Here is a 223,728-nt window from a genome sequence, read left to right as displayed (position 1 = left end):
CATAGCGGCTGGCGTCGGCCCGCAGCGGCTCCAGGAGTGGCTGCGCGCGCCAGGGCTCGGCCTTGAGCGCGTCGATCTGCGCGCACCAGACGCCGCGCGGACGCGTGAGTTCGCTGGCAAAGCGGCGGATGTTCGGATCGGCATCGGCCGTCCACGGCTGCAGCAGCGCGAGCGATTCGTCGAGCGAGGCGATGACCGCGTCGCGCACCGCCATCCAGGCGATTTCCCGCACGCCGAAATGCGGATCGGCGGCAAAACGCCGCACCGCCTCCAGCTGCGCCGCGAGCGACAGGCCCGAGAGCGTGACCCACTGCGCAGCCCAGCAGCGCGCCACGTCGCTTGCGTGCGTGGCCAGCCGGTGGGCAACGGCGTCGCGCTCGGCATGCAGCGCCGCCAGGTCGTAGAGCGCGCGCGCAATGTGGCCGTGCCGCTGCATCGGCTTGAACGCGCCGAGCATGGCAATGGTGTCGGCCAGCCGCTCGCTGGCCGGATCCAGCCCGATGTGCCCCGCCACGCTGCGCGCGAGCCGCGGCAGCTCGAGTGCCATGAATTCGTTGAGGTTGACGGTCTCGAGCAGCCCGTCGTTGAGCGCCTGCAGCACCTCGGGCGGAATGAGCGCGATGCGGAAGGCGCCCCTGCGCGCCTTCAGGTGCTCGACGGAGGCCAGGGCAACGGCGGCGTCCATGGGCGCGCGGTCAGGACTTGAGCAACGCCTTCACGTCCGACACCATGGGCGCCACGCCGGCGCCATAGCGCGCGTAGAGCCGCAGCCGGCCGTCGGTGTCGTAGACGAAGCTGGCGGCCGAATGGTCCATCGAATAGCTCGTGGGGGTCTTGCCCTCGACCTTCTTGTAATAGACCTTGAAGTCCTTGGCGACCTGGGCAAGCTGGTCTGCCGTGGGAATCAGCGCGACGAAGCCCGGGTCGAACGCGCCCATGTAGGCCTTGAGCACCTCGGGCGTGTCGCGCGAGGGGTCGACCGTGACGAACAGCACCTGGAGCTTGTCGCCGTCGCCGCCGAGCTGCTGCTTGACCTGTGCCATCTCGGTCATGGTGGTGGGGCAGACGTCCGGGCACTGCGCATAGCCGAAGAACAGCACGACCACCTTGCCCTTGAAGTCGGCCAGTGTGCGCAGCTTGCCGTCGGCATCCTTCAGCGAGAAGTCGCGGGCATAGTCGGCGCCCGTGATGTCGACCGCATTGAAGCTGGGCTTGGCTTCGCTGCAGGCCGAAAGACCGAGGCCCAGGGTGGCGGCCATGCCGGCCCATCCCGCACCGCCGGCAATCAGTTGGAGGGCATTTCGCTTGTTCATGGGCACGGGCATTCGGTCAATCAGCGGAGATAGTGGTCGATGAGCAGTGCCGCGAACAGCACGCTCAGGTGGATCAGCGAGAACCGGAAGGTCTTTCGCGCCAGCGCATCGGAGTAGTTGCGCCAGAGCGCGAAGGCGTAGCCCGTGAAGCCGATGCTCACGCCTACCGCCACCGCCAGGTAGAGCCAGCCGCTCATGCCGTAGATGAAAGGCATCAGGCAGGCCGCGAACAGGATGAAGGTGTAGAGCAGCACCTGCAGCCGCGTGAACTCGTTGCCGTGCGTGACGGGCAGCATCGGCAGCCCGGCCTTGCGGTAGTCCTCGACGCGGTAGAGCGCGAGCGCCCAGAAGTGCGGCGGGGTCCACAGGAAGATGATCAGGAACAGGATCAGCGCCTCGGGGCCCACGTCGCCGGTCATCGCGGCCCAGCCCAGCACCGGCGGCATCGCGCCCGAGGCGCCGCCGATCACGATGTTCTGCGGCGTCAGCGGCTTGAGGATCACGGTGTAGATCACCGCATAGCCGACGAAGGTGGCAAAGGTCAGCCACATGGTGAGCGGATTGACCTGGAACCACAGCAGCGCCGAACCGGCCGCGCACAGCAGCGCCGAGAACACCAGCGCCTGCAGGTCGCTGAGCTGCCCGCGCGCCGTGGGGCGCCAGGCGGTGCGCTTCATCTTGGCGTCGATCCCCTTCTCGACCAGGCAATTGAACGCCGCCGCCGCTCCCGCCACCAGCCAGATGCCGATGCAGGCCAGCACGGCGCGCTGCACGTCGGCCCACGAGGGCAGCCCGGGCACGGCCAGCACCATGCCGATGAGGGCGCAGAAGACGATCAGCTGCACCACGCGCGGCTTGGTCAGCGCATAGAACTGGCGCAGCACGTTGGCGGTGCTTGTCTGCTGCACGGAAATCGGCGTGCTCACGCGGCGGCCTCCCTCTGGTTGTTGTGTGGGGCGCCGGGCGCCTTGTCCGTGTCGTGTGCGATCTCAGCCACGGCCCCGCGGCGGCTCTCGCACAGCGCCCATGTCAGCACCACGGCCAGCGCCGCGGCGCCCCCGGTGTGCAGGACCGCGGCGATCAGCGGCCAGCCGAGCAGCACGTTGCCCAGGCCGGTGGCAAGCTGGAGCAGCGCGAGCCCCGCGAGCCAGTGCGCCTGCGGCCGAAGCGGCGGAGTACGGCGCAGCTGCCACGCGAGCAGGCCCAGCGCGGCGAAGACGGCGTACGCCATCAGCCGATGCACGTAGTGGATGGCGGTGAGCGCTGAAAAATCGAGCGGCACGCCATTGCCGGTCACGCCCAGGTGGCGCCAGATCTCGAAGCCCTGGGCAAAATTCATCGGCGGCCACCAGCTGCCTTGGCAGGTCGGAAACTGGGTGCAGGCCAGCACCGCATAGTTGGTGCTGACCCAGCCGCCGAGTGCGATCTGCAGCAGCAGCAGGGCCGAAGTGGCGATCAGCCCGTTGCGCAGCGCAGGCGACACGGGCGTTGGCAGGCGGTCGGCAGCGGCCTGCCGGTAGCGCACGGCCTGGATGCACAGCAGCACCAGCAGCACCACGGCGCCCAGCAGGTGCAGCGTGACGATGGCAGGAAAGAGCTTCCAGGTGACCGTGAGCGCGCCGAACGCGCCCTGCAGGCAGACCCAGACCAACGTGAGCGCGGGCCACCATGCGCTGAGCGTGGCGTGCTCGCCGCCCGCCGGCGCGGGCAAGCGGCGCTGGCGCCGCCGCACGATCCAGGTGGCGCCCGCGAGCGCGAGGATCAGCACGCCGACACCGGTGGCCAGGTAGCGATGCACCATCTCGACCCAGGCCTTGCTGTGCGTGACCGGACCGGTCGGCTGGGCCGACTGCGCCATGGCGATCTCGTGGCGCGCGCCCACCGGGCTCGCGTTGCCGTAGCAGCCCGGCCAGTCGGGGCAGCCCAGGCCCGAATCGGTGAGCCGGGTGAAGGCGCCGAACAGCGTGAGGTCGAAGGTGAGGAACAGCGTCAGCACGGTGAGCGCATGCAGCCGGCGCGCGGGTCCGGCACCCGCGTTGCGGCGCCACACCCACACCAGCGGACCGAGCGCGATCAGCACGCCGGCGGCCATCAGCCAGGCGATGGGGGTGAGGTCGTAGAGCGAGCCGGTGTTCATCATGCGGTGCTAGCGTCCGGGCTCGTCCCAGGAGGCGGAGGCGCGCAGCAGGCGGTCGAGGTCGCGCTTGGCACGGCTGGCGCCCGCGGCGTCCATGCGGGCCGGAAAACGCATCATCCAGTTGCCCATCGGATCGACCACGTACAAGTGCTCGGCCAGCCCGTGGCCCGGAACGGGCGCGAGCCACTTGGCCAACTGCTCGGCCGGCACGCGCAGCACGGTGGCGCCGCGCAGGCCGTTGTCCAGCCGCGCCGGAACGGGCGCCGCATCGCTCACGAGCCAGACGCGGTCGAGGCGGTCCTTCTCGCGGCCCAGGCTTTCGCGCAGCTGGCGCTGCAGATAGAGCTGCTGTTCGCAGAGCGCGTCGCAGGCCGCATCGGCCACCGCCACCAGCAGCCACTGGCCCTTGAGCGTGGCAACGTCGACCGGCGCACCGTTGCGGTCCGTCGCGGTGAATGCCGGCAGCGTGCGCTGCGGATCGATGAGCTCGCCGTAGACGCTGCGCCCCTCGGGCCGAATCACGTAGTAGGTGAAGTACGACGCGATGACGGGCGCGGCGCACATCAGCATCACGGCAATCATCTTCCAGCGTCCGACCACCGTGCGGCGGCCCTCGGCGCCGTCGAGCGCCTGGTTGGGCGACGGCATCGAGTGCACCGTCAGGCCCAGCGGTTCGTCAGAGGCTGCGTTCATCGCGTGCGCGGCGCCGCGAGCGGCGGTAGGGGGAAATGATTTGGAACCAGACATAGAGGATGACCACGAGGGCGGAAAGCCCGAACCACTGGAATGCATAGCCGTAGTGCTTCTCCAGACCCAGAGCCGGGGCCGGCCAGTCGCGCTGCAACCCCTCGGAAGCGGGGCCGACCTGCTGCAGCGACACATCGGTTCGCAGCGGCAGCTTGGTTTCGGCGCGGAACGCTTCCAGGTCGAGATTCTGCCGGATGGGCGAAGACCCCGCGGATTCCGGTGCCGAGGCGGCTGCGGCCGGCTTGCCGAGCTCGAACAAATGGCCCGGCGGCGGCTCGATCAGGCCCGCGACTTCGACGATGCCCGTCGGCGTCTCGACCGCGCCCAGCTGCGTGCGGTCGTTGAAATTGCGCTGCACCCAGCCGCGTTGGATCATCACGGCCTGGTCGCTGCCTTCCAGGGCGAACGGCGTCAGCACGTAGAAGCCCGGCACGCCATGCATCTGCCGGTTGTCCAGGTAGACCGTCTGGGGCGTCAGCCAGAGGCCGCGCAGCCGCACGGGCCGGTGCAACTCGCCGGCCGGCGCCTCGAGCGCCAGGAACTCGGCCTGGGACAGTGGCGGCTTCTGCTTTTGGGCCTCGATCTCGGCCTGCAGCGCCTCCTTCTGCGCGGCGCGCGACAGCTGCCAGCGTCCCAGCGACACCGTGGCGGAAAGGGCCAGCACGGCGGCCAGCGTGACCAGCAGGAAGCGGCCCCGCCTCGGCCTCGACCGGGCGGGGTGAAGGGGTTGCGGCGTCACTGGAGTGGATGAGGCGTGCGGCCGATAATCGGGGTCATGAAATATTTCATCGCCCTGGTTTTCGTGGGCATCTTCGCGAGCCTTGCCTTCGCGCTCTTCTACATGCTGAAAGACGGGCGCAACGGACGCGCCAAGAGCGGCGGCATGGCGCGCGCGCTCACCTTTCGGATCGGTCTCTCGGTGTTTTTGTTCCTCTGCATGCTGCTGGCCTGGAAATTCGGCTACATCCAGCCCACCGGGCTCCCGCTCGGCAAGTAGATGGTGCTCGTTCCACGAGAACCATGAAAAAGGCGCCTTCCGGCGCCTTTTTTTCTGCATGCCGCGGAGTTCGCTCAAAGCCAGTACACCAGCATGTAGAGGCCGAGCCACACCACGTCGACGAAGTGCCAGTACCAGGCCGCGCCCTCGAAGCCGAAATGGCGCTCCGGCGTGAAGTGGCCCTTCTGCAGGCGCAGCGTGATGAACAGCAGCATCAGCATGCCGATGAACACGTGCAGGCCGTGGAAGCCGGTCAGCATGAAGAAGGTCGAGCCGTAGGCGCCGGAGCTGAGCTTGAGGTTCAGGTCGGTGTACAGGTGGTGGTACTCGTAGCCTTGCACGCCCAGGAAGAGCACGCCGAGCAGCACGGTGAGCCACATGAAGCGGATGGTCTGGGCGCGATGGCCGGCACGCAGCGCGTGGTGGGCGATGGTGAGCGTCACGCCCGAGCTCAGCAGGAGCGCGGTGTTGATCGTGGGCAGCCAGAACGGGCCGACGGTCTGGAAGGGCTCGACGATGTCGGCCGGCGAACCGGTGACGCCGGCTGCAACGCTGGGCCAGACGGCCTTGAAGTCGGGCCAGAGCAGCGCGTTGTCCAGGCTGCCGAGCGCCGGCAGCGAATGGGTGCGGGTCCACCACAGCGCGGTGAAGAAGGCACCGAAGAACATCACTTCGGAGAAGATGAACCAGCTCATGCTCCAGCGGAACGAGAGGTCGATCTTGTGGCCGTACTGACCGCTTTCGCTCTCGCCGATGGCGGTGCGGAACCACACGAACAGCGTGGCGAGCCACGCGACCATGCCCGCCAGCAGGGACCAGGCGCCCCACTGGTGGCCGTTGATCCACTGGCCCGCGCCGAGAATCACGAAGAACAGGCCGGTCGCGGCCATGACCGGGTAGGCGGACGGCCCGGGCACAAAGTAGTAGGGCGTGGTGCCGTGGGTGGTTGAACTCATATCAGCTCCTGGCTTTCTTTCTTCTCTCGATTCGATGGGTTCTGGATGTCGTGGGCCACGCGGACCGGGTTCAGGGCGCCACCACGTAGCGCACCAGCAGCACCAGGCCCACGATGAAAACGATGACCGCGACAAAAGCCACCGCGATGATGTGCAGCGGGTTCAGCTTGGCCAGGTCGTCCTGGTAGGCGCTTTTCTTGCGCACCCCGAAGAACGACCAGCAGACGGCCTTCACCGTGTCCCACAGCGTGGCCTTGGGCGGGGTGTTCGGCGCGGTCACGAACGGGGCTCATGGGCAGCATTCGAAACAGCGGCCACCGGGGCCGCGGGCGTCTTGCCGCCGACTTCGAAGAAGGTGTAGGACAGCGTGATGGTCTTCACGTCCTTGGAGATCTTCGGGTCGATCACGAAGGCGACGGGCCACTGCTTCTTCTCGCCCGGGTCGAGCGTGTATTGGTTGAAGCAGAAGCACTCGAGCTTGTTGAAGTACGGCGCGGCCTGCTGCGGCGCATAGCTCGGGATGGCCTGCGCCGCCATGCGGCGGTTCTGCACGTTCTGGAATTCGTAGACCACGGTGTTGAGCTGGCCGGGGTGCACCTGCATCGTCCGCTCGGCGGGCTTGAAGTCCCAGAGGCCGCCGCGCACGTTGGAATCGAATTCGACCGTGATGGTGCGCGTGGTGTCGACCTGCGTGTTGTCGGGCACGCGCACGTTCTTGCCGCCGCTCGCGCCGCCCGGCACCTCGAGCTCGTTGAGCGCGAGGATGTTGATGCCGGTCATTTCGCAGATGGCGCGGTAGAGCGGCACCAGGGCATAGCCGAACGCGAACATGCCGCAGGTCACCACGGCCAGCTTGCCGACCATGCGGACATTGGCGCGCTTGATGCGTTGACCGAGGCTCATGATGCGGACGGCTCCGTTGGCTGCTGCTTCAGCGTCCGCCGAACCAGATCATGCGGACCAGGAATCCGAGAAAGAACAGCACCGCGATGGAGGCCAGCGTGAGCCCCATGCGGCGGTTGTTCCTTTTCTGTTCGGGCGTGGTCATCGTGGTCATGCAAGCCGGCGGCCTGGTGCCGTTCAGCCGATCACCTTGGTGGCGGTCGGATCGAGCTTGGGCGGATTCTCGAAGGTGTGGAAGGGTGCCGGCGACGGCACTTCCCACTCGAGGCCTTCAGCGGCTTCCCAGGGCTTTTGCGATGCCTTCTCGCCCTTGCCGAGCATGGTCGGCAGCACGATGAAGAAGAAGAAATAGACCTGCGCAAGACCGAAGGCGAACGCACCGACCGATGCCACCGCGTTGAAGTCTGCAAACTGCATCGGATAGTCGGCATAGCGGCGCGGCATCCCCGCCAGGCCCAGGAAGTGCATCGGGAAGAAGGTGACGTTGAACGAGATCAGCGACCACCAGAAGTGGATCTTGCCGCGCGTTTCGTTGTACATCACGCCGGTCCACTTGGGCGCCCAGTAGTAGTAGCCCGCGAACATGGCATAGAGCGAGCCGGCCACGAGCACGTAGTGGAAGTGGGCCACCACGTAGTAGGTGTCCTGCAGCTGGATGTCGATCGGGGCGATGGCCAGGATGAGGCCCGTGAAGCCGCCCATCGTGAACACGAAGATGAATCCCACCGCGAACAGCATCGGGGTCTCGAAGGTCATCGAGCCCTGCCACATGGTGGCGATCCAGTTGAAGATCTTCACAGCCGTGGGCACCGCGATCAGCATGGTCGCGTACATGAAGAACAGCTGGCCCGTGACCGGCATGCCGGTCGTGAACATGTGGTGCGCCCAGACAATGAACGACAGGATCGCGATCGACGAGGTGGCGTACACCATCGAGGCGTAGCCGAACAGCCGCTTGCGCGAGAACGCCGGCACGATCTGGCTGACGATGCCGAAGGCCGGCAAGATCATGATGTAGACCTCGGGGTGGCCGAAGAACCAGAAGATGTGCTGGTACATCACCGGGTCGCCGCCGCCGGCGGGGTTGAAGAAGCTGGTGCCGAAGTGGCGGTCGGTCAGCGTCATGGTGATGGCGCCTGCGAGCACGGGCATCACGGCGATCAGCAGGTAGGCGGTGATGAGCCAGGTCCAGCAGAACATCGGCATCTTCATGAGCGTCATGCCGGGGGCGCGCATGTTCAGGATGGTGACGATGATGTTGATCGAGCCCATGATCGACGAGGCGCCCATGATGTGCATCGCGAAGATGCCGGCGTCCATCGAGGGGCCCATCTGCAGCGTGAGCGGCGCGTAGAGCGTCCAGCCCGCGGCGGGAGCGCCGCCAGGCATGAAGAACGAGCCCACGAGCATCAGCGCGGCAGGGATCAGCAGCCAGAAGCTGAAGTTGTTCATGCGCGCGAACGCCATGTCGGATGCGCCGATCTGCAGCGGGATCATCCAGTTCGCAAAGCCGACGAAGGCCGGCATGATGGCGCCGAACACCATGATCAGGCCGTGCATGGTGGTGAACTGGTTGAACAGCTCGGGGTTCACCAGCTGCAGGCCGGGCTGGAACAGCTCGGCGCGGATCAAGAGCGCAAGCACGCCGCCCACCATCAGCATGGTGAAGCTGAACAGCAGGTAGAGCGTGCCGATGTCCTTGTGGTTGGTGGCGAACACCCAGCGGCGCCAGCCGGTGGGCGCTGCGTGGTGCTCGTCGTGTGCGTGGCCGTCGTGGGCGTGACCGTGGGGGTCGAGGACTGCACTCATTTCGTTGTTCCTTGCAATTTCTTCGTCGCGGGGCGCTTGGGCACGGTCACTTGGCGCGCAGGGCCAGAACTTCGGCCGGCTGCACCAGCTGGCCCGTCTTGTTCGACCAGCTGTTCTTGGTATAGGTGGCGACCGCCGCGAGGTCGGTGTCGCTCAGCTGCTTCCAGGAGGGCATCGCGCCATTGTTCTGGCCGTTGAGCAGCACCAGCAGCTGCACCTTGTGGTCCGCGTCGATCACCTTGGCGCTGGCGTCCAGCGCCTTGATCGGGCCGGCGCCCTTGCCGTTGGCCTGGTGGCAGGCCGCGCAGTTGGCGGCATAGACCTTCTCGCCGCGCGTCATCATGTCGGGCAGGGTCCAGACCTTGCTCGGATCGTCGAGCTTGGCCGCGGCTTCCTTGCGCTTGCCATCGACCCAGGCCGTGTAGTCGGCGGCCGAGACCACCTTCACGTGGATCGGCATGTAGGCGTGCTCCTTGCCGCAGAGCTCCTGGCACTGGCCGTAGTAGTCGCCCACGGTTTCGGCGCGGAACCAGGTGTCGCGCACGAAGCCGGGAATCGCGTCCTGCTTGATGCCGAGCTGGGGCACGGCAAACGCGTGGATCACGTCGTTGGCGGTGGTGATGATGCGGACCTTCTTCTGGACCGGCACCACCAGCGGGTTGTCGACCTTGAAGAGGTAGTCGTCGGGCATGGCGCCCTTGGCGCCGGCGTCGGACATGGCGCGCTGCGAGCTGTCGAGCGTGGAGATGAAGGCCAGGCCCTCGCCTTCGCCGTTCAGGTAGTCGTAGCCCCACTTCCACTGGTAGCCGGTGGTCTTGATGGTGAGGTCGGCGTTGGTGGTGTCCTTCTGGGCCACCAGCACCTTGGTGGCGGGCAGCGCCATCACGATCACGATGATGAAGGGCACGATGGTCCAGATGACCTCGACCACCACCGATTCATGGAAGTTGGCCGCCTTGTGGCCGACCGACTTGCGGTGCTTCCATATCGAATAGAACATGACCGCGAACACGGCAACGAAGATGACCGTGCACAGGATCATCATCACCGTGTGCAGGAAATGCTGTTCCTGCGCAATCTTGGTGACGCCCAGCGGAAGATTCAGCTGGCGCACCGAGGGGCCGCCGGGCAGATCGTTGACTGCGTGCGCCGCGCCGCTGAAAGCCGCGCCGGCCGCCAGCAACAGATTCGCCGGCCTGTACTTATTGCGCCAAATGCTCTTCATCGTGTTCACGTTTCTTCAATTTTTTTCAACAAACCCAACCGTGCAGCGCCGCGCGAGCCCTCAGGCGCCACGCAACGCCATGCGAATCTCGCGCGCCAATGCGGCTCGCAATTCCGGGCGTACATAGCGCCCCACCCTGACCGATCGACCCTGACCCGAGACCTCGATCAGCGAACGATCGCCGGCCTGCGGTTCGATCCGCACCTGGTGCGGCAGAAATTCCGTGCGCTCGTAGTCTCCACCGTTCTCGAGCTCCACCACCAGCCGGCCGCCCTGCAACGCAATCCGTTCTCCATCGGTTGCGTGCCGTGCGTACAGCATGAACGCGAAACCCACCGCGGCCAGTTCGAGCCAGGCAAAAGGCAGAACCAGCGGCGCACCGAGCATCCAGAAGACCGCGCCGATACCGAGCGATACCACGCACAGCGAGGCGTAGAGCCAGCCCAGCTGGCTCGGCGTCACCGAGCAATTACGCTTCAGGAACCAGTGGATGTTCTGGCCTGAAACGGTGGCAAAACGAAACACGGAATTCGGCACGGGCGAGTTCAGCAAATCGGTGCGTCGACGGCTGCCCAGCCCCTTGTCTCCAGAGGATCGGACAGACCTCGTTCGCGGAACACTACCCGCGAGTTTCACGCAACGGCGGATTGTAGCGGGTAGACACAGGCGCCCGGTCGCGGATGCGCAGCTGGCCGGGCGCGCCGGTCAGGCGCCGGGCCGACCGCGCTGCAGCATCGAGCGCATCTCGCGCAGCGACACCGCGCTCTCGGCCGAAAGCGCCACGCGCGGCGCGGGCTTGAAGGCATGGCCGTAGATGACCTCGAAGGTCAGCGCGATGCGCCCGCCGCCCTCCTGCGCCGGTGCCAGTTCGGGCAGCGCATGCTTCAGCGCCTGATGCCATGCCTTGCCGCGAAGCGCTTGGAAGCGCGCCGGATGCAGGTTGCGCCCGAGCGTGCGCAGCTCGGCCAGCGCCGCTTCGGGCGTGGCCCAGGTGAGCACGATGCGCTCCATGTCCATCACCGGCTCGGCGAAGCCGGCATGCACCAGCATGTCGCCCCAGTCGTGCATGTCGGTGTATTCGTGGCCCGCGGCCGGCCAGCCCAGGCGCGCATGCAGCGCCCGCAGCTCGCGCACCGTGTCGGGGCCGAGGCACGAGAACATCAGGAAGCCGTCGGTCGCCACCAGCCGGTGCCAGCGCGCGATGAGTGCCTCGGGGTCGGCCGCCATGTGCAGCGACATGTTGGCCCAGAGCAGGTCCACGCCGTCTTCGGGCGGCGCATCGAAGCGCAGCTTGCTGCCCTGCCAGCGGCGCGCGCTCCACCAGGGCGCGGCCAGCGCCTCGCCGGCCGCGGCGGCCAGCTTCGCTTCGGGTTCGATCACGAAGCAGGCGGCTTCGCGGTAGCGCCGGGCCACCAGCTCGTGCGCCTCGAGGCCGCCGCGCAGCGGCGCCCAGTCGGCCCAGGTGCGCGGCTGCGCCTTGATCCATTGCAGCCGGTCTTCCATTCGGCGGCCGATTTCCTCGTGCAGCCAGGGCGAGCCGTCGGCGGGCGCGAGCCGGCTCCAGCGTGCGGCCGCCGTTGGATCGATGGTCGGCGGTCTTCTTGCGGGGTCGGTGGCCATGGGGCCGTGAGTATATTGAGCCCATGTTCAGCCGTTGGGCCGATCGGCCTTTGACCTCTCTGCTCGCACGGCTGCCCAGCCAGTGCGAGGTGTGCCGCGCATGGCCTTCACGGCGCATCTGCGATGCCTGCGTGACGCGCTTCGCGCCGCCGGCCGCGCGCTGCGGCAGCTGCGCCCTGCCGGTGCCCGAGGGCGTCGCCCGGTGCAGCGAATGCATGCGTGATCCGCCGCCGCTCGATGCCTGCTTTGCAGCCTGCACCTATGCGTGGCCGTGGCCCGATTGCATCGCTCAATTCAAGTTTCACGGCGAGGCCGGCTGGGCCGGGCCGCTTGCCACGCTGATGCGCAGCGTGCCGTGGGTGGAGCCGGCGCTGGAGCAATGCGACCGGGTGCTGCCCATGCCGATGGCACCGGCCCGGCTGCGCGAGCGCGGCTTCAACCAGGCGCTCGAACTGGCGCGCCGGCTCGCGCCCGCCAAGACCGACGCGGCGCTGCTCCTGCGCACCCGCGAGACGCCCGCGCAGAGCGGCCTCGCGCGCGCCGAGCGCCTGCGCAACCTGCGCGGCGCCTTCGCGGTGGAGCCCCTGCGCGCCCACGAGCTGCAAGGCCGGCGCGTGGTGCTGGTCGACGACGTGATGACCAGCGGCGCCTCGCTGTTCTCGGCCGCCGCGGCGCTGCGGCTGGCCGGCGCGGCGCACGTCACGGCCCTGGTGTTCGCGCGCACCGATCCGCCGCATTGAGCAGCGCGACAATCGGCGCATGTTCCATATCGTCCTGGTCCAGCCCGAAATCCCGCCGAACACGGGCAACGTGATCCGCCTTGCCGCCAACACCGGCTGCACGCTCCACCTGGTCGAGCCGCTGGGTTTCTCGATGGACGACCGCCTGCTGCGCCGCGCCGGGCTCGACTATCACGAATATGCCGAAGTGAAGCGCCACGCCGGCTGGCAGGCGCTGCTCGAGGCCGAGCGGCCGGCCGCCGAGCGCATGTTCGCGCTCACCACGCGCGGCACGCGGGCCGTGCACGACGTGCGCTTCCAGCCGGGCGACTGGCTGGTGTTCGGTTCGGAGACCAGCGGCCTGCCGCCCGCGGTGCGCGAGGGCTTTGCCGAACCACAGCGCCTGCGGCTGCCGATGCGCGAAGGACAGCGCAGCCTGAATCTGTCGAATGCCGTGGCGGTGACCGTCTTCGAGGCCTGGCGGCAGAACGGCTTCGGCTGAGCGGAGGACTCAGCGGTAGCGGCGCACCACCGACTCGGCCACGCAGGCCGGCTTGGCCACGCCTTCGAGCTCGATCGTGGCTTCCCAGGTCATCTGGATGCCGTCGTCGGCGATCGGCTCCGCCGTGAGCAGCTTCATGCGTGCGCGCAGCCGCTTGCCCACCGGCACCGGCGACATGAAGCGCACCCGGTTCAGCCCGTAGTTCACGCCCATGCGCGACTCGACCACATCGAGGGCCGTCTCGAAGAAACGCGGCAGCAGCGACAACGTCAGGAAGCCATGGGCGATCGGCCCGCCGAAGGGCCCGGCCTTGGCGCGCTCGATGTCGACATGGATCCACTGGTGATCGCCCGTGGCCTCGGCGAACTGGTTCACCTGCTCTTGCGTGATGGTGATCCAGTCGCTCACGGCAACTTCCTGGCCGACGCAGGCCGCAAGATCCTGAAGCGTCTGGAATGTCTTTTTGGTCATGCGGCGCATTCTGGCGCGAAGGCCGCCGGCCTGGCTGTCGGCCTTGCGACAGCCGCGATCCTCAGCCTTCCAGCCAGTCGCAGATCGGCTGCCACTGCGCCAGGTCGCGCTGCACCCGGCCCGGCGCGATGTCGAACAGCGTGAGCCCGCGCGCCGCGAGCTGCACGTAGTTCTGCGTGTCACGCAGCTCGCCCAGCACCGGCACGCCGAGGCTGGCGATGAACTCGTGCAGCCGGTCGGCCGCCAGGGTGCGGGCGTTCACGCGCATGCCCACGAGGCTGATCCGGGTCTTATCGGCGCGGCGCTGTTCCTTCAGCCGGTCGAGGAAGTCGCGCGTGGCGTAGATGTCGAAGATGCTCGGCTGCAGCGGCACGATCACCCGGTCGGCCAGCGCCAGCACCTCCTTGAAGCGCCAGCCGTGCAGGCCGGCGGGGGTGTCGAGCACGGCATGCGTGGTGCCGCGCGGCGGCCGCACCACGGCACTGTCACCGGTGGCTTCCCAGGTGGCGATGGTCCGCGCCTGCGGCGGGCGCAGGCCGAGCCAGAGGCGCGAGGACTGCTGGCGGTCCACGTCGCCCAGCATCACCGCATGCCCGCGGCTCGCAAAGTAGCCCGCAATGTTCGTTGCGAGCGTCGATTTGCCCACGCCACCCTTGGGATTGGCGACCAGAACCACCGGCATAGCATCTCCTCCAGAGCTGGAAAAACCTCCGCATCGTAGCGACACGCGGTGCGCTCGGCCCCGGCAAGCGCCAAACCTGCGCTATGTTCGCGGCATGACGACAACAACATCGGCCGCCGGCGACACCGGCGGCATCTACGTGCTCGCTGCCCATCCGCACTGGCGCGACTCGCGCGTGAACCGGCGCATGCTGGCCGCCGCGCGCGGCGTGCCGGGCGTCGATGTCAACGACCTCTACGGCAGCTATCCCGACTTCGCGATCGACGTCGAGGCCGAACACGCCCGGCTCGCCAGGGCCAGCCTGGTGGTGCTGCTGCACCCGATCCAGTGGTATTCGATGCCGGCGCTGCAAAAACTCTGGCTCGACGACGTGCTCAGCTACGGATGGGCCTACGGTCCCGGCGGCACGGCCTTGCAGGGCAAGGATTTCTGGCTGGTCGCCACCACGGGAAGCCCCGAGGCGAGCTACCACCCCCAGGGCTATCACCGCTATTTCTTCGACGCCTTCCTGCCGCCCTACGAGCAGACCGCGGCGCTGTGCGGCATGCGCTTCCTGCCGCCGCTGGTCTTGCACGGCGCGCGCAGCGCCGCCGAGGACGAAGTGGCGGCGCACGTCGGCGTGTTCGCCCAGCGGCTCGGCGGCTACCCGCAATGGCCCGAGCTCGAGGAGCTCGACGCCTGCGTGGCCTGCCCGGTGCCCGAAACCGACCGCCCGGCCGAAGCCGATGGACTGGACGAGGCGGCGTCCGCCGCCAACGAAGAACCGAACAACGAAAAGGGCATGGCCTGAGCATGGAACACGCACCCGCCTGGCTGACCAACAGCCTGATCTACCTGGGCGCCGCCGTGCTGGTGGTGCCGCTGTCCAGGGCCCTGGGCCTGGGCTCGATCATCGGCTACCTCGTGGCCGGCATCGCGATCGGTCCCTGGGGGCTCGGGCTCGTCTCCAGCGTGGAAGACGTGCTGCATTTCGCCGAGTTCGGCGTGGTGCTGATGCTGTTCCTCGTGGGCCTGGAACTCGAACCCAAGCGCCTGTGGAACCTGCGCCGGCCGATTTTCGGCTGGGGCGCGGCGCAGGTGCTGAGCTGCGCCGCGGTGCTGTTTGCCGTCGGCTGGGCCGCGGGTGCCGAATGGCGCGTGGCGCTGGTGGCGGCGCTCGGCCTGGCGCTGTCTTCCACGGCCATTGCGCTGCAGGTGTTCGGCGAACGCAACCTGCTGAAAACGCCCAGCGGCCAGGCGGGCTTCTCGATCCTGCTGTTCCAGGATGTGGCGGCCATTCCGATCCTCGCGCTGCTGCCGCTGCTGGCCGGCGCCACGGCGGCCGAGCAGTCGCTCAGCGGGCTGGACCGCACGCTCGAGGGCTTGAAGATCGTGGGCGTGATCGCCGGCATCATCCTCGGCGGCCGGCTGGCCTTGCGTCCGCTGCTGCGCTGGATCGCGCGCAGCGACACGCCCGAGATCTTCACCGCGGCGTCGCTGCTGCTGGTGGTGGCCATCGCCGCGCTGATGCAGTTCGTGGGCCTGTCGATGGCGCTGGGCGCCTTCCTTGCCGGCGTGCTGCTGGCCGAAAGCGAATACCGGCGCGAGCTCGAGACCGACATCGAGCCCTTCAAGGGCCTGCTGCTGGGCCTGTTCTTCATTGCCGTCGGCATGTCGATCAACTTCGGCGTGCTGATTGCGAGCCCGGGGCTGATGGCGCTGCTGGTGGTCGGCTTCATGGCCATCAAGCTGGCCGTGATCTACGCGCTGGCCAAGGCCATGGGCCTGGCCTACCAGGAGCGGCCGGTGTTCACGCTGCTGCTGGCGCAGGGCGGCGAGTTCGCGTTCGTGGTGTTCCAGGCCGCGGGGCCCGACGTGCTGCCGCCCGAGACCACCTCGCTTTTGATCGGCGCGGTGGCGCTGTCGATGCTGCTGTCGCCGCTCTTGCTGGTGCTGCTCGACAAGTTCGTGCTGCCGCGCTACAGCCGCAACAACAGCACGCAGCTGGAAGAAATTTCAGAGCAGCAGGACGCCAAGGTGCTGATCTGCGGCTTCGGGCGCTACGGCCAGATCGTGGGCCGCATGCTGATGTCGCAGGGCCTGCGCGTGACGGTGCTCGACCACGACGCCGACACCGTCGAAGGCCTGCGCCAGTTCGGCTTTCGCGTTTTCTACGGCGACGCGACGCGGCTCGACCTGCTGCGCACCGCGGGCGCCGGCACGGCCAAGGCCATCGTGGTGGCGGTGGACGACATCGAGCAGTCGCTCAATATCGTCGACTTGGTGAAGGAGCACTTTCCGCAGGCCCGCATCATCGCGCGGGCCCGAAACGTGACCCACCTCTTCCAGCTGCGCGACCGCGGCGTGACGGATGTGGAGCGCGAGGTGTTCGAGTCGTCGCTGCGCAGCGCGCGCAGCACGCTCGAGGCACTGGGCTGGCCCGCCCACGAGGCGCGCGAGACGGCCATGCGGTTCCGGCGCCGCAATCTCAAGCTCAGCGACGAGATCTACCCGCACTACAAGGACCGCGCGAAGCTGATCGCGGCCAACAAGGCGGGCCGCCAGCAGTTCGAGGAACAGATGGCACGCGAACGCGAAGAACGGCAGCGCCGCTCGGGTCGCGACTGGAACCTGATCGACGAAAAAGAAGAGGCGGACGCGTAGCCCGCCCTGAGCCCAGCCTGCTGACGCTCAGCCTTCCAGCTTCAGCAGCCGGACCGCATTGCCCTTCAGGATGCCCGGCATCACCTCGGGCTTGAAGCCGGCGGTCTCGAAGTCCTTCATCCAGCGGTCGGGCGTGATCAGCGGGTAGTCGCTTCCGAACAGGATGCGGTCCTTCAGCAGCGTGTTGGCGTACTGCACCAGCTGCTTCGGAAAATACTTGGGGCTCCAGCCCGACAGGTCGATCCAGACGTTCGGCTTGTGCGTGGCCACGCTCAGCGCCTCGTCCTGCCAGGGGAAGCTGGGGTGCGCCATCACGATCTGCATGTCGGGAAAATCGATGGCCACGTCGTCCAGGTGCATCGGGTTGCTGTACTCCAGCCTGAGGCCCCCGCCGCAGCGCATGCCCGAGCCGATGCCGCTGTGGCCGGTATGGAAGATGGCCGGCAGCTTGTGCTCGGCAATCACCTCGTACAGCGGCCAGGCCATCTTGTCGTAGGGGTGGAAGGCCTGCACCGTCGGGTGGAACTTGAAGCCCTTCACGCCGTGCTCCTCGATGAGCCGGCGCGCCTCGCGCGCACCCATCTTTCCCTTGTGCGGATCGATGCTCGCGAAGGCGATCATCATGTCGCTGTTCTTCTGCGCGGCTTCGGCGATTTCCTCGTTCGGGATGCGGCGGCGGCCCATGTTCGATTCGGCGTCGACCATGAACATCACGAGGCCGATCCTGCGTTCGCGGTAGTAGGCCACGCTCTCGGCAATGGTGGGCCGGCCGCTGGAGCCGAAGTACTTGTCGGCGGCGCGGTCGTATTCCTCGCCGTAGTTGTCGAACGGATTCCAGCAGCTCACTTCGGCGTGGGTGTGGATGTCGATGGCGATCAGGTTCTGGTGGTCCATGTCGTTGTCTCCAGTACGGGTAAGTCCCTAGGGATCGGGGTGCTCAAGTGCCTTGAATTGATTATTTATCATAACCATAATCCAACTCACACACGAATGCAATCATGACCAATCCCGACCTCCAACTCGACATCCGCGACGACGTGGCCATCGTCCGCCTGACGCGCGGCGCCAAGCGCAATGCGCTCTCGGACGGCCTGATCCTCGCGCTGCGCAACACCTTCGAGACGCTGCCTCCCTCGGTGCGCGCCGCGGTGCTCGACGGCGAGGGCCCGCACTTCTGCGCCGGCCTCGACCTGAGCGAGCTGAAGGAGCGCGACGCCGGCCAGGGCATGCAGCACTCGCGGCTGTGGCACGGCGCGCTCGACCTGATCCAGCACGGTCCGGTGCCGGTGATCGCCGCGCTGCACGGCGCGGTGGTGGGCGGCGGCCTGGAGCTGGCCAGCGCCTGCCACATCCGCGTGGCCGACCGCAGCACCTTCTATGCGCTGCCCGAAGGCTCGCGCGGCATCTTCGTGGGCGGCGGCGGCTCGGTGCGCATTCCCAAGCTGATCGGCGTTGCCCGCATGACCGACATGATGATGACCGGCCGCGTCTACAACGCCGAAGACGGCGAGCGCGCCAACTTCGCGCAGTACCTGGTCGACGAAGGCACGGCCTTCGACAAGGCTTTCGAACTCGCGAAGCGCGTGGCCACCAATGCGCCGCTGACCAACTACGCGCTGATGCATGCGCTGCCGCGCATCGCCGAGCAGTCGGCCGACCACGGCTTCTTCACCGAGGCGCTCATGTCCGGCATCGTGCAGAACGCGCCCGAGGCCAAGGCGCGCGTGCGCGACTTCCTCGAAGGCCGCGGCGCGAAAGTGAGCAAGGAATGACCACCATCCGATACCGTCCGCTGGCCTTCGGCGTCACCCGCGCCGTGCTGCGCCAAGGTGCGCCGGGCACGCAGTACCTGCGGGCCGAGACACCGCTCGCGCCCTACCGCGACCGCATGACCGACCGCCTTGCGCACTGGGCCGAACAGGCGCCCGAGCGCACCTTCATCGCCCGCCGCGAACGCTTGGCCGACGGCAGCACCGGCGACTGGCAGCGGGTGAGCTACGCCGAGGCGCTGCAGAAGGCGCGCAACATCGGCCAGGCCCTGCTCGACCGCGGGCTGGATGCGGAGCGCCCGGTCGCGATCCTGAGCGAGAACGGTATCGAACACGCGCTGATGGCGCTCGGCTGCCTCTATGCGGGCGTGCCGTACTGCCCGGTGTCACCGCCCTACTCGGTGGTGAGCCAGGACTTCGAGAAGCTGCGCCATGTGCTGGACACGCTCACGCCGGGCCTGGTGTTTGCTGCCGACGCCGCGCGCTTCGGCCGTGCCATTGCCGCCACCGTGCCCACCGGGACCGAAGTGGTGATCGCCGAGGGCGCGCTCGAGGGCCGCGACTTCACCTCGTTCGATGCGCTGGCCGCCACGCCGGCCACGCCCGCCATCGATGCCGCGATGCGCGCCACCGGCCCCGACACCATCACCAAGTTCCTCTTCACCTCGGGCTCCACCAAGATGCCCAAGGCGGTGATCAACACGCACCGCATGTGGTGCGCCAACCAGCAGCAGCTGCGCCAGTCGATTCCCGCCCTGGGCGAGGAGCCGCCGGTGCTGGTCGACTGGCTGCCCTGGAACCACACCTTCGGCGGCAACCACAACGTGGGCATCGTGCTGGACAACGGCGGCACGCTCTACATCGACGACGGCAAGCCCACGCCCGGCGGCATGGCCGAGACGCTGCGCAACCTGCGCGAGATCGCGCCCACCATCTACTTCAACGTGCCGACCGGCTTCGAGGCCATCGCGCACGCCATGGAAACCGATGCGGTGCTGCGCCGCAACCTGCTGTCGCGCGTGAAGATGTTCTTCTACTCGGGCGCCGCGCTCTCGCAGCCCGTGTGGGACAGCCTGCACCGCACGCAGGAGTCCGAAGTCGGCGAACGCATCGTGATGGGCACGGGCCTGGGCATGACCGAGTCCGGCCCGTTCGCGCTCTACGTCACGGGGCCCGAGGTCAAGTCGGGCGACGTGGGCCTGCCCGCGGCCGGCATCGAGCTCAAGCTGATCGAGGTCGACGGCAAGACCGAGGTGCGCTACCGCGGCCCCAACATCACGCCCGGCTACTGGCGCGCCCCCGAGGCCACGGCCGAAGCCTTCGACGAAGAGGGCTTCTTCTCGACCGGCGATGCGGTGAAGTGGATCGACGAGTCGAATATCCACCGCGGGCTGCGCTTCGACGGCCGCATCGCCGAAGACTTCAAGCTCGCCACCGGCACCTTCGTGAGCGTGGGGCCGCTGCGCGCCAAGATCATCGCGGCCGGCGCGCCCTATGTGCAGGACGCGGTGCTGACCGGCATCAACCTGAAGGAAGTCGGCGCGCTGGTCTTCCCGACGCAGAAGGTGCGGGAACTGGCCGGCCTGCCCGCCGAGGCAAGCATGCAACAGGTGCTCGAAAGCGCACTGGTACAGGCGCACTTCCAGCAGGTGGCCAACGCGCTGGCGGCCATGGGCACCGGCAGCGCCAACCGCATCGCGCGGCTGCACCTGATGGCCGAGCCGCCTTCCATCGACAAGGGCGAAGTGACCGACAAAGGCTCCATCAACCAGCGCGCCGTGCTCAAGCACCGCGCAGCGATCGTCGAGGCGCTGCATGCCGACACCCTGCCCTTCATCCTGAAGCCCCGCTGAACCACCACTCGAGGAGACACACACATCATGAAGATCGAAGGACAAGCCGCACTCGTGACCGGCGGCGCATCGGGCCTGGGCGAAGCCACCGCACGCGAACTGGCGCGCCTGGGCGCCAAGGTGGCGGTGCTCGACCGCAATGCGGAGCTCGCTGCCAAGGTGGCTGCGGAAATCGGCGGCGTCGCGTGCGTATGCGACATCACCGACACCGACAGCGTCAATGCCGCGCTCGACAAGGCCGAGGCCGCGCACGGCACAGCGCGCATCCTGATGAACGTGGCCGGCATCGGCAGCGCCAAGCGCATCGTCGGCAAGGACGGCAACCCCGCGCCGCTCGAAGACTTCGTGCGCGTGGTCAACATCAACCTTGTCGGCGGCTACAACATGGCGCGCCTCTTCGCCGCCCGCTGCGCCAAGCTCGAGGCATTGGACAACGGCGAGAAGGGCGTGATGCTCTTCACCGCCTCGGTCGCGGCCTTCGACGGCCAGGTGGGCCAGCAGGCCTACAGCGCGTCGAAGGGCGGCCTGGTCGGCATGACGCTGCCGATGGCGCGCGACCTCGCGCAGCACGCGATCCGCGTCTGCACCGTGGCGCCGGGCCTCTTTGCCACGCCGCTTTTGATGGAACTGCCCGAAGCGGTGCAGCAATCGCTCGCCGCATCGATCCCGTTCCCGCCGCGCCTGGGCAAGCCTTCGGAATTCGCCGAGCTGGCCTGCCACATCGTGACCAACGGGCACCTGAACGGCGAAGTCATTCGCCTCGACGGCGCCCTGCGCATGGCGCCGCGCTGATTTTCAGCCCCAGCAAACAGAGCCCGGAAGACAAGGAGACAACACCATGACCAACAGACGCCAATTCGTGCAGGCACTCGGCGGCGCAGCCGCGCTCGGCGCCCTGCATCCGCTTGCCGCACTCGCCCAGGCCGTGCAGCAGGCCAAGATTTACTATGGCTTTCCGGCCGGCAGCGCGGGCGACAGCGTGGCGCGCCGGGTGGCCGAGAAGCTGGGCGACACGCCCTATTCGAAGATCAACGCGGTGGTCGAGAACAAGCCCGGCGCGGGCGGGCGCATTGCGCTCGACACGCTCAAGGGCTCGCCGGCCGACGGCTCGGTGCTGTGCCTCGCGCAGGCTTCCGCGCTGTCGACCTATCCGCACATCTATACCAAGCTGAGCTACGGCCTCGCCGATTTCGCGCCGGTTTCCATCGGCGCCGTGATGACGCACGGCCTGGCCGTCGGCCCGATGGTGCCGGCCAGCGTGAAGACGCTGAAGGACTACATCGCCTGGGCCAAGGCCAACCCCGGCCAGGCCAGCTACGGCTCGCCGGGCGCGGGCTCCACGCCGCACTTCCTGGGCGCGCTGCTGGCCCTGAACACCGGCACCGACCTGCGCCATGTTCCCTACCGCGGCTCGCTGCCGGCCATCAACGATGTGGTGGGCGGGCAGATCGCATCGAGCATGACGCCGGTCGGCGACTACCTGCCCTTCGCCAAGGCCGGCAAGCTGCGCGTGCTCGCCACCTCGGGCGCGCAGCGTGCGGCCTACCTGCCCGACGTGCCCACCTTCACCGAACAGGGCTTCCCGGAAATCGTGGCCGACGAATGGTTCGGCTTCTTCGCGCCGGCCAAGACGCCCGCCGCCGTCATCGCCGCCGCGAGCACGGCGATCCAGGCCGCGCTCAAGGACAAGGCCGTGGCCGAGGGCCTGCTGTCGGTCGGCCTGGTGGCCCACGGCTCCTCGCCCGAGGAGATGAAGAAATCGCTCCAGTCCGAGTACGAGCGCTGGGGCCCGCTGGTCAAGAAGATCGGCTTCACCGCCGAGTCCTGATACGCCCATGGATTACCGGCCCCGCCCCGAAGACAGCCGCTTCATCCTGAACGCGGTGCTCGACGCACCATCGAGGCTGCGCGCGCTGCCCCCCTTCGCCGAGGTCGACGAAGCGCTGCAGCAGCAGGTGCTCGAGGAAGCGGCGCGCTTCGTGGCCGAGGCGGTGGCGCCAATCAACCGCGGCGGCGACGAGATCGGCTGCCGCTTCGCCAACGGCGAGGTCAGCGTGCCACCCGGGTTCCGCGAGGCCTACCAAGCCTTCGTCGATGGCGGCTGGCCCGGCCTGTCGGCCGCGGCCGAAGACGGCGGCCAGGGGCTGCCGGCCGTGCTCGAAGCCATCCTCTACGAATGGCTGAGCGCGGCGAACCACGGCCTCACGATGGCACCGGGCCTGCTGCACGGCGCCTATGCCTGCCTCAAGCACCACGGCAGCGACGAGCTGAAGGCGCATTACCTGCACAAGATCGCCACCGGCGAATGGCTCGCCACCATGTGCCTGACCGAAGCCCACGCGGGCAGCGACCTGGGCCAGGTGCGTACGCGCGCCGTGCCGCAGGCCGACGGCAGCCTGCGCGTGAACGGCGGCAAGATCTTCATCTCGGGCGGCGAACACGACCTCACGCCCAACATCGTGCACCTGGTGCTGTGCCGCATGCCCGATGCGCCCGCCGGTCCCAAGGGCCTGTCCCTGGTGCTCGTGCCCAAGGTGCTGCCCGACGGCACACGCAATGCGGTGCACTGCGAGCGCATCGAGGAGAAGATGGGCCTGCACGGCAGCCCCACCTGCACGATGCGTTTCGACGACGCCACCGGCTGGCTGGTCGGCGAGCCGGGCCGCGGCCTGGCCGCGATGTTCGTGATGATGAATGCGGCGCGCCTGCACGTGGCGCTGCAGGGCATCGGCCTGCTCGATGCCGCCTGGCAGAAGGCCGACGCCTATGCGGCCGAGCGCCGCCAGATGCGCGCCCCCGGCGCCGTGCCCGCCAGCCGAGGCGCCGAAGCCGCGGACCTGATCGCCGAGCATCCCGCGGTCCGCCGCATCCTCGATACCCAGCGCGCCTGGATCGATGGCGCGCGCACGCTCGCCTACCGCAGCGCGCTGATGCTCGACGTGGCCGCGCACGACGCCGACCCCAAGTCGCGCGAACGCGCGCAGCGCTGGTGCTCGCTGGTCACCCCCGTGCTCAAGGCCGCCTGCACGCACCAGGCCTTCCATGGCGCGAGCGAATGCCTGCAGGTGTTCGGCGGCCACGGCTACGTGCGCGAATGGGGCATCGAGCAGATCGTGCGCGATGCGCGCGTGACCATGATCTACGAGGGCACCAACGAGATCCAGGCCATCGACCTGCTGGTGCGCAAGGTGCTGCCCGACGGCGGCGCCGGCATGTCGGCCGTGCTGCTCGAACTGCGCGACGCGCTCGACGCCTCGCGCGACGCCGACGCCGACGTGCAGCGCCGGCTCGCGCAGCTGCGCTACCTGGGCACCACCATCGCGATGGCCGCGCATGCCAACCCCGTGCTGCCCTACGAAGTGGCTGACGACTACCTGCGCGCGGTGATGCTCGCGATGCTGGCCTGGGCCTGGGCGCGCATCGATGCGGCGGAGGCATCGGATGCCGAGCGCGCCGCCAGGGCCCGTCCTGCTGCGGCATTCCGGCGCTGGGTGCTGCCCGAATTCGACATGCGGCTGGCCATCGTCAAGCGCGCCTGCGAAGGTGTCGCCATGACGCACGACGCCGCAAAAACTCCGGCCGCCGCGGGCTGACGGAGCCCGGCCGGGCCGGCCTCGGGTTACGCTCGGGCCATGCCCCGTCCATCCAAGAACAGTCCCGCCAAGGCTGAGCCGGCAACGGCCGGCAACGGCAAGTCCGACCGGCTCGATGCCCGCATGCTGGAAGCCCTGGTCGGCTACAACGCGCGCCGCGCCTGGCTCATCGTGAGCAGCGTGTTCGCCGAGCGCATGGCGCCGTACGGCCTCAAGCAGATCGACTTCTCGGTGCTGTCGCTGCTGGCGCACAACCCGGGCGCCACCTCGCGCCAGCTGTGCAACACGCTCGACATCCTGCCGCCCAACCTGGTGAGCCTGGTCGCCACGCTCGACAGCCGTGGGCTCATCGAGCGCCGCCCGCATCCGCACGATGGCCGCGCGGTGGGGCTGCACCTCACCGAAGCGGGCGAAAAGCTGATTCGCGAGGCCGAGCAGACGGTGACGCAGCTCGAGGCCGACGCCAGCGCCCGGCTCACGGCACGCGAGCGCGAAACGCTGATCCGGCTGCTGCAGAAGATCTATCTGTAGCCTCGGCCGCCCAGGCTAGAGCCCCCGCTCCACCATGTCGATCAGCCGCTGCCCCAGCGCATGGCTGGACTGCGCATCCATGCCCTTGAGCGGTCCTTCGATGATCAGCAGCGCCAGGCCGTGCACGGCCGACCAGGCCAGGTATTCGGCATTCGGACGGTGCGAAGGGGCGAGCGCGCCCGCTTCCACGAGCCGGTCGATCGCGGCGCCCAGCAGCTGGAACGGGTCCTTGCCGCTTGCGCCGGCCCTCGCCGGCCCCACCTCGCCCTCGGCGTCTTCCGACGACACCACGAAGGCGGTGCGGAACAGGCCCGGCTCGGCCTGCGCAAAGCGCAGATAGGCAGTACCGATGGCCCGCACCTGGGCCCGCGCGAAGTCGACGGGCGGCTGATCGCGGGGCAGCACCGCCAGCTCCTTTTCCATGGCCCCGGCCGCCGCCGACAGCGCAGCCGCACGCACCGCCAGCAGCAGCTCCCGCCGGCTCGCGAAATGGCGGTAGGCCGCGTTCGGCACCACGCCCGCGCGCCGCGTCACCTCGCGCAGCGCCACCGCGTCGGGGCCGCCGTCGCGCGCCAGCTCGATGCCGGCGTCGAGCAGCGCGCGGCGCAGGTCGCCGTGGCGGTAGGTGCTGCGAGCCGCGGGCGGGCTGGGGGCTGGCGGGGCGATGCGGGGGCTCATCGGAAATCTCCATGTGGACAGTGTCCATTATGTCTGCTATTCTTTGTGGACGGTGTACACAAACTTAGTTATTCCGTATGCGCGCAGCTCTCTGCGCATCCTTTCATCCTCAGCCAAAGGAATTGCCATGAAAGTCCAGTCCTATCTGTCCTTCGAAGGCCGCTGCGACGAAGCGCTCGCGTTCTACAAGAAGGCGCTCGGCGCCGAAGTCGTGCAGCTCATGCGCTACAGCGAGGCGCCGGAAATGCCGCCATCGGCGGATGCCGACGCCAGCTGCGGCGGCGGCGCGCCGGCGGCCGACAAGGTGATGCACGCGGTGGTGCGCATCGGCGAAACCGAACTGATGGCTTCCGACGGCCGGTGCTCGGGCCAGCCGGAATTCAAGGGCATCATGCTGGCCCTCACCGCTTCCACCGACGCCCAGGCGCGCCAGTGGTTCGATGCACTGGCCGACGGCGGCCAGGTGATGCAGCCGCTGACGCCGACCTTCTTCAGCTCCAGCTTCGGCATGCTCGCGGACCGCTTCGGCGTAGGCTGGCTGCTGGTGGTGCACGCCGGCCAGTAGTCAATCGCGACGGTCCGCCCGCCCCCCGCTCCAGGAACACCTTCATGCTCAAGAAAATCACCCTCGCCATCCTCGCGCTGATCGCGATCGTGCTCATCTACGCCGCCGTCCGGCCCGACACCTTTCGCGTCGAGCGCACGGCGCGCATCGCGGCGCCGGCCGTGAAGATCTTTCCGCTGATCAATGACTTCCACCGCTGGGGCGAGTGGTCGCCCTACGAGAAGCTGGACCCGGGCATGAAGCGCAGCTTCGGCGGCGCACCCGCCGGTCAGGGCGCAACCTACGCGTGGGAAGGCAACGACAAGGCGGGCGCAGGCCGCATGGAAATCGCCGAGTCCACGCCCTCTTCGAAGATCGCGATCAGGCTCGATTTCATCAGGCCCTTCGAAGCCCGCAACATGGCCGAGTTCACGCTGCAGCCGCAGGGCGGCGAGACACAGGTGACCTGGGCCATGCACGGCCCGAGCCCCTACGCCGCAAAGCTCATGGGCATCTTCTTCAACATGGACCAGATGATCGGCAAGGACTTCGAAACCGGCCTTGCCAACCTCAAGACAGCTTCCGAAAAGTAACCACCGAAAGGAAACACCATGTCTCCCATCCACGCTTACCTCACGTTCGACGGCAACGCAGCCGAGGCCATGCGCTTCTACGAGAAGACGCTCGGCGGCACCATGCAGATGATGATGACCATCGGCGAAGCACCCGATACCGAGCAGATGCCGGCCGATGTCAAGAAGCGCATCATGCACGCGTCCCTGGCCTACGGCGACGGCATGCTCATGGCTTCCGACACCATGCCCGGCCAGACCTACGAAGGCATGAAAGGCTTCGGCGTTGCGCTGACCCTGGACACCGTCGCCGAAGCGCGCCGCGTGTTCGATGCCTTCGCCGAGGGTGGCACCGTCTCCATGCCTTTCGAGAAGACCTTCTGGGTCGAGGGCTTCGGCATGGTGACCGACCGCTTCGGCACGCCCTGGCTCATCAACGGGGGCAAGCCGCTGGTCTGACCCGGCCCGGCCCATCCGCAATTTGGAGGAATCGTTCTTCATGACCGACACACTCGACAACAACCGCAAGCGCTGGCTCGCACTGATGGTGCTGTGCCTGGGCGTGCTGATGATCGTGCTCGACACCACGATCGTGAACGTGGCGCTGCCCTCGATCCGCACCGACCTCGGCTTCACCGAGACTTCGCTGGTGTGGGTGGTGAACGCCTATATGTTGACCTTCGGCGGCTTCCTGCTGCTGGGCGGGCGGCTGGGCGACCTGTACGGCCACCGCAGGCTTTTTTTGATCGGCCTCGTGCTGTTCACGCTGGCCTCGCTGGCCTGCGGCGTCGCCAACTCGCAGGCGCTGCTGGTCGCGGCGCGCGCGGTGCAGGGGCTGGGCGGCGCGGTGGTCTCGGCGGTGGCGCTCTCGCTGATCATGAACATCTTCACCGAGCCGGCCGACCGTGCCAAGGCGATGGGCGTCTACGGCTTTGTCTGCGCGGGCGGCGGCAGCATCGGCGTGCTGCTGGGCGGGCTGCTCACGAGCACGCTGAGCTGGCACTGGATCTTCCTGGTGAACCTGCCGATCGGCGTGGCCGTGTATGCGCTGTGCATTGCGCTGCTGCCCTCGGCGCGCGGCCACGCCCATGGCGAAAAGCTCGACGTGGCCGGCGCCGTGGCGGTGACGCTGTCGCTGATGCTCGCGGTGTACGCCATCGTCAACGGCAACGAGGCCGGCTGGCAGTCGGCGCAGACGCTCGGCCTGCTGGGTGCGGCAGTGGTGCTGATGGTGCTGTTCATCGCCATCGAGGCCCGGGTGCAGCATCCATTGATGCCGCTCGGCCTGTTCCGGCTGCGCAGCGTTTCGGTCTCCAACGTGGTGGGCGTGCTGTGGGCGGCGGCCATGTTCGCGTGGTTCTTCATTTCCGCGCTCTACATGCAGCTGGTGCTGGGCTATACGCCGATGCAGATCGGCCTGGCGTTCCTGCCGGCCAACCTGATCATGGCGCTGTTCTCGCTGGGCATCTCGGCCAGGCTGGTGATGCGCTTCGGCATCCGCAGGCCGCTGTCCGTGGGGCTGTGGCTCGCGGCCATCGGGCTTGCGCTGTTCGCGCGGGCGCCGGTGAACGGCAGCTTCGTGGTCGACGTGCTGCCGGGCATGCTGCTGCTGGGCCTGGGTGCGGGCATGGCGCTGAACCCGCTGCTGCTCGCGGCCATGAGCGAGGTGAGCACTACCGAGTCGGGCCTGGCCTCGGGCGTGGTCAACACGGCCTTCATGATGGGCGGCGCGCTCGGGCTCGCGGTGCTGGCCAGCGCCGCCGTTGCGCGCACCACGTCGATGGAGGCGGCCGGCGCAAAGTTGGCGCTCGCGCTCACCGCCGGCTACAACCTCGCGTTCCTCATCGGCGCCGTGTTCGCGGCCGTGGCGGGACTGCTGGGGGCCGTGCTGCTTCGCACCGCATCGCCAGGGTCCACCCAGAACAACGAAGACAACAACAGCAAGGGGTCCGCGGCATCCGCAGGCACGGCCAATCGTGCGGCGGCATCCTGAGGGTCCGCCTGGCGGGCGGCCCCTTTTTCTTTCCTTTCTTCCGTTTATCTCAAGGAGACTTCCAATGGCTCGCTATGTCGATGGTTTCATCGTTCCCATTCCCTCGAACAACGTCGAGGCCTACCGCAAGCTGGCGCGCAAGGCCGGCAAGATCTGGATGGAGTACGGTGCGCTCGAATACGTGGAATGCGTGGCCGACGACGTGAAGCCCGGCAAGTTCACGTCTTTTCCGCAGAGCGTGAAGCAGAAGGCCGACGAAACCGTGGCGTTCTCGTGGATCGTCTACAAGTCGCGCAAGCACCGCGACGCGGTCAACGCCAAGGTGATGGCCGACCCGCGCCTTGCCTCGATGGACCCCAAGACCCTGCCCTTCGATGGGAAGCGGATGATCTTCGGCGGGTTCAAGTCGATCGTCGAGTTCTGACCTGGGGCCCCGGCCTCAGGCGAAGAATCCGTCGTAGACGAGCTTGAGGCCTGTGAGCAACATGCCCAGGTACACGAAGCGATAGAACCACGTCGCATCGATGCGCCTGGCAATGCGAATGCCCACCCACACGCCGAGCGGCGCCAGCGGCATCAGCGCCGCCGAAGTGGCCAGCGTGCGCAGGTCGATCAGGCCGAGCCATGCATAGGGAATCCACTTGCTCAGGTTCACCACGAAGAAGAAGTACGCCATGGTGGCGGTGAACACCACCGGCTTGAGCCGCAGCGGAATCACGTAGGCATTGATCGGCGGCCCGCCGGCATGCGCAATGAAGCTGGTGAACCCCGAGACCGCGGTGAGCGCCGCGCCCACCGCGCGCGAGGGCAGCGGATCGTCGGGCTTGGGCGGAAACGCCAGCCGCTGCGCAAGGAACAAGAGCGTGAACACGCCGACGATGCCGGCCACGGTGTGGGCCGAGAGCGTGCGGAAAAGCAGCGTACCGATCACCGTGCCGAGCAGCCCGAAGGGAATCAGGAACTTGAGCAGCGCGCGGTCGAAGTCGTTGCGGAAGGCGGCCAGGCCGAGCAGGTCCATCAAGAGCAGCAACGGCATCAGGATGGCCGCGGCCTGCGGCACGGTGACCGCCAGCGCCATCAGCGGCACCGCCAATGAACCGAAGCCGGCGCCGAAGCCGCTCTTGCTGATGCCCAGCAGCAGCACGGCGGGAACGGCCACCGCATAGAAATGCGGATCGGTGATGAGGGGAAAGACCATGGAGAAAAGGAGCGGCGCAGAAAAAAGCCCGCTGTGTCGCTGTGTACCGGGCGGCGGGCTATCCGAGCGTAGCAGGATGACGCGGGCCATGCGCCGCCGTCGGAAATTGTGCGTAAACGCACATACCGGCGCGCGGCGGCTGCGCACACTGCAAGCGCAACCGCCGCCCTGCGCGGCGACCCCTCCCATTTTTTCTCAAGGATCCGCCATGAACACCCAGGCCGCAGCCGCCAACGCCGCGCGTACGCCGATCGCACCTTCGCAGGCTTCCTCCGCCTTCTCCCCCGCCACGCTGGACGATTCCGGCAAGCTGCTGCTGCGCGTGGCGATCGGCGTGCTCGTGCTGCTGCACGGCATCTTCAAGATCTCGGCCGGCGTGGGCTTCGTGAGCGCGATGCTGGTGAAGGCCGGCCTGCCGGGCGGGCTGGCCTACCTGGTGTACGTGGGCGAGATCGCGGCGCCGCTCTTCATGATCGCCGGCTTCTGGACCCGCGCCGCCGCCGGCGTGGTCGTCATCAACATGCTTGCGGCCTTCGGCCTGGTGCACATGGCCGACCTGTTCGCCCTGACCAAGCAGGGCGGCTGGGCGCTCGAGCTGCAGGGCCTGTACCTGTTCGGCGCGCTCGCCGTCGTGCTGCTGGGCGCGGGCCGATTCAGCCTCGGCGGCCTGCGCGGCCGCTGGAACTGAGCCTCGGCCGGCTCAGCAGGTGTCGCCTCGCACCTGCGAGACCATCGCCTCGAGCCGGGCTACGTCGGCCACCAGCAGGGCCTTGCCGTCCTTCTGAAGCACGCCGCTGCGCGCCAGCACGTTGAGTTCGCGGGTCACCTGCTCGCGGTTGGTGCTGATCTGGCTAGCCAGGGCCGCGTGCCTGGGTGCCGGCTCCAGCCGCGCCTGGTTGTGTGCCACGCCCGCGGCCCGCGCAAGGCGCAGCAGCTCGGCATGCAGCCGGTTCTGGACACCCAGCGTGCTCAGGTCGATCACGCGCTCCGACAGCTGGCGCACCAAGGACGCCAGCCGCTGCATCACCCGCTCGGCCACCAGCGGCTCCTCGCGCAGCAGGCCCAGGAAGGCAGCGCGGTCGAGGCTGGCAAGCACGCTCGGCAGCAGCGTGACCACGTCGGCCGAACGCGGTCCGCCGTCGATGGCGGCGATGTCGCCGAAATGCTCGCCGGCCTCCGAATCCCTGAAGGTCACCTGCCGCCCGTTGGCCGCATAGGTGGTCACGCGGACCCGGCCCGAAACCAGCAGGAACACCTCGCCCTGCTGCTCGGCACGCAGCAGCAGGGGCTTGCCGGCCTCCACGCTGTGCCACAGGCATTGCTGCGCGAGCAGGTCGAGCCGCTGGTCTGAAAGGCCTTCGAACAGCGCGATGCGGCGCAGCGCGAGGCTGGAACGGGGAGTGATTGGAGTGGGGGCCATGCCGGTAGGTAGGGGCGCGCGCATTATGCTCGGGTGCCCTTCGAAGCCATTCATGGACAGACGCTCCCCACCCATCGCCCGGCTGCCGAAACCGCCGACCCGGCGCAACCTCCGATGGACGAGCGGGTTGGTGCTGATGGCCTATGTCACGGCGCACCTCCTGAACCATTCGCTGGGCATCGCCTCCTTCGCGGCGGCCGAGGCGGTGCTGCGCAACGTGCAGCTCTTCTGGCACAGCCTGCCGGGCACGCTGCTGCTGTACGGCGCGGCCGGCGCACACCTCGTGCTGGCGGTGGCCGCGCTGTGGGAGCGCCGCACGCTGCGCATGCCGCCGCTCGAGGGCCTGCGCGTGCTGCTGGGTTTTGCGCTGCCGCTGCTGCTGGCCACCCACCTGACCGCCATGCGCGGCGCCTATCTCGCCTACGGCATCGAGGGTTCCTACGTCCGCGTGGTCTCGGGCCTGTGGAGCCTGCCAGGCGCCGGCGCGCAGTTCACGATGCTGCTTGCAGCCTGGACCCACGGCTGCCTCGGCATCCACTTCGCGCTGCGGGCACGGCCAGCCTACCGCCGCTTTTCCCCTCTGCTGCTGGCCATTGCCGTGGTGCTGCCGCTGGCGGCGATGATGGGCTTCGTCTCGATGGGGCGCGAGTTCCAGTGGACCGGCGTGCCGCCCGCGGTGCTGCCGACTCCGGCCGAGGGCCGTGCGCTCGACACGGCGGAAGGCCGCATCAAGCTCTTCTATGCGCTCGGCCTGGCCGCCCTGCTGGCGGCCTACGCGGCGCGCAACTGGTTCGGGCGCCGCGCGCGCGGGGCGTCGATCGCGCTGCGCTATCCCAGCCGCACGGTGCACGTGCCGCGCGGCTGGAGCGTGCTGGAAGCGAGCCGATCGCACGGCATCGCCCATCTCTCGGTGTGCGGCGGGCGGGCGCGCTGCTCAACCTGCCGCGTGCGCGTGCTCGGCCCCGCACAGCACACGGACCCACCCGACCGCGACGAGCAGCGAACGCTCGACCGCGTGCGCGCCCCCGGCGGCGTGCGGCTGGCCTGCCAGCTGCGCCCGCGAGGCGACATCGAGGTCATCCCGCTGTTCGCGCCCGCAAGCCACGGAAGGCAGCCCGCGCCGGCCAGCAGCTTCGGCCGCGAGCGCGACGTGGCCATCCTGTTCGTGGACCTGCGACGCTGGTCGGGGTTGGCGGAGGGGCAATGGCCCTTCGACCTGGCCTATGTGCTCGACCGCTACTTTGCCACCGTGGGCGCCGCGGTGCGTGAATGCGGCGGCGTGCCGAACCAGTTCATCGGCGACAGCGTGATGGCGATCTTCGGGCTCGGCACCGACCTGCCCACCGCATGCCGGCAGGCGCTGCGCGCGACCGAACTGATCGGCCAGCGCATGGACGCGTGGAGTGAAGGCTTCGAAGCCCAGTTCGGCCACCAGCTGGACTTCGGCATGGGCCTGCACGCCGGGCGCGCGGCCGTGGGCGAGGTGGGCTACCTCGACACCACCACCTTCACCGCGATCGGCGAAGTGGTCAACACCGCGAGCCGGTTGCAGGACCATTCCAAGACGGCCGCATCGCGACTGGTGGTCTCCGTGTATGCCGCGCAGCAGGCCGGCTTCGCGCATGCGGGAGGGCAGGTCGAGATGCTGGCCGTGCGCGGCCGCTCCGAGCCGATCGCGGTGATCTGCTGCGATTAGCAGCCATCGGCACCCGCGGTGCGCTTCAGGCCGGCGCCACCGTCACGGTCGCCGTGTCCGGCGCTTGCGTGATGAGGTAGCGCACCGGCAGGAAACGCTCGATCACCGCACAGTTGGTGCGCGTGTGCTCGGTCACTTCGCTGCAGGTAAAGGCGCCGCCGCGGCCGCTTTGCCATGCCGCCAAGCCCTGCAGCAGGGCCAGCTGATCGGCAAGGTGCGGCCCGACGGCTGCCTGGCTTTTCTGGAATTCGCGCAGCGCCTTCACCAGCCCGTGCGCCACCTGCTCGGCGCTCAGCGACTTTTCGCCGAAAGCCGTGAAGACCTCGGTGACATGCTCGTACGTCAGCGTGGCAAGCAGCGCGTTGCCGGGGCCCTCGTTCTGGCGCGCCGTTCCGGTGCGCAGCTGCTCGCCGGACCATCCCATCGCCTTGCCCAGCGTCTCCAGTTCGCGCGCAGCAATGTGGCGCGCAAGCCCCGGTGCCAGGCACTCCGCATGGCTCGACAGGAGCGCGCCGCGGCTCATCAGATCGAAAGACCGCAGCCCATCAACGGCCGGCACGATGGTCGCTTCGACTTCCCCGCCGCCGGCCGGATAGAAACCGCAGCGGCGCAGCACCAGCTGCAGGTCCGCGCCCAGGCGGCGCACCAGCGGTGCGAAGGCGCGCTCCAGAAAATGGAAGGGCGGCGCCATCGGGTTGTGCGTGCCGCCGCTCAGGTGCAGATGGCTCGGCGCATCGGCCAGCAGCAGCGGCGGCAGCACCGTCTGCAGGACCAGCATGCAGCTGCCCGCGCTGGCAATCGCGAAGCGGTACTCGCCCGCGCGCACCGGCCCGGGCACGAAGCGCAGCGACTGCGAGCCGAGCTCGGCCCCCTCGACCTGCGCGCCGCTGATCTGTGCCGCGGCGTTCACGCAGGCCAGGTGCTGGCGCATCAGGCCCGGCTTGGCGCGGCCTGCGCGAATCTTCTCGATGGCTACGGGCTGGCCGGTGGCCACCGAAAGCGCCAGGCTGGTGCGCAGGATCTGCCCGCCGCCCTCGCCTTGAGAACCGTCGAGTTCGATCATGCGCGGCCTCCGTCGACGCGCAGCACCGTCTCGCACAGGAACGCATCGAGTCCCGCGTTCTCGGCCTGCGGCAGCGGCGTGATCGGCTCGGCCGCGTGGGCTGCCAGTTCGGCCTCGATGAACGCATGGATGCCCGGCCAGCGCGGGCTGGTCGCAGCCTCGCCGGCGCGCATCTTCACTGCGAGCAGCGCGTTGATCTCCTCGATCAGCGCGGCGTCGTGCACGGCATGGAGCGTGCGCTGCGCCAGCTCGGCGAAGCGCATCGGCGGCGCACCGGCCTGCGTGCGGATCCACCGCGCCGCCAGGAGCGGACGCAGCACATAGAGATATTTCTTGTAGCGCACCTCGTCGGCCTGCAGATGCTCGCGGAAGTTCTTCTTCGCCATCGAGGTGTAGTGGTGCCAGCCGCGCGCATTGGAGAACATCGCTTCCGAGAGCGCGCGGAAACGCGGCATCGCGGCCGCGTCGTCGCGGTACACCACGGGCGAGCGCAGCCATTCGAGCAGCGTGGGGTTCGACTCGCGCATCAGGCCCAGCGCCTTGCGCAGGTCCCAGCCGTTCACGTCGAGCTCGCCGCTGATCGGCAGCTCGATCACGTCGCGCCGCGGCGTCACCGTGAGGTACCACGGCAGGCGGTTCACGTAGATGAAGCGCACGTCGTAGTCGCTGTCGGGCGAGGCAAAGCCCCAGCCGCGGCTGCCGGATTCGCAGGCGAACAGCACCGTGACGTCATGGCGCGCCTCGATGTCGCGCAGGGCCTGCATGATCTGCGCGCGCATGGCGGGATCGATGGGGTGGGCCGAGCGCAGGAGCTCTCCGGATTTTTCTTCTTGTGCAGTCATGGAATCAGCGTTGCCGCTTCGTTCGGTTTCTTGTTCGTTCACTTCAGGCCGGCCGCGAGAGCGCGCACCTTGCGAGCCGGCAGGCACGGCAGCGCACCGCCGTGCTGTTGATGTTGCCCAGCGCCACCTCGTACCACCACTTCTGCTGCTTGGCCGTCCACACTTCGTCGGCACCGCAGTCGCGGCAGGTGAAGGCCTTGTCCACGTAGAACGTGGGCAAGAGCCCGTAGGTATTGTTGTGGGCGGCCAGCAGCGCCGTATCGGCGACCACCAGGCCGGCACCGCTCACGGGCCGCGCGCCCGCGGACTGCCGCTGCTCGGCCAGCCGGCGTGCAGCGCGTTCGAGGCGGTGCGCCTTGATCTCGGCGCGGCGCTGCTTGTTGCTTTTCACGGCCTATCCCTTCACACACACCACCTGCTTGAGCGTGTAGACCACCTCCACCAGGTCCTTCTGCGCCTCCATCACCGCGTCGATGTTCTTGTAGGCCATCGGGATCTCGTCGATCACGTCGGCGTCCTTGCGGCATTCCACGCCTTCGGTCGCGGCGATCTGGTCGGCGATGGTGAAGAGCTTCTTCGCCTTGGTGCGGCTCATCTTTCGGCCCGCGCCGTGGCTGCAGCTCATGAAGCTCTCGGGGTTGCCCTTGCCGCGCACGATGTAGCTCTTGGCCCCCATGCTGCCCGGGATGATCCCGAGCTCGCCAGCCTTGGCGCTCACCGCGCCCTTGCGCGTGACGAGCACGTCTTCGCCGAAGTGCGTCTCGCGGCTCACGTAGTTGTGGTGGCAGTTCACCGCTTCAACGTGCGCCTCGAAAGACTTGCTGATGACCTTGCGCGCGGCCGCGACCACGCGCTGCATCATCACCTCGCGGTTGGCGCGCGCGAACTTCTGGGCCCAGCCCACCGCGCGCACGTAGTCGCCGAAGTACTTGGCGCCTTCCTCGAAGTACGCCAGGTCTTGATCAGGCAGGTTGCGCTGGTGCAGTTCGGCGTCCTTCTTCGCGAGTTCGATGAAGTGCGTACCGATGGCATTGCCCACGCCGCGCGAACCCGAGTGCAGCATGAACCACACGGCGCCCGCTTCGTCGAGGCAGACCTCGATGAAGTGGTTGCCGGTACCCAGCGTTCCCAGGTGCTTGTGGTTGTTCGTGTTCCTGATGCGCGGGTAGTCCTCGCAGATCAGGTCGAACTCATCCACCAGCTGGGCCCAGGCGGCATCGGTTTCGTCGGGCGGCGTTTCCCACGATCCCTTGTCGCGGCCCATGCGCCTGGGATTGCTTCCGTGCGGCACGGCCTTTTCGATGGCCGAGCGCAGCGGGCCCAGGTTGTCGGGCAGATCGCGCGCATTGAGCGTGGTCTTGCACGCCATCATTCCGCAGCCGATGTCCACGCCCACCGCGGCCGGGATGATGGCCTTGAAGGTCGGGATCACCGAGCCCACGGTGGCGCCGATGCCGTAGTGCACGTCGGGCATGGCCGCGATGTGCTTGAACACGATGGGCAGGCGTGCCGCGTTCTCGAGCTGCTTCTGCGCCTCGTCTTCGACCGGGACGCCGTTCGTCCACATCTTCACGGGGACGCCGTTGGCTACTTCGTGCAGTTTGTAGTTCTGTTCCATTTCTTCTCTCTCTTCCATCATTCGTCTTTCCATGCTTCTCAGGAACCGTTCGGCCGCAGCGTCACAAGTCCGTTGAGCACCTGGTCCAGGCCGCCGACCACCGAGATCTTGTCGATCCGCTCGGCCACGCGTTCCAGCGTCTCGAGTTCCTTCATGCGCAAGGCGACGGGGTTGCCCTCCATCACCTTGGCGGTGTTCAGCAGCGAGCGCGTGGCCGCGGTTTCCTCGCGGCGGCGGATCACGTTGGCCTGCGCCGACTTCTCGGCCTCCACCACCTGCGCGAGGATGGTCTTCATCTCGCCCGGCAGGATGATGTCCTTCACGCCCACGCTCTCCAGCACCACGCCCGAACCCTCGAGCCGCTCGCGCACCTGCGCCAGCACCGTCTGGTCGATGGCCGACTTGTTCTCCAGCAGTGCGTCGAGCGTCTGCTCGCCCACCGCCGCGCGCAGGCCGAACTGCAGTTCGCGATAGACATGATCGGCCGGCTTGGGCATCTGCGCCAGGGCCTGCCGCACATCGGCAAAACGCCACACCGCCGACAGGTTGAGCCGCAGCCCCACCTTGTCGCGAGTCAGTATTTCCTGCCCGCTCACTTCGGCGATCTGCGAACGCAGGTCCACGCTGGTCACCGCCACTTGGCGGTTGAAGCGCCAGAAGCCGTGGTTGCCCGGCGGCAGCAGCGCTTGCATCTGTCCTTCGAGCGTCAGCACACCGGCGTGGAACTCTGGCACCTGCACCAGCAGCACGCCTTCGAGCCCTTGCACCGCACGCGGACGCAGCGCCACGCTCTGCAGCTTGGCCAGCAGTTCGGCCGGCAGCCGCGCATCGGCCGCCACGTCGATCACGTCGATGCGCTGCTCGCGCAGGCCGCGCCAGTAAAGTTTGCGGGTGGCGGGCGGCAGGATCTGCACCAGCACGCCGTCTTCATGGCGCAGGCCGATCTCGGTCTCGCCCAGCGACACCTGCACGAATTCGCGCCGCACCAGTTCCGGCTCGCGCGCCAGGAAGTAATCGGCCAGCTCGTGGTCGAAGACCGGCTCGGCCAGCGAGAAGCGCTCGATCTGGACGGTGTCGAAGCCCGTGTACACGCGGTGCTTTCCCGCGGCGTACAGCCCATCGAAATCGCCGTTGCGCAGCAGCAGCGCGCGTTCGTTCTTCTTCACGGTGAATCGGGTGAATCCCAGCATTTTTTCTTCCTCTCTCTTCTTCTTCGCTCGGTTGTCGTTCGTCTTCGTTGCGTATCGGGGCCCACGAAGTACAGGCGGCGGACACCGTGGCTTGCGAGGTCAGCCGTGCAGCGGTCGACGGGCCGGTGCGGTGGCGCCGCCGCGGGGGCTGCGCCATCGCCTCCTTCTGCGTCGATGGCTGCATGCGGTTCCTTGCAGAACGCGCGATGCGCAAGCCGCCTGCACTGGCACGGTGTCGCTCGGCCGGGCCCCTGCCCTGCGCCTTGCTCCGGTGTGCCGGGGCGGTGGGGCTTTCGCCCCCATCAAAGCGGCGGTGCGAACACCGCCGAAGGTTGTTTGCGGGAATCGAACCCGCCACGCCGCGTGGTTAGCACGGTGCTCCACCATGAGCAGACTGGAACAAGTCCAGTGACCAGCACAGTTCAACAGCGGCATACCGCGGACCCAAGAACAGGTCTGGCCTGCGGCACCGGGCCGCTGTCATGCGGCACCTGGGAGCGGATGAACTGCATCCGGACGGACTCTCTCTTGCAGCGAGCGTGCCAACCTTGGGCCAGGCCGGCAGAAAACGAGCGGACTACGACGCAAGTGATTGATGGGAAAGGGAAATTTCTTCTTCTCCGCGTGTGACACGGCACCATTTCGTTGCTAGCATTCCGTCAGTTTTTAGAAATCAAGCTAGCCTTTTATCCAATCAATGAAAAAACCCATCGTCGTCATCGGCTTCCTCGGCACCCAGCTCGACGCCGGCCAGGGCGCGGGCCGCTGGAACAAGTGGCGCCCCACGGTCTCGCTCGCGCAGCACGACGACATGGTCGTCTCGCGCATGGAGCTGCTCTACACGCTCAAGCACAAGGCGCTGGCCGAGGTGGTGAAGGCCGACATCAGGGCCGTGTCGCCCGAGACCACGGTCAACCTCGTGCCCTTCGACCTCGCGGACCCCTGGGATTTCGGCGAGGTCTACACCCGCCTGTACGACTGGGCGCGCGCCTACACCTTCGACACCGAGCGCGAGCAGTACTGGACGCACATCACCACCGGCACGCACGTGGCGCAGATCTGCATGTTCCTGCTGTCGGAATCGCGCGTGGTGCCGGGCGTGCTCGCGCAGACCTCGCCGCCAAGGAAGCAGCGCGAAGGCGAGGCCGGCAAGTGCACGCTGATCGACCTGGACCTGTCGCGCTACGACGTGATCGCGCGGCGCTTCGATGCGGAGCAGCGCGACGCGGTCGCCTTCCTGAAGAGCGGCATCGCCACGCGCAACGCGCGCTTCAACGCGCTGATCGACGAGATCGAGCGCGTGGCCGTGCGTTCGCGCGCGCCGATCCTGCTGGTGGGGCCGACGGGCGCGGGCAAGTCCTTCCTCGCGCGGCGCATGTTCGAGCTGAAGCAGGCGCGCCACCAGATGAGCGGGCCCTTCGTCGAAGTGAATTGCGCCACGCTGCGCGGCGACGGTGCAGCCTCCACCCTGTTCGGCCACAGGAAGGGCTCCTTCACCGGCGCGGCGAGCGACCGGGCCGGACTGCTGCGCACGGCGAACCAGGGCGCGCTGTTCCTCGACGAGATCGGCGAACTCGGGCTCGACGAGCAGGCGATGCTGCTCAAGGCCATCGAGGAGAAGCGCTTCTTCCCGGTGGGCGCCGACAAGGAAGTGGAGAGCGACTTCCAGCTGATCGCCGGCACCAACCGCGACCTGCGCAGCGACGTGGCCGAGGGGCGTTTCCGCGAAGACCTGTTCGCGCGCATCAACCTCTGGACCTACAACCTGCCCGGCCTCGCACAGCGGCCCGAGGACATCGAGCCCAACATCGACCACCTGCTGGCCATCCATGCGGCCGAGAACCACCGCGTGGTGCGCTTCAACGCCGAGGCGCGCGCAGCCTACCTGCGCTTCGCGCAGAGCGGCGAGGCGCTGTGGTGCGGCAACTTCCGCGACCTCTCGGCCAGCGTGACGCGGCTGGCCACGCTGGCGGACGGCGGGCGCATTCCGGTGGCGCTGGTCGAGGCGGAGATCGAGCGGCTGCGCTGGCTCTGGAACCGCGAGGGCCCGGCAAGGCGAAGCGCAGGCGCTGCCGACGTCGACCTCGGCAGCCTGCTCGGCGATGACCGCGCGGCCGCGCTCGACCTGTTCGACCGGCTGCAGCTCGAAGCGGTGGTGCGCGTGTGCCGCGACTCGCGCAGCCTGTCGGATGCGGGGCGGCAGCTCTTCCAGGCCTCGCGCGCGCAGCGCAGCGTGGTGAACGATGCCGACCGGCTGCGCAAGTACCTGGCCAAGCACGGGCTCGAATGGAGCCGCATTGCGGCGGGCTGAGCTATCCTGCGCCGGGACTGCCACATTCCAACCAAGGAAAGAAGGAAACCCATGTCGCTGACACTGCTCCTGCGCTGCAACGATCTGGCCCAGACCCAGCGCTTCTACGCCGATGTCCTCGGCTTCGCGGCTGCGCATTCGGCGGAGGGCACCCTGACGGTCGAGAAGCAGGGCGGCAAACTCATCTTCACGCAGCAGGACCTCTGGCAGAGCCCGCCCGCCTGCTCCGGCACCTTCTATTTCGCCGTGCCGGATGCGGCGGCCTATTACGCCGCCGTCAAGGACAAGGCCTCCATTGCGTGGCCGCTGCAGCAGATGCCTTATGGCTCCAGCGAGTTCGCAGTGGTGGACTGCAACGGCTACCACCTTGCATTCCAGCAGCAGCTGGCCTGAGCGGCCGGTCCGCAAGACGCTCCGCGCGGCCGGGCACCACGGAAAGCAAGCACTCCCCATGAGCTGGAAGCTGGCCTTGTTCGCCGCCCTGCCCGCCTTCCTCACCGGCTGCGTCCAGTCGATGTTCTATTACCCCGACCGCGTGCGCTACGAAACGCCCGACGCGCTCGGGCTGCGCTACGAGGCGGTGCAGTTCGCCAGCGCCGACGGGACGCGCCTGGCCGGCTGGTTTCTTCCTGCCGCGGGCCGCAGCAACCCGAAGGAGGCCAGGGGCACGGTGGTCCACTTCCACGGCAACGCCCAGAACATGAGCGCGCACTGGCGCTTCGTGGCCTGGCTGCCGAAGCAGGACTTCAACGTGTTCGTGTTCGACTACCGCGGCTACGGCGAATCGGCCGGCAAGCCGGAGCCCAAGGGCGTGTTCGAGGATTCCAGCGCCGCGCTCGACCACGTGCGCTCGCGCGGCGATGTCGACCCCGGGCGCCTCCTCGTCTTCGGCCAGAGCCTGGGCGGCGCCAACGCGATTGCGGTACTGGGCTCGGGCAACCGGGCCGGCGTGAAGGCGGCGGCCATCGAATCGACCTTCTATTCGTATTCCTCGATTGCGAACGAGAAGCTCCCGGGTGCCGGACTGCTGGTGGGCGACGACTACGCCGCATCGAAATACGTCGCGGCCCTTGCACCCATTCCGCTGCTGCTGATCCACGGCACGGCCGACCGGATCATTCCGCATTCCCATTCGCGGCGCCTGCTGGAAGCCGCGCGCGAGCCCAAGCGCCTGCTCGAGGTGCCCGGCGCCGGCCACCTCGAGCCGATGACCGAGCGCTTCGGCGCCACCTGGCAGCAGGCGCTGGTGGAATTCTTCGACGCCTCGCTGCGTCCACGCCAGCCATGAAGCATTTCGACGAAACCGCCACCCGCGAGCCGCTGGACTTTGCGCGGCTCGTGCCCGCGCTGCGCGCAGCCTTCGCGGCCGAGGCGCACGTGCCGCCGCGCCATGTACACCCCATCGAGACCGCCGGCGCCGACAGCAAGGGCACCGTGCTCATCATGCCGGCGTGGAGCGACGCGGGCTTTCTGGGCATCAAGACCATCAACGTCTTTCCGGGCAACAGCGCGCGCGGCCTGCCCGGCCTGCATGCGACCTATGTGCTGTACGACGCGCGCACCGGCGTGCCGCTGGCGATGATGGACGGCAACGAGCTCACCGCGCGCCGCACGGCCGCCGCATCGGCGCTGGGTGCCTCGTTCCTGGCGCGCACCGATGCACGCCGCCTGCTGGTGCTGGGCACCGGCCGCGTCGCGCGGCTGCTGCCCGCCGCGCATGCGAACGTGCGGCCCGTCGACGAGGTGCTCGTGTGGAACCACCGGCCCGAAGGCGCCCAGGCCCTGGCCGCGCAATGGCGCGCCGAAGGGTTCAACGCGCAAGCCGCCACGGACCTCGAAGCGGCCGTGCGCCAGGCCGACATCGTGAGCTGCGCCACGCTGGCCACCGCGCCGCTGGTACGCGGCGAATGGCTGGCGCCGGGCTCGCACCTGGACCTGATCGGCAGCTTCACGCCCGCCATGCGCGAGGCCGATGTGCGCTGCTTCGAGGGCGCGCGCACCTTCGTCGACACCGCCGAGGCGCTGCAGAAGGCCGGTGAACTGCTCGACGCCATCGCGGCCGGCACGCTGCGCGCCGATGCGGTGCAAGGCACGCTGGCCGCACTTTGCCGGGGCGAACGCGCGGGCCGTACGGGCAGCGAAGAGCGCACCATCTTCAAGGCCGTGGGCAGCGCGCTCGAAGACCTGGCAGCCGCCACGCTGGTCTGGCAGCACGCCGAATCGACGCCGGCCTAAGGCTTAAGGCCTAGAAAACAGCGGCCGACGGCACGCGGAGAGAGCCATTTACCGACAGACACATACGTCATGCAGCGGATGGCACGCCTCTTGCGCCAACGTTAACCTGATGCCCATATCCAAAGGCCCGGAGGCCCGCCCCATGCTCACCATTTTTCAGAAAGCCACCATCCTCAGCAAAGCCGGTTTCGAGGTGCCTGCCTGTCCGGCCGAGGATGCCTCGGCCACCTCGGCCAGCGCGGTGTCCCAGAAGATGCACGACTGGGCCAAGGCCATCGAGACGCTGTACGTCAGCTACGTGGCGGCCCGCGCGGCCAAGAGCCTGCGGGATGCCGAGGAATCGCGCCAGACCGACATGCTGCGGCGGCTTTCGCTGAGCGCCTGGGCCGCCTGACAGGCAGGCTCGGCCGCTCGCTCCCCGCCCGAGCCGCGTCAGCGCTCAACCGAAAGTGAACGCGTAGGCCTGCGCGCCCGCGTCGAGAAACTCGATCTCGAACAACCGCTCCCTGCCGCCCGCCGTCTGCCGCACCAACTGATACAGCTTCTGCGCATCGATCACGCCGTGGCCCTGGGCATCGGTGTCGAAGCCGTGGTCCGCAAGCGGCGGCTTTCCATCCACCAGCACTCTGAAGCGCACCGGCTTGCCATTGGCCGCCGGACCCAGCACCAGGTGCAGGTCGCGTGCCTGGAAGCGATAGGCGATGCGGCCGTTGGCGCTATTCAGCACGGCGCGCTCGGCCTCCACCGTCCAGTCGCCGGCCAGCGACCACTGGTTGGTGCGCAGCGCCGAGGCCGCGGGCTGGTAGGCCTTCGCGCGGTCCCGCGCGATGCCGCCGGGCGAGGCAAAGCCGTGCGCGCGCTCGTGGCCCAGGTAGGTTTCGCCGGACAGCGGCGGCTCGGCGCCGGGCGCGGCCTGGGTGCCCTGCCCGAGCGGCGCCACCAGCCCCGCGGCGATGCGGGTCTGCCCCGCCTCGGCCAGCAGCTGCTGGATGACCTGCTCGGCCTTGTCGTAGCGGTTCTCGCCGAACTGGTGGTGGCGGATGCGGCCCTCGACATCGATGAAGTAGAACGCGGGCCAGGCCTGGTTGTCGAAGCCGCGCCAGATCGCAAAGTCGTTGTCCAGCGCGACCGGAAAGCCGATGTCCAGGTCCTTGACCGCCTTGCGCACGTTGGCCGGCTTCTTCTCGAACGCGAACTCCGGCGAATGCACGCCGATGACCACCAGCCCCGCGTCCTTGTACTTCTCGGCCCATGCACGAAGGTAGGGCAGCGTGCGCAGGCAGTTGATGCACGAGTAGGTCCAGAAGTCGACCAGCACCACCTTGCCGCGCAGGGCCTCGGGCGCGAGCGGTGCGGAGTTGATCCATTCGGTGGCGCCGGCCAAGGAGGGAAAGCGGCCTTCGACCCTGAGTTCGCGCGCGGGCGGCGGGGCCGCGCGGTTGTCCGACACGCGCACGAGGCCCGCGTCTTCGCGCAGCGCGACCGGTTCCGGCTGCGGCTTGCCTGGCCTGATCCTGTCCACCAGCGCCTGCTCCAGCGCCGAGGTGGTGCCCACCGACAGGCGGGCGAGCAAGCCGGTGTCCAGCCCCAGCGCAATGGCGCCCACACCCACCAGCACGGCCGCGCCGGCGGCACGCCGCACCCATTCGCCGGTATGCAGCGAACGCTTCATGACGAAGAACAGCCGCCCGCCGAACAGCAGCGCGGCCGCGAGCGAGGTGCACGCGCCGGCCGCATAGGCCAGCAGCAGCAGCGAGGTGCCGACGCTCGCGCCATTGAGCGCCGCGCCCGTCAGGATCAGGCCGAGGATCGGCCCCGCGCACGGCGCCCAGAGCAGGCCCGTGCCCACGCCCAGCAGCAGCGGAGAGAACCCGGATGCCGACGCCGCGCCATCGCTGCCGCGCGGCTCGGACATGCGGATGCCCAGCGCCACCAGCGGCCGGCTCAGGCGGTCGGCCACACTGGGGAACAGCAGGCTCAGGCCGAACAGCGCGAGCAGGGCGATGGCGGCGTGGCGCCCATATTCGTTGAGCGTGACGATCCAGCCGCCGCCCACTGCCGCCAGCGTGGCGACGGCGGCAAAGGCCAGCGCCATGCCCAGCAGCATCGGCAGGCCATGCGAGCGGAATGGACGGTCGGCGCGCGCAAACACGAAGGGCAACACCGGCAGGATGCAGGGGCTCAGGATGGTGAGCACCCCGCCCAGGTAGGCAATGAGGAGGATGAGCATGATGTGGGGTTGTCGGTGGCGAATCAGTCTTGGAGGGTGGTGCGGGCGGGCGCGGCGGCCAGCGCGAGCCGGGCCTCGAGCCCGCCTTCGGGACGGTTCTTCAGCGTGAGCTCGGCGCCCATGGCCATGGCCAGCTGGTGCGCAATGGCCAGGCCCAGCCCGGTGCCGCCGGTGCTGCGGTTGCGCGAACTCTCGACGCGGTAGAAGGGCTTGAGCACGGCATCGAGCTCGTCCGGCGGAATGCCGGGGCCGTTGTCGAGCACGCTCAGCACCAGCCGGCCGTCTTCTTCGGCATGCACGCGCAGGCGCACCTCGCTGCCGAACTTGAGCGCGTTGTCGATCAGGTTCATCAGGATGCGGCGCAGCGCATGGGGGCGGCTCACAATCGGCGCGCCGGCCTTGCCTTCGAGCCGCACCTGCTGGCCCACGTCTTCGTAGTCGGCCACCATGCTCTCGAGCAGCGCGTCGGCATCGATGCGCAGCGGCGGCTCCGCGGCACCGTGGAGCGTGCGCGCATAGGTCACGCCTTCGCGCACCAGCGAGTGCATGGCGTCGAGGTCCTGGCGGAATTTCTCGCGGTCGTGCTCGTCGTCCATCAGGTCGGTGCGCAGCCGCATCCGCGTGATGGGCGTCTGCAGGTCGTGCGAGATGGCCGCGAGGATCTCGACGCGCTCGGACATGTAGCCCGCAATGCGCTGCTGCATGGCGTTGAAGGCGCGCGCCGCATGCGCCACTTCGGTGGGGCCCTCTTCCGCGAGCGTGCGGCCCTTCAGGTCGGGGCCGAGCCGGTCGGCCGCCTCGGAAAGCTGCGCGAGCGGCCGCGTCACGAGGCGCACCGCATACCAGGCACACACGGCCAGCACCAGCAGCTGGAGCACGAGCAGCCACATCACCCAGCCCGACACCGGCATGCCCACGCGCATTGCATGAACGACCACGGAAGACCCGTCACCCAGGCGCACCTGGATCTGCAGGCCCTCGGGCGGCCAGGCCACCTCGCCGACCTTGACGACCTGGAACGGACGCATTGCGTCGACGATGGCCGCGGCAAACTGCCGCGACTGCAGCGAGCCGGGCTCGGTGCCCTCCGCGCTGCCGCCCAGCACGAAGCGGTAGTTGCGCCGCTCCAGCCGGTCGAGCCAGCCGGCACGCTCCGCCGCGGGCAGGCGGTCGAGGATGGCGACCGAGCTCGCGATGTCGCGCTCGATGCCGATCATCATCAGCTCGCGCAGCGCCATGTTCCGCTCGTAGCGGATCGCCGCGAAGGTGAGCAGCTGCGCGATCGCGAGACCCACCACGATGATCAGCGTCACGCGGTAGAACAGCGAGCCGGGCAGCAGCCGGTGCCAGCCGCGCACAGCGCCGGCCGGGTTCGCGGGAGGATTCGCGGAAGTGGACATGGACACCTTCTTGTTCATGCGGCGTGGCTCTGCACGCCGCCGCTGGCTCACACCAGGTGGATGGAAACGTCGATATTGCCGCGTGTGGCCTTCGAATAGGGGCAGGTCTGGTGCGCCGCGTCCGTCAGCGCCTGCGCCACTTCGCGGTCCAGGCCCGGCAGGCTCACGTTCAGGCGCGCCTGCAGGAAGTACTCGCCGCCCGCCGTGCCCAGGTCGACTTCGGCATCGACGGCCAGGTCGGGCGGCAATGCGACCTTCATCTTGCCTGCCGCCTTGCCCATGGCGCCGATGAAGCAGGCCGACCAGCCGGCCGCGAACAGCTGCTCCGGGTTGGTGCCGCTGCCGGCGCTGCCGGGCGACGAGAGCTTGATGTCCAGGCGGCCGTCGGAGCTGCGCGCCTCGCCGTCGCGGCCCCCCGAAGAGGTGCGGGTCTTGCCGGTGTAGAGAACTTTTTCGATGCGGGTCATGGTGATTTCCTTGGGAAGGGTTGGTTCGGGAACGCAGGGATTGTTGGGCCGCCTTCCCCCTGCCCGCGCAGATTGCGTATGGCTGTGTACGGCGCCCGCCGCGCCAGATACTTGCGAATACAAAACCCCCGGCCCAGAGCGGGCGGGAGGCTACATTGCGGCTGCGGGGCGCTTCCCGCACCCACCCTTCCTGCTCACTGCCATGACGCCAAAGACCTCCGACCACATCCTCATCGTCGACGACGACCGGGAAATCCGCGAACTGCTCACCACCTACCTGGTGAAGAACGGCTTGCGCGTGGTCGCGGTGCCCACCGGCCGCCACATGCGCGCCGCGCTCGAAGAGTCGGGCCCGTTCGACCTGATCATCCTCGACCTGATGCTGCCCGGCGAAGACGGGCTCACGCTCTGCCGCGACCTGCGCACCGGCAAGTACAAGGCCACGCCCATCCTGATGCTGACCGCGCGCAGCGAGGAGGCCGACCGCATCCTGGGCCTGGAGATGGGCGCCGACGACTACCTGGCCAAGCCTTTTTCCGCACGCGAGCTGCTCGCGCGCCTGCGCGCCGTGATGCGGCGCACGCGCATGCTGCCGCCGAACATGGGCGCGGTCGAACCCTCCCAGAAACTGGCCTTCGGCGAATGGCAGGTCGACACGGTGGCGCGCCACCTGATCGACGACAGCGGCGTAATGGTGGCGCTGAGCGGCGCCGAATACCGGCTGCTGCGCGTGTTCCTCGACCATCCGCAGAAGGTGCTGAGCCGCGACCAGCTGCTGAGCCTCACCCAGGGCCGCGAGGCCGAGCTCTTCGAGCGCTCCATCGACCTGCTCGTGAGCCGGCTGCGCCAGCGCCTGCGCGACGATGCCCGCGAGCCCCGCTACATCAAGACCGTGCGCAGCGAAGGCTATGTGCTCGCTTCGGCCGTCGAAGCCATGGACTGACCGCGAACCTGGGCTTCTTCTGCATTCCGCTTGACCTCAAGTTAGGTTGAGGCTGCACATTGCGCGGCATGAACCATGACCCGCAACCCTCCGCCCGCGTCGCGCAGGCGCTCCAGATCCATCGAAGCATTTCGGCCTGCCATGCGCACCTTGCGCAGAGCGACGGCATCCATGCGCTGACGGCGGCACTGATGCTGCCTTGCTACCGCGCCGAGTTCGAACGGCTGGTGCTTGCGATGTCTGCAGCGGAGACAAACGAACTGATGTCGCTGCTCCCCATCCGCGAAGAAGAACGGGCCCTCAGTCCTCCGCGCGCCTGATCACCAGGCGGCGGGCGCCGGGCCCTTCCGACGACAGCTTGTCGGCCGGATTTCGCAGCCGGCAGCGGTCGATCGACAGGCAGCCGCAGCCGATGCAGTCGTCCAGCGTGTCGCGCAGCTTCTTGAGCTGGGCCATGCGTTCGTCCAGCTCCGCGCGCCAGCCGGCGGAAAGCCGCGCCCAGTCCGCGCGGCTGGGCGCGGCCGAGGTGGGCAGCGTGGCCAGGGCCTCGGCGATGTCGGCCAGCGCAATGCCCACCCGCTGCGCGACGCGGATGAACGCCACGCGCCGGAGCACGTCGCGCCCATAGCGGCGGTGGTTGCTGGGCGCCCGGTGGCTCGCGATGAGCCCCTTGGATTCGTAGAAATGAAGGGTGGACACCGGCACCCCGCTGCGCTGCGCGACTTCGCCCACGGACAACGTGGCGGGAAAATCGTGCGGTGGTTCTGCTGGCTTGGATTTCATGGGGCCTCTAGCCCTCGACTTTAGTTGAGGGCTGGAGGCCACGTGCTCACTCGACGGTGGCGCCGGAAGCCTTGACGATGCCCGCCCACAGCGCACTTTCCTTCGCGATGAGGGCAGCGTATTCGGCCGGGCCGCCGAGCAGCGGCACGGCGCCTTCCACGTCGAGGCGCGACTGGAATTCAGGACTGCCCGCCACTTGGAGCATCTGCGCCGAAAGCTCCTTCACGAAGGCATCCGGCGTGCCGCGCGGGGCGAGGATGCCGTAGGTCAGCGTGCTCTCGAAGCCCGCGAGTTCGCGCAGGCCCGACTCGGCCACGGTGGGCACGTCGGGCAGCGAAGGCAGGCGCTTTGCGCCGGTGACCGCAATGGCGCGCAGCCGGCCGCCCTTGACCAGCGCGAGCGCAGGCGGAACGACGCTGAACATCATCTGCACCTGCCCGCCCGCCAGGTCGGTAAGGCCGGGGTTGGTGCCCTTGTAGGGGATGTGATTGATCCGGGTGCCGGTGCGCTGCGCGAAGAGTTCGCCGGTCAGGTGGCCACCGGTGCCGCTGCCGCTCGATGCGTAGTCGAGCAGGCCCGGCCGCGCCCTGGCCTCGGCGACGAGATCGGCCACGGTGCGGATCTTCGATGCGGCGGGCACCACGAGCACCAGCGCGGACGAAGCGAACATGGCCACGGGCAGCAGGTCCTTGCGCGCGTCGAACTTCAGGCCCTTGTAGAGCGCCGGGTTGATCGACACGGTGCCCGTGTGGCCCAGCAGCAGCGTGCTGCCGTCGGGCGTGCTGCGCACCACCTGCTCGGTGCCGAGGTTGCCGCCCGCGCCGGGCTTGTTGTCGACGATGACGCCCTGCCTGCGCAGCTCGCCCAGGCCCTTGGCCATCTGGCGCGCGAACACGTCGTTGCCGCCGCCGGCCGCAAAGGGCACGACGATGCGGATCGGCCGGGCGTCGTTCTGCGCGTGCGCCGGCAGCCCTGCCGCCGCCAGCAGCCCCAGCAGCAGGCCGCGTCGGGCGCGGTCCATCAGACGCGTTCCAGGATCACGGCAATGCCCTGCCCCACGCCGATGCACATCGTGCACAGCGCATAGCGGCCGCCGCCCTTGTGCAGCTGGTTGACCGCGGTGGTGGCCAGGCGTGCGCCGCTGGCGCCCAGCGGGTGGCCGAGCGCGATGGCGCCGCCGTTGATGTTGACGCGCGGGTCGTTGTCCTGCAGGCCCAGCAGGCGCAGCACGGCAAGGCCCTGCGCCGCGAAGGCTTCGTTGAGTTCGATCACGTCGAGCTGGTCGAGCGTGAGGCCGGTGAGCGCCAGCACCTTCTGCGTGGCGGGCGCCGGGCCGATGCCCATCACGCGCGGCGCGACGCCGGCGGTGGCCATGCCGACCACGCGGGCGCGCGGCATCAAGCCATGCCTGGCGGCGCTGGCTTCGTCGGCCAGGAGCAGCGCGCAGGCGCCGTCGTTCACGCCGCTGGCGTTGCCGGCGGTCACGGTGCCGTCGGGGCGCACCACGCCCTTGAGCCTGGCCAGCGATTCGAGGCTGGTTTCGCGCGGATGCTCGTCCTTGTTGACGATGATGGCGTCGCCCTTTTTCTGCGGCACGGTCACGGGCACGATCTCGGCGTCGAAGAAGCCGGACTTCTGCGAGGCCACGGCGCGCAGCTGCGAGTTGAGCGCCATCAGGTCCTGCGCCTCGCGCTCGATCTTGTAGTCGGTGGCCACGTTCTCGGCCGTCTCGGGCATGGAGTCGACGCCGTACTGCGCCTTCATGAGCTTGTTGACGAAGCGCCAGCCGATGGTGGTGTCGTACACCGCGTTGTTGCGGCTGAAGGCGCTCTCGGCCTTGGGCATGACGAAGGGCGCGCGGCTCATGCTCTCGACGCCGCCGGCAATCATGAGGCCGGCCTCGCCCGCGCGGATGGCACGCGCCGCGGTGCCCACGGCATCGAGACCCGAGCCGCACAGGCGGTTGATGGTGCCTCCGCCGATTTCTAGCGGCAGGCCCGCGAGCAGCGCCGACATGCGCGCGACGTTGCGGTTGTCTTCGCCGGCCTGGTTGGCGCAGCCGTAGAGCACGTCGCTCACGGCCTGCCAGTCGACGTTCTTGTTGCGTTCCATCAGCGCCTTGAGCGGCACGGCGCCCAGGTCGTCGGCGCGCACGCCGCTGAGCGAACCGCCGTAGCGGCCGAAGGGGGTGCGAACGGCGTCGCAGATGAAGGCTTGGGTGGTCATGTGAGCTGTCTCTCTCTGATTACTTACTTGAATGGGGTCAGGCAGCGATCGGCAGGCCGACCAGCTTTTCGAGCTCTTCGCGGCTGAGGCCCTCGACCAGGTCGACGAGCTTCAGGCCCTCGGGCGTGCATTCGAGCGTGGCCAGGTCGGAGTACACGCGCTTGACGCAGGCGATGCCGGTCAGCGGATAGCTGCATTCCTTCACCAGCTTGCTCGCGCCCTGCTTGGTGAGCAGGTCCATCATGACCCAGGTCTGCTTGGCGCCGATGGCCAGGTCCATGGCGCCGCCGACCGCGGGAATCGCGTCTTTCTCGCCGGTGTGCCAGTTGGCCAGGTCGCCCGTGGCCGACACCTGGAACGCGCCGAGCACGCAGATGTCGAGGTGGCCGCCGCGCATCATCGCGAAGCTGTCGGCATGGTGGAAGAACGAGCCGCCCGGCAGCAGCGTGACGGGCTGCTTGCCGGCGTTGATGAGGTCGTAGTCTTCTTGGCCGGCCTCGGGCGCGGGGCCCATGCCGAGGATGCCGTTCTCGCTCTGCAGGATGACCTCGCGGCCCTTGGGCAGGTGGTTGGCCACCAGCGTGGGCTGGCCGATGCCGAGGTTGACGACGGCGCCGTCGAAGATGTCCTGCGCCACGCGGGCTGCGAGCTGGTCCTTGGTGCGACGTTGGTAGGTTGTCATGGTCATGCTGCCTTCTTGAAACCGCCGGCCTGGGTGGCCACGCGTTCGATGCGCACCACCTGGTGCACGAAGATGCCCGGGGTCACGACGGTCTCGGGGTCGAGGGTGCCGAGCTCGGCGATGTCGTGCACGGTGGCAATGGTCTTCTTTGCGGCCATGGCCATCACCGGGCCGAAGTTGCGCGCGGCCTTGCGGTAGACCAGGTTGCCCCAGCGGTCGCCGCGCTCGGCCTTGATGAGCGCCACGTCGCCATGGATGGGGTACTCGAGCACGTACTGCTTGCCGTCGATCTCGCGGGTTTCGCGGTTGCCCGCGAGCTGCGTGCCGTAGCCCGTGGGGCAGAAGAAGGCGCCGATGCCCGCACCCGCGGCGCGGATGCGCTCGGCCAGGTTGCCCTGGGGCACCAGTTCGAGTTCGATCTTGCCGCTGCGGTAGAGCCCGTCGAACACCTGGCTGTCGGCCTGGCGCGGAAAGCTGCAGATGATCTTGCGCACGCGGCCGGCCTTGAGCAGCGCGGCCAGGCCGGTTTCGCCGTTGCCGGCATTGTTGTTGACGACGGTGAGGTCCCTGGCGCCCTGCTCGACGAGACCGTCGATGAGTTCGCCGGGAATGCCGGCGGTGCCGAAACCGCCGATGAGAACCGTGGCGCCGTCTGGGATGCCTGCCAGGGCATCGGCGACCGAGCGCGCGATCTTGTTGATCATGAAGCCTGTCTCCGGGAGTGAGGAAAGAAAGAGAAATCGAACCGTGCGAACGACCTGCCCCAACCATCCGAGCAGACCGGGCCGATTCCATATTCCGTGAATCGCCGATTTGTTCGTATAAAGAACATTTGTTCGTATAATGAATTCTAAAGAGGATCGTTCCACATGGCAACCCATACCCCGCAAACAGAGACTCCCGCCCCCGGCGACAGCTACGTGCAGTCGTTCGCGCGCGGGCTTCAGGTGATCCGCTCGTTCAGCGAAAGCGCGCCGCGCCAGACGCTCAGCGAGGTGGCGGCCGCCAGCGGCCTCACGCGGGCAGGCGCGCGGCGCATCCTGCTCACGCTGCAGACGCTGGGCTACGTGGTGAGCGACGGCAAGCTTTTCACGCTCACGCCGCGCATCCTCGACCTGGGCTTTGCGTATCTTTCCTCGATGCCGATCTGGAACCGCGCCGAGCCGGTGATGGAAGCGCTGGTGCAGCAGGTGCAGGAGTCCTGCTCGGCCGCGGTGCTGGATGCCACCGACATCGTCTACGTGATGCGCGTTCCGACCAAGAAGATCATGCACATCAGCCTCGGCGTGGGCTCGCGCCTGCCGGCCTACTGCACCTCGCTCGGCCGGCTGCTGCTGGCCGACCTGGACGACGAAGAGGTGCGCGCGCGGCTAGAGGCCTCCGACCGCCAGGCGCTCACCAAGCACACGGTGACCGACGTGGACGCGCTCATGGCCAAGGTGGCGCAGGCGCGGAGGCAGCAGTGGTGCCTGGTGAACCAGGAGCTCGAGGAAGGCCTGATCTCCGTGGCCGCGCCCATCGTCAACCGGCAGGGCCGCATGGTGGCCGCGCTGAACATCAGCGGGCAGGCCAACCGCACCAGCGCCAAGGTGATGCAGGAGACGATCCTGCCGGCGCTGCGCGAAGCGGCAGACCGGATTTCACGCTTGCTCTGATCCGGATGGGTATTCATGGACACGTCACATCGGTTTCTTAGATTGCGCTGCGCACCAAGAACCATGGGAGGGTCCGTTCATGTCTATTCGCTTCGCCTCGTCGAGCCTGCCGCGCCACCTGATGCTGGCGGTCGTTTCTTCTGCTGCCCTTGCCGCGTGCGGCGGCGGCAGTGGAGGCGGCATCGCCTTTCCGCCGTTGGTGGGTGCACCTGCTCCGGCACCAGCGCCTGCGCCCGCACCTGCGCCCCAGCCACCGCAGGACAACAGCGCGGGATTGCCTCACAAGCTGACCGGTTGGGCCTCCCTGGCCGATACATTCCGCTGGCCCGGCCCGACCACGGGCCAGTTCATCACTGCCGCGCTCGGCGTGACGCCGCCCTTCGTCGACGGCCAGCCGCTGCCCGGCTTCTCGGCGCTGCTGAAGAACGATGACGGCACCTGGACCGCCATGCCCGACAACGGCTACGGCAGCAAGAGCAACTCCGGCGACTTCGTGGTCGGCTTCTACAACGTCAGCATCGACTTGCGCACCGCGTCCAACGGCACGACCGTTCCCGGCACCGTGAAGGCCAACAGCCATGTCGCCTTCAACGACGCCAAGGGCTTCCTGAGGGACGGCAAGGGCGTGGACCTGAAGATCACCGCCGACTTCGCCAACTACCAGACGGTCTCGGGCAACAACCTCGTCGACAGCGGCAAGCCGGTGGACTCGCGCATCGTCAGCGGGCGCCTGCTGACGGGCTTCGATCTCGACGTCGAGTCGATCGCCCGCGCGAACGACGGCACGTATTTCGTGGGCGAGGAGTTCGGCCCCTACATCCTGCACTTCGACAAGGACGGCACGCTGATGGGCGACCCGGTGCCGCATCCTTTCCTGCGCAGTCCGTCCAACCCGCTGGTGATGAACGAAGGCGCCACCGCGACATCGCTTTCGAGCCGCGGCTTCGAGAGCCTGGCCTTCAACGGCGACAAGACCCGCCTCTACGCGGTGCCCGAGGCAGCGCCTTCGCTGGCTTCGCTGCGTCCGGTGGCCGACGATGAGCGCTACCTGAACTTCTTCGAGTTCGATCCCGCCTCGATGCTCTACACCGGCAAGAACCCGGTCTACAGAAAGGACGGGCCTGCCAAGGACAACCAGATCGTCATCGGCGACATGACCAACATCGGCGGCAACAGGTTCGTGCTGATCGAGCGCGACAGCCTCTACGGCTCGAAAGCCGTGGTCAAGCGCCTCTACATGGTGGATCTGGACGTGAAGGACGCCGACGGCGTGCTCAAGAAGACGCTGCTGGTCGACCTGCTGAACATCTCCGACCCCGCCGACATCGGCGGTCCGCTGGCCAACGTCGCGAACGGCAAGTTCAGCATGCCCTTCGACTCCGTCGAGAGCGTCGAGGTGGTCGACGACTACACGCTCGCCGTCGCCATCGACACCAACTTCCCGACCGAGGACGGCCGCGTGCCCGGCAAGCCGGACGACACCGAGATCGTCACGATCCGCTTCGAGCAGCCGCTGTTCAAGCGCGGCACGCCGAAGACCTGACGACGCGCCCGGTGCGGAACCCGGAGGGCATCAGCCCTCCGAGTGGATGCCCTTCATGATGATCACGCCGCCCAGGCGCGTGGTGTCGGCACGCATGCGCTTGGCCAGCGCGTCGGGCGAGCCGGGCTGGGCCTGCCAGCCGGTCTTCAGCAGCGCCTGGCTCACGTCGGGCGAGCTGATGACTTCGACCAGCGCGGCGTTGAGCCTGGCGATGGCCGCGGGCTTCATGCTCGCGGGCGCGGCCAGCGCGGTCCAGATTTCCAGGTCGGCGCCGCGCACGTCGGCGTCGCGGATGGTCGGCAGCTCGCCCGCCAGCGGACTGCGCTCGGGCGAAGTCACACCAATGGCCTTGATCTTTCCCGACTTGACGTGCGGCAGGGCGAGCCCGGGCGGCAGCAGGGCCAGCTGGATCTCGCCCGCCAGCAGGCCCGCAATGACCTGCGGGTTGCCCGTATAGGGCTTGTGCTGCGCGGTGATGGCGGCGCGGCTCTTGATGAGTTCCATGCCCAGGTGGCCCACCGTGCCCACCCCCGGCGTGCCGTACTTGCCGCCGCTGCCGAGGTTGCGCACCCATAGCAGCTGTTCGGCCGACGTCTTGCCCGGGGCGTTGCCCGACACCACCAGCACCAGCGGCGCGGTGCCGATCATGCCGACCGGCGCAAAGTCTTTCTCGGGGTCGAAGCTCAGCTTGGGATTGAGCAGCCTGGCAATGGTGAGATTGCCGTTGATCAGCGCGCCGATGGTGTGGTCGTCGGTCGCCTTGGCCACCTGGTCGGCCACCAGGTTGCCGCTGGCGCCGGGCTTGTTCTCGACCGTCACCGGCTGGCGCAGGATCTTCGACAGCGGCTCGGCAATGGCACGCGCCGCCAGGTCGGGCGATGCGCCTGCGGGAAACCCCACGAGGATGCGAACCGGCTTGCTCGGCCAGGTGGCGTCGCCGCCGACAGCGGCGGTGCCGGCGCGCTGGGCCCACGAAGCGGGTGCAAAAAGCGATGCGGCAACTGCTGCTGCGCCGCTTTCGAGCAAGCGGCGTTTGGTGACCTTCACGATGGCTCCAGAAAGAGTGGGAGAGATTCCGGCAACGTTGCTGACGTTGCACTTACAGAACGTTACAGGATCATGCTGCATTGCGCAACCGTTGACCCTGCTGCAGGCACGCCCCGCGCCTGCCTCCTCGCCTCGATCCGTATCAGTTGAAAAGGCCCTGCTGCGTGGCCTGGTGCACCGCCTGGGTCCGCGACTTGACGGACAGCTTGCGGTAGATGTTCTTCGCGTGAAATTCGATGGTGTTGACGGAAAGCGACACGGCCTCGGCGATCTGCTGGTTGCTCCAGCCCTGGGCAATGAGGCGCAGCACTTTCAGCTCGCGCGGCGACAGCAGCGGCTTGCCCTGTGCGGGGCTTTCGGGCACGCGCTGGATGGCGATCGGCTTCGGCTGGGCGGAGGCAGCGAACAGGCCGAGGATGCGGCGCGCAATGCGCGAATCCACCGGCGCGCCGCCGCGTTCGATGGAGCGCAGCAGGAACGCGAGTTCGGCATCGTCGGCTTCGGTCAGCACATAGCCCACCGCACCCGCGGCAATGGCGGCGCCCACCAGGCAGTCATCGTCGGCTTCCGACATGGCGATGGCGTCGATGTGCGGATGGGCCGTGCGCACGTGGCGGATCAATGCCGCGCCATCGCCATCCGGCCCGTCCATGCCCACGAGCACGAAGCTGAAGGCCTGCGCGGCCAGCATGAAGCGGGCCTCGGCCTGCGTCGAAGCGGCTGCCAGCTGCAAGCCCGGCGCCACCGCGGCAAGGATGCGCCGCATGCGTTCGGACACGCTCGGGCTGCCCTCGACAACGAGGGCGCCACCGCGCATGCCAGCACCAAGGCTGCCGACGGATATCTGATTGGCCACGCGCACTTCCTTTCGGCCGCACAAGGCGTACCGAGATTGATCTTTGGCTTGAACATTGCATGAACGATGCCCGGCCAGGGAGGCCGGCGTGGCGCCCGGTACTTCGATGCACGCAGGCACTTCGGTTTTCATTGGCGAACCGGTTCCGGCCCCGCTTTTCAGAGGCTTGGAAGATGCAGCTGGAACGGCTGTTTTGTGGCCTCGTGTTACGTATTTGCTACTGCGCGCGTTACGTAGCGCGCCCCTCGGCCACACAGGTTTGAAGCGGTCAATTCGAGTGTCCGCACTGTGTCCGAAGGTTACTCCCCCACTTACAATCCCTGCCGCATCATCCCTTCCCCCACACGAGGTCTTGTCCGCAATGCCCAAGAGCCCCCTGCCGCGCACGCGCTTCAGCTTTTCTCCCACCGTGCGTGCCCTGCTCCTGGCCGCCGCCTGTGGCATCGCATTGCCCGTGCTCGCCGCCGCTGAGCACGACGAAGTCGACCGGCTCATGCAGGCCGGCAAGCTCGACGAGGCCATGACCCGCGCTGATGCGTTCCTGAAGGACAAGCCCAGGGACCCGCAGATGCGCTTCCTCAAGGGCGTGATCCAGCTCGACACCGGCAAGCGCGCCGAGGCCATTGCCGCCTTCACCCAGCTCACGCAGGACGCGCCCGAACTGCCCGAGCCGTACAACAACCTCGCCGTCATCTACGCGAGCCAGAACCAGTTCGACAAGGCACGCGGCGCGCTCGAAAGCGCGATTCGCACCAACCCGAGCTACGCCACCGCGCAAGAGAACCTCGGCGACGTGTATGCGCGGCTGGCCAGCCAGGCCTACAGCAAGGCGCTGCAGCTCGACCAGAACAACACCGCGGTGCAGCCCAAGCTCGCGGTGATCCGCACCCTGTTCACGCCGGCGCCGGCTGGCGGCAAGCCCTCGGCCGTCGTCGCGGCGGCTGCGCCCGAGGCCACGCCCCGTGCGGCACCGGCTGCGAAGGCGGCGGCACCTGCTCCGGCACCCGCGCCCGTCGCCAAGGCGCCTGCCGCGCCGGCGCCCACGCCTGCGCCAGCACCTGCACCCGTCAAGGCAGCAGCGGCCCCCGCCGCCGCACCAGTGCCCGCAGCACCACCGCCGCCGCCCACGGTGGTGGCCAAGGCACCCGAGGCTGCTTCGGTGCCGGCAGCGCCCGCACCCGCACCGGCTGCTGCGCCCTCTTCCAACTCCACGGCCGAAGTCGAATCGGCCGTGCGCGGATGGGCCGCCGCATGGGCCGGCCAGGACATGGACCGCTACCTTGCCGCCTACGGCCCCGACTTCAACCCCGGCGGACAAAGCCGCAAGAGCTGGGAAGAAGAACGCCGCGCGCGCATCGTCGGCAAGTCGAGCATCAGCGTGAACATCGAGAACCTCGTGATCAGCGTCAACGGGCAGGCCGCAACCGCCAAGTTCCGCCAGATCTACCGCGCCGACAACCTCAACATCTCGAGCCGCAAGACGCTGGAGCTGCAACGCGCCGGCAACCAGTGGCACATCCGCAAGGAAAGCGTCGGCGGCTAGTGGCAGACATCGTCCGGCGCAGCCGGCTTCGGAACCCTGCGCTGCGGCGCGGCGCGAACATGCTTGCCGCGCTCATGGCGGCATCGGCCCTGCTGCTGGCATCTGCCGGCGCGGCCGCATCGACCAAGCCCGCGAGCGCGAAAGCCAGTGGTGCCAAGGCCAAGGCTTCCGCCACCCGCCCGGCCGCCAGGGAAGCCAAGGCCAGGGCAACAAGAAAGGCTTCCGCGGCAGACGCAAGAACCGCCGCGGCAGTCAAGGGTGCCCCGCGCAGCAAGGCGGCAGCCGGTTCATCTTCCGCAGCCTTGCAACAGGCCAGCAGCGCCGAAGCCCGCCTGATCGCCGTCTACGAACTGTTCGGACGCGGCCAGCCGCGCCCTGCGCTGGCCAAGGCCCGTGACCTGGTGCGGGACTATCCCAACTTCCAGCTCGCGCAGCTCGTCTATGCCGACCTGCTCGCCACCCAGGTGCCGCCTGCGCACGCCTTTTCCGACGCCACCGGCATCGGACGGCTGCGCAGCGACCCAGCCATGGCCGACCTGCGCGAGGAGTCCCGCCGGCGCCTGCAGGCCCTGCGCGAGCGGCCGCCGGCCGGCACCGTGCCTTCGCAGTTCCTGGCACTGTCCACCCGCAGCCGCTACGCCATTGCAGTCGACGCCTCGCGCTCGCGGCTCTACCTGCTCGAGAACTCCGACAAGGGCCTGCAGCTGGTGGCCGACTACTACGTGTCGGTCGGCAAGTCGGGCATCGGCAAGGCCACCGAAGGCGATGCGCGGACGCCGTTGGGCGTTTACTACGTCACCAGCAGCCTCGACCCCAAGTCGCTGCGCGACTTCTATGGCGCTGGTGCCCTGCCCATCAACTACCCCAACCCCTACGACGTGCGGCGCGGCAAGACCGGCAGCGGCATCTGGCTGCATGGCACCCCGCCCCAGCAGTTCTCGCGCGCGCCGCTGGCCAGCGACGGCTGCGTCGTCATGGCCAACCCCGACCTGAAGCAGTTGCTGCGCAAGGTGCAGATCGGCGCCACCCCCGTGGTCACCGCGCCCAGCCTGCAGTGGATTCCGCGCCCGCAGGCCGAAAAGGAAGCCCAGACCTTCACCAGCGCAATTTCGGCCTGGAAAGATGCCAGGGCCAATGGAAATGAAGCGCAATTGAAGAAATTCTATTTGCCCGACTTTCAGCGCAGCAGCAGCAGCAACAAGAAAAACACCGACGGCTTTTCGGTGCTCCACGACGAAGTGGAATATGCCCAGGGCAAACGCGTGCAGTTCAAGGACATGTCCTTCCTGCATTGGCGCGATGGCGACGACACCATGGTCGCCACGTTCGGCGAAGTCTTCGAAGGCGAGAAAAGCGGGCGCACCCGGCGCCAATACTGGCTGCGCCAAGGCAGCGAGTGGAAGCTTTTCCACGAAGAAATCCTCGGCTGAGACCCTCTTGGCAGAGGGGTAGGTACCCCACAGGTGTGACTTTTTGCACAAGAGATACACCTATCTTGGGCGTTACATCTACCGTTACAACCCCGTGCTACGTAACGCGTAACGACTTTGTTCCCGTAACAAGGGCGGTTTGAATGTTCCCAAGGAACGTAACGTTGTTCACCCATTCATGGGATGCGCACACACCGTGTCAGAGGGAAAAATGTGTCTCAGGACTGTTACTCCCACTCTCGAGCGGGGGTACTTCCTGGGGACGGCAAAGGGCTGGCCGCCTTCCTGCTTAGACCGTAAGGCCTACCACAGGAAGGCCTCGAACCCACGGGTTACTGTTGTTGATACACGGAGTTACGCTGTATAACATCCACTTGGCCAGCCTCTCTTGTTAACACTTTTTAAGGGGAAATCATGCTTCGCTCTATTACTCGTTTTCTGCGCGATGAAGAAGGTGCTACTGCAATTGAATATGGGCTTATTGCGGGCTTGGTAGCAATTGGAATTGCCGTTGCCCTGACTGCACTTGGTACGGATTTGTCGGGCCTTTTTGGAAGAATTTCAACAAAGCTAAAAGCCGCCGTTTAAGCAGGTCGTGCAAGGGTCCGAGACGGCGCCAACACAATGACATTGACGTCCGCTTGCCTGCTCTGGCTTCTCCTTGTTGCCGTTTACGATTTTCGTCAACGTCGCGTTCCCAATTGGCTTGTGCTCGCAGGCGCCGCTTTGGCATTTGCAGCCCTAGCTTGGGGAACAGGGCCGCTCGGACACGATTGGACCAACGCCTTGCTAGGTGCAGGAGTCGGCTTCGCGTTACTACTCCTCTTTTATGCCCTCGGGCTCATGGGAGCGGGTGACGTGAAATTCGCTGGTGCTCTCGGACTGTGGGTGGGGCTATGGGCATTGCTCCCTGTTTGGATCATCGGCAGCGTTTTCGCCGGTTTGCACGCTGGGCTTTGGCTTGTGCTCCAGCGCTGGCCCGTTTCACCGCGGCTCTCTCTCATGCTTTTCGGGCCCTCGCCTACTGCAAAAGCCAATCCGCCGCTCACCCGAGTGCGCTTCATTCCATATGCGGCCTATCTCGCGCTGGCCGCCGCGGTGTGGATGGTTTGGGGTCGACAGGGTAGCTAATCGCTCCGTCACCACGAGCTGTTCATCGATAGCTCTCGAATGCTCCTTCTTCGACACGCCGCCCAATGATCAATCTGACCAAAATCATCGCCGCTATCCTCGTGCTCCTGGCCATCGCGCTTGGCGGCTATGCATGGATGCTCAGCCGTCAGCCCCCTCCGGCCGTCGCAGTCGTCCCCTCCTCAACCACGTCCGCCAAGGCTGCCCAAGCGCAGACTTTCCCGGTGGTCGTTGCGGCCAAGCCGCTACCCGCCGGCCATGCGATCCCGGCTAACGCGCTTCGCATTGAGAACCTAACCATCAACCCCGCGGGAGCTTTTAAGGAAACGGCGTCACTCGAAGGACGCGTACCAGTGATCGATCTGAGTGAAGGTTCCCCGCTTCTCGAAGGCCAACTGGTTTCTGGCTTGGCCCTGCGCGTTGCTACGGGCGAGCGCGCGTTCGCCATCAAGGCCGACGAGATCATGGGTGTGGGAAACCAAGTCCAACCTGGCGACTTCGTCGATGTCTTTCTGATGCTCAAGGCCGACGGCAGAGAAAAGGATATCGACCGCAGTCAAGCGCGCCTGCTTCTGTCGCGCAAGCGTGTGCTGGCCTATGGCAGCGCTTCCGTCGACGGTTTGCCTTCCAAGATGGACAAGAACGGAACCGCGCAGCAGCAGGCTCAGCGCGCCGAGGCGGCCCGGACCGCCGTGCTTGCCGTGCCGGTAGACGACATCAACCGGCTGACCCTGGCTGAAAACAGCGGCCGCTTGCTGCTGGCGCTGCGCAACCCCACCGACATGTCGGAACCCGATCCGAAGCTCTTTGCCGAGCTGCCCACCGCCCTGCAGCCGCCTCCGCCCAAAGCCGGCGAACCGCGCCGCCCGCAACTCGAAGGTTTGGACCGCGCGCAGGCCGGCGTCACCACGGCAGATTTCGTGACCGGCGGCAAGCCGGGCGCCTCGCGCGCGCCGGCCATCACTGCCGTGCGGACTCCGACGGCCCGCACCGGTGAGTCCCGCGGCGGGCTCAAGGTCGAAGTCATTCGCGGCGACCGCAGCGAAACCATCAATTACTGATCAGAAACAAGTGGCACGCCCATGCACGCCACTCAGGAAACGAACATCATGACGATCGCCTTTCGAGCGAAGACAACCGGTCCGGCACGTCCCCTGCGTCCCACACTCGTGGTGCTGTGCTTGCTGGCATCGGGCGTCTGGCCTGGGGTGTCCGCCGCCGCAGAGGCGGCGGCAGAGGCGGCATCTGCCCGCCCCGCGCTGCAACTGCGGATCGACGCCGGCACGCAAAAAGAACTGCTGATCAGCAAGGGCATCGAGCGCATGGCCATCGCCGACGAGACGGTGGCCGGTGTCGCGCTCACCCGCCAATCGCCCAACTCGCCGGCCGCGCGCCTCATCGTCACCGGCAAGGCCGCGGGCCGGACCACGCTCATGATCTGGGAGAAGGGCCAGCCGACCGCGACGGTCTATGCACTCGAAGTCCGGCGCCGCGCCTCCACGCTCTCCGGTTCGCTCAACAGCATGACTGCGCACCAGGAAGCGCGCGACGCGGCCATGGCCGCCGGCGGAGAAAAAACGGCGTTGATCGACCGCTCCGTCGTCAATGTGCGAAGCAGCACCGTGCAGGTCGAAGTCAAGATTGTCGAGTTCAACCGCAGCGTGCTCAAGCAGGCCGGCCTCAACATCTTCAGCACGCGCGCCAATTCCAACGGCTTCAGCTTCGGCGTGTTCACGCCGTCGTCGCTGCGCTCCACAACGTTCGCAAGCGACGGCTCGATCAGCGGGGAATACAACAACCCGCTCGCCCAGGCCTTCAGCCTCTTGTTCAACTTCGGCAAGGCCGGCATTGGCCTGAACGTCGGCTTCCTCGAAGGCAACGGCATGGCCCGCGTGCTTGCCGAGCCCACGCTGGTGGCGCTGTCGGGCCAGAGCGCGAGCTTCCTGGCCGGCGGCGAACTGCCCGTTCCCGCACCGCAAGGCCTGGGTACCACCAGCATCGAATACAAGCCGTTCGGCATCGGCCTCACGCTCACGCCCACCGTGCTGTCGAACGACCGCATCGTGCTCAAGGTGGCACCCGAGGCCAGCGACCTGGACTACACCAACTCGCTCAGCATCAGCGGTGTCGCGGTGCCGGCCATCAGCACGCGCCGCGCCGACACCACGGTGGAACTCGGCGATGGCGAGAGCTTCATCATTGGCGGGCTCGTGAGCCGCACCACCACCTCCAACGCCGACAAGGTGCCGCTGCTCGGCGACATTCCGGTGCTCGGAACCTTCTTCAAGCAGAACAAGTACCAGATGAGCGAGAAGGAACTGGTGATTCTCGTCACGCCGCATCTGGTGAAGCCTATAGCACGCGGCACCGATCTTGGTCCGTACCTGCCGGGTGGTGCCGAACAGCGCGACGGTCCCGTATGGCGTGCGCATCTGCTGGGGCCGGCTTCGGGTACCACCGTGCCGGGCTTCTCGCGTTGACGGAAACAAACTTCACAAAGCCAGTGGCCGACGCCATGAACGCTCCACGCGACAGCCTCCCTGAAATCGGTGCAGAGACTTATCTCTTCGCATCGCCGAACAGCAGCCACGTCACGTGGCTGACCGATGCGCTCGGCCAGCTGGGTGCGGTGGTGATTCTTCCAGCCGAGGCCAAGTCGATCGACGAGCGCATCGCCATGCTCAGTCCTGCAGCAGTCTTTCTCGATTTCTCGGGAGACCATGCCACTGCGGCAAGCGAACTTCACCAGCGCCTCAAACGCGAGTGGCCGACGCTGCCGGTGCTGGCGACGGGCGTTTCGGCAGAGCCTGCTTCCATGCTCGCCGCGCTGCGTGCCGGCGTGGATGATTTCGTCGATATGAACGCGCCGCCAACGGATGCGATTAACACGCTGCGCAAACTGCTCGATCGTCAAAGCAACATGCAAGGCCGCGCCCGCGGATGCACGCTCGCACTGCTCGGCGCCCGCCCAGGCATTGGCGTGACCACGCTCGCGGCCAGCCTGTCGCTGATGCTCAACGACCAGTTGTCCCAAACGGCCGCGCCTTCTCATGGTCGCAACACGCGCCGCGGCGTGGCGTTGCTCGATCTCGGGTTGCCGGCTCGCGACGGCCTTCTGTATCTCGACACGCAAAGCGGCTTCAGCTTTGTCGATGGCGTGCGCAACCTGCGCCGACTCGACCAGACGCTGCTGCACACCGCACTGGCCCACCATACGAGCGGCGTAGCGGTGCTGCCGCTGCCTGCGAGCCTCGCCCAGGTGCGCGAGATCTCGCATGCCGACTCGGTAGCACTGATCAAGCGGCTCGGCGATTTTTTCGATTTTCAGATTGCCGACCTCGGCGGTTTTTCGACCCTCGATTTCGTCGCCCAGACCGTGAAGGCAGCCCAGCGCAGCTGGGTTGTGTGCGACCAGAGCATCGGCGCGATCGTCTCCACGGCGAACATGCTCAAGGAACTGCGTACGCGCGGCGTCGAGACTGATCGGCTGTCGCTCGTGGTCAACAAGTTCGACAGCCACGTCGGGCTGCCGGCCAAGGACATTGCCGAGCGGCTCGAACTGCCGCTGCACCATGTCTTGCCGGCACGCAGCACGCAGCTTCTGGCGGCAGCGAGCCGCGGCGAAATGCTGGTGCGCACCGCGCGCAACGACGCGTATTCGCAGGCCGTAGCCGGCCTCGCACGCGGACTGAATCAGCAATACATGCCCGAAGCAGGCCAGCCGCCGGCCAAGGAATCCAGTTGGGTAGCGCGAATGTCGCAAATTGCCGGCTTCTGGAAAAGCTCTAGTCAAGGTTGAACCGCCCCTATGTCCAACGATCTCGAATTCGCCGACGACGACCAGGCGTTCATCAATTCCCAGCAGTTCCAGGACATCAAGAGCTGGACGCACGACCATCTGCTGAGCCGCATCGAAGAGCTCGGCGCTGAGTTCGGCCGCTGGTCGCGTGCCTCGATCCAGCAGTTTGTCGAACTGGAGGTCGACAGCTTCGTGCGTCTGCGCCGCGTGCCGATCAACGACCGCGAGATGCAGCTCATCTCCGATGCGCTGACCAAGGAGCTTGCAGGCTTCGGGCCGCTGGAAGACCTGCTCAACGATCCGGCCGTCGAAGACATCCTGATCAACGGCTACCAGAACGTGTACGTGTCGCGCCACGGCATGCTGGAGCGCGAGACCGTGCGCTTTGCCGATGCGGAGCATGTGATGCGCATCGTGCGCCGCATCCTCGCGCCGCTCGGCCGCCGGCTGGACGAATCCAATCCGATGGTCGATGCACGCCTGCCCGATGGCGGCCGCATCAACGTGATCATCGAACCGCTGGCCATCGACGGGCTCTCGGTCTCGATTCGCAAGTTCCGCAAGGAACCGCTCACGCCGGCCGATCTGGTGAAGCTGGGCACCTTCGACGCTGGCATGGCGCAGTTGCTGGAGATTGCCGTGCGCGCGCGCTGCAACATCCTTGTGAGCGGCGGCACCAGCTCGGGCAAGACCTCGCTGCTCAATGCGCTCGCAACCTTCATCCCCGCGCGCGAACGCGTCATCACCATCGAAGACACGGCGGAACTGTCGCTCGGCACCAGCCACGTCGTCCGGCTCGAAAGCCGCCCCGGTGGGTTCGACGGCACGGGGGTGGTGTCGATCCGCGACCTGCTGCGCAACAGCCTGCGCATGCGGCCGGACCGCATCATCGTCGGCGAGGTGCGCGGCGCAGAAGTGATCGAGATGATGCAGGCGATGAACACGGGCCACGAAGGTTCGATGGGCACCATCCATGCCAGCTCGCCGCGCGAATGCCTCTACCGGCTGGAAATGCTTGCGGGCTTTGCCGGCTACCAGGGCAGCGAAGTGAGCCTGCGCCGGCAGATCGCCAATGCCATTGATTTCATCGTGCAGATCGGGCGCCTTTCGAGCGGCCAGCGCCGCATTCTTTCGTTGAGCGAAGTCACCGGCGTCAACGACAACGTGGTCGCGATGCAGGAGCTCTACCGCTACGAACCGATCACATCGCCCGACGGAGAGGAGCGCGATCGCTGGATATCGCTGGGCATTGCGCCGCATTCACCCAAGATCACGCGCTTCCGCCAGTCGCTGGCGCGGGCGCAGCAGGGGGACAACCGTGGCTAAAGTCCTGTTGACGGTGGCTTGCATCGCGCTGCTGCTTGCAGCCGCGGGGCTGCTGCTGTGGCAATGGGCAAAGGGGCGCCAGGCACGCCAGGCGGCGGGACGGCATCTGAACCAGCAGATTCTGGCCAGCACGGCCGCTGAGGTGCAAACGCCGATGCCCTTGCGGGATCTGCCGAGCGATGCGCTCATGACCGACCCGTGGCTCGAGACCGATGCAAGCGCCGCGGCTTCTGCGCCCGTTGGCCTTCTTGAAAAGGCCTTGCCCGACTGGTTGGTAGGCGTGATTGATCCGCGCACGGTTGCACTGTGCTTGGCCGCCATCCTGACGTTGGCCGCTCTCGCCGGGCTGTTCGGTGGCTGGATCGTAGCGTTGAGCGTGTTAGCCCTATTGGCACTCCTTGCCGTTTTCGCAGTCTGGCTGCGACTGCAGAAGTTCCGCCGCAAGCTGGTCAGCCAGTTGCCTGCCTACATCGACGCAATGGTGCGCCTGATCACTATTGGCAACTCGACGCAGGCAGCTTTTCAACTTGCGATCGCCACCACCGAGGCTCCGCTGCGCGGCCAGTTGGAACGCGCAGCATCACTGGTTCGCGTGGGGATGGATCTGGATCGCGCACTGCACCAGACAGCGAGCAAGGTGCGTATCGAAGAGATGTACCTGCTGGCCGCCATCCTCGGCCTGGGCGTGCGTTATGGGGGCCGCTCCGACCTGCTGTTGGAACGTGTAAGCAACTTCATGCGCGACCGCGAGCAAGCAGAGCATGAATTGATCGCCATGTCGTCAGAGACACGACTCTCTGCCTGGATCCTGGGATTGTTGCCAGTGAGCATCGGAGTCCTCCTCATCGTGATCAATCCCGCGTATTTCATGGGGATGTGGAATGACGAATCAGGCCGGACACTGATCTTCGCCTCTGCAGGTCTTCAATTGTTCGGTGCAGGTCTGCTTTACCGGCTGGCGAGACTTACATGACGTTCACGTCCAATCAGATGGCCATCTTCAGCTTGGCGTTGTTAGCGCTGGGGCTGATGGTTGGCGCCGGCGCTCTAGTTGCGGCCGAACTGCGTCGCACACGTAGTGGGAAGGTCATCGGCCGTGCCATCCATCAGGTCGTTGCTACTCCGAATGGGCCGATGGATTCCGTCGATACGATCGAAGAGTTGAGCACCTCCGTGAAGTCCGATATCGAGTTGCCATTTCATTGGCTCGATTCGCGCTTTGGCCGCGCACTGGTCGCAAATGAAGACCGCAATCTCATCGACCAATGCGGCCTTCCTTCAAAGCGGGCGCAGTTGGTCTTTCTGGTGACGCGCGTCTTCCTGGCGGTTCTACTCCCCTTCCTGGCCTATTTGCTGTGGAGTACGGACCATGCGCAGCGCACTGTTGTCATCGTATTGGCAGCCGCTTTCGTATTCGGCTTCATGGTGCCCAAATGGGTTCTCGGTCGTTTTGCCGCCGCGCGGCGTGAACGCGCGACGCAGGAGCTTCCTCTTTTCATAGATCTCTTGCGCTTGCTCCAAGGTGTGGGATTGAGTTTGGACCAGAGCCTGCAGATCATGGCCAACGACTTCTCGCATGTCTTGCGCGTGCTCGGTCATGAGTTGAGTCTGGCAAACAACCAGTACAGCCGCGGCCGGAGCCGCGAGCATTCGCTTCAACGCCTTGCAACGCTGCACAAGAACGAAAACCTCCGTGGACTCGTGTCACTGCTTGTACAGGTCGACAAACACGGAGGCGCCCTGCAAGAGCCATTGCGCATCTTCAGTGACCGGTTGCGCGAACACAGGCGTTCCGAAATGAAGGAACGCATTGGAAAGATCACGGTGAAGATGACCGCAGTCATGGTGACTACGCTGCTCCCGGCGCTCGTCATCGTGACAGCCGGACCCGGCTTTATCGCGATATTCCGTTCATTGGGGGCCATCGCCAGATGAAAACGCTCGAAAGTTTCATGCAATCACGGCCCGCCCGACGCATGCTGATAACCATCAGCATTGGTGCCGCATCGCTAGCCATCGCTGGCTGTGCCGGCCCGAAGGATCAGTATGCTGCCAGCGTCGATGCGCAACAGCGCATGGCAGCCGAGATGGTGGCGGACACAAAGGCTGGAGCCTCCGTCGACACCCAAGCCACCTATCTCAAACTCGTCGAACAGATGCAGAGGGAAGACCTCTGGTTTGCATCGCTTGCGCACATCGACGCTCTTGAGCAGCGCTGGGGTGTATCCCCCGAATCCACACGTACGCGCGCTGAAGCACTGCGCCAAACCGGGCAAGCTGCACTTGCCGAAGCCGCCTACAAGCGCCTGCTGGGCAGCTCCATGGAGAGCGCAGGCTACCGCGGATTGGGCCTGCTTGCAGGTATGCGCGGCAACTACGCCGAGGCGGTGCAACTTCTCGCGCAGGCGCAACGCCGCACGCCGACTGACGCCCTGCTGCTGAGCGATTTGGGCTACGCACATCTACGCGGCGGCCATTTCGAGGAGGCACGACTGCCGCTGATGCAAGCCCTGCAACTGCGCCCCGACAGCACACAGGCACAAGCCAACCTCGCGCTCTATCTCGAAGTAACCAATCAACGAGATCGGGCAACCGCTCTCATGGAGGCGAACCGGATGTCTGAAGCAACGCGCTTGGCTGTGCGCGAGGCAGCGCTGCAGATACGAGCACCAGGCGCATCAGGTGACTTAGCTGCACCCATTGCCCGCTCTACACGTATCGGCACCGCCGCAACGAGCCCGGCATCTGGCGAGATAGCTGCGTCCAGCAACGAGCCCATTGCCGAACCTCTTGCGCTCAAGCGATCCCGATGGACCGGCTCCGGAAACCCGCGAAAGGCCGGCCAATCGGATCCAGCCTCGGCTAGTTCGGCTGTGTCTCTGTCACCGAATCCTTCGATCTCACGAGGTATCCAATGAAAAGCGAGCGTCGCTCTCCTTCGAAGCCGTCAATGTTCTGCTTGTCCGCTGTGCTGATGCTTGTCGCCTCTGTCGCACTGGCACAGGAGACCAAGATTACCAATCCAGAAACGGCATCTTCCAGTCCCGAGATCAAGTCCTCATCTTCGGCAACTGCTGCCGATTCACCCCCTCCCGCGCACGTGCTCCAGCAAGGGCAGGAAGAATTGATCGCCGAGGACGAAAGTCTTTTCTACGAACCGTTGCAAGTCGGAGATGCAACGCAGAGTCTTCTGGCATGGCAACGCGGCGGAGAAATATCGTCCACCACGCCACGCCCAATCGCAGGCGCCGTCGCAAACCGCAGCTACGAACGCTATCTGAAGAGCTTTGAGTTTCCAATACCAGAGCGTATGACTTCTTCTGTTAAAGCCACAAGCGGATGGAGCGGAAACTCTGGCAAGTAATTTACGCTTCTCTCGCACGGGTTTCATCATGATCGTTCAGTCGGCTGTAGTCAGACGCCAACGCGGGGTCTATGCGATTGAATACGCCTTCGTGTTCCTCATTTTTTTTACGATCCTCTACGCGATCATTTGCCTTGGCATCATCTTCTCGCTTCGCTTCGCAATGCAGAACGCAGCGGAAGATGGCGCACGGGCAGCGCTGCGCTATCAAACAGACATTTCTGGGCGTGAAACGAAGGCTATAGCGATCGCAAAACTCCAGACGGACAGTCTGTTTCCAAGCAAGCCAACTGTCGTTGCAACGGTGTGCAGCGTTGAGGGCGTCAATTGCGATCCTGCAAAGCGCGCCTGCGGCGCTGCATGGGAGCAACGTTGCCAAATCACCGTGACGATCACGGCAAACGGGTTCGCGGGGCTGCTACCGCCGCTGCCGGGTTTTGCGGTTCCAGACACGTTGGTCGTGCAAGCAAGCATGCTGCTGGACGGGAGGGCGCTGTGAAAGCCGATGGCGCCCGGAAGAAAACTTCCGCCTTTCTCCAAAGAGGCGTTGCAGCCATCGAATTCGCGTTCGTTTTTACCGTGCTGCTTTTGGTCGTGTACGGAATCGCCACCTTTGGTGCCGTCCTTTATATCCAGCAAGTGGTGTCAAGAGCGGCAGAGGACGGTGCACGGGCAGTGACCATGCTGCCATCAAAGCTGCTCGAGGACGATCCGAGAATCCAGGAGGCGGTATATGCTTCGCTCGCCGCCGCACTCATAGCGCCTAGCGAAAGCAATGGGAATTCTGCAGATCGTCTTGCCTGGATAAAGGCAAACACAGAAGTCAAAGTAGGCATAGTTGGTAGCGACGGGCAGGTCACTCTGTCCGTTGTTTATGACTACAGTGCCAATCGCATACTGCCATCACTGACCATCAGTCCGTGGATGCCTGACGACGTGGTTGGCCGAGCCACCGCGATACAAGTCTCCGAGGAATCGTCCACATGATTGTCTGTCGAAGCGGCACCGGTTCATTAAGGCCGAGAAAGCAACGCGGCTCGTTGATAGTCAATCTTGCTGTTGCACTCAGCTTGATCGTTGTCGTTCTCATCGGAACCGAACTGGGCTATCTCTTCTTCATGAAGCGCGAGATGCAGAAAGCAGCCGACCTGGCTGCGCTCGCCGGTGCACGGCAGATATCGACCATTGGCGGCTGCACGGCCGCGAAAGCTGCCGCCAAGCTAAGTGCCAACGGCGCCAGCAGTACTGATCCCCACCGCAACCTTCCTGCGACGTTTTCGCTGGAAGACGGAGAAATTGAATGCGGAAGATGGGATCCCGCCAAGGCGACGATCGACCACTTCGAGCCCGCGACGACCGATCTGAATGCGGTTCGCATCACGATCAACAAGGCACCGCTTGCTATTCTTCCCTTCTTTGAAGCCGATCGGACGATCCACGGCAAGGCAGTGGCTGCTAACGATCCGATCGCTTCGTTCTCACTGGGGACGGGTGTCGCCAGTCTTAATGAGGGGGCCGCCAATCAACTCCTGAGTGCACTGCTTGGCACCGGAAACAAGATCAGTCTTAGGCTGGTGGATTATCAGGGCCTAGCGAGCGCACAGATTCGGTTGCTTGATCTGATCTCCGTCATTCCCAATGTCGGAACGGTCGATGAGCTTCTCGACACGCGCATCCAGCTGAACGACCTCATGCTAGCCATGGTTCAGGCACTCGGCACCTCCAACACAGTGGCAGTACAGGCACTCAACTCAATCATTTCCGCCAATGTAAAGTCCGCGGAAATAAGGCTTGGCGATCTGATCAAAGTCACTACCCCTTCTTCAGAAGGGGCAGCCGGTGCAGCGATCAATGTAATGGATTTATTGACTACATCAGCCCAGATTGCCAATGGAAAGAATCTCGTCAAGCTCGACACGGCCGTCAATCTGGGTGCGCTGGCCAAAGCCGATGTGCAGCTTGTGGTTGTCGAGCCGCCATCCATCGCAATCGGTCCAGCGGGGAAGGACAGCCAGGACAACTGGCGCACACAGGCACATTCGGCTGCGGTGAGAATGCGCCTCGATGTCACGCTGGTGGACACCAACGAAATACCTGGGCTCTCTTGGTTAGTCAAGGTGACGCTGCTGCGCCTACCGATCTACATCGAAGTTGCCCCAGGGAACGCTCGACTGAGCAATATCCAGTGCGCAAATGACCGGGCCGATTGCAGAGTCGCCATAGAGGCCAAGCCGGGGCTTGCGAGCATCTGCATCGCGAGCGTTTCCGATACCTTGATGTTGAACACGACCGTACCAGTCGATTGCAAGGCGATGCCGAGCGTCAAGATCAGCGAGATAGCTTTAATCGGGGGTCTACTTCCTATCCTGCAAGTCAATGCCAAGATACCCGTGCAAGCGGAAATTCCCGATACCAATTACCAGACCCTCACGTTCAATGGCGTCACCGGCGACGGTGACGATATCCAGACCGTGAACTCCAACGCCGTCGGCTCTGTTCTTTCCAACACGCTCGGCAACTTCACCGTCGCCACAAAGTGGGATTTGACCCTTGTGGCCCTCGGGGTTCTTCCGATCGGATTGGGCGACGTCCTGTCTCCATTGCTGGCTTTCGTGCTGAGTATCCTGGCCCCCCTGTTCAGCTTGCTCGATGCGATCATCGTTCCGTTGCTAAATCTGCTCGGTGTGCAGCTAGGCTATGCCGATATCCGCCTTCTGTCTCTTCTGTGCGGTGAGGCCAAGCTTGTCTATTAGCGCGTCCCCTTTGTTCCTCAATTCATGACCGCCCCCAACTTCGACGAACTCGACCTCTTTGTCTGGGAAGGCAAGGCCGACATCCTCGACCGTATCGCGCGGTGCATGGCGAGCTTCGACGTGGAGGTGATCCGGGCCGATGGCTTGCCGCCTCCGCAGCAGGACCGCGGCACTGCGCTTCGGCCTTCGGTCGCCATCCTCAGCGTTACTGTCATCGACAGCGGCGGCCTCGCGCATGCCACCGAGCTGCTGCAGGGCATGCCGGTGATCTGGGTGGCCGCCGCCTCGCGGGAGCGGGACTCGCGCACCTATCCGCCCGAGTACCTGCACGTGCTGCCCTACGACTTCACCTGCGCCGAGCTGCGCACGATGGTGGCCAAGCTGGTGCGGCAGCTGCGTGCGCGCGACGTGGCGCCGCAGGCGCCCGATGTGCTGGTGGCGCATTCGGATGCCATGAAATCGCTGCTGGCCGAAGTGGGTGCCTTTGCCGATTGCAACCACAGCGTGCTGGTGCGCGGCGAAACGGGCGTGGGCAAGGAGCGCATCGCGCAGCAGCTGCACCTGGGACACCAGCACTACAGCAAGGGCGCGTTCGTGGCAGTGAACTGCGGTGCGATTCCTGACGGCCTCTTCGAGTCGCTCTTCTTTGGCCACACCAAGGGCTCGTTCACGGGCGCCGTGCATGCGCACCGCGGCTACTTCGAGCAGGCCACGGGCGGCACGCTGTTTCTCGACGAGATCGGCGATCTGCCGCGCTACCAGCAGGTGAAGCTGCTGCGCGTGCTGGAAGACAACGCGGTCACGCGGCTGGGGGCCACGGCGCCGATCCGGGTCGACTTTCGGCTGGTGGCGGCCACCAACCGCAACCTGCGCGAGATGGTGGCGAGCGGCGAGTTCCGCGCCGATCTGTTCTACCGGCTCGCGGTGATCGAGCTGCATGTGCCCAGCCTGGAGGAGCGCGGGGAGATCGACAAGATCGCTATCTTCAAGGCGCTGCTGGCCAACGTGCTGGGCGACGAGCTCGAGACGCTCGGGGAAACGCCGCACTGGCTCAGCGATGCAGTGGCGGAGACCTACTTTCCCGGCAACGTGCGGCAGTTGCGCAACCTGGCCGAGCGGGTGGGCGTGATCGCACGGCAGCTGCACAGCTGGGACCAGAACCTGATCCAGCGCGCCATCGCGCTCACGCGCGGCACGCCGACGCTGGCGGCAGGCGCGGCGGAGCGCAACGGCCATGGCGCCGGCACCATGAACGGCGTGGCGCTCGACAGCAACGGCGATCGCAAGGGATGGAACAGCAGCGAGCGCAACCGCATCATCGCGGCGCTGGAGATCAACGACTGGAAGCGCCAGGACACCGCGCAGCACCTGGGCATCAGCCGCAAGGTGCTGTGGGAGAAGATGCGCAAGTACCAGATCCTCGACGGCGAGCCCGGCATCCCCGAAGACGCCTGAACCCGCCCCGGCTCGACTAGCGGTTCGCCAGCCGCGCCGCCCGGCGCAGCGGCGGGTTCGCCGCGGTTGCGGTGGCACCGCGGTCGGCCACGGGCTCGCTGGCGCAGCTTGCGTTGCTCGAGATGCACAGCGCAGTGAGCAGGCCGTCTTCGCTCAGCGCGGGCCGGTTCGGCGGGCCGAAGATGCGGTCGATCCAGGTGTTGCTCGCTTCGGGGTCGATGCGCAGTTCGCCGGTGGTGCGCGCCAGGCGCAGCTCGGTGATGCGCAGGTCGAACACGGCATCGACATAGTCGAACAGCAGGTTGTAGTAGTCGAGCTGCGCGTCGAGCACGGCGGGCAGTGTTTCGCGGCCGAATTCCATCAGCCGGCGGCGTCCGCGGAAGGCCTGGCCCGATGTGCTGACGGCCTCCGCCAGCTGCCGCTCGCGCTCGCGTCCGGACACAGTGCGCGCCCATGAGGCCGAGGTGAGTTCCAGCAGATTGAGCTTCACGCCTTCGAGCTTGGCTTCCTGGTTGGCGACTTCAGCCAGGGCCGACTTCAGGCGCAGCTGGCGGTCGAAGCCGTTGCCGAAGTTCCAGTTGAGCTCGAAGGCCGCGCGCGTCGGGTCTTGCGGCGACACGCCGCGCGGATCCTTGCTCTTGACGACCACCGCATCCACGGTCGGCCAGATGCTGGCCTCCTGCTGGTCGACCAGGGCCTGGGCGCGCGCCACGCGACCCTTGGCTTCGGAGATTTCGGTGCTGCGCTCTTCGGCGCGGCGCAGGGCCTCTTCCTGCGAAGCGATGCGCCAGTACACGGGCGCGGCCAGCACGGGCAGTGAATCGGTGTTGGGCGTGAACCTGAAATAGGTGTTGAACTTGGCCAGTGCCTCGTCGCGCTGCGCCTGGAAGTCGGACTCGCGCGCGGCCACGCTGGCGCGGCGCGCGGCCGCCATGTTCAGGTCGTTCTCGCCGGCGGCGCCCAGCGCAACGCGGCGGGCCTCGGCCTTCGAAAGCTCGGCCACCACCTCGGTGGACTTGCGCGCGATCTGTTTCTTGAGGTCGAAGCGCTGCACCTGCAGGTAGGCGGTCAGCGCATCGAGCACCACCTTCTGCGAGGTGGTCACTACCGCCTCGCCGTCGGCCTGGTTGCCGGCCTCGGCGGCGCGCACCGCGGCGCTCATGGCACCGCCGTCGATCAGGCTCAGGCGCGCCTCGGCGGTCAGCACGGTGTAGTTCTCGGTCTTGGCGTTGTCCGCGCCGCTGTTGTAGGTGCCGGAGGCAGTGCCCATCTTGAAGCGCGGGTAGCGGGCCTTCTTGGCGGCGTCCACGCCAAAGCTGCTGGTGTTGGCGGCGGCTTGCGCGGTCTGCACTTCAGGGTAGTCCTGCGACAGCGCAATGAGTGCCTGCTTCACGCGCTGCGCATAGCTGGCGGCGCCGATCGATGGCGCGGAAAGGCGGCGCGCCGGCTGCAGCTGCGCGGGCGCCTCCTGCGCCATGGCGCCGGGAGGAAGGGCGAAGCTCGCGCACAGCACTGCACAAAGAACACCGGTGCCCGCTCGGCGCCGGCCAGCCACGTTGCTGCCCATCATGGTTCGCGGAAGGCTTCGCGCCGCAGCTTGAGCACGGGACGAAGGATGTACCAGATGAACGGATCGGTGCCCACCTTCAGGTCGACCTCCGACTCCATGCCGGCGGTGACGCGGTTTTCTTCGCGCCCCACATAGGCCTGGTCGGTGCTGATGAGGATGCGGTAGTACGGCGCCGAATTGGCAATGGCCGGGTCGCGGTCGGCATCGGCGGCCACCAGGGTGACCTTGCCTTCGACCGCGCCGTAGCGCAGGTAGTCGTAGGCCGTGATCTTGACGCGCGCCGCCTGGCCGATCTCGACGAAGCCGCGGTCGTTCGGATTCAGGCGCGCCTCGATCATGATCTCGTCCTTGTCGGGCACCACCTCCATGATGGCCTCGCCGGGCTTGATGACCCAGCCTGGGCTGGCGCTGCGCAGCCCCTTGACGATGCCATCGGCGGGCGCCTTCACCATCGTGCGGGAGCGCTGGGTGCGTGCGCGCGCGAGGTCTTCGCTCAGGCTCGCGAACTGGCGCTCCACGGCGGCCAGCTCGTCGGACGCGCGGCGCCGGAAGCGCCCTTCGGCCTCGGCCATCTTGGCCTGGGCCTCGGTGATGGCGGCGCTCGCGGAAATGGCGCCCTGGCGCGCCACGGCCAGTTCGCTTCGAACGCCTTCGACCTGCCGCCGCTTCTCGAGCACCTCGACCTGCCCGACCAGCTTTTCATTGAGCAGCTGCTCGGAGATCTCGAGTTCCTTCTGCATCAATGCGAGGCGGTCGTTCAGGCCCTTGACCTTGGCCTGCTGCTCGAGCTGCTTGCTGCGCGCCCCCTCCAGGCCGGACACCGCGCCGGCCATCACGCCGCGCTGCTCGAGCGCGCGCGCCTCGTAGGCGCCGGTTTCGCCGTCGAGCACGCTCTCGTCGATGTCGGCGGCAAAGCTCTCGCGCCTGAGCGGCTGGCCGCGGCTCTCGGCCATGAGCCGGATGCGGGTGGCCTGCGTGGCGGCGTAGCGCGCGGTGAGCTCCTCGAAATTGAGGCCGCTGCCGCCCAGGTCGATCTCCACCAGCGACTGGCCCTGCGCGACCCTGTCGCCTTCCTTGACCAGCACGTTGCTGACGATGCCGCCTTCCAGATGCTGGATCGACTTGACGCGGTCCGACGGGATCACGCGGCCCGGCGCCACCACCACGGTTTCCATGGGAAAGCCCAGGCCGACAACGGCCAGCAGCGCGACCGCGCCGCCAATCAGCCACTGGCGGCGCCTGCCCTCAGGGCCTGTCTGCGCCGCGCGCTTGTGATCCTCGTCCTGCAATATCTGCGGCAAATCTGATTTCAAGTCGCGGTCCCCAATTACTCTTCGATCGATCGGCTGCTCAAGCCATGGAACGGTTGGCGGCGGCGTCCTGCTGCGAATGCGCGTCGGCATCGTCCTCGCCCGCGGTGGAATCGGGGAGCGCCACCAGCGCCTTCTTCACGCCGAAGAGCTTTGGCACCATGACAGCGGCCGTGCCCTGTTCGACGTTGCCCTGCCCCGTCACGTGGTAGACCACGCTGGCCGCCGACACGATGCGAAGCGAATGCGTGACCACCACCACGGTGCGCACCTTGGCCACCGCGAGCAGCGTGGCAAGCAGGGTGCGCTCGCTCTGGAAGTCCAGGTCGTTGCTGGGCTCGTCGAGCACCAGCACCGAGGGCTTGCGCAGGAAGCTCATGGCCAGCGCGAGCTTGCGCCGCTCGCCCACCGAGAGGCCCGTGCCGCCCTCGCCCACCACGGTGCGGTAGCCGTCGGGCATGCGCGAGATGAAGTCGTGCGCGCCCGAGAGCTTGCAGGCCGCCACCACCTGCTCGTCGCTCTGGCCCGGGGCCGTGCGGCGCATGGTGTCGATCAGCGGGCCGCCGAACCAGTACACCTCCTGCGACAGGTAGCTGATCCAGCGCGAGAGCTCTTCGCGGCCGAATTGCGAGAGGTCGTATTCGCCGATGCTGATGACGCCGCGCGTGGGCGCGTACAGGCCCGAGAGCAGCTTGACCAGCGTCGACTTGCCGGCGCCGTTGCGCCCGACGATCACGTGCAGCCCGCCCGGGCCGATGTCCAGGTCGACGTTCTCCAGCACCGGCCGGTGCGCGTCTTCCGTGAAGCTGAAGCTCACGTCCTTGAGCGTGACGCGGCCCAGCGGCTGCGGCAGCGTCATGCCGGTGGGCGCCTTTTCCACCGGCTCGCCAAGCACCGTCTCGAGCCGCTTGGCCGCTTCCTTGGCGGCAGCCAGCGAGCGCCAGCTTGACACCAGGCCGGCCACCGGCTGCAGCGCCTTGAGGGCCAGCATGTTGGAGGCGACCAGGCCGCCCACCGTCATCCATTGCTCCATCACCGAAATGGCGCCCACCGTGACCACAATGACCGAGAAGACCATCATCAGCACGGTGGTGCCGTCGCGCGCGGTCTCGATCTGCCCGTTCTTGCTGAAGCTCTCGCTCAGCCAGGAGTTGTACGACTGGCGCCACATCTCGATGGTGGGACCGTCGTTGGCCTGGGTCTTGAGCGTTTCGCGCGCGTTGCAGATTTCCGAGGTCATGCGGTCGAGGCCGCGGCCGCGCTGCACTTCCTCGACCCGTCCGCTGCGCACCTCGTCGGCCCACCACCAGGCCAGGAAAACCATGATGGCAAGGAACAGCACCACCACCGGCAGGACCGGCAAGGCCACGATGCCGATCACGGCCAGTGCGAAGACCGCCATCGGCAGATCGAAGATCGATTGCGCCAGGCCGCCGGTGACGGTGCCGCGCACCGAGGCCACGTCGCGGAAGAACTGGTGCCAGATCGAGGCCGGGCGCGCTTCGAGCGCGCGCAGCGGGCGGTTCAGCATCGAATGCAGCAGCGCGCCCGACACGCCGTGGTCGATGATGGCGCCCGCATTGCGCAACAGGCGCGAACGCCCCGAGCGCAGCCAGAACTCGATGCACAGGAAGAACAGGATGCCGCACACCAGCGCAGCCAGCGTCGAGACGCCGCTGCGCGACAGCACGCGGTCATACACCTGGAGCAGGAAGATCGATGGCAGCAGGCCGAACAGGCTGATGGGCAGCGACCGCCAGGCCGCGCTCTTGACCAGCGGGTAGGCGGCCCGGAACGAGGTGTGCAGGGCACCCGCGTACGGGCTCGCACCTGATTCTTCGGGCACCTCGGCCACCAGTTGGCTAGGCAAGAGAAACTTGATCATGGGAAAGGGCCGATCCGTCAGGCAATGACGCCTGCGCCATTATCGACTGTTACCCAGTTGTTACAAGACAAAATCTATTCTTACGCCCCGCTGCAGCGTGACATTCGTCGCAGTGTGTGCGACACCGTTTCCGCGGGGGTCGGAGCAGCCTCCCCCGAAACCTCCACCGGCAGGCCGCAGTCCACCGCTTTTCTTGCCGCGACCGGGGCCGCCTCATGCTTCGGCAAGCCCTGGGCCAGCACCAGCGCGACGTTGGCGCACAGCAACATGCAAAGCAGCCATGCGCAAAACAGCTGCAGCCAGCCCAGCCACCACCGGCGCTGCGGCGCGGCCTGGCGTTGATAGGGCAGAGACGCTTGAGCGTTCAGTTTGATCATGGCAATGCTTTCAGAACCCGGGCCAGCCGGGACAGGCCGACACCGGCAGAACTCTTGGCCAGCACCCAGTCGCCCGGCTGCAGCAGGCCGCCCAGGGCGGTCGACAGATCGGACACATCGACGAACCAGTGCGAGCGGACCTTGGTGCGGATGCGCGCATGCAGCGCCCGCATCAGCGGGCCGCACAGCAGCACGCGGTCGGGCTGGGACGCCAGCAGTTCGGGCTCCAGGTCGAGGTGGTGCCGCTGCGCGGCGGGGCCGAGCTCCTGCATGTCGCCGAGGATCGCCACGCGGCGTGCCGGCTCGCAGGGCGCCTGCGACAGCAACTCGAGCGCGGCGCGCATGGAGCTCGGGTTGGCGTCGTAGGTCTCGTCGATCAGCTTGAAGCTGCCCCCGCCGATGTGGATGGTGTGCAGCGCGCCGCGCCCGCCCGGCGGCTCGAACTGCGCGAAGGGCTCGACCGCGGCGGCCAGCTTCAGGCGCATCGCCTGCAGCGCCGCCAGCGCGGCCACGGCACTCGCGCCCATGTGGCGCCCCGGCGCGTTGAGGCGAAGCTGGAACGGCTCGCCGAGCACCTGAGCCTGCACCTCGCCGTGGTCGAACGAGAGCAGCCGCACGTCGGCGTCCTTGTGCTCGCCATAGGTCACGATCTGGAGCTGGTGCGCCATGGCGGCTTCGGCAAAGGTCGCGAACTCGGGGAGGTCGCGGTTCAGCACCGCGCTGTCGCCGGGCGCCATGCCTTCGAAGATGCGGCTGTCCATGCGCGCGGCGGCCTCCGAAGGCCCGCGGTGCTTTTGCGACGCGGCCGACAGCCCCGTCACCACGGCCAGCATCGGCCGCACCAGCTGGGTCGAAGCCAGCATGTGCGGCGAGCCCATCTCCAGCACCCAGTAGGCCGCGTGCCGCGGCATGCAGGTCAGGTTCCAGGCCATGCCCGAGGGCAGGCTGACGTTGCCTTCGGGCCGGCCGACCTCGCCCCAAACGGCCAGGGCGTCGGCCAGCATCGCGGCCACGGTGCTGCCGGCCGTGCCGCTGCCCAGCACGCCGCAGACGCGCCCCGTGAACTCGGTGCGCGCATGCGCGCCCAGCGCAAGCACGGCCTGCGGCACGTCGGGCACCTGGAGCACGGGAACCCGCTTGTCGAGATGCGGTGCGGGATCGGTGCACAGCACGGCGGCCGCCGGCTGCAGCACGCCCTTGAGTGCCACCGCGGCCAGCGGCGTCTTCGAGGGCCGCGCCTGGTGCTCGAACACCACGCGGCCCTTGCGCAGGAAGGAGCGCTGCGTCACGCCGCTGGCGCGCCAGCCGTCTTCCGGGCGCACCACCCATTCGCCGCCGGTCACCCGCGCCATTTCGCTCGCGGTCCAGGAGGCGGCGCCGTCATCCCTTGCGCTGCCGGCGCCAGGCACGGCCGGGCGCTCCAGCAGGTAACGGCGATAGGCCACGAAGCCCGACACATACTGCGCCACGTCGTCGATGCGCACCCGGAACGCGTGGTGCCGGATGAAGAAGGAGCCGACGATGGTGGAGGGCCGGCGGAAGTACATCGCCATCTCGGGCCAGAAGAAGCCGTTCTGCAGGTAGTGGGCGCGGTACTCCAGCGCGCGGTAGAACTTCTCGGTGTCGAGCTCGTCCAGCAGGTGCCGCATGGCGGGCGTGGCCTCGAGCCGCTGCAGCATCTGCTGGGCTGCGAGCATGAGCTCGAGCAGCGTCGGAAAGGTGGTCTTGCGGTCGAGCACGAAGTCCAGGTACCCGGCCACGTTCTGCAGGCCGAAGCGAAAGTACTTTTCCTGCGGGCTCCAGCGCGTGAGTTCGTTGACGCAGCAGCTCAGCCAGTGGTCGTGCGCCTGCCAGTGCTGGCTTGCAATGAAGTGGTCGAAGGCCTTCTCGACCACGGCGAGCCACCTTGCATCGCGCGTGAGGCCGTACAGGCGCATGAGGCCGTAGGCCGCCTCGCCGTCGTAGTAGATGATGCGCGAGGCCTGCTTCACGCGCAGGTCGCCGGCGTGGAGCACATGGCTGAAGCTGCCGGTGGCGGCATCCTGCAGCGACGCGATGCCCAACGCCAGCTTCTCCAGCAGCGGCAGCCAGTCGCGCGTGTCCATGGCCTCGCAGTACCTCACCAGGGCCAGCACGCAGGCGGCATTGCCGCCCAGCCTGATCTCTTCGCCGGTGTCGACGAGGAAAGCGACCTCGGTGCCGTCGGCAAGCGTGTAGCTGCGGATGAGCGTGTTCGCGAGATGGTCGAGCGCGCGATCGATGGCCAGGCGCAGCTTGTCGTCGCGCATGAGCTCCCACGCCTCGATCATGGCGCTGAGCACGCTCGCGTGGCGCATGGCGTCGTAGGTCGGAATGCGGCGATCGAAGCACGGAAAGTAGCCGTACACGAAGAGCCCGTCGTCCTGCACCTGGCGCGCAAGGTACGAGGCGCCGCTGCGCACCAGGTCGAGCGCCGATTGCGGCGCGAGCGCCGGCGCCTGGCGGCGCCCGGCATCGAGCCCCGTGCCCACGAGCTTGTGCACCACGCAGTCGGCCTGGCAGAACACGCCCACGGTCGCGAGCAGGTAGACCCGCTGCTCGGCCGGCAGCTCGAGCGACAGCGCGCGTGCGAAGCGCGCCTGAGCATAGACCTCGAAGTTGCGCGCATTCACCACGGCATGCGCAATGGTCGAATCGCCGCTCAGCATGGCGTTGGCGTTGAGCTCCTGCTCGGTGAACGCGGTCTCGAAGTCCTGGTCGAAGGCCAGGCCGAGGCGGAAGTAGTTGCGCTTGACGCCGGCGAGCTGGGCCTTGAACTGCGCCCAGTCCATCGGGCTTGCGCCCTCGACCCAGTCGATGCGCAGCCATGGCGAGACGATGCCGCAGTCGTGCACCCAGCGCTCCACTGCCTCGGCGCCTTCGTGCCACGCGGCTTCGAAATCGGCCGCGCGCGCGTGCACCACGTGCGCGCGCTGCGACCCGTCGCTCACCGAGAAGAAAAGCGTAAAGGCCGGATAAGGCGCCGGCAGCGCCGCACACACCGAGACCAGGCGCTCGTGGCAGGCATGGAGCTGGTCGGAGAAGGACATCATTCGGCCCCAGTCGAATGCGGGAGGCCGGTCGGACCCCGACCGGGAACTCCCATCGAAGGCATCGCGTTTCTCCGTGCTTCAGCGGTAGCTGAATTCGGCTCGGCGATTGAGCTGATGGCCCTCCTCGGTGGTTTCGAGCGACGCGGGTTTTTCAATGCCCCAGCTGACGGCCTCGATCCGTTCGCCCGGCACGCCAAGCTGCGTGAGCGCGCGCTGCACGGATTCGGCCCGGCGCTGGCCCAGCGCGAGGTTGTATTCGCGGCCGCCGCGCAAGTCGGTGTGGCCCTCGATCACCACCTTGCTGGCGGGACGGTTCCTGAGATAGCTTGCATGCGCTTCCACCACGTTGCGGTACTGCGGCTTGATGTCGTATTTGTCGAAGTCGAAGTACACGATCTTCAGCGCGACGGGGCCGTTCTGCACCGGTGCGGGCGGGGGTGGTTCCACCTTCGCCACCTGGGCCTTGTTCGAGTAGTAGTAGGTGGCGTCTTCGCGACCGCTCTTGGAGGCCGTTCCGCAAGCGGCAAGGCTTGCTGCGAGGGCGACGATGGTCAGTATCCGGTAGCTGCTGTTCTTCATCTTCATATCAATTCCTTTCGCGGGCCAGGCCGCGGCGGCCTGGCCCTGGTGCGTTGTTTTTCTTCTCCTCTACTGCTCTTGTTCCTTAGCCCAGCAGGCCGTGCAGGATGTTCGCCACCGGGGTGAGAACGCTGCCGGTGCCGGCGGCCTGGTCCACCAGGCTGGTGATCGGGGTCACCACGTCGGTCACGATCGGAGCGGCGTCCTCCACGGTGTGCACCAGGCTGTTGTGGACGGTCTCGATCACCGGGGCAAGCGTCGGGGTTGCGCCGGCCAGGATGTCGGTCACGGGCTCTGCCACCTCGGACACGGCGGCCACCACGGGCTCCAGTGCCTCGCCGAGCGTGCTTGCCGTGTCGAGCACCGGCTCCAGGATGTTGGCCGCCGGGCCGCTGCCGCCCAGCAGGCCGCCGAGCAGGCCGTCGCTGCCGAGCAGGCTGCCGACCAGGCCGTCGTCGCCAAGCAGATCGCCGTCGAGCAGGCCGCCGACGATGCCGTCTTCGCCGAGCACGCCACCCAGCAGGTCACCTCCGAGCAAGTCGCCACCCAGGAGGTCACCACCGAGCAGGTTGCCGACGAGGCCGTCTTCACCCAGCACGCCGTCGAGCAGATCACCGCCGAGCAAGTCGCCACCCAGGAGGTCGCCGCCAAGCAGGTTGCCGACCAGGCCGTCTTCGCCCAGCACGCCGTCGAGCAGATCGCCGCCGAGCAGGTCGCCACCCAGGAGATCGCCGCCAAGCAGGTTGCCGACCAGGCCGTCTTCACCCAGCACGCCGTCGAGCAGATCACCGCCGAGCAAGTCGCCACCCAGGAGATCGCCGCCAAGCAGGTTGCCGACCAGGCCGTCTTCACCCAGCACGCCGTCGAGCAGATCACCGCCGAGCAAGTCGCCACCCAGGAGGTCGCCACCGAGCAGGTTGCCGACCAGGCCGTCTTCACCCAGCACGCCGTCGAGCAGATCACCGCCGAGCAAGTCGCCACCCAGGAGGTCGCCACCGAGCAGGTTGCCGACCAGGCCGTCTTCGCCCAGCACGCCGTCGAGCAGGTCACCGCCGAGCAAGTCGCCACCCAGGAGGTCGCCACCGAGCAGGTTGCCGACCAGGCCGTCTTCACCGAGGATGCCATCGAGCAGATCGCCTCCAAGCAGATCACCACCCAGGAGGTCGCCGCCGAGCAGGTTGCCGACCAGGCCGTCCTCACCGAGGACGCCATCGAGCAGGTCACCGCCGAGCAAGTCGCCACCCAGGAGGCCGCCGACGATGCCATCTTCGCCGAGCACGCCGCCCAGCAAGTCACCACCGAGCAGATCGCCACCCAGCAGCCCACCGACGATGCCGTCTTCGCCGAGCACGCCGTCCAGCAAGTCGCCGCCGAGCAGATCGCCACCCAGCAGGCCACCGAGGAGGCCGTCTTCACCGAGCACGCCGCCCAGCAGGTCACCGCCGAGCAGATCGCCACCCAGCAGGCCACCGACGATTCCGTCTTCGCCCAGCACGCCGTCGAGCAGATCACCACCCAGCAAGCCGCCGACCACGCCGTCTTCGCCCAACAGGCCGCCCAGCAGGCCGTCTTCGCCGAGCACACCGCCCAGCAGGCCCTCGTCGCCCAGCAGGTTGTCGACCAAGCCATCCTCGCCGAGTACGCCACCGAGCAAGCCGTCTTCGGCAAGGAGGCTGCCGATGGCGCCGCCAGTGCCGAGCAAGCCGTCTTCGCCGAGCAGGCCACCGACCAGGCCGTCCTCGCCAAGCACGCCGCCCAGCAAACCGTCTTCACCCAGCACGCCATCGGCCACGCCGCCGAGCAGGCCGTCTTCGCCGCCGAGCAAGCCACCCAGCGGGCTGTCTTCGAGCAGGCCGCCCACCGCGCCGTCGGCGCCCAGGAGGTTGTCGACCACACCGTCCTGGCCCAGGAGGCCGCCGGTGAGGCCATCGCTGCCCAGCAGGTTGGACAGCGCGCCGTCACCGCCAAGCAGGCCGCCCACCACGCCGTCGCCGCCGAGCAGGCTGCCTACGGGGCTTCCTTCGCCGATCAGGCCACCCAGCAGGCCCTCTTCGCCCAGTACGCCGCCGAGCACGCCGCCAAGGGCGCCGTCGTCGCCGAGCAGGCCGCCGACGATGCCTTCGTCGCCGACCACGTTGTCCAGCAGGCTGCCGATGGCACTGCCTTCACCGATGAGGCCGTCCAGCGCGCCGCCTTCGGCGAGCAGGCCGCCCACCAGGCCTTCTTCGCCGACGAGTCCGGCGAGGAGGCTGTCCTGGCCGAGCAGGCCGTCCACCACGTCGCCGACCACGCCTTCGTCGCCCACGAGCTCCTCGAGCGCGCCGTCCAGGCCGAGGCTGCCGGTGAGGCCGCTCAGGATGCCTTCCTCGCCCACCAGGTTGTCCAGACCGTTCTGCAGGGCGTCGGTGACGTAGTCGACCTGCTTGACCAGCTGGTCGACCAGCGCACCCGTCGCGCCTTCGCCCAGGAGGCCATCGACGATCGGGCTGGCCACGCCGCCCACGCCTTCAGCCACGGTCTCGACGAAATCATCCGCCGGATCGAGCTGGTTGGGATCGTTCTCCGAGAAGTCCGAGCCGAGCACCGGGGCCAGCACGTCGTCGACCACGTCGGTCACGCCGTCGACCACGCCCAGCACCGGGTCGAGCGAGTCGCCAAGACCCGCGGTGTCGCCGATCGAACCGACTAGGCCGCCGGCTGCGCCGTCGCCCGGATCGAGCAGGCTGTCGTCGCCATCGGCGTCAGCATCGGCATCGGCATCGGCATCGGCATCAGCATCAGCATCAGCATCAGCATCAGCATCAGCATCGGCATCCGCATCCGCGTCGGCATCCGCATCGGCATCGGCGTCGGCGTCGGCGTCGGCATCGGCATCGGCATCGGCGTCGGCATCGGCATCGGCATCGGCATCGGCGTCAGCATCCGCATCGGCATCGGCATCGGCATCGGCATCGGCATCGGCATCGGCATCAGCATCAGCATCGGCATCGGCATCAGCATCGGCATCCGCGTCAGCATCCGCATCCGCATCTGCATCTGCATCACCGTCAGCATCCGCATCCGCATCTGCATCCGCGTCGGCATCCGCATCGCCCTCACCGCCACCGCCGGCAAAGAACGGGATCACCCCGCCATCACCGCCGCCACCGCCGCTCACTGCGGCACCGAGCGCAGCGGCGCCCAGTGCGCCGAGCGCGAATTCGCCCAGCCCGATGCCGCTGCCGGCAGCGAGCTTCTTGGTGACTGCCAGTGCGGCCGCGTCGGCGTCGCTGTCGGGCGGGGTCACCTGCAGGTCGCCCGAGGCGACGTCCACGTTCACTTGTTCGAGGCCGCCGGGCAGCTTGGTCGAGCCGATGGTGGCGTCGGTGCCGCTGGTGAAGACGCCGGCCAGCGGCGCCTTGTTGGTGGCCGAGCCGGGGAACAGGACGTTGGCCTGCCCGCCTTCGGGAACGATCACGCGGTCACCCGCGATCAGGGTCTGGTTGCCGTCCACCGGAATGCGGACACCGTCGCGCATCACTGCGACGCCCGGCGTAGCATTGGACAATGTGCCCACGCTCGCGGGTGCCGCCGCAGCGGCGGCAGGTGCCGACGAGCCCATGGCTGCGGGTGTGCCGAGCGGTGTGCTGTTGGCTTGGGCGATGACCACAGGAGCAACGCCACTGGCGGCAAGTCCTTCGGTCGATTGGGTCGGTGCTTGTGGTGCGTTCATGACAGCCTCTGTGACAAAAGATGCATCTACAGGGGCAACTAGCGTGCCGCGCTGCCAACTCTTTTGATTCACCGGTTCGCCAAGAACGCAAGCTATTGATTTATATGGATATTCGTCTGAAAAGCGATGTGCGCGCGGTCGGCCGCAACAGCGCTTTGGACGCTGTTTTGACCATTCGTTACGTTACGGCGTAACGTCCCGCTACCGGAACATCGGACGCCTTTGGAGCCTGCGGGCACGCGGATTTTTCTTCTTCCCTTTTCCTTTTCCAGCTTCTCCATACAGATATGTTCAATCCCTCCCAGGAAGACGTGCGCCGCTTCTTTTGCGACGTGTACGCGAAGCACCGGCAAGGCCTGCCAATGGAAGCGCTCGAGACGATTGCCGCAGGATGGATCGACGCGCATCCCGAATACCACGAGGATCTGGCCGACGCCGATGCCGCCGTGGCCCGCGTGTACGACGGCTCGAACGGCCGCGAGAACCCGTTCCTGCACCTGTCGATGCATCTTTCGATCAGCGAGCAATGCTCCATCGACCAGCCGCGCGGCATCCGCCAGGCCGTCGAGCTGCTGGCTGCCCGCCGCGGCTCGCTGCTCGATGCGCATCACGAGGCCATGGAGTGCCTCGGCCAGATGATGTGGGAGAGCCAGCGCGCCGGCCGCCCGCCCGATGGCGACGGCTACGTCGCCTGCGTCCAACGCCGCGCAACCAAGGACTGACCGGCCTTCCGGGAAGGCGGCGCGCCCTGCTGCTTCGCGCCTTCGCGCAGCAACGCGGCCATGGCGCTGCGCAGCGCCGAAGGCTCGGCGTCGCTGCGCAGCAGCAGGCCCACGGGCTCGTCGGTGCCGGCGGTCTCGATGCGCAGGCGAACCAGCCGCTGGTCGGCCAGCTCTCCGCGCGCGGCGCCCAGCGGGGTGATCCAGACCGCATCGGACACCCCCACCAGGCCGCGCGCCACCGCGACGTCGAGCGTCTGCAGCGCGTGGGCCGGAAGCGCCAGGCCGCGGGCCGACAGAAAGCTCTCGGTGTTGTGGCGCGGGATGGTGCCTTCGCCATACACCACGAGCGGAAAGCCGAGCACCGCCTGCACCGACACCGCCCGGGTCGACCGGCCCGCCAGCGGATGGCCGGGGCGCACGGCAAACACCAGCGGCTCGGTGTAGAGCAGCTCGAAGCTGAGCCCGCCCATCAGCCGCGGATCGCTCATGCGGCCCGCCACCAGGTCGAGTTCGCCGGCGCGCAGCTCGTCGAGCAGCACCGGGTTGGCCGCGCTCTTCACCACCACCTGCACCGACGGCCAGCGCTCGCGAAAGCGCGCGAGCGCCGCCGGCAGCAGCGCCGGGGCCACGCTCGGCAGCGCGCCGATGCGCAGCCGCTCCACGCGCTCGCCGGAGGCCGGGGCCACCGCCTGCGCGCTGGCGTCGATGGCCTCGAGCACGCGCAGCGCGTGGGCCAGCAGCTGCTCGCCGGCCGGCGCGAGCCCCTGCACGCCGCGCCGCCCGGCATTGCCGCGCTCGACCAGGCGCGCCCCGACGATGGCCTCCAGCTCGGACAGCGTCTTGGACACCGCCGGCTGGCTCAGCGACAGCCGCTCGGCGGCGCGCGCGAGATGGCGCTCCTGCGCCACCGCGACAAGGCAGCGCAGATGGCGCAGCTGCACGTTGCGCACAAAGTCCTGGCGAAGATCGGCGGGCGTTTTCAATTACTGATGGTTATGCAAAACAGACCAATCTTCAATTTACATCATCGAACGCGGCTTCTAAAGTTCAGCTTCCGAATTCGATTCGTCCCACGACAGGAGACAACGACATGTTGACGAAAACCCCGGCCACCCTCACCCCCCGCGATTGGGAAGCCCACCCCTCGTACATCTACCCCGGCTACAAGTCGACCGCGAAGCGCGGCCCGCAGAAGCCCCTGGTGCCGCTGAAGGCCTCGCTGGGCGAACTGCAGCAGCCGGTGTACGGCCACGACAGCATCGGCGCGCTCGACCACGACCTGACGCGCAATGCCCGCAAGAACGGCGAGCCGCTCGGCGAACGCATGATCCTCACCGGCCAGGTGCTCGACGAGCGCCGCCGCCCCGTGGCCAACACGCTGGTCGAACTCTGGCAGGCCAATGCCTCCGGCCGCTACGTGCACAAGGTCGACCAGCACGACGCGCCGCTCGATCCCAACTTCCTGGGCGCGGGCCGCTGCCTGACCGACAGCGAGGGCCGCTACCGCTTCCTCACCATCAAGCCCGGCGCCTACCCCTGGGGCAACCACCCCAACGCCTGGCGCCCGCAGCACATCCACCTGTCGCTGTTCGGCCAGAGCTTTGCGAGCCGCCTGGTCACGCAGATGTACTTCCCCGGTGATCCGCTGCTGCAGTACGACCCCATGGTCACCGGCACCCCCGAGCGCTATCGCAACCGGCTGATTGCCGACTTCAGCCTCGACATCACCGAGGAAGGCTACGCGCTGGGCTACCAGTTCGACATCGTGCTGCGCGGCGCCGATGAGACCCCCTTTGAGAACCGCTGAGCCAGAAGGAGCACACACCATGTTGATGACCGCACAGGAAGCCGACTTCGGCCAGACCCCCTCGCAGACCGTGGGCCCCTACTTCGCCTACGGCCTCACCGCCGCGCAGTACGGCTACGACTTCGACCAGCCCTTCGACGCCGTGGTGGCGCTGGACAACGCCGCCGGCGAACGCATCCGCCTCGAAGGCCGCGTGATCGACGGCGACGGCAACCCCATTGGCGATGCGCTGGTCGAGATCAGCCAGCCCGACGGCGAGGGCCGCTATCCGCAAACGCCCGCCGAGGCCCGCGAGATCGGCTTTCGCGCCTTCGGCCGCGCCGGCACGGGCACCGATTCGCAGAACCGCTTCGTGTTCCACACCGTGAAGCCGGGCGCCGAATCGCCGGGCGAAGCCCCGCACATCAATGTGATCGTGCTGATGCGCGGCCTGCTGCTGCATGCGTTCACGCGCGTGTATTTCAGCGACGAGGCCGAAGCCAACGCCAAGGACGCCGTGCTGGCCAGTGTGCCGGCCGAGCGCCGCCACACGCTGATTGCCGAGCGCGTGGAGCAAGGCGGCGCGGTGAGCTACCGCTTCGACATCCGCATGCAGGGCCCCCAGGAGACGGTGTTCTTCGACGTCTGACACAACCGGCGCCGCAAACAAGAAAGCCCGCTCGATGCGGGCTTTCTTCATGGGACGGGGAGCGGTGCTTACTGCGGAGCGCGGTGGATGCGCGATTCGGGCACCGTCTTGAGGTCGCCCGGCAGCGAGCTGATGTAGCTGGCGAGCGTCTTGAGTTCGGCGTTGGTGAACTTCTTGGGCTCGACCTGCTGCGCCATGACCGCATTCGAGCGGCCCAGGTGCAGGTTGTTCTTGACGCGGTACGACTTGAGCGCCACGAAGAGGTAGTCGGCATGCTGGCCGGCCAGTTTGGGCACCGTGCCGTCATTGGGCGTGTTGAAGTTGGCGCCGTGGCACTTGGTGCAGCTGTTGTCCTTGTCGTGCGACACCAGGGCCTGCACGTTCTCGGGCATGGGCTTGGCGAGCGCGGCCGGGGGTGCATCGCCTTCCTTCAGGCCCAGCTGGCTGTAGTAGGCGGCCAGGTCGGCGATGTCCTGCTCCTTGAGGGTGTCGGCAATGGCGCGCATGGTGGGGTGCTTGCGGTCGCCGCCCTTGTAGGCGGTGAGGGCGGCAGCGATGTAGCTGGCGCTCTGGCCGGCGATCATCGGGACCTTGTGGATCTCCGGAAAGCTGGCCTGGTAGCCGATGATGCCGTGGCAGCCCACGCACATGGCAACCTTCTTGGCGCCCTCCTGGGCATTGCCCGTGACTTGCTGGGCTTGCGCCGAGACCGTCACGCAAGCGACAGCGAAGGCAAACATCGTGGTCAACAACTTGTTCATTTTGCGCGCACAATCTCGTGGAGATACAGTTTTTCGAATCAACATTCGATTATATGCAAGGGTCCTCCGGGAACCCCTTCAAGCCGTCCAAGTGGCTGCGCGAAGCGAATCGAGTGTGTTCTTTTCTCCACCCCGCCTTCTCCACCCTGCTCGCGTTCACTCATGAAATTCAAGGGCTCAGACAACTACGTCGCCACTCAGGATCTGATGCTGGCCGTCAATGCCGCCATCACGCTCAAGCGCCCGCTGCTCGTCAAGGGCGAGCCCGGCACGGGCAAGACCATGCTGGCCGAGGAAGTGGCGCAATCGCTCGGCCTGCCGCTCCTGCAGTGGCACATCAAGTCGACCACCAAGGCGCAGCAGGGCCTCTATGAATACGACGCCGTGAGCCGCCTGCGCGACTCGCAGCTCAAAGACGTGGACGGCGGCGAGCGCGTCAAGGACATCCAGAACTACATCGTCAAGGGCGTGCTCTGGCAGGCCTTCACGGCCGACCAGCCGGTGGCGCTGCTCATCGACGAGATCGACAAGGCCGACATCGAATTCCCGAACGACCTGCTGCGCGAGATCGACCGCATGGAGTTCTACTGCTACGAGACGCGCGAGCTCATCCGCGCCAAGCACCGGCCGGTGGTGTTCATCACCTCCAACAACGAGAAGGAGCTGCCCGACGCCTTCCTGCGCCGCTGCTTCTTCCACTACATCAAGTTCCCCGACGCGGAAACGATGAAGAGCATCGTGGCGGTGCACTTCCCCGGCCTCAAGCAGGAGCTGCTCACGTCCGCGATGAAGACCTTCTACGACGTGCGCAACCTGCCCGGCCTCAAGAAGAAGCCCTCCACCTCCGAGCTGCTCGACTGGCTCAAGCTGCTGGTGGCCGAGGACATTCCGCTCGAGGCCCTGCAGAGCAAGGACGACAAGGTCGCCGTGCCGCCGCTGGTGGGCGCGCTGCTCAAGAACGAACAGGACGTGACCCTGTTCGAGAAGCTCGTCTTCATGCAGCGCAACAACCGATGAGCCAGCCACAAGCGCCGCATCCCGTCGGCCAGCTGCTCAAGCTGGGCGTGGCGCAGGCCGTGCTGTTCGTGGCGGGTGCGCTGCTCGGACGCTGGATCGGGCTCAAGCTGGGGCTCGATGCCTTCGGCCCCAATGGCTATGGCAACCGCGAGATCTTCGGCATCGTGCTGATCGGCATTGGCGGCGGTGGCGGCGTGCAGCTGGCCCGGGCCTGGTACGACCGCAAGTACGGCAAGCCGAGAGGCTGAAAAACAATCGCTGGGGATATTGAAGATGGCGTTCGTCGAACCTGTCACGCTGAAGGCCCGCGACCTGGCCCTGGTGCCGCTGTCGCTCGGCCATGAAGAAGGCCTGCGCGCAGCGGCGGCCGACGGCGAGCTCTGGAAGCTGCGCGTCACCTCGGTGCCCGAGCCGCACGAAACCCGCGCCTACATCGAAACCGCGTTGCAGGGGCGCGATGCCGGCCACCGCTTCGCGTTTGCCGTGACCGAGGCCGAAACCGGCACCGTGCTCGGCAGCACCAGCTTCCATGACATCCTGCCGGCCGTGAAGCGCGTGGAGATCGGCTACACCTGGTACGCCAGACGCTGCCAGCGCACCCACGTCAACACCACCTGCAAGCTGCTCATGCTTACGCACGCCTTCGATACCCTCGGCTGCAACGTGGTGGGCTGGCGCACCGACAATTTCAATTTCGCTTCGCAACGCGCCATCGAGCGGCTCGGCGCCAGGAAGGACGGCGTGATTCGCGGCCATGCCATGCGCCGCGACGGCACCATCCGCGACACTGTCATGTACAGCCTGCACTCGGGCGAGTGGCCCGAAGTGAAGGCCCAGCTGCTCTATCTGCTCGACAAGCCGCGAAGCTGAAGAGAAGCTCAAGGAAAGCCCGACCATGCTGATCGATTTCTTCTACACGCTGCGCTCGGCCAAGCTGCCGGTCTCGGTCAAGGAATACCTCACGCTGCTCGAGGCGCTGCAGGCCGACGTGGTGGGCCCCAACTCCGACGGCGCCTTCGGCCTGGACGACTTCTACTATCTCTCGCGCACCGCGCTGGTCAAGGACGAGAAGCACTACGACAAGTTCGACCGCGCCTTTGCCGCCTACTTCAAGGGCGTGGAGATGCTGGCCGACTTCACCAAGGAAGTGCCGCTCGACTGGCTGCGCAAGACGCTGGAGCGCGAGTTCACGGCCGAGGAAAAGGCCAAGATCGAGAAGATGGGCTGGGACGAGCTCATGGAAACGCTCAAGAAGCGCTTCGAGGAGCAGAAGGAGCGCCACGAAGGCGGCAACAAGTGGATCGGCACCGGCGGCACCTCGCCCTTCGGCCACGGCGGCTACAACCCGCAGGGCGTGCGCATCGGCGGCGCGGGCAAGAACAAGAGCGCCGTGAAGGTGTGGGACCAGCGCGCCTATAAAGACTACGACGACAGCCAGGAACTCGGCACGCGCAACATCAAGGTGGCGCTGCGGCGCCTGCGCAAGTTCGCGCGCGAGGGCCATGAGGAAGAGCTGGACCTGGACGACACCATCCACTCCACCGCGGCCAATGCCGGCTACCTCGACATCAAGATGCGGCCCGAGCGCCACAACAACGTCAAGGTGCTGCTGCTGATGGACGTGGGCGGCACCATGGACGAGCACATCCAGCGCGTGGAGGAGCTGTTCTCGGCCGTGAAGACCGAGTTCAAGCACCTGGAGTTCTTCTACTTCCACAACTGCGTCTACGACTTCATGTGGAAGAACAACAAGCGTCGCTTCTCCGAGAAGTTCGCGACCTGGGACATCCTGCGCAAGTACAACAAGGACTACAAGCTCATCTTCGTCGGCGATGCGACCATGAGCCCCTACGAGATCCTGCAGCCCGGCGGCAGCGTCGAATACAACAACGAGGAAGCCGGCGCCGAATGGATCCAGCGCCTCACGCACACCTTCCCCAAGTTCGCCTGGATCAACCCCGAACCGCAGGGCGTGTGGCAGTACCGCCAGAGCATCGCGGTGATGCAGCAGCTCATGTCCAACCGCATGTACCCGCTCACGCTGCGGGGCCTCGAAGAAGCAATGCGAATGCTTTCTAAGTAAGGCAGGTACGAAGCCCGGAACTGTTTCCGGATGCTTACGGAACCGGCGCGCCTTGCTGTCAAAATCCGCCCATGCTCAGGGTGGTTTCAGTCGTTGCGCCGGCGTGCTTGCCGGCCTTGCTTTTTTGCGGTGCCCTGCTTTTGCAGGGATGCAGCTTGCTGCCGAAGAAGGACAGCGCGCAGGACACGGCTACCCCCACGCTGGTGCGCAGTGATGGCGCGGCCGCCGACACGGGCCGCAAGGAGGGCGAGCGAAGCGGGCCGCGGCGCGATGCCTTCACCGTCGAGGTGCGCGGGCCCGACACGGTGCGCGAATACCTCGCGCTGCACCTGGACATCCAGCGCTACCGCACGCTCGATGACCTGGGCGCCACCGAGATCTCGCGGCTCATGGTGGCGGCCGAAGGCAATGCGCGCGAGCTGCTCGGCACGCTGGGCTATTTCACGCCCACCCTGACGCTCGAACTCAACGAAACGCCGGCCAGCAACAAGGCGCCGCGCGAGATCGTCATCACGGTGGAACCGGGCGAACTCACGCGCGTGAGCAACGTGCAGATCAGCTATGGCGGCGCGATTGCCGACGACCCCACGGCCGAGGCCCAGCGCGATTCGATCCGCACCGCCTGGGCGCTGCGCGCGGGCCAGCCTTTCACGCAGCAGGGCTGGGACAACGCCAAGACCATCGCCCTGCGCAGCCTCACGGCCAGGCGCTTTCCCACCGGCAGCGTCGCAGTGAGCCGCGCCGAGGTCGATGCCGACCGGCACGAGGCCCGCCTCAGCGTCACCTACCAGTCGGGCCCGGCCTACCGCTTCGGCCCGCTCGTGCTGCGCGGTACCGAGCGCTACGACGCCGACGGTGCGCGCCGCATCGCACAGCTTCCCACCGGCACCGACTACGACCAGCAGAAGCTGCTCGACGCCCAGCAGCGCCTGGCCAGCAGCGGCTACTACGACTCGGTGTTCCTCACGCTCGACACCGAAAGCGGCACGCCGCTGGCAGCTCCCGTGATTGCGCAGCTGCGCGAAGCCCCGATGCAGAAGGTGGTGCTGGGCGCCGGCTTCACCACCGACAACGGCCCGCGGCTGTCGGTGGACCACATCCACAACCGGCTGCCGCTGCTCGGCTGGCGCGCCGTGTCGCGGCTGTCGGTCGACCGCGACATCAAGTCGCTGGGCACCGACTGGAACGCCATTCCCGATGACCGCGGATGGCGCTGGTTCGCGGGCGCCGGGCTCAAGAGCGAAACCTCGGGCAGCTACGTGGTCGACAGCGGCCGGCTGCGCAGCGGGCGCAGCAAGTCCAGCGGCCACATCGACCGCAGCTACTTCCTGCAGTACGACTATGCGCAGAACCGCGGCACCAACGCCCCGCCCTCGGCCTCCGCCGTGACCGCCAACTGGGGCTGGACCGGCCGCTACTTCGATGACAACGCCGCGCCTACACGCGGCTTCGGCCTGGCGCTCGAGCTGGGCGCCGGCTACACGCTGACCGGCGAGCGCCTGCCCTTCACGCGCACCTATGCGCGCTGGCTCGGCGTGGTGCCGCTGGGCTTCGCCGAAGACCGCGACGCCGCCACGCTGGCGCGCCGCAGCCGGCTCCAGCTGCGCGCCGAAGCCGGCGCGGTGTCCGCCAAGGACAGCGCGCAGATTCCCTCCACGCTGATGTTCCTGACCGGCGGCGACACCACGGTGCGCGGCTACAGCTACCGCCAGATCGGCACCGTGCGCAGCGACGGCCAGATCGTGGCGGGCCGCTACCTGGGCGTCGTGAGCGCCGAGTGGCAGCGGCCCTTCGTCTACAACGACAAGCTCACCGAATGGGAGAGCGTGGTGTTCGTGGACGCCGGCGCCGTGGCCGACAAGCCCGGCGAACTCAAGCCGAAAGTCGGCGTGGGCGTGGGCGCGCGCTGGCGCAGCCCGGTCGGGCCGGTGCAGGCCGACCTTGCCTACGGCGTGGACACGCGCAAGTTCCGCCTGCACTTTCGCTTGGGCTTCACTTTCTGAGCGCGCACCCATCGATGCAGACCGACGCCGAACCCCAGTCCACGCCGCCCGCACGCGCACCGCGCTCGCGCACGCGGCGCGCGCTGCGTGCGCTGGGCTGGACGTTCACGGGCCTGCTCGCGCTGGTGCTCGTGATCGGCGCGGGCGCATGGTGGTGGATCGGTTCCAACCAGTCGCTGGCCTTCGCGCTGGCCAAGGCCGCGTGCTATTTGCCCGCCGGCCAGACGCTCGAAAGCCGCGAGGTCACGGGCTCGCTGCGCACCGGCGGGCGCATCGGCTGGCTGCGCTGGCAAAGCGAAAAGCTGGCTGTCGAGGTGCAAGAGGCGGACGTCGGCTGGCAGCTCGCGCCGCTGTTCCAGCGCAAGCTGCAGCTCGGCGAGGTGCATGCGGCGCGGCTGCTCGTCGAACGCCGCGGCCCGCCGAGCGACACGCCCACCGAGCCGCTCGAACAGCTCGCGCTGCCGATCGAGGTCGAGCTGCCGTTCCGCATCGACGAGCTGCACTGGGCCGGGCCGCCCGCGCTCCAGGCCAACCAGCTCGCGGGCAGCTACCGCTACACCGGCGCCGAGCATCAACTGGAGGTCAAGGGCGTCGACATTGCCGACGGCCACTACAGCGCGCGCGTCAAGCTGCAAGGACCGGCACCCATGGCGCTCGACGCCACGCTGGACGGCCGCGTGAAGGCACCGCTGGCCGAAGGCCGCAGCATCGAGGTGCTGGCCCAAGCCGCCATCAAGGGCACGCTTGCCGGCACCGACGCGCGGCTGCAGGTGGCCGCCGAACTGAAGCCAGCCGAGCCCGATGCCGAAGCCCCCATGGAAGCCAGGCTGCAGGCGAACGTCGCGCCCTGGCTGCCGCAGCCCGTCATCGATGCCAAGGCCGATCTGCGCAACGTCGATGCGGCCAGCCTCTGGCCCGGCGCACCGCGCACCCGCCTGACCGGCACGGTCGAGCTGCAGCCCGACGCGGCCACCGGCCCCGCTGCCTGGCAGGCCTCGGCCAGCATCCGCAATGCGCTGCCTGGGCCCTGGGACAAGGGCGCGCTGCCGCTCGAGCAGGTCGAGGTGCGCGTGGGTTTCGACGGCACCAACTGGACGATCCCCGAAGCCACGCTGCGCGCCGGCGGCGGCCGCATCGATGCCGAAGGCCGCTGGAGCCCCGCGCCCGCGCCGTGGCAGGCGCGCGCCACCGTGCGCGGCGTGCGGCCCGGCCTGCTGCACAGCGAGCTGTCGGGCGCGCCGATCAACGGCACGGCCACGGCGCAGCAGCGCGAGGACACCATCGGTTTCGACCTCGCGCTGCGTGCCGCGGGCGGTGCCGGCAGCGCGGCCATGCCAGGCTTCGGCCTCGACCGCGTACTCGCCCAGGGCCAGTGGAAGAACCAGGTGCTGGACCTGCGCACGCTGCGCCTTGAAGCCGAGCGCGCCAGCATCGCGGGCCGGCTGCAGGTGCGTGTGGCCGAGCAGGCCGGGAACGGCAAGCTCGACCTCGTGCTGCCGGGCGGCGGTGCGCAGCTCGAAGGCCGCATCGCACCGGCACAAGGGGCCGGCGAGATCAAGGCGCGCGTCGACGACGCCGAAGCCGTGCAGCGCTGGATCGAAGGCCTGCCCGAACTGTCGAAGCTGTTCGCGGGCAAGACCGCCAAGGGCTCCGCGCGGCTCGACGCCAGCTGGCAGGGCGGCTGGCAGACCATCCAGCGCCGGCTCGAGAACCCCAATGCGCCGGCCCAGCGCGGCGTTGCGGAGCCCAGCCTCAAGGCCACGCTCGGCGTGCCGCGCCTCGAGCTGCGCATGCCGGCTGCCAATGGCAACGGCAACGGCAATGCAGCGGCCACCACAGTCGAGCTGAAAGACCTGCACGCGGACCTTGCCGGCAGCCTGGCGCAGGCCACGCTCGCGCTGCAGGGCGAAGCCAGCACCGGCACGCAGAAGCTCACCCTCGATGCGCGCGCGAGTGGCGGCCTTGCGGGCCCCAACCAATGGCGTGCGGCGCTCGCCAGCCTGCGCCTGCAGGCCCAGGACAGCGCGCGGCCCGCCACGGCCAGCGCGCCCTGGACGCTGGAACTCGGCCGCGAGCTCACCGCCACCATCAAGACCAGCGGAAGCGGCAGCAGCAGCCGGCTCGATCTCGAAGCCTCGGCCGCCGCCGCCACCTTGCGCGGGCCAGCCCCCGGCACCGTGCGCATCGAATGGCAGCCGCTGCGCTTCACCCGCAGCGGCGCGGCACCCGACCAGTCCTTCCGCCTGCAGTCCAAAGGCAAGCTGCAGGGCCTTCCGATGGCCTGGGCCGAGGCCTTCGGCGCCAGTGCCACCTTCAACGAGCTCGGCGTGACCGGCGACCTCATGTTCGACGGCGACTGGGACATCGACGCCGGCGACACCCTGCGCGCCCATGCGCGGATCGCGCGCCAGAGCGGCGACATCCGCGTGCAGGCGGGCGAGGCCGCGCTCGTCACGCGCATCACGAGCCGCGGCACCGGCACGGCCAGCGAGCGCACGATGAATTCCGCCACCGCGCAGGGAACCACGCCCAGCACGCCGGCCGGCCTGCGCCAGGCCGAACTGCGGCTCGATGCGCAGGGCGAGGCCATGCGCGCCACGCTGGCCTGGGACAGCGAACGCGCGGGCAAGATCAACGCCGAGCTCGACACGCGCATGCAGCAGCGCGCGGGCGGCTGGCAATGGGCGCCCGATGCGCCGCTGGCCGGCAACATCAAGGCCACGCTGCCCAACCTTGGCGTGTGGTCGATGCTCGCGCCGCCCGGCTGGCGCGTGGCGGGCACGCTGGATGCCGATGCCGCGCTCTCGGGCAACCGCGCGGCGCCGCGCTGGAACGGCACGCTGGGCGCCGACAAGCTCGCGCTGCGCGCGCCGGTCGAAGGGCTCGACCTGCGCGACGGCCGCCTGCGCGCCACGCTCACCGGAGAGCGCATCGAGATCACCGAATTCACGCTCAAGGGCGGCACCGGCAGCACGGTGCGCATCGGGGGCCAGAGCGGCAACCGCAGCACCGCGGCCAGCCAGGCCGCGAGCGACGGCGGCTCGCTCTCGGCGCGCGGCGACATGGCCTGGGGCGCGGCCGGCGCCTCGGGCACGGGCATCCGCATGGCGCTGCAGGCCGAGCTGCGCGCGCTGCGCGTGCTGGTGCGCACCGACCGGCAGGTCACGCTCTCGGGCAACCTGCAGGCGCGTCTCGACGGCGGCCAGTTCAGCGTGCGCGGCAAGCTCAGGACCGACCGCGCGGTGATCATCCTGCCCGACGAGACCGCGCCGAGCCTGGGCACCGACGTGGTGGTGCGCTCGGCCGCCAAGGACCGCGAGATGGCCGAGCGGGCCCAGCGCGATGCCGCGCGCAATGAGGCGCAGGCCGCCAAGCCGCAGACCGCGAAGCCGCCCGACATCGTGGTGAACTTCGACCTGGGCGACGACTTCGCGGTGCAGGGGCGCGGCATCACCACGCGGCTCGAGGGCGACCTGGAGATCCGCAGCACCCGCCTCGATGCGCCGCCGCGCATCACCGGCGAGGTGAAGACCGTGCGGGGCCAGTACCGCGCCTACGGCCAGCAGCTCGACGTGGAAACCGGCGTGGCCCGCTTCAACGGGCCCTTCGACAATCCCGCGCTCGACATCCTGGCCATCCGGCCCAACATCTCGCAGCGCGCCGGCGTGCAGATCACGGGCACCGCGCAGTCGCCGCGCGTCAAGCTCTATTCGGAGCCCGCGCTGTCCGATGCCGAGACGCTCTCGTGGGTGGTGCTCGGCCGCGCCTCGGCCACCAGCGGCGGCGAATCAGCGCTGCTGCAGCAGGCGGCGCTCGCATTGATCGGCCACGTCAGCAAGGGCACGAGCGGCGGCAGCCTGGCCAGCCGCTTCGGCCTGGACGAACTCGGCTTCAAGGGCCCCGGCAATGGCGGCGACCTGCGCGAGTCGGCAGTCACGCTCGGCAAGCGGCTGTCGAAGGATTTCTATCTCACCTACGAACGCAGCCTGGGCGGCACCTTCGGCACCATCTTCATCTTCTACGACCTGACGCAGCGCCTCACGCTGCGCGGCCAGGCCGGCCAGACCAGCGGGCTCGACCTGATCTACACGCTCAAGTACGACTGAGCTGCGGGTCTGCCGCCTTGACCGCGGTAATTCGCAGGGTTAAAAATCGTTAACGCCCTTCTAACAAGGAACGACGATGCACGGTGAAGGAGACAAGGGCGAGTGTTCCACGCTGGACCGTCAGAAGTACGACCCGCCGGGCTACTCGCGAACCACGTTCTTGCGCCACGCGCTGCAGTGCGTGATTGCAGTCATTGCAGCAGGCGCCGCAGTGGCGTCCATTCCCTACTGGGGAGGCGACGACTTTCCGCTGATGGGCCTGATCGTCTACGTCGCGGGCATGGTGTTCGTTGCCATGCCGCTGTGCCTGTACTACGAGTCGCTGCTGCAGTCGCATGAAGAGCGCGTGGAGCGCGCACGACACATGCTGGCCGCTTAGGCCTCCGGTTTCGCCTTGACCACTTGCCTGAGGCCTGCAAGCGCGGGATCGACGATGGCCGCGTCTGCTCCCACCGCATACACCGCATACGCCGGATAGAGAAACTCCGGCGTGCCTGGCACGCGGCGCAGCCGGCCCGATTCGAGGTGGCTGCGCACCACGTCGTGCCGGAAGTAGCCGGTGCCGCCCGCGGCCAGCAGGAACTCGCGCCCGAGCGGCCCGAGCCCTGCGCTCACTGCGGCATTGGAGAGCTCGGGAAACGCGAGGCCGTGCTGCGCCGCGAACTCCGGGCCCCAATCCACATACACGTAGTCTGCGGGCCGCGGCACGCGCGGGTGCTGCGCGGTCGTGACCATGACGAGCTTCTCCTCGATGAGCAGTTCCACGCGCAGGCCGGGCCGCTGCTGCGGCGCGTAGGCAATGGCAATGTCGAGCACGCCCGCAGCCACCTTGTCGAGCAGGTCGTGCGGAAAGCCCACCTCGGTGCGGATGGCCAGCTGCGGCGCGGCCGTGCGCATCCACAGCAGCCATTGCAGCAGCAGCGGATCCCACAGGCTGATCTCGCATCCGATGGCAAGCACCGCGCGGCTGCCGATGGGCACCGCGACCTGGTGGCGCGCGCGCTCCCATACCTGCACCAGCATGGTGGCGTGCGGCAGGAACTGCTCGCCGGCCGCGGTGAGCACCGCGCCCGCCTTGTTGCGGACGAAGAGCGGCCGGCCCAGCAGCTCCTCGAGCGTTCGCACGCGCGCGCTCACCGAGGTCTGCGTGACGTGCAGCCGCTCGGCAGCCCGCTGGAAGCTGCGCGTCTCCACGATTTCCAGGAACGTCCGGGCCAGGTTGATGTCCATGCCGAATCCTTTTTGAGTGCATTAATTTTGCACTCAACTGGCAATTAATATCGTTTTACTTGATGCGAACCCGGGCCCAAGATGAAGGCATCCCAAGCAACCAGGAGTTGATCGATGCCCACCCTTCGCGAACCGTTCCATGCCGGCGCCGCCGAAAGCCTTGCCGATGCCTTCAAGGCGCTTCTCGACGAAACCCTGATGCTCGTCGAGGCCCTGCTGAGCCCGAACAGGATCATCGGCGAGGTGGAGCAGATGCGTGCGTTGCAGGTTGCGGCGGACGACATCGAGCCCACCGATCCGGTGCGGGCCGAGCTGCTGCGCTCGCGCGCCTCGCGCATCGGCCTGCGCTGACGAGGTTCAGGGCGCAGCGTCGAACGGCACGATCTGCGAGATGAGCGCCGGCCCATCGGCCAGCAGGAAGTCCTTGAAGGCCTGCGCCACCGGCGGCAGCCGCTTGCTGCGGCGGTGCACCACGTACCAGTTGAGCATCAGCGGAAAGCCCTGCACGTCGAGCACGCGCAGGCTGCCGGCGCGCAGCTCCTGGCTGATGGTGTGGGCCGACACGAAGCTCACGCCCATGCCCGCGATCACCGCCTGCTTGATGGTCTCGGTGCTGCGGATTTCCATCGCGATGTTGATGCCGCTCAAGTCGCCGCCGAAGCCCTCCTCCATCGAATGCCAGGTGTCCGACGCCTTCTCGCGCACCACGAAGGGTTCGCGCATGAGCCGCGCGAGCGGGATGCGCGGCACGCCCACCAGCGGATGGTTGGGCGCGGCGACGATCACGTAGGGGTGCGGCGCGAACGGCTGGTTGACAGTGTCCAGGTCGGTCGGCGGGCGCACCATGATCGCCAGGTCGGTGAGGTTCTCGGCGATGTGGGTCATGAGCCCTTCGCGGTTGTGCACCGTGAAGTTCAGCGTGACGCCGCGATGCCGGCTCGCAAACTCCACCAGCAGGCGCGGAAAGAAATAATCGCCCGCGCTGATCACGCCCACGTTGAGCTTGCCGCCCGAGACGCCGTTGAACTGCAGCATCGCGTTCTCGGCCGCCTCGAACTGCTGGATGATTGCGCGGCTGATCTGCAGCAGCTCGGTGCCGGCCGGGGTCAGGTAGATCTTCTTGCCGAACTGCTCGAACAGCGCATTGCCCGCGTGCTCCTCGAGCTTGCGCACCTGCGTGGAGACGGCCGGCTGCGTCAGGTGAAGCTCCTCCGCCGCGCGCGAGAAGCTCAGCAGCCGCGCCACCGCCTCGAAGACTTTCAACTGGCGCAGGGTCGCGTGCTTCATTCGGAAAAAGGTGGCTGCTGCAATCGAGCGGGCATCGTACTGCGCGCCAGGCCGCGCCCGGCAGAAGGCTAGGGTATGCGCGCCACGTGCAGCAGGTTGGTGGTTCCCGAAAGCCCGAACGGCAGGCCCGCGACAACCACCACGTCTCGGCCGGTGCTCGCGAAGCCCTCGGTGCAGGCGTTGCGGCAGGCGCACTCGATCATCTCGGCCACGTCGTGCACGTCGTCGACCAGCACCGCATGCACGCCCCACACCATCGCCATGCGGCGCGCCGTGGCGACGTCGGGCGTGAGGCTGATGATGGGCACGGCCGGCCGCTCGCGCGCGGCGCGCAGGCTGGTGAAGCCCGACGAGGTGTAGGTGACGGTGGCAGCAGGTGCAAGCAGCGCGGCCACCTGGCGCATCGACGCGCACACCGCATCGGCCGTGGTCGAGAGCGAAGCCTCATGCGTGGCGTCGATGCCGATGCGGTAGGACGCATCGGCCTCCACGCGCGAGATGATGCGGTCCATCATGGCCACGGCCTCGAGCGGGTACTTGCCGGAAGCCGATTCGGCCGACAGCATCACCGCGTCCACGCCGTCGTACACGGCAGTAGCCACGTCGGACACCTCGGCGCGCGTGGGCACCGGAGCGGCAATCATCGATTCGAGCATCTGCGTGGCCACCACCACCGGCTTGCCGCGCTTGCGGCAGGCGCGCACGATGAGGCGCTGCAATTCGGGCACGCGCTCGGGCGGCAGCTCCACGCCGAGGTCGCCGCGCGCCACCATGACGCCGTCGCACAGGTCGACGATCGCGTCCAGATGGTCGATGGCCGCGGGCTTCTCGAGCTTGGCCATGATCCACGCGCGCTTGCCGATGATGGCGCGCGCCTCCTCGATGTCTTCGGGGCGCTGCACGAAGGACAACGCCACCCAGTCCACGCCCATCGCCAGTCCGCAGGCCAGGTCGTCCAGGTCCTTGGGCGTCAGCGGCGAGATCGGCAGCACCACGCTCGGCACGTTGACGCCCTTGCGGTCGGAGATCGGGCCGCCGACCAGCACCGTGGTCTCGGCGAAGTCGGGGCCGAAGCTGTCCACGCGCAGCCGCAGCTTGCCGTCGTCGAGCAGCAGGTCGGTGCCCACCTGCAGCGCCGCGAAAATTTCCGGATGCAGCAGCGGCGCGCGGCGCGCATTGCCGCTCGCGGCATCCATGTCGAGCCGAAAGCGCGAACCCGCGTCGAGCTGCGCGCGGCCGCCTTCGAAGGTGCCCAGGCGCAGCTTCGGCCCCTGCAGGTCGAGCAGCACGCCAATCGGCCGGCCGAACTCTTTCTCGAGCCGCCGGATGGTGTCGAGGCGGCGCGCATGGTCATGCTGCGTGCCATGGCTGAAGTTGAGCCGGAACACATCCACGCCGCGCTCGAACAGGGCACGGATGGCCGGTTCGTCGGTGGTGGCAGGGCCCAGCGTGGCCACGATCTTCGCGCTGCGTGTACGTCGCATCATCCGTTCCATTTCATCGATCGATCACAGCGCACGACCGGCGCCCCCTCGGCGCCAATTGCGCAGCCTGGATGAGCTAGCCCGCCATCTCGTGAAGGCAAACGCGGCCGCGCTGTTCTTCCATCGTACGCGCCAGCAGCTTGACCAGGGAATACACGGTGTCGATGTGCGGCGTTGGCGTATCGGTGAGCCGGGCCAGTTCGACCACGGCGCCCACCAGCGCATCGATCTCGGGTGCGCGGCCGGCCTCCACGTCCTGCAGCATCGAGGTCTTGTGCTTGCCGACCTTTTCGGCCCCCGCAATGCGCTTGTCGAGCGTCACGCGAAACTCGATGCCCAGCTTGTGCGCCACCGCCTGCGCCTCGCGCATCATCGCGGCAGCCAGCTCGCGCGACGGCGGGTATTGGCAGATGTCGACCAGCGTGGAGTGCGACAGGCTGCTGATCGGGTTGAAGGTCAGGTTGCCCCAGAGCTTGAGCCAGATCTCGGCGCGGATGTTGTCGAGCACCGGCGCCTTGAAGCCGGCTGCGCCCAGGCAGGCCGAGACGCGGTTCACGCGTTCGCTCGAAGAGCCGTCGAGCTCGCCGACCGGGAAGCGGTCGCCTTCGATGTGCCTCACCACGCCCGGCGCCGTGAGCTCGGAGGCGGGATACACCACGCAGCCGATGACGCGCTCGGCGGGAATCTTCGCGGCCACCAGGCCGGTCGGGTCGACGCTGCGCACCGGCGTGCCCGCCAGCGCCCCTCCGTGCTGGTGGAAGTACCAGAACGGGATGCCGTTCTGCATCGTCACCACCACCGTCTCGGGCCCAAAGAGCCTGGGCACGTCGTTGGCCACGGCCTCGACCTGGTGCGCCTTCATTGCGAGGACGACGATGTCCTGCGGACCCGCCTGGTCGTAGCGGTCGGTGGCCCGGGCGTTGCGCGCCACCTGTTCCGTGCCATCGGCCCCGATGAGCTTGAAGCCGTTGGTGGCAATGGCGTCGAGATTCTTCCCGCGCACGATGAACGTCACGTCCTCGCCGGCCAGGGCGAGCTTTGCGCCCACCAGGCCGCCGATCGCGCCCGCTCCAATGACTGCTATCTTCATGTCGATCCCCAAGGTTGTTGATTCTTCCGGCGCGGGTTTCAACCGAAGCGGTTGCCGAGCCTGCCGATGCCGCCGATCTCCACTTCGACCAGGCTGCCGGGCTTCATCGAGCCGACGCCGATGGAGGTGCCGCACAGGATCACGTCACCGGGTTGCAGGGTCATGTCCTGGGAGATCAGGCTCACGAGTTGCTGAACCGAAAAGCGCATGTCGCTGATCGGATAGTTCTGCCGCACCTCGCCGTCGAGCAGCGTAGTGACGGTGAGGGTTGCGGGATCGAGGCCGGTGGCCACCACCGGGCCCATCGGGCAGAAGGTGTCGAAGCCCTTGGCCCGCACCCATTGGGCGAACGAGGCGTCGCGGTTCAGGATGTCGGCCACCGTCACGTCGTTGGCGCAGGTGTAGCCGAACACATGGCCGAGCGCATCCGCCTCGGACACGGCGGTGCACGCCTTGCCGATGACGATGCCGAGCTCGCCCTCGAACACCACCTTGCCCTCGCACAGCGGCTTGCGGATGGGCGCGCCGGACGCAAGGTAGGAGTTGGGCGCCTTCAGCAGGTACAACGGCTCGGCCGGCACCGCCAGCTTGAGCTTCTCGCCGAGCGCGTGGAAGTTGTTCCACAGCGCGATGACCTTGGTCGGCTCGGTGGGCGTGAGCAGCCGCACGCCCGAGAGCAGGAACACGCGGCCGGTCGGCTCCGGGCGGTCGAACATGTTGCCGCGGTGCTCGTGCACGGCGTCGCCTTCGAGCGTGCCGAAGCCCGCTTCGCCGCCGTGTTCGAAACGGACCCATCGTTGTTGCTGTTGCTGTTGCTGCTGCATGTCTCGCCTTCCTTTGGTTTCTGTTGGAGTGGTTCTGTGTTCAGTTCAGTCGAAGGGCAGGTAGTCGGGGATCACCAGCGACGCGAGCAGCTTTCCCATCTCGGCCGGGTTGTCGGTCACGTGGATGCCGCACTCCTTCATCACCGCCAGTTTTTCCCGCGCCGTTCCCTTGCCGCCCGAGACGATGGCGCCCGCGTGGCCCATGCGCTTGCCCGGCGGCGCGCTGGCACCGGCGATGAAGCCGACCACGGGCTTTCGCATGTGCTCGCTGATCCAGCGCGCGCAGGTTTCCTCGTCGCTGCCGCCGATCTCGCCGACCATGATCACGGCGTCGGTGCGCGGGTCGTCGTTGAACATCTTCAGCACGTCGATGTGCCGCAGCCCGCCCACCGGGTCGCCGCCGATGCCCACCACGGTCGACTGCCCGATGCCGAAGCTCGCGAGCTGGCTCGCGGCCTCGTAGGTCAGCGTGCCGGAGCGCGACACCACGCCGATGCGGCCCTTCTGGTGGATGTGGCCGGGCATGATCCCGATCTTGATTTCCTCGGGCGTGATGAGGCCCGGGCAGTTGGGTCCGAGCAGCAGGGTCTTGCTGCCCTCCATGCGATGCCGGGTGCGGATCATGTCGCGCACCGGGATGCCTTCGGTGATGCACACGACGAGGTCGAGCCCCGCGTCCACCGCCTCGTCGATGGCTGCGGCCGCAAAGGGCGGCGGCACGTAGATCACGGACACGGTGGCGCCGGTCTCGGCCTTGGCTTCCTCCACGGTGCCGAACACCGGAATGCCGTCGAACGACTTGCCCGCCTTCTTCGGGTTCACGCCGGCGACGAAGCACTTCTGGCCGTTGGCGTAGTCGCGGCACATGGCCGTGTGGAACTGGCCGGTCTTTCCCGTGATGCCCTGGGTGATGACGCGGGTGTGCTTGTTGATGAGGATCGACATTTCAGCCTCGCTGTTGTTCTTGTTCGGGGCGCGTGGACAGGGCACCGGGGCACGCTGCTGGTGTCCCGCTGATCAACGACTGCTCCGCATAACGATCACGTCGATGGGGTGCCTTGCGCAGCGAAATCAAGGAGGAGGCCGAAGGCCGGGGGACATTCGCGGAGCAAGGCACCCCGTCGGCGGGAGCGCGCCCTGAATGCCCCAAAAAGCGACGAATGGAAAAGCAGAGTTCCATAGTCCTAGGCCCCCCGCCGCGCAGCAGCCACGACCAGCCCGGCCGCCTCCGCCATGTCGTCCGCACTGATGATCCGAAGGCCCGACTGCCCGAGGATGGTCTTGCCCAGGCTCTCGTTGGTGCCCTTCATGCGCACCACCAGCGGCACCGCCAGCTGGACCTCGCGCGCCGCGGCCACCACGCCGCGCGCAATCACGTCGCACTTCATGATGCCGCCGAAGATGTTGACCAGGATGGCCCGCAGGTTCGGGTTGCGCAGCATCAGCTTGAAGGCTTCGGTCACCTTCTCGGCCGTGGCGCCGCCGCCCACGTCCAGGAAATTGGCAGGCGATCCGCCATAGAGCTTGATCGCGTCCATCGTCGCCATGGCCAGGCCCGCGCCGTTCACAAGGCAGCCGATGTCGCCTTCGAGCGCAATGTAGGAAAGATCGAACTTCGAGGCCTCGACCTCGGCCGGGTCTTCCTCGTCGAGATCGCGCATCGCGGCGATCTCGGGCTGGCGGAACAGCGCGTTCGGATCGAAGTTGAACTTGGCGTCCAGCGCCAGCAGGCGGCCGTCGCGCGTGAGCGCCAGCGGGTTGATCTCGGCCAGCGATGCGTCGCAGGCGTCGAAGGCCTGGTAGAGGTTCTGCACCAGGGTGCGCACCTGCGGCAGCAGCTTTCCGGAGAAGCCGATGTCGCGCGCCAGGCCGTCGGCCTCGGCTGCCTTCACGCCGGTGGACGGATCGACGAAGAGCCTGCGGATCTTTTCCGGCGTGCGCGCCGCGACGTCCTCGATGTCCATGCCGCCTTCGCTCGAAGCCATCAGGGCCACGCGGCGCGATTCGCGGTCGACCGCCATGCCGAGGTAGAACTCCTTCTCGATCTCGACGCTCTCCTCCACCAGCAGCCGCTTCACCAGCCGGCCTTGGGGGCCCGTCTGGTGCGTTCGCAGGGTCATGCCGAGCAGTTCGTCGGCATGGCGCCGCACTTCGGCCGCCGACCAGGCCAGCCGCACGCCACCGCCCTTGCCGCGGCCACCCGCATGGATCTGCGCCTTGACCACCCAGGCCCTGCCGCCGAGCCGCGCAGCGGCATCGGCCGCCTCGTCGGGCGAAAAGCACGCATATCCACGCGGCGTGGGGACGCCGTATTTGCGCAATACGTCCTTGCCCTGGTATTCGTGGATATTCATGGCGGCTTTCAGGCGCCCAGTTCGGCGCCGCGGGTTTCGGCCCAGTTGAAATAGCGCCTTTTCATGGCGCCGGCATCGAGCTCGCGCTTTTGATGCTCTTCCTTTTTCTGCTCGATCACCTCGGCCAGGAATTTGGCGTCGTAGGCACGCAGAAGATGCGGCTGATGGGTGCGCAGGTAATGGCAGATCCGTTCGATGCCATCCTGGCTCTGGCGCAGCAGCTGGCAATAGACTTCGCGGTCCCAGTGCCAGCGGAATCCCAATTCATAGAACGCCGCGTTGTAGGCGTTGCGCTCGGTTTCGCTGCTCCAGTATTGAATTGGCAAATCATCGATCATGAAATTTCTCCTAGAAATTGAATGCCGGTCGTCAAATTGTTTGCGGATCGGCATGATCAAAATGTAGATTCGATGATCGATAAATAATAGTTAAACTATTTTATTGAATGCATTCACGATTAGTTATACATAAAAGGGCGCAATTCTCCTTTTGCAAGCATTACGCCCCTGCATTCCGTTCAATACCGCAGCGCCCAAACGCCCCCGCCCCAATACCAGGAACACCGTGGAACCGGCTCCGCCGGGCCACCGGTGTTGCCCCCTCGAGGGGGAGGCGCCTACACGAAGTGAGCCGCTTCGGGGGTGGTCATATAACGCCTTCCGCGCGCAGCGCGGCCACGTCGCTGGCCGTGTAGCCCAGCTGCATCAGCACCTCGTCGGTGTGCTCGCCGAGCAGCGGCGAGCGCGTGACCTCGGTCGGGCTGTCGGACATCTTGATGGGGTTGCCCACCGTCAGGTACTTGCCGCGCGTGGGGTGGTCGACCTCGACGATGGTGCCGGTCTCGCGCAGCGACGGATCGGCGGCGATTTCCTTCATCGAAAGAATCGGCCCGCACGGAATGTCGTACTGGTTGAGGATGTCCATGGCCTCGAACTTGGTCTTGGTCATGGTCCATTGCTCGATGCGCGCGAAGATCGGCTTCAGGTGCAGCAGGCGTGCGGCCGGCGTGGCGTAGGCCTCGTCGTCGATCCAGCCTTCCTCGCCGATGACCTTGCACACCGCGGGCCACACCGCCCCTTGCGTGATGAAGTAGATGTAGGCGTTGGGGTCGGTCTCCCAGCCCTTGCACTTGAGGATCGAGCCCGGCTGGCCGCCGCCCGAGGCATTGCCCGCGCGCGGCACCGCGTCGCCGAACTTGCCGTCGGGGTACTGCGGGTATTCGTGCATGGTGCCGGTGCGCTCCAGCCGCTGCTGGTCGCGCATCTTCACGCGGCACAGGTTGAGCACCGCGTCCTGCATGGGCGCGAGCACCTGCTGGCCGCGGCCCGTGCTGTTGCGCTGGTAGAGCGCCGCGACGATGCCCAGCGCCAGGTGCAGGCCGGTGCCGCTGTCGCCGATCTGCGCACCGGTGACGACCGGCGGGCCGTCCTCGAAGCCGGTGGTCGAGGCCGCGCCGCCGGCGCACTGGGCCACGTTCTCGTACACCTTGCAGTGCTCGTACTTGCCGGGGCCGAAGCCCTTGACCGACGCCACGATCATGCGCGGGTTGAGTTCCTGGATGTGGGCCCAGGTGATGCCCATGCGGTCGAGCGCGCCGGGCGCGAAGTTCTCCACCAGCACGTCGCAGGTCTTGATCAGCGAATCGAGCACCTTCTTGCCCTTGGGCTTCTTGGTGTCGAGCGTGATCGAGCGCTTGTTGTGGTTGAGCATCGTGAAGTAGAGGCTGTCCACGCCGGGAATGTCGCGCAGCTGGCCGCGCGTGGCGTCGCCTTCGCCGGCGCGCTCCACCTTGATCACGTCGGCGCCGAACCACGCCAGCAGCTGGGTGCAGGTGGGACCGGATTGCACATGGGTGAAATCGAGGATGCGAACGCCCTCAAGTGCCTTGCTGCTCATCAGCTGTCTCCTTTGATCGTGGCCTCTGCTTCTTGCAGACGAGCGCGCAATTTACGCTCTTCGGCGAAGCGGGTGGTTTCGTCGCGCACGATGGCGACGATGCCCGTGACTTCACGACTCTGCGAGAACAGCATCGACACCGTGAAGGCGATCGACAGCGTGTGCCCGTCCTTGTGCAGGGCCGGCACGCGCAGCAGGTCGGCACCATACTTGGTGATGCCGGTCTCCATGGTCTTCTGGTAGCCGTCCCAGTGCCGCTGGCGCTGCCGCTGGGGAATGATCATGTCGAGCGACTGGCCCAGCGCCTCGGCTTCGGTGAAGCCGAAGATGCGCTCGGCCGCGCGGTTCCAGAGCGTGATCGCCCCTTGCGCATCGCACACCATGATCGCGTCGCCGGCGCCTTCGACGAGCTGCTTGAAATCAACGTTCGCTTGCATGTTTTCCTCTGGCGCTTCAAGTCGATTTCCCGGCATCGCCCGTCTTCGAACGGGCGATGCCGGGGGAGCCGCTACACGGCTTTTGCTTCTTTCAGGTTGTCGATCTGTTCCTTGGTGTAGCCCAGTTCCGCCAGCACCTCGTCGGTGTGTTCGCCCAGGAGCGGCGAGGCGGTGACCTCGGGCTTGAGGTCCGAGAACTTGATCGGGCTGCCAATGGTCCAGTAGCTGCCGCGCTCCTTGTGCGGCACTTCGACGATGGAGCCGCTCTTGCGCAGCGACTCGTCGTGCAGCAGTTCCTTCATCGACAGCACCGGGGCGCAGGGAATGTCGTGCTTGCGGAAGATGTCCACTGCCTCGAACTTGGTCTTGTCCTTGATGAAGTCCTCGATGGTGGCGAAGATCTGGTCGATGTGCGGCTGGCGGGCCTTGGGGGTCATGTAGTCCGGGTCGGTCTTCCACTCGGGCTTGCCGAGCGCGTCGCAGATCGGGTCCCAGGCGTGGCCCTGCACCGTGAAGTAGATGTAGGCGTTGGGGTCGGTCTGCCAGCCCTTGCACTTCAGGATCCAGCCCGGCTGGCCACCGCCGCCGGCGTTGCCGCCGCGCGGCACCACCTTGTCCTTGAAGGCGTCCATCTCGTGCGGGTACTGCGGGTATTCCTCCAGGTAGCCCACGCTGTCCAGGCGCTGCTGGTCGCGCATCTTCACGCGGCACAGGTTGAGCACGGCGTCCTGCATCGAGCAGGCCACCTTCTGGCCCTTGCCGGTCTGCTGGCGGCCGATGATGGCCGTCAGGATGCCGATGGCCAGGTGCATGCCGGTGTTGGAGTCACCCAGCGCGGCGGCCGAGATCGTCGGCACCGAGTTCTCGCCCTTCCACCAGCCGGTGGTGGAGGCGGCACCGCCGGCGCACTGCGCCACGTTCTCGTAGACCTTCAGGTCTTCGTAATGGTGGCCGTCGCTGAAGCCCTTGACCGAGGCGACGATCATCTTGGGGTTCAGTTCCTGGATGCGCGCCCAGGTGAAGCCCATGCGATCGAGTGCACCGGGGCCGAAGTTTTCCACCAGCACGTCGGATTCGCGGATCAGCTTCTCCAGCACGGCCTTGCCCTCGGGCTTCTTCGTGTCCAGCGTGATCGAGCGCTTGTTGCTGTTGAGCATGGTGAAGTACAGCGCGTCGACGTTCGGAATGTCGCGCAGCTGGCTGCGGGTGACGTCGCCGGCGCCCGGGCGCTCGACCTTGATCACGTCGGCGCCGAACCAGGCCAGCATCTGGGTACAGGCCGGACCGGCTTGCACGTGCGTGAAGTCGATGATCTTGATGCCGTTGAGGGGTTTGTTGTTGCTGCTCATGCTGCGTATCTCCTGATTGAATGGAAAGGCTTACTTCTTCTTGGCCGTGGCCGGATTGAGGCTGGTGATGCGGCCGCTTTCGGTGCCGGCGGTCTCGTCGATCACGGCATTGATGAGGGTCGGACGACGCGAAGCCACGGCTTCTGCCAGTGCCTTCTGCAATTCATCCGCGGTGGTGGCATTGACGCCCACGCCGCCGAAAGCTTCCATCAGCTTGTCGTAGCGCGCGTTCTTCACGAACACGGTGGGCGCCACGTCGGGCGTGCCGCTCGTATTCACGTCGGTGCCGCGGTAGACGCCGTTGTTGTTGAACACGACGATGCAGATGGGCAGGTTGTAGCGGCAGATGGTCTCCACCTCCATGCCGCTGAAGCCGAAGGCGCTGTCGCCTTCGATGGCGATCACCGGCTTGTCGGTGACCACCGCGGCGGCCACCGCAAAGCCCATGCCGATGCCCATGATTCCCCAGGTGCCCACGTCCAGGCGCTTGCGCGGCTCGTACATGTCGACGATGCTGCGCGCGAAGTCCAGCGTGTTGGCGCCTTCGTTAACCACGATGGCATCGGGCCGCGCCTTCACCTGGTCGCGGATCACGCTGAGCGCGCTGTGGAAGTTCATAGGCGATGGCCGCGCGGCCAACGTCACGGCCATCTTCGAGAGGTTCTTGTCCTTGCGCTCGGCGATGGCGCCGGTCCACTCCGCCGGCGGCTTGGCCCACTTGGCATCCACGCCCGCGAGCAGCGCCGCCACGCAAGAGCCGATGTCGCCGATCACCGGCGCGGCAATGGCCACGTTGCTGTCGATCTCGGTCGGCGCGATGTCGATCTGGATGAACTGCTTGGCGCCCTTGTCCTGGCCCCAGGTCTTGCCCTTGCCGTGCGAGAGCAGCCAGTTGAGGCGCGCGCCCACCAGCATCACCACGTCGGCCTCCTGCAGCACGTAGGAGCGCGCGGCCGCGGCCGACTGCGCGTGCGTGTCGGGCAGCAGGCCCTTGGCCATCGACATCGGCAGGTAGGGAATGCCGGTCTTCTCGACCAGCGCGCGGATGTCGGCATCGGCCTGCGCGTAGGCTGCGCCCTTGCCCAGCAGGATCAGCGGCTTCTTGGCGCCCTTGAGCAGGTCGAGCGCACGCTTGACTGCGTCGGGCGCCGGAATCTGGCGCGGCGCGGGATCGATCACCTTGATGAGCGAGCGGCGGCCGGCTTCGGCGTCCATGGTCTGCGCGAACAGCTTGGCCGGCAGGTCCAGGTACACGCCGCCCGGGCGGCCCGACACGGCCGAGCGGATGGCCCGCGCAATGCCCACGCCGATGTCCTCCGCATGCAGCACGCGGAAAGCGGCCTTGCACAGCGGCTTGGCGATCGCGAGCTGGTCCATCTCTTCATAGTCGCCCTGCTGCAGGTCGACGATCTCGCGCTCGCTCGAGCCGCTGATGAGAATCATCGGGAAGCAGTTGGTGGTGGCATTGGCCAGCGCCGTGAGGCCGTTCAGGAAGCCGGGGGCCGACACCGTCAGGCAGATGCCGGGCTTCTGCGTGAGGAAGCCGGCCGCAGCGGCGGCGTTGCCCGCATGCTGCTCGTGGCGGAACGAGATGACCCGCAGGCCCTCTGCCTGCGCCATGCGCGTGAGGTCGGTGATTGGAATGCCCGGCAGGCCGAAGATGGTGTCGATGTCGTTCAGCTTGAGCGCATCGATGACCAGGTGGAAGCCATCGATCGTCGTTTCGTGCGCCGGCGATGCCTCCTCCGTGGGCTGCTTGAGGGCCAGCACGACTGCATCGCCGTCGTTTGCCCTGTTCTTGGGCTTGAGGGCGTCGTCCAGGGTGGTGGATGCCTCTTTGTCCGTTCTTACTGAAGACATGTCTCTCCTTCTTGCTTGGTTGAATGGCCGAGGCCCGAGCCGGGACTATGATTCGGGGGCATGCTTTCGGGCGTTGACCTCGGTCAACTTTCCGGAAAACGGCACCGGCCAGATGAACCAGAAGTTGTTGTTGCGCATTCGAGCAAGACGGGACCCATGACGCTGTTGGAAAACCACCCGGAGAAAAACATCATTCGCGCGCAGCTCCGGCAGAACATCCTTCTCAAGGACCTGAGCGAGAGCGAACGCGCCGAGCTGGAAACCCATCTCGTCATCGTGGATGGAAACAAGGGCGATTTCCTGCTGCACCAGGGCGTGCGCGAGATGGAGCAGTACTTCATCCTCGACGGCATCCTCAAGCGGGTGGTGAGCAACCCCGAGGGCAAGGAAATGATCCTGCGCTTTGCCGATGCGCACGACATGGAAACCAGCTACGCGGCGCTGCGGCTGGGCACGCCCACGCCCTACGGCATCGTCTGCGTCACCAAGGCCCGCGTGGCCAGCCTGCCGCTGAAGGAGTGGATCGCTTTCCTGGACCGCCACCCCGAGACCAAGGAACTGTTCGAGTACTGCGTGATGCGCGGCATGAGCGAGATCATGGCGCACACCATCACGCTTCATCTGCTCGACGCACCGGGCCGCGTGCACCGCTTCATGCGCAAGCACCCCGAGCTGGAAGACCGCATTCCCAGCAAGGAGCTGGCGTCGTATCTCAATCTCTCCGCGGAAACCCTGAGCCGCCTGCGAAAACGCGGAAAGATCTAGGCAAGCGCGTTTTTCAGGTCTGCTTGGCCGACGCGAAGCGGCGCGGAACCGTCATCAGGCGCAGCGCGTTGTCGACGTCGCTTACGCCGTCGACCTTGGAGGCCACTTCCTGCGTGAGCGCGCGCTCCTGTGCATCGAGCACGATGCCGCTCAGCTTTATCTTGCCCTGGTCGGCCTCGACGGTCACGCGGATGTCGCCGGTCGCCTCGTTGTCCTTGAGCGCCGACTTCACCCGCGCCGCGAGCGCCATGTTGGCCAAGAGCGCGCGCGAGGCCGGCGTCTCGGCAAACTCCGGGCGCTCCACCAGCGCGCGGATCTGCGCCACGCAGCTGTCCACCGAGAGGCGGTCCGTGTTGAGCACCAGGTCGTAGAGCACCGGGTCGCCCCAGGTCACGCCGAACTGCGCATGCATGCGCGCGGCGTGCGCGTCGTCGCTGCGCCGGATCTCGGCTTCGGCAAACTCGGCATCGTCGGTTTCGAGGTGCGCCATCAGCCATTCGACCCGCTTCTTCATCGAGCGCGTGATGCGCACGCACACCACGTGCGGCACCGGCCGCAGCAGGCAGGTCGCGCCCCAGCCGCGCAGCACCACGTTGCCGCGGTCGGCCAGCGCGAAGAGCTCTTCGGCCGTGTAGAGCGCAAGGCTGCGCCGGTCGGCCGTGAGCCGTTCGACAAAGCCGGCCTTGCCGTCGCGCAGGCGGCCGATGAAGCTGGTCGGCACCTGCATGCGGTCGGCCACGCGCTCGATCGTCTCGTGGCGCATGACCTCGAGGCCGAGCGTTTCGGCAAGCCGAAGCGACACGTCCTTGGCAAGGGAACCCATCTCCTGGGTGAGTGCGATCACTGGCATGTCGTTGTTCTCCGTTCAGTCCACGGGGCGCTCGACGGCGAACTCGTCGGGCTTCTTGGGCTTGACGAAAGCCAGCGCCTTGGAGATCAGCGGCCAGAACAGCAGCACGAGCGCCAGGGTGGTGATGCCGCCGACCAGCGGGTTCGAGAACATGATCATCACGTCGCCCTGCGAGACCAGCATGGCCTGGCGGAACGAGTCTTCCGCCTTGTCGCCGAGCACCAGCGCCAGCACCAGCGGCGCCAGCGGGAAGTCGAGCTTCTTGAACAGGTAGCCCACCACGCCGAAGCCGAGCATGAACCAGATGTCGAGCATCGCGTTGTGCACCGTGTAGGCGCCGATGGCGCAGATCACGATGATCACCGGCGCAATGATCGAGAACGGAATGCGCAGGATCGAAGCGAACAGCGGCACCGTGCTCAGCACCACGATCAGGCCCACGATGTTGCCCAGGTACATGCTGGCGATCAGACCCCAGACGAAGTCCTTCTGCTCGACGAACAGCAGCGGTCCGGGCTGCAGGCCCCAGATCAGGAGGCCGCCCAGCAGCACCGCGGCGGTGGGCGAACCCGGAATGCCCAGCGCCAGCATCGGCAGCAGCGCGCTGGTGCCCGCGGCGTGCGCCGCCGTCTCGGGGGCCACCACGCCTTCCATCTGGCCGGTGCCGAACTTGGAGCCGCGCTTGGACATCTTCTTGGCCAGGCCGTAGGCCATGAACGAAGCCGGTGTCGCACCGCCGGGCGTGATGCCCATCCAGATGCCGATCAGCGAGCTGCGCAGCGAGGTCACCCAGTACTGCGGCAGCTGCTTCCAGGTCTGCAGCACCACCTTGGGATCGATCTTCGCGCTCTTGCCCGAGAACTTCAGGCCCTCTTCCATCGACAGCAGGATTTCACCGATGCCGAACAGGCCGATCACCGCAATCAGGAAGTCGAAGCCGCGCATCAGCTCGGGCTGGCCGAACGTGAGCCGCAGCTGGCCCGTGACCGTGTCCATGCCCACGCTGGCCAGCGCGAAGCCGAGCGCCATCGACGCCAGGATCTTGAACGGCGAGCCCTTGCCCATGCCCACGAAGCTGCAGAAGGTCAGCAGGTACACCGCAAAGAATTCGGGCGAGCCGAACTTGAGCGCGAACTTGGCCACCAGCGGCGCGAGGAACGTGATCATGATCACCGCCAGCAGCGCGCCCACGAACGACGAGGTGAAGGCAGTGGTCAGCGCGGCGCCCGCATTGCCCTGCTGCGCCATCGGATAGCCGTCGAAGGTGGTGGCCACCGACCACGGCTCGCCCGGGATGTTGAACAGGATGGAGGTGATGGCCCCGCCGAACAGCGCCCCCCAGTAGATGCACGACAGCATGATGATCGCCGAGGTCGGCGACATCGTGAACGTGAGGGGCAGCAGGATCGCCACCCCGTTGGCGCCGCCCAATCCCGGGAGCACGCCGATCAGCACCCCCAGGATGATGCCGACGAACATCAGGCCGATGTTCATCGGCGTGAGGATTACCGAGAAGCCCTGCATCAGGGCACTGATTTCATCCATTTCGCATTTGCTCCGTGAGATTCAGTAGCCGAGAAACCGGAGGGGATCGAGTGCGCCCTTGAACAGGGGCACCTTGAACCACACCTCGAACATGCAGAAGAACACCGTATTGACGACCAGCGCCGCAATGACGCTCTTCACCCACGAGTACTTGCCCAGGAACACCATGAACAGCGCGATGTAGATCGCCGATGCCACATAGAGGCCGAGCAGCGAGATCGCCCCCACGTAGACCGTGGCCGGCAGCAGCACCGACAGCACGCGCTTGAGCTGCACCGAGTCGACAAAGACCTCGGTCTTCCTGTTCTTGCCCAGCAATGCCTGGTACAGGATGCCGGCGCCGGAGATCGTGATGATCACGCCGATGTAGAAGGGAAAGTACCCCGCGCCGGGGCCGTCGCTGGTCCATCCGGAGCCCAGCCTCTGGCTCTCGTAGATCACCACCAGGCCGATGGCCACCAGGACCAGTGCGACCACTGACTCGACCACGTGGGTCGCTACGCCGGTGCGCACCGGGCCACCGTCTGCTGAATTCTCTTCGTGCTCCATGGAGTCCCCATCGTTCGTGTGTATGCCGTGAAACCCAAAGTGCAGCGCTCCGCCCGCCACCCCGCGGGCGGCCGTCTCGTCAGGCAAGGAGCGCCGCGCGACGCTCGGTAATTGCTACTTGCTGCTGGCCAGGAAGCCGGCTTCCGTCATCAGCGTGCGGTGCGTGGCTTCCGCTTCCGTGAGCCATTTGGTGAACGCGTCGCCGGTCATGAAGGTCGGGTTGAAGGCACCCTTCTCCATGTATTCCTTCCAGTCCGGCGTGGCGGCGATCTTGGTCAGCAGGTCCACGTAGAAGGCGAGCTGGTCGGGCGTCACGCCGGCGGGCATGAAGATGCCGCGCAGCATGGTGTACTTGGTGGGCACGCCGGCTTCCTTGCAGGTGGGGACATCGTTCCACGACTGCGTCTCCGTCACCTTGGCCTTGAACGGCATGCGCTGGTCGTCGAACACGCACAGCGCGCGCAGCTTGCCCGCACGCCACTGGGCCACCGCCTCGATCGGGTTGTTGACCGTCGATTGCACGTGCCCGCCCACCAGTTGCACCGCCACCTCGCCGCCGCCCTTGAACGGCACGTAGATGAACTTGGTGCCGGTGGCCTTCTCCAGCGCCACCGTGATGATCTGGTCTTCCTGCTTGGAGCCGGTGCCGGCCATCTTGAACTTGCTCGGGCCCGCCGCCTTGGCCGCCGCGATGAACTCCGAGGCGTTCTTGTACGGCTGCTCGGCATTGGTCCACAGCACGAACTGGTCGAGCGCCATCATCGCGACCGGCGTCATGTCCTTCCAGTTGAAGGGCACGCCGGTGGCCATGGGCGTGGTGAACAGGTTGGACAGCGAGATGATGATCTTGTGCGGATCGCCCTTGGCTTCCTTCACGGCAAGAAAGCCCTCGGCCCCCGCGCCGCCTGACTTGTTGACGACGATCAGCGGTTCCTTCATCAGCTTGTACTTGATGACGATGCCCTGCAGCAGCCGGCCCATCTGGTCGGCGCCGCCGCCAGTGCCCGCCGGGATCACGAACTCCACCGGCTTGGTGGGCTCCCATGCGGAGGCTGGTGTGGCCACCGCGAGTGCCAACATGGCCGCGGTGAAGACCTTGGCCCGACAAGCGCGGGTGCGCGAAAAGAAGTTCTTCATCATGTTGTCTCCTGTGTAAGGTGCGCTCTTTTTTTGGTGGATCTGAGCCGAGATGCGAACAGGGGCGATGGTGCGCGCAGGAAGAACTCAGCCTGCTTGACCATGGTCAACTTTTCCAAGATTTTGTCTTGGGGTTAGCCCGCGCCGAGCGGCCGGCGAGCGGGGCCTGGCCTGTGAGCCTTCGAGGGGAAACGGCCTGCGCACGAACGCATGCAACAGCACCGATGGCGTGCGCTTTTTTCCTTGCATCCAGGGGGTTCGGGTAAACCCTAAAATGACGGTTATTTCCCGACCAACGAATCCCAGGAGTTCCCGTATGTCTACCCTTGACCGATCGTCCAGCGCGAGCGCATCCGTTGGCTTGGCTGGCGCGCTCAAGGCGCTCGCCGAAGAGGCCAGCGTGCTCGTTCAGGCCCTGCTCAGCCCCGGCAAGGTGATCGAGGAAGTCGAGCAGATGCGCGCGCTGCAGGTGCGCGCCAACCGCATCGAGGCCACCGACCCGCTGCGCGCCGACGTGCTGCGCTGGCACGCCTCGCGCATCGGCCTGCGCTGAGCCGGCCGATGCGCGGCGGCGCGCCGAACTGGTAAAGTCCGGGCCGCCCTCCGTCTTCGTAGTTCAATGGATAGAACGGGGTCCTCCTAAGACTCAGATACAGGTTCGATTCCTGTCGAAGGCACCAAGGACCCGGTTCACGGCGTCTCACCCCACATCAGAAACCCGCACGCTCCCTAGGCGTAGCGGGTTTTTCTTTGCCTCGCGACGACACGCGGCGTAGCATCTCATCGCCCGGAAATACCGTCATTTTTTCCGGTATCCCGGAAATCCCCGTGACGAGATACCGTTAAGGAGTAGAGATGGCGCTGACAGACACGTTTGTTCGGCAGGTGAAGCCCACCGGGAAGGCCAACGGCGACAAATATGCCGACGGCGCCGGCATGTACCTGCTGGTGAAGACGGCCGGGAAATACTGGCGAATGGATTACACCTTCGCCGGCAAGCGGAAAACGCTGGCGCTGGGAACCTACCCCGAGGTCTCGCTGGCCAAAGCCCGGGATCGCCGCGCCGCCGCCCGCGAGCTGCTGGCGGACGGGACCGACCCGAGCGCGGCCAAGCGCGAAGAAAAGAGAGCCAGAGCCGACGCAGCGGCGAATACGTTCGAGGCGGTTGCGCGCGAGTGGCTCGGAAAGACTGCGGCCAAACGAGCGAGTGGAACGCAGCTCAAGGTCAAGACATGGCTCGAGAAGGACGTGTTTCCCTTCATCGGCAAGATGCCCATCTCCACCATCGGTCCGCGCGACATTCTGGAGCGGGTTGTCCGCAAGCTGGAAGCACGCGGCGCTATCGATACCGCCCACCGCGTCAAGCAGCTTTGCGGGCAGGTGTTTCGCTTCGCAGTGGTGTCAGGACTGGCAGAGAGGGACGTCACCGCCGATCTGAGCGAAGCTCTGGCCTCGAAAGCGACCAAGCACTTCGCCGCCATTACCGAGCCCAAGCGAGTCGGAGACCTGATGCGCTCGATCCATGCCTATAGCGGCCACCCCACTACCGTTGCCGCGCTGAAGCTCTCCCCTCTGCTGTTTGTCCGGCCTGGCGAATTGCGCACCGCGGAATGGGCTGAGATCGACCTGGACGCGGCCGAGTGGCGCATCGCCGGCCCGAAGATGAAAATGAAGATCGATCACGTCGTGCCGCTGGCAACCCAAGCGGTGGAGATTCTGCGGAACCTCCACCCGACCACAAGCCATGGACGATTTGTGTTTCCCAGCATACGGACGGGTGAACGCCCGATGAGCGAGAACACGATCAATGCCGCCCTGCGCGGGATGGGCTACAGCGCCGAAGTCCACACGGCCCACGGCTTCAGGGCAACCGCGCGGACCATCATGGACGAGGTGCTCGGCGAGCGCGTGGACTTCATCGAGCATCAGCTTGCCCACACGGTCAAGGATGCCAACGGTCGTGCGTACAACCGCACCGCACATCTCCCCGCGCGCCGGGAAATGATGCAGCGCTGGGCGGACTACCTGGACAAGCTGCGCATCGGTGCCGACGTGATTCCCTTGAAGCCGCGCCAGATGACATAGCGCCAAGGCCGCGCGCTCCTGCCAAGCCAGCTAGATGAGTGCCACGACATCGTGCAAATGCACCGCAGTCTGTGGCAAGCCATCTCGCGAGTGCCTGTTCTGCGCCAGTCCCCCCATCCCGTGGCAGCTCAACGACCGGCTGCATCCAGTCTCGAGCGGGCATACCTGAAGGCGGCAATGGAGCCAAAGAACGCTGGAGGACCCGTTTGCGCCCTCAGATTGTCCGAAAAATGTATGTGAATTTCGGACAATTGAATTTGACTTATGTCCGAAAAATGTATATATTTTTCGGACAGGAGTTGATTATGTCCGACATCGCGGCTCGTATCTCATCGCTGATTGACGCTTCCGGCCCCGGCCATGTCTGGGTTCCGGCCGACTTCGCGCAGCTTGGCTCCCGGGATGTCATCGACAAGACCTTGCAGCGCATGACCTTGCGTGACCAACTCCGCCGCATTGACCGGGGGCTTTACGACAAGCCAGTCACCAACAGGCTCACCAAGCGCACGACAACCCCGGACTACCGGGCCATCATTGACGCGATTGCCCGTCGTGACAATCTGCGCATCTTGGTTGACGGCATGACTGCCGCGAACGATTTGGGCCTGACCGATGCTGTCCCTGCTCACGTCACTATCTATACCGACACCCGTCGCCGCTCCATCCAACTCGACAAACTGCTGATCGAATTCAAGCTGTGCGCGCCAAGCCGGTTGTACTGGGCGGGTCGTCCGGCCATGCGTCTAGTGCAAGCCTTGCACTGGCTGAAGGACACGTTGTCTTCGGACAGCGACCATATCCGGCAAAAGATCGGCAGGCTTCTGACTGACAAGACGCACGGCGATGCCATTCGCGATGATCTGACGCAAGGATTCAGCGCGCTTCCAATCTGGATGCAAGATTACCTACGGCCCCTTCTGGACCTCACGCCGGACGCGGCAAGCAGTAGCAAGCCAACGCCTGCCAAACAGAAATCGCACAACGACATACCGGCAGGCGCGAAATGAACGAGGCCTATCAGACAGTCATCGCGGCCAGCGACGAAGAGCGTCGCGATCTGTTTCTTGGCACGGCGGCTCGCCTTGGCACCGCCGTCCAGAACGTCGAGAAAGACTTCTGGGTTTGCTGGACGCTCGATGCGCTTTTCAACGGGCTGGAGCCCGGCGGTCCGCGCCTTCTCTTCAAAGGCGGAACATCGCTTTCAAAAGCCTTCGGCCTGATTTCGCGGTTCTCTGAGGACATCGACATCACGGTGTTCCGTGAAGACTTGCAGCAGGACGTAGACGTGGCGGAGCTTGAGGCCATGAGCGGCAAGAAGCGCCGTGCGCGACTCGATGAGATCCGTGACGCCTGCCGGACCTATATCGACGGCCCCTTCTTCTCGCAATTGCAGGCGCGCGCGGCGGCAAGCATTCCGGATGGCCGTTTCAGACTTGAGAGAGACCCGGATGACGCGGACGGGCAGAGTCTGCTTCTTTGGTATCCGGCGGTCACGACCCGAGAGGGGGACTACATCCGATCGGCGGTCAAGATTGAAGCTGGCGCGAAATCGGCGCTTGATCCGCACACACCGGCAACGCTGCGCCCTTATGTCGATGATGACCTCCCAGACCAAGAACTGGAAGTCTCCAACGTCGTGACTGTGAAACCGGAACGGACCTTCTGGGACAAGATCACGATCCTTCACGGTCTCTATCAATGGCATGAGCGCCGGGGTGTCTTGCGTCACGGTGGACAGCGTGTCTCGCGTCATTACTACGATGTACATCGCCTGATGCAAACGAAGGAGGCGCCGCAATGGCTGGCAGACAAGGCGCTGGCTGAAGATTGCGCTCGTCATGCGCGCTTGTTCTTCGGCAGCCCCGATCTGGGTCTTGAGGCGGCCAAGGCGGGTAGCTTCACGCTGCTCCCGGCTGCGACCATGATGGATTCCTTACAGCGCGACTATGACGCGATGACCGGGATGATTTTCGGACCGGTCCCCGCCCTGGACGAGGTTCTTGCCAGCGTTCAAAAAGCACAAGATGCCGTCGATGCCTAGGCATCGGCGCAGCGCGGAAGCGATGACGACGACGCATCGCTTGCCCGTTGAGCCGCCTTGCGCCCGTGGCAGGGTTCACACTCGTAGAACTCAATATCGGAAGGAGAAAGCGGAGCCTCACTCAACGCGGCATCGCACGATCAATGCCTGGCGGAGAGAACTTCGGTGAAGCCGCAGGAGCGGCTTATTGCTGCGGGCTCACGGCGCGCTTGCTTTGGCGGCGACCGGGGCTGCTGGCTTGATCTCGCTTCTTAGTTCGGTGCCACCGCGCTCCAATGCACGGGCAGCTCGCATCTGAACGTCATAGATCGCGATATGGGTTGGCGAGCTTGTGATGAGAAAGCCTTTTGCCACAACGTCACTGCCTTTGCGCAGTTCCATGCAGCGCATCCGAACGTCTGCATCGCACCCCTTCTGAAATTTCACCAGCTCCCGTCTTGCCGCCTCTTGTCCCGCCGTCTCTGCAAATGCGGCTGGACCGGCCATGAGAAGAACGAGAACGGCAATCGGGAGCTGCAGCGCGAGAACGACGATTGTCGAAACCATGAAACTTTGCAAAAGATCGCCTGGCCATTTGAACATCCACGCTGGTGGCTTCGGCACGGAGGTGTTTGCGAATTTCCGGTCCATCCATTGGCGCGCGAACAGCAGCGCGGTTAGCACCAAGACAGCAGCAATCGCGATACGCGAGCCTCCGCTCCAGATTGTTGTCTGAATCTTGGCAAGTCGATCAATCAAAGCATAGAAGCCCTCGATGAAGGTCGCCTCCGTTGATAGCGGGAACAAGCCGGAGTCGAGTCCCCATTCGTACACATAGTTCCGGTGACTGATTGAACCGGAGAGATGCACGAGATATCCGCCCACTGCCGTACCAATCGCGGCGGCGGCTTTGAGAATTCCGGACCATGGAATCGATCTTGGTTCTTGGCTCGCTGGCTTGACGGGTTCTTTTTCTGCTTCGGCGCTCATAGACCTCCTCTGAAAATTCGCATGCAATATCGCCGTCGCATGGTAATTGCCTTGCATAGGCGAGAGCACCGCCACAGCGTCCAAGAAGTGCGAGCGATAGTGCAGCCCCCTGCAGGTGTTCTGTCGAAGCGAAGCGATGTCCGGCAATGGCGCTGCGCTTGACGTAGCCGACGCCGCGTTCGTCCTTCCCCTTGGTCTGAGTGCGGTACGGTGCACAAGCCCGCGGGGTCACCTTCCAGCGCACACCTCCAAGCGGGTCTGCGATTCGGATCAGATGCTTCCTGCAGCCTGCGCATCAGGCAAGGGCGGCCTTCATCGGACTATTACGCCGGATCCTCCGGCCACCAGTCTGGTGGCCATGCCCCCCGAGAGGGCGCACTAAGGCAGGCGATTCCGAGCGCTGGGCGACGCTGCCGACCTTCCAGCCGCTTTGTGGCAGGTGGCAGAAACGTTGTCTTCCATCAACGTCACCGAGGCGCAATGCTGGCAGGCGTGCTGGTTCAGGTCGATGCGTTGACCGCGCTGCTGCCGCATTCGCCGCACTTGAGCGTCTGGAGATCGATGGTCATGTCGCGCTCTCGATGTTGTTCTTCTTGTGCTCTGGGGCCGCCAGCCACGCGGCAAGCCCGTCGCGGCGCATGCACTCGACCAGCGCGAGTTGCAGTTGCGCGCCTTCGTGCAGGTCTTGTTCGGTGGTTTCGTAGTGCATCTGGTAGAGCGCCTGGCCCTCCGTTTCGCCCATGCCATGCAGCGCGGCAATACGGCCGGCCAGGTCGGACGTCTCTTGCGGCTTGAGGCGCGTGAAGGTCTGCCGCAGATCGGGCAGATGCGCCACGAAAGCCTCGGCGTCCCAACCCTGCACCAGGCCGTCGAGGCCTTCGAGCAGCGCAGGCAGGCGCAGCAGCAGTTCAGGCGCTGCGGCCATCACCCCGTTGAGAAAACGTACCGCCTCGCGCGGCTGTGCGCCCGCGCCGAAGCGTTGCCGCACCACGGTGTCGAGCGCGTTCTCTTCCCAGTGTCCATCGAGGTACAGCAGGGCCGAAGCAGCGCCGGCCACCGCGGGCGCGGCCGACGCACCGGTCGCGAATCGTTCGAGTTGCGTACGCAGCAGGTCGAGGTCGATGGCACCGTCACCGGCTTCCCGCGGTTCGCCTTGCAGCGAGGCCAGCAGGCGCCCAAGCTCGCGCAGTGAAAGCAGTTGCTTCACCGCGCCCGCCTCACCTTCTTCTGGGCACCCGCCCACATCGGGCAGCAGGAACAGCGCCGCGGGCCATACCCGATCCAGCAGGCTGCGCAGCTGCGGATGCTGCTGCACGCCCAGCGGCTCCCGCGCACGCCAGAGCGTGACGAGCCGATGCCCGCACTCGACCACCGAGCCGAGCGAGGCATCTTCGTCGAGGTGCGTGGAAAGCATCGAGAGCAGCTGGGGCAGGCGCGACTGCAGCCCGACCAGGCAGGCGCGCAGCAACAGCGCCACGGCCGCGCTCGCGCTGCGTCCGCGGCCCTCGTCGGACAGCGCGATCTCTTCCTTTCGCAGCTTGGCCATGCAGACGGCCTCCACGCTTGCGCCATCGCCCGCCAGTTCAATCAGCCGCGCCTCCACCAGCGGCGACCAGGCGGCGCGCCACTCTTCGAACAGCAAATGCAAACGGCTGTTGCCAAGAAAATCCGGGCCCGCGAGCCAGGTGCCGAGCCCCGTGTCGAGGTATGTCATGGCATGGAAGAAGCGGCTGCGCTCGCGGTGCGACGGCTTGCGATAGAGATCCAGCCGCGCTATGCGCGCGGTGCTGTCGTCCAGCCGCACGCCGGCCTGGCGGGCGAGCCTGCGCGCGTCCTCGATCAGCGGCGGCGAGCCTGCCGAAGGCGGCACGTCGCCGATGCGCGTGCCGCTCAAGAAGTTGCGCAGGTCGGCGGTAAAGCCGCGCGTGCCTTCGTCGATGGCGCCTTTGATGAAGCAGGAGCGGATTGCATCGAGCAGGTCTTGCCGGCCCGGACCGGCATTGCCGCGCAGCGCCGCGAGCCGCATGGCCTGCGCGGCGGCGGCCTGCACCAGTGCGGTAGACACCGCATCGGCATCGTCCTGCGCGCGGGTCTGGCGCGCAAAGCGGGTCAGGCTGTCGAGCGCCACTGCGGTGAAGGGGTCGGCCTCGCCGGCCTCGAGGCGTTCCCACACCTGCTGGTAATAGCCGGGCGACGGCATGCCCGAGGCATAGCCGTTGAGCGCGTCGAGCCGCTCGAAGCTGTAGCGGATCAGCCATGCGTTGTCTGGTGCGTCCTTGCCGGCGGGCACCTTCGAGGGCTTGGCCTTTTGCCACTGGTTGACCAGCTCGAGTGTGTGGAAGCCGCCGGTGACGACCACGATCGGCCCCTCGACCTCGTTGCGCCAGCGACGGATGTGCGCCGCCATGTGGCGCTCCCGCGGCAGGCTCAGCTCGGCCTCGAGCACCTCGGGCTCATAGTCGAGCCGCGCCATGGCGCACCAGCTGAACACGTCGGAAAAGAAGGCGCGCCAGTGGCCGAGAGTGGCCGACGTGCGCAGTTCGAACAGGCGGTCCCACAGCTCCTGATGGTCGACGCAGCCGAGCTGGGCGGCCATGGCGTTGAGGTAGCGGCTGTGCGCGAAATGGCGCTCTTCCATCAGGCTGCGCGCTGCGTCGCGTGCATCGCCTTCGTCGCCCTCACCGTCGTCGCCTTCGTCGCGATGCCAGGCCTTGTCGCTCCAGGGAAGATCGATCAGCCCCAGGCGCGCGCCGAGCGCCGCGCCTTCGCGCACCGCAATCCACTCGGGACTGTAGTCGCAAAACGGAAAGAACGACGTGCGCGATTCCGTGCGCGTCCTCTCTTCCGAGTCGGGGTCATCGACCGGAACCTGCCGGGTGCTTTGGCACAGCCATGCAACGGGGGCAATGGTTTGCGGGTGCTGCAGCAGCGGCAGCAGTGCGTTGAGGTCGTCCGGTCCTTCAATCAGCACAGCCGCCGGCCTGACCTCGCGCAGCAGCGCCCTCAATGCGAATGCACAGGCCGGGCTGTGGTGCCTCACGGGCACGAAGAACACGCCCTCGCCGTCCTCGCCGAACAGCCGGCCGCGCGCGGCCTCCAGCCCGGCAGGCAGAACGCTGCCGGTTTCTGCAACTACTGCCACAGCGCGCGCGCCGCGTCGTGAAAGGTCTTCCATTGCGCGTCGCGCTTGCCGCGTTCGCGCACGACGGTGTCGAAGTAGTGGCGCACGCGCTTCACATCGTCGGTGCTGTCCTTCAACACCACGCCCTGCAGCTGGCCCGCGATCTCGCGCACGGTGAGCCGGCCGCCGTTGAAATGGCGCGCCTGCAGGGCCGCCGCATAAGCCACGTTCACGGCCTCCGCGGTGGACATCACGGCATCGAGGCCCTTGATGGCGGTGCCATCCTGCGTCTGGCCCGCGCGCAACTCCTGGAAGGTGGTAACCAGCAGCGCCACCACGTCGTGCGGCACCTCGACCGGCGACTCGCCGCCGCCGTCGAGTTCGCGCTTCAGCTGGGCCATCACCAGTTCGACTTCGAACGAATGGTCCCGGATGGGCTTGACCGTTTCGAAGTTGAACCGGCGCTTCAACGCGGACGACATCTCGTGCACGCCGCGGTCGCGCAGGTTGGCCGTGGCAATGATGTTGAAGCCGCGCTGTGCATAGAGCCGGGCATCGTCGCCCAGCTCTGGAATCATGAGCTGCTTGTCGCTCATCAACGAAATCAGCACGTCCTGGATCTCGGGCGGGCAGCGCGTGATTTCCTCGAAGCGCACCAGCTTGCCCGCACGCATGGCCTGGTAGAGCGCAGAAGGCACCAGCGCACGCTGGCTCGGCCCCTCGGCCAGCAGCAGTGCGTAGTTCCAGCTGTACTTGATGTGGTCTTCGGTGGTGCCGGCGGTGCCCTGCACCGTGAGGCCCGAATCACCGCTGACGGCGGCTGCAAGCAGCTCCGAGAGCAGCGACTTCGCGGTGCCCGGCTCGCCCACCAGCATGAGGCCCTGGTGGCCCATGAGCGTCACGATGGCGCGGTCGACCAGCGGATCGTCGCCGTAGAACTTGCGGCTCACCTGCAGCTTCTCGTCGCCGAGGATGAAGCGCCGCACCGCGCGCGGCGAGAGCTTCCATCCGGTGGGCCGCGCATCGGTGTCGGCCGCATGCAGCCGCGCGAGCTCGTCCGCATAGCGCGCCTCGGGGGCAAGGCGCACGGCCTGGGTCGCGGGGGAAGAAGACGGTGATGTGCCGATGCTCATGATGATGTTGCTGCTGGTTTTTCTGCGGGTCGGCGCGGCGCGCTTACCACGGCATCTTCTTTTCCCAGCCCGCGTCGAACCCGGCGCAGGCCTGGGCAATGGCCAGGTAGTCGGCATAGGCCTCGGCCAGGAGCACCGGCGGCACGCTCGACAGCGGCAGCGCCCGGTCGCTGTAGCCGCGGGTCTTCATGTCCTCGAAGCCCAGCGTCTTGAGTGCCGCGGGCACGTTCTCCTCCGGCAGGGTGTTGCCCGAGAACTCGATCGCCACGCGCACGCCGGCCGACGAAAACTCCTTGGTGTACTGATAGAAGAAGCCGCCGTCCTCGGCCTGCGCGCGCTGGTAGCCGAGCTTGGCAAAGCTGCCGCGCAGCGTGAAGGTGTCGCTGATCCAGCCCAACCGGTCGTTGATTTCGCTCACCGGCTGGCCCTTGTCGTCGATGAACGCAACCGCCGGCGGCTTGCGCGTCATCTGCGCGAAGAGCGGCACCAGCTTGTAGTCCGTGAAGTGCTTGTTCCACGCGGCCGCCGTGCCTTCGTCGACCAGCGAGGCGTGGCCCAGGCGCAGCTGGCTGTCAGCCGCAAGCTCGACCTCGTCGTCCTGCGTGTCGATCAGGCTGCCGTCCTCGGTGGGCCGGAAGCTGCCGCGCACCGCGCCTTCCGCATCCAGTTCGAGCCACACGAGCCGCTGTATCAGCCGCCCGGCAATCGGGTGCCGGTGCAGGTATTCGCGCCACTCGGCCTGCGGCCAGATACGGCCGGTGCACATGGCTTCGAACAGGCGCGCGGTCTGCAGGTCGATGACCTGCTTGAGCTCTTTCTTGCTGGTCGAGAACTGGGCCTTCGCATCCTTGATGAGCACGGGGTCGTCGTTCTGGCGCGGCTCGGGCAGGGCTTTGACGATCTTGCCTTCCGGGTTGCGCAGTTCGGGCTTCATCGCGGCGTCGAGCACCATGGTGAAGATGCGGTCGCCGTAGGCAAGTTCGAGCTTGCCGGTGTCGTCCAGGCCCGCGGTGGGAATGGTGCGGTCGGCCAGCTGGTCCTGCGTCCAGCCGTTGCGGTCGGCAATCTGCTGCACCAGCGCGCGCGCCTTCTCCTGGACCGAGGCGGTGCGGTAGCGGCGCGATATGCCCAGCAGCAGCTGGATCACCACCGGGTCGTTGCCCGGTGCCACGCCTTCGAGCATGGCTTCGATCTGCGAGCGGCGCTGGTAGTGGTCGCGCATGTACTGCTGCAGCAACGTGACGACCTCGTGCCCCGGCGCATGGGCGGTCAGGGCAAGAGTGCCTTTTTCGCCGATCGCGCTGCCGAGGTATTCGCTCATCTTCTCGCGCTTGCACTCCTCGAAGACCTGCTCCTGCGTCTTCTGGAAGTCGGCTTCGTAGTACTGCTTGTGCTCGGCCTTCGCGTTCTGGTAGCGCTGCTGGTTGCCCTGATAGCGCTGCGGTGCATGGGCATTGGCATGCGCAATGCCTTCGTCGAGCGTGGGGTGGCGCGTGTCGTGTGCAATGAACTGGCGCAGCACCAGGCTGCCGACGGCCTGGCGGCCGGCTGCATCGAGCAGGCCGAGGTAGCGCGTGAGCAGCGCGTTGCCGCCCGGCTCCTTGAGCTTGCAGGCGAGCACCACCCACCAGCGCACGATCTCGGGTTCTACCGGGCTGCCGTCCAGCCATTTGCAGGCGGGCAGCGCGTCGAGAGAGAACCACGCAAGGCCCGCCGGGGGCTTGGCCTTCAGGCCCTTCTTCGCCTCGGCCAGAAGAATCGCCGGTGCAAGGCGCGCGGAGATGTCGTCGCCCAGCGCCTCGAGCGCCGTGAGGTAGGCCGCGCGAACGGTCTCGCGGGTTTCCTTCTCGAGCGCCTTGGTAATGGCGGGCACGGCCTCGGCGTACTTGAGCTCGGCCAGCCAGTTGGCGGCCTCGATGCGCACCTCGCTCTTGGTGGCGCCGAGCGACTCGACCACGCGCCGGCCGATGTCGGGCAGCATCGACAGTGCCTTCTGCGCGGCTGCGCGGTGCGTCTTGCCTTCGCCGAGCGCCAATTCCATGACCCGCGGCAGCCAACGTGCCTGCACGGTCGGAAAGACCGCCAGCGTGCGCAGCGTGGCGTTCAGGTCGAGCTGGGTCTGGCGGCCTTCGCGCTTTGGCGGCGCGACAAGGCCCAGGCCTTCGTCGATGTACTCGGGGTGCTCCGCGAAGAAGGGCCACACGCGGTCGGCCGGCAGCACGTCGACCGCCGAGGCCTGGTTCCAGTATTGAAAGAGCGCGGTGTGGGCCACATCGTCGATCGGCATGCCGGAGCGCTTGAGCAGCTCGGCCAGCGCGCGCAGGTCGACCGAGCCCACGGGCTGGCGCCCGAGCCACTTGTGAAAGCCGTCGTCGAACCAGAAGCTGGTCCAGTGGCGCGACACGGCCAGCCAGCGGATCAGGTGCGGCATGCCGAACCCCGGCATCGACTGCAGGCGATTGCCGAATCCCACGACCTGCTGCAGCTGGCCGTTCTTCGCGCGGTTCTGATCGTTCTTGCTGCCCTGCCCGTTGAGCACGCGCACGGCCACGCGCATGTCCTCGTCGGTGAGCTTCCTGTGGGCGGCGTAGTTGTCCTGGCGCCACTTGTACCTGTAGATCTGCTTGGAGGCCTTGTTCTCCTCGATCTCGGCCTCGGCCGCGACGCGGTTCTTCTCGAGCAGCTCGATGCGGTTGGCAATGAGCAACTGCACCGCCTCTTCACCAAGCGGAACGTCCTCGAAGGGTCGCCAGGCCGGCGGCTCGGGCAACTCGAGCTCGCCCGCGTCGCCCGCGGCGTCGAGCCGCGACATGGCCGAGCGGATGGCCTGCTGCACGGCCTTGCTGGTCTCGGTGCCGGCCGCCACGTCGAGCAACGCGCGCGCGGCGTCACCCGGCAGGCGCGCAAGCAGTTCGGCGGCCTGCGTGCGCTGGGTGGTGTCGCCGTCTTTCAGCAGTTGCCCCAGGAGTTCGAGCCGCTGCGCCTCGGCAATGCCCTCGAGGTGCGGCGTCGCCTCGGCGCGCACCGTCTTGCTGCCGTCGATGGCCAAGCGCAGGAACAGCGGCGCAAAGTCGTTCAAAAGCGCCTTGTCCTTGCCGATGCGCCTGGCCAGCAGAACGCGGCCCGCGGCCGACAGCTTTGCGGGCAACGCCTCGGTGGCATCGCGCTGGCTGCGCATGTAGTCGGCGACGGCAGGGGCCTCGACCAGGCCGTCGAGCCGGTCGTGGTACCAGCTGTCCAGTCCCTTGCGCTCGAAGACCTCTTGCAGGGCGATATGCGGATCGAGTCCTTCGTGCGCGAGCAAGGCCGCAATGAGATGCACGTTCCACGCGGGCCGGTGCTTGGCGAGATCGCGCTCGGCAGCGTTGCTGGAGCTGCTCTTGTTGAAGCTCGCGAACACCGCGTCGTTGATGAGGTACTGAAGCCAGTCGGGCACCGGCGCGCCGGGATGCTCGAGCGACTGTCCGCCGTCGGCTGCAGCAAGCAGCTTGCCCAGTCGCACCAGCACGTCGAGCGCAGGAGCACTGGCATCCACGCTGGCGTAGAAGCGCCCGCGCTGCTCGAGGCTCTGGTTGCCGATCTTCTCCAGCGCCTTGTTCTGGTGATTGCTGAAACCCCAACGCAGGCGGCCGGGGGCTCCGAGCAGTTGCCCAGGCTCGAAGGACTTGGCAGCCTGCAGGTCGAGCAGCACGGTTTCCTGCGTGCCGTCGACCAGGAACGCGGCGCCCTTTTGGGGCAGCTCCTTGCCTGCTTTTTCGAGCGGCTCGAAGGCCTGCTTCAACAGCTGCGCCTGCTCGCGCGTCAAGCCGTTGGCGGCTGCGGTGCCGGCGCTGCCCGTGACGGCACCCAAGATCTTGTCCAGAAATCCCATGCGTTCTCCTCGTTCTCCTGGGCGCTGATTTTGGCAGTTGGACGTGACGCTTCGGCCAGTTCGCGGCCTGCAGAAACAACTGAAGTCAAAGGTTCTAAGCCGGCTGCGCTTTCCTTTGCTCCGGCAAGCCGTCGAGCTCGCCAAGCAACTGGCACAGAAAGCCCAGCTTCAGCAACGGCACCGCAGCCGGCGCAGCGAGGTGCGCACGCAGCGCACTCGACAGCACCTCCAGGCCGACAGAGCTTGCGCGGTCGAGTGCATCGTGCAGGCGCTGCCGCTGCGCCGCCGTCAATGCCATGCGCCCGGTGGCGGCCTGCGTCTCGGTCACTTCTGTCAGGGGAGCGAGCAGGCGCGCCGCCAGCGTGGGCGCACCCACGGGCGCCGCCTGCCGCTGCTGCTGCCGTGCCTCGAGCATGCGCAGGATGCGGTTGGCGAGCGACGTGGTGCGCGCAACCTCGTCGGCAAAGTCGAGCGACACCGTTTGCAGCGCCTTCTTCGCGTTGCTGCTCAGCACGGCGATGGGCATGAGTTCGGTGCTCGCGGCAGAGCGCTCGATACGCACCAGCACCGCATGCACTGGGGCACGGCGCGCGGCGAGGCGGTCGAGGTTGTCGATGCGCTGCCGGTGCTCCGGGCCAACGGGGATGCCAAGCCGCAGCCATTGGCCCGCATCGTCCTGCACCAGCCAGTCGAGGCGCTGCTGTGCTTCGTCGAGCACGGGCGGGCGCGTGTCCGAAGGCCGCAGCAGCACTGCATCGAAAGGCTCGGCCGCAAGGCCGGTGGCGGCGCGCAGGCCCTCGCCGAGTTCGGACCAGTTGCCGCAGCCGATCGACTTCAGGCGCGGGTCGTCGGCCGTCCACGCAGGCAGGGGCTGGGCACGCGTGGCGCCGCCGAGCGCCAGCCGGCCGTCTTCGGCGAGGCGGGGGTGTTCGAGGCGCAGGGCCGCTTCGCACACGCTCTGCGCGGCGCCCGCGCCGGACCACAGCGCGCTGGCGGACCATGCGCTGCTGCGCGTGAAGGCGGCGTCGCTTCCGTCGGGCCGTGCGAGCGAGGCCTGCAGCACGCGCGCACCCGCCAGGTCCCAGAACGCCACGGTGAGCCCGCGCGCGCCGCCGCGCGTCTGCCACCAGTGGGCACCGAGCGGCAGCAGGTCGAGAGCGGCCGATTCGTCGAAGTCGCGCTTGAGCCGGCCGCGCAGTGCCACGGCGAGTTCGCCCTCGGCCCGCGCGAGCGCAGCGCACAGTGCATGGATGCGCGCCATGAACGCGAAGGCGTCGCGCTCCTCGGCGCGGTGGTCGCGCCGCACCAGCAGGTCGACCGTGCCGCCAAGGTTGCGCAGCAAGGCGGCCAGGCGCGGCAAGCCTTCGCCGCGCGCGGACATGTTGAGTGCCAGGAGGCGCGCCGACGTCAACTCGCTCACGTGCGAGAGGCCGCCTGTCAGCAGCTCTTCCAGCATCGACTCAACCTGCAGCAGGAACGCACGCTCCCGCTCGCCGAGGCGCACGGTGTCTTCGACCGGCGCAGGCCGCGCGCTCTCGGGCCATGCGAAGGGCTGCCCGTGCGCGCTGCGCAGCGCGGCAATGGCGATCAGGTGCACCGCCTTGCGTTCCGCGGCAGGCACCTCGGACACCATGCCCGCGTAGCCCGCGCCCGCCACCCAGCGGCACGAGGCGCCGAGCTCGGGCAAGTCCATGACGAGCGCGCCGCCCTGTCCCCGCCATTCGACAACGCTGCTGGCGGCGGCGGCGGCGCGGCGCACGGCAGCCACCCCCGCGGCCTTGAAAAGCGCCGCCGCATCGAGCGCGAGGATTTCCGCGAGCGGGTCGGCACCGGGCGGTGCCTGTCTGTCTTGCTGCTCGTCCGAAGGCGCGCCGGCTGGCCGGCCTGGCGCGACCGGCTCCAATGCACGCAGCCACAGCGCCGCGCCAAGTATGTGCTTGCAGATGCCCGGTGCCGGGCAGTCGCAGCGCGCCTGCTGCGGGCCGCGTGCATCGAGCTGCACGCGCTGGCCGTCGGCCGTCACCACCCCAGCTTCGGTGCCCTGCTCTGCCCATGCGATCTTGCCCGCCTCCACGTCCTTTGCGGCGCGCCGAAGCAAGCCAGGGTTGGCGAGCGTGGCCAGTGTGTCGTCGTCGTAGGCGCGATAGCCGTCGTACCAGGCCATCAGTTCATCACTTCCGCGAGCCACTGCGCGAAATGCGTGGGCGTGAGGGCCGCAACGTGCATGCCCTTGTCGACCAGGCGCTGCGCCATTTGCCGGTCGTACACGGGGTTGGCCGATTCGTCCAGCGCGGCCAGCCCGAGCAGCTTGACGCGCGACTGTGCCATGCGCTGCACCGCGGCCAGGAGCGGCCCGGGCGCGGCGCCTTCCATGAAGTCGCTGATGAGCGCGAACACCGTGCGCTGCGGGTTGCCCACCAGCGACTCGCAATACGCCACCGCACGGCCGATGTCGGTACCGCCGCCGAGCTGCACCGTGAGCAGCACCTCGACCGGATCGTGCGCGAGGTGCGTGAGGTCGACCACGCTGGTGTCGAACACCACCAGCTTCACGCGCACCGCGGGCAGCGAGCTCATGATGCCGGCAATGACGGCGCTGTAGATCACCGAATCCATCATCGAGCCGCTCTGGTCGACGCAAAGCACCACGTCCCAGGGCAGGTTGCGCTTCACGCGCGCATTGAAGCGCGGATGCTCGATGACGATTTGCCTGCGCTCCACGTCGTAGTGCTTGAGGTTGGCCGCGATGGTGGCGCGCGCATCGAAGTTCTGCGCGCTCTTGATGTGCGAGCGCCGCATGCGGTTGCGCCGGCCGACGAGCGCGTTGACAAAGTCGTTCCTGAGCTTGCGCGTGATCTCGTCGACGGTTTTCTGGATCACCTCGCGCACCGCGTCGCGCATCTGGCCCGACAGCCGCCCGCGCATGCCCAGCAGCGCCTTGGCGAGGCCGGGCGTGGCGTCGAGCGAGCGCAGCACCGCCGGGTCGGAGAGCAGGTCGGTCAGCTGGTAGCGATCGATCGCCTGCGTCTGCATGCGCTCGAACACCTCTTGTGGAAAGAGACTCCGCGAGCGGTTGAGCCAGTCGACCGCGCGCAACTGGCTCGGGTCGAGCGAACCCGGCCCGCCATTGGGCCTGGCCAGGCCGCGGCCTTCGTATTCACGGCCGTAGAGATATTCGAGCGCCTGGTCGAGCCTCCAGTCGCCCGCCGAGAACTGCGTTTGCGACAGGGGTTGCGCCGCATAGCGGCCGAGGATCAGGCGCCAGCGGCGCAGGGTTTCTTCGGACGACATGCGCAATGTGTTCGCAAGGACGGGTGGAAGGAACAGTCGGGGGAGAGGAGCGCCGGCAGCTTATCAGACGGCAGCGCGCGTCATGCTCACGCCTTACTCGTCTCTTTTCCTCATGACCAGGCTTCATCCTTCTGTTGCACTGATCGCACCTCTGTCCGGGCAAGTGGCGGCCTACGCATTCACCTCGCCCGACGGCCGATACCAGACCGCGGAAGTCGGCGGCGACACAGTGATCGTCGATTTGCGGGAGCGGCGGCAGCGACGGGCATGTACGACCCGTTGCTGCCCTTGAAACAGTGCAGGCAATGCAAGCGACAAAGGCGCCGAGCGTGCCGCCGTCACCAACAGCGTTGGGGCCACAGGAAATCGCCACCCTGAAAGCTGCCATCGAAGCTTGTGTGCAGGTCCGCCGAGCCGTCCCACCCCCACATATTCAGATGGCTCTATGACCAAAGGCTTCGATGCCCACTACAGCCCCATTTCGGGCCGCGTGCAAAACAGCGTGCGCTAGCAAGGCGAGATGCCGGCTCTTTACGCGTTCAACAAACGCATGGTGGGCAAGGGTATCTCCCTTGGGTAGCCGTGGACTGTCGAGCGAGCGGCAGTTGCAGCTCGCCGTGCGGCTGCTTTGGAGCGCCCGGAATGTCTCGTTCGGGCCCGAAGCCGTCTTTCGGAAGGCTCCAAAGCGGCCGTTGATCTGCGCAATACGCTGGATTCAGCACCCGCGGTTTCGCGCAACAACATGGATTAAATCGCCCGGGCTTTTGCTGATGCCGAATCTAGGCCGATCTGCGAGAGAGTCGCCGCAAGCACTTAGAAAGCCCCAGTGCAGCGGACGCTGACCATGACTGCTCCGGGCAAGGCTGTTCGCGAAGCAAGTTCATCCCACCGGTTGTTCTGTTTAAAGGGCGTGATTGGCCCTAGTGGGTAGATTCGAACGTAGCTCGGGAGATGAGAAGTCAAGTAAGCACCCACGGTATGGCTTCGCACCCGCGCGGCACTCTCCTCTCGGTCCGAAGAGCCGACGGCGGCAAATCCGACGACGTCCACCACCACGCTGCCCGCAGCAAGCTCCGAACAACGCCGTTGCTCCAAGAAGACAGAAATGGTCTCGACTGCTTTGGCGTTCTCGCCTTCAACGGGTCCAAGAGGTGACGGCAAAAAAAGTACTAAGTCTTTGGTCGCTGCTCGTGAATCTGCTCGAGCGCAAATGCTGAAGCCGAGGCTGGCGCTCAGCATAAGAAGCACTGTGAGTCGTCGTTGCATAACTTGCTCGGGGTCTGGTCATTTACCTTTGCGCAACCGACCTCGCTTGAAGCGCAGGAACATGCCACCAGCGAGAACGGCCAGCATGCCTGCCAAGACTAGTTGTCCAATGAACGCGGCGAGAGCTGCCCCTGAGATTAGGCCCAATCCAACGGCACAGTGGACGAGGTGCATTGCTGCATCGAACTTTGCTCCAGGATAGAACTTAGCCATTTGGGTTTGTTGTGGGCGGTGGAACGTCTAATTGTGGCCTGGCCGACCTAATCTATGCGCTTGCCGTCTTGCCAGTACTCATACAAAGCACCGGGAGTGTTAACCCAAAAGATAAGCGTGGAGGGCGCCTCCAGTTCAATGAGGATCTCGGTATCTACAGCTCCTCCGATAGAAACGACCTCGCATTCCGAACCGGGCGGAAGTTGAAACTCATTTGCCCACGGCTCCACGATGATCGATAGACCAGTGGCGAACGAGTTTTTCAGCTTCACGGAACTTCTATTTGTCATTTCACCGCGCCTGCGACCGTCTGGTTCTGGCCGTCCGTAGCCCTTCGTCGCACCCCTAGTTGCGCAGGTCGGACGGTGGACGCAACTTGGTCAGCTCCTGCTCGAACCAGATCATGAATTCCGAGCATGCTACCTGGACGGAAACTGCTGAGGTTCTCAGGGACCGCAGTTGCGTCGATCCAATGGGGCGATTTAGTACGTTCACGCTATCGCCATCCGCGCAGAAGATGAATGATTTTCCTTCTCGATCGAACATCTCGCCCCAGTTGGTGAGGAAGATGAACCGCGAATATGCGCGAGCATCATCCTCACATTCCTCGGGCGTCCGCTCATCAGCCACCTCAACGCCGTCCTTGAAGCCATACAAGACCGCATCCAGATGGTTAAACAGTTCCTCGTCGCTCTTCCCCTCGAACTTTGGGTCCCAGAGCTCTGGCACGTCCAGACAGAGCGACTTAAATTGGCCGCAGGGCAATCCACAGTACGGTTCGGAGAAATCGCCCAGCGGTACCCCGGCACACCATACGCGCATTCGCCCCCAGACCGAGGAAGGCAGCACTAGGTTCGGCTCGACCATCGCCTCAATAGCGAAATCGCGCTTCTCCCCAAAAATCATACGTCGATGCTTCCTCGCGAGGTTCAATATCCCGGAGCCATTTGGCCGCTCGCCGAGCGCCCGCCCCGGAGGACGAATTCTGCCGCACCGGGAAAGGTCGGCTTTTGGCCGACTGTAGCGGTTGCGCCGCCGTCATGAATGGGCCCGTTGCTGGCTTTGGCCGATACGTCAGTGACGCTTGACGAATTTACCTTCGGCCGGTGAACGGGGGGCATCTAACTCTGCGTTCATTTGGGCCTGAATCTTCTGCAACGAATCCGCGGAACCTTGGCCGTACCCCTCATGCAGGGCGTTCGCGATGTGTCGCGCGGCATCGGCCAAGATGGTGCCCCAAGCCTTAGCCTCATCAATCGACGTTGATTCGGCGTACATGCCCACCTTGATTGAGCAATGAAGGCGCTTCTCAGCTATCCAGACACGCAGCATTTCAACGGCATCTTTGTCTCTATACGCCGCCTCAGGAATCAGCCGCTCATTCATTCAATTCAGTCCTATTTATGTGTCTGCTTCCCGCCGCATCCTGTCGGCCGCCGGGTCACTCTGGTTTGTCACGACGTGCTCAACTTGACTTGCACCTGTGCGCCGTCCGGAAGGCCGCGCAGCTGCTTGTGCATCGAACCGGTCAGTCCGTAGTGTTCGCGAGCCGGGACGGGATTGAGGTTCTCGACCTCGTATTTCCCTCCGCAGAAGACCGGTAGGGTGACGAACGTGTAGCACTCGCTAGGTCCGGGCACTTTGCCGGCGGCGTGAAGCTTTCCGACTAGGTTCGGCAGGAACCATTCGTTCGCCAGTTCTGAGCTCAGAAGGCTCTCGAAATGCGGGACTGAGTCGGCCACCCGTGTCAGCTCGGCTGTACCGGTGTTCAGCCACCAGACGCCACCGGAATCTGGCTCGATGAACACGTCACCGAGCGACGAGAAGAGCACTGGCTTGAACGACTCGCGAAGAAGCCAGCCCCACGACGCATTGAGTTCTTGGAGAGCCTCAGGCGGAGGAGCAAAGGTGAGCGAAGACCACGCGACCGACATGCGAGACGTATCCTGTCAATGGCTGCTTGCAGGCAAATGTACCCGGTCTGTTGTCGAGGGAGGCACCGCGTACAGCGTTCAGGATGGACGGGCCTGCGCTAGGCCCGCTCCTGGCCGAGACCTGCCTGCACATCAGGCTTTGAATTCTCGAATTACCTCGATCAGTCCGACGATGTTTTCGTTGAGTTCCTCGAGTTCTTCCGCGGGAATCCACCATTCAGTGTGGTTCACGCCTCCGACCTTCTGAATCTCGTAACGGTCCATGAACTCCTTTCGGACGTGGAACCGTGTGACACAGCCGTACCCACTGGCTTTGACGTTCCAGTCACTGGCAATGTCAACGGCGTACTGCTCGTTGGTCACCGGGTAAAAAATGGGTTGCTCCGGCAGGCGGGGGGGCCACTTGGTAAATCCACTCTCCCGAACAAGGGCGAGTTCCTCTGGCCCGGTCGGGCGATACAAGACAACGCAATCGCTCATGACGTTCGACCTTCTCTGCTGTGGTGATCACCAGTTGGAGCGAATTCTGACTTAAGTCCAAATGTCCGATCTTGGCCGGATTCTGCCGCAGCTATTGGCGCGTTGGCGCCGCCCCGTTGGTCCCGAAGTGTTTGGCCGCGAGCTCCTTGGCGCGGCGCAGCCCCTCGTCCGTCAGGTAGACCGACTCCTGCCTACCGCGGGCCTCTGTGATGAGCCCTTTTTCGTGTAGACCGTCCATGGTTGCGAAGTCATATCGCTTCCATACGCGCCCGTTCTCGAACTCGAAGACGCCGAGCAACGCCAGAAGCGCCTCTTCGACCTTGAGCATGTCGTATTTCATAACATCGCCCCTCAACGTTCGACAATGGACCGTTTGCACGGCACCGCCTCTGATTGGCCGCGGCCGCCGCAAGGCGGTAGTTCGAATTTACGATGGTACTTTGGGAATTTGCCTTCGCCCAGCCAACATGGTTTCCCGGCAGAGGGCGTACAGGCTTCAAATCCGACAGCCCCAGAGATGAAAGCAAGCAAGACTAAGAAGACCACGTCCTGGAGCGACGTCAAGGCCAGACTGACCCAGTTTGACCACGATGGACTGGTTAGCCTGGTGCATGACCTGTACACGGCCAACAAGGACAACCAAGTATTCCTTCACGCCCGTTTCGGGCTGGGCGAGGATGTCCTGGCGCCGTACAAGGTCACCCTCAACCGTTGGCTCTGGCCCGACATGTTCCGGAACCAGAACGCGTCCGTCGCCGAGGCCAAGAAGTGCATCGCGAGCTACAAGAAGGCCATTGGCCACCCAGAGGGACTGGCAGAGCTGATGGTCTTTTACTGCGAGCGCGCGTCAGGGTTCAGCGCCGAAGTCGGCCTGCAAGATGAGGGCTTCTTCATCGCGTTAGTGCGAATGTTCGAGCACGCGTTGCAGGCCATTGCGAGACTGCCGGATGCGGAGCGGCCCCTCCTCATGGAGCGTCTGGATGCTGTGTGTCAAGTCAGCCAGAACATCGGATACGGCGTCGAGGATGCCATGAGAGACCTGCTAGTCGAGTACGGCACCTGTGATTGACGACGACGTTCAAGGTCAGCTTCTGGCCGACTGTAGCCGGTCGTGCTGCTGTCGCGAAGAGGCCCACCGTGGACATCGCGATCTAGACGCCGAACCGGAGGTAAATCAAACGGTCACGAGATTTGGCGATGGTCGCGAGGCCGCGCATTTGGTGTAGGCCTTCGATGAACTCCGGGGTTTGATCAGTATGTTTCTCGAGTGCTTGGAGCCAACAGTCGACTATCCCCGAAACTTTTTCTGCAGGCAATTGCGCCAGCGCAGTGACCAACTCGGGTGGAAAGGCAAACAGAAACGTAGCTCCGCTTTCACCACCGATGAGGTCCTTGGCCATCGCCTTCAGGATTGCGGCTTTCATTCGCAGTTTCCCCAAGAACGTCGTCTCGTGCGAATGAAAAACCAGATCAAGGAGCTGGTGTCGCCTAGGGTCATAACGCTCGTTCAAAAGCGTGGCCCAAAGTACAGACACGTCCACGTCAGCGATGCCCTTCCATTCGAGTAGCTCGAATCTCGGCGGGGCCACCAGGTCTCCCCCTAGGAGGCCTTCATAACGCAATGCGTCCCGACGCGACGAAACAAAGATATCCCCAAGCATCTAGCTCTCCCGTGATGTCCGCTTCTGGCCGACTGTAGCCGGGCACCAGACCGGCGAGAAGGGGCCCGAAGCTGACGCCGATGCATGCCGATAGCAGGCGCTCAGAATCTTCGTCCAGACGTGAAAACCCGCTCGCCCGCACGGCCGTTCAAGGTCAAAGTGAGGCAAAGTGACTCCGACCCTGCGTGCCGCTTTTCGTGGAGTGTTAGCGAATATCCATTTCGCCTTGACTTCAGCCAGCACTCGTGCGGGCTGCAGGCCGCGATCCATTCGCCGATGTTAGGGAGACAGGTGGCGGTGTTACACAGCAGCGCTGTCCCCTATAGCCAAGTTAGAAGGTACGCGCACACTGCAATTTTTTAAACCACAAAGGAGAGCATTCATGGCACTTAAACCAGGACCGAAGCCGATAGCAAAATCAACAGGGAAACCGGATCAGCGCCGCCGTGACAACAAAACCACAGAAGGGAATACACCGTCCCTCAAACCTAGCAAATCTAGCAATCCCCCTAAAAAGTAGATGGCAGGGAGCTCTCGTTAATTTGCCCTTCTAACTCGGCAGTCGATCGGACCTGCGCGAAATGCCGCGCAGACCGCTCACTTTTACGTTGGATGACGGCTCTCAGCCGTTGATCCGACCGGCCGCTTCTGGCCGTCAGACGTCCCCCTCGCCGAGGAGGTAAACCACGGAGCCAATCTTCAGGTCCTGCTTCTTCACGTCCCGCGATACGGCGAAGGCAGCGTATTCAAGCGGCCGTCTCCGATTGTTGACCATCTCGAAGGCCGCGATTCGCGTCTGCATTCGAGCGCCCTCAGGCGACACGATGAGCAGGGCTTGTCCCGGCTTAACGTCCAGTCCAAGAGAATACGGAATCCCTGGAACGAGGACGCAGCCTCTGCCGGCAATGTCGAACACGTCTTCAATGGTGAACAGGGTCTGCATCGTCTTTAGGCTGATATTGGACGCCCGGGCCGGACTTCCGCTTTTGGCCGAACTTTGCCTGTCAACCAAGAGAGGAAGTAGGCCCGCGGTGAACGCAATCGTAAGGGAAGGCTAGAAGATGTTGAATCGCATCAGCGATGGTCCACTGCTCGAAGCCGGGGGTGGCGATGGAGCCATCGGGTGCGACCTCTGAAACGTTGAACCCATCTTCAACGTCTTCGTAGTAAATGGCCATTTCTTTAAGCTGTGCCACGATAAATACTGATTCACTCACATCGTCACGCATGACCGACGCGGTCCGAAACGGGACGCGAAGACGGGCAAATTGTTGGGCGTGTTCTGGTGAACACTCGGTGAGCTGAGCGGACAACAACTCCTCCAGTTCGTCACGAGAAATCGGAATCCAGCGGTTCATAGTTTTTGAATGAGAATTCATGAAGGATTCTGATGGCCTGGCGAACGGCAGGTTGTGGCCGACCTGCGACTTCCAAGTCACTTGGCGCTGTCGTTCAGTTTCGGGGCCGCGTCCACGCGCCGCCATTCACGGTTCGACCACCAGATGCCAATCAGCACCGCCGCAATGCTTCCCAATACCCATGTGCCAGATAGCAGGAGGGCACCACCTACAGAACCAAGCATTGTTGCCCCTGCAATCAAGACGAAACCGAACAAGAATGCCGGCGGGGCGAGCAACATCCATATAGCACGCCTGAATGCTGCAACTACGAAGCACAGTCCACCAAAACCGACCATTGCCCATCCAGCAAAGAACGACCAAGCTTCCCGCCAAGGTGCAGGGAATTGCAGCCCCCTGCGACCGGGAAGACTCGGACGAGGGTCGCCCAGCAAGACCATGCCAGTAGACGACGCCTGCAAGGCCGCATCAATCAAACGGTAGCCTGCCAAAGCTGCGATGGCTAGTCCAAAGATGGAAAGGAGGATGCGGGCAGGATATCTCTTGGAAGACATGGTCATCGGACGTCTGAATCGTACTTCCGCTCTTGGCGACTGTAGCCGGTTGCAGCCCTCGCTTCATCGGCATTGGCATGTTTTCGGGCCAAGTCCGTTCGCATTCGCCGATTCTTCTGGACGAACCAGCGCACCGCCTTGCCATCCTCGCACTACGCAGGTAGCTCGGCAAACTTCACCCCCAAGTGCACCAGCAGAAACGCCGCCTCTGCCGAAGCCTAATAGTAATCCTAGGAATCCGAATGCCGTGAAGAATAGGAGTGCCACCAGGCCAGTTCGCAACTTCCGACTACTCATCGCTTTTCTGGGGCGTTTTGAATCTGTCATGCCGTCATTGATGGGCTTGCTGGTGCACCGTGGCCGTGCGAAAGGTTTGCCTCGCCGAGACCTCTCTATTGTGCAGAGACAGTCAAGTCGAGCCTCTACCCAACATCCCGAACCTCAAGATTCTCCGTCGGGACGTGTCCCGATATCAGAATCCTGTTCTGGGAGCCCGTCGAGCTCGGCTTTCAGTTGGGCACGCTCGGCGAACTTCCGCTTCTGGCCGAGGCCGTGTGGAAACGCAATTGGCACACCAGTATGCCGAACACGAGACTGCGGGTCCCGTCATTGAGCCTGCTGGTGCCATTCGCTGCGCAAACCGTGCATCCGTCCTGTTCGTGATGTTCTGGACGATCCACAGCCGTCGTTAAGGGCGCTCACCCTCCCGTTAGCTTCATCGCCTTCATCGTTCTGGCCATGCCCAAGATGGCGATCAACCACGGCGCGATGTTGCTCAATCGGAAGAGGTTTCTTCGAAACCGCTTGGTGCGACGGATCATGGTGCATCTCCCAAAAGGGGCATGCGAACAATCAGCGGCAAAGTGCAAATACAACGTGCCGACTCAGTCAGTTTGATGATTTGGCATCGGGTGAACCAAGTCACGTGGCGAGAAGACGGGCACTGCGGGGTATTGGTGCGGCGGTGAGTCTGGGTTTGATCCGCACGACCAGGTGAAGGTCCTCCATCAGTTGAAGATCACCACACCTGGTGCGTCGCAGCTTCACAGCCAGCAGACCTTGCAGCTTGGCGCGGTGCCATTCAGCAGCGTCGGCGATTTCCGTGCGCGTCATGGCTGCGATTCCGATGCCATGTTCCAATTCGGCGGCCCGTAAGCAGGCTGTGACGCGTTCGACGCTCTTGAGCGTGCTCTCGATCACCTCCAAGCAACGCTCGGCCAACTTGTTCGGCTCATCTGCAGCGTTTCCGTACACGAAGGCTTCGTAGGGACGCACTGCAGGTTTTGTATCAAACGGCACAAGCCAAGGCCACTACTTACCCAGGCGAGGATTCAACGGCTCGATCGCCGGCTGGCAGCTCAGTGCGGGATCAGATCCAAGCATTGCCGACGGCGCCATGCGGCGCTGCGCACGGTTTGGCCGTCGTCGAACACGACTTTGTACTGGCATACGAGGTAGTTGGCCGATTGCGGCATTTGGAACTTGAACTGGTAGTCCCACTCAGTGCCGAGCGCGCCGCGCTGTTGCCTCAGCGCCTGCCCGAGCACGGCGAGCACCTGGGCCTGATTGATTCCGGGCTTGATCTCGCGAAAGCGCTCGGGTCGCGACACGATGCCGTCGCGCAGAAAGGGCTCCTTGAAGTCGGGGCGGCGCGCCTCGACGTCGCGATAGTCCAGCTTGTCGGGGTTGCTCACGGGGTCTACAGGGTTATCGCGCGCCGCCACATGGGTGGCGGCGCCGAGCAGCGCGGCGGCGAGCGCGAAGGCGGCAACGGTGGGTGATGCGTGCGGGGTCTTTTTCATGGCTAGCGTCCTCTTGGGTCGGATGGGATTCTTGGGGGAGATGAGCGCGCGCGAATCAGCGCTCGCGCATGGCTTCGCGCGCTTTGTTCAGCGGCTTGGTCAGGTAGTCCCACACGGTCTTGCGACCGGTGCGGATGTCGGCGGTGGTCACCATGCCGGGCACGATGGGCATGCGGCGGCCGGCCTTGTCGGTCAGTGCGTCGGAGTCGGTGCGCACGAGTACCGGGTAGTACACGATCTCGGGCTTGACCTCGTCGCGCTGCGTGTCGGGTGCGATGGTCACCACACGCCCTTTGAGGCCGCCGTACACGGCGTAGTCATAAGCGGTGACCTTGATCTGCGCCTCCTGCCCGGGCCGCATGAAGGCAATGTCGCGAGGCGAGATGCGCGCCTCGACCAGCAACTGGTCGTCCAGCGGCACCAGGGTCAGGAGCGAGCCGTTAGGCGGCACGACACCGCCGATGGTGGTGACCTGCAAGCTCTTGACGATGCCGCGCACGGGCGAGTTCAGAGTGAGCCGCTCGAGCGAGTCTGCGCGCCCGCGCACCACGGACGACAAAGACTTCACCTCGGCATCGGCCTTGGCGAGTTCCTCGCGGCTGCGCACCATGTAGTTCGATCGCGCCTCGGAGATCTTCAGCTCCAGATCGGCGGCCTGGCGTTGCAGGCGGATGAGCTCGACGTTGCTGGCCGCGCCGCTCACCTGCAGCGAGCGGGTGATGTCGAGCTCTTTGCGCACGAGCGCAAGCGCCTGGCCCAGGCCTGAAGCGGTGTCGCGCATGCTGCCCTGCCGCGAGCGGAAGAGCGCGCTTTCGGAGTCGACCAGCTGCGCGTACGCCTTCAGCTCGGCGGGGAACTGAAGGGTGCTGCGCCCTTCCACCTCGGCGCGCAGGCGCACGCTGCTGGCCAGCGCGGCGCGGTAGCGCGCCGCGGTTTCTTCCACGTTCGACTCGCCGCGCGTCGGGTCGAGCTGTGCGAGCACCTGGCCCTTCTCGACGATCTGGCCTTCGTGCACGCGCAGCTCGGCAAGGATGCCGCCTTCGAGCGACTGGATGCGCTGCTCACGCGAGCTGGGAATCACCTTGCCCATGCCGCTGGACACTTCGTCGATTTCGAAGCACCAGGCCCACACGAAGAACGCGAGCAGAAAAAGCGCGACGAACCACACGACGCGCGCGGAGCCGCTGGCGCGCGCCTCGTCGAAGTCGTCGGCGCCGCCGGGGCCCCACACGGTGGCGGTGGATACCTGCGCAGGCACCGGTGCCTTGGTCAATGTCACGGCGTTCATGCCTGTGCCTCCTTGCCACGGCCCGCGAGGGCCGTTGTCTCGCGCGATGCCGCCGCGCCCTGGCGCAGCCGCGCCATCACCTGGTCGCGCGGCCCGTCGAGCACGACGACGCCGCCGTCCACCACGAGGATGCGGTCCACCGCATCGAGCACGGCCGGGCGATGCGTGGCCAGCACCAGCGTGCGGCCTGCGGACAGAGCGCGCAGTTGTTCGATCACTTCGCGCTCGGCCACTTCGTCGAGCGAGGCGGTGGGCTCGTCGAGCAGCAGCACGCTGGGGCGGCGCAGCATGAGCCGCGCGAGCAGCAGGCTCTGGCGCTGCCCGCCCGAGAGGCCGCGCCCGCCTTCCAGCAGCGGATGGTCCAGCCCGGTGGGCAGGCGGCGCACGAAGGCCCAGGCGCCGGTGGCTTGCAGGGCGGTGATCAGTTCGGCATCGGTGGCATGGGGCGTGCCCATCTGCAGGTTCTCGCGCAGGGTGCCGTGAAACAGGCGCGCGTCTTGCGCGAGCAAGCCGACGTCGCGGCGCACGTCGGCGGGGTCGATGTGGGCCATCGACACGCCGTCGAGCACCACGCTGCCCGCGCGCGGTTCGATGAGACCCGACAGCGCCTGCAGCAGCGTCGACTTGCCCGCACCGTTGCACCCGAGCACGGCAATGCGCTCGCCAGGGCCGATGTGCAGCGCCTTCACGTGCAGCGCGGTGGTCTGGCCGTCGTGGCTGAAGACGGCGTCGCGCAGCGTGTAGTCGCCCTGCACGGCGGGCCGGTGCACGCGCGTCTCATGGGGCGGGTGGTCGACCGGAAGCTTCATGAGCTGGTCGAGCGATTCGCCGGCCACCTTGGCCTGCTGCCAGCGGTTGAGCACCTGCGTCACGCCGGCCAGCGGCGCGAGCATGCGGGTCGACAGGATCGACGCGGCCACGAGCACGCCGGTGCTCATGTGGCCGTCCATCACCAGCGGCGCACCGAAGAACACGACACAGGCAAAGGCGCCGCCCTGCACGGTCTGCGCCCAGTTGCTCAGGGTGTTGAGCAGCGCGCGCAGTTGCAGGCCCGAGTCGGCGTTGACGGCGTTGTAGTGGTTCCACTGGTTCTGGAAGCGCGGCTCGGCCTGCAGCACCTTGATGTCGTCGATGCCCTGCACGGCCTCGACCAGCATGGCGTTGCGCAGCGACGATTCGCGCATGCCCGCCTGGGCCAGCGCGCGCAGGCGCGGCTGCGCCAGCAGGCTGGGCACGAGCAGCAGCACGCACGCGGCCAGCGGCACGAGCACGAGCCAGTCGGCGATGAACCAGAAGAGCACGCAGAACACGAAGAAGAATGGCAGGTCGGCCACCGCCGCCACGGTGGTCGACGTGAGCATTTCGCGCACCGGCTCCAGTTCGCGCAGCTGCGAGATGAAGGTGCCGGTGGCGCGCGGGCGCGCCGAGCCGCGCACGCGCAACGCGTGGCCGAACACGCGGTCTGAAATGCGCAGGTCGGCGCGCTTGCCCACCACGTCGGTGATGCGCATGCGCGCGCCGCGCATGACCCAGCTGAACGCGATCGACAGCAGCACGCCGCCGAACAGCACATGCAGCGTGGGCAGCGACTGCGCGGGCACCACACGGTCGTACACCTGCATCGAGAACAGCGTGCCGGCCAGCGCCATCAGGTTGTAGGCGAGCGATGCGACGAGGATGTGGGCGTAGGGCCGCCAATCGGCCAGCACGATCTGGCGCAGCCAGTGCGGCTCGACGGGGCGGATGTAGGCATCGACGCGCGAGTCGGGTGCGGATTGCGCGGGCCGCAGCACAGCCATGGCTTCGAGCGCGGGCTGCAGCTCGTCGATCGTGCAGACGGTTTCTGCGCCCTGGTCGCCACCGAGCATCACGCGCAGGCCCTGCGCCGAGATGGCGGTGACCACGGCCACCTGTCCGTCGCGCAGCTGCAGCACCACGGGCAGCCGCCAAGGGCTCAGGGTGTCCAGGCGCGGCGCGACCTGGCGCACGGTGAGCCCGGCCTGGCGGGCCATCTGGCGCACGCGCTCGCCGATGTCTTCGTGGTCGCTCCACGCGGCGGCACCGCGGATGCGCTCGCGCGAGGTGTCGAGGTGGTAGTGGGCGGCCACGGTCAGCACGGCGTCGACCCAGCCGGCGAGCAGCTCGGGGCCGCGCGCGGCAGAAAGCTCGGGCATGGTGGTGGCGGTCATGGCCGGCCTCCGGCCACGAGGTCGCCCGCATCGACCAGTCCGAAGGCCTCACGCAGGCGGCCCGACTGGTACAGGCACTCGACTGCGAGCCGCTGCACTTCGTGCGCGCTCTCGGCCTGCTCGAAGCGCGCGCCGTGGAACTCCTGCTCGGCATTGAGCAGATCGAGCAGCGAGCGCGTGCCCAACTGCAGGTACTGCTCGCGGTACAGGTCGCGCGTGCGCTGCGTGCTGTGCACGCGCGCGGCGAGCACGGGCAGGCGCTGCGCGTGGCCTTGCGATTGCACGCGCGCGTCTTCGAGCCGCTGCCGTACGTTGAGCTGTGCATAGCCCAGCGCGGCCTCGGCCGCTTCGACGGCGTGCGCGGCGGCGCGCTGGCGGGCCTGGCTGCGCCCGCCTTCGTACAGCGGCGCGCTGAAGTTCACGGTGAGCGTGCTTTCGGTGGCGGACTGGCCGGCAAGCCGCGCGCCCGATTCGAGCCCTCGATTGACGCCAGCGTTGAGCGACAGCGTGGGCAGCAATTGCGCATCGGCACCGCGCAGCGCGGCCTGTGCCATGTCGCGCTCGGCCTGCGCCATCTGCACGGTCGGTGCGGGCAAGGCCGTCTGCGGGTGCGCGGCGCAGGCGCTCGCGAGCGGCGCCGACGCTTCGCCGGCAATGTCGACCGGCATGCGGCCCTGGGTCAGATGCATGAGATTGAGGCGCCAGCGCTCGGTCTGCGACGCGGTGTTGAGTTGCTGGGCGCGCGCGGCCTCCAGGCGCGACTGCGCCTGCGCCACGTCGGACTGGCTGGTCGCGCCCTTGGCCTGGCGCTCGCCCACCAGGCCGGCCAGCGACTGCACGCCCTTCACCTGGGCCTGCGCGATTTCGCCGAGCGCCTGCTGGCGATGCACTTCGATCCACGCCTGGGCGGTGTCGCGCACCACGTCGTCGACCGCCAACAGCAGCTTGGCGCGCGCGGCCGTGGCCGAGGCCTCGGCCTCGTTCACGGCGCTCGACACCTTGCCGAAGTCGTACAGCATCTGGGTCACCGACAGCGAGGCCTGGTGCACCTGGCGGCGCCCGTCGGTCTGCAGCTGGCGGTTGCCCGTGCGTGCGCTGAGGCCCGCGCTGACCTGCGGGTAGTAGCCCGAGCGCGCGTCCGCAATGCCCTCGCCCGCCTGCAGCGCTTGCCCGACGGCGTTGCGCACGGTCGGGTGCGATGTGGCGGCCAGGCGCACGGCCTCGGTCATGCCCAGCGGGGTGGCGGCGCTCGCTTGCGCAAACGCCCCCGTTCCGGCGAGCAGTAAGAAAAGGCCCGCGGCGGCGGACGGAAGAAGACGGGAAGCAGACATGCGTAAGAACGTGCGGACAGCGTGTGAACCACAAGGTGTCGACGCCGCAAGCGGCGCCGACGCCCCGGTCGGTCAGTGGTGAAACGCGAGGCCCATGTGAAGCTCGTCGTCGAGCGAAGGGGCCACGGGCGGTGCGTAGGCCGTGAGCGAGTCGGCCGATGACGCCAGGGCCGGCACCGTGGGCGATGCCTGCGTGCTCGCAAAGGCCGGCGGGAACGCGGCCTGCAGCAGCGCCTGCAGTGACTCGGCCGCGTTGTAGGCATGCAGCATGTCGGACAGCTGCGTGCCGCCCCACGGGCTGTCGCCGTAGGGGGAATGCGGCGCATCTTGCGATTGCTGCTGCTCGAGCGACACCGTCACTTCGTCGACGCCGGCCAGCCCCAGCGAGTCGGCCGAGGTGAAGAGCGCTGCCGCCCCCGCCGCACCGGCTGCGGGCGTGTAGTTGACATGCAGCGTCTGGGTGGCCAGATTGCTCGCATCGCCGTCGCGGTCGACCACCTGGTAGCTGACGGTCTCGTCGTAGTTCTGCGAGCCGCTGGTGCGCGGTGCCACCTGGTAGCTGAATTCGCCCGAGTCGAAGTCCACAACCAGCTTGCCGCCCTGCGCCGTGGCGATGGTGACCTCGTGTGTCGCCGCGTTGTAGCTGTAGTCGCTGCCGGCGGCGGGGCCGGTCTTCGTCATCAGTCCCGTGCTGCTGTCGAAGGCGTAGGTGGTGCCGTCGATGCTCAGCGTGGACACATGGCCACCGTCGGCACCGAAGCCCGACGAGCCACCGAGGCCGCCGGTCAGCAGGTTGCTGACGGTGGGCGGCACGCTGATCGTGCCTTGCAGCATGTCGTTCAGCTGGCTCGTGTCGGTGACGATCTGGCCGTTGGTGTTCGCGCCGGTGTTGCCGTTGTAGGCGATGGGGTCGATGAAAGCCTGAGCCTCCGCGTTCAGGCTCGAGCCCAGGCCCAGTGCGAACGAGTTGATCTGGTGGGTGCTGAGGAAGTTCGTCCAGATCGCTTCTTCCCCGGCCTGGATGCCCCTGTCGGCCGTACTGCTGTTGCTGCTGTTCGCCAGCTGCTCCGTGTTGCCGTCGCCCAGGGTCGGCTCGCCGTCCGTGAGGAAGTAGGACACGTTCTGGGCCCCGTCCAGCTTGCCGGTGGCCGAGAAGCCGTTCATCGCCGCAGCCAGGGCCGCGTCGTAGTTGGTGCTGCCACTGGCCTGCAGGTTCTGCACCAGCGCCTTGGCTTCGGCCGCCGTCATCCAGGCCTGCTGCGACGCCCCGGTCGTGCTGAAGGTGACGAGCTGCACCCGCACGTCGCCGTACAGGTCGTAGCCGTCGATCAGATTCTGGACAGCCTCTTTCGCGCGGCTGAGGCGTGTCGGGGTTTCCTGCCCCATGCTCCCGGAAAGGTCCAGGATCACCATGAGGTTGGTATCGATCGGCGCCACGTCGACGGCCTGCTCGCCGTTCACGAGCACCGGCGCATCGTCCTTGACGGGCACCTCGAAGCCCACCGGCGCGCCGCTGGCCTGGCCATCGCTCACCACGGCTTCGAAGTGCAGGTTCGACATGCCTTCGCCGTTGCCCGGCAGGTGGTCGATCGGCGCCTTCAGCGTGACGGTGTAGCCCGCCTCGAACTGCCCCGCGCCCGTGGCGGTGACATTGCCCACGGCCACGGTCATCACCTCGGTGGTGACGCCGCCGACGGTGACGCTGCCCGTGAGCGTGTGCGTGCCCGCGTCCCAGGTCCACGACACCGGCTGGCCGCCGGAGGTGACGCCGTTGGGGCCGCTCAGCGACACCGACAGGTCGCCGGCCGCGCTGTCCGGGTCCGCGATGGAAATGGTGCCGGTCGATTGCAGCGGCGGCTCTCCCGCGGCCGGAATGCCGCCGGGCAGGCTGCCTTCGGAGACGACTTCTGCGTTGCTCACCGTGGCCGATGGCGCGTCGTTCACCGGGTTGACGGTCACGTTCACCGTGCTGGTGGTCGTGCCGCCATGGCCGTCGCTCACCGTGACGGTGAAGCTGTCGGTGCCGTTGAAGTTCGGGCCAGGAACATAGGTGTAGGTGCCATCGGCGTTGACCGTCACCGTGCCGTGCGATGGGTTGCTGCCCTTCACGTAGGTCAGCGTGTCGCCGTCGACGTCGCTGCCGACGATCTGGCCGCTGACCGGCGTGTCTTCGTCCGTGGTCTTGTTGTCGTCGGGCGCCGTCGGTGCGTCGTTGATATTCTGCTCGTTGAGCGTGACGGGGATGGACGTGGTGACCGTGCCGTCGTTCGCGCCGACCACCAGCGCGTGCGCGTTGGCGCCCGCTTCGTAGTCGTTGACGAACGCCGCAGCGCCCGCCGGCGTGAGGCTGATCGCGCCCGTGACCGGGTCGATGGCGAAGTAGCCGTTGTCGTTGCCCGAGAGGATGCTGTAGGTGACGGTCGCGCTGTCGACGTCGGTGGCGCGGACCGTGCCGAGCACGGTGCCTGCAGGACGGTTCTCGTCGTAGCCGAAGACGTAGCCGTCTGTCGTGTTCACCGGGGTGCCGCCACCGTCGACGAACACGGGGACGTCGTTGACGGGGTTGATCGTCACGGTCACGGTGCTGGTCGTCGTGCCGCCGTGGCCGTCGCTCACCGTGACGGTGAAGCTGTCGGTGCCGTTGAAGTTCGGGCCAGGAACATAGGTGTAGGTGCCATCGGCGTTGACCGTCACCGTGCCGTGCGATGGGTTGCTGCCCTTCACGTAGGTCAGCGTGTCGCCGTCGACGTCGCTGCCGACGATCTGGCCGCTGACCGGCGTGTCTTCGTCCGTGGTCTTGTTGTCGTCGGGCGCCGTCGGTGCGTCGTTGATATTCTGCTCGTTGAGCGTGACGGGGATGGACGTGGTGACCGTGCCGTCGTTCGCGCCGACCACCAGCGCGTGCGCGTTGGTGCCAGCCTCGTAGTCGTTGACGAACGCCGCAGCGCCCGCCGGCGTGAGGCTGATCGCGCCCGTGACCGGGTCGATGGCGAAGTAGCCGTTGTCGTTGCCCGAGAGGATGCTGTAGGTGACGGTCGCGCTGTCGGCGTCGGTGGCGCGGACGGTGCCGAGCACGGCGCCTGCGGGCCGGTTCTCGTCGTAGCCGAAGACGTAGCCGTCTGTCGTGTTCACCGGGGTGCCGCCACCGTCGACGAACACCGGGGCGTCGTTGGCGGGGTTGACGGTCACGGTCACGGTGCTCGTCGTCGTGCCACCGTGGCCGTCGCTCACCGTGACGGTGAAGCTGTCGGTGCCGTTGAAGTTCGGGCCAGGAACATAGGTGTAGGTGCCATCGGCGTTGACCGTGACCGTGCCGTGCGATGGGTTGCTGCCCTTCACGTAGGTCAGCGTGTCGCCATCAGCATCGCTTCCGATGATTTGGCCGCTAACTGGCGTGTCTTCGTTCGTCGTCTTGGTGTCGTCGGGCGCCGTCGGTGCGTCGTTGAGGTTCTGCTCATTGAGCGTGACGGGGATGTTCGTCGTGACCGTGCCGTCGTTCGCGCCGACCACCAGCGCGTGCGCGTTGGCGCCCGCTTCGTAGTCGTTGACGAACGCCGCAGCGCCCGCCGGCGTGAGGCTGATCGCGCCCGTGACCGGGTCGATGGCGAAGTAGCCGTTGTCGTTGCCCGAGAGGATGCTGTAGGTGACGGTCGCGCTGTCGACGTCGGTGGCGCGGACCGTGCCGAGCACGGTGCCTGCAGGACGGTTCTCGTCGTAGCCGAAGACGTAGCCGTCTGTCGTGTTCACCGGCGTGCCGCCGCCGTCGACGAACACCGGGGCGTCGTTGACGGGGTTGATCGTCACGGTCACGGTGCTCGTCGTCGTGCCGCCGTGGCCGTCGCTCACCGTGACGGTGAAGCTGTCGGTGCCGTTGAAGTTCGGGCCAGGAACATAGGTGTAGGTGCCATCGGCGTTGACCGTCACCGTGCCGTGCGATGGGTTGCTGCCCTTCACGTAGGTCAGCGTGTCGCCGTCGACGTCGGTGCCGATGACCTGGCCGCTGACGGGCGTGTCTTCGGGCGTGGTCTTGGTGTAGTCCGGGACCGTGGGCAGATCGTTCACCGGGTTGACGGTCACGTTCACCGTGCTGGTGGTCGTGCCACCGTGGCCGTCGCTGACCGTGACGGTGAAGCTGTCGGTGCCGTTGAAGTTGGCGCCGGGCGTGTACGTGTAGGTGCCGTCGGCGTTGACCGTCACCGTGCCGTGGGCCGGGTCGCTGCCCTTCGTGTAGGTCAGCGTGTCGCCATCGGCATCGCTTCCGATGATTTGGCCGCTAACTGGCGTGTCTTCGTTCGTCGTCTTGGTGTCGTCGGGCGCCGTCGGTGCGTCGTTGAGGTTCTGCTCATTGAGCGTGACGGGGATGTTCGTCGTGACCGTGCCGTCGTTCGCGCCGACCACCAGCGCGTGCGCGTTGGCGCCAGCCTCGTAGTCGTTGACGAACGCCGCAGCGCCCGCCGGCGTGAGGCTGATCGCGCCCGTGACCGGGTCGATGGCGAAGTAGCCGTTGTCGTTGCCCGAGAGGATGCTGTAGGTGACGGTCGCGCTGTCGGCGTCGGTGGCGCGGACGGTGCCGAGCACGGCGCCTGCGGGCCGGTTCTCGTCGTAGCCGAAGACGTAGCCGTCTGTCGTGTTCACCGGGGTGCCGCCACCGTCGACGAACACCGGGGCGTCGTTGGCGGGGTTGACGGTCACGGTCACGGTGCTCGTCGTCGTGCCACCGTGGCCGTCGCTCACCGTGACGGTGAAGCTGTCGGTGCCGTTGAAGTCCGGGTTGGGCGTGTAGGTGTACGTGCCGTCCGGGTTGACCGTCACCGTGCCGTGGGCCGGGTCGCTGCCCTTCACGTAGGTCAGCGTGTCGCCGCTGTCCATGTCGCTGCCGGTCACACGGCCGCTCACGGGCATGTCTTCGTTCGTGGTCTCGGCGTAGTCGGGCGCCGTGGGCGCGTCGTTGACAGGCGAGACGGTCACGGGCACCTTCACGGTGGTGGTGCCGCCCCTGCCGTCGCTGACGGTCACTTCGAAGCTGTCGGGACCTTCGTAGCCGGGGTTGGGCGTGTAGAGGAACTGGCCGGTGGACGGGTCGACGGTGACGGTGCCGTGCTCGGGGCCCTTGGCGACGGTGAAGTTCAGCGTGTCGCTGTCCGGGTCGGTGGCCTGCACTTGCCCGGAAATGGGCTTGTCCTGCTCGGTGGCGACGGGCTCGGCCTTGCCTTCGGGGCCGCGGTTCTGCGGCGGGAGCAGCGGCGGAATGAAGGCCGGGCCGCCACCGCCGCCGCCGCCACCACCACCGCTCGCGGCGGCACCGACGCCCAGCACGCCGAGCGCACCCAGCAGCCAGCCGGGCACACCGTCGGGCAGCAGCGCGGCGCCGGCGTCGTTCCATTCGATTTCGGTGAAGTGGAAGTCTTTCCAGGGCGCGGTGTACTGGCCCCACCACTGCACGCCGGCGCCGTCTTCGAGCACGAGGTCGTTGCGGCCGCCGTCAGGGTACTCGGCGAAGAAGCCGCGCACGGCGACTTCCTGGCCGTCGCGCAACACGAGCACCAGATCGCCGCCGCGACGCTCAAACTTGAGCACGCTCTCGGGCGCGATCTTCAGCGACACGATCGATGGGCGATCCAGAACCAGAGGGGCGTCTGCCGCCGCTTTGCGGGATGCGCCACCAGACTTGTAAACAGCTTCCATGATTTGTCCTTGCTTCTTGACTTCAGACCCCGAGGCGCCTTCGTCTTAGACGAAGAACAACCTGGGTCGCACATTGGGAAATCTCGAGTGCCGGGGCTCTCGAGGACTCGCCAGCAAGACCCGACCGGGGTCACGCGGCTTGCGGCTTGCACGAGGCGGGATTCTTGGTGCGGGGGGCGAGCCGGGCTTTTGCCGAAGAGGTCGCCGCTTTTGCCGTGCCGGACAACTTTTTACAAAGGTATCCAAACGTCGATTACTTCACACAAATTGCGACATAAATTTGCTAGTTCGCCGGTGAGCAAAACCGGAGCAGGCGGGCAATGGTGAGAATGATTACCAGTTAATTTCCTGGTTTCATAGCCTTCACCCAAAGAGCGCGGTCCCACTGCCGTGCCCGTTCTTCCCATGTCATATTGGTCACCTCCGGAGCCCCGGAGCGTTCGTCTTCTGGTGGTCGACGAAGGCGTCGACGAACTCAAGCCCTTGCTGGAAACGCTGCGGGGAGCCGGCTACGGCATCACCCGCGCTTTCGACGCGATGGAGGGCTATCGGCGCGCGACGACACTGCAGATGGACCTGGTGCTGCTCGACGTGGGTCTGGGCAGCACCGACGGGTTCGCCGCCTGCCGCCTGCTGAAGGCTGACCCGGCCACGGCGGACATTCCGGTGATCTTCCTGACCTCGTCGGCCAGCTTGGAAGCGCGCTTGACGGGCCTGCGGGCCGGCGCGGTTGACTACATCGTGAAGCCCTTCGACCCGGCCGAGGTGATGGCCCGGGTCGAAATTCATCTGGCACTGGCCGAATCCCGCAGGTCGCGCGTGGCCCCTGCCACACAATCTGCGTCCCCACCCGACCGCCCTGCGACGAACGGTGACGGCGCGCCAGGCCCGGGCACGGACCGCATGCTCATGCAGGCGGCGGAGCGACTGATCCTCGCCGACCTGGGCCATGTATTGCCGCTGCGCGAACTGGCTGCGCGCGTGGGCACGCACGAGAAGCGCTTGTCGCGCGTGTTCAAGGAACTGGCGAACCGCACGGTCTTCGAGTTCGTGCGCGAGGCACGGCTGCATGAGGCGCACCGCCTGCTGCTCGAATCGGCCATGCGCATCGAGGAGATCGCCGCGGCGGTGGGGTTCTCGAGCCCCGCCAATTTTGCGACGGCATTTCGCGAGTACTTCAACTGCACGCCGTCCGCCTGCCGCCAGGCCGGCGTGGGCCGCCGCGCCCCCGACGCGTGACGCACCCGCCGCGCACACACCCCGACGGGCAAGCGGCTTGCTGCTGGGCTTGACTCTGTGCCTGGGGGTCTGCGCTGCCAGCGCAGCGGAAGCGGTCAAGGCGAGCGCGCTCAGCTGGGGCGACGTTGTCGTCGAACAGACCGTCGAAGTACGGGAGGACCCCACGGCCCGCCGATCGGCCAGCGCGGCGCGCGCCTTGCCGACCGGTGGTGCGAACGGGTTCGCGCCCGCCAGGCCGGCTGGTGCGGGGATTCCCGACAGCGGCGGTCTGGCTGCGCCTGTGGTTGGTCAACGTCGCACAGGAGGTGCGCACCGCGCGGCCCGGGCTCCACGTGACCTGGCTGCAGCATGTCGACTTTCATTCGCTGCGCACGCGCGACGGGCAACCCGCGTGGGACGCACCCGCCGGCCGGCGTGTCCGACCCGATGGATGTTAGGCACCGCTGCGATCGCATCCCGCAGGTGCGGATCGACCTGCAGCCTGGGAGTCTGTACAGGTGCTATGCCGTGTGACGAGCACGGGCCGAATCAGGCCGATGATGGCGTTGCGCACCGAGGGGCGTGGCGTCACATCGAACGCAACCATGCGCTGCCGAGCGGAACGCCGCTTTTCAGGCGCCGCACGTGCAGTCGCGACTCAGCCGCCGATGCGCCGCAGGCGTGCTGCCGAAGCGTTCCTTGAACGCCGTCGTGAAGTTCGCGGCACCCGAGAACCCGATCGCATGCGCCACGTCCTCGATGCTGAGCGGCGTCTGGGCGAGCAGATGCTGCGCGCGCGACAGCCGCTCCTCGCGCACGAACTCGAGGACAGTGCGCCCCGTGTGGGCACGGAACGCCCGCGTCAGCCGCTTCTCGTGCGTGCCCACGCGTGCGGCGAGCGCCGGCAGCGGTGGAATGTTCGCAAGGTCGCTCTCGATGAGCCGCTGCGCAGCCCTGGCGATCACGCGGTCCAGGTCGTGGGGTGCTTCGTCTCCGGACGCCAGCGGCCTGCGGGGCGCCTCGCCGACACCGTCCGGCGGTTGCGCGCCGCGGCGTGCGAGCGCGAGATGGACCGAGATGCGGACCAGCACCTCTTCGGATTCGAAGGGCTTGAGGATGTAGTCGACGCCGCCCTCTCGCAGACCGGTCAGCCGCTCCTCGAGCGTCGCACCGGCGGTGAGAAAAATCACCGGGATGTGCGCGGTGGTGGGGTCCGCCTTCAGCAGCCGGCACGCCTCGAAGCCGCTGGTGGCCCCCAAGTGCGCGTCAAGCAGGATCAAGTCCGGCTGCAGCTCCCCGGCGCGGCGATAGCCTCCGAGCGCGTCGAAGTCAAGGCTGATGCGATGGCCGGCGCCACGCAGCGCGACAAGCAGCACCTGGAGTTCCTCGACGCTGTCGTCGATGACCATGATGTGCGCAGGCTTGGAAGATTGGAACCAGTAGGACATGAAGATGCGGCGCGTTGCGCGTGCCGCATGGTCCAAGCCCTGATCGTTTGTTTCATGCGCCCTTCCTGACCTTTTCTGACGGTTCCTGACCATGTGCCTGGCCCCTGCGAGCTCGGCAGCCCCGGCAGCGTCAGATCGCGAGCACGTACCCTGTGCCGCGCACCGAATGCAGCGGCAGGCGCATGCCGAGCTTCGCGGCCTTGCGCCGCAGCCGGCTGGCGATCGCATCGATGCGGTGCTCGTCGAAATCGAACACGTCGCCACCGAGCGCGCGGATCAGGTCGTCGCGGCTCGCCGCCGTGCCGCGCTGCCCGAAAAGGCAGCCGAGGAAGGCGCGCTCGCTCGTGGTGAGGGTCATCTGCCGGCCTTCGGGGTCGCCCAGGATCCAGTCGCCCTCGAGCAGGCGCCAGGCGGCGGGTGCGGGCGGCGCGGGCGCTGCGTTCCCCTGCGGTGCGGCCGTGAGTCGCCGGCCGACGGCGTTCAGCGTCTCGGCCAATTCCAGCATGTTCACCGGCTTCACCAGGTAGGCGTCTGCACCTTCGCGCAGCCCCAGCAGCCGGTCTTCGAGTTCGCCCCGCGCGGTAACCAGCACCAGGCCGAGCCGTCGCTGCATTGCGCGCAGATGTGAAACGACCGCGAGGCCGCTCTCGCCTGGCAAGCCGATGTCCACCACCGCGATGTCGCAGGGCTGGACCGCGAACGCCTTGTAGAACGACGGCGCGTCGCCGAAGCCCTCCGCGTCGAAGCCGAGCTCTCCGAGCGCGAAGACGGTTTCTGCACGGATGTCTTCGTCGTCCTCGATCACATGGATGCGAAGACCGGGACGCGAGCTTGGGGATGGCATGGCGCGGAAAGTATAAAGTCGCGTCCCAATGCGCCTCGACGTCGAAACCACCCGGGCGGGTCCGGGCCGCCTGCTTGTTCTTCTGTTCCTGCTGCTGTGGTGCTTGGCAATGCCCGCCAGGGCGCTGGTACTGTCGGCATCCGATGGCCTCGACCGCGGCGTCCAACTCTCCGGGGGCCTCGAGATCCAGCGCGACCCCTCGGGCCAGTGGCGTATTGCCGACGTCGCGCGCGGTGCGCAGCAGAGCGGCTTCGCGCCGCTCGAAGGGCCGGTGCAGGAAGGCTTCGGCCGCGACGCGGTGTGGCTGCGCTTCTCGCTCGCGCGCACGGCCGACGCGCCCGCACGATGGCTGCTGCGCGTGCGACCGCCGCGCATCCACGAAGCCACCCTGTATGCGCCGGACGGGCGCGGCGGATTCGTCGAGACGCCGCTCGGCGACGCCCGCCCGTTCGCGGCGCGCGAGATCCCCGACCACAACTTCGTGTTCCCGCTCGACATTTCGACCGAGCCGGCTGTCTATTTCCTGCGGCTGCGCAACGACGGGCCGTCGCTGCGGGCCGAACTGGACCTGTGGCAGCCTGTCGGCTTCGAGCGCGACCGCACGGCCGACTACACCATCATGGGCGTGCTGCTCGGCGCCGTCCTGCTCGCCGTCTGCATGAACCTGATCTTCGGGGCCTGGCTGCGGGACGGGCTCTACGCCCACTACGCGCTGTACGTGCTCTGCATCGCAGCGCTCTCCGTCAACCGCCAGGGGTTCGCAGCGCAGTGGTTCCTCGACGCTCGCCCCGAACGCGTTGCGCAGACGCTGCTGGCCGTCAATTGCTTCTTCAACATGGTGGGTACCGCGTTCATGGCGCGCATCTTCCAGTTCCGGCGCCATTGGCCGCCTGCGGCACATTTCTTCAACGCGGTCGTGGTGTACAACTTCGTTGCGTTCGTGCTGGCCCTGGCCGGCCATCACGCCGCCATCGCCCCCTGGGTCAGCGCAGGCAGCGCCGCGTCCACGCTGTTCGGCGCGGTCTTCGTCTGCTACCTGCTCTTCGTGCGGCGCCAGTTCCAGTACCTGCTCCCGGCCTCGGCCTTCGCGGTGGGAACGGTGCTGGGGCTCTACGGGCTGTTGAAGCTCTGGCTCGGCGACCAAGTGCCCGGCGTGACGCCCGATCGCATCTATTGGCTCGGCACCCTGTGCCACCTCGTCCTGCTGAACGTGGCCGTGGCCGACCGGACGCGGCGCGCCGAGCGCGATTACCGCGCCGAGCGCGAGCGCGTGCTCGCAGTGCGGCTGGAAGCTGAACAGGCGCTCGAAGGCACCGTCGTGCGACGCACCGCCGAGCTGCAGCAGACCAATGCCGCCTTGCATGAGGAGATCGCGGCCCGCGCCCGTCTGGAGGCCCGGCTGCGTGAGTCGCTCGAGGTCGAGCGCCAGGCGATCGTGCAGCAGCGCGAGTTCGTCTCGATGGTGTCGCACGAGTTCCGCACGCCCCTGACAGTGATCGACGGCGCGGCGCAATCGCTCGACATCTCGAAGCTCGGCGCGGAGCCCGTGGTGAAGCAGCGCACCGAGCGGATCCGGCGCGCCGTGCAGCGCCTGACCATGCTGATCGAGAACATCCTGCTGGCCGACCGCCTCCAGCCCGAGCACCGGATGCTTCGCCTCGAAGTCGTTGACATGGCGGCGCTCGCGCGCGGCCTGTGCGAGAGCTTCCACTTTCCCGGCGCTTCTCGCCTGGTGCTCGACGTGCACGAACCCCTGTCCAAGGTGCGCGGCGATCGGGCGCTGCTCGAGATCGCGCTGCAGAACCTGATGCAGAACGCATTGAAGTACTCGCCGCCGGAGCAACCGGTGCATGTCGTGCTGCGGCAGACGGGCGACACCGTGCAGGTCGACGTGATCGACCGCGGACCCGGAGTCGCCATGGCCGACAAGGCCCGCATCTTCGAGAAATATTTCCGTGCCGAAACCGCGAGCGCGGTGGCCGGCACCGGACTGGGGCTTCACCTGTCGCGCGAGATCGCGAGGCGCCATGGCGGCGACGTGACACTGCACGAAACAGGCGCCAGCGGGTCGACATTCCGCCTGGCGATTCCGGCTGCCCCGCCCGAACAAGTCACATGACCCGTCGCACGGCATGCGGGAACGGGAACAGGCCTGCGCACCGACCGCGGCCTTGGGAAGGGCCAAGCGCCTCACACAGGCGTTCTCACATCAATGCCTTCCGGCTGTCCGTGTAGCAGGTTCAGTAGTCCAGCCGAACTGTCAGTCCCAGCGTGCGCCGCGTCCCGACCGATGCCACGTAGGCACCGTTCGCGGTGGCGGCCACGGTCGGGAAATACTTCTTGTCGAGCGCGTTGCGCAACCAGAGCGAAATGCTCCAGATTTCATTGCCCCGTGCGACCTTCCAACCGGTGGCGAGGTTCAGCAGGCCATAGGCCGGGATGCGCGAGTGGACCGACCCGTCGAGCGTGCCGTCCTGTGCGGACCGCCACGCGTACGCCGCTGAAACGAAGTGCTGGGTGGTGGGGCTCACGGACCTGCGGTATTCGGCGCCCACGTTGAATGTCCAGCGCGGCGTCCCGGCAACCTGCCGTCCGCTCAGGCTGCAGCGCCCCTGCGGCACGAACGCGCGTTCTGACGGACAAGGCGCGTCCTCATAGCGTCGATAGCGTGCATCGTTGAAGGCGGCGTTGGCCCACACGGTCAGCCCGCGCGCCGGTCGCGCAGTGGCATCCAGCTCCAGTCCCCGGCTGCGGAGATCGCCCGCATTCGTGAGGATCTCGACGTAGTTGCCCGCGCCTGCGCCGGCGGGCACGAACATCGACGTCTGGTAGCCGCGCACGCCTGCCAGGAAGGCGTTCAGGTTGAGTGTCAGGCGATCATTCCACAGGCTGCTCTTGACGCCGACGTCCAGGCTGTCGACACGTTCGGGCCCGATGATCAGCGACGAGGCGCCGAGCGGGCCGGGAGCGGCACCCGGCCCCGCCAGATTGATTCCGCCCGACCGCTCGCCGTGCGAAAAGCTCGCGTAGCCGATCGCGTCGTCATCCAGCCGGTAGCTCGCACCCAGGAGCGCCGATGGACTGGTCTTTCGGATGGCCAGGGGGCCTGTGTCGTAGGCACCAAGCACGATCGGACGATTGCGCAGGAACGCGGTGGCAGCGGCACCACCGGTCGAGTCGCCGCGATGGGTGCGCCCGTCCTTGCGCTCCTGCGTGATGCGCAGGCCGGCCGTGAGGTCGAGCCTGGAGGTGGCGTGCCACGTGGCCTGGGAGAAGAGCGCGAAGCTCTCCGTGTCGAGCGCGCCGAAGCTCACGGTGCTCGCGTTGGCCAGCACCGGCAGGGACGTTCCCTGCAGAACGATGTCCGCCCGCGGACCGAACACGGTGAATATCTCGTTGCGCATGCGCTGGCGCATGTAGAACGCGCCCACCACATAGTCGACCACACCGCCGGTGGGCCCCGCGTAGCGCAGCTCCTGCGAGAACTGCTGCTGGCGCACGCGGGAGCCGCCGTCGATCAGCACGGGGATATTGAGGTTGTCGTTGGTCGTCGGCACGAACTTCCATGAGCGGCCGGCGGTGATGGACGTGACGGTGGCGCCGGACCCGAGCTTCCAGCTCGCTTCGGCCGACACGCCACCCTGGTCGAGATCGACCCGCTCCACGCCGTCGGTGTTGACCGCATAGCGCCGCGGGTCGGTAACGATGCCGGTGGCGCCGCCGGCCCGTGCGCGGGCCGCCGCCGGTCCGCTTCCCAGCGAGTAGATGACGCGGGTGCCGTACGTGGAGCGCTCGCGGTGCGCATCTGCGATCAGGCGCAGGCTGAAGGCGTCGCCACGGCGCAGCAGCCACTGGCCGCGAATGCCGGATCGATTGCCCCCGTTGACGCTGCCGCCATCGTAGATGTTCTCGATGTTGCCGCGTTCATGGGTGCCGTACACCAGCAGCCGGCCCGCCGTCTCTTCCGACAAGGCGCCCGAGAAGATGGCTTGCCCCTGCGCAAGGCCGCGCTGCCCGATCGAGAGTTGCAGGCTGCGCTCGGTCTCGCGGCTCGGCGCACGCGTGTGCAACGCCAGCACGCCAGCGGTCGTGTTCTTGCCGAAAAGCGTGCCTTGTGGCCCGCGCAGCAGGTCCACGCGCTCGATGTCGAGCAGGTCGAATGTCGCCATGCCCGCGCGGCCCAGGTAGACGTTGTCGAGGTAGATGCCCGTGCTGCCCTCGAGGCCGTCGTTCGATGGATTCCTGCCGACGCCGCGCACCGCGATGGCCGATTGCCGCGGATCGCCGAAGGTGATGCTGGTACTCGGCAACCATTGCTGCAGGTCTTCGAGCCGCCAGCTTTGCTGCGTCTCGAGGGCCTCGCCATCGATCGAAGTCAGCGGGATCGGAACTTGCTGGGCGGCTTCCGAACGGCCCCTGGCATCCACGGTGATGGCGGGGAGCGTTTCGCCATCGTCCAAAGGCGTCGGCTGTGCATGGGCCGCCACGGCGAATCCGAGGGCGAGCGCGCTGACGGCCAGGGAACGGGCGAGGAGATCGCATGGACAGAAGGACATGCGCGTACTCTAGTAGACGCGCGCTGGTCACCGCCAGCCGCCAGCGCCTGGCCGGCGCGGTCCATGCCGAGCTCACCTGGCTGTACTGGACCGTCGGGCAGCGCCTGGCCTCCGAAGTGCTGGGCGGCGAGCGTGCCGGCTACGGCGCCCGCTTGCTCGACCAGTTGGGCCAGCAACTGGCACAGGAATTCGGCCGCGGGTTCGAATCCCGCAACCTGCGACGAATGGTGAAGCTCGCAGAGGCTTTCCCTGACGTGGAGATTGTGTCGACGCTGTCGACACCATTGAGCTGGAGCCACCTGGTAGCCATGGTGGCGCTCAAGACACCCGAGGCCCGCGCCTTTTTATGCCCAGCACGCTGCACAGGCCTACCGGGATCGCTTGGCGCACTGGAACATTCGTGGATCGATGTCACGCAAAGGCAATCCCTACGACAACGCCAAGGCCGAGAGCTTCATGAAGACGCTCAAGCATGAAGAGGTCTTGAAGGTCGACTACCTCGACCTTCAAGACATCCAAGACCGCCTTCCAACATTCCTCGAGGAGCGATACAACAAGCGACGCCTACACTCATCACTGGCCTACATGCCCCCAGACGAATTCGAGCAACAACACGCCCGACGCCAGGTCAGTTCATGAGCACCGAGCTGTCCACCCCAAGGGGGTCACTCCAAGAATCAGGATACCTAGTATCCACGCGCCATACCGATACATTTTTCATTCCTGTCGAACCCCATCACGGCGCCGCATCCGACACCGAGACTCGCGCCCCGTTCTGCCGCCAAGCCCCCGGCGACACCCCGTACTCTCGCTTGAATGCGCGGTTGAAAGCCGCTTCCGATTCGTAGCCGACACCTTCGGCAATGCGTGCCAGATTGCCCTGGTCCTTGCGCAGCATGCCGGCGGCCAGCATCATGCGCCAGCGCGTCAGATAGTGCATGGGCGGTGCGCCCACCAGTTCGGCGAAGCGGTCCGCCAGCACGCTGCGCGAGACGTGGATTTCCTGCGCCAGCGCGTCGACCGTCCAGTTGCGCGCGGGCTCGGCGTGCATCAGCGCCAGGCAGCGGCTCACGTGGGGGTCGCGCAGCCCCGCCAGCCAGCCGGGGTTGTTGGCGGGCATGGATTCGATGTAGCCGCGCAGCACTTCCGCGAACAGCACCTCCGCCACCTTGGCGGCGACCATCTCGGAACCGGGTGTGTGCGAAGCCGCATCGCCCAGCACGAAGTTGACGGACTGCTCGATCCACGGGCCTGCCGGCCTGCTGCGCAGCGACGTGATGAACAGGCGCGGAATGTTCGCCATGAGGGGGTTGGGCGCATCGCCTTCGTATGCGAACCAGCTGCACACCAGCACCGTGCGGTCACCATTGCCGCCGTAGCGGATGCGCTCCAGTTCGGGTGCGCGCGGATTCACCACATGCGCCACGTCCACCGCCGCATGCTGCAGACCGCTGCCCAGCACATGCGAGTCGCCGTGCGGCACGGCGATCACCTCGCCGGCGTGCGCGCGGATCGGTTCTCCGCCGTCGACCTGGGCCCAGCATTCACCTTGCAGCACGAGGTGGCAGATGGCCAGCCGCTGCGCGCCGGGCTTGAGCAGCTGCGCCATGTGCGCGCCCCTGGGCACCTTGAAGCACCAGGGCGCATGCATGTCCCCGTTCAGGAACAGCGCGCCCTCCAGGCGGATGGTCCGCAGCACGTCCGACAAGACATCCATGGTCACCTCCCGGCAAGCGAGGGCGGGGTTTCGGTCAACAAGTCCGGTGCAGCGGGCAATACAACGGTGCTTCGCATCGGCACCATGGGTCTTGGTCGCTCCGACCGATTCTATCCAGACAGGAGTATCGCCATGCCCAAATTCCTCATCGAACGGCACATCCCCGGCGCGGGCAAGTTCACGCCGTCGGACCTGAAAGCCATCTCGCAGAAGTCCTGCGGCGTGCTGGGCAGCATGGGGCCCGACATCCAATGGGTCCACAGCTACGTGACCGACGACCGGATCTATTGCATCTACCAGGCCACCGACGAGGCCCTGGTGCGCAAGCATGCGGAACTCGGCGGCTTCCCGGCCGACCGCATCGACCGGGTGCATGGCGTGATCGACCCGGCCACGGCCGAGTGAAGCAAAGGCGGACGCGGCGAGCGGCGGCAAGGACGGGCTGCCGCCCTCCCCCGCCGCCCGCTCTCATTCAAGCCCTGCGCTCGCGCGATGCCGCAGACAGAGCGTCGTCCAGGCGAAGGAAGCCCCAGGACATCGGACCGTCCTTCGCATAGTCGAGCGGAAGGCCCACCGCCACCTTGTAGGGCTGGCCCTCGTCGGCGGCAGCGATCACTGCGGGGACCACGGAGTCGGGGTTGCTGTACTCGCTCAGGACGACCTGGGCCTTGCACTGGATGAACCACCATCCGATGTCTTCGGTCGAGATCAGGCTCCACAGCTGGCGCGCCCGGGAGGCCTCGGACTTGGCTTGCATGTCCAGCTGCGGCGCGGCGCCGACCGAATCCCCGAGGGTCAGCACCATGTCGCTCGGCATGGCTGTCTGCAGGTACCACCAGCCCGGCTCCCCGGCCGCGGGAACGAACTCCCACTGCTGGTTTGCCCGCGTCTTGTCGTCCACCGGCTTCTTGTCCCAGAGGATCACCGGGGTCCCCGGCGCCGCGGACTGGCCACGTATGTCGAGCACCTTCCTTGTTTCCTTGTGCTGGATGTAGAAGAACTCTCCATGGCCGGCCGTGGGCGGCGGCGGTTCGTTGGCTGCGGACGCTGCGGCAGCGCGCACCTTCGCGATGGCCGCGGCCACGGCGCTGTTCGGGCCCAGCGGCGGAACCAGCGGAGGCGGGACGATGGGAACCAACGGGCCGGTGATCTGGTGCCAGTACTTTCCGATGAGCGCAACGGCTTCATCGATGTTCACCTCGTTGCCATGGCGCTGGAGCAGTTCGATGGCCTGCGCATTGGTCGAGTTTTCGGGGATGAAGCAGGGCAGCCGGGGATTGATGTTCACATACCGGTCGCCGAGCAGCATCTTGGCCAGGCGCGGCATCGTCTCGGCGGACGTTCCGCTCAGGCACATGTCGAGCACCGGCGACGACCGCGCCTGGTTCATGAGGAAAGGCGGGGTGTTGTCGAACGGATTGCCATCGCCGTCCATCCACTGCTTCGCGCCCCATTCGGCCGTGTCGCTGGCAACCCAGTCGGGCATCAGGCCCGTGCCGATCGTGATGGCCACGATCTTCTCGAGCGGCACGCCGTTGCGCACCGCCAGGCAGATGGCTGCGACCGTCGGGTCGTGGTTGAAGAAGGCGCCGTCCACATTGCCGAGCACCGAACCCAGTTGCCCGGGCATCGCGCCGCTGGACGATGCCGCGATCGCGATCGGCGTGTCGGCATTTCCCTCGAGGCCGTCGATCCTGTCCTGCTCGGTACCGAGCATGTTGGTGAACATGAGCGTGTCCCATGGCTTGGGAACCACGCGGCCGTCGTCCCTGGTTTCCAGGCCGCCAACGTTGAACGAAACCAGCAGCACGCTGCGCGGCGCCTTCGACACAGGCGCATCGCCATGCAGCGCGGCCTGGGAGGCGATCACATCTGCAATGGGGTACGCGGGCCTGTCCGGCCGATCGTTCATGTTGTTGTAGAACTTGATCTCGCCGGTCGGGGAAGTGAACAGCTCGATGAGATCTGCCGGCGTCTTGCCGGCCAGCAATTCGCTCGTGATGATCGCGCCGGTGGAACAGCCCGCGAGCATCAGCGTGTTCTTCAGCACATGGTCGTGCTTTTCGGCCAGGCGCTGGAGGATGGTTGCCGACAGAAGGCCGCGAATGCCTCCTCCCACGAATGAGAGGATGGTGAAAACAGGTTGATTCGAATCCACGAAACACTCCTTGGTTGCCCCCGAATTGGGGAGCGGAGTGTCTATTGGCGGATTAAATACTGTCTACAAGTGAAATCCCGCTGAATTAGAAGGACCTCACTCGAGTTCTATTGGAAATAATTACAAACTACTGGATGCGTTCCACCAATTCCCGTGGCAGCCAAAAGATATAAAAGGCAAAAGGCAAATGAATTGCGCCCTCCAAAAGCCCACGGATTTCCATTGAATAGCGCTTCAGCCGATTTCAGGAAAAAACAGCCTTCATTCGATCTGAAGCTTGTTCGCGGTTCCCGCCTGCAAGTCCTGCGGCGACGACGCCTGTTGCTGGCTTTGCACCGGCCCGACCAGCGGGCCCGGTCCGGATTCGCCCAGCCCTCTTCGCCCGGTGCCTCTCACGAGGTGGCGTGGCAAGTGGTGTGTCCGTCGTATGTACTCGAGGGCCTCGCTGCGCGCTGGTTCGGACGCCGGTAGAAACATCTGCAGTACGCTCATGATGTCATCCCGTGAAAGCCAGAAAAATATGGCTGGCTCGGTCTCGAAGGACCGCAGCCGCGGGTCTCGATGCGGCCTCTGGCGTGGGTCGCAGGCGCATTATGGGCGCCGAAATGCGACCGGTTCGCACGGCCCCTCGGGCAGTAGTGTTGCTGTGCGCTTACTTACAAACCATAGTATTCATTCAGCCCATTCAGCCGTCATAGGTGCCGCGCCACGAGCACAGCCGCCCCCGCAAGTGAGATGGCGCCGCCCACGATTTTCCTCAGCATTCTCATCAGGTTCTCCAGCGTAGAACCTGCATGGTCCAAGGTTTTGGACCTGAGCGGGTTTGGCAATCTTCATGATCGGGATAGGCGGCGCCCACCAGCGAGCGGCCCTGTAGGCACCCGCCCACGCGCATGGATTGATTTCTCCCGCAAGCCGCGGCCGCCGGCCCGGCCAATGTCGGGTGGACGAATTCCGGTTCCTCCTCACGACGCCTCCGTGCGTCGTTAAGCGCTCCCTCGGGAGCGCTTTTTTTGCCTGCGCCGCCCCCGTGCGGCTAGTGCGTCTCGCGGCGCAGCTGCTGCACGTCTTCGTGCAGCGCCTGGGCCCAGGCTCGGCGGTCGCGGCCGTGCGAGGGCTGCGGCTCGCCGAAGCGCACGATGGCCAGGAGCGGCGGCGCGCGCAGCGTGTTCCAGAGCGAGGTCAGCAGGTTGTCGTCGTCGATGTAGCGCGGCGCCTGGCTGGTTTCCCCGGTGGCCGCATCGGCAAAGCGCAGCGCGGCCGGCAGCACGGGCGCGCCCGACGAAATGGCCGCCTGCAGCAGGTTGGCATGGAAGGGCAGCAGCCCGCGCCCATCGCTCGTCGTGCCCTCGGGGAACACGCCGATCAGGTCGCCGCTGCGCAGCGCCTCGGTCATGTGGTGCACCACGCGCAGCGCATCGCGGCGGCGTTCGCGCTCGATGTAGAGCGAGCCCGCGCCGGTGGACAGCGTGCCGATCAGCGGCCAGTGCTTCACGCCCGCCTTCGAGACAAAGCGCACGTGGCAGGCGGCATGGATGGCCGTGATGTCCAGCCACGAGAGGTGATTGCTGATGAGCAGCACCGGCCCCTGCGCGGGCGGCCTGCCCTGCACCTGGAGCGCGATGCCCATGATCTCGAGCAAGCGCAACGACCACTGCTGCACGCGCAGGTTGCGCTGTTCCTGCGACAGGCCCGGAAAGGTGAAGCGGATCGTCCACCAGCCACCCAGCGCGTGCCCCACCGCATGCAGCAGGCGCCAGCAGGCCTTCAGTGAATGAACCATCGAGAAGCGGGCCCTTTCAGCCGTGGACCACGCGGCCTGCAACCAGGGTATGGCGCGTGCGCCCCAGCAGCGGATAGCCCGAGAACGGCGTGTGCTTGCCCTGGCTCTTGAGCGCTTCGGGCTGCACCTGCCATTCGAGGCCCGGATCGAAGACGCACAGGTCGGCCACGCCGCCCTCGGCCAGCCGTCCGATACCGGTGCCCGCATCGGCGGCCGCCAGCAGCCGCGCCGGGGCGGACGTGATGACTTCCAGCGCGCGCACGATCCCCGCGCCGCTGCGCTCGCCCCACTGCAGCGCGAGCGGCAGCAGCAGTTCGAGCCCGGTGGCGCCGGGTTCGGCCTCGGCAAAGGGCAGCGTCTTGGCATCGGCCTCGACCGGCGTGTGGTCGGACACCAGCGCATCGATGGTGCCGTCGGCCAGCGCCGCCGACAGCGCATCGCGGTCGCCGTGCTGGCGCAGCGGCGGATTGAGGCGCGCGCGGCTGTCGAAAAAGCCGATGTCGGTATCGGCCAGGTGCAGCGAATTGATGCTGACGTCGCAGCTGAGCGGCAGGCCCTGCGCCTTGGCCGTGCGCACCAGCGCCACGCCCGCGGCGCTGGAGATGCGGCACAGGTGCACGCGCGCGCCGGTGCTCTTCATGAGCTCGACGATGGTGAAGATCGCGATGGTTTCGGCCGACACCGGCACGCCCGAGAGGCCCAGGCGCGTGGCCAGCGGGCCGCTGGCCGCCACGCCCTTGCCAAGGTCGCGGTCCTGCGGGCGCAGCCACACGGTGTAGCCGAAGGTGCTGGCGTAGAGCAGCGCGCGCTGCAGCACCTGGGTGTCTGCCAATGGCACGTCGGCCTGGCTGAAGCCGATGCAGCCGGCCTCGGTGAGTTCGGCCATCTCGGTGAGCACGCCGCCCGCGAGGCTGCGCGTGAGCGCGCCGAGCGGGAAGAGGCGCGCGCCCTGCAGCTTCTCGGCGCGGAACTTGAGCATCTCGACCAGGCCGGGCTCGTCGAGCACGGGGTCGGTGTCGGGCGGGCACACGAGGCTGGTGACGCCGCCCGCAATGGCCGCAGCCATTTCGCTTTCGAGCATGCCTTCGTGCTCGTAGCCGGGCTCGCGCAGGCGCGCGGCCAGGTCGACGAGGCCGGGCGCGACGACACAGCCCGCGGCATCGATGGTGCGCTCGGCCTTGAAGCCGGCCGGCGTGTGGCCGATGCCGGCGATCCTGCCGTCGGCAATGGCGATGTCGGTCTTCTTGTCGATGCCCGATGCGGGGTCGACGACGCGGCCGTTGGAGATAAGGATGTTCATGCGTCTGTACTTCCGGTGGCGGTCAGGGCCTTTTCGGGAAACACCGTGGAACCGGCTTCGCCGGGCCACTGGTGTTGCCCCCGGCAGGGGGTTGGCGAAGCGACACGAAGTGCGCGAAGACTGGGGGCGAGCAACATGTCTATGCTTCGTTACCCGCCACGATGCTCATGACGGCCATGCGAACGGCGATGCCAAAAGTGACCTGCGGGAGGATCACGCTCTGGCGCCCGTCGACCACCGCCGAATCGATCTCCACGCCGCGGTTGATGGGCCCCGGGTGCATCACGATGGCATCCGGTTTCGCCAGCTGCAGCTTCTCGGGCGTGAGGCCGTAGGTCTTGAAGAACTCCTGCGACGAGGGCAGCAGCGCGCCGCTCATGCGCTCATTCTGCAGGCGCAGCATGATGATGACGTCGCAGTCCCTGATGCCCTCTTCGAGCGTGTGGCACACGCGCACGCCCATGCCGGCCATGTCGCCGGGCACCAGCGTCTTGGGGCCGACCACGCGCACCTCGGCACACCCGAGCGTGGTGAGCGCATGGATGTCGGAGCGCGCCACGCGCGAGTGCAGCACGTCGCCGACGATCGCCACCGTGAGGTTCGCAAAATCCTTCTTGTAGTGGCGGATCGTGTACATGTCGAGCAGCCCCTGCGTCGGATGCGCGTGGCGGCCGTCGCCGGCGTTCACCACGTGCACGTGCGGCGCCACATGCTGCGCGATCAGGTACGGTGCGCCCGACTCGCTGTGGCGCACCACGAACAGGTCGGCCGCCATCGCGCTCAGGTTGGCGATGGTGTCGAGCAGCGACTCGCCCTTGGTGGCCGAGGAGCGCGCGATGTCCAGGTTGATGACGTCGGCCGACAGGCGCTTGGCCGCGATCTCGAAGGTGGTGCGGGTGCGCGTGGAGTTCTCGAAGAACAGGTTGAACACGCTCTTGCCGCGCAGGAGCGGCACCTTCTTCACCTCGCGGTCGCTCACGCTCGTGAAGTTGGCGGCGGTGTCGAGGATGTGCGTGACGATGTCCTTGGGCAGGCCCTCGATCGACAGCAGGTGGATCAGTTCGCCGTTCTTGTTGAGCTGGGGATTTCGCTTGTAGAGCATTACCAGGCCTCCCGCCGGGCCGCCCCAAGGGGGGCCTGCGCCCCCTCGGGGGGCAACGAATACACGAAGTGATGAGTGTGGGGGCTCACGAGTTCTCCTCCACCTTGAGGCTGAACGCGCCGTCGTCGGCGCGCGCGAGTGCGAGCAGCTGCGTATCGGGCAGCGTGAGCTTCGCGGCCGCGAAATCGGCCGCCACCGGCAGCTCGCGCCCCCCGCGGTCGACCAGCACCGCGAGCCGCACGCGGGCCGGGCGGCCGAAGTCGAACAGCTCGTTGAGCACTGCGCGGATGGTGCGGCCGGTGTAGAGCACGTCGTCGAGCAGCAGCACGTCGGCGCCGTTCACGTCGAAGGGCAGCGCGGTCTGCGCGCTGGCCGAGAGCCCGCGGCGCGCGAAGTCGTCGCGGTGCATGGCCGACGAGATGACGCCGGGCGCGCCGGCGAGGCCCAGGTCCTTCTGCAGCCGCTCGACCAGCCAGGCGCCGCCGGAGGTGATGCCCACCAGCTTGGTGTCGGGGCGCATCAGCGTCTTCACGCCCGCCAGCAGATCGAGATATAGCAACTCGGCGTCAGGAACGACAGGGCTCACGATGATGGCTCCAGAACAAGGCAAGGGGAAACGCAAATGCGGGGAACACCGTGGAACCGGCTTTGCCGGGCCACCGGTGTTGCCCCCGGTGAGGGGGAGGGAGAAGCGACACGAAGTGCGCGAAGCCTGGGGGAGAGCTTCATTGTTGGAGACTCCTCAAGAATTGCTCCAGGATGATGCAGGCCGATGCGGCATCGGCATCGCGTGCGCCGGAGGACAGCGCCTCGGTCGTGCTGTAGCGCTCGTCGACCTCGAACACCTGGAGATTGAAACGGCCACGCAATTGCCGCGCGAACTTCTGCGCGCGGCGGGTGTTCTCGTGCGGGGCGCCGTCGGGGTGGTAAGGCACGCCGACCACCAGCGCGTCGGGCTGCCATTCCTTGATGCGGGCCTCGACCTGCGCGAAGCGGGCGTCGCCCTCGGCCTTGATGGTGGCCTGCGGCGTCGCGGCACCCAGCAGTCGGTTTCCGCTTGCAACGCCGGTGCGCTTCAGGCCGAAGTCGAAGGCCAGGAAGCTCTGGAAGTGGGGGGGAACGGCAACGGCGGCGGGGGGAGCGGGAACGTCTGGCATGGCAGCGGCCATCACGCGTGTCCCGCTTCCGGCGACAGTTTCCAGGCTTCCAGGCCCAGCAGCAGCAGCGCCCTGTCGTAGCGCTGCTCGACCGGCGTGTCGAAGATCACGGCCGGATCGGCGCCCACGGTGAGCCAGCTGTTCTCGGCCAGTTCCGACTCGAGCTGCCCCTCGCCCCAGGCCGAATAACCCAGCGAAACCAGCACCTTGCGCGGGCCCGCGCCGGTGGCCAGGGCTTCGAGCACGTCCTTGGAGGTGGTCATTTCGAGGCCGCCGGGAATGGTCATGGTCGAGGCGTAGACCGACTCCTCGGGCTTTTCGGCATGGGTGAACACCGGCTCGTGCAGCACGAAGCCGCGCTCGGTCTGCACCGGCCCGCCCTGGAAAACGGGTGCGTCGCCGAGTTCGGGACGCGACAGGTGGAGTTCGATCTTCTCGAACAGCACCTTCAGGTTGATGTCGCTGGGTTTGTTGATCACCAGCCCGAGCGCACCGCGCTCGCTGTGCTCGCACAGGTAGACGACGCTGCGGTTGAAAGTTTTATCTTCCATCCCCGGCATCGCGATCAGGAAGTGATGCGTGAGGTTCATCGGGGCAGAATCGGCAGCCATATGCCGCCGATTTTACTGGCCGTCGACAAGACCTATCCCAAAGGGCTCATGTGGTTTCGCCGCGACCTGCGCGTGGACGACAACGCGGCCCTGTACCACGCGCTGCGGGCCTGCCGGCAGGTGGTGTGCGTTTTCGTGTTCGACCGGGCGATCCTGGACCCCCTGCCCCGGGTCGACCGGCGCGTGGAATTCATCCGGGAATCGGTGGTGGAGCTCGAGGAAGAACTGCGGGCGCTGAGCGGCGGGCTGATCGTGCGGCACGCCAACGCCATCGAGGAGATTCCGGCGCTGGCCCACAGCCTGGACGTGCAGGCCGTCTTCGCCAACCGCGACGACGAGCCCGACGCGCTGGCGCGCGATGCCCAGGTACTGGGCGCCCTGGCCAACGCGGGCGTGAGCTTCTACACCTACAAGGACTCCACCGTCTTCGAGCGCGACGAGGTGCTCAACAAGACCGGCCAGCCGTACACCGTTTTCACGCCCTACAAGCGGGCTTGGCTCGCCAAGGTGGACTCCTTCTTTCTGAAGCCATACCCGGTGCGCAGCCATGCCGACGCGCTGGCGCCGCCGCCCGCGGCCCATCGCACGCCGGTGCCTTCGCTCGAGGACATCGGCTTTGGCCGGAGCAATCTCTCCGAGCTCGACATTCCCACCGGCAGCCAGGGTGCGGCGACGCTGTTCGAGGACTTTTTCCAGCGCATCGACCGCTACGATGCCGCGCGCAATTTTCCGGCGGTGCGGGGCCCGAGCTACCTGGGCGTGCACCTGCGCTTCGGCACCGTCTCGATCCGGCAGCTGGCGGGGGTTGCGCACCAGCTCTTCCTGCAGGGCGACGCGGGTGCGGCAAGCTGGCTCGGCGAGCTGATCTGGCGCGAGTTCTATTTCCAGATCCTGGTGCACTTTCCGCACGTGCATTCGGGCGGCGAATCGAAGAGCTTCCGCCCCGAGTACGACAAGATCCAGTGGCACCACGGCAAGCATGCCGACCAGCTGTTCGAGGCCTGGTGCCAGGGCCGCACGGGCTACCCGCTGGTGGATGCCGCCATGCTGCAGATCAACCAGAGCGGCTACATGCACAACCGCCTGCGCATGGTGGTGGCCAGCTTCCTCTGCAAGGACCTGGGGCTGGACTGGCGGCGCGGCGAGCGCTACTTTGCGCTGCACCTGAACGATTTCGAGCTGGCTTCAAACAACGGCGGCTGGCAATGGGCCAGCTCCAGCGGCTGCGACGCGCAGCCGTACTTCCGCATCTTCAACCCGGTGACGCAGAGCGAGCGCTTCGACCCCGAAGGCAAGTTCATCCGGCGCTACCTGCCGCAGCTCGCGGGGCTGTCGAACGCCGCGATCCACGCCCCCTGGACGGCGTCGCCGGTGGAACTGGAGGCCGCCGGCATCAAGCTCGGCGAGACCTACCCCAGGCCGGTGGTCGACCACGCCGAGGCACGCGAGCAGACGCTGCGGCGCTACGGCGCGGTGCGCGGCGCGGACCAGCCGCCGCTCAGCGGCGCGTCAGCACGATTTCCGCGCCGGCGTCGGAGCGCCCCCTGAGCGTGCCGGCGTCGAGTTGCTGGAAGGTGATGAGGTTGTCGCGGCAACCGGTGAGCGCCTTGCTGCCCTGGAAGTGCAACTCGTAGACGCCGCTTTCCACGCGTCGCCACAGCATCGGTGTGGGGATGCCGACGCAGGGATCGCCGGGGTTTTGCGCCAGCGTGCGCCAGGTGCCTCCGGCGGCCTGCAGCTGCATCTGCGCATCGACCTGGCGGCCGTTCTTGAGCGTGATGCGCGCGGTCCAGTCGCCTTCCAGTCCGTCGGCCGCCTGGGCCGCGGCCAGCTCGGCGGCCAATGCCAGCATGCCGGCGCAGGCTGCGGTACGCCAAGAGCTGCGCTTCATACCGGGCCCCCGATGCCCAGCTGGGGCTTCATGGCTTCCCACGCCACGCCGTTGAGCCGGCGCGCGCTGTTGATGTTGTATCGGGTGTTGGACTTGGTTGCGCGCACCACATGGACCGCGCCGCCGTACTCGCCGAAGGTGCGCAGCGATCCCACGCCGGTCGGCGGATGGCCGCCGTTGAAGGCCAGCACGCGCGCGCCGCCCTCGGTACGGACCTCCACCGTGCCGGTCTCGGTGGCCGCGCAGGTGTCGTACGCGCTGGTGGCGGAATCGAAGTTGCAGGCGTAGTACTGCACCGTGCCGGGGCCGGTGAAGGCCGCGCGAAGCAGGCGCGTCTGCTGCTCGTTCAGCACGCCCAGGCTGAGGGTGCCGGTTCCGGCCGGCAGGGTTGCGCCCGAGGCCGGGAAGGCCGCGATCAACGCTTCCAGCGTGGCGAAGCCGGTCGTCTCGCTGGGGTTGGCCAGGTTGATCGAATAGGGCTGCGCCAGCTCTACCCCGCGGCGGTAGCGCAGCTGCGAGCCGGGCGGGAAGGTGGCGTCCGGGTTGGCGAAAGCGGCCGCCGGCACCACGCCGAAGATGCTGTTGCCATCGGCCGCCTGCATCTCGGCCACCACCTCGGCCATCTTGCGGCCGGAGATGTCGGTGACCGCGGCATGGCCGAGGCTGCGCGTGGTGCCCGCGCAATAGTCGCTGCGGCTCGGCGTTCCAAAGCTGCTGGTGAAGGCCGCGTTCTCGTCGCAGCGCACCCATCCGTTGGCGCCCAGTTGCACGAAGCCGTAGAGCGTGTCGTGCGCGGTGGGTGCACCGTTGGTCAGGCCTTCGCGCCGGTCGGTGAGATTCACCTTGCCGGTGGCCGGATCGGGTACGCCATCGGTCGGATAGGTCCGCGCGGTGTAGTGGTCGGCGCGTGCGAAGTCCAGCCGCGCCAGTTGGTCCGAGGCCACCGGTGTGACGGTGGCCGGATCGACCACGCGCAATGCCACGCCACTGTGCAGCGTATCGGCCGTGACCAGCGCGGCGGTGAAGGCGTTGTCCTCGAATCGGCCGGGGTCGGTCACGGCCACGCCCTGATAGTCGTACAGCTGGGCAACCTCGGGCAGGCCCAGCTGCAGCAGCACCAGCGCCTCGGCGCGCTCGGGCGCCAGGCCCGCCACCACGCCCGCCTGCAGCAGCGTGGTCAGCGGATTGACCTGGCCGCGGTGCCCGCCGGGCGCACTCATGGTGAAGGGCTTGGAGAACGATGGCAGCGAGGGATTGCCGCCGTCCACCTGCGCCAGCAGCGGCGCGGCGGCAAGCTCGGCTGCCGCGGCCGCATCGGCCGGCGTGTAGCCGAAGCTGTAGGCGCCGTCCTCGCCGGTCTTGTTGGCGGCCGCGGGCTCGCCTTCGTCGCAGGCGCCGTTGCGGTTGCGGTCCACGCAGACCAGTGCCCCGCTCACCGGGCCGAGCACCATCACCTTGCCCGACACCGTGACCGGCGACGGGGACGACGGCGGATTGCCGCCACCCGGAGGGCCGAACGGCGGAAAGCCACCGCCGCCCCCGCCACCTCCTCCGCCGCCGCAGGCGGACAGCGCCAGCAGGAGGCCTGCGCAGGCCGACGGAACGGCCGCTCTGGTGAATCGAATGTGCATGGTCTTTCCTCCAGGTTGTGTCGGGCACCGGGCTCGCCGAAAAAGCGAACCTTCGTTCTCAACAGTGTGGGAGGGCGGTTTGCGCGGCGCATCACGCAAATGCACGATGCGCGGCGATCGGCAAAGCGGTAGTAGGTACCCCTTGCGCGTTGACACCCGGCGGCGCGGACGCGCATCATGCCCGCGGGAAACACCGGCCGCCCGGGGAGGGAATCACATGAACCGGAATCTCGCACTGCACCGCACACTCGATGCGATCTCGCACCTGGGCGATGCCGAGCCGCCCTGGGCCGCGCTGCTGCAGGGCATGCAGCAACTGGTCGGCGGCGACAGCGCCACGCTGATCCAGATCGACAGCGGCGGCGAGCTGCTGAACTTCCAGCAGCATGACGTTTCCGCGGCCGCCGAACGCGCGTACGTCGAGCATTTCTTCGCACACGACATCCTGATTCCTCCGACCTTCGGCGCACCGCCGGGAAGCTGGTTCGACACCCAGGAGCTGTTCTCCTCGTCGCTGCTGTCGAAGGAGGGTTTCTACGTCGACTTCATGTGCCCTCATCGGATGCGGCAGTGCCTGATCTTCATCGTCGAGGACAGCTCGCAGCGCCGCGGCGCCCTGACCGTCCAGCGCAACACGCCCGCCAGCCACGCGCGCCGGCACCTGGAGAGCGCGACGGTGCGCCGGGTCGACGGCGCGCTGCGCCGGGGGCTGGCGCAGCGCAATGCGATGACGCGGCAGTGGTTCGACACGGCCGAATCAGCGTTCGATGGCTTCGGCGAGGCCATCTGCCTGGCCACGCGCCACGGCACCGTGCTGCGCGCCTCCGCCCGGGCCAGCGAACTGCTGGGCCAGGGGCATTCGCTGCGCCTGCGCGGCGGCCGGCTCTGGCATCCCGGCGCCGAGGTGCAGCGCGCGCTGCAGGCGGCGCTCGCACAAGGGCCGCAGGCCCGCGAGCCGATTTGTCTTTCCATCCCGGACGGACGGGGCGGCCAAAGCCGGCTGGAACTCGTGCGCGCCGCGCCCGAACTCAGCGTGGGCCGGGAGGCGCTGGTCTTCATCCGCATGCGCCATGACGGCGCACGCATGCCGCCTTCCGTCGACAGTCTCTGCAGCGCCTTCGGCATCACCCACGCCGAGGCGCGCGTGCTGGCTGCGCTCATCGCGGGCCAGTCGCCCAAGCAGCATGCCGGCGCGCAGGGCGTGTCGGTGTACACGGTGCGCAGCCAGCTCGGTTCGCTGATGGCCAAGATGGGCTGCACGCGGCAGGCCGAGCTGGTGCGCAAGGGCCTGCTCGCGGAACCGCCGCTACTGGAAACCGGGAGGCCCGCATGAACCAGAGCCTCGCGCTGCGCCGCACGCTCGACGCCATCGCGCACCTGGACGATCCGCAGCCGCCATGGCGCGACCTGCTGGAAGGCATGCAGCAGGTGGTCGGCGGCGACAGCGCCACCTTTATCCTGCTGGAACGCGGCAGCGAGCTGCTGAGCTTCCAGCAGGTCAATGTTTCACCGGCCGCCGAGCGCGAATACATGCAGCATTTCTGCGCGCATGACATCCTGATTCCGCCGACCCTCGGCGCGGCGCCGGGAAGCTGGTTCGACACGCACGAGCTGTTCTCGCCCGCCTTTCTCTCGAAGAATCTCTACTACGCCGACTTCATGTGCCGACACGGCGCGCGCCAGATGCTGGCCTGCATCGTCGACCAGGGCGCGCAGCGCCGCGGCGGCCTGACGGTGCAGCGCAGCACGGCCGCGCATGCGCGCCGGCTGCTCGACAGCACGCGGATCCGCCGCGTCACCCAGGCGCTGCGCCAGGGACTGGCGCGCCGCGACGAGCGTTCCCGGCTGTGGCTCGGCGGCGCCGAATCCGCGCTCGCGGCCTTCGGCGAGGCGGTCTTGCTGGTGACGCCCGCGGGCACGGTGCTGCGCGCATCGGCCAGCGCGCAGGAGTTCTTCGGCACCAGCCGCTCGCTGCGCCTGCGCGGCCAACGGCTCTGGCATCCGGATGCGCAGACGCAGCAGGCGCTGGCGGCCGGCCTGCGGCTGGCGGCGCAATCGCGTCAGCGGGTCTGCCTGCCCATCTCCGCCGGACCGGCAGGCCTGCAAGAACTGGAAATAGCACGCGCCGCGCCGCAGTTGAGCCTGGGCGAGGAGGTGCTGGTACTGGCGCGCATCCGCCTCGGCCGTTCGCAGGCGGCGCCCTCGACCGACGGCCTCTGCAGCGCCTTCGGCATCACGCCTGCCGAGGCGCGCGTGCTGGCCGCGCTCATCGCGGGCCAGTCGCCCAAGCAGCATGCCGGCGCGCAGGGCGTGTCGGTACACACGGTGCGCAGCCAGCTCGGTTCATTGATGGCCAAGATGGGCTGCACGCGGCAGGTCGACCTGGTGCGCAAGGCGCTGCTTGCGCCGTAGGGTTCAGGCCGCCGCCAGCGCGGCAGGCTCGCTGGTGTAGCTGCGCACCAGGCGCAGCAGCTCTTCTTCCGAGTAGGGCTTGCCGAGGTAGTGGTTCACGCCCAGCGTGCGCGCGTAGTCGCGGTGCTTCTCGGCGATGCGCGAGGTGATCATGATGATCGGCAGGCCGGCCATCGAATCGTCCGCGCGAATGTTGCGCGCCAGGTCGAAGCCGTCCATGCGCGGCATCTCGATGTCCGACAGCACCACGGCCGGACGCTCCTGCTGCAGGCGTTCGAGCGCCTGCAGGCCGTCGGCTGCGAGCGACACGCGATAGCCTTCGCGCTGCAGCAGGCGCTGCGTCACGCGGCGCACGGTGATGGAGTCGTCGACCACCAGCACCAGCGGCACCTGCGGTGCCGCGGGGGCCAGCATCGGCAACGGCTCCTGCGGCACACCATGGTCGGCGCCGCCGGCATGCGCGGGCGCGGCCAGCGCGGCGGCCTGGCGCTCGCGCGCCTGGTCGCCATGCACCGCGGCCACCGCCACCGGGTTGTAGATGAGCGCCACCGCGCCCGAAGCCAGCACCGAGATGCCCGCCAGGCCCGGCAGCCGGGCCAGCTGCGGCCCGAGGTTCTTGACCACGACTTCCTGGTTGCCCAGCACTTCGTCCACGTGCAGGCCCACCCGCTGCGCCGCGCTTCGCACGATCACGACGGTGTTGTTCCTGCTCGTGGGATGCTCGCTGCGCGCGGAGGCCTGCAGCAATGCGCCGGCCCAGTAGAAAGGCACCTGCTCGCTGCCGAACGGATGGCTGTTGTGCAGGTAGGCGGCCTCGAGCTCGGCGCTGCTCACGCGCTGCACCAGCTCGACCAGATTGGACGGCACGCCGATCGACACCTCGCCGGCGCGCAGCATCACCACGTGCGTCACCGCGGTGGTGAGCGGCAGCACCAGTTTGAAGGTGGTGCCCTGGCCTGCCGTGCTGCGCGTTTCGATGCGGCCGCCGAGCGCCGCAATCTGCGCGCGCACCACGTCCATGCCGATGCCGCGGCCGGCCAGCTCGGACACCTGTCCGGCGGTCGAGAAGCCGGGCTTGAAGATCAGCTCGGTGGCTTCCTCTGGCGAGAGTTCCTGGCCGGGCGCGAGCAGGCCGAGCGTACGGGCGCGCTCGGCGATACGGCCGTGGTCGAGGCCGGCGCCGTCGTCGCGGAAGCTCACCGAGACGTCGTTGCCCTCCTGATGCAGGTCGATCACGATCAGGCCGTTGGCGTCCTTGCCGGCCTTTTCGCGCGCGGCCGGTTCCTCGATGCCGTGCGCCACGCAGTTGCGCAGCAGGTGCTCGAAGGCGGGCGTCATGCGGTCGAGCACGCCGCGGTCCATTTCGATGGAGCCGCCGACGATGTCCAGGCGCACCTGCTTGCCGGTGTCCTTGGAGGCCTGGCGCACCACGCGGTAGAGGCGGTCGGAGATGCCCTCGAACTCCACCATGCGCGTGCGCAGCAGGCCGCGCTGCAGTTCGCGCGTCTGGCGCGCCTGCACGCTGAGGTCGTCTTCCGTGGCCTGCACCGTCTTTTGCAGCGTGCGCTGCACGGTGGCCACGTCGTTCACCGACTCGGCCATCATGCGCGTGAGTTCCTGCACGCGGGTGAAGCGGTCGAACTCCAGCGGGTCGAAGCTCTGCTGCGAATCCTTGGCCTGGGCCAGGCGCGACTGCATCTGGCTTTCGGCCTGTACCTCGATATCGCGCAGCTGCTGGCGCAGGCGGTCCAGGTTGCCAGTGAGGTCGGAGAGCGAACCGCGCAGCTGGCCGAGCTCGGCCTCCAGGCGCGAACGCGTGATGATGACCTCGCCGGTCTGCGCCACCAGGCGGTCGAGCAGCTGGGTGCGGATGCGCACGGCCTGGCTCGACACCGCACGCAGCGGCGCAAGCAGCGCATGGGCCGGACGCTGCAGCAGCGATGGCACGGCGGCGGCTTCCGCGGCCGGGCTGGCGTTCTGGTCACCGGCAACCGGTGTCTCGTCGTTGGCGGACACGCCCGTTTCGGCGGGAACCTGCACCAACTGCACGCCTGGCGAAGTCACCGAAGCCGTCGCCACCAGCTGGGCCACTTCGGCCTGGGTGGCATCGTCCGCGGCGCGCAGGGCGTCGAAGGTGGCCTGCAGCGCATCGAGGCGCGTGAGCAGCTTCTCGATTTCGGCCCGGTCGGCGCCGCCCTGGGTACCCAGCACTTCGATCTCGGACTCCATGCGGTGCGCGCGCTCGCCAAGGCGCATGGCGCCGGCCAGCCGGGCGCTGCCCTTGAGCGTGTGCAGCGTGCGCAGCACCGAGGCGCGCGGCGCGCTGTCGTCGGGGTGGTGCGCCCACTGGCGCAGCGCCTGGCCCAACTGGGGCAGCAACTCCGCCGCTTCTTCCTCGAAGATGGGGAACAGGTCGACGTCGACCGCGTCGACCATGTCGATCGCGTCTTCGGAATCGTCCAGCGCCACGTCGGCCACGTTGCCCTGCGCCACCAGATGCTGGAGCGGGCGGGTCTCGACGCGCGCGGCCGCCTCGGCCGGCATCGGCGCGGCAGCAATGTCGCGCAGCGCCTGGAGCGTTCCCTCGGACGGCTCGCGCAGGAAGCCGACGGCAAACTGGTGCAGCAGGCGGCGCAGCTCGTCGGCCGCGGCCACCAACACCACGCCCTGTTCGCGCGAGCCGCTGCCCTGCATCTGCAGATGCTGCAGCGCAGCTTCGAGCAGGCGGGCCATGCCCGAAAGGCTGTGGAAGCCGACCGTGGCCGAACTGCCGGCCAGCGAATGCGCGAGGGCAACGGTCGAGTCGGACAGCCGCTCGTGCGATTCGAGCGCCCACTCGCCCACTTCGGTGGCGAGCTGCCTGGACCACTCGTCGGCCTCGTTGAGGTAGACGTTGTAGAGCGCAATGCCGATGCGCAGCGGTCCGATGACCTTGACCTGGTCTTCGGCACCGGAGGCGGCGGCTGCCTCGGCGGTTTCCTCGGCTTCGGGCAGCGGGGCGTTTTCTTCGGCGGCGACGGGCGCAGTTTCCGCAACCTGGGCCGGTACTTCGTCGGCGGCGGCAACCGCGGCTTCTTCGGGCTCCTGCAGCAGGGCCGGCGCGGCCACGGGCTCTTCGGCGGGCACCACCGCTGCCGCGGGCGCTTCCGCCGGCACCGGTGCGGGCTCCTCGGCAAGCGTCACGGGCTCGTCTGCCTTCGCCGGCACGATCTCGGTCGCCCAGTCGAGGTCGGGCAGACCGTCCAGGGCCGGTGATTCGGGCGCATCGGCGACCGGTGCCGGTTCGACGGCGGGTTCCGCCGTGAAGCGGGCGATCGACTGGACCGGCGCCTCCACTTTCGCGGGCGCAAGAAAATCGAAGTCGGCGCTGTGGTCGAAGGCCTCGAGCGCTTCGGCCTCCGGCAGCGGCCTGGATTCGAAGTCGAGGAAATCGGTGGAGGCGAAGTCGTCGTCGGCTTCGGGCTTTGCAGCGGCCGGCGGCGTTTGCGGCGGCAGCTCGAATTGCGCAGCGGGTGCCGTTTCCACCGGCGCTGCGGGGGAAAGCGACAGGTCGGGCAGCTCCGGGAGCTCCAGCAGTTGCGCGGGTTCCGGCGGCGGTGCGGGAGCGGCCGGCGGCAGCTCCGCGGCAATGTGGCGCGCGGCCACGGCCAGCGCGTCGGCATCGGCGACCCACGTCGGGGCGGTGGGCACGGGTTCGCCCGCCAGCAAGGCATTGGCCACGCGGCTGAAATGCGCCGACTGCCAACCGTGCTGGGCACCGGACGCAATGGCCTCGACCCACTGGCTGAACTCCTCGAGCGCCTTGCGGGTGCCGGTGAGCAGGTCGGGCGTGGCGTCGCGCTGGTCGGCCAGCCAGGTGTTGAGCACCTGTTCGAAGGACCAGGCGGCGTCGCCGAAGTCGGTCAGGCCGACCATGCGCGAGCTGCCCTTGAGCGTGTGGAATGCGCGCCGCAGGATGGTGAGTTCCTCGGTGTCGTCGGGATGGCTGCCCAGCTCGTCGATGGCAGCCAGGCCGTTCTGCACCACCTCGCGGGCTTCGTCGAGGAAGATGTTCTGCAGGTCGTCTTCTTCGAGCTCGGTCACCTCGGTATCGGGCAGGGCCGCGGGACCGGCGATCTTGTGGGTCCAGCTGTCGGCCTTGCTGCTGAATTCCTCGATGGGCGAGACCTTCGCCTTGCGGTTGGGCGTGGCGAGCGCGGCGAGCTTGGAGGCGATCTGGGCATCGACCTCCTCGATGCTGAGCACCGCTTCGGCGGCTGCGGGCGCAGCGCTGGGGGTCGCTGCCTCCGCGGCTCCATCGGCGGCCTGGCGGCCCATCAGCGGCTTGAGTTCGCCGGCATCGGCATCGAACACGAACAGGCGCTTGGCGAGCGCCGGCTGGTAGCCCAGCATGTCGATCAGGAAGCCCAGCGCGCCCAGGTTGTTGCCGAGCGCATCGAAGCTGTGCATCTCCTCGACCGGCGATGCATTGCCCACCAGCATCTGCTCGACATCGTCGCGCATGCGCTGGACGGTGCTGGCGGCCTGGTCGAGCCCCAGCACCGAGAACACGCCGCGCATCTGCAGCAGCTGGCTCGGCACGGTGCGCAGCAGGGCCTTCTCGGCGGGTCGGCGGAAATACTGGTCGAGCGATTTCTCGAGCTCGCTCAGGTGGCTGCGCAGTTCGTCGACCACGGTGCCCATGGTCTGGCGGTCGCTCACGCGCCGGTACAGGTCCTCCATCCAGGGCTCGAGCGGCTCCGAATGCCCACCTTCGCGCACACGCTCGATGCGGCCGGCCAGCTGCAGGGTGCGAGAGGTGAGCTGCGGATCGCTCGGGTCCAGGTCTTCGAGCGCGGCTTCCAGGTAGAGCACCGAGGTGGCGACTTCCATCGCCAGCTCGGTATCGGGCGGCTGGCTGGAGCGCACCGAGGCCTCGACCGCATGGGTGAGCGCCTCCACCATCGGCGAGATGGGCGGATGGAGCTTCTGCAGCGATTCGCCCAGCTGCGCGAAGGTGTCGGCCACCTGGCGCGTGCGGGTGATGTCCCCGCCCGAGAGCGCCGACCACATTTCCTTGGCCGTTTCGATGCGCTTGCGCGCCTGCGCCAGCACCAGCGGGTCGTAGCGGCCGAACTGCTCGACCGTGTAGTCGACCTGGCGCTCGCCGGCCACGCCCCAGGCGGTGCGGACGGTGCGCAGGGTGGCGGCTTCGTCCTGCGCGCCGGGCACGGCCTGGGCGCAGAAGAACAGCAGGTCCTGGCCCAGGCGGTCGGACACCGCGCTGTCGCCGCGCGCCAGGGTGGCGTACTGCAGCAGCACGCGGGAAGCGGCGCGCTTCACGTACGAATCGGCGGGAATCAGCCCGAGCGCCAGGGCCTCGAAGAAGCCTGCGGCCAGCGTCCAGAAGCTGGCAACGCGGGGCAGCAGCGCACCGCGCCCGAGCCCCAGGCACAGCGCATGCAGCCGCCGCGCGGCCTGCGGGTCGCCGGTCTTGACCAGCTGCAGCACCTCGCGGTCGAGCCGCGAACGCACGGCCGGGTCATAGGACACCGCGGCCTGGGTCAGCGCAGGCCGCACCTCGACCCAGCGCCAGGCCGTGCTCCACAGGTCCGCCGGATGAACGCGCTCGTTGCCGACCAGTTCGAGCACGTCGCGGTATTGCGGGAACAGCGCCACCGACGACACGGCCTTGCCTGCCAGGAGCGCGTTGAGGAAATCGGTGACGGCAAAGCCGGCACGCTCGATCTTCTGGACCGCGCTGTCGGTGCAGCGCTGCGGCTCGGCGATGAAGCCCTGTACCGCGAACTCGATGGCGCCGAGCACCAGCGCGGGCGCGTTGTTGCCCACCATCTGCAGCGCGCCCACGGATTGGTGCAACTGCTGGCGGGCCATCTGCAGCGGGCCGCTTTCGAGCTCCGAGGCATTGCCCACATCGCGCACGAAGCGCCGCAGCGACTTGCCGACGCTGTCGAGGGATTTCTGGATTTCGCCCAGAACCCAGGCCAGCGGCCCAAGGTCTTCGGTGGCCGGCACGTTGCCAGCGAGGGGGGCCGTGGCAGGGGTTTGAGTCGACACGTTGGATGCTCGCCGTTCTTTATCTGTCAGTTTTCCGAAGCGACACGAAGTGCGCGAAGACTGGGGAGAGCTTCATCAGGCGATCTTGAATCGGGCCACCGAGCGGCGCAGTTCCTCGGCCATCTGCGACAGCTCGCGCACCTGCTGGGCGGTGTTGCGGGTACCTTCTCCGGTCTGCTCGGTCACGGCAAAGATGTGCTGGATGTTGGCGGCCACCACGTTGGCCGAATCGGCCTCGCGGGAGGCGGACTGCGAAATCTGCTCGATGAGGTCTGCAAGCCGGCGCGACACGCGGTCGATCTCGGACAGTGCGGTACCGGCATTGTCGGACAGCTTGGCTCCTTCGACCACACCCTGCGTGGAGCGCTCCATGGCGCCCACCGCATCCTGCGTGTCGGTCTGAATGGCCTTCACCAGCGCCGAGATCTGGCGCGTGGCGTCCGCGGAGCGTTCAGCCAGGCGCTGCACTTCTTCGGCCACCACCGAGAAGCCGCGGCCGGCTTCACCGGCCGATGCGGCCTGGATGGCGGCGTTCAGCGCCAGCACGTTCGTCTGCTCGGTAATGTCCGAGATCAGTTCGGTGATTTCGCCGATCTCCTGCGACGACTCGCCCAGTCGCTTGATGCGCTTGGAGGTTTCCTGGATCTGGTCGCGGATGGAGTTCATGCCGCCGATGGCGTTCTGCACAGCCTGCAGGCCCGAGGACGCGGCCTGCAGCGACTGGCGCGCCACCGTGGCGGACTCCTGCGCCTGCGAGGACACGCCGTTGATCCGCTCGGCCATGGTCACCACCGACTGGCCGGTTTCGCGAATCTCGCGCAGCTGCTCGGTCGAGGCGGCGAGCAGCTCGGTCGAGGTGCTTTCCACCTGCGAGGTGGTCTGCGCCACGCGGGTGGCCGTGTTCTGCACGTTGCCCACCAGCAGGCGCAGTTCTTCCACCGTGTAGTTCACCGAGTCGGCGATGGCGCCGGTGATGTCCTCGGTCACGGTGGCTTCCTGCGTCAGGTCGCCTTCGGCCACCGTCTGCAGTTCGTTCATCAGCCGAAGAATGGCGGCCTGGTTGGCGTTGTTGATGCGGCCGGCTTCTTCGCTGGCCTGCTCGGCCGCGAGACGCTCGCGTTCGGCAACGACAGCACGTTCGCGGCCTTCGCGCACCTGCACGAAACCGATGGCGCCGGCCAGCGCCAGGGCGGCCAGCGAGAGCACGAACAGCATCACGATCGTTCCGGCGCCCAGGCCGGTGCGCGCGGACAGCTTGTCCTGCAGTTCGCCGAGCGATTTGCGCAGCGGTTCGCTGTCGGTCAGGATGGAAGCTTGCGCTTCGCGCGCGGCCACCAGGCCCTGCAGGTTGCCCAGAATGGCGGAGGCCTGCGTGCGCATCTGCTCGTAGGTCTTGAGAATGGCTTCGAGCTGCTGGCGGGTCTGCGGGTCTTTCGAGCCGGGGAAGCGCTGCTGCGCATTGCCGTCGAGCAGGCCGCGCGTGGTTTCCTGGAAGGTGTTCAGGTCCTTGCCGAGCAGGAACACGGCGTCGGGGTTCACGCCCTCGACCGTGAAGAATTCATTGGTCGACTTGCCGATGCGCTGGGTCAGCATCACGAGCTGGCCAGCCGCCGAAATTTCAGGCAGCGTGGCGTTCTGCTGCATCTTCAGCGAAGCGACGGTTTCCGTCATTTCGAGCAGCGAGGACGACTGCTGGTTGATGTCGCGCAGGGCGGCACCCACCTGGGTCAGGATCTGGCGCTGGGCCAGCACGACCTTGGCGCTGGCATCGGCACGGACAACCAGGGGGTTGATCTTGGCCATGTCCTCGTCGTACTGGTTGCCCACGCGCTCCAGGCGCAGGGCGTCGTCGCCATTGGTCAGGCCCTGCACGCGGCGCGTGAGGTCGTCGGCGCTGTCCTTCACTTCGACGAATGCGGGGGCGCTGCCCACGAGGGCCTGGGAGATCGACTTTGCGAGCCGCTGCGACTGCATCAGCGACTGGCCGGTGGCGGCCACCTGCTGCGCAAGGCGCTCGGCGCGAAGAATGGCGGAGCCGGCCACCAGGAGCAGCAGCAGCACCACCACCGCCAGCATGATGGCCAGGATGCGCTGCTGGCGCGCCGGGTTCGAACCCGTTCTGCCGCCCGCGGCCTGGGCGCTTTCGGGCGATGCCGCTTCGTTGGCCGCCTCACTGCCGCCGAGCAACTCCTCGGCAAAGCCGGCGGGCAGCGGCGCGGCCGGCGCGCCGTCCTTGCGGGCTAGCCGAACGGTCTTTTCCTCCAGGGCCTGAACCGTGTCGACGTCGTCGAGCGATATGGAACCGGAGCCGTCGACGCGGGCCTTGTCGTTGCCGCTGTTCGCGGGCAGTAATTTCTTGAACTTGTCGGCGATCGAGCTCACGGTCGGTCCTTCAGGTGGTTGTCTTTGGGCTGTGCGGAAGCACTAGGCGCCAATACTCAAAAACTCGGGTTGCTGCGAAAGCGCCTGCAGGTTGACTTCCTGCCAGCGCTCGCCCGCCGCATCGGTGTACAGATGCCCCAGCCAGGCGGGTGCTTGCGCATCCGGCGGCTCCGAAGCCGTGAAGGCCTCGGTGCCGCGCAATCCCGCCAGCCTGTCGACCAGCAGTGCGCAGTTCACTTCGAGCAGCTCGTTGAGGGCAACGAGCCGCGATTGCATGCGGGCCGCCTCGGTGGCGGCCGTGTTGTCCGGCGCGCCCGAGGCGAATGCCGACAGGTGCACCACGCCATAGAGGCCGCCGCGCAGGTTGGCCACGCCCAGGAACCAGGGCTGCGTGTAGGGCACGGGCTGGGGCGGCGTCCACGGGAAGATTTCTCCCGCGTGGCCGAGTGGGAACAGGTACTTGCCCTCGCCCGCCTCGACCGCGAGCCACGAGGCGGAGACGCCGGTCGTGCGCGCGGCCTGCAGGCGGCTCGCAAGCCGGGACTGGAAGGCTCGGAGAGCGTCGCGATTGGCCATGGACTCGGCAGGCGCCTGCTCAGGCCAGCGCGCTGATCTTGGACATCAGCTCGGCCGCGTTGACCGGCTTCACGATGTAGTCGCGGGCGCCCTGGCGCATGCCCCAGACGCGATCGGTTTCCTGGTTCTTGCTGGTGCACAGGATGATCGGAATGGCGGCGTACTGCGGATCGCGGGCAATGGCGCGCGTCAGCTGGAAGCCGTTCTGGCCCGGCATGACGACGTCCATGAGGATCAGGTCGGGCTGGTCCTCTTCGAGGCGGCGCATGGCGTCTTCGGCGTTTTCGGCGGTCTTGACCGCAAAGCCGTTCTTCTGGAGCAGGTCCGAGAGGAACACCAGTTCCGTCTTGGAGTCGTCGACGACGAGGATTTTTCGAATGGGCATTTACTGCACTTCCTGTTGAAGGGTGCCAAACTGCTGCACGGCCTGCAGCAGCTGGTCTTTGGTGAAAGGTTTGGTCAGGTAGTCTTGCGACCCGACCATGCGGCCGCGAGCCTTGTCAAAGACGCCGTCCTTGGAAGAGAGCATCACGACCGGAACATTGGAGAAATGAGCGTTGCGCTTGATGATGGCGCAGGTCTGGTAGCCGTCCAGCCGCGGCATCAGGATGTCGCAGAAAATCAGATGCGGCTTGTGGTCGTTAACCTTGGAGAGCGCGTCGAAGCCGTCTTCCGCGAGAAGAACCTCGTGCCCGCCCTGCTTCAGAAATATTTCGGCACTGCGCCGGATCGTATTGCTGTCGTCGATGACAAGCACCTTGTAACCTGATCCATTCGGCCCCATTGCACATGCTCCTGCTGAGATGAGACTTGGATGCCCGCCGCGCCGTACATCGGCGCAAATCGCGTAGCCCTATGCCATGCTTTTAGATTTCAACCATTTCGAAGTCTTCCTTGCGCGCACCGCACTCAGGACAGGTCCAGTTCATCGGCACATCGGCCCAGGCCGTGCCTGCCGCGATGCCGTCTTCCGGTACACCAACCGCTTCGTCATAGATCCACCCACAAATCAGGCACATCCAAGTTTTCGTATTCATCGGAGCTTAAAGTCCTTGTTCATTAAATGCAACGAGTGTATCTATGCGTATCTCACTGGCGGACGGTAAACGTCGCGCCTATGCCACCATCCAGGGGATTTCGCCCGGCGTATGACCATCTACTTACATCCAGCAGACCACGCCCGCAAACCGGGCAATCTTAACGACCCCCCGCCGGACGCCGAAGAGGTGGCCGAGCGCGACCTGAATCCGCCCTGCGTGCTGGTCTTCAACGCCAGCGATCCGAGCGGCGCCGGCGGCCTGGGCGCCGACGCCCTGGCCATGGCCTCGGTCGGCGCGCACATGCTGCCGGTGGTGACGGGCGCCTACGCCCGCGACACGGCCGAGATCTTCGACCATTTCGCCTTCGAGGAAGAGGCCATCGCCGAGCAGGCGCGCTCCATCCTCGAGGACGTGGAGGTCCAACTCATCAAGGTGGGCTTCGTCGGAACCCCCGAGGCCCTGAGCACCATCGCCGAGACCGCCTCCGACTACCCCGAGGTACCGCTGGTGGCCTACATGCCCAACCTTTCGTGGTGGGACGAAAACCTCATCGAGGGCTATCTCGACGCCTTCCGCGAGCTGCTGCTGCCCCAGGCCACAGTGTTGGTTGGAAACCACAGTACGCTGTGGCGCTGGCTGCTGCCCGACTGGAGCGGCGAGCGCCCGCCCGGCGCGCGCGACATCGCCAAGGCCGCGGGCGAATTCGGCGTGCCCTACACGCTGGTGACCGGCATGGTGTTGCCCGACCAGTTCATCGACAACGTGCTGGCCTCGCCGCAATCGGTGCTCGCCAGCGAGAAATACGAGCGGCTCGAAGCCGTCTTCGCCGGCGCGGGCGACACGCTGTCGGCCGCGCTGGCCGCCCTGCTCGCGAGCGGCACCGACCTGGTGGCCGCCACCACCGAGGCCCTGGCCTACATGGACCGCTGCCTCGATGCGGGTTTCCGGCCCGGCATGGGCCACGTGCTGCCGGACCGCCTGTTCTGGGCCGAACCGGAAGACGACGAGGACGACGATGAAGACCCCGACGCGCCGCAAGACTTTGCCCTGCCCCCTCACGACACCCGACACTGATGCCAAACGCTGACCAAAACGATATTCTTTTCGAGCGCGCCCGCGCCGTCATTCCCGGCGGCGTCAATTCGCCGGTGCGCGCCTTCAAGGCCGTGGGCGGCACGCCGCGCTTCATCCGCCGGGCCGAGGGTGCCTATTTCTGGGACGCCAACGACAAGCGCTACATCGACTACATCGGCTCCTGGGGCCCGATGATCCTGGGCCACGGCCATCCGGCCGTTGTCGAGGCGGTGCAGAAGGCCGTGCTCGAGGGCTTCTCCTACGGCGCGCCGACCGAGCGCGAGATCGAGCTGGCCGAAGCCATCCTCGCGCTGGTGCCGTCGATGGAGATGGTGCGGCTCGTGAGCTCGGGCACCGAGGCCGCCATGAGCGCGCTGCGCCTGGCGCGCGGCGCCACCGGCCGCAAGCACATCATCAAGTTCGAGGGCTGCTACCACGGCCACGCCGACGCGCTGCTGGTGAAGGCCGGCTCCGGCCTCGCCACCTTCGGCCACCCCACCTCGGCCGGCGTGCCGCCCGAGGTCACGCAGCACACGCTGGTGCTCGAATACAACAACATCGCGCAGCTCGAGGAAGCCTTCGCGCTGCATGGCAACGACATCGCCTGCCTGATGATCGAGGCGATTGCCGGCAACATGAACTTCGTGCGCGCCACGCCCGCCTTCGCCGCCCGCTGCCGCGAGCTGTGCACGCAGCACGGCGCGCTGCTGGTGTTCGACGAGGTGATGACTGGTTTTCGCGTCGGCCTGCACGGCGCGCAGGGCGTGCTGGGCATCACGCCCGATCTCACGGTGCTCGGCAAGGTCATCGGCGGCGGCATGCCGCTGGCGGCCTTCGGCGGCCCGCGCGCCATCATGGAGCAGCTCGCGCCGCTCGGCCCGGTCTACCAGGCCGGCACGCTGTCGGGCAACCCGGTGGCCACGGCCTGCGGCCTCGCCACGCTGAAGGAAATTGCGCGCCCCGGCTTCTACGAGGCGCTGGGCAAAAAGACGCGCTCGCTGGTCGACGGCCTCAAGGCCGCCGCCGCGGCCGAAGGACTGCCCTTCAACGCCGACAGCGAAGGCGGCATGTTCGGCTTTTTCCTGATGGACGAGCTGCCGCAGAACTACGCCACCGTGATGACCACCGACAACGCGAAGTTCAACGCACTGTTCCACGGCCTGCTGGACCGCGGCGTGTACATCGCACCGGCGCTCTACGAGGCCGGCTTCGTGAGCGCTGCCCATGGCGACGACGACATTGCCGCCACCATCGAAGCGGCGCGGCAGGTTTTCAGGACGCTGCGCCCGCTCTGATCTGTCTGCTGCGGGGCGCCGAAAGGCGCCCCGGCCCAAGGGCGCTGGCTCAGTGCCGGAAGTGGCGCACGCCCGAAAGCACCATGACCACGCCGCGCTCGTCGGCGGCGTCGATCACTTCCTGGTCACGCATCGAACCGCCCGGCTGGATGACGCTGCTCGCGCCGGCATCGACCACCACGTCGAGCCCGTCGCGGAACGGGAAGAAGGCGTCGCTCGCCACTGCCGTGCCTTTCAGCGAGAGGCCCGCATGCTCGGCCTTGATGCTGGCGATGCGCGCCGAATCGAGGCGGCTCATCTGGCCCGCGCCCACGCCCATGGTCATGCCGCCGGCGCAGAACACGATGGCGTTGCTCTTCACGTACTTGGCGACCTTCCATGCGAACAGCAGGTCCTGCAGCTGCTCGGGCGTGGGCTGCTTCTTCGTGACCACCTTGAGGTCGCCCGCCGCGAGCTCGTGGTTGTCGGCGGTCTGCATCAACAGGCCCGAGCCGACGCGCTTGACGTCCATCGCGTTGCGGCCGTTGTCCCAGTCGGTCTTGCCGCCCGGCGGCAGTGCGATCTCGAGCACGCGCACGTTCTGCTTGACCTTGGTGGCCTGGAACACCGCGAGCGCCTCGGGCGTGTAGCCCGGCGCCATCAGCACTTCGACGAACTGCTTGGCAATGGCCTGCGCGGTCTCGCCATCGACCGGGCGGTTGAAGGCGATGATGCCGCCGAAGGCCGAGGTCGGGTCGGTCTTGAAGGCCTTGCCGTAGGCTTCGGCCGCATCCTTGCCGACGGCCACGCCGCAGGGGTTGGCGTGCTTCACGATCACGCAGGCGGGCACGTCGAAGCTCTTCACGCATTCCCATGCGGCGTCGGCATCGGCGATGTTGTTGTAGCTGAGCTCCTTGCCCTGCAGTTGCCTGGCCGACACGAGCGAGCCGGGCGCCGGATGCAGGTCGCGGTAGAACGCGGCCTGCTGGTGCGGGTTCTCACCATAGCGCAGGTCCTGCACCTTCACGAAGCGGCCGTTGCTCTGCGCCGGGAACAGCGAGCGCGTGGGCGAAGGCTGGCCGATGCTGGCGTCGAAGTCGATGGCCGAGAGATAGTCGCTGATGGCGCCGTCGTAGTCGGCGATGCGGTTGAACGCGGCCACCGAGAACGCGAACTTGGTCTTGTCGCTGAGCTTGCCGCCGGCCTGGAGCTCGGCCAGCGCCACGGCGTACTGCGAGGCGTCGGTCAGTACGCCCACGTCCTTCCAGTTCTTGGCCGCGCTGCGCACCATGGCCGGGCCGCCGATGTCGATGTTCTCGATCGCGTCTTCGAGCGTGCAGCCGGCCTTGGCCACCGTGGCTTCGAAGGGATAGAGATTGACCACCAGCAGGTCGATGGTGTCGATGCCGTGTTCCTTGATGGCCGCCACGTGCGCGGGCAGGTCGCGCCGCGCGAGCAGGCCGCCGTGGATCTTGGGATGCAGCGTCTTCACGCGGCCGTCGAGCATTTCGGGAAAGCCGGTGTGGTCGGCCACTTCGGTCACGGGCAGGCCAGCATCGGCCAGCAGCTTGGCGGTGCCGCCCGTGGACAGCAGCTTGATGCCTAGCGCATGCAGCGCCTGCGCGAATTCGAGGATGCCGGTTTTGTCGGAGACGGAGATGAGTGCGGTCTGGGCCATGGAATATGCCGTGGAGTTATTTATTTCAAAAGTTTGTGTTCAACCAGCTTCTTGCGAAGCGTGTTGCGATTCAGGCCCAACCATTGCGCGGCCTTCGACTGGTTGCCCTCGGCGCGCGTCATCACGACGTCGAGCAGGGGCTTCTCGACCACACGCACGAGCATCTCGTACATGCCGTCGGGTTCGGTGCCGCGCAGATCACGAAAGTAGCTGTCCAGACTGGTGCGCACGCAGTCCTCGATGTGTTTCTTGCTCATGCTTTTTCTTCTCTTCCTCTCAATCGGCGGCGCAGGCCGCCTCCTCTTCACCGGACAGCTCTTCGGCCGCCTGGTGCACGGGCATGCGGTCCATGCGGTCCGCCAACCCGTCGAAATAATCGCCGACCGCGCGCAGCTGCGCAGCGGAGTCTTCGATGGTGTTCATCCGCGCGCGGAAGGCTTCGCCGTCCGGCAGCGTGCGCACATACCAGCCGATGTGCTTGCGCGCGGTGCGCACGCCGCTGAACTCGCCGTAGAGCGCGTAGTGCTGCACCAGGTGGTCGAGCAGCAGGCGGCGCACCTCGGCGACCAGCGGCGGTGCAAGGTGCGTGCCCGTGGCCAGGAAATGGGAGATCTCGCGGAAGATCCAGGGCCGCCCCTGCGCGGCGCGGCCGATCATCACCGCGTCGGCGCCGGTGGCCGCGAGCACCTCGCGCGCCTTCTCGGGCGAGCGGATGTCGCCGTTGGCCACCACCGGCACGCGCACCGCGGCCTTCACGGCGGCAATGGTGTCGTACTCGGCGCTACCCTTGTAGCCTTGCTCGCGGGTGCGCCCGTGCACGGTGAGCATCTGCACGCCGGCCGATTCGAAATCGCGCGCGAGCTTCACCGCGTTGCGGTGCTCTTCGCTCCAGCCGGTGCGCATCTTGAGCGTGACCGGCACGTTGAACGGCTCTGCCGCATCGACCACGGCCTGCACGATTTCAAGTGCCAGCGGCTCGTCGCGCATCAGCGCCGAACCGGCCCACTTGTTGCAGACCTTCTTGGCCGGGCAGCCCATGTTGATGTCGATGATCTGCGCGCCGCGCTCGATGTTGTAGACCGCGGCTTCGGCCATCATGGCCGCATCGGTGCCGGCGATCTGCACGGCGATGGGACCGGGCTCGCCGTCGTGGTTGGCGCGGCGCGAGGTTTTGAGCGTGTTCCAGAGTTCCTTGCGCGAGGTGACCATCTCGCTGACCGCGTAGCCTGCGCCGAGTTCGCGGCACAGCATGCGGAACGGCCGGTCTGTCACGCCAGCCATGGGCGCAACGAACAGGCGGTTTTCCAGCGTGTGGGTGCCGATCTGCAAGGTCATGAAGGAGGAAGCGTCGCGAGTTCGGCTGCTGAAAAATGAGGCACGATTGTAGCCACGCGCGATTCCGGCCGCTGAAACGATTTGCGCGCGCGGTACCGCGGGGACGCCCGCCATGCACGGCGCCTTCTCCGACCTGCCGCAGAAGGCCCGCTGCCTATACTGCGTCGACTCATTTCACCTTATGCAAGCCTGGCTCGACGCACTCCTGGCGCTACTCGCGCTCCCGCAATACGGACTCTCCACGCTGTTCATCGCGGCGTTCGTCTCGGCCACGCTGCTGCCGGTAGGCTCCGAGCCGATTCTTTTCGGCCTGCTCAAGCTCAATCCCGAAATGTTCTGGCCGGCCATCCTGGTGGCGACGGTGGGCAACACGCTGGGCGGTGCGGTCGACTGGTGGATGGGTTACGGCGCGCACAAGGTGGCGGACAAATACTCGCACTCGAAACATCATGTGCGGGTATTGGGCTGGCTGGAGCGGCTCGGGCCCAAGGCCTGCCTGCTGAGCTGGCTGCCGCTGGTGGGCGATCCGCTGTGCGCGGTGGCGGGCTGGCTCAAGCTGCCCTTCTGGCCATGCCTGGGCTACATGGCCATCGGGAAATTCCTGCGCTATGTCTGCATGACGGTCGCGCTGCTCTACGTGTTCCCGTCCTGAGCCGGCCGCTTCAGCTCAAGAGGCCGTAGGGCCGCCGCGTTCGAGCGCGCGCTGGTAGGCCGGGCGCGCATGGATGCGCTCCAGGTACGCCATGAGCCTGGGCCGCTTCGCGTCGAGGCCGCCGCGCGCCTGCGAGGCTTCGACCGGAAAACTCATCTGGATGTCGGCGCCCGTGAATTCGCTGCCGGCGAACCACTCGCTCTTGCCGAGCTCGGCTTCCATGAAATTCAGGTGGCTCTCGATGTTGGGCAGGACGATGGCCGCCTTGGCCTTGCCCGAAATCATTTTTGCAATCGGCTTCACGAAGAACGGCATCTTGCTGCTCTCGATCCTGTCGAACACCAGCTTGAGCAGCAGCGGCGACATCGCCGAGCCTTCCGCGAAGTGCAGCCAGTAGCGATAGCGCACAGCCTCGGGCGTGCCCGCCGCGGGCGCGAGCCGGCCGCTGCCATGGCGCTCGATCAGTGTTTCGATGACCGCTCCGGATTCGGCCAGCACCAGGCCGTCGTCCGTGGTCACCACCGGCGACTTGCCGAGCGGATGCACGGCCCGCAGCGAAGCGGGCGCCAACATGGTCTGCGGATCGCGCTGGTAGTGGACGATCTCGTAAGGCAGTGCCAGTTCTTCGAGCAGCCACAGCACGCGCTGCGAACGCGAATTGTTGAGGTGATGGACAGTGAGCATGCGGCGGCTTTACGAGCTGAACAGGAAGTTCATCACGTCGCCATCCTTGACCACGTATTCCTTGCCTTCCGCACGCATCTTTCCCGCGTCCTTCGCGCCCTGTTCGCCCTTGTAGGCGATGTAGTCCTCGAACGAAATGGTCTGGGCGCGGATGTAGCCCTTTTCGAAGTCGCCGTGGATCACGCCGGCGGCCTGGGGGCCGGTGTCGCCGATGTGGATGGTCCAGGCGCGCACTTCCTTCACGCCGGCGGTGAAATACGTCTGCAGGCCCAGCAGCTTGTAGGCCGCGCGGATCAGGCGGTTGAGGCCCGGCTCCTCCTGGCCGATTTCGGCGAGGAACATCTTCTTGTCCTCGTCGTCCATCTCGGCGAGTTCGGCTTCGATCTTGGCGCAGATGGCGACCACGGGCGCGCCCTGCCTGGCGGCATATTCGCGCAGGCGGTCGAGGTAGGGGTTGTTCTCGAAGCCGTCTTCGGCCACGTTGCCGACGAACATCGCGGGCTTGGCGGTGATGAGCGTGAACGACTTCACCAGCGGCTGTTCTTCCTTCGTGAATTCGAGCGCGCGCACCGGCGTGTTCTCGTTCAGCGCGGCCTGGCAGCGCTCGAGCAGGCCTACCAGCTTCTGCGCGTCCTTGTCGCCGGAGCGCGCCACCTTGGTGTGGCGGTGCAGCGCCTTCTCGACCGTGGCGAGGTCGGCCAGGCAGAGTTCGGTCTGGATCACCTCGATGTCGGAGATCGGATCGACCTTGCCGGCCACGTGGATCACGTTCTCGTCGTCAAAGCAGCGCACCACGTTCACGGTGGCGTCGGTTTCGCGGATGTGCGCGAGAAACTTGTTGCCCAGGCCCTCGCCCGTGCTGGCGCCGGCCACCAGGCCGGCAATGTCGACGAACTCGACGATGGCGGGCACCACGCGCTCGGGCTGGACGATCTCGCTGAGCTGGGCGAGCCGCGGATCGGGCACTTCCACCACGCCCACGTTGGGCTCGATGGTGCAGAACGGATAGTTTTCCGCCGCGATGCCGGCCTTGGTCAACGCATTGAAAAGAGTGGATTTACCGACGTTGGGCAGGCCGACGATGCCGCATTGCAAACTCATGGGGGGTCCTCTTGGGTAACCGGGGATTTTAGGCTGTCCAGGTTTTCCCTCGGCCGTGCGTACTTCAGGCCGCTTCACTCGCCCAGGAAGGCGCCGGGAAGAAATCAGGGTTAAACCGGATTAGCAAACGTTTGCGCAAACGTTTTCGTTGGTTAACATCGGTGCCCCGGCCACAGCCCGGCGCACCGCTCAACCACCTCAGGAGACATCACCCATGAAGTTCACCCGCCGCACGCTGCAAAGCGCAGCCGCCCTGGCGCTGCTGGGCACCCTCGCCGCCTCGCCCGCCGTTGCCCAGGACAAGCCCAAGGTCGCGCTGGTCATGAAGTCGCTGGCCAATGAATTCTTCCGCACGATGGAAGACGGCGCCAAGGCACACCAGAAGGCGCATGCCTCGCAGTACACGCTGGTGGCCAACGGCATCAAGGACGAGACCGACACGGCCGCCCAGATCAAGATGGTCGAGCAGATGATGGCGCAGAAGATCAACGCGCTGGTCATCGCGCCGGCCGATTCGAAGGCACTGGTGCCGGTGGTCAAGGCCGCCGTCGACCGGGGCATCCTGGTGGTCAACATCGACAACCAGTTCGACGCCGCCGCGCTGAAGGAAAAGGGCATCCAGGTGCCCTTCGTCGGTCCGGACAACCGCGCCGGCGCCAAGCTGGTGGGCGACGAGCTCGCCAAGAGCCTGAAGGCCGGCGACAAGGTCGGCATCATCGAAGGCGTCTCGACCACCTTCAATGCGCAGCAGCGCACCCTCGGCTATCAGGACGCCATGAAGGCCGCCGGCGCCACGGTGGTGGGCGTGCAGTCGGGCCAGTGGGAAATCGACAAGGGCAACACGGTGGCCGCCGGCATGATGCGCGAGCACCCCGACCTGAAGGCACTGCTCGCGGGCAACGACAGCATGGCGCTCGGCGCCGTGGCTGCCGTCAAGGCCGCGGGCAAGACCGGCAAGGTGCTGGTGGTGGGCTACGACAACATCGGCGCCATCAAGCCGATGCTGAAGGACGGCCGCGTGCTTGCCACCGCCGACCAGTTCGCGGCCAAGCAGGCGGTGTTCGGCATCGAGACCGCGCTCAAGGCGCTGGCCGAGAAGAAGCCGCAATCGGCCATGCCGGCAGAAGTGAAGACCGACGTGGTGCTGGTCACCAAGACATCGGCCCAGTAAGCCAGGAAGAAGAGGGCCGACGTTGAACGCACCTGCCGCCGCCATGAATGCCGGCCTTGCCGTCCCCGTGCTCTCGCTGAGCGCGCTCGGCAAGGACTATGCGGCGCCGGTGCTCGACGACGTCTCGCTGGTGCTGAACGCCGGCGAAGTGCTTGCGCTCACGGGCGAGAACGGCGCCGGCAAGAGCACGCTCTCGAAGATCGTCTGCGGCCTGGTGCAGCCCACGCGCGGGCAGATGCTGCTGGGCGGCGCCGCGTTCCAGCCTGCGTCGCGCCGCGACGCCGAGCGCCTGGGCGTGCGCATGGTCATGCAGGAACTGGGGCTGGTCACCACGCTGTCGGTGGCCGAGAACCTGCTGCTCGACCGGCTGCCCAACCAGACCGGCTGGATCCGCCGCGGCAGGCTGCACGAGATGGCCGCACGCCAACTCGCGAAGATCGGCATGGAGCACATCGACCCGGCCACGCCGGTGGCGCGGCTGGGCATCGGCCAGCAGCAGATGGTCGAGATTGCGCGCAACCTGCAGGACGACACGCGCGTGCTGGTGCTCGACGAGCCCACCGCCATGCTCACGCCGCGCGAGACCTCGCACCTGTTCGAGCAGATCGAACTGCTGAAGGCGCGCGGCGTGGCCATCGTCTACGTGTCGCACCGGCTCGAGGAACTGCAGCGCATTGCCGACCGCGTGGCGGTGCTGCGCGACGGCCGGCTGGTGGACGTGCGCGCCATGGCCGGCGTGCGCGAAGCCGAGCTGGTGCAGCGCATGGTGGGCCGCGCGGTGCACGAGCACGAAGGCCGCGACCGCCGCGTGGCGGGACCGGTGCTGCTGAGCGCGCGCGGCATCGGCCGGGCCGAGGCCGTGAAGGACGTCGACATCGACCTGCACGCGGGCGAAGTCATGGGCCTGGCGGGCCTGGTCGGCTCCGGCCGGACCGAACTGGTGCGCCTGCTGTTCGGCGCCGACCGCGCCGACCGCGGCGAAATTCTTCTCTACGACGGCATTGCCGCCACGCAGCCGGTGCTGCGCGTGCGCAAGGGCTGGCGCTCGCCGATGCAGGCCATCCGCGCCGGCATCGGCCTGGTGACCGAAGACCGCAAGTCGCAGGGACTGCTGCTCACGCAATCGATCCGTGTCAACGCCACGCTGAGCGACCTGGGCGCCATCTCGCATGCCGGCTGGATGCAGCGTGCCAAGGAGCGCGGCATTGCCAAGCGGCTGGTGGAGTTGCTGCGCATCCGCTCGCGCAGCATCGAGCAGCCGGTGGCCACCCTGAGCGGCGGCAACCAGCAGAAGGTGGTGTTCGCGCGCTGGCTGCACCGCGAATGCAAGGTGCTGCTGCTCGACGAGCCCACGCGCGGCGTGGACGTCGGCGCGCGCGCCGACCTGTACGCCGAGCTCGACCGCATGACCGACGCCGGCAAGGCGCTCTTGATGGTGTCGAGCGACCTGCGCGAACTCATGGCGATGTGCGACCGCATCGGCGTGATGAGCGCCGGCCGCCTGGTCGCGGTGTTCGAGCGCGGCCACTGGAGCGAGCAATCGCTGCTGGCCGCCGCCTTCAGCGATGCGGCAGGCCGCGCCGCCGCCTCGGCGCCCCCCGCGGCGGGCTCCGCCATTTCCGATTCGAATCCGGGCCAACCGGCCACCGCCGACACACCATGACCGCAGCCGCTGCTACCTCCGCCCCGCCCTCCGCCTTGAAGGGCCAGCTGGGCACCTACGTGGGCCTGACCGTCGTGCTCGTGGGCATGGTCGCGCTCTTCGGCACGCTGAGCGAATATTTCCTCACGCGCGAAACCTTCATCTCCATTGCCAACGAGATTCCCGCGCTCGCGGTGATGGCGGTCGGCATGACCTTCGTGCTGATCATCGCGGGCATCGATCTGTCGGTGGGCTCGGTGCTTGCACTGAGCGCTGCCGTCACGGCCGCCGCCATCCTTCAGTGGAAGCTCTCGGTGCCGGTGGCCGCCGCGCTGGGCCTGGCCACCGGGCTGGTGTGCGGCAGCGTGACGGGCGCGGTGTCGGTCGCATGGCGGCTGCCGAGCTTCATCGTCTCGCTGGGCATGCTGGAGGCGGTGCGCGGCGGCGCCTACCTGGTGACCGATTCGCGCACGCAGTACGTGGGCGACGCCATCTCGGGCCTGGCCGCGCCGTGGATCGGCGGCATCTCCGCGGCCTTCGTGCTCGCGGTGGTGCTGGTGGCCGCCGGCCAGCTGGTGCTCACGCGCACGGTGTTCGGCCGCCACGTGGTGGGCATCGGCACCAACGAAGAAGCGATGCGGCTCGCGGGCATCGATCCGCGGCCGATCCGCATCATCGTGTTTGCCGCCACCGGCCTGCTTGCGGGGCTCGCGGGCCTCATGCAGTCGGCCCGGCTCGAAGCGGCCGACCCCAATGCCGGCGTCGGCATCGAGCTGCAGGTGATCGCGGCCGTGGTCATCGGCGGCACCAGCCTCATGGGCGGGCGCGGCTCGGTGGTCAACACCTTCTTCGGCGTGCTGATCATCGCGGTGCTCGAGGCCGGGCTTGCGCAGGTGGGCGCCAGCGAACCGAGCAAACGCATCATCACCGGCGCGGTCATCGTGGTTGCGGTGATCATCGACACCTTGCGCCAGCGCCGGGCCGACCGGCGCCTGGCCTGACGCTGCAAAAAAAGGGGAAGCAACCATGGCCACCATCAAGGACGTCGCGCTGCGCGCGGGAGTTTCGGTCACCACCGTGTCGCACGTGGTCAACGACACGCGCCATGTGAGCGCCAAGGGCCGCGAGCGCGTGGAAGAGGCCATCCGCGAGCTGGGCTACGTGCCCAACGCGATGGCGCGCAGCCTCAAGAGCAACACCACCTCGACGCTCGGCATGCTGATTCCGAACAGCTCGAACCCCTACTTTGCCGAGATCGTGCGCATCGTGGAAGACCGCTGCTTCGGCGCCGGCTACACGCTGGTGCTGTGCAACACCGACGACGAGCCGCGCCGCCAGAGCGTCTACCTGCAGGTGCTGGCCGAGCGCCGCATCGACGGGCTGATCGTGGTGTCGACCGGCGCCGGCGACGACGACTCGCTCGTCACGCAGCTGCACGGCCTGCGCATTCCCACGGTGCTCGTCGACCGCGAGATTGCCGACCCGGCCTGCGACCTGGTGGAAACCGCCCACATGCAGGGCGGCCTGCTCGCGGTGCGGCACCTGCTGTCGCTCGGCCACCGGCGCATTGCCTGCATCGGCGGGCCGGTAGGCGTGATGCCGAGCGAGCAGCGCATCGAAGGCTGGCGCATGGCATTGGCCGAGGCCGGCGCCACGCCGAATGCTGACGCTTTGCTGTGGCGCGGCGGCTTCACGAGCCAGGGCGGCTACGAGGCGATGCACGCCATCCTGCGCACCGAAGAGGCGCCCTCGGCCGTCTTCGTCTGCAACGACCTGATGGCCATCGGCGCCCTGCGCGCCGCGCATGAAAGCGGCGTGCACGTGCCTGACGAGCTCTCGATCGTCGGCTTCGACGACATCGAACTCTCGGCCTACACCAGCCCGCCGCTCACCACCGTGGCGCAGCCCAAGGAGCGCATCGGCGCGCTCGCGGTCGACATGCTGCTGGAGCGCGTGGGCGGCAAGCGGCGCGATGCGCGCAAGGTGGTGCTGCAGCCCGAGCTGCGCGTGCGCGCCTCGACCGCGCGGCACGCGAGCTTCCGCGAGGCCTCCGCGCCATCTTCTTCATCCTCTTCCGCATCCGAAGCGGCAGCCGCGCCAAGCCGAAAGTCCCGCACCCCGTGAGTTCGAAGCCTTCTTCCTCTTCCAGCGCCGCCTCGCCGCCGCGCATCGTGGTGCTCGGCAGCCTGAACATGGACATCGTGCTGCGCGTGCCGCATGCGCCGGCCGCGGGCGAAACCCTGCTGGGCCATTCGATCGCGCACATTCCGGGCGGCAAGGGCGCCAACCAGGCCGTGAGCTGCGCGCGCGAAGGCGCCCGGGTGGCCATGATCGGCTGCGTGGGCGCCGACGCGCACGGACAGGCGCTGCGCGAAGCGCTCGGGCGCGACGGCATCGACACCGCCGCGCTGCGCACCAGCCCCGGCGAGCCCACGGGCACCGCGCTGATCCTGGTGGAAGACGGCGGCCAGAACCGCATCGTGATGATTCCCGGCGCCAACGCGCAGGCCGAGATCGACGCGGCAGCGCTGCGGCAGCAGCTGCAGGGCGCGGCCTTCCTGGTGACGCAGTTCGAGATACCGATGGACCAGGTCGCGCACGCGATCGCCGTGGCGCACGAGTCCGGCTGCAAGGTGCTGCTCAACCCGTCGCCGGTGCAGCCGATTGCCGAGCCGCTGTGGCCGCGCATCGACACGCTGGTCGTCAACGAGATCGAGGCCGAGGCGCTGTGCGGCCAGGCCGCCGACAGCCCGCGGGAAGCCGCGCTGGCCGGCCAGGCATTGCGCGCCAAGGGCATCGCGCGCGTGGTCGTCACGCTCGGCGCGCGCGGCGCCGTGGCCATCGACGCCGACGGCGCGCGCCACCATCCCGCGCCGAAGGTGCAGGCGGTCGACACCACGGCCGCGGGCGACACCTTCCTGGGCGCACTGGCCGTGGCGCTGGGCGAAGGCCAGTCCTTCGACGAAGCCGTGCGACTGGGCATCCGCGCCGCCGCACTGTGCATCCAGCAGCCCGGCGCCCAACCCTCCATTCCGCAGCGCGATGCCGTGCTGCGCAGCCCCATGCCTCCCGACTGGATCGCGCTGTGAAACGCTCCCCCCTGCTGCATGCCGAACTCTCGCAAGTGATTGCCGCGCTCGGCCATGGCGACATGCTGGTGATCGGCGATGCCGGCCTGCCGATCCCCGACGGCCCGCGGCGCATCGACCTGGCCGTGGCGCGCGGCGTGCCGCTGCTGGCCGACGTGCTGCAGGCCGTGCTGTCGGAGATGCAGGTCGAGAGCGTGGTGGTGGCCGACGAAGCGCTGAATGGCGCCAAGGCCCTGCCCGCCTGGTACCCGCAATCACTCGGCATTGCGCCGCAGACCGTCTCGCACGAGGAGTTCAAGCGCCGCAGCGCGAAGGCGCGTGCCATCGTGCGCACGGGCGAGTGCACGCCCTACGCCAACATCATGCTGATTGCCGGCGTGAGCTTCTGAGGCGCCGCCGGATTCAGTCCGGCACGCGCGAGCGCACGACCGGACCGATGCACTCGATGCGGTTGGTCCACAGGCCGCCGCGATAGTCGGCCGGCAGCTTTGCGAGCGCCTCGGCACTGTCGATGCCGCTGCTGAAATCGCCGCCGGCATACGGCCCGACCACCACCAGCTGCGTGCCGGCAGCCTCCAGGCGCCGCTGCAGCCGATGCGGCCAGCCCCAGAGCCATGGCGCCACATTGGCCGGCACCAGCATCAAGCCGCCTCGGCATGCTTCGGGCACGTAGCCCGACCAGCCGAGCGCCGCGTAGCGCAGCAGGCACTGCACCAGCGCACGGCGCGGCGCAACCCGGATGCCCGGCAGCGCCTGCTCGAGCGCGCCGACCGGCTCATCGCTGCCGTACACCACGAGCCGATCCCGCTGCGCCGCATCGAGCGCGGCGAGATGGCCTGCAAGCAGCCGGCCTTCTTCCGGATCGCGGCTCTTCATGTGGATGAGAAAGCGCCGTGCCGGGAATGCATCCAGCACCTGCGCCAGGCTCGGCATCAGCCCGATGCCCTTGCCCCGCAGCGGATAGGTCTTGCCGCCGTCGGCGGTATAGCCGTGGCCGACGTCCAGCGCCTGCAGCTGCGCCAGCGTGTGGTCGCGCACGACGCCTCGTCCGTCGGTGCGGCATTCGAGCCTCCAGTCGTGGAACACCGCAAAGGCGCCTTCGCGCGTAGGGTGGACGTCGAATTCCACCATGTCCGCGCCCGCGTCGAAAGCGGCCCTCATCGACGCCAGCGTGTTTTCGATCAGCGCATGCGTCGGCGCATGGATGCGCGAGGCGGTGCAGGTGTCGTTGCGCAGGTCGTGCGTGTCGAAGGTCTGGTGCACGCCGCGGTGCGCCAGCAGGAAGGGCCGCGCGGCAGGCGGCTCGAGCCAGCGCGACTGGTTGCCGGCAAAGAGCAGCATCGAGGCCACCGCGACGATGGCCGAAAACCCCGCCAGCCCGCGCAGCGTGCGGCGCCTGCGGCTGCCTTTTTTCATTCGAACCGGTAGTTCGCGCCCACGGCCTGCCCCACCTTGAGCATGTGCTCCACGCCCTGCAGCACGATGCAGTTCATGCCGAAGGTGATGCGCCCGTCGACGCGCGGATCGGCGCGGTAGGTGCGCAGCATGTCGCCGACCTCGGGGCTGCTCGTGGCGGTGGCCGGGTCGATGTCGGGAATCGGGCAGCGGGTGCAGGGCTTGACGGGCCTGAGTTCGGCCTCGCCTTCGCCGGTGGTGACGTGCAGCGCGTCGACCCGGTCTTCGTCATGCGACTCGATGCCGGCCAGCACGATGTTCGGCCGGAAGCGCTCGATGCCGACTGCGTCGTGGCCCGCGGCGGCCAGCCGCTCGTTGAGTTCGGCCAGAGAGCCCTCGCTGGCGACCAGCAGCGGATAGCCGTCGGCGAACTGGTTCGTCGCCTCGACGCCATTGGTCCACTGCAGGCTCGACAGGCGCTTGTGTTCGGGGTCGAAGCGCACCAGCCGCAGCGCCTGCGGCTTGCCCGGCTCGGAGAGAAAGTCGCTGAACCACTGGGCCGCGATGTCGCCCATGTCGTAGGCAGCCACCTCGTCTTTCCAGACGCGCACGCGCACCGGCTTCTCGACCCGGTCGAAGGCCAGGTGCAGGGCCAGCATGCCCGGCGCGCGCAGCACCACTTCCATGTGCTTCATCTGTGGGCGGATCAGCGCCATGCGCGGCAATTGCCGCTGGGTCACGAACTCGCCCTCTGCATCGACCACCATCCAGGCGCGGTCGAATTCCAGGCCGGTCTCGGTCAGCAACGCCTCGGGAAGCTCGACCCCCGCGCACGATTTGACGGGGTAGACGAACAGGCGCGCAATGGTGGCTTGAATGTCGAAGGCGGGCTGTGGCACGGGGGGTCCTTGGATTCCTTGGAATTGGGCAGCGATTGTCCCGCATCGGCCCGCCAGGGCGCTGCCCGGGATTGGGCTTGTTCTTACAATGGCCGGATGGCCCTCCCTCCTGAAGTTTGCATTCGCGGCGCCGGCATCGTGGGCCGCACACTGGCGCTGCTGCTCGCGCGCGAGCGCGTGCGCGTCGCGCTGGTGGTTCCGCCCGCCGCGGCCGGCAAGCAGGACATCCGGGCCTATGCGCTCAACACGGCTTCCCGTACCCTGCTCGAATCGCTGCGCGCCTGGCCCGACATGGCGCATGCCACGCCGGTGCGCGAGATGCTCGTGCACGGCGACGAAGGCGGGCGTGTGCAGTTCAGCGCCGTGCGGCAGAAGGTCGAAGCACTGGCCTGGATCGTCGACGTGCCGGCGCTCGAGCAGCAGCTGGCCGATGCGGTGCGCTTCCAGCCCCAGGTCGAAGTCGTGTCCGAGCCCGTGCCCGCGCCGCTCACCGTGGTGTGCGAGGGCAAGGCCAGCGCCACGCGCGACGCCCTCGGCGTGAGCTACGCGGTCACGCGCTATCCGCAGCATGCGATTGCGGCGCGGCTCGAAGCGGCGCAGCCGCACGACGGCGTGGCGCGCCAGTGGTTCAACGACACGGGCGAGGTGCTGGCGCTGCTGCCGATGGGCGGCGTGCAGGGCCGTTCGCTGGCGCTGGTGTGGTCGGTCGACCAGCTTCGCGCGCCGGCCCTGCTGGCGCAAGGCGACGAGGAATTCAACGCCGCGGTGAGCGAAGCCAGCCATGGCGCGCTCGGCCCGCTTCGGCTCACGAGCGAGCGCGCCGCCTGGCCGCTCGCACGCGCCATCGCCGACCGCTGGACCGGCACCATGCCGCAGGCGCAGGGCACGGCCGCGCAGTCGTGGGCATTGGCCGGCGACGCGGCCCACACGGTGCATCCGCTCGCGGGCCAGGGCCTCAACCTGGGCCTGGCCGATGCGGCCATGCTGGCCGACGTGATCCGGCAGCGCGAGTACTGGCGCAGCGTGGGCGACCCGCGCCTGCTGCGCCGCTACGAACGCGCGCGCCGCGCCGACGTGCTGCAGATGAGCCTGGCCACCGACGGCCTGCAGCAGCTGTTCTCGCACAGCGTGGGGCCCCTGCCCGCGCTGCGCAACTGGGGCATGCGCGGCTTCGACCGCACGCGCCTCCTCAAGCACTGGATCGCCAACCAGGCGATGGGCTTGAAGGCATGAATCCATCGACCGGACTTCCAATGAAACTCGCACGCAACCTTCTTCTCGCCGCCTGCACCCTGGCTGCGGCCGCCACGGCCCTGGCCGGCGAGGCCGAGATCCGCAAGAACCTTCCGGCACGCATTCCGCAGTTCCCGACCATCGACGAAGTCACCAAGTCGCCGCTGCCGGGCCTCTACGAAGTGCGCGTGAACGGCTTCCAGATCTACTACACCGACGAGCAGGGCAACTACCTGCTGCAGGGCAACCTCATCGACGTGAATGCGCGCAAGAACCTGACCGAGGAGCGCATCGAGAAGCTCAGTCAGGTCTCGTTCGACAAGCTGCCCGTGAAAGACGCCATCAAGATCGTGCGCGGCAGCGGCAAGCGCAAGCTCGCGGTGTTCGAAGACCCGAACTGCGGTTACTGCAAGCGCTTCGAGAAAGACATGAAGGCGGTCGACAACGTCACCGTCTACCTGTTCCTTTACCCCGTGCTCGGTCCCGACTCGGCCGTGAAGTCGCGCGACATCTGGTGCAGCAAGGACAAGGGCAAGGCCTGGGGCGACTGGATGGAAGCCAACGTCAAGCCCGCCACCGCGGCGTCCAGCTGCGACGTCACGGCGCTGCAGCGCAACGTCGAGTTCGGCCGCAAGTACAACATCACCGGCACGCCCACGCTGATCTTCAGCGACGGCACCCGCGCGCCGGGCGCCATTCCCGCGGACCAGGTCGAGAAGCAACTCGCCGCCTCCATCAACTGATGGCCGCGCCGACCGTTTCCCGGCGCGCGCGAGCGGCTGCGCCGGCCGCCGCGGTGCACTACCGCATCGAGTGCGCCGACCTGCATGCGCACCTCTTCGCCGTCACCCTGACCATCGAGTCCCCCGCTGCGCAGCAGCGCGTGGCGCTGCCGGTGTGGATTCCGGGCAGCTACCTGGTGCGCGAGTTCGCCAAGAACCTGCAGGGCCTGCGCGCCACTCAGGGACGCCGCAAGCCCGCGCTGACACAGCTCGACAAGTGCAGCTGGCAGGTCGACTGCGTGCCGGGCCAGCCGCTGGTGCTGCACTACCAGGTCTGCGCCTACGACAACTCGGTGCGCACCGCCTGGCTCGATGCCGGCCGCGGCTTCTTCAACGGCACCAGCCTGTGCCTGCGCGTCGAGGGCCAGACTGATGCGCCGCATGCACTGGAAATCAGCGCGCCCGCTTCATCGGCCGTCGACGATGCGCGCTGGTCGTGCGCCACCGCGCTCGTGCCCGCGAAGATCGACAAGCACGGCTTCGGCCGCTACCTGGCCGCCGGCTACGACGAGCTGGCCGACAGCCCGGTCGAGATGGGCCCCTTCTGGAGCGCCGAGTTCGAGGCCTGCGGCGTGCCGCACCGCTTCGTCATTGCGGGTGCCGCCGCCTCGTTCGACGGCGAGCGCCTGATCGCCGACACGCAGGCCATCTGCGAAGCCGAGATCCGCTTCTGGCATGGCGACAAGGCCGGCAAGCGCGGCGGCCCCAAGCTGCCGATCGACCGCTACGTGTTCATGCTCAACGCCGTGGACGACGGCTACGGCGGGCTCGAGCACCGGCACTCCACCGCGCTGATCTGCAACCGGCGCGACCTGCCGCAGCGCGGCGCGAAGAAGCAGCCCGAGGGCTACACCACGCTGATGGGCCTCATCAGCCACGAGTACTTCCACACCTGGAACGTCAAGCGCATGCGCCCGGCCGAGTTCGCGCATTACGACTACGGCCGCGAGAACTACACGCAGATGCTGTGGTTCTTCGAGGGCTTCACCAGCTACTACGACGACCTGCTGCTGCGCCGCGCCGGCCGCATCGACGACGCGGGCTACCTGCGCCTGCTCAACAAGACCGTGAACCAGGTGCTGCAGACGCCGGGCCGGCTCGTGCAGTCGGTGGCCGAGGCGAGCTTCGATGCCTGGGTCAAGTACTACCGGCAGGACGAGCAAACGCCCAACGGCACCGTCAGCTACTACACCAAGGGCGCACTGGTGGCGCTGTGCTTCGACCTCACCTTGCGCCGCGAAGGCAAGGGCACGCTCGACGACGTGATGCGCCACCTGTGGACCCAGGGCGGCGGCGGCCCGATCAGCGAAGCCGACGTGGCCGCGGCGCTCCAGGCCGTGGGCGGCCGCTCCTATGCGGCCGAGATCGCACAGTGGATCCACTCGACCGACGAGCTGCCACTGGCCGAACTGCTGCGCGCGCACGGCGTGGCCGCGCTCGAAGATCCCTCGCAGCAGGCGCAAGCGCTCGGCCTGCGCGTGGCCGAGGCCAACAGCAGCGTCCAGGTCAAGGTGGTGCTGCGCGGCGGCGCCGCCGAAAAGGCCGGCTTCTCGGCCAACGACGAATGGATCGGCATCGAGCTGCCCGCCGTCGGCCGCAAGGGCCAGCAGCGCCCCGCACAGGCCTGGCGCATCGCCAAGCTCGACGACCTGGCGCTGTACCTTGGCGACGCCACCCGCTGCACCGCGCTGGTGGCACGCGACCGCAAGCTGCTGAGGCTGCCGCTGGTGCTGCCGGAAGGCGCGACCACCTGGCGCCTGTTCTCGCACGACGCGGCAAAGGTCGCGGCCTGGCTCGCACCGGGCGCGCGGCGCTGAGAACCCGCTAGCGTTCGCTTTCCGTGGCAGCGGCGGCCGGCGGCTGCCGCACGAACTGGATCGGCTGCGGCTCGCCCACCAGCACGCAGGGCTTGCCGGTTCGCCGGCAATGGTCCTGCACGCGCCAGTAGGCTCCATGGCTCACGCAGCCGGTCTGGCAGATGACGAGATCGGCGGCGCGCAGCCCTGCTTCGAGCGCCAGCTCGTCGGCATCGTCGCCACCGTCGTGGTGCAGATAGCGGCCGCCGGCAATCTCCACCAATTGGCGCGCGAGCGATGGCGCCTCTTCCTCGCGGCCGACGCACAGCACCGCCTTTTCGCGCAGATCGGCCGGGGCCGCGTCATGGGGCCGCGGCATGGCGCGGCGCCGGCTCGCCGCAGGAGCCAGCAGCGCATCGAGGCGCTTGGGCAGCGCACTGCCCGCTGCGGCGCGCGCCGCGAGTTCCTCGCGCACGATGGCAATGGCGGAATCGCGCGCCACCAGCGCGCCGCGCAGCCGCACGATCTGCGCCTCGAGTTGCTCGATCCGGGTGGCCTGCTCGGCCATCAGGCGCGAGCAGCGTTCCTGGATCCGGGCATAGGCCCGCAGCAACACGGCATGTTCTTGCATCTGGAACTCCATGCGCGCATTCTAGATGAGAACTATTCTCAAATGAAGAGCCTCGCGATCGCCCCGGCGCCGGTGGATGGCAAACCTTGCTCGGTATAGTGGGACGCGTTTTTTCTTCCCCTGGAGACACCATGAGCTACGAAAACATCGAAGTGCGGACCGAAGCAGGCAAGGTCGGCATCATCACCCTCAACCGGCCCAAGGCGCTCAACGCGCTCAACGACGCGCTCATGACCGAGCTGGGCACCGCGCTCAAGGCCTTCGATGCCGACGATGCCATCGGCTGCATCATCGTGACGGGCAGCGAGCGCGCCTTTGCGGCCGGCGCCGACATTGCGGCCATGGCCAAGTACAGCTTCATCGACACCTACAAGGGCGACTACATCACGCGCAACTGGGAAACCATCCGCTCGATCCGCAAGCCCGTGATCGCGGCCGTGAGCGGCTTTGCGCTGGGCGGCGGCTGCGAGCTCGCGATGATGTGCGACTTCATCATTGCGGCCGACAACGCCAAGTTCGGCCAGCCCGAAATCAAGATCGGCGTGATCCCCGGCGCCGGCGGCACGCAGCGCCTGCCGCGCGCGGTGGGCAAGAGCAAGGCCATGGACATGGCGCTCACCGCCCGCATGATGGACGCCGCCGAAGCCGAGCGCGCGGGCCTCGTGAGCCGCGTGGTGCCGTACGAAAAGCTGGCCGACGAGGCACTGGGCGCCGCGCTGATCATTGCGGGCTATTCGCAGATCGCGGTGATGGCGGCCAAGGAATCGGTCAACCGCGCCTTCGAGAGCGGCCTCTCCGACGGCGTGATGTTCGAGCGCCGGCTGTTCCATGCGCTGTTTGCCACGGCCGACCAGAAGGAAGGCATGGACGCCTTTCTCGCCAAGCGCCAGCCCGACTTCAAGAACGCCTGAGCGACAGCGCTCGGTCGCGTACTGCGCCGCTGCTGCTTGTGGCGCTACCGGCGCACGAGCAGCGCCTTCAACTCGGCCAGCGCCTGCGCCGGCGGCATGCCGATCGACGCGCCGGCCGCCGTGCCCTGCGGCGTCCAGCGCACCTGGTCGCCTGCGATCTCGAGTACCGCGAGCAGGGTGGCGCCGCGGTAGAGCTCCAGCCGCGCCTCGAGCGGCGCGGCCAGTTCGGCGCCCGGCGCGGTGGCCGAACGGGCCAGCGTATTGACCAGCGCGGCCAGCCCTTCGGTGTCGCCGCGGGCATGGCGCACGCTCTGCCCGGCGCCTGTTGCGTTCAGCGAAGTCCATTGATCGAGCGCCCAGAACGCTGCGGCGCCCTCCGCCGGGCTCGCCGCGGCCTTGCCAGCAATCACAGCCGCACGCGGCGCGGGGGCCGAGCGCAGCATGCTGGAAGCCTCGGCACTGGGGCTGCGCTGCGGTGCCGACAGGGCTGGAGAAGAACCAGAAGCGCTGCCGCTGCCGCTGCCGCTGGCGGCCTCGCGGGTGCCGGGTGGTGCTGCGGGAGCCACGGCGAGAGGAGGAGGCGCTGGTGCGATCGCTGCTGCTGGTGATGCTGGTGCGGGGAGTGGCGCTGGCAGCGGCGGCGGCTCTGGCGCGACCTGGCTGATCTGGGACTCGGGCGCTGGCGCTGGCGCAGCAGCCTGCTTGCCGGAGGGCGGCGCCGATCGGCGCACCGCGATATCGCTGCTTCGCATGGACTCTTCGCTCACCGTGTCTCGCGCCGCTTCGGACGGCTGCGGCTGCGGCTGCGGCTGCGGCTGCGCCGGAGCCGGAGCCGAAGCAGGCGCTGGCGCCGCAGCTGGTGCCGGTGCTTGAGCCGGTGCTGACGCCTGAGTCGCGCTTGGTGCCGGAACCGCAGCCACAGACGGCGCCGCCTCCGGAGCGCTCGCAGGCGCGGAGGCAACTCCCGCTTCTCCATCCAGCCGCGCATCGGGCACCGGTTCGCGATGCCAGAGCACGGTCACGAAGGTAGCCAGCAGCACGGTCGCAAAGGCCGCGTTCCACGGCATGCGGGCATGCGATCCCCCACCGCCGCCGAACAGCCGGCGCCACCACGGCGCGGCACCCTTGTCTTCGGCCGCCGCGGGAACGGGCGCGAGGTTGTGCGCCATCTTGCGGATGGCGTCGCGGGTGCGCGGATCGGGCAGCGCGTCGCTGTCGGGCGCGTGGTCGAGCGCGCGGCGCAGTGCGGGATCGCGCAGCGCCGCGTCCTCGCCGCCATCGTCGAAGCCGGGGGTGCCGTTGCCGCTGCCGGTGTTCATGCGCGCTGCTCCAGCACCGACAGGTAGCGTTCCATGCAGCCACGCAATTTTTGCAGCCCATAGCGCAGGCGGCTTCGCACGGTCTCGAAGCCGATCTGCAGGCTGGCCGCGAGCGCTTCGACGGTCAGCCCGTCTTCATGGTGCAGCAGGAACGCGGCACGCTGCTCGGGCGGCAATTCGTCGAGGCAGGCCAGCAGGCGCCGGCCGGCGGCGCGCCAGAACGCGAGCTCCTCTGCCGATGGATGCGCCGCGGCATCCATCGCGCCACGCACGCCGCGGTCGAGCGTGGGAAATGCAGCGTCGTCGCCATCGTCCGGATGCGCATCGAGCGCCACCTCGCGCCCGCTCACGCGCAGCCGGTCCATCGCCAGGTTGTGCGCAATCGTGAAGGCCCAGGTGCGCCAGGCGGCGCCCTGCGGCGAGAAGCTGTCGCGCGCCGAGATGATGCGCACCCAGGTGTCCTGGAACACCTCGTCCGCCTGCGCGGCCAACCGGGCGCCCAGCAGCCGCTTGACGAAGCGGAACAGCCCGCCCTCGTGGCGCGCATAGAGCACGTCGAACGCCGCACCATCGCCGCGCGCATAGGCCAGCATCAACTGGTCGTCGGGCATGGCGTCGCGCTCGGCGGCGGCTTTGGAGGAAGGGGCGCGGGGCAGCGCAGACATCGGCGGATTTTCACCCGGGGTTGTACGGGCGGGCGCCGGCTTCGGGGTTGGCCATCGCAAAAAAGACACCGTGTGCGGCTTGGCGGGCTTGATTCCGGGCCCGCAGCCTGCGCTATAATCTTGGGCTAGGCACAAAACTGTGCCGAACGGCTCTTTAGCTCAGTCGGTTAGAGCGATGGAATCATAATCCACAGGTCCGCGGTTCGAGTCCGTGAAGAGCCACCAACACTGCTTCCGCGATAGCTCGCTGAAGTTCAAAAGCCCTAAGTAAATCAACTACTTGGGGCTTTTTTTCATTGCGCTTGCTTCCGCGTCATTCCGGGTGCTTCCGAGGCATTGTGCAGTAACTACACCAATAACCGCGCCTCCACACCGCCAGGCGAGCGAAAATTACTGCTGCGCGACCCTGTTCCGTCAGTTCATGCGCGGCTTCTCTGCCGTTGCCCAGATTCTTTGGGCGAGAGCGACTTTCATATGGGCAGATCATCTCCTTTGACGGCGGATGGACCTCTGGCAGCACAACGTGAGCTTGGCGGTCACGCCCACTACCTCTTCAGTCTGGCCCACAGCGCTAACGACCGGCTCAAGCTTCGGGGCGCGCGAGGTGATCCAAGCGAAGCGATGTGCCCCCCGGGAGCGGCGCGCAGTGCCTTCCGACCCATGAAATCGCCTCGGCGGAATTCGTGATGTATGTCACGAATTCGGATCGCTTTTTCGAGACGTCCGTTCCAAGCGCCCCGCGTTTTTCCACCGCCCCGCCCCCCTGCCCATTCCGCAGGCAACCTAGTGCCAGCCCCCGCCAATGCTGGCTCCGGCGATCCCGGTCCTCAGACAACCCACAGAGTTGTGCACAGAAAAAAGGAACAAGTCATCAATTTGACTTGAGCGGGCGCTTCATCCCGCTTTGCGAAAAGTCAGGTTGATGCGCCGACGGCCCAGCAGCGCGTGCGGCCGGTCTTCCAGCGGCAGCACGCCGTGGTAGCGCAGCCGGTCGGGCCCGCCCCACACCACCACGTCGCCGTGCACCAGCGGAATGCGTGCGGCCTTGTCGCTGCGCGCGAGCCCGCCGAAGAGGAAGGTGGCCGGCATGCCGAGCGACACCGAGACGATGGGCGCGCTGTAGTCGCGCTCGTCCTTGTCCTGGTGCAGCGACAGGCGCGTGCCGGGCTCGTAGCGGTTCACCAGGCAGGCGTCGGGCTCGAAGCCCGCAAACCCGGACTCGGTGGCCGACGCCTCGGCCAGGCTCGCAAAGGCCGCCGGCATCGCTGGCCAGGGCAGGCCTGTTTCAGGATCGTGCTCGCCATAGCGATAGCCGCGCCGGTCCGAGATCCAGCCGAGCCGCCCGCAGTTGGTCATCGCGACCGACATCGTCAAGCCGCCGGGGGTCACCAGGTGGCGGAAGGCGGCGTGCTGCTCGACCTCGTGCAGGCCGGACAGCAGTTCGTCGACATAGGGCAGCGCGAACCCGCGCAGCACGAATGCGCCGGGGCCGATCACCTCCTTGCCGCGCGGCAACGCGGCGTCTTCAAGGGCATCGGAGAAAAGATCGAAGGTCACGACACCACGATTTTCTCGCGCGGCGGGCTGCCTGCCGCGGCCGCTGCCACCAATTGCCCCAGCGTCTGCATCGCCTTTTCGCTGTGCGCATCCCAGGCATGCCCGTAGTTCAGGCGCAGGCAGTGCGCGAAGCTGCGCGTGGCCGAGAAGATCGGCCCGGGCGCCACGCTGATGCCGAGTTCCAGCGCCTTGCGATGGATCTCGAGCGCATCGACCTGCGCCGGCAGTTCGACCCACATGAAGTAGCCGCCCAGCGGCCGCGTGGCGCGCGTGCCCTCGGGAAAGTAGTGACCCACGGCCTGCGCAAAGCTCGCCTGCTGCACGGCCAGGACCTGGCGCAGCTTGCGCAGGTGCTTGTCGAGGCCGCCTTTTTCCAGGTAGCTTGCCAGCGCGAGCTGCGCGGGCACCGAGGTGCTGAGCGTGGTCGTCAGCTTCAGCCGCGCCACGTTGCGCGCGAAGCGTCCGGCCGATGCCCATCCGATGCGGTAGCCCGGCGCGAGGCACTTCGAGAACGACGAGCAATGCAGCACCAGGCCCTGCGTGTCGAAGGCCTTGGCCGGCGGTGGGCGCCGGTCGCCGAAGTAGAGCTCGGCGTACACGTCGTCCTCGATCAGCGGCAGCGCATGCCGTGCGAGCAGTTCCACCAGCGCCTTCTTCTTCGCGTCGGGCATCAGGCTGCCGAGCGGGTTCTGGAACGTGGTCATCAGCCAGCAGGCCTTGGGATGGTGGGCTGCAATGGCAAGCTCCAGCGCCCCCAGGTCGATGCCTTCGCCGGGATGCGTCGGCACCTCGATCGCACGCAGGCCCATGCGCTCCAGCGCCTGCAGGGCCGCATAGAAGGTGGGCGATTCGACGATCACCGAATCGCCCGGGCGCGTGACCGCCGCGAGGCACAGGTTGAGCGCCTCCAGCGCACCGTTGGTGACGACGATCTCGTCGGCCGCCACCTGCATGCCGTCGCCCAGGTAGCGCAGCGCAATCTGCCGGCGCAGGGCCGCGCTGCCGGGCGTGAGGTCGTCCACGGTGCTCCACGGGTCGAGCGACTTGGCGCTCGCGGCCATGAACTGGCCCAGCCGCGCGAGCGGAAACAGCAGCGGGCTCGGAAACGCCGAGCCGAAGGGAACCACCTTGCGCGACATGCTGGCCTCGAGGATGTCGAACACCTGGTCGCTCACGTCGAGCGACCTGGGGCCCTCGGCCGGACGCGAGGTGAGGTTGGCCTCGGGCGGCGCATCGCGCAGCCCACCGCCGGTGACGTAGTAGCCCGAGCGGTCCCGCGCGCGCACCAGGCCGCGCGCCTCCAGCAGGTAGTACGCCTGGAACACGGTGGATGCGCTCACGCCCCGGCTCTCGCCGGTGTGCCGCACCGAGGGCAGGCGGTCGCCGGTCTTCAGCGTGCCGTGGCGGATCGACGCCTCGATGTCGGCGGCAAGGGCTTCGTAGCGCTTCATGGCAGGGCGGTCTTCATTCGAGGGGGGACTTTATCTGCACCGGTGATTTGGTTCGGATCTGCGTCTGTTTTTTTGGCTGCGCTTGCGGCACAGTCGGTGCATGTCCAATCTCATGCGCGCGGTACGCGCGGTTCTCTGGAGTTTCATCGGGCTGGGCGGCCGCCGCGCGGATGCCGACCGGCGCACCGCACAGGTCGGGCTGCTGCCGCTTGTCGGCGTCGCGCTGGCCACGGTGCTGCTGCTCATTGCGGGGCTGCTGGCGCTGGCGCACTTCGCGGCCGGCACATGAAGGTCCGCTACCGGTTCGCCGGAATCGCATTGCTGCTCGGCCACGGCATCCTCGCCATGGCGGCGACGCCTGCCACACCGGCCACACCGGTCGCCTCTTCCGCCAACGGCATCGAGCAGCGCGTGGCCGCCTGCATCGCCTGCCATGGGCGCGAAGGCGCGACCACCAATGCCGGCTACTTTCCGCGCCTCTCGGGCAAGCCCGCGAGCTACCTGTTCAACCAGCTGCGGAGCTTTCGCGACGGCCGGCGCTTCAACGCCGACATGAGCTACATGGTGCAGCACCTCTCCGACGCCTACCTGATGGAAATGGCCGAGTACTTCGCGGGCCTGGACCTGCCCTACCCGCCCGTCTCGCCCGCCAGCGACGCATCATCCGCGCAGCTGGCGCGCGGTCGCCAGCTGGCGCTCGAAGGCGATGCGGCACGGCGCATTCCGGCCTGCGTGCAATGCCACGGCGCCGCGCTCACCGGCGTGCAACCGGCCATTCCGGGGCTGCTCGGGCTACCCCGCCTCTATGTGTCGTCCCAACTCGGCGCCTGGCTCACCAGCGAGCGGCATGCGCTGGCGCCCGACTGCATGGCCGACATCGGCCGCCGCATGACCACCGCCGACATCAATGCCGTGGCCAGCTGGCTGGCGGTGCAGCCGATGCCGGCCGATCCGAAGCCCGCCGCCTCGCTGCCCGCCGCACTGCCGATGCGCTGCGGCGGCATGCCGAAGTGAGGCGCCGATGAAGATGCGACACCTCGGCTGGACGCTGCTGGTTCTGGTGCTGCTGCTGGGCGCCGCGGCCGGCGGCATCGTCGCCCTGAACCTGCGCGGCGAAGACCCGCTGCCCGAACAGGCCGAAGCCTTCAACGCCACGCCGCAGCTGATCGAGCGCGGGCGCTACCTTGCGCTGGCCGGCAACTGCGCCGGCTGCCACACCACGCGCGGCGGCCAGCCCTACGCCGGCGGGCTGCCGATCGAGACGCCCTTCGGCACCGTGTATTCGAGCAATCTCACGCCCGACGCGCAGAACGGCATCGGCAGCTGGAGCAGCGCGCACTTCTGGCGCGCGATGCACAACGGCCGCAGCAAGGACGGCCGCCTGCTGTACCCCGCGTTCCCGTACCCGAACTTCACGCAGGTGACGCGCGAAGATTCGGATGCCATCTACGCCTACCTGCGCAGCGTGCCGCCCGCGCCCGTGCCCAACCTGGCGCATCGGCTGCGCTTTCCCTACGACACGCAGGCCGCACTCGCGGTCTGGCGGGCGCTCTCCTTCAGGCCCGAGGCTTTCGTGGCCAACGCGGCCAAGCCAGCCGAATGGAACCGCGGCGCCTACCTGGTCGGCGGACTGGGCCATTGCATTGCCTGCCACGGCAGCCGCGATGCGCTCGGCGCAACGCAGGCGAAGCTGGGCCTCTCAGGCGGGCTGATCGCGGTGGAGAACTGGTATGCGCCATCGCTTGCCGACCCGCACCAGGCCGGCGTGGCCGATTGGCCGACGGGCGACGTGGTCGCGCTGCTCAAGAACGGCGTTGCGCCGCGCGGCTCGGTCATGGGGCCGATGGCGGACGTGGTCTTTCGCAGCACGCAGTACCTGAGCGAGGCCGATCTGGCCGCGATGGCCAGCTACCTCAAAGACCTGCCCGGCGTGCCGGCGCAACCTGCGGCGCCCGTTCGCACGGCAGCCGCATCCGCGCGCCGCGATGCCGGCACCATGGCTCGCGGCGCCAGGATCTACGACCAGCAATGCGCCTATTGCCACGGCGACCAGGGCCAGGGCGCGCCCGGCGCCTTTCCGCCGCTGGCGGGCAACCGCGCCGTGAACATGGCGCAGACGACGAACCTGATCCAGGTGATCGCGCACGGCGGCTACCTGCCCTCCACCGCAGGCAATCCGCGGCCCTACGGCATGCCGCCGTTCGGGCAGGTACTCGATGCAGGCGACGTGGCCGCGGTGCTGACCTTCATTCGCGGATCGTGGGGCAATGACAGCGCGCCCGTGACGCAGCTCGATACGATGCGGCGCTGAGGGGCCGATCGATCGCAGTGCCTGCTCAGGCCGCCACGGGCTGGCTCTGCGTGCCCGCTTTCGCCGGCACCGGCATGTGCTGCGCCCAGTCGATGATCTCCAGCGTGCCGTCGGCATGCTCGGCCAGCGCCGTCAGGCTCTCGACCCAGTCGCCGTCGTTGCAGTAGAGGATGCCGTCGATGTCGCGCATCTCGGCGTGGTGGATGTGGCCGCAGACCACGCCCTGCACGCCGCGCTTGCGGGCCTCGCGCGCCACGGCGTTCTCGAAGTCGCCCACGTAGCTCACGGCGCGCTTCACCTTGCCCTTGAGGTACTTGGAAAGCGACCAGTACGGCAGCCCCATACGCGCGCGCAGCGAGTTGAGGTGGCGGTTGAGCTTGAGCGTGAATTCGTAGAGCGAATCGCCCACGTGCGCGAGCCACTTGGCGCACTGGATCACGCCGTCGAACAGGTCGCCGTGGATGATCCAGAGCTTGCGGCCGTCGGCTGTTTCGTGGATCCATTCCTCGGCCACGTCGATGCCGCCGAAATTGTGGTTCAGGTACTTGCGCGCGAACTCGTCATGGTTGCCCGGAATGAAGATCACGCGGGTGCCCTTGCGCGCCTTGCGCAGCAGCTTCTGGATCACATCGTTGTGCGCCTGCGGCCAGTACCAGTTCCGCTTGAGCTGCCAGCCGTCGATGATGTCGCCGACCAGGAACAGCGTCTCGCACTCGGTGTGCTTGAGAAAGTCGAGCAGCGCGCGGGCCTGGCAGCCGGGCGTACCCAGGTGCAGGTCGGAGATCCAGAGCGTGCGACAGCGCAGCGGCGGGCGCGCAAGATCGTCGTCCTCCGGCTCGGGAGCCCGGGTCGCGGTGTCGCGCCATGCGCGCAGGAAAGCATCGTCGCGTTGCATGGACGGGTAGGCTCCCACCAACGCGTGACCGCATGATGGCGTTGCCGTGACGTTCCGGTGACGTGTGGCCGGGCGTTTGACTTCGCGTTTCTCCCTCCCCTGCCGGGGGAAGGAGCAAGACCGGCTCAGTCCGCGCAGCGCTGGACCTCCACGGTCGAGTGGCGGATTTCCTCGTGCATCGAGAAGCAGGCCCGCACCTCGTCGGCCGTGAGCGTGGGCGAGTGCGTCACCACCGTGAGTGCGCAGGCATAGGCTTCGCGGCCCACGCGCCACACATGCAGGTCGGCCACGCGGGTTTCCGAATCGGCCAGCATCGTTTCCACGCCTTCGCGGATCTCGGCCGTCACGGGATGGTCCATCTCGCGGTCGAGCAGCACCTTGCCGGTTTCCTTGAGCAGGCCCTTGGCCCACACGGCCACCAGCACCGCGCCGACGATGCCCATCACCGGGTCGAGCCAGGACCAGCCGAAGAACCAGCCGCCGAGCAACGCACCGATGGCCAGCACCGAGGTGGCGGCATCGGCCACCACGTGCAGGTAGGCAGAGCGCAGGTTCAGGTCGTGGCCGTGCGCGTGCCCATGATCGTCGTGGTGATGGTGCGCATGGCCGTGGTCGTGCCCATGCCCGTGATGGTGCGCCGACCCCAGCAGCCGCGCGCAGACCAGGTTGACCACCAGACCGAGCACAGCCACCGCCACGGCTTCGCGGTAGTGGATGACCGAGGGCGAGAGCAGCCGCTCGATCGAGCCCACCACCATCAGCGCCGCAACGCCGAGCAGCATCAGCGCACTCGCAAAGCCGCCCAGCACCTCGATCTTCCAGGTGCCGAAGGCAAAGCGCGGATCGCGCGCATAGCGCCGCGCCGCCGCATAGGCGAAGGCGCTCAGGCCGATGGCCAGCGCATGCGAGCTCATGTGCCAGCCGTCGGCCAGCAGCGCCATGGAGTTGAACCACCAGCCGGCGCCGATCTCGACCACCATCGCGGCAAGGGTGATCCACATCACGAGGCGGGTGCTGCGCTCGGCCGATTCGTTGCCTGCGCCGAAATGATGGTCGTGCTGCCAGGCACTCAGGTCATGGGTATGCATGGGTTGTCAGATTCCGAATAGGTCCTGTCCGTCGGAGCGGCTCGAAGGCGGCGTTACGCCCAGGTGGCGGTAGGCCGCCAGCGTGGCGATGCGTCCGCGCGGCGTGCGCTGCAGGTAGCCCTGCTGGATGAGGTAGGGCTCGATCACGTCCTCGATGGTGTCCCGTTCTTCGCCGATGCTCGCCGCCACGTTGTCCAGGCCCACGGGCCCGCCGTCGAAGCGGTGGATCACGGCCTCGAGCAGCTTGCGGTCCATCAGGTCGAAGCCCTGCGGATCGACGTCGAGCATGGCGAGCGCCTTGTGCGCGATCTCTTCGGTGATGCGGCCGTCGCCCTTCACCTCGGCGTAGTCGCGCACGCGCCGCAGCAGGCGGTTGGCGATGCGGGGCGTGCCGCGCGAACGGCGCGCGATCTCGAAGCCGCCGGCCGTGTCGGTTTCCACCTTGAGCAGGCCGGCGCTGCGCCGCACGATGAGCGCGAGTTCTTCCGGTGTGTAGAACTCCAGCCGCGCCACGATGCCGAAGCGGTCGCGCAGCGGGTTGGTGAGCATGCCGGCGCGGGTGGTGGCGCCCACCAGCGTGAAGGGCTGCAGGTCGAGCTTGATGCTGCGCGCCGCGGGGCCCTCACCGATCATGATGTCGATCTGGTAGTCCTCCAGCGCGGGGTAGAGAATTTCCTCGACCACCGGGCTCAGGCGATGGATTTCGTCGATGAAGAGCACATCGTTGGGCTCCAGGTTGGTCAGGAGCGCCGCCAGGTCCTTGGGCTTCTCGAGCACCGGCCCGGAGGTCTGGCGCAGGTTCACGCCCAGCTCGGCCGCGATGATGTGCGACAGCGTGGTCTTGCCGAGGCCCGGCGGGCCGAACAGCAGCACATGGTCGAGCGCTTCCTTGCGCTTGCGCGCCGCGCCGATGAAGATCTCGAGCTGCTCGCGCACCTTGGCCTGGCCGACGTATTCGTCCAGCAGCTTGGGGCGCAGCGCCCGCTCGATGGCCTCTTCCTGGGGCGAAGCGGGGGCGGCGGACACCACGCGGGGCGGGGCAGGGGCGAAATCGTCGGTCTGGATGGTCATGGAATGAGGGGCTTCGAGCGCAAGTTTAGTGCCTGCCACACTGGCAGAATGCTTCGGCCATATAACAAGCGAGGGGAAGCCGGCACGTGTCGATCTACGAACTGAAACCCCGGTTCCAGGGCCTGCTGCGGCCGCTCGTGGGGCGCCTGCATGCCTTGGGCGTCACCGCGAACCAGGTCACGCTGGCCGCGTGCGTGGTTTCGGTCGCCCTCGGGCTCTGGCTTTTCTTTGCGGCGCCGTCGCTGGCCGCCTTCGGGCTCATTCCGGCGTGGATGTTCGTGCGCATGGCGTTCAATGCCATCGACGGCATGCTGGCGCGCGAGCATGGGCAGCAAAGCAGGCTGGGCGCCTTCCTCAACGAACTGACCGACGTGGTGTCCGACGCCGCGCTGTACCTGCCGTTTGCGCTGGTGCAGCCGTTCAGCCCGTTCTGGGTCGGCACGGTGATCGTGCTCGCGGGCTTGAGCGAATTCGCGGGCGCGCTGGGCCCCATGGTGGGTGCCTCGCGCCGCTACGACGGGCCGCTGGGCAAGAGCGACCGCGCCTTCGTGTTCGGCGCGCTCGGCCTCTATGTGGCGCTGGGCTGGCCGCTGCCGGGCTGGGCGGCATGGCTGATGCCCCTGGCCGCGGTGCTCGTAGCCTGGACGGTGGTCAACCGCGTTCGCCGCGCGCTGGCCGAGGCAGCGTAGACCCACGACGAACAAACATAAATAGCGACAGGGATCCGATGACCGATACAAGCACCCATCCACAACGCATTCCGCAGGAACGCCAGTTCCGCACGCACGACGGCGAATCGCTCTTCTACCGGCACTGGCCGGCCACCGGCGCCGCACGGCGCGGCGCCATCGTGCTGTTCCACCGCGGCCACGAGCACGGCGCGCGCATGGCGCACCTGGTCGACGAACTCGGCCTGCCCGACTTCGACTTCTTCGCGTGGGACGCGCGCGGCCACGGCCGCTCGCCGGGCCAGCGCGGCTACAGCCCGAGCTTTGCCACGTCGGTGCGCGACGTGCAGACCTTCGTCCAGCACATCGGCAGCGCGCACGGCGTCGCGGAGCACGACATCCACGTGATTGCGCAGAGCGTGGGGGCCGTGCTGGTTTCTACCTGGGCGCACGACTATGCGCCCAAGGTGCGCGGGCTTACGCTGGCCTCGCCGGCCTTCAAGGTGAAGCTCTACGTGCCCTTTGCGCGCGCCGGCCTCGCGCTGATGCACAAGCTGCGCGGCCTGTTCTTCGTCAACAGCTATGTGAAGGCGAAGTTCCTCACGCACGACCCCGAGCGCATCGCAAGCTACGAGAGCGATCCGCTGATCTCGCGGCCGATCGCGGTCAACATCCTGCTCGGCCTGTATGAAGCGGCCGACCGCGTGGTGGCCGACGCCAACGCCATCACGCTGCCGGTGCAGCTGCTCATCTCGGGGTCGGACTGGGTGGTGCACCGCAAGCCGCAGCACCAGTTCTTCGAGCGGCTGGGCAGCACCGTCAAAACCAAGCTCGAGCTGCCGGGCTTCTTCCACGACACGCTGGGCGAGAAGGACCGCGCGCCGGCGGTGCAGGCGATCCGCGAATTCATCCTGCAGCTGTTCGAGCAGCCGCCCGCGCCGGTCGACCTGCGCGCCGCGCACCTGAATGGCAACACCGCCGACGAGTCGCGTGCGCTGGCCGAGCCGCTGGCACCGCTCTCGCTGCGCGGCGCCTACTGGGGCATGACGCGCGCCAGCCTGCGCCTGGGCGGTGTGCTCTCGCGCGGCGTGAAGCTCGGGCACGACACCGGCTTCGATTCGGGCAGCACGCTCGACTACGTCTACCGCAACGAGCCGAAGGGCAAGGGTGCGCTGGGCCGCTCCGTCGACAAGACCTACCTGAACTCGATCGGCTGGCGCGGCATCCGGCAGCGCAAGATCCATGTCGAGGAGCTGATCCGCATCGCCATGGAGCGCCTGGCCGAGATGCACCGCGAAGTGCGCGTGATCGACATCGCGGCCGGCCATGGCCGCTACGTGCTCGACGCGGTGCTTTCGAGCCCCGTCAAGGCCAGCTCGATCCTGCTGCGCGACTACAGCGACATCAACGTGCGCGACGGCCGCGCGCTGATTGCCGAGAAGGGCCTGGAAGACGTGGCGCAGTTCGTGCAAGCCGACGCCTTCGACCGCATCAGCCTGGCCACCGTGACGCCGCGGCCCACGCTCGCGGTGGTGTCGGGCCTCTACGAGCTGTTCCCCGACAACGAAATGGTGCGGCGCTCGCTCGCAGGCGTGGGCGATGCGGTGGAAGACCGCGGCTATCTGGTCTATACCGGCCAGCCCTGGCATCCGCAGCTCGAGATGATCGCGCGCGCGCTCACCAGCCACCGCCAGGGCGAAGCCTGGGTGATGCGCCGCCGCACGCAGGCCGAGATGGACCAGCTGGTGGAAGAAGCGGGCTTCCGCAAGATCGACCAGCGCATCGACGAGTGGGGCATCTTCACCGTCTCGCTCGCGGTGAGGGTCGGGTGAGCCCGAGGCTGCGCGCCAAATGAAACCCCGGCTCGCACAACGGCCCTGGAAGCGCGCCGCCGCCTGGCTGGTGTTCCTGGGGCCGCTGTTCTATGCGACCTATGGCCTGGCCAATTGGTGGGCCACCACGCGCGCGCAGGTACCCTCGATGGCCTTCGAGTGGGAGCGGCAGCTGCCGTTCTGGGCCTGGACGATCTTTCCGTACTGGACGATCAACGTCTTCTACGCGCTCTCGCTCTTTCTGGCACGCAGCAGGCACACGCTCGACCGGCATGCGCTGCGGCTCGTGAGCGCAACGCTCATCGCCTGCACCTGCTTCGTCATCTGGCCGCTGCATTTCAGCTTCGGGCAGCCGGCGGTCGAGGGCGCGCCGGCCTTCCTGTTCAACGCGCTGCGCGGCTTCGACCAGCCCTACAACCAGGCGCCGTCGCTGCACATCGCGCTGGCGGTGATCCTGTGGGACTGGTACCGCCAGTTCCTGCGCGCCGCGTGGGCCAGGCTGGTGCTGCATGTGTGGGCGTTCGCGATCTGCGCCTCGGTGCTCACGACCTGGCAGCACCACTTCATCGACATTCCGACCGGCGCGCTGCTCGGACTGTTCTGCGTGTGGCTGTGGCCGCTGGAGCGCACCGTTTCGATGCCGCGCGCCTGGCAGTGCACGCACGATGCGCAGCGCTGGAAGCTCGCGGGCTTCTACGCCGTGGGCGCCGCGCTGTTCCTCGCGGTGGCCATGCAGCTGGGCGGTGTTGCGCTGTGGCTTGCGTGGCCTTCGGCCTCGCTGGCGCTGGTGGCGCTCAACTACGTCGGCTTTGGCGCCCGCGGCTTCCAGATGAACGGCCAAGGCCGCATGGGCTGTGCGGCGCGCTGGCTGCTTGCGCCCTATCGGCTCGGCGCGGCCGTCAACGCATGGCTCTGGACGCGCAGGCTGCCGGCTTTCGTCGAAGTGGTGCCGGGCCTGCTGCTCGGGCGGCGGCCCACGCGCGCCGAATGGATCGCCGCCGGCCGGCCCCGGCTGGTGAGCCTGTGCGCTGAACTGCAGATGCCGACCGGCGTGCCGCATGCGCGCTGCGTGCCGATGCTCGACCTCACCGTGCCGCCGACCGTGCGGCTGCAGCGCGCGGCCGCGGTCATCGAAGGGCAGCGCCGCAATGCCGACGGCGCGGCCGTGTGGGTGTGCTGCGCGCTGGGCTTTTCGCGCAGCGCCGCCGCCGTGATCGCCTGGCTGGGCCGCTACGGCGTGGTGGGCGGACTGGCGCAGGCCGAGGATGCCGTGCGGCTTGCGCGTCCGCAGATCGTGCTGCGGCCGGCGTGGCGGATTTCGCTCGAGCCATTGGGCACCGCCGCTCCGGGAGCACCGCCCCATGACTGACAGCGAACGCGCCACCTGCGCCTCGCTGGCCGCACTGCTGCGCGCTGCGGCGGTGCTGGCGGTGTGGGGCTTCGCGCTCACGTGCATTGCGGCGCTGGTGCTCGCGCTCACGCTGCGCTCGCTGTCGAGCACGGCCGCCATGGGGTTTGGCGCGGTGCTGGTGCTGGGTGCGCTCGAGCGCTATTTCGCGTTCAGGCTGCGCTTCGACCAGGCGCTGTTCGCCGACCTGGCGCGCGGCGCCATCGCATCGCTGGACGTGCTCGACACCGCGCTCGGCCGGCTCGGGCTTCGCAATGCAGAGGCATCGAAGGCGCTGCGCCCGCTCGAGGACCGTGTGCAGGGCACCCGCCAGCTCCTGCAGCGGCATGCCATCGTGGTCGCCTGCCAGAGCGCGATGTTTCTTCTTGCCTTGATGACACAGGATCTCTCTTGACCGAACAAGACGACAACAAAGACCTCCGTCCCGGGAGCACGGTGCTGCGCCGCGCGCTCGCCGTGGTCGCGGGCAAGCTGATCATCGGCGCGGCCGGCCTCCTGACCGGCGTGCGCGCCATCTGGAGCGGCACCACGCCCAAGGCCGAGCAGACGCTCTACTTCGCCAACCACACGAGCCACGGCGACTTCGTGCTGCTGTGGGCCACGCTGCCGCCCGACCTGCGCGCGCTCACTCGGCCGGTGGCCGGGCAGGACTACTGGATGGCGTCCAAGGTGCGCCAGTTCATCGGCGCCGACGTGTTCAACGCACTCATGATCCGGCGCGACGGCTCGGGCCAGGGCGGCAACCCGGTCGAGCAGATGAAGGAGGCGCTGGACGGCGGCGATTCGCTCATCATGTTCCCCGAGGGCACGCGCAACACCGGCGACGAGATCCTGCTGCCGCTCAAGAGCGGCCTCTATCACCTGGCGCGCGCCTGCCCCAATGTGCGGCTGGTGCCGGTGTGGATCGAGAACCTCAAGCGCGTGCTGCCCAAGGGCACGCTGGTGCCGATTCCGCTGGCCTGCACGGTGCGCTACGGCGCGCCGATCCAGCTCGAAGAAGGCGAAGACAAGAATGCCTTCATCGCCCGCGCGCGCGCCGCCATGCTCGAGCTGCGGCCCGAGTACGACCGCCTGCCCGAACAAGAAAAAGCAGCAGCATCGCCATGAACATCTCCGCTTTCACCCAGACCACGCTGCAATTGTTCGGCGGCGTGGCCGGCGTGCTGCTCCTCGCCTCGGCCATCGGCGCGCTGCTCAAGTGGCGCGTGGC

Annotated in this window: 207 protein-coding genes and 2 tRNA genes (2 of these 209 cut by a window edge); 92 read left to right on the top strand and 117 right to left on the bottom strand. The window is 67.2% G+C overall.

Going from position 1 to position 223,728, the window contains the following annotated elements; all coding sequences use genetic code 11:
- The 6 genes in view from L1081_RS24715 to L1081_RS24690 are tightly spaced (at most 20 nt apart) and all read right to left on the bottom strand, a layout consistent with a single transcriptional unit that may run on beyond the window.
- A protein-coding gene (locus tag L1081_RS24715) for a DNA alkylation repair protein (RefSeq protein WP_489414500.1) crosses the window boundary here: on the bottom strand, window positions 1-685 show its 5' portion. The gene continues 155 nt to the left of window position 1, outside the view; only the first 685 of its 840 coding nucleotides appear in the window; the start codon lies at window positions 683-685; its stop codon lies off the left edge, out of view.
- 10 nt (window positions 686-695) lie between these two features.
- The gene (locus tag L1081_RS24710) at window positions 696-1,313 is read right to left on the bottom strand and encodes an SCO family protein (protein ID WP_489414499.1); all 618 of its coding nucleotides are present in this window, start codon (window positions 1,311-1,313) and stop codon (window positions 696-698) included.
- A 20-nt stretch (window positions 1,314-1,333) separates the two neighbouring features.
- On the bottom strand, window positions 1,334-2,239 hold the full coding sequence (gene cyoE, locus L1081_RS24705; RefSeq protein WP_489414498.1) for a heme o synthase: 906 nt from the start codon (window positions 2,237-2,239) through the stop codon (window positions 1,334-1,336).
- Window positions 2,236-3,453 carry a COX15/CtaA family protein gene (locus L1081_RS24700; protein ID WP_489414497.1) on the bottom strand — a complete coding sequence of 406 codons (1,218 nt, stop codon included), beginning with the start codon at window positions 3,451-3,453 and terminating at the stop codon, window positions 2,236-2,238. Before L1081_RS24700 ends, cyoE begins: the two co-directional genes overlap by 4 nt.
- A 6-nt stretch (window positions 3,454-3,459) precedes the next feature.
- Entirely contained in the window at window positions 3,460-4,143 is a 684-nt protein-coding gene (locus L1081_RS24695) for a redox-active disulfide-containing membrane protein (protein WP_489414496.1), read from the bottom strand.
- Window positions 4,127-4,936, bottom strand: coding sequence for an SURF1 family cytochrome oxidase biogenesis protein (locus L1081_RS24690; protein WP_489414495.1), 810 nt, complete (start codon window positions 4,934-4,936; stop codon window positions 4,127-4,129). The genes L1081_RS24695 and L1081_RS24690 overlap by 17 nt, the downstream gene beginning before the upstream one ends.
- 36 nt (window positions 4,937-4,972) lie before the next feature.
- Between L1081_RS24690 and L1081_RS24685 the strand changes: the two genes are divergently transcribed.
- Window positions 4,973-5,194 (top strand): twin transmembrane helix small protein, encoded by a 222-nt coding sequence (locus L1081_RS24685; protein ID WP_489414494.1) that lies wholly within the window; start codon window positions 4,973-4,975, stop codon window positions 5,192-5,194.
- A gap of 74 nt (window positions 5,195-5,268) precedes the next feature.
- Here L1081_RS24685 and L1081_RS24680 read toward each other — a convergent pair whose 3' ends face one another.
- The 8 genes from L1081_RS24680 to L1081_RS24645 all read right to left on the bottom strand — a co-directional run bounded on the left by L1081_RS24680 (window position 5,269) and on the right by L1081_RS24645 (window position 11,707).
- Complete coding sequence (locus L1081_RS24680; RefSeq protein WP_489414493.1) at window positions 5,269-6,150, bottom strand: cytochrome c oxidase subunit 3; 882 nt, start codon at window positions 6,148-6,150, stop codon at window positions 5,269-5,271.
- A gap of 70 nt (window positions 6,151-6,220) precedes the next feature.
- Window positions 6,221-6,430, bottom strand: coding sequence for a DUF2970 domain-containing protein (locus L1081_RS24675; RefSeq protein ID WP_489414492.1), 210 nt, complete (start codon window positions 6,428-6,430; stop codon window positions 6,221-6,223).
- Window positions 6,427-7,053, bottom strand: coding sequence for a cytochrome c oxidase assembly protein (locus tag L1081_RS24670; RefSeq protein WP_124960140.1), 627 nt, complete (start codon window positions 7,051-7,053; stop codon window positions 6,427-6,429). Before L1081_RS24670 ends, L1081_RS24675 begins: the two co-directional genes overlap by 4 nt.
- A gap of 28 nt (window positions 7,054-7,081) precedes the next feature.
- On the bottom strand, window positions 7,082-7,198 hold the full coding sequence (locus L1081_RS24665; RefSeq protein WP_021009071.1) for a cytochrome oxidase small assembly protein: 117 nt from the start codon (window positions 7,196-7,198) through the stop codon (window positions 7,082-7,084).
- Between the two features lie 32 nt (window positions 7,199-7,230).
- The gene (gene ctaD, locus L1081_RS24660; protein WP_489414491.1) at window positions 7,231-8,862 is read right to left on the bottom strand and encodes a cytochrome c oxidase subunit I; all 1,632 of its coding nucleotides are present in this window, start codon (window positions 8,860-8,862) and stop codon (window positions 7,231-7,233) included.
- 46 nt (window positions 8,863-8,908) lie between these two features.
- Window positions 8,909-10,087 carry a cytochrome c oxidase subunit II gene (coxB, locus tag L1081_RS24655; RefSeq protein WP_489414490.1) on the bottom strand — a complete coding sequence of 393 codons (1,179 nt, stop codon included), beginning with the start codon at window positions 10,085-10,087 and terminating at the stop codon, window positions 8,909-8,911.
- 60 nt (window positions 10,088-10,147) lie between these two features.
- Window positions 10,148-10,624 carry a DUF2244 domain-containing protein gene (locus L1081_RS24650; RefSeq protein WP_124960143.1) on the bottom strand — a complete coding sequence of 159 codons (477 nt, stop codon included), beginning with the start codon at window positions 10,622-10,624 and terminating at the stop codon, window positions 10,148-10,150.
- A gap of 168 nt (window positions 10,625-10,792) precedes the next feature.
- Window positions 10,793-11,707, bottom strand: coding sequence for a class I SAM-dependent methyltransferase (locus tag L1081_RS24645; RefSeq protein ID WP_489414489.1), 915 nt, complete (start codon window positions 11,705-11,707; stop codon window positions 10,793-10,795).
- A 23-nt stretch (window positions 11,708-11,730) separates the two neighbouring features.
- Between L1081_RS24645 and L1081_RS24640 the strand changes: the two genes are divergently transcribed.
- The gene (locus L1081_RS24640) at window positions 11,731-12,447 is read left to right on the top strand and encodes a phosphoribosyltransferase family protein (protein WP_489414488.1); all 717 of its coding nucleotides are present in this window, start codon (window positions 11,731-11,733) and stop codon (window positions 12,445-12,447) included.
- Between the two features lie 19 nt (window positions 12,448-12,466).
- The gene (gene trmL / locus L1081_RS24635) at window positions 12,467-12,928 is read left to right on the top strand and encodes a tRNA (uridine(34)/cytosine(34)/5-carboxymethylaminomethyluridine(34)-2'-O)-methyltransferase TrmL (protein WP_015867166.1); all 462 of its coding nucleotides are present in this window, start codon (window positions 12,467-12,469) and stop codon (window positions 12,926-12,928) included.
- Window positions 12,929-12,937: 9 nt separating this feature from the next.
- Here trmL and L1081_RS24630 read toward each other — a convergent pair whose 3' ends face one another.
- Together L1081_RS24630 and L1081_RS24625 are read right to left on the bottom strand one after the other, a co-directional pair.
- Window positions 12,938-13,408 (bottom strand): MaoC/PaaZ C-terminal domain-containing protein, encoded by a 471-nt coding sequence (locus L1081_RS24630; RefSeq protein ID WP_489414487.1) that lies wholly within the window; start codon window positions 13,406-13,408, stop codon window positions 12,938-12,940.
- Window positions 13,409-13,460: 52 nt separating this feature from the next.
- Window positions 13,461-14,081: a nucleotide-binding protein gene (locus tag L1081_RS24625; protein WP_489414486.1), complete on the bottom strand. Its 621-nt coding sequence runs from the start codon at window positions 14,079-14,081 to the stop codon at window positions 13,461-13,463.
- 94 nt (window positions 14,082-14,175) lie between these two features.
- On the opposite strand from L1081_RS24625, the gene kefF reads away from it, so the two are divergent.
- The gene (gene kefF, locus L1081_RS24620) at window positions 14,176-14,871 is read left to right on the top strand and encodes a glutathione-regulated potassium-efflux system oxidoreductase KefF (RefSeq protein WP_489414485.1); all 696 of its coding nucleotides are present in this window, start codon (window positions 14,176-14,178) and stop codon (window positions 14,869-14,871) included.
- A gap of 2 nt (window positions 14,872-14,873) precedes the next feature.
- The gene (gene kefC, locus L1081_RS24615) at window positions 14,874-16,724 is read left to right on the top strand and encodes a glutathione-regulated potassium-efflux system protein KefC (protein WP_489414484.1); all 1,851 of its coding nucleotides are present in this window, start codon (window positions 14,874-14,876) and stop codon (window positions 16,722-16,724) included.
- Window positions 16,725-16,751: 27 nt separating this feature from the next.
- Here the strand turns inward: kefC and L1081_RS24610 are convergent, their stop codons facing one another.
- Window positions 16,752-17,618, bottom strand: a complete 867-nt coding sequence (locus L1081_RS24610) for an amidohydrolase family protein (protein WP_062365513.1) — start codon at window positions 17,616-17,618, stop codon at window positions 16,752-16,754.
- A 104-nt stretch (window positions 17,619-17,722) separates the two neighbouring features.
- On the opposite strand from L1081_RS24610, the gene L1081_RS24605 reads away from it, so the two are divergent.
- From L1081_RS24605 to L1081_RS24580, 6 genes are read left to right on the top strand one after another with little or no spacing between them, the layout of a single operon-like run.
- Complete coding sequence (locus tag L1081_RS24605; protein WP_489414483.1) at window positions 17,723-18,496, top strand: crotonase/enoyl-CoA hydratase family protein; 774 nt, start codon at window positions 17,723-17,725, stop codon at window positions 18,494-18,496.
- Window positions 18,493-20,346, top strand: a complete 1,854-nt coding sequence (locus tag L1081_RS24600) for an AMP-binding protein (protein ID WP_489414482.1) — start codon at window positions 18,493-18,495, stop codon at window positions 20,344-20,346. Before L1081_RS24605 ends, L1081_RS24600 begins: the two co-directional genes overlap by 4 nt.
- 27 nt (window positions 20,347-20,373) lie before the next feature.
- Window positions 20,374-21,138, top strand: a complete 765-nt coding sequence (locus L1081_RS24595) for an SDR family NAD(P)-dependent oxidoreductase (RefSeq protein WP_489414481.1) — start codon at window positions 20,374-20,376, stop codon at window positions 21,136-21,138.
- Window positions 21,139-21,184: 46 nt separating this feature from the next.
- Entirely contained in the window at window positions 21,185-22,174 is a 990-nt protein-coding gene (locus L1081_RS24590; RefSeq protein WP_489414480.1) for a tripartite tricarboxylate transporter substrate-binding protein, read from the top strand.
- Window positions 22,175-22,181: 7 nt separating this feature from the next.
- Window positions 22,182-23,939 (top strand): acyl-CoA dehydrogenase family protein, encoded by a 1,758-nt coding sequence (locus L1081_RS24585; RefSeq protein ID WP_489414479.1) that lies wholly within the window; start codon window positions 22,182-22,184, stop codon window positions 23,937-23,939.
- A 39-nt stretch (window positions 23,940-23,978) separates the two neighbouring features.
- Window positions 23,979-24,470 (top strand): MarR family transcriptional regulator, encoded by a 492-nt coding sequence (locus L1081_RS24580; protein ID WP_489414478.1) that lies wholly within the window; start codon window positions 23,979-23,981, stop codon window positions 24,468-24,470.
- A 15-nt stretch (window positions 24,471-24,485) separates the two neighbouring features.
- On the opposite strand, the gene L1081_RS24575 is transcribed toward L1081_RS24580, so the two are convergent.
- Window positions 24,486-25,148, bottom strand: coding sequence for a WHG domain-containing protein (locus L1081_RS24575; protein ID WP_489414477.1), 663 nt, complete (start codon window positions 25,146-25,148; stop codon window positions 24,486-24,488).
- A 127-nt stretch (window positions 25,149-25,275) separates the two neighbouring features.
- Here L1081_RS24575 and L1081_RS24570 point away from each other — a divergent pair, with 127 nt between their 5' ends.
- The 5 genes from L1081_RS24570 to L1081_RS24550 all read left to right on the top strand — a co-directional run bounded on the left by L1081_RS24570 (window position 25,276) and on the right by L1081_RS24550 (window position 28,681).
- Window positions 25,276-25,713: a VOC family protein gene (locus L1081_RS24570; protein ID WP_489414476.1), complete on the top strand. Its 438-nt coding sequence runs from the start codon at window positions 25,276-25,278 to the stop codon at window positions 25,711-25,713.
- 44 nt (window positions 25,714-25,757) lie between these two features.
- The gene (locus L1081_RS24565; protein WP_489414475.1) at window positions 25,758-26,285 is read left to right on the top strand and encodes an SRPBCC family protein; all 528 of its coding nucleotides are present in this window, start codon (window positions 25,758-25,760) and stop codon (window positions 26,283-26,285) included.
- Window positions 26,286-26,303: 18 nt separating this feature from the next.
- Window positions 26,304-26,723 carry a VOC family protein gene (locus tag L1081_RS24560; RefSeq protein ID WP_489414474.1) on the top strand — a complete coding sequence of 140 codons (420 nt, stop codon included), beginning with the start codon at window positions 26,304-26,306 and terminating at the stop codon, window positions 26,721-26,723.
- Window positions 26,724-26,763: 40 nt separating this feature from the next.
- Complete coding sequence (locus tag L1081_RS24555; RefSeq protein ID WP_489414473.1) at window positions 26,764-28,257, top strand: DHA2 family efflux MFS transporter permease subunit; 1,494 nt, start codon at window positions 26,764-26,766, stop codon at window positions 28,255-28,257.
- Window positions 28,258-28,321: 64 nt separating this feature from the next.
- Window positions 28,322-28,681, top strand: a complete 360-nt coding sequence (locus L1081_RS24550) for a DUF1428 family protein (protein WP_489414472.1) — start codon at window positions 28,322-28,324, stop codon at window positions 28,679-28,681.
- 15 nt (window positions 28,682-28,696) lie between these two features.
- On the opposite strand, the gene L1081_RS24545 is transcribed toward L1081_RS24550, so the two are convergent.
- On the bottom strand, window positions 28,697-29,455 hold the full coding sequence (locus L1081_RS24545) for a TSUP family transporter (protein ID WP_489414471.1): 759 nt from the start codon (window positions 29,453-29,455) through the stop codon (window positions 28,697-28,699).
- A gap of 208 nt (window positions 29,456-29,663) precedes the next feature.
- Between L1081_RS24545 and L1081_RS24540 the strand changes: the two genes are divergently transcribed.
- Window positions 29,664-30,143, top strand: coding sequence for a DoxX family membrane protein (locus L1081_RS24540; protein ID WP_489414470.1), 480 nt, complete (start codon window positions 29,664-29,666; stop codon window positions 30,141-30,143).
- A gap of 12 nt (window positions 30,144-30,155) precedes the next feature.
- On the opposite strand, the gene L1081_RS24535 is transcribed toward L1081_RS24540, so the two are convergent.
- Complete coding sequence (locus L1081_RS24535; RefSeq protein ID WP_489414469.1) at window positions 30,156-30,899, bottom strand: cyclic nucleotide-binding domain-containing protein; 744 nt, start codon at window positions 30,897-30,899, stop codon at window positions 30,156-30,158.
- Window positions 30,900-30,927: 28 nt separating this feature from the next.
- Here L1081_RS24535 and L1081_RS24530 point away from each other — a divergent pair, with 28 nt between their 5' ends.
- Window positions 30,928-32,571 carry a 2Fe-2S iron-sulfur cluster-binding protein gene (locus tag L1081_RS24530; protein ID WP_489414468.1) on the top strand — a complete coding sequence of 548 codons (1,644 nt, stop codon included), beginning with the start codon at window positions 30,928-30,930 and terminating at the stop codon, window positions 32,569-32,571.
- Between the two features lie 25 nt (window positions 32,572-32,596).
- Here L1081_RS24530 and rtcA read toward each other — a convergent pair whose 3' ends face one another.
- From rtcA to L1081_RS24505, 5 genes are read right to left on the bottom strand one after another with little or no spacing between them, the layout of a single operon-like run.
- Window positions 32,597-33,634, bottom strand: coding sequence for an RNA 3'-terminal phosphate cyclase (gene rtcA, locus L1081_RS24525; RefSeq protein WP_489414467.1), 1,038 nt, complete (start codon window positions 33,632-33,634; stop codon window positions 32,597-32,599).
- Complete coding sequence (locus L1081_RS24520) at window positions 33,631-34,476, bottom strand: DNA polymerase beta superfamily protein (protein ID WP_489414466.1); 846 nt, start codon at window positions 34,474-34,476, stop codon at window positions 33,631-33,633. The genes rtcA and L1081_RS24520 overlap by 4 nt, the downstream gene beginning before the upstream one ends.
- A gap of 43 nt (window positions 34,477-34,519) precedes the next feature.
- Window positions 34,520-34,867 carry a zinc-ribbon domain containing protein gene (locus L1081_RS24515; protein WP_489414465.1) on the bottom strand — a complete coding sequence of 116 codons (348 nt, stop codon included), beginning with the start codon at window positions 34,865-34,867 and terminating at the stop codon, window positions 34,520-34,522.
- Between the two features lie 3 nt (window positions 34,868-34,870).
- A complete protein-coding gene (locus tag L1081_RS24510; protein ID WP_489414464.1) occupies window positions 34,871-36,094 on the bottom strand; it encodes an RtcB family protein in 1,224 nt (407 codons plus the stop codon).
- Window positions 36,095-36,132: 38 nt separating this feature from the next.
- On the bottom strand, window positions 36,133-37,284 hold the full coding sequence (locus L1081_RS24505; protein ID WP_489414463.1) for an SPFH domain-containing protein: 1,152 nt from the start codon (window positions 37,282-37,284) through the stop codon (window positions 36,133-36,135).
- A gap of 697 nt (window positions 37,285-37,981) precedes the next feature.
- Here L1081_RS24505 and rtcR point away from each other — a divergent pair.
- The 5 genes from rtcR (at window position 37,982) to L1081_RS24480 (ending at window position 42,224) form a co-directional block, all read left to right on the top strand.
- The gene (gene rtcR, locus L1081_RS24500) at window positions 37,982-39,595 is read left to right on the top strand and encodes an RNA repair transcriptional activator RtcR (RefSeq protein ID WP_489414462.1); all 1,614 of its coding nucleotides are present in this window, start codon (window positions 37,982-37,984) and stop codon (window positions 39,593-39,595) included.
- Window positions 39,596-39,646: 51 nt separating this feature from the next.
- Window positions 39,647-39,988, top strand: coding sequence for a VOC family protein (locus tag L1081_RS24495; protein WP_489414461.1), 342 nt, complete (start codon window positions 39,647-39,649; stop codon window positions 39,986-39,988).
- Between the two features lie 58 nt (window positions 39,989-40,046).
- On the top strand, window positions 40,047-40,883 hold the full coding sequence (locus L1081_RS24490; protein WP_489414460.1) for an alpha/beta fold hydrolase: 837 nt from the start codon (window positions 40,047-40,049) through the stop codon (window positions 40,881-40,883).
- The gene (lhpI, locus tag L1081_RS24485) at window positions 40,880-41,830 is read left to right on the top strand and encodes a bifunctional Delta(1)-pyrroline-2-carboxylate/Delta(1)-piperideine-2-carboxylate reductase (RefSeq protein ID WP_489414459.1); all 951 of its coding nucleotides are present in this window, start codon (window positions 40,880-40,882) and stop codon (window positions 41,828-41,830) included. The genes L1081_RS24490 and lhpI overlap by 4 nt, the downstream gene beginning before the upstream one ends.
- 142 nt (window positions 41,831-41,972) lie before the next feature.
- The gene (locus tag L1081_RS24480) at window positions 41,973-42,224 is read left to right on the top strand and encodes a hypothetical protein (RefSeq protein WP_489414458.1); all 252 of its coding nucleotides are present in this window, start codon (window positions 41,973-41,975) and stop codon (window positions 42,222-42,224) included.
- 45 nt (window positions 42,225-42,269) lie between these two features.
- On the opposite strand, the gene L1081_RS24475 is transcribed toward L1081_RS24480, so the two are convergent.
- The 3 genes from L1081_RS24475 to L1081_RS24465 are packed head-to-tail and all read right to left on the bottom strand — an operon-like array spanning window position 42,270 to window position 45,927.
- Window positions 42,270-44,060, bottom strand: coding sequence for a redoxin domain-containing protein (locus tag L1081_RS24475; RefSeq protein ID WP_489414457.1), 1,791 nt, complete (start codon window positions 44,058-44,060; stop codon window positions 42,270-42,272).
- 23 nt (window positions 44,061-44,083) lie between these two features.
- Entirely contained in the window at window positions 44,084-45,460 is a 1,377-nt protein-coding gene (locus L1081_RS24470) for an ATP-binding protein (protein WP_489414456.1), read from the bottom strand.
- 47 nt (window positions 45,461-45,507) lie between these two features.
- A complete protein-coding gene (locus tag L1081_RS24465; RefSeq protein WP_489414455.1) occupies window positions 45,508-45,927 on the bottom strand; it encodes an organic hydroperoxide resistance protein in 420 nt (139 codons plus the stop codon).
- Between the two features lie 202 nt (window positions 45,928-46,129).
- Here L1081_RS24465 and L1081_RS24460 point away from each other — a divergent pair, with 202 nt between their 5' ends.
- Window positions 46,130-46,870 (top strand): response regulator, encoded by a 741-nt coding sequence (locus tag L1081_RS24460; protein WP_412511826.1) that lies wholly within the window; start codon window positions 46,130-46,132, stop codon window positions 46,868-46,870.
- 68 nt (window positions 46,871-46,938) lie between these two features.
- On the top strand, window positions 46,939-47,190 hold the full coding sequence (locus L1081_RS24455) for a hypothetical protein (protein WP_489414454.1): 252 nt from the start codon (window positions 46,939-46,941) through the stop codon (window positions 47,188-47,190).
- Here the strand turns inward: L1081_RS24455 and soxR are convergent.
- From soxR to L1081_RS24430, 5 genes are read right to left on the bottom strand one after another with little or no spacing between them, the layout of a single operon-like run.
- A complete protein-coding gene (gene soxR, locus L1081_RS24450; RefSeq protein ID WP_436289691.1) occupies window positions 47,171-47,653 on the bottom strand; it encodes a redox-sensitive transcriptional activator SoxR in 483 nt (160 codons plus the stop codon). The two genes, L1081_RS24455 and soxR, sit on opposite strands and share 20 nt — an antisense overlap.
- 46 nt (window positions 47,654-47,699) lie before the next feature.
- Window positions 47,700-48,674 (bottom strand): tripartite tricarboxylate transporter substrate-binding protein, encoded by a 975-nt coding sequence (locus L1081_RS24445; RefSeq protein WP_489414453.1) that lies wholly within the window; start codon window positions 48,672-48,674, stop codon window positions 47,700-47,702.
- Entirely contained in the window at window positions 48,674-49,879 is a 1,206-nt protein-coding gene (pcaF, locus tag L1081_RS24440) for a 3-oxoadipyl-CoA thiolase (protein WP_489414452.1), read from the bottom strand. The genes L1081_RS24445 and pcaF overlap by 1 nt, the downstream gene beginning before the upstream one ends.
- A 37-nt stretch (window positions 49,880-49,916) precedes the next feature.
- The gene (locus tag L1081_RS24435; RefSeq protein WP_209500809.1) at window positions 49,917-50,567 is read right to left on the bottom strand and encodes a 3-oxoacid CoA-transferase subunit B; all 651 of its coding nucleotides are present in this window, start codon (window positions 50,565-50,567) and stop codon (window positions 49,917-49,919) included.
- A complete protein-coding gene (locus L1081_RS24430; RefSeq protein ID WP_489414451.1) occupies window positions 50,564-51,265 on the bottom strand; it encodes a 3-oxoacid CoA-transferase subunit A in 702 nt (233 codons plus the stop codon). Before L1081_RS24430 ends, L1081_RS24435 begins: the two co-directional genes overlap by 4 nt.
- A gap of 165 nt (window positions 51,266-51,430) precedes the next feature.
- Between L1081_RS24430 and L1081_RS24425 the strand changes: the two genes are divergently transcribed.
- Window positions 51,431-52,216, top strand: a complete 786-nt coding sequence (locus L1081_RS24425) for an IclR family transcriptional regulator domain-containing protein (RefSeq protein ID WP_015867206.1) — start codon at window positions 51,431-51,433, stop codon at window positions 52,214-52,216.
- Window positions 52,217-52,295: 79 nt separating this feature from the next.
- On the top strand, window positions 52,296-53,759 hold the full coding sequence (locus L1081_RS24420; RefSeq protein WP_489414450.1) for an esterase-like activity of phytase family protein: 1,464 nt from the start codon (window positions 52,296-52,298) through the stop codon (window positions 53,757-53,759).
- A 30-nt stretch (window positions 53,760-53,789) separates the two neighbouring features.
- Here the strand turns inward: L1081_RS24420 and L1081_RS24415 are convergent, their stop codons facing one another.
- A complete protein-coding gene (locus L1081_RS24415; protein ID WP_489414449.1) occupies window positions 53,790-54,806 on the bottom strand; it encodes a tripartite tricarboxylate transporter substrate-binding protein in 1,017 nt (338 codons plus the stop codon).
- Between the two features lie 142 nt (window positions 54,807-54,948).
- Window positions 54,949-55,662: a LuxR C-terminal-related transcriptional regulator gene (locus tag L1081_RS24410; protein ID WP_489414448.1), complete on the bottom strand. Its 714-nt coding sequence runs from the start codon at window positions 55,660-55,662 to the stop codon at window positions 54,949-54,951.
- A 361-nt stretch (window positions 55,663-56,023) separates the two neighbouring features.
- Here L1081_RS24410 and L1081_RS24405 point away from each other — a divergent pair, with 361 nt between their 5' ends.
- The 16 genes from L1081_RS24405 (at window position 56,024) to L1081_RS24330 (ending at window position 72,463) form a co-directional block, all read left to right on the top strand.
- A complete protein-coding gene (locus L1081_RS24405) occupies window positions 56,024-57,205 on the top strand; it encodes a tetratricopeptide repeat protein (RefSeq protein WP_489414447.1) in 1,182 nt (393 codons plus the stop codon).
- Window positions 57,205-58,635, top strand: coding sequence for a L,D-transpeptidase family protein (locus tag L1081_RS24400; RefSeq protein WP_489414446.1), 1,431 nt, complete (start codon window positions 57,205-57,207; stop codon window positions 58,633-58,635). Before L1081_RS24405 ends, L1081_RS24400 begins: the two co-directional genes overlap by 1 nt.
- Before the next feature lie 414 nt (window positions 58,636-59,049).
- Entirely contained in the window at window positions 59,050-59,223 is a 174-nt protein-coding gene (locus L1081_RS24395) for a Flp family type IVb pilin (protein WP_489414445.1), read from the top strand.
- A gap of 36 nt (window positions 59,224-59,259) precedes the next feature.
- A complete protein-coding gene (locus tag L1081_RS24390; RefSeq protein WP_489414444.1) occupies window positions 59,260-59,766 on the top strand; it encodes a prepilin peptidase in 507 nt (168 codons plus the stop codon).
- A gap of 65 nt (window positions 59,767-59,831) precedes the next feature.
- Window positions 59,832-60,827, top strand: a complete 996-nt coding sequence (gene cpaB, locus L1081_RS24385) for a Flp pilus assembly protein CpaB (protein ID WP_489414443.1) — start codon at window positions 59,832-59,834, stop codon at window positions 60,825-60,827.
- Window positions 60,828-60,875: 48 nt separating this feature from the next.
- On the top strand, window positions 60,876-62,246 hold the full coding sequence (locus tag L1081_RS24380; protein ID WP_489414442.1) for a secretin GspD/PilQ domain-containing protein: 1,371 nt from the start codon (window positions 60,876-60,878) through the stop codon (window positions 62,244-62,246).
- Between the two features lie 35 nt (window positions 62,247-62,281).
- Window positions 62,282-63,565 carry a CpaE/TadZ family protein gene (locus tag L1081_RS24375; protein ID WP_489414441.1) on the top strand — a complete coding sequence of 428 codons (1,284 nt, stop codon included), beginning with the start codon at window positions 62,282-62,284 and terminating at the stop codon, window positions 63,563-63,565.
- 9 nt (window positions 63,566-63,574) lie between these two features.
- A complete protein-coding gene (locus L1081_RS24370) occupies window positions 63,575-64,891 on the top strand; it encodes a TadA family conjugal transfer-associated ATPase (protein ID WP_021009130.1) in 1,317 nt (438 codons plus the stop codon).
- Complete coding sequence (locus L1081_RS24365) at window positions 64,884-65,864, top strand: type II secretion system F family protein (protein ID WP_489414440.1); 981 nt, start codon at window positions 64,884-64,886, stop codon at window positions 65,862-65,864. The genes L1081_RS24370 and L1081_RS24365 overlap by 8 nt, the downstream gene beginning before the upstream one ends.
- Window positions 65,861-66,826 (top strand): type II secretion system F family protein, encoded by a 966-nt coding sequence (locus L1081_RS24360; protein ID WP_489414439.1) that lies wholly within the window; start codon window positions 65,861-65,863, stop codon window positions 66,824-66,826. The genes L1081_RS24365 and L1081_RS24360 overlap by 4 nt, the downstream gene beginning before the upstream one ends.
- A complete protein-coding gene (locus L1081_RS24355; protein WP_489414438.1) occupies window positions 66,823-67,809 on the top strand; it encodes a tetratricopeptide repeat protein in 987 nt (328 codons plus the stop codon). The genes L1081_RS24360 and L1081_RS24355 overlap by 4 nt, the downstream gene beginning before the upstream one ends.
- Window positions 67,806-68,255 carry a DUF3613 domain-containing protein gene (locus L1081_RS24350; protein ID WP_489414437.1) on the top strand — a complete coding sequence of 150 codons (450 nt, stop codon included), beginning with the start codon at window positions 67,806-67,808 and terminating at the stop codon, window positions 68,253-68,255. Before L1081_RS24355 ends, L1081_RS24350 begins: the two co-directional genes overlap by 4 nt.
- A gap of 28 nt (window positions 68,256-68,283) precedes the next feature.
- Window positions 68,284-68,754, top strand: coding sequence for a TadE/TadG family type IV pilus assembly protein (locus L1081_RS24345; RefSeq protein WP_489414436.1), 471 nt, complete (start codon window positions 68,284-68,286; stop codon window positions 68,752-68,754).
- Window positions 68,751-69,242: a TadE/TadG family type IV pilus assembly protein gene (locus L1081_RS24340; RefSeq protein ID WP_489414435.1), complete on the top strand. Its 492-nt coding sequence runs from the start codon at window positions 68,751-68,753 to the stop codon at window positions 69,240-69,242. The genes L1081_RS24345 and L1081_RS24340 overlap by 4 nt, the downstream gene beginning before the upstream one ends.
- Entirely contained in the window at window positions 69,239-71,008 is a 1,770-nt protein-coding gene (locus L1081_RS24335; RefSeq protein ID WP_489414434.1) for a TadG family pilus assembly protein, read from the top strand. The genes L1081_RS24340 and L1081_RS24335 overlap by 4 nt, the downstream gene beginning before the upstream one ends.
- Before the next feature lie 24 nt (window positions 71,009-71,032).
- Window positions 71,033-72,463, top strand: a complete 1,431-nt coding sequence (locus L1081_RS24330) for a sigma 54-interacting transcriptional regulator (RefSeq protein WP_489414433.1) — start codon at window positions 71,033-71,035, stop codon at window positions 72,461-72,463.
- 16 nt (window positions 72,464-72,479) lie between these two features.
- Here the strand turns inward: L1081_RS24330 and L1081_RS24325 are convergent, their stop codons facing one another.
- The 7 genes from L1081_RS24325 to L1081_RS24295 all read right to left on the bottom strand — a co-directional run bounded on the left by L1081_RS24325 (window position 72,480) and on the right by L1081_RS24295 (window position 84,967).
- Window positions 72,480-74,033 carry a TolC family protein gene (locus L1081_RS24325; RefSeq protein WP_489414432.1) on the bottom strand — a complete coding sequence of 518 codons (1,554 nt, stop codon included), beginning with the start codon at window positions 74,031-74,033 and terminating at the stop codon, window positions 72,480-72,482.
- Window positions 74,030-75,346, bottom strand: a complete 1,317-nt coding sequence (locus tag L1081_RS24320; protein WP_489414431.1) for an HlyD family type I secretion periplasmic adaptor subunit — start codon at window positions 75,344-75,346, stop codon at window positions 74,030-74,032. The genes L1081_RS24325 and L1081_RS24320 overlap by 4 nt, the downstream gene beginning before the upstream one ends.
- Window positions 75,347-75,383: 37 nt before the next feature.
- On the bottom strand, window positions 75,384-77,228 hold the full coding sequence (locus L1081_RS24315; protein ID WP_489414430.1) for an ATP-binding cassette domain-containing protein: 1,845 nt from the start codon (window positions 77,226-77,228) through the stop codon (window positions 75,384-75,386).
- A gap of 80 nt (window positions 77,229-77,308) precedes the next feature.
- Complete coding sequence (locus L1081_RS24310) at window positions 77,309-77,605, bottom strand: hypothetical protein (RefSeq protein WP_489414429.1); 297 nt, start codon at window positions 77,603-77,605, stop codon at window positions 77,309-77,311.
- A complete protein-coding gene (locus L1081_RS24305) occupies window positions 77,602-80,676 on the bottom strand; it encodes a glutamate ligase domain-containing protein (protein ID WP_489414428.1) in 3,075 nt (1,024 codons plus the stop codon). Before L1081_RS24305 ends, L1081_RS24310 begins: the two co-directional genes overlap by 4 nt.
- A 78-nt stretch (window positions 80,677-80,754) precedes the next feature.
- Entirely contained in the window at window positions 80,755-81,261 is a 507-nt protein-coding gene (pal, locus tag L1081_RS24300; RefSeq protein ID WP_319439499.1) for a peptidoglycan-associated lipoprotein Pal, read from the bottom strand.
- A gap of 79 nt (window positions 81,262-81,340) precedes the next feature.
- Entirely contained in the window at window positions 81,341-84,967 is a 3,627-nt protein-coding gene (locus tag L1081_RS24295) for a hypothetical protein (RefSeq protein ID WP_489414427.1), read from the bottom strand.
- 287 nt (window positions 84,968-85,254) lie between these two features.
- Here L1081_RS24295 and L1081_RS24290 point away from each other — a divergent pair, with 287 nt between their 5' ends.
- Window positions 85,255-85,689, top strand: coding sequence for a DUF1841 family protein (locus tag L1081_RS24290; RefSeq protein ID WP_018906845.1), 435 nt, complete (start codon window positions 85,255-85,257; stop codon window positions 85,687-85,689).
- Here the strand turns inward: L1081_RS24290 and L1081_RS24285 are convergent.
- Window positions 85,650-86,672: a LysR substrate-binding domain-containing protein gene (locus L1081_RS24285; protein WP_489414426.1), complete on the bottom strand. Its 1,023-nt coding sequence runs from the start codon at window positions 86,670-86,672 to the stop codon at window positions 85,650-85,652. The two genes, L1081_RS24290 and L1081_RS24285, sit on opposite strands and share 40 nt — an antisense overlap.
- Window positions 86,673-86,779: 107 nt before the next feature.
- On the opposite strand from L1081_RS24285, the gene pcaH reads away from it, so the two are divergent.
- Complete coding sequence (gene pcaH / locus L1081_RS24280; protein ID WP_489414425.1) at window positions 86,780-87,496, top strand: protocatechuate 3,4-dioxygenase subunit beta; 717 nt, start codon at window positions 86,780-86,782, stop codon at window positions 87,494-87,496.
- Between the two features lie 19 nt (window positions 87,497-87,515).
- Window positions 87,516-88,124, top strand: a complete 609-nt coding sequence (gene pcaG / locus L1081_RS24275; protein WP_489414424.1) for a protocatechuate 3,4-dioxygenase subunit alpha — start codon at window positions 87,516-87,518, stop codon at window positions 88,122-88,124.
- Window positions 88,125-88,192: 68 nt separating this feature from the next.
- Here the strand turns inward: pcaG and L1081_RS24270 are convergent, their stop codons facing one another.
- Window positions 88,193-88,885, bottom strand: coding sequence for a c-type cytochrome (locus tag L1081_RS24270; protein WP_489414423.1), 693 nt, complete (start codon window positions 88,883-88,885; stop codon window positions 88,193-88,195).
- Window positions 88,886-89,047: 162 nt separating this feature from the next.
- Between L1081_RS24270 and L1081_RS24265 the strand changes: the two genes are divergently transcribed.
- From L1081_RS24265 to L1081_RS24235, 7 genes are all read left to right on the top strand, one after another.
- The gene (locus L1081_RS24265; RefSeq protein WP_319427665.1) at window positions 89,048-89,902 is read left to right on the top strand and encodes an AAA family ATPase; all 855 of its coding nucleotides are present in this window, start codon (window positions 89,048-89,050) and stop codon (window positions 89,900-89,902) included.
- Window positions 89,899-90,150 carry a hypothetical protein gene (locus L1081_RS24260; protein ID WP_124960214.1) on the top strand — a complete coding sequence of 84 codons (252 nt, stop codon included), beginning with the start codon at window positions 89,899-89,901 and terminating at the stop codon, window positions 90,148-90,150. Before L1081_RS24265 ends, L1081_RS24260 begins: the two co-directional genes overlap by 4 nt.
- Before the next feature lie 25 nt (window positions 90,151-90,175).
- A complete protein-coding gene (locus L1081_RS24255) occupies window positions 90,176-90,772 on the top strand; it encodes a GNAT family N-acetyltransferase (RefSeq protein ID WP_489414422.1) in 597 nt (198 codons plus the stop codon).
- 25 nt (window positions 90,773-90,797) lie between these two features.
- Window positions 90,798-91,985 carry a vWA domain-containing protein gene (locus tag L1081_RS24250; RefSeq protein ID WP_015867239.1) on the top strand — a complete coding sequence of 396 codons (1,188 nt, stop codon included), beginning with the start codon at window positions 90,798-90,800 and terminating at the stop codon, window positions 91,983-91,985.
- A gap of 71 nt (window positions 91,986-92,056) precedes the next feature.
- The gene (locus L1081_RS24245; RefSeq protein ID WP_489414421.1) at window positions 92,057-93,988 is read left to right on the top strand and encodes a BamA/TamA family outer membrane protein; all 1,932 of its coding nucleotides are present in this window, start codon (window positions 92,057-92,059) and stop codon (window positions 93,986-93,988) included.
- A gap of 14 nt (window positions 93,989-94,002) precedes the next feature.
- On the top strand, window positions 94,003-98,094 hold the full coding sequence (locus L1081_RS24240; protein ID WP_489414420.1) for a translocation/assembly module TamB domain-containing protein: 4,092 nt from the start codon (window positions 94,003-94,005) through the stop codon (window positions 98,092-98,094).
- Between the two features lie 76 nt (window positions 98,095-98,170).
- Window positions 98,171-98,473, top strand: a complete 303-nt coding sequence (locus L1081_RS24235; protein ID WP_124960219.1) for a hypothetical protein — start codon at window positions 98,171-98,173, stop codon at window positions 98,471-98,473.
- Here the strand turns inward: L1081_RS24235 and L1081_RS24230 are convergent.
- On the bottom strand, window positions 98,470-99,324 hold the full coding sequence (locus L1081_RS24230) for a LysR family transcriptional regulator (protein WP_489414419.1): 855 nt from the start codon (window positions 99,322-99,324) through the stop codon (window positions 98,470-98,472). The two genes, L1081_RS24235 and L1081_RS24230, sit on opposite strands and share 4 nt — an antisense overlap.
- Before the next feature lie 114 nt (window positions 99,325-99,438).
- Between L1081_RS24230 and L1081_RS24225 the strand changes: the two genes are divergently transcribed.
- Window positions 99,439-99,675 carry a hypothetical protein gene (locus L1081_RS24225; protein WP_319427673.1) on the top strand — a complete coding sequence of 79 codons (237 nt, stop codon included), beginning with the start codon at window positions 99,439-99,441 and terminating at the stop codon, window positions 99,673-99,675.
- A 6-nt stretch (window positions 99,676-99,681) separates the two neighbouring features.
- Here the strand turns inward: L1081_RS24225 and L1081_RS24220 are convergent, their stop codons facing one another.
- The 11 genes from L1081_RS24220 to oxc all read right to left on the bottom strand — a co-directional run bounded on the left by L1081_RS24220 (window position 99,682) and on the right by oxc (window position 111,905).
- Window positions 99,682-100,611, bottom strand: a complete 930-nt coding sequence (locus tag L1081_RS24220) for a LysR substrate-binding domain-containing protein (RefSeq protein ID WP_489414418.1) — start codon at window positions 100,609-100,611, stop codon at window positions 99,682-99,684.
- 68 nt (window positions 100,612-100,679) lie between these two features.
- Entirely contained in the window at window positions 100,680-102,095 is a 1,416-nt protein-coding gene (gene pyk / locus L1081_RS24215; protein ID WP_489416834.1) for a pyruvate kinase, read from the bottom strand.
- Window positions 102,096-102,171: 76 nt separating this feature from the next.
- Complete coding sequence (locus tag L1081_RS24210; RefSeq protein ID WP_489414417.1) at window positions 102,172-103,185, bottom strand: 2-dehydropantoate 2-reductase; 1,014 nt, start codon at window positions 103,183-103,185, stop codon at window positions 102,172-102,174.
- A gap of 38 nt (window positions 103,186-103,223) precedes the next feature.
- Window positions 103,224-104,009: a fumarylacetoacetate hydrolase family protein gene (locus L1081_RS24205; protein ID WP_489414416.1), complete on the bottom strand. Its 786-nt coding sequence runs from the start codon at window positions 104,007-104,009 to the stop codon at window positions 103,224-103,226.
- 45 nt (window positions 104,010-104,054) lie between these two features.
- Window positions 104,055-104,954, bottom strand: a complete 900-nt coding sequence (gene sucD / locus L1081_RS24200; protein ID WP_489414415.1) for a succinate--CoA ligase subunit alpha — start codon at window positions 104,952-104,954, stop codon at window positions 104,055-104,057.
- Between the two features lie 239 nt (window positions 104,955-105,193).
- Window positions 105,194-106,363, bottom strand: coding sequence for an ADP-forming succinate--CoA ligase subunit beta (gene sucC / locus L1081_RS24195; protein WP_489414414.1), 1,170 nt, complete (start codon window positions 106,361-106,363; stop codon window positions 105,194-105,196).
- A gap of 8 nt (window positions 106,364-106,371) precedes the next feature.
- Entirely contained in the window at window positions 106,372-106,755 is a 384-nt protein-coding gene (locus L1081_RS24190; protein WP_489414413.1) for an HAD family hydrolase, read from the bottom strand.
- Window positions 106,756-107,008: 253 nt separating this feature from the next.
- Complete coding sequence (gene frc, locus L1081_RS24185) at window positions 107,009-108,259, bottom strand: formyl-CoA transferase (RefSeq protein ID WP_319427679.1); 1,251 nt, start codon at window positions 108,257-108,259, stop codon at window positions 107,009-107,011.
- Window positions 108,259-108,696, bottom strand: a complete 438-nt coding sequence (locus L1081_RS24180; protein WP_319439519.1) for a PAS domain-containing protein — start codon at window positions 108,694-108,696, stop codon at window positions 108,259-108,261. The genes frc (L1081_RS24185) and L1081_RS24180 overlap by 1 nt, the downstream gene beginning before the upstream one ends.
- Before the next feature lie 71 nt (window positions 108,697-108,767).
- Window positions 108,768-110,045 carry a formyl-CoA transferase gene (gene frc / locus L1081_RS24175; RefSeq protein ID WP_309951359.1) on the bottom strand — a complete coding sequence of 426 codons (1,278 nt, stop codon included), beginning with the start codon at window positions 110,043-110,045 and terminating at the stop codon, window positions 108,768-108,770.
- A 30-nt stretch (window positions 110,046-110,075) separates the two neighbouring features.
- A complete protein-coding gene (gene oxc / locus L1081_RS24170; RefSeq protein ID WP_489414412.1) occupies window positions 110,076-111,905 on the bottom strand; it encodes an oxalyl-CoA decarboxylase in 1,830 nt (609 codons plus the stop codon).
- A 156-nt stretch (window positions 111,906-112,061) separates the two neighbouring features.
- Between oxc and L1081_RS24165 the strand changes: the two genes are divergently transcribed.
- Window positions 112,062-112,670 carry a Crp/Fnr family transcriptional regulator gene (locus L1081_RS24165; RefSeq protein WP_015867259.1) on the top strand — a complete coding sequence of 203 codons (609 nt, stop codon included), beginning with the start codon at window positions 112,062-112,064 and terminating at the stop codon, window positions 112,668-112,670.
- Window positions 112,671-112,683: 13 nt separating this feature from the next.
- On the opposite strand, the gene L1081_RS24160 is transcribed toward L1081_RS24165, so the two are convergent.
- The 4 genes from L1081_RS24160 to L1081_RS24145 all read right to left on the bottom strand — a co-directional run bounded on the left by L1081_RS24160 (window position 112,684) and on the right by L1081_RS24145 (window position 116,754).
- On the bottom strand, window positions 112,684-113,520 hold the full coding sequence (locus L1081_RS24160) for a cytidylate kinase family protein (protein ID WP_489414411.1): 837 nt from the start codon (window positions 113,518-113,520) through the stop codon (window positions 112,684-112,686).
- Window positions 113,521-113,535: 15 nt separating this feature from the next.
- On the bottom strand, window positions 113,536-115,065 hold the full coding sequence (locus tag L1081_RS24155; protein WP_489414410.1) for a tripartite tricarboxylate transporter permease: 1,530 nt from the start codon (window positions 115,063-115,065) through the stop codon (window positions 113,536-113,538).
- A 21-nt stretch (window positions 115,066-115,086) separates the two neighbouring features.
- Window positions 115,087-115,614 (bottom strand): tripartite tricarboxylate transporter TctB family protein, encoded by a 528-nt coding sequence (locus L1081_RS24150; protein WP_489414409.1) that lies wholly within the window; start codon window positions 115,612-115,614, stop codon window positions 115,087-115,089.
- Window positions 115,615-115,728: 114 nt separating this feature from the next.
- On the bottom strand, window positions 115,729-116,754 hold the full coding sequence (locus L1081_RS24145) for a Bug family tripartite tricarboxylate transporter substrate binding protein (RefSeq protein ID WP_489414408.1): 1,026 nt from the start codon (window positions 116,752-116,754) through the stop codon (window positions 115,729-115,731).
- Window positions 116,755-117,067: 313 nt separating this feature from the next.
- Here L1081_RS24145 and L1081_RS24140 point away from each other — a divergent pair, with 313 nt between their 5' ends.
- From L1081_RS24140 to L1081_RS24120, 5 genes are all read left to right on the top strand, one after another.
- Entirely contained in the window at window positions 117,068-117,304 is a 237-nt protein-coding gene (locus L1081_RS24140; protein WP_489414407.1) for a hypothetical protein, read from the top strand.
- Between the two features lie 52 nt (window positions 117,305-117,356).
- Window positions 117,357-117,431, top strand: a tRNA-Arg gene (locus tag L1081_RS24135).
- A gap of 175 nt (window positions 117,432-117,606) precedes the next feature.
- Window positions 117,607-118,836 carry a phage integrase central domain-containing protein gene (locus L1081_RS24130; protein ID WP_489414406.1) on the top strand — a complete coding sequence of 410 codons (1,230 nt, stop codon included), beginning with the start codon at window positions 117,607-117,609 and terminating at the stop codon, window positions 118,834-118,836.
- A 305-nt stretch (window positions 118,837-119,141) separates the two neighbouring features.
- Window positions 119,142-119,843 (top strand): DUF6088 family protein, encoded by a 702-nt coding sequence (locus L1081_RS24125; protein WP_489414405.1) that lies wholly within the window; start codon window positions 119,142-119,144, stop codon window positions 119,841-119,843.
- The gene (locus L1081_RS24120) at window positions 119,840-120,877 is read left to right on the top strand and encodes a nucleotidyl transferase AbiEii/AbiGii toxin family protein (protein ID WP_489414404.1); all 1,038 of its coding nucleotides are present in this window, start codon (window positions 119,840-119,842) and stop codon (window positions 120,875-120,877) included. The genes L1081_RS24125 and L1081_RS24120 overlap by 4 nt, the downstream gene beginning before the upstream one ends.
- A gap of 198 nt (window positions 120,878-121,075) precedes the next feature.
- Here L1081_RS24120 and L1081_RS24115 read toward each other — a convergent pair whose 3' ends face one another.
- The 12 genes from L1081_RS24115 to L1081_RS24060 form a co-directional block, all read right to left on the bottom strand.
- On the bottom strand, window positions 121,076-121,846 hold the full coding sequence (locus tag L1081_RS24115; protein WP_489416862.1) for a hypothetical protein: 771 nt from the start codon (window positions 121,844-121,846) through the stop codon (window positions 121,076-121,078).
- 565 nt (window positions 121,847-122,411) lie between these two features.
- Window positions 122,412-124,988 (bottom strand): DUF5682 family protein, encoded by a 2,577-nt coding sequence (locus L1081_RS24110; protein ID WP_489414403.1) that lies wholly within the window; start codon window positions 124,986-124,988, stop codon window positions 122,412-122,414.
- Window positions 124,979-126,100, bottom strand: a complete 1,122-nt coding sequence (locus L1081_RS24105; protein ID WP_489414402.1) for an AAA family ATPase — start codon at window positions 126,098-126,100, stop codon at window positions 124,979-124,981. The genes L1081_RS24110 and L1081_RS24105 overlap by 10 nt, the downstream gene beginning before the upstream one ends.
- A 43-nt stretch (window positions 126,101-126,143) precedes the next feature.
- Window positions 126,144-129,971, bottom strand: coding sequence for a DUF4132 domain-containing protein (locus L1081_RS24100; RefSeq protein WP_489414401.1), 3,828 nt, complete (start codon window positions 129,969-129,971; stop codon window positions 126,144-126,146).
- A gap of 94 nt (window positions 129,972-130,065) precedes the next feature.
- Window positions 130,066-132,135 (bottom strand): YehQ family protein, encoded by a 2,070-nt coding sequence (locus L1081_RS24095; RefSeq protein ID WP_489414400.1) that lies wholly within the window; start codon window positions 132,133-132,135, stop codon window positions 130,066-130,068.
- On the bottom strand, window positions 132,135-133,262 hold the full coding sequence (locus tag L1081_RS24090) for a VWA domain-containing protein (protein WP_489414399.1): 1,128 nt from the start codon (window positions 133,260-133,262) through the stop codon (window positions 132,135-132,137). Before L1081_RS24090 ends, L1081_RS24095 begins: the two co-directional genes overlap by 1 nt.
- Window positions 133,263-134,788: 1,526 nt before the next feature.
- Window positions 134,789-135,013 carry a hypothetical protein gene (locus L1081_RS24085; RefSeq protein ID WP_489414398.1) on the bottom strand — a complete coding sequence of 75 codons (225 nt, stop codon included), beginning with the start codon at window positions 135,011-135,013 and terminating at the stop codon, window positions 134,789-134,791.
- Window positions 135,014-135,086: 73 nt separating this feature from the next.
- Window positions 135,087-135,647, bottom strand: coding sequence for an Imm42 family immunity protein (locus L1081_RS24080; protein WP_489414397.1), 561 nt, complete (start codon window positions 135,645-135,647; stop codon window positions 135,087-135,089).
- Between the two features lie 168 nt (window positions 135,648-135,815).
- Window positions 135,816-136,127, bottom strand: a complete 312-nt coding sequence (locus L1081_RS24075) for a DUF5076 domain-containing protein (RefSeq protein WP_489414396.1) — start codon at window positions 136,125-136,127, stop codon at window positions 135,816-135,818.
- A 68-nt stretch (window positions 136,128-136,195) separates the two neighbouring features.
- Window positions 136,196-136,675 (bottom strand): T6SS immunity protein Tdi1 domain-containing protein, encoded by a 480-nt coding sequence (locus L1081_RS24070; protein ID WP_489414395.1) that lies wholly within the window; start codon window positions 136,673-136,675, stop codon window positions 136,196-136,198.
- Window positions 136,676-136,807: 132 nt separating this feature from the next.
- The gene (locus L1081_RS24065; RefSeq protein ID WP_489414394.1) at window positions 136,808-137,155 is read right to left on the bottom strand and encodes a hypothetical protein; all 348 of its coding nucleotides are present in this window, start codon (window positions 137,153-137,155) and stop codon (window positions 136,808-136,810) included.
- A 91-nt stretch (window positions 137,156-137,246) separates the two neighbouring features.
- Window positions 137,247-137,495 (bottom strand): DUF6429 family protein, encoded by a 249-nt coding sequence (locus tag L1081_RS24060; RefSeq protein WP_489414393.1) that lies wholly within the window; start codon window positions 137,493-137,495, stop codon window positions 137,247-137,249.
- Between the two features lie 177 nt (window positions 137,496-137,672).
- On the opposite strand from L1081_RS24060, the gene L1081_RS24055 reads away from it, so the two are divergent.
- A complete protein-coding gene (locus L1081_RS24055) occupies window positions 137,673-138,224 on the top strand; it encodes a hypothetical protein (RefSeq protein ID WP_489414392.1) in 552 nt (183 codons plus the stop codon).
- A gap of 82 nt (window positions 138,225-138,306) precedes the next feature.
- On the opposite strand, the gene L1081_RS24050 is transcribed toward L1081_RS24055, so the two are convergent.
- From L1081_RS24050 to L1081_RS24000, 11 genes are all read right to left on the bottom strand, one after another.
- Complete coding sequence (locus tag L1081_RS24050) at window positions 138,307-138,579, bottom strand: hypothetical protein (protein WP_489414391.1); 273 nt, start codon at window positions 138,577-138,579, stop codon at window positions 138,307-138,309.
- An 892-nt stretch (window positions 138,580-139,471) separates the two neighbouring features.
- On the bottom strand, window positions 139,472-139,759 hold the full coding sequence (locus L1081_RS24045; RefSeq protein ID WP_489414390.1) for a hypothetical protein: 288 nt from the start codon (window positions 139,757-139,759) through the stop codon (window positions 139,472-139,474).
- Between the two features lie 61 nt (window positions 139,760-139,820).
- On the bottom strand, window positions 139,821-140,255 hold the full coding sequence (locus tag L1081_RS24040) for a hypothetical protein (protein ID WP_489414389.1): 435 nt from the start codon (window positions 140,253-140,255) through the stop codon (window positions 139,821-139,823).
- Window positions 140,252-140,734, bottom strand: coding sequence for a hypothetical protein (locus tag L1081_RS24035; protein WP_489414388.1), 483 nt, complete (start codon window positions 140,732-140,734; stop codon window positions 140,252-140,254). Before L1081_RS24035 ends, L1081_RS24040 begins: the two co-directional genes overlap by 4 nt.
- Window positions 140,735-141,426: 692 nt before the next feature.
- Complete coding sequence (locus tag L1081_RS24030; protein ID WP_489414387.1) at window positions 141,427-141,549, bottom strand: hypothetical protein; 123 nt, start codon at window positions 141,547-141,549, stop codon at window positions 141,427-141,429.
- 100 nt (window positions 141,550-141,649) lie between these two features.
- Window positions 141,650-142,003 carry a hypothetical protein gene (locus tag L1081_RS24025; protein WP_489414386.1) on the bottom strand — a complete coding sequence of 118 codons (354 nt, stop codon included), beginning with the start codon at window positions 142,001-142,003 and terminating at the stop codon, window positions 141,650-141,652.
- Between the two features lie 83 nt (window positions 142,004-142,086).
- Window positions 142,087-142,530, bottom strand: coding sequence for an outer membrane protein assembly factor BamE domain-containing protein (gene bamE / locus L1081_RS24020; protein WP_489414385.1), 444 nt, complete (start codon window positions 142,528-142,530; stop codon window positions 142,087-142,089).
- Between the two features lie 55 nt (window positions 142,531-142,585).
- Window positions 142,586-143,818, bottom strand: coding sequence for a beta-barrel domain-containing protein (locus L1081_RS24015; protein ID WP_489414384.1), 1,233 nt, complete (start codon window positions 143,816-143,818; stop codon window positions 142,586-142,588).
- Window positions 143,815-146,007 (bottom strand): type I secretion system permease/ATPase, encoded by a 2,193-nt coding sequence (locus L1081_RS24010; RefSeq protein ID WP_489414383.1) that lies wholly within the window; start codon window positions 146,005-146,007, stop codon window positions 143,815-143,817. The genes L1081_RS24015 and L1081_RS24010 overlap by 4 nt, the downstream gene beginning before the upstream one ends.
- Complete coding sequence (locus L1081_RS24005; RefSeq protein ID WP_489414382.1) at window positions 146,004-147,338, bottom strand: TolC family outer membrane protein; 1,335 nt, start codon at window positions 147,336-147,338, stop codon at window positions 146,004-146,006. The genes L1081_RS24010 and L1081_RS24005 overlap by 4 nt, the downstream gene beginning before the upstream one ends.
- A gap of 72 nt (window positions 147,339-147,410) precedes the next feature.
- Window positions 147,411-153,023 carry a cadherin-like domain-containing protein gene (locus tag L1081_RS24000; protein ID WP_489414381.1) on the bottom strand — a complete coding sequence of 1,871 codons (5,613 nt, stop codon included), beginning with the start codon at window positions 153,021-153,023 and terminating at the stop codon, window positions 147,411-147,413.
- A 405-nt stretch (window positions 153,024-153,428) separates the two neighbouring features.
- Here L1081_RS24000 and L1081_RS23995 point away from each other — a divergent pair, with 405 nt between their 5' ends.
- The gene (locus tag L1081_RS23995; protein ID WP_489416833.1) at window positions 153,429-154,262 is read left to right on the top strand and encodes a helix-turn-helix domain-containing protein; all 834 of its coding nucleotides are present in this window, start codon (window positions 153,429-153,431) and stop codon (window positions 154,260-154,262) included.
- 611 nt (window positions 154,263-154,873) lie between these two features.
- On the opposite strand, the gene L1081_RS23990 is transcribed toward L1081_RS23995, so the two are convergent.
- Window positions 154,874-155,689, bottom strand: coding sequence for a helix-turn-helix domain-containing protein (locus L1081_RS23990; protein ID WP_489414380.1), 816 nt, complete (start codon window positions 155,687-155,689; stop codon window positions 154,874-154,876).
- Between the two features lie 130 nt (window positions 155,690-155,819).
- Entirely contained in the window at window positions 155,820-156,533 is a 714-nt protein-coding gene (locus L1081_RS23985; RefSeq protein WP_489414379.1) for a response regulator, read from the bottom strand.
- A 28-nt stretch (window positions 156,534-156,561) separates the two neighbouring features.
- Here L1081_RS23985 and L1081_RS23980 point away from each other — a divergent pair, with 28 nt between their 5' ends.
- Entirely contained in the window at window positions 156,562-158,652 is a 2,091-nt protein-coding gene (locus L1081_RS23980) for a 7TM-DISM domain-containing protein (RefSeq protein ID WP_489414378.1), read from the top strand.
- A gap of 121 nt (window positions 158,653-158,773) precedes the next feature.
- On the opposite strand, the gene L1081_RS23975 is transcribed toward L1081_RS23980, so the two are convergent.
- Window positions 158,774-161,089, bottom strand: coding sequence for a TonB-dependent receptor domain-containing protein (locus L1081_RS23975; protein WP_489414377.1), 2,316 nt, complete (start codon window positions 161,087-161,089; stop codon window positions 158,774-158,776).
- Between L1081_RS23975 and L1081_RS23970 the strand changes: the two genes are divergently transcribed.
- Both L1081_RS23970 and L1081_RS23965 read left to right on the top strand, forming a co-directional pair.
- Window positions 161,074-161,565: a DUF1016 N-terminal domain-containing protein gene (locus L1081_RS23970; RefSeq protein ID WP_489414376.1), complete on the top strand. Its 492-nt coding sequence runs from the start codon at window positions 161,074-161,076 to the stop codon at window positions 161,563-161,565. The genes L1081_RS23975 and L1081_RS23970 overlap by 16 nt on opposite strands.
- On the top strand, window positions 161,546-161,728 hold the full coding sequence (locus tag L1081_RS23965; protein WP_489414375.1) for a hypothetical protein: 183 nt from the start codon (window positions 161,546-161,548) through the stop codon (window positions 161,726-161,728). The genes L1081_RS23970 and L1081_RS23965 overlap by 20 nt, the downstream gene beginning before the upstream one ends.
- Before the next feature lie 97 nt (window positions 161,729-161,825).
- On the opposite strand, the gene L1081_RS23960 is transcribed toward L1081_RS23965, so the two are convergent.
- Window positions 161,826-162,806: a cupin domain-containing protein gene (locus L1081_RS23960; protein ID WP_489414374.1), complete on the bottom strand. Its 981-nt coding sequence runs from the start codon at window positions 162,804-162,806 to the stop codon at window positions 161,826-161,828.
- 132 nt (window positions 162,807-162,938) lie between these two features.
- Between L1081_RS23960 and L1081_RS23955 the strand changes: the two genes are divergently transcribed.
- Window positions 162,939-163,211 (top strand): nickel-binding protein, encoded by a 273-nt coding sequence (locus tag L1081_RS23955; RefSeq protein WP_489414373.1) that lies wholly within the window; start codon window positions 162,939-162,941, stop codon window positions 163,209-163,211.
- A gap of 67 nt (window positions 163,212-163,278) precedes the next feature.
- Here L1081_RS23955 and L1081_RS23950 read toward each other — a convergent pair whose 3' ends face one another.
- The 7 genes from L1081_RS23950 to L1081_RS23920 all read right to left on the bottom strand — a co-directional run bounded on the left by L1081_RS23950 (window position 163,279) and on the right by L1081_RS23920 (window position 170,917).
- Window positions 163,279-164,964 (bottom strand): patatin-like phospholipase family protein, encoded by a 1,686-nt coding sequence (locus tag L1081_RS23950; RefSeq protein ID WP_489414372.1) that lies wholly within the window; start codon window positions 164,962-164,964, stop codon window positions 163,279-163,281.
- A gap of 1,036 nt (window positions 164,965-166,000) precedes the next feature.
- Window positions 166,001-166,747, bottom strand: coding sequence for a 1-acyl-sn-glycerol-3-phosphate acyltransferase (locus tag L1081_RS23945; RefSeq protein ID WP_489414371.1), 747 nt, complete (start codon window positions 166,745-166,747; stop codon window positions 166,001-166,003).
- Window positions 166,748-166,763: 16 nt separating this feature from the next.
- Window positions 166,764-168,047, bottom strand: a complete 1,284-nt coding sequence (locus L1081_RS23940; protein WP_489414370.1) for a dihydroorotase — start codon at window positions 168,045-168,047, stop codon at window positions 166,764-166,766.
- 139 nt (window positions 168,048-168,186) lie between these two features.
- Window positions 168,187-169,149, bottom strand: a complete 963-nt coding sequence (locus L1081_RS23935) for an aspartate carbamoyltransferase catalytic subunit (RefSeq protein WP_489414369.1) — start codon at window positions 169,147-169,149, stop codon at window positions 168,187-168,189.
- A gap of 85 nt (window positions 169,150-169,234) precedes the next feature.
- A complete protein-coding gene (pyrR, locus tag L1081_RS23930) occupies window positions 169,235-169,735 on the bottom strand; it encodes a bifunctional pyr operon transcriptional regulator/uracil phosphoribosyltransferase PyrR (RefSeq protein WP_489414368.1) in 501 nt (166 codons plus the stop codon).
- A 139-nt stretch (window positions 169,736-169,874) separates the two neighbouring features.
- Window positions 169,875-170,318: a Holliday junction resolvase RuvX gene (ruvX, locus tag L1081_RS23925; RefSeq protein WP_489414367.1), complete on the bottom strand. Its 444-nt coding sequence runs from the start codon at window positions 170,316-170,318 to the stop codon at window positions 169,875-169,877.
- Window positions 170,318-170,917, bottom strand: coding sequence for a YqgE/AlgH family protein (locus L1081_RS23920; RefSeq protein ID WP_015867381.1), 600 nt, complete (start codon window positions 170,915-170,917; stop codon window positions 170,318-170,320). Before L1081_RS23920 ends, ruvX begins: the two co-directional genes overlap by 1 nt.
- On the opposite strand from L1081_RS23920, the gene L1081_RS23915 reads away from it, so the two are divergent.
- Complete coding sequence (locus tag L1081_RS23915; RefSeq protein ID WP_489414366.1) at window positions 170,918-172,465, top strand: FAD-binding domain-containing protein; 1,548 nt, start codon at window positions 170,918-170,920, stop codon at window positions 172,463-172,465. It abuts the gene before it with no gap.
- On the opposite strand, the gene L1081_RS23910 is transcribed toward L1081_RS23915, so the two are convergent.
- Window positions 172,416-172,808, bottom strand: a complete 393-nt coding sequence (locus L1081_RS23910) for a hypothetical protein (RefSeq protein ID WP_489414365.1) — start codon at window positions 172,806-172,808, stop codon at window positions 172,416-172,418. The two genes, L1081_RS23915 and L1081_RS23910, sit on opposite strands and share 50 nt — an antisense overlap.
- Window positions 172,805-174,439 (bottom strand): hypothetical protein, encoded by a 1,635-nt coding sequence (locus L1081_RS23905; RefSeq protein WP_489414364.1) that lies wholly within the window; start codon window positions 174,437-174,439, stop codon window positions 172,805-172,807. The genes L1081_RS23910 and L1081_RS23905 overlap by 4 nt, the downstream gene beginning before the upstream one ends.
- Before the next feature lie 217 nt (window positions 174,440-174,656).
- Here L1081_RS23905 and L1081_RS23900 point away from each other — a divergent pair, with 217 nt between their 5' ends.
- Both L1081_RS23900 and L1081_RS23895 read left to right on the top strand, forming a co-directional pair.
- Window positions 174,657-175,772 (top strand): LuxR C-terminal-related transcriptional regulator, encoded by a 1,116-nt coding sequence (locus L1081_RS23900; protein WP_489414363.1) that lies wholly within the window; start codon window positions 174,657-174,659, stop codon window positions 175,770-175,772.
- On the top strand, window positions 175,769-176,851 hold the full coding sequence (locus tag L1081_RS23895) for a LuxR C-terminal-related transcriptional regulator (RefSeq protein ID WP_489414362.1): 1,083 nt from the start codon (window positions 175,769-175,771) through the stop codon (window positions 176,849-176,851). Before L1081_RS23900 ends, L1081_RS23895 begins: the two co-directional genes overlap by 4 nt.
- Before the next feature lie 3 nt (window positions 176,852-176,854).
- On the opposite strand, the gene L1081_RS23890 is transcribed toward L1081_RS23895, so the two are convergent.
- The 6 genes from L1081_RS23890 to L1081_RS23865 form a co-directional block, all read right to left on the bottom strand.
- Window positions 176,855-182,908 carry an Hpt domain-containing protein gene (locus L1081_RS23890; protein WP_489414361.1) on the bottom strand — a complete coding sequence of 2,018 codons (6,054 nt, stop codon included), beginning with the start codon at window positions 182,906-182,908 and terminating at the stop codon, window positions 176,855-176,857.
- Between the two features lie 75 nt (window positions 182,909-182,983).
- Window positions 182,984-185,290 carry a methyl-accepting chemotaxis protein gene (locus tag L1081_RS23885; protein ID WP_489414360.1) on the bottom strand — a complete coding sequence of 769 codons (2,307 nt, stop codon included), beginning with the start codon at window positions 185,288-185,290 and terminating at the stop codon, window positions 182,984-182,986.
- A 42-nt stretch (window positions 185,291-185,332) separates the two neighbouring features.
- Complete coding sequence (locus tag L1081_RS23880) at window positions 185,333-185,866, bottom strand: chemotaxis protein CheW (protein ID WP_489414359.1); 534 nt, start codon at window positions 185,864-185,866, stop codon at window positions 185,333-185,335.
- Between the two features lie 19 nt (window positions 185,867-185,885).
- Window positions 185,886-186,251: a response regulator gene (locus L1081_RS23875; protein ID WP_015867389.1), complete on the bottom strand. Its 366-nt coding sequence runs from the start codon at window positions 186,249-186,251 to the stop codon at window positions 185,886-185,888.
- A complete protein-coding gene (locus L1081_RS23870; protein ID WP_015867390.1) occupies window positions 186,252-186,650 on the bottom strand; it encodes a response regulator in 399 nt (132 codons plus the stop codon).
- An 82-nt stretch (window positions 186,651-186,732) separates the two neighbouring features.
- A complete protein-coding gene (locus L1081_RS23865; protein ID WP_007838397.1) occupies window positions 186,733-186,903 on the bottom strand; it encodes a rubredoxin in 171 nt (56 codons plus the stop codon).
- Window positions 186,904-187,014: 111 nt separating this feature from the next.
- Here L1081_RS23865 and thiD point away from each other — a divergent pair, with 111 nt between their 5' ends.
- Window positions 187,015-187,980 (top strand): bifunctional hydroxymethylpyrimidine kinase/phosphomethylpyrimidine kinase, encoded by a 966-nt coding sequence (gene thiD, locus L1081_RS23860; protein WP_489414358.1) that lies wholly within the window; start codon window positions 187,015-187,017, stop codon window positions 187,978-187,980.
- Window positions 187,980-189,275 carry a glutamate-1-semialdehyde 2,1-aminomutase gene (gene hemL, locus L1081_RS23855; RefSeq protein ID WP_489414357.1) on the top strand — a complete coding sequence of 432 codons (1,296 nt, stop codon included), beginning with the start codon at window positions 187,980-187,982 and terminating at the stop codon, window positions 189,273-189,275. Before thiD ends, hemL begins: the two co-directional genes overlap by 1 nt.
- A gap of 49 nt (window positions 189,276-189,324) precedes the next feature.
- Here the strand turns inward: hemL and purH are convergent, their stop codons facing one another.
- From purH to dusB, 3 genes are read right to left on the bottom strand one after another with little or no spacing between them, the layout of a single operon-like run.
- Window positions 189,325-190,932: a bifunctional phosphoribosylaminoimidazolecarboxamide formyltransferase/IMP cyclohydrolase gene (gene purH, locus L1081_RS23850; RefSeq protein WP_489414356.1), complete on the bottom strand. Its 1,608-nt coding sequence runs from the start codon at window positions 190,930-190,932 to the stop codon at window positions 189,325-189,327.
- 20 nt (window positions 190,933-190,952) lie between these two features.
- Window positions 190,953-191,189 (bottom strand): Fis family transcriptional regulator, encoded by a 237-nt coding sequence (locus tag L1081_RS23845; RefSeq protein WP_007838304.1) that lies wholly within the window; start codon window positions 191,187-191,189, stop codon window positions 190,953-190,955.
- Between the two features lie 19 nt (window positions 191,190-191,208).
- Window positions 191,209-192,267, bottom strand: coding sequence for a tRNA dihydrouridine synthase DusB (gene dusB / locus L1081_RS23840; protein WP_489414355.1), 1,059 nt, complete (start codon window positions 192,265-192,267; stop codon window positions 191,209-191,211).
- 181 nt (window positions 192,268-192,448) lie between these two features.
- Here dusB and L1081_RS23835 point away from each other — a divergent pair, with 181 nt between their 5' ends.
- On the top strand, window positions 192,449-192,919 hold the full coding sequence (locus tag L1081_RS23835) for a YqaA family protein (RefSeq protein WP_021012495.1): 471 nt from the start codon (window positions 192,449-192,451) through the stop codon (window positions 192,917-192,919).
- Between the two features lie 15 nt (window positions 192,920-192,934).
- Here the strand turns inward: L1081_RS23835 and L1081_RS23830 are convergent, their stop codons facing one another.
- Window positions 192,935-193,603, bottom strand: a complete 669-nt coding sequence (locus L1081_RS23830; protein ID WP_489414354.1) for a glutathione S-transferase N-terminal domain-containing protein — start codon at window positions 193,601-193,603, stop codon at window positions 192,935-192,937.
- Window positions 193,604-193,612: 9 nt separating this feature from the next.
- Window positions 193,613-194,704: a redox-regulated ATPase YchF gene (gene ychF / locus L1081_RS23825; RefSeq protein WP_489414353.1), complete on the bottom strand. Its 1,092-nt coding sequence runs from the start codon at window positions 194,702-194,704 to the stop codon at window positions 193,613-193,615.
- Between the two features lie 214 nt (window positions 194,705-194,918).
- Here ychF and L1081_RS23820 point away from each other — a divergent pair, with 214 nt between their 5' ends.
- Genes L1081_RS23820 through rbsD form a run of 6 tightly spaced genes read left to right on the top strand, consistent with a single transcriptional unit; the run spans window position 194,919 to window position 200,995 of the window.
- Window positions 194,919-195,875, top strand: coding sequence for a substrate-binding domain-containing protein (locus tag L1081_RS23820; RefSeq protein ID WP_489414352.1), 957 nt, complete (start codon window positions 194,919-194,921; stop codon window positions 195,873-195,875).
- A 43-nt stretch (window positions 195,876-195,918) separates the two neighbouring features.
- Window positions 195,919-197,538 (top strand): ATP-binding cassette domain-containing protein, encoded by a 1,620-nt coding sequence (locus L1081_RS23815; protein ID WP_489416832.1) that lies wholly within the window; start codon window positions 195,919-195,921, stop codon window positions 197,536-197,538.
- Window positions 197,535-198,518, top strand: a complete 984-nt coding sequence (locus L1081_RS23810) for an ABC transporter permease (protein WP_062367233.1) — start codon at window positions 197,535-197,537, stop codon at window positions 198,516-198,518. Before L1081_RS23815 ends, L1081_RS23810 begins: the two co-directional genes overlap by 4 nt.
- 25 nt (window positions 198,519-198,543) lie before the next feature.
- On the top strand, window positions 198,544-199,641 hold the full coding sequence (locus L1081_RS23805) for a substrate-binding domain-containing protein (RefSeq protein WP_489414351.1): 1,098 nt from the start codon (window positions 198,544-198,546) through the stop codon (window positions 199,639-199,641).
- Entirely contained in the window at window positions 199,638-200,606 is a 969-nt protein-coding gene (gene rbsK, locus L1081_RS23800) for a ribokinase (protein ID WP_489414350.1), read from the top strand. Before L1081_RS23805 ends, rbsK begins: the two co-directional genes overlap by 4 nt.
- On the top strand, window positions 200,603-200,995 hold the full coding sequence (gene rbsD, locus L1081_RS23795) for a D-ribose pyranase (protein ID WP_489414349.1): 393 nt from the start codon (window positions 200,603-200,605) through the stop codon (window positions 200,993-200,995). Before rbsK ends, rbsD begins: the two co-directional genes overlap by 4 nt.
- Before the next feature lie 13 nt (window positions 200,996-201,008).
- On the opposite strand, the gene L1081_RS23790 is transcribed toward rbsD, so the two are convergent.
- Window positions 201,009-202,022, bottom strand: coding sequence for a glycerophosphodiester phosphodiesterase family protein (locus L1081_RS23790; RefSeq protein ID WP_489414348.1), 1,014 nt, complete (start codon window positions 202,020-202,022; stop codon window positions 201,009-201,011).
- Window positions 202,019-202,900, bottom strand: a complete 882-nt coding sequence (locus L1081_RS23785) for an MOSC N-terminal beta barrel domain-containing protein (protein WP_489414347.1) — start codon at window positions 202,898-202,900, stop codon at window positions 202,019-202,021. Before L1081_RS23785 ends, L1081_RS23790 begins: the two co-directional genes overlap by 4 nt.
- Window positions 202,901-202,996: 96 nt before the next feature.
- Between L1081_RS23785 and L1081_RS23780 the strand changes: the two genes are divergently transcribed.
- From L1081_RS23780 to L1081_RS23770, 3 genes are read left to right on the top strand one after another with little or no spacing between them, the layout of a single operon-like run.
- Window positions 202,997-204,133: an FAD-dependent monooxygenase gene (locus L1081_RS23780; RefSeq protein WP_489414346.1), complete on the top strand. Its 1,137-nt coding sequence runs from the start codon at window positions 202,997-202,999 to the stop codon at window positions 204,131-204,133.
- A gap of 20 nt (window positions 204,134-204,153) precedes the next feature.
- A complete protein-coding gene (locus tag L1081_RS23775; protein ID WP_489414345.1) occupies window positions 204,154-204,876 on the top strand; it encodes a thioredoxin fold domain-containing protein in 723 nt (240 codons plus the stop codon).
- Window positions 204,876-206,732, top strand: a complete 1,857-nt coding sequence (locus L1081_RS23770) for a M61 family metallopeptidase (protein ID WP_489414344.1) — start codon at window positions 204,876-204,878, stop codon at window positions 206,730-206,732. Before L1081_RS23775 ends, L1081_RS23770 begins: the two co-directional genes overlap by 1 nt.
- A gap of 7 nt (window positions 206,733-206,739) precedes the next feature.
- On the opposite strand, the gene L1081_RS23765 is transcribed toward L1081_RS23770, so the two are convergent.
- Complete coding sequence (locus tag L1081_RS23765) at window positions 206,740-207,342, bottom strand: DUF2325 domain-containing protein (protein ID WP_489414343.1); 603 nt, start codon at window positions 207,340-207,342, stop codon at window positions 206,740-206,742.
- Window positions 207,343-207,473: 131 nt separating this feature from the next.
- Here L1081_RS23765 and L1081_RS23760 point away from each other — a divergent pair, with 131 nt between their 5' ends.
- Window positions 207,474-208,253, top strand: coding sequence for an enoyl-CoA hydratase (locus L1081_RS23760; protein WP_489414342.1), 780 nt, complete (start codon window positions 207,474-207,476; stop codon window positions 208,251-208,253).
- Window positions 208,254-208,297: 44 nt separating this feature from the next.
- Here the strand turns inward: L1081_RS23760 and L1081_RS23755 are convergent, their stop codons facing one another.
- Both L1081_RS23755 and L1081_RS23750 read right to left on the bottom strand, forming a co-directional pair.
- The gene (locus tag L1081_RS23755) at window positions 208,298-209,572 is read right to left on the bottom strand and encodes a hypothetical protein (RefSeq protein WP_489414341.1); all 1,275 of its coding nucleotides are present in this window, start codon (window positions 209,570-209,572) and stop codon (window positions 208,298-208,300) included.
- Complete coding sequence (locus tag L1081_RS23750) at window positions 209,569-210,237, bottom strand: sigma-70 family RNA polymerase sigma factor (protein ID WP_489414340.1); 669 nt, start codon at window positions 210,235-210,237, stop codon at window positions 209,569-209,571. The genes L1081_RS23755 and L1081_RS23750 overlap by 4 nt, the downstream gene beginning before the upstream one ends.
- Before the next feature lie 148 nt (window positions 210,238-210,385).
- On the opposite strand from L1081_RS23750, the gene L1081_RS23745 reads away from it, so the two are divergent.
- Window positions 210,386-210,462: transfer RNA gene (locus L1081_RS23745), tRNA-Met, on the top strand.
- A gap of 669 nt (window positions 210,463-211,131) precedes the next feature.
- Here L1081_RS23745 and alkB read toward each other — a convergent pair.
- Both alkB and L1081_RS23735 read right to left on the bottom strand, forming a co-directional pair.
- Entirely contained in the window at window positions 211,132-211,794 is a 663-nt protein-coding gene (gene alkB / locus L1081_RS23740) for a DNA oxidative demethylase AlkB (RefSeq protein ID WP_489414339.1), read from the bottom strand.
- The gene (locus L1081_RS23735; protein ID WP_489414338.1) at window positions 211,791-213,245 is read right to left on the bottom strand and encodes an aminotransferase class I/II-fold pyridoxal phosphate-dependent enzyme; all 1,455 of its coding nucleotides are present in this window, start codon (window positions 213,243-213,245) and stop codon (window positions 211,791-211,793) included. The genes alkB and L1081_RS23735 overlap by 4 nt, the downstream gene beginning before the upstream one ends.
- 100 nt (window positions 213,246-213,345) lie before the next feature.
- On the opposite strand from L1081_RS23735, the gene L1081_RS23730 reads away from it, so the two are divergent.
- From L1081_RS23730 to L1081_RS23720, 3 genes are read left to right on the top strand one after another with little or no spacing between them, the layout of a single operon-like run.
- Window positions 213,346-213,534 (top strand): DUF2970 domain-containing protein, encoded by a 189-nt coding sequence (locus tag L1081_RS23730; protein WP_015867414.1) that lies wholly within the window; start codon window positions 213,346-213,348, stop codon window positions 213,532-213,534.
- A complete protein-coding gene (locus L1081_RS23725) occupies window positions 213,531-214,259 on the top strand; it encodes a c-type cytochrome (RefSeq protein ID WP_489414337.1) in 729 nt (242 codons plus the stop codon). Before L1081_RS23730 ends, L1081_RS23725 begins: the two co-directional genes overlap by 4 nt.
- 7 nt (window positions 214,260-214,266) lie before the next feature.
- The gene (locus L1081_RS23720; RefSeq protein WP_489414336.1) at window positions 214,267-215,556 is read left to right on the top strand and encodes a c-type cytochrome; all 1,290 of its coding nucleotides are present in this window, start codon (window positions 214,267-214,269) and stop codon (window positions 215,554-215,556) included.
- 25 nt (window positions 215,557-215,581) lie between these two features.
- Here the strand turns inward: L1081_RS23720 and L1081_RS23715 are convergent, their stop codons facing one another.
- The 3 genes from L1081_RS23715 to ruvB all read right to left on the bottom strand — a co-directional run bounded on the left by L1081_RS23715 (window position 215,582) and on the right by ruvB (window position 218,610).
- Window positions 215,582-216,451 (bottom strand): metallophosphoesterase, encoded by an 870-nt coding sequence (locus L1081_RS23715; RefSeq protein ID WP_489414335.1) that lies wholly within the window; start codon window positions 216,449-216,451, stop codon window positions 215,582-215,584.
- A gap of 125 nt (window positions 216,452-216,576) precedes the next feature.
- Window positions 216,577-217,539, bottom strand: coding sequence for a CDF family Co(II)/Ni(II) efflux transporter DmeF (gene dmeF / locus L1081_RS23710; RefSeq protein ID WP_489414334.1), 963 nt, complete (start codon window positions 217,537-217,539; stop codon window positions 216,577-216,579).
- 6 nt (window positions 217,540-217,545) lie between these two features.
- On the bottom strand, window positions 217,546-218,610 hold the full coding sequence (ruvB, locus tag L1081_RS23705) for a Holliday junction branch migration DNA helicase RuvB (protein WP_489414333.1): 1,065 nt from the start codon (window positions 218,608-218,610) through the stop codon (window positions 217,546-217,548).
- An 86-nt stretch (window positions 218,611-218,696) separates the two neighbouring features.
- Here ruvB and L1081_RS23700 point away from each other — a divergent pair, with 86 nt between their 5' ends.
- The 6 genes in view from L1081_RS23700 to L1081_RS23675 are tightly spaced (at most 38 nt apart) and all read left to right on the top strand, a layout consistent with a single transcriptional unit that may run on beyond the window.
- The gene (locus L1081_RS23700; protein ID WP_489414332.1) at window positions 218,697-219,299 is read left to right on the top strand and encodes a CDP-alcohol phosphatidyltransferase family protein; all 603 of its coding nucleotides are present in this window, start codon (window positions 218,697-218,699) and stop codon (window positions 219,297-219,299) included.
- A gap of 38 nt (window positions 219,300-219,337) precedes the next feature.
- Window positions 219,338-221,110 carry an alpha/beta fold hydrolase gene (locus L1081_RS23695; protein WP_489414331.1) on the top strand — a complete coding sequence of 591 codons (1,773 nt, stop codon included), beginning with the start codon at window positions 219,338-219,340 and terminating at the stop codon, window positions 221,108-221,110.
- A 19-nt stretch (window positions 221,111-221,129) separates the two neighbouring features.
- On the top strand, window positions 221,130-222,479 hold the full coding sequence (locus L1081_RS23690; RefSeq protein ID WP_489414330.1) for a phosphatase PAP2/dual specificity phosphatase family protein: 1,350 nt from the start codon (window positions 221,130-221,132) through the stop codon (window positions 222,477-222,479).
- Window positions 222,472-222,912 carry a hypothetical protein gene (locus tag L1081_RS23685; RefSeq protein WP_489414329.1) on the top strand — a complete coding sequence of 147 codons (441 nt, stop codon included), beginning with the start codon at window positions 222,472-222,474 and terminating at the stop codon, window positions 222,910-222,912. The genes L1081_RS23690 and L1081_RS23685 overlap by 8 nt, the downstream gene beginning before the upstream one ends.
- Window positions 222,909-223,625, top strand: coding sequence for a 1-acyl-sn-glycerol-3-phosphate acyltransferase (locus L1081_RS23680; protein ID WP_489414328.1), 717 nt, complete (start codon window positions 222,909-222,911; stop codon window positions 223,623-223,625). Before L1081_RS23685 ends, L1081_RS23680 begins: the two co-directional genes overlap by 4 nt.
- A protein-coding gene (locus L1081_RS23675) for a phosphatidate cytidylyltransferase (protein WP_489414327.1) crosses the window boundary here: on the top strand, window positions 223,622-223,728 show its 5' end (the start). Its footprint extends 847 nt past the window's final position; only the first 107 of its 954 coding nucleotides appear in the window; it begins with the start codon at window positions 223,622-223,624; its stop codon lies beyond the right edge, outside the window. Before L1081_RS23680 ends, L1081_RS23675 begins: the two co-directional genes overlap by 4 nt.

The organism is Variovorax sp. MSC1_012 (assembly GCF_023667525.1).
Taxonomy (GTDB): Bacteria; Pseudomonadota; Gammaproteobacteria; order Burkholderiales; family Burkholderiaceae_C; genus Variovorax; species Variovorax beijingensis_B.
This window is presented reverse-complemented; position numbering and strand designations above follow the sequence as displayed.

Excerpts from the sequence above, each read along its gene's own strand:
- L1081_RS24075 (WP_489414396.1), bottom strand. The coding sequence starts at position 136,127 with ATGAATGAGCGGCTGATTCCTGAGGCGGCGTATAGAGACAAAGATGCC.
- L1081_RS24330 (WP_489414433.1), top strand. The coding sequence starts at position 71,033 with ATGACCGCCCCCAACTTCGACGAACTCGACCTCTTTGTCTGGGAAGGC.
- L1081_RS24155 (WP_489414410.1), bottom strand. The coding sequence starts at position 115,065 with ATGGATGAAATCAGTGCCCTGATGCAGGGCTTCTCGGTAATCCTCACG.
- L1081_RS24480 (WP_489414458.1), top strand. The coding sequence starts at position 41,973 with ATGCTCACCATTTTTCAGAAAGCCACCATCCTCAGCAAAGCCGGTTTC.
- L1081_RS24460 (WP_412511826.1), top strand. The coding sequence starts at position 46,130 with ATGACGCCAAAGACCTCCGACCACATCCTCATCGTCGACGACGACCGG.
- L1081_RS24210 (WP_489414417.1), bottom strand. The coding sequence starts at position 103,185 with ATGAAGATAGCAGTCATTGGAGCGGGCGCGATCGGCGGCCTGGTGGGC.
- L1081_RS24475 (WP_489414457.1), bottom strand. The coding sequence starts at position 44,060 with ATGCTCATCCTCCTCATTGCCTACCTGGGCGGGGTGCTCACCATCCTG.
- ctaD (WP_489414491.1), bottom strand. The coding sequence starts at position 8,862 with ATGAGTGCAGTCCTCGACCCCCACGGTCACGCCCACGACGGCCACGCA.
- coxB (WP_489414490.1), bottom strand. The coding sequence starts at position 10,087 with ATGAAGAGCATTTGGCGCAATAAGTACAGGCCGGCGAATCTGTTGCTG.
- pcaH (WP_489414425.1), top strand. The coding sequence starts at position 86,780 with ATGTTGACGAAAACCCCGGCCACCCTCACCCCCCGCGATTGGGAAGCC.
- L1081_RS24455 (WP_489414454.1), top strand. The coding sequence starts at position 46,939 with ATGAACCATGACCCGCAACCCTCCGCCCGCGTCGCGCAGGCGCTCCAG.
- L1081_RS23910 (WP_489414365.1), bottom strand. The coding sequence starts at position 172,808 with ATGAAGCGCAGCTCTTGGCGTACCGCAGCCTGCGCCGGCATGCTGGCA.
- soxR (WP_436289691.1), bottom strand. The coding sequence starts at position 47,653 with ATGAAATCCAAGCCAGCAGAACCACCGCACGATTTTCCCGCCACGTTG.
- L1081_RS23765 (WP_489414343.1), bottom strand. The coding sequence starts at position 207,342 with ATGCAAGAACATGCCGTGTTGCTGCGGGCCTATGCCCGGATCCAGGAA.
- L1081_RS23985 (WP_489414379.1), bottom strand. The coding sequence starts at position 156,533 with ATGCCATCCCCAAGCTCGCGTCCCGGTCTTCGCATCCATGTGATCGAG.
- L1081_RS23695 (WP_489414331.1), top strand. The coding sequence starts at position 219,338 with ATGACCGATACAAGCACCCATCCACAACGCATTCCGCAGGAACGCCAG.
- L1081_RS24235 (WP_124960219.1), top strand. The coding sequence starts at position 98,171 with ATGCACGGTGAAGGAGACAAGGGCGAGTGTTCCACGCTGGACCGTCAG.
- L1081_RS24550 (WP_489414472.1), top strand. The coding sequence starts at position 28,322 with ATGGCTCGCTATGTCGATGGTTTCATCGTTCCCATTCCCTCGAACAAC.
- L1081_RS24630 (WP_489414487.1), bottom strand. The coding sequence starts at position 13,408 with ATGCGCCGCATGACCAAAAAGACATTCCAGACGCTTCAGGATCTTGCG.
- L1081_RS24240 (WP_489414420.1), top strand. The coding sequence starts at position 94,003 with ATGCAGACCGACGCCGAACCCCAGTCCACGCCGCCCGCACGCGCACCG.
- L1081_RS24695 (WP_489414496.1), bottom strand. The coding sequence starts at position 4,143 with ATGAACGCAGCCTCTGACGAACCGCTGGGCCTGACGGTGCACTCGATG.
- L1081_RS23960 (WP_489414374.1), bottom strand. The coding sequence starts at position 162,806 with ATGGATGTCTTGTCGGACGTGCTGCGGACCATCCGCCTGGAGGGCGCG.
- rtcR (WP_489414462.1), top strand. The coding sequence starts at position 37,982 with ATGAAAAAACCCATCGTCGTCATCGGCTTCCTCGGCACCCAGCTCGAC.
- L1081_RS24545 (WP_489414471.1), bottom strand. The coding sequence starts at position 29,455 with ATGGTCTTTCCCCTCATCACCGATCCGCATTTCTATGCGGTGGCCGTT.
- L1081_RS23770 (WP_489414344.1), top strand. The coding sequence starts at position 204,876 with ATGGCCGCGCCGACCGTTTCCCGGCGCGCGCGAGCGGCTGCGCCGGCC.
- L1081_RS23970 (WP_489414376.1), top strand. The coding sequence starts at position 161,074 with ATGGACAGAAGGACATGCGCGTACTCTAGTAGACGCGCGCTGGTCACC.
- L1081_RS24335 (WP_489414434.1), top strand. The coding sequence starts at position 69,239 with ATGATTGTCTGTCGAAGCGGCACCGGTTCATTAAGGCCGAGAAAGCAA.
- L1081_RS23935 (WP_489414369.1), bottom strand. The coding sequence starts at position 169,149 with ATGCTCTACAAGCGAAATCCCCAGCTCAACAAGAACGGCGAACTGATC.
- L1081_RS24370 (WP_021009130.1), top strand. The coding sequence starts at position 63,575 with ATGTCCAACGATCTCGAATTCGCCGACGACGACCAGGCGTTCATCAAT.
- L1081_RS23945 (WP_489414371.1), bottom strand. The coding sequence starts at position 166,747 with ATGGTTCATTCACTGAAGGCCTGCTGGCGCCTGCTGCATGCGGTGGGG.
- L1081_RS24605 (WP_489414483.1), top strand. The coding sequence starts at position 17,723 with ATGACCAATCCCGACCTCCAACTCGACATCCGCGACGACGTGGCCATC.
- cpaB (WP_489414443.1), top strand. The coding sequence starts at position 59,832 with ATGATCAATCTGACCAAAATCATCGCCGCTATCCTCGTGCTCCTGGCC.
- L1081_RS24265 (WP_319427665.1), top strand. The coding sequence starts at position 89,048 with ATGAAATTCAAGGGCTCAGACAACTACGTCGCCACTCAGGATCTGATG.
- L1081_RS24380 (WP_489414442.1), top strand. The coding sequence starts at position 60,876 with ATGACGATCGCCTTTCGAGCGAAGACAACCGGTCCGGCACGTCCCCTG.
- L1081_RS24030 (WP_489414387.1), bottom strand. The coding sequence starts at position 141,549 with ATGATCCGTCGCACCAAGCGGTTTCGAAGAAACCTCTTCCGATTGAGC.
- L1081_RS23790 (WP_489414348.1), bottom strand. The coding sequence starts at position 202,022 with ATGAAAAAAGGCAGCCGCAGGCGCCGCACGCTGCGCGGGCTGGCGGGG.
- L1081_RS24570 (WP_489414476.1), top strand. The coding sequence starts at position 25,276 with ATGAAAGTCCAGTCCTATCTGTCCTTCGAAGGCCGCTGCGACGAAGCG.
- L1081_RS24035 (WP_489414388.1), bottom strand. The coding sequence starts at position 140,734 with ATGACCATGTCTTCCAAGAGATATCCTGCCCGCATCCTCCTTTCCATC.
- L1081_RS24065 (WP_489414394.1), bottom strand. The coding sequence starts at position 137,155 with ATGAGCGATTGCGTTGTCTTGTATCGCCCGACCGGGCCAGAGGAACTC.
- L1081_RS24590 (WP_489414480.1), top strand. The coding sequence starts at position 21,185 with ATGACCAACAGACGCCAATTCGTGCAGGCACTCGGCGGCGCAGCCGCG.
- L1081_RS24505 (WP_489414463.1), bottom strand. The coding sequence starts at position 37,284 with ATGCTGGGATTCACCCGATTCACCGTGAAGAAGAACGAACGCGCGCTG.
- L1081_RS23990 (WP_489414380.1), bottom strand. The coding sequence starts at position 155,689 with ATGTCCTACTGGTTCCAATCTTCCAAGCCTGCGCACATCATGGTCATC.
- L1081_RS24120 (WP_489414404.1), top strand. The coding sequence starts at position 119,840 with ATGAACGAGGCCTATCAGACAGTCATCGCGGCCAGCGACGAAGAGCGT.
- L1081_RS24665 (WP_021009071.1), bottom strand. The coding sequence starts at position 7,198 with ATGACCACGCCCGAACAGAAAAGGAACAACCGCCGCATGGGGCTCACG.
- L1081_RS24190 (WP_489414413.1), bottom strand. The coding sequence starts at position 106,755 with ATGCCGATCCGCAAACAATTTGACGACCGGCATTCAATTTCTAGGAGA.
- L1081_RS24585 (WP_489414479.1), top strand. The coding sequence starts at position 22,182 with ATGGATTACCGGCCCCGCCCCGAAGACAGCCGCTTCATCCTGAACGCG.
- L1081_RS24625 (WP_489414486.1), bottom strand. The coding sequence starts at position 14,081 with ATGCCGGTGGTTCTGGTCGCCAATCCCAAGGGTGGCGTGGGCAAATCG.
- L1081_RS24640 (WP_489414488.1), top strand. The coding sequence starts at position 11,731 with ATGTTCAGCCGTTGGGCCGATCGGCCTTTGACCTCTCTGCTCGCACGG.
- L1081_RS24575 (WP_489414477.1), bottom strand. The coding sequence starts at position 25,148 with ATGAGCCCCCGCATCGCCCCGCCAGCCCCCAGCCCGCCCGCGGCTCGC.
- L1081_RS23735 (WP_489414338.1), bottom strand. The coding sequence starts at position 213,245 with ATGAAGCGCTACGAAGCCCTTGCCGCCGACATCGAGGCGTCGATCCGC.
- L1081_RS24315 (WP_489414430.1), bottom strand. The coding sequence starts at position 77,228 with ATGATCAAGTTTCTCTTGCCTAGCCAACTGGTGGCCGAGGTGCCCGAA.
- L1081_RS24245 (WP_489414421.1), top strand. The coding sequence starts at position 92,057 with ATGCTCAGGGTGGTTTCAGTCGTTGCGCCGGCGTGCTTGCCGGCCTTG.
- bamE (WP_489414385.1), bottom strand. The coding sequence starts at position 142,530 with ATGAAAAAGACCCCGCACGCATCACCCACCGTTGCCGCCTTCGCGCTC.
- L1081_RS24600 (WP_489414482.1), top strand. The coding sequence starts at position 18,493 with ATGACCACCATCCGATACCGTCCGCTGGCCTTCGGCGTCACCCGCGCC.
- L1081_RS23940 (WP_489414370.1), bottom strand. The coding sequence starts at position 168,047 with ATGAACATCCTTATCTCCAACGGCCGCGTCGTCGACCCCGCATCGGGC.
- L1081_RS23920 (WP_015867381.1), bottom strand. The coding sequence starts at position 170,917 with ATGGCTGCCGATTCTGCCCCGATGAACCTCACGCATCACTTCCTGATC.
- L1081_RS23975 (WP_489414377.1), bottom strand. The coding sequence starts at position 161,089 with ATGTCCTTCTGTCCATGCGATCTCCTCGCCCGTTCCCTGGCCGTCAGC.
- L1081_RS23965 (WP_489414375.1), top strand. The coding sequence starts at position 161,546 with ATGAAGACGCTCAAGCATGAAGAGGTCTTGAAGGTCGACTACCTCGAC.
- L1081_RS24090 (WP_489414399.1), bottom strand. The coding sequence starts at position 133,262 with ATGTCGTCCGAAGAAACCCTGCGCCGCTGGCGCCTGATCCTCGGCCGC.
- L1081_RS24435 (WP_209500809.1), bottom strand. The coding sequence starts at position 50,567 with ATGACCATGACAACCTACCAACGTCGCACCAAGGACCAGCTCGCAGCC.
- pcaF (WP_489414452.1), bottom strand. The coding sequence starts at position 49,879 with ATGACCACCCAAGCCTTCATCTGCGACGCCGTTCGCACCCCCTTCGGC.
- L1081_RS23880 (WP_489414359.1), bottom strand. The coding sequence starts at position 185,866 with ATGGCCAATCGCGACGCTCTCCGAGCCTTCCAGTCCCGGCTTGCGAGC.
- L1081_RS24680 (WP_489414493.1), bottom strand. The coding sequence starts at position 6,150 with ATGAGTTCAACCACCCACGGCACCACGCCCTACTACTTTGTGCCCGGG.
- L1081_RS24490 (WP_489414460.1), top strand. The coding sequence starts at position 40,047 with ATGAGCTGGAAGCTGGCCTTGTTCGCCGCCCTGCCCGCCTTCCTCACC.
- L1081_RS23820 (WP_489414352.1), top strand. The coding sequence starts at position 194,919 with ATGAAGTTCACCCGCCGCACGCTGCAAAGCGCAGCCGCCCTGGCGCTG.
- L1081_RS24645 (WP_489414489.1), bottom strand. The coding sequence starts at position 11,707 with ATGGCCACCGACCCCGCAAGAAGACCGCCGACCATCGATCCAACGGCG.
- L1081_RS23835 (WP_021012495.1), top strand. The coding sequence starts at position 192,449 with ATGCAAGCCTGGCTCGACGCACTCCTGGCGCTACTCGCGCTCCCGCAA.
- L1081_RS24260 (WP_124960214.1), top strand. The coding sequence starts at position 89,899 with ATGAGCCAGCCACAAGCGCCGCATCCCGTCGGCCAGCTGCTCAAGCTG.
- kefC (WP_489414484.1), top strand. The coding sequence starts at position 14,874 with ATGGAACACGCACCCGCCTGGCTGACCAACAGCCTGATCTACCTGGGC.
- L1081_RS24420 (WP_489414450.1), top strand. The coding sequence starts at position 52,296 with ATGTCTATTCGCTTCGCCTCGTCGAGCCTGCCGCGCCACCTGATGCTG.
- L1081_RS24510 (WP_489414464.1), bottom strand. The coding sequence starts at position 36,094 with ATGGAACAGAACTACAAACTGCACGAAGTAGCCAACGGCGTCCCCGTG.
- L1081_RS24350 (WP_489414437.1), top strand. The coding sequence starts at position 67,806 with ATGAAAAGCGAGCGTCGCTCTCCTTCGAAGCCGTCAATGTTCTGCTTG.
- L1081_RS24145 (WP_489414408.1), bottom strand. The coding sequence starts at position 116,754 with ATGATGAAGAACTTCTTTTCGCGCACCCGCGCTTGTCGGGCCAAGGTC.
- L1081_RS24255 (WP_489414422.1), top strand. The coding sequence starts at position 90,176 with ATGGCGTTCGTCGAACCTGTCACGCTGAAGGCCCGCGACCTGGCCCTG.
- L1081_RS24305 (WP_489414428.1), bottom strand. The coding sequence starts at position 80,676 with ATGATGTCCTTCTCCGACCAGCTCCATGCCTGCCACGAGCGCCTGGTC.
- ychF (WP_489414353.1), bottom strand. The coding sequence starts at position 194,704 with ATGAGTTTGCAATGCGGCATCGTCGGCCTGCCCAACGTCGGTAAATCC.
- L1081_RS24495 (WP_489414461.1), top strand. The coding sequence starts at position 39,647 with ATGTCGCTGACACTGCTCCTGCGCTGCAACGATCTGGCCCAGACCCAG.
- L1081_RS24685 (WP_489414494.1), top strand. The coding sequence starts at position 4,973 with ATGAAATATTTCATCGCCCTGGTTTTCGTGGGCATCTTCGCGAGCCTT.
- L1081_RS24540 (WP_489414470.1), top strand. The coding sequence starts at position 29,664 with ATGAACACCCAGGCCGCAGCCGCCAACGCCGCGCGTACGCCGATCGCA.
- L1081_RS24325 (WP_489414432.1), bottom strand. The coding sequence starts at position 74,033 with ATGATGGGCAGCAACGTGGCTGGCCGGCGCCGAGCGGGCACCGGTGTT.
- thiD (WP_489414358.1), top strand. The coding sequence starts at position 187,015 with ATGACCATCTACTTACATCCAGCAGACCACGCCCGCAAACCGGGCAAT.
- L1081_RS24050 (WP_489414391.1), bottom strand. The coding sequence starts at position 138,579 with ATGAAAGCCGCAATCCTGAAGGCGATGGCCAAGGACCTCATCGGTGGT.
- L1081_RS23870 (WP_015867390.1), bottom strand. The coding sequence starts at position 186,650 with ATGGGGCCGAATGGATCAGGTTACAAGGTGCTTGTCATCGACGACAGC.
- L1081_RS23685 (WP_489414329.1), top strand. The coding sequence starts at position 222,472 with ATGACTGACAGCGAACGCGCCACCTGCGCCTCGCTGGCCGCACTGCTG.
- L1081_RS24005 (WP_489414382.1), bottom strand. The coding sequence starts at position 147,338 with ATGTCTGCTTCCCGTCTTCTTCCGTCCGCCGCCGCGGGCCTTTTCTTA.
- L1081_RS23730 (WP_015867414.1), top strand. The coding sequence starts at position 213,346 with ATGTCCAATCTCATGCGCGCGGTACGCGCGGTTCTCTGGAGTTTCATC.
- L1081_RS23810 (WP_062367233.1), top strand. The coding sequence starts at position 197,535 with ATGACCGCAGCCGCTGCTACCTCCGCCCCGCCCTCCGCCTTGAAGGGC.
- L1081_RS23845 (WP_007838304.1), bottom strand. The coding sequence starts at position 191,189 with ATGAGCAAGAAACACATCGAGGACTGCGTGCGCACCAGTCTGGACAGC.
- rtcA (WP_489414467.1), bottom strand. The coding sequence starts at position 33,634 with ATGATCGAACTCGACGGTTCTCAAGGCGAGGGCGGCGGGCAGATCCTG.
- trmL (WP_015867166.1), top strand. The coding sequence starts at position 12,467 with ATGTTCCATATCGTCCTGGTCCAGCCCGAAATCCCGCCGAACACGGGC.
- ruvB (WP_489414333.1), bottom strand. The coding sequence starts at position 218,610 with ATGACCATCCAGACCGACGATTTCGCCCCTGCCCCGCCCCGCGTGGTG.
- L1081_RS24150 (WP_489414409.1), bottom strand. The coding sequence starts at position 115,614 with ATGGAGCACGAAGAGAATTCAGCAGACGGTGGCCCGGTGCGCACCGGC.
- L1081_RS24165 (WP_015867259.1), top strand. The coding sequence starts at position 112,062 with ATGACGCTGTTGGAAAACCACCCGGAGAAAAACATCATTCGCGCGCAG.
- L1081_RS24700 (WP_489414497.1), bottom strand. The coding sequence starts at position 3,453 with ATGATGAACACCGGCTCGCTCTACGACCTCACCCCCATCGCCTGGCTG.
- L1081_RS24095 (WP_489414400.1), bottom strand. The coding sequence starts at position 132,135 with ATGGCCTGGTACGACGGCTATCGCGCCTACGACGACGACACACTGGCC.
- dusB (WP_489414355.1), bottom strand. The coding sequence starts at position 192,267 with ATGACCTTGCAGATCGGCACCCACACGCTGGAAAACCGCCTGTTCGTT.
- L1081_RS23995 (WP_489416833.1), top strand. The coding sequence starts at position 153,429 with ATGTCATATTGGTCACCTCCGGAGCCCCGGAGCGTTCGTCTTCTGGTG.
- L1081_RS23720 (WP_489414336.1), top strand. The coding sequence starts at position 214,267 with ATGAAGATGCGACACCTCGGCTGGACGCTGCTGGTTCTGGTGCTGCTG.
- L1081_RS24430 (WP_489414451.1), bottom strand. The coding sequence starts at position 51,265 with ATGATCAACAAGATCGCGCGCTCGGTCGCCGATGCCCTGGCAGGCATC.
- L1081_RS24445 (WP_489414453.1), bottom strand. The coding sequence starts at position 48,674 with ATGGACCGCGCCCGACGCGGCCTGCTGCTGGGGCTGCTGGCGGCGGCA.
- L1081_RS24105 (WP_489414402.1), bottom strand. The coding sequence starts at position 126,100 with ATGAGCATCGGCACATCACCGTCTTCTTCCCCCGCGACCCAGGCCGTG.
- L1081_RS23955 (WP_489414373.1), top strand. The coding sequence starts at position 162,939 with ATGCCCAAATTCCTCATCGAACGGCACATCCCCGGCGCGGGCAAGTTC.
- L1081_RS24360 (WP_489414439.1), top strand. The coding sequence starts at position 65,861 with ATGACGTTCACGTCCAATCAGATGGCCATCTTCAGCTTGGCGTTGTTA.
- L1081_RS24230 (WP_489414419.1), bottom strand. The coding sequence starts at position 99,324 with ATGGACATCAACCTGGCCCGGACGTTCCTGGAAATCGTGGAGACGCGC.
- sucC (WP_489414414.1), bottom strand. The coding sequence starts at position 106,363 with ATGAATATCCACGAATACCAGGGCAAGGACGTATTGCGCAAATACGGC.
- L1081_RS24295 (WP_489414427.1), bottom strand. The coding sequence starts at position 84,967 with ATGAACGCACCACAAGCACCGACCCAATCGACCGAAGGACTTGCCGCC.
- L1081_RS23690 (WP_489414330.1), top strand. The coding sequence starts at position 221,130 with ATGAAACCCCGGCTCGCACAACGGCCCTGGAAGCGCGCCGCCGCCTGG.
- L1081_RS23875 (WP_015867389.1), bottom strand. The coding sequence starts at position 186,251 with ATGCCCATTCGAAAAATCCTCGTCGTCGACGACTCCAAGACGGAACTG.
- lhpI (WP_489414459.1), top strand. The coding sequence starts at position 40,880 with ATGAAGCATTTCGACGAAACCGCCACCCGCGAGCCGCTGGACTTTGCG.
- L1081_RS24310 (WP_489414429.1), bottom strand. The coding sequence starts at position 77,605 with ATGATCAAACTGAACGCTCAAGCGTCTCTGCCCTATCAACGCCAGGCC.
- L1081_RS24250 (WP_015867239.1), top strand. The coding sequence starts at position 90,798 with ATGCTGATCGATTTCTTCTACACGCTGCGCTCGGCCAAGCTGCCGGTC.
- purH (WP_489414356.1), bottom strand. The coding sequence starts at position 190,932 with ATGGCCCAGACCGCACTCATCTCCGTCTCCGACAAAACCGGCATCCTC.
- L1081_RS23805 (WP_489414351.1), top strand. The coding sequence starts at position 198,544 with ATGGCCACCATCAAGGACGTCGCGCTGCGCGCGGGAGTTTCGGTCACC.
- ruvX (WP_489414367.1), bottom strand. The coding sequence starts at position 170,318 with ATGGCCGCTGCCATGCCAGACGTTCCCGCTCCCCCCGCCGCCGTTGCC.
- L1081_RS24465 (WP_489414455.1), bottom strand. The coding sequence starts at position 45,927 with ATGACCCGCATCGAAAAAGTTCTCTACACCGGCAAGACCCGCACCTCT.
- pcaG (WP_489414424.1), top strand. The coding sequence starts at position 87,516 with ATGTTGATGACCGCACAGGAAGCCGACTTCGGCCAGACCCCCTCGCAG.
- L1081_RS24055 (WP_489414392.1), top strand. The coding sequence starts at position 137,673 with ATGAAAGCAAGCAAGACTAAGAAGACCACGTCCTGGAGCGACGTCAAG.
- L1081_RS24270 (WP_489414423.1), bottom strand. The coding sequence starts at position 88,885 with ATGAACAAGTTGTTGACCACGATGTTTGCCTTCGCTGTCGCTTGCGTG.
- pyk (WP_489416834.1), bottom strand. The coding sequence starts at position 102,095 with ATGCGACGTACACGCAGCGCGAAGATCGTGGCCACGCTGGGCCCTGCC.
- L1081_RS24115 (WP_489416862.1), bottom strand. The coding sequence starts at position 121,846 with ATGAGCGCCGAAGCAGAAAAAGAACCCGTCAAGCCAGCGAGCCAAGAA.
- frc (WP_309951359.1), bottom strand. The coding sequence starts at position 110,045 with ATGAGCAGCAACAACAAACCCCTCAACGGCATCAAGATCATCGACTTC.
- L1081_RS24670 (WP_124960140.1), bottom strand. The coding sequence starts at position 7,053 with ATGAGCCTCGGTCAACGCATCAAGCGCGCCAATGTCCGCATGGTCGGC.
- L1081_RS24520 (WP_489414466.1), bottom strand. The coding sequence starts at position 34,476 with ATGACTGCACAAGAAGAAAAATCCGGAGAGCTCCTGCGCTCGGCCCAC.
- L1081_RS24610 (WP_062365513.1), bottom strand. The coding sequence starts at position 17,618 with ATGGACCACCAGAACCTGATCGCCATCGACATCCACACCCACGCCGAA.
- pal (WP_319439499.1), bottom strand. The coding sequence starts at position 81,261 with ATGAAGATGAAGAACAGCAGCTACCGGATACTGACCATCGTCGCCCTC.
- L1081_RS24160 (WP_489414411.1), bottom strand. The coding sequence starts at position 113,520 with ATGCCAGTGATCGCACTCACCCAGGAGATGGGTTCCCTTGCCAAGGAC.
- L1081_RS24290 (WP_018906845.1), top strand. The coding sequence starts at position 85,255 with ATGTTCAATCCCTCCCAGGAAGACGTGCGCCGCTTCTTTTGCGACGTG.
- L1081_RS23900 (WP_489414363.1), top strand. The coding sequence starts at position 174,657 with ATGAACCGGAATCTCGCACTGCACCGCACACTCGATGCGATCTCGCAC.
- L1081_RS24070 (WP_489414395.1), bottom strand. The coding sequence starts at position 136,675 with ATGTCGGTCGCGTGGTCTTCGCTCACCTTTGCTCCTCCGCCTGAGGCT.
- L1081_RS24345 (WP_489414436.1), top strand. The coding sequence starts at position 68,284 with ATGATCGTTCAGTCGGCTGTAGTCAGACGCCAACGCGGGGTCTATGCG.
- L1081_RS23755 (WP_489414341.1), bottom strand. The coding sequence starts at position 209,572 with ATGAACACCGGCAGCGGCAACGGCACCCCCGGCTTCGACGATGGCGGC.
- L1081_RS24140 (WP_489414407.1), top strand. The coding sequence starts at position 117,068 with ATGTCTACCCTTGACCGATCGTCCAGCGCGAGCGCATCCGTTGGCTTG.
- L1081_RS24595 (WP_489414481.1), top strand. The coding sequence starts at position 20,374 with ATGAAGATCGAAGGACAAGCCGCACTCGTGACCGGCGGCGCATCGGGC.
- L1081_RS24565 (WP_489414475.1), top strand. The coding sequence starts at position 25,758 with ATGCTCAAGAAAATCACCCTCGCCATCCTCGCGCTGATCGCGATCGTG.
- L1081_RS23915 (WP_489414366.1), top strand. The coding sequence starts at position 170,918 with ATGCCGCCGATTTTACTGGCCGTCGACAAGACCTATCCCAAAGGGCTC.
- frc (WP_319427679.1), bottom strand. The coding sequence starts at position 108,259 with ATGAGCAGCAAGGCACTTGAGGGCGTTCGCATCCTCGATTTCACCCAT.
- L1081_RS24080 (WP_489414397.1), bottom strand. The coding sequence starts at position 135,647 with ATGATTTTTGGGGAGAAGCGCGATTTCGCTATTGAGGCGATGGTCGAG.
- oxc (WP_489414412.1), bottom strand. The coding sequence starts at position 111,905 with ATGTCTTCAGTAAGAACGGACAAAGAGGCATCCACCACCCTGGACGAC.
- L1081_RS24180 (WP_319439519.1), bottom strand. The coding sequence starts at position 108,696 with ATGCAAGCGAACGTTGATTTCAAGCAGCTCGTCGAAGGCGCCGGCGAC.
- L1081_RS23830 (WP_489414354.1), bottom strand. The coding sequence starts at position 193,603 with ATGCTCACTGTCCATCACCTCAACAATTCGCGTTCGCAGCGCGTGCTG.
- L1081_RS24710 (WP_489414499.1), bottom strand. The coding sequence starts at position 1,313 with ATGAACAAGCGAAATGCCCTCCAACTGATTGCCGGCGGTGCGGGATGG.
- L1081_RS23760 (WP_489414342.1), top strand. The coding sequence starts at position 207,474 with ATGAGCTACGAAAACATCGAAGTGCGGACCGAAGCAGGCAAGGTCGGC.
- L1081_RS24125 (WP_489414405.1), top strand. The coding sequence starts at position 119,142 with ATGTCCGACATCGCGGCTCGTATCTCATCGCTGATTGACGCTTCCGGC.
- L1081_RS24530 (WP_489414468.1), top strand. The coding sequence starts at position 30,928 with ATGGACAGACGCTCCCCACCCATCGCCCGGCTGCCGAAACCGCCGACC.
- L1081_RS24045 (WP_489414390.1), bottom strand. The coding sequence starts at position 139,759 with ATGCAGACCCTGTTCACCATTGAAGACGTGTTCGACATTGCCGGCAGA.
- L1081_RS23865 (WP_007838397.1), bottom strand. The coding sequence starts at position 186,903 with ATGAATACGAAAACTTGGATGTGCCTGATTTGTGGGTGGATCTATGAC.
- L1081_RS24205 (WP_489414416.1), bottom strand. The coding sequence starts at position 104,009 with ATGCAGCAGCAACAGCAACAGCAACAACGATGGGTCCGTTTCGAACAC.
- L1081_RS24220 (WP_489414418.1), bottom strand. The coding sequence starts at position 100,611 with ATGAAGCACGCGACCCTGCGCCAGTTGAAAGTCTTCGAGGCGGTGGCG.
- L1081_RS23715 (WP_489414335.1), bottom strand. The coding sequence starts at position 216,451 with ATGCAACGCGACGATGCTTTCCTGCGCGCATGGCGCGACACCGCGACC.
- L1081_RS24580 (WP_489414478.1), top strand. The coding sequence starts at position 23,979 with ATGCCCCGTCCATCCAAGAACAGTCCCGCCAAGGCTGAGCCGGCAACG.
- L1081_RS24425 (WP_015867206.1), top strand. The coding sequence starts at position 51,431 with ATGGCAACCCATACCCCGCAAACAGAGACTCCCGCCCCCGGCGACAGC.
- L1081_RS24060 (WP_489414393.1), bottom strand. The coding sequence starts at position 137,495 with ATGAAATACGACATGCTCAAGGTCGAAGAGGCGCTTCTGGCGTTGCTC.
- L1081_RS23895 (WP_489414362.1), top strand. The coding sequence starts at position 175,769 with ATGAACCAGAGCCTCGCGCTGCGCCGCACGCTCGACGCCATCGCGCAC.
- L1081_RS24470 (WP_489414456.1), bottom strand. The coding sequence starts at position 45,460 with ATGTCCACTTCCGCGAATCCTCCCGCGAACCCGGCCGGCGCTGTGCGC.
- L1081_RS24405 (WP_489414447.1), top strand. The coding sequence starts at position 56,024 with ATGCCCAAGAGCCCCCTGCCGCGCACGCGCTTCAGCTTTTCTCCCACC.
- kefF (WP_489414485.1), top strand. The coding sequence starts at position 14,176 with ATGACGACAACAACATCGGCCGCCGGCGACACCGGCGGCATCTACGTG.
- L1081_RS23905 (WP_489414364.1), bottom strand. The coding sequence starts at position 174,439 with ATGCACATTCGATTCACCAGAGCGGCCGTTCCGTCGGCCTGCGCAGGC.
- dmeF (WP_489414334.1), bottom strand. The coding sequence starts at position 217,539 with ATGCATACCCATGACCTGAGTGCCTGGCAGCACGACCATCATTTCGGC.
- L1081_RS24010 (WP_489414383.1), bottom strand. The coding sequence starts at position 146,007 with ATGACCGCCACCACCATGCCCGAGCTTTCTGCCGCGCGCGGCCCCGAG.
- L1081_RS24225 (WP_319427673.1), top strand. The coding sequence starts at position 99,439 with ATGCCCACCCTTCGCGAACCGTTCCATGCCGGCGCCGCCGAAAGCCTT.
- L1081_RS24015 (WP_489414384.1), bottom strand. The coding sequence starts at position 143,818 with ATGAACGCCGTGACATTGACCAAGGCACCGGTGCCTGCGCAGGTATCC.
- L1081_RS24355 (WP_489414438.1), top strand. The coding sequence starts at position 66,823 with ATGAAAACGCTCGAAAGTTTCATGCAATCACGGCCCGCCCGACGCATG.
- L1081_RS24395 (WP_489414445.1), top strand. The coding sequence starts at position 59,050 with ATGCTTCGCTCTATTACTCGTTTTCTGCGCGATGAAGAAGGTGCTACT.
- L1081_RS24535 (WP_489414469.1), bottom strand. The coding sequence starts at position 30,899 with ATGCGCGCGCCCCTACCTACCGGCATGGCCCCCACTCCAATCACTCCC.
- L1081_RS23780 (WP_489414346.1), top strand. The coding sequence starts at position 202,997 with ATGGCCCTCCCTCCTGAAGTTTGCATTCGCGGCGCCGGCATCGTGGGC.
- L1081_RS23750 (WP_489414340.1), bottom strand. The coding sequence starts at position 210,237 with ATGTCTGCGCTGCCCCGCGCCCCTTCCTCCAAAGCCGCCGCCGAGCGC.
- L1081_RS24375 (WP_489414441.1), top strand. The coding sequence starts at position 62,282 with ATGAACGCTCCACGCGACAGCCTCCCTGAAATCGGTGCAGAGACTTAT.
- L1081_RS24390 (WP_489414444.1), top strand. The coding sequence starts at position 59,260 with ATGACATTGACGTCCGCTTGCCTGCTCTGGCTTCTCCTTGTTGCCGTT.
- L1081_RS24000 (WP_489414381.1), bottom strand. The coding sequence starts at position 153,023 with ATGGAAGCTGTTTACAAGTCTGGTGGCGCATCCCGCAAAGCGGCGGCA.
- L1081_RS24560 (WP_489414474.1), top strand. The coding sequence starts at position 26,304 with ATGTCTCCCATCCACGCTTACCTCACGTTCGACGGCAACGCAGCCGAG.
- hemL (WP_489414357.1), top strand. The coding sequence starts at position 187,980 with ATGCCAAACGCTGACCAAAACGATATTCTTTTCGAGCGCGCCCGCGCC.
- L1081_RS23815 (WP_489416832.1), top strand. The coding sequence starts at position 195,919 with ATGAATGCCGGCCTTGCCGTCCCCGTGCTCTCGCTGAGCGCGCTCGGC.
- L1081_RS24555 (WP_489414473.1), top strand. The coding sequence starts at position 26,764 with ATGACCGACACACTCGACAACAACCGCAAGCGCTGGCTCGCACTGATG.
- L1081_RS23775 (WP_489414345.1), top strand. The coding sequence starts at position 204,154 with ATGAAACTCGCACGCAACCTTCTTCTCGCCGCCTGCACCCTGGCTGCG.
- L1081_RS24100 (WP_489414401.1), bottom strand. The coding sequence starts at position 129,971 with ATGGGATTTCTGGACAAGATCTTGGGTGCCGTCACGGGCAGCGCCGGC.
- sucD (WP_489414415.1), bottom strand. The coding sequence starts at position 104,954 with ATGTCGATCCTCATCAACAAGCACACCCGCGTCATCACCCAGGGCATC.
- L1081_RS23980 (WP_489414378.1), top strand. The coding sequence starts at position 156,562 with ATGCGCCTCGACGTCGAAACCACCCGGGCGGGTCCGGGCCGCCTGCTT.
- L1081_RS23725 (WP_489414337.1), top strand. The coding sequence starts at position 213,531 with ATGAAGGTCCGCTACCGGTTCGCCGGAATCGCATTGCTGCTCGGCCAC.
- L1081_RS24130 (WP_489414406.1), top strand. The coding sequence starts at position 117,607 with ATGGCGCTGACAGACACGTTTGTTCGGCAGGTGAAGCCCACCGGGAAG.